The 230,686-nt window shown below is 54.3% G+C and carries 211 protein-coding genes, 3 tRNA genes and 11 pseudogenes (2 of these 225 cut by a window edge); 151 read left to right on the top strand and 74 right to left on the bottom strand.

Translation table 11 applies throughout. From position 1 onward, the window contains the following. The 5 genes from M3A44_09980 to ispH form a co-directional block, all read left to right on the top strand. A protein-coding gene (locus M3A44_09980) for a TonB-dependent receptor (protein ID MEQ6341956.1) crosses the window boundary here: on the top strand, positions 1 to 478 show its 3' portion. It extends 1,619 nt beyond the left edge of the window; only the last 478 of its 2,097 coding nucleotides appear in the window; its start codon lies beyond the left edge, outside the window; the stop codon is at positions 476 to 478. 65 nt (positions 479 to 543) lie between these two features. After that, complete coding sequence (locus M3A44_09975; protein MEQ6341955.1) at positions 544 to 1,512, top strand: ABC transporter substrate-binding protein; 969 nt, start codon at positions 544 to 546, stop codon at positions 1,510 to 1,512. A 52-nt stretch (positions 1,513 to 1,564) separates the two neighbouring features. Beyond that, complete coding sequence (locus tag M3A44_09970; GenBank protein MEQ6341954.1) at positions 1,565 to 1,945, top strand: GxxExxY protein; 381 nt, start codon at positions 1,565 to 1,567, stop codon at positions 1,943 to 1,945. A 241-nt stretch (positions 1,946 to 2,186) separates the two neighbouring features. Further along, the gene (locus M3A44_09965; GenBank protein MEQ6341953.1) at positions 2,187 to 5,438 is read left to right on the top strand and encodes a response regulator; all 3,252 of its coding nucleotides are present in this window, start codon (positions 2,187 to 2,189) and stop codon (positions 5,436 to 5,438) included. A 142-nt stretch (positions 5,439 to 5,580) separates the two neighbouring features. Beyond that, positions 5,581 to 6,510 carry a 4-hydroxy-3-methylbut-2-enyl diphosphate reductase gene (gene ispH / locus M3A44_09960; GenBank protein MEQ6341952.1) on the top strand — a complete coding sequence of 310 codons (930 nt, stop codon included), beginning with the start codon at positions 5,581 to 5,583 and terminating at the stop codon, positions 6,508 to 6,510. A gap of 75 nt (positions 6,511 to 6,585) precedes the next feature. On the opposite strand, the gene M3A44_09955 is transcribed toward ispH, so the two are convergent. The 9 genes from M3A44_09955 to M3A44_09915 form a co-directional block, all read right to left on the bottom strand. Continuing rightward, the gene (locus M3A44_09955; GenBank protein MEQ6341951.1) at positions 6,586 to 7,461 is read right to left on the bottom strand and encodes an ATP-binding cassette domain-containing protein; all 876 of its coding nucleotides are present in this window, start codon (positions 7,459 to 7,461) and stop codon (positions 6,586 to 6,588) included. Between the two features lie 2 nt (positions 7,462 to 7,463). Continuing rightward, entirely contained in the window at positions 7,464 to 8,135 is a 672-nt protein-coding gene (modB, locus tag M3A44_09950; protein ID MEQ6341950.1) for a molybdate ABC transporter permease subunit, read from the bottom strand. Beyond that, positions 8,125 to 8,538: a TOBE domain-containing protein gene (locus M3A44_09945; protein MEQ6341949.1), complete on the bottom strand. Its 414-nt coding sequence runs from the start codon at positions 8,536 to 8,538 to the stop codon at positions 8,125 to 8,127. Before M3A44_09945 ends, modB begins: the two co-directional genes overlap by 11 nt. Then, positions 8,535 to 9,293, bottom strand: a complete 759-nt coding sequence (gene modA / locus M3A44_09940; protein MEQ6341948.1) for a molybdate ABC transporter substrate-binding protein — start codon at positions 9,291 to 9,293, stop codon at positions 8,535 to 8,537. Before modA ends, M3A44_09945 begins: the two co-directional genes overlap by 4 nt. Positions 9,294 to 9,354: 61 nt before the next feature. Next, on the bottom strand, positions 9,355 to 9,783 hold the full coding sequence (locus M3A44_09935; protein ID MEQ6341947.1) for a porin: 429 nt from the start codon (positions 9,781 to 9,783) through the stop codon (positions 9,355 to 9,357). A gap of 4 nt (positions 9,784 to 9,787) precedes the next feature. After that, positions 9,788 to 10,327: an OprO/OprP family phosphate-selective porin gene (locus tag M3A44_09930; protein MEQ6341946.1), complete on the bottom strand. Its 540-nt coding sequence runs from the start codon at positions 10,325 to 10,327 to the stop codon at positions 9,788 to 9,790. Next, entirely contained in the window at positions 10,305 to 10,736 is a 432-nt protein-coding gene (locus M3A44_09925) for a hypothetical protein (GenBank protein ID MEQ6341945.1), read from the bottom strand. Before M3A44_09925 ends, M3A44_09930 begins: the two co-directional genes overlap by 23 nt. A 64-nt stretch (positions 10,737 to 10,800) precedes the next feature. Beyond that, positions 10,801 to 11,340, bottom strand: a complete 540-nt coding sequence (locus M3A44_09920) for a TOBE domain-containing protein (GenBank protein ID MEQ6341944.1) — start codon at positions 11,338 to 11,340, stop codon at positions 10,801 to 10,803. A 209-nt stretch (positions 11,341 to 11,549) separates the two neighbouring features. After that, entirely contained in the window at positions 11,550 to 11,891 is a 342-nt protein-coding gene (locus M3A44_09915; protein ID MEQ6341943.1) for a group II truncated hemoglobin, read from the bottom strand. A gap of 96 nt (positions 11,892 to 11,987) precedes the next feature. On the opposite strand from M3A44_09915, the pseudogene M3A44_09910 reads away from it, so the two are divergent. Beyond that, positions 11,988 to 13,188 (top strand): annotated as a pseudogene (locus M3A44_09910) (IS4 family transposase). A gap of 56 nt (positions 13,189 to 13,244) precedes the next feature. Here the strand turns inward: M3A44_09910 and M3A44_09905 are convergent. Continuing rightward, a complete protein-coding gene (locus tag M3A44_09905) occupies positions 13,245 to 14,483 on the bottom strand; it encodes an IS4 family transposase (protein ID MEQ6341942.1) in 1,239 nt (412 codons plus the stop codon). A gap of 218 nt (positions 14,484 to 14,701) precedes the next feature. Here M3A44_09905 and M3A44_09900 point away from each other — a divergent pair. From M3A44_09900 to M3A44_09700, 41 genes and pseudogenes are all read left to right on the top strand, one after another. After that, positions 14,702 to 15,025: pseudogene (locus M3A44_09900) on the top strand (MarR family EPS-associated transcriptional regulator). A gap of 98 nt (positions 15,026 to 15,123) precedes the next feature. Further along, entirely contained in the window at positions 15,124 to 15,315 is a 192-nt protein-coding gene (locus M3A44_09895) for a hypothetical protein (GenBank protein MEQ6341941.1), read from the top strand. A 35-nt stretch (positions 15,316 to 15,350) separates the two neighbouring features. Then, positions 15,351 to 15,572, top strand: a complete 222-nt coding sequence (locus tag M3A44_09890; GenBank protein ID MEQ6341940.1) for a DUF4258 domain-containing protein — start codon at positions 15,351 to 15,353, stop codon at positions 15,570 to 15,572. Further along, positions 15,569 to 15,769, top strand: coding sequence for a DUF2283 domain-containing protein (locus tag M3A44_09885; GenBank protein ID MEQ6341939.1), 201 nt, complete (start codon positions 15,569 to 15,571; stop codon positions 15,767 to 15,769). The genes M3A44_09890 and M3A44_09885 overlap by 4 nt, the downstream gene beginning before the upstream one ends. Positions 15,770 to 15,792: 23 nt before the next feature. Next, a pseudogene (locus M3A44_09880) lies at positions 15,793 to 15,993 on the top strand (GDP-mannose 4,6-dehydratase). 114 nt (positions 15,994 to 16,107) lie between these two features. Beyond that, on the top strand, positions 16,108 to 16,359 hold the full coding sequence (locus tag M3A44_09875; protein MEQ6341938.1) for a UPF0175 family protein: 252 nt from the start codon (positions 16,108 to 16,110) through the stop codon (positions 16,357 to 16,359). Beyond that, complete coding sequence (locus tag M3A44_09870) at positions 16,356 to 16,640, top strand: hypothetical protein (protein MEQ6341937.1); 285 nt, start codon at positions 16,356 to 16,358, stop codon at positions 16,638 to 16,640. The genes M3A44_09875 and M3A44_09870 overlap by 4 nt, the downstream gene beginning before the upstream one ends. Continuing rightward, positions 16,576 to 16,845 carry a DUF3368 domain-containing protein gene (locus M3A44_09865; GenBank protein ID MEQ6341936.1) on the top strand — a complete coding sequence of 90 codons (270 nt, stop codon included), beginning with the start codon at positions 16,576 to 16,578 and terminating at the stop codon, positions 16,843 to 16,845. The genes M3A44_09870 and M3A44_09865 overlap by 65 nt, the downstream gene beginning before the upstream one ends. 4 nt (positions 16,846 to 16,849) lie before the next feature. After that, on the top strand, positions 16,850 to 17,035 hold the full coding sequence (locus M3A44_09860) for a hypothetical protein (protein MEQ6341935.1): 186 nt from the start codon (positions 16,850 to 16,852) through the stop codon (positions 17,033 to 17,035). Positions 17,036 to 17,089: 54 nt separating this feature from the next. Further along, a pseudogene (locus M3A44_09855) lies at positions 17,090 to 17,273 on the top strand (GDP-mannose 4,6-dehydratase). 59 nt (positions 17,274 to 17,332) lie between these two features. Beyond that, a complete protein-coding gene (locus M3A44_09850; protein ID MEQ6341934.1) occupies positions 17,333 to 18,814 on the top strand; it encodes a hypothetical protein in 1,482 nt (493 codons plus the stop codon). Next, entirely contained in the window at positions 18,807 to 19,640 is an 834-nt protein-coding gene (locus M3A44_09845; GenBank protein MEQ6341933.1) for an HpcH/HpaI aldolase/citrate lyase family protein, read from the top strand. Before M3A44_09850 ends, M3A44_09845 begins: the two co-directional genes overlap by 8 nt. Beyond that, the gene (locus M3A44_09840; GenBank protein MEQ6341932.1) at positions 19,637 to 20,191 is read left to right on the top strand and encodes a sugar transferase; all 555 of its coding nucleotides are present in this window, start codon (positions 19,637 to 19,639) and stop codon (positions 20,189 to 20,191) included. The genes M3A44_09845 and M3A44_09840 overlap by 4 nt, the downstream gene beginning before the upstream one ends. 1 nt (position 20,192) lies before the next feature. Beyond that, on the top strand, positions 20,193 to 22,004 hold the full coding sequence (asnB, locus tag M3A44_09835) for an asparagine synthase (glutamine-hydrolyzing) (GenBank protein MEQ6341931.1): 1,812 nt from the start codon (positions 20,193 to 20,195) through the stop codon (positions 22,002 to 22,004). Next, positions 22,001 to 23,098 carry a hypothetical protein gene (locus M3A44_09830; protein ID MEQ6341930.1) on the top strand — a complete coding sequence of 366 codons (1,098 nt, stop codon included), beginning with the start codon at positions 22,001 to 22,003 and terminating at the stop codon, positions 23,096 to 23,098. Before asnB (M3A44_09835) ends, M3A44_09830 begins: the two co-directional genes overlap by 4 nt. Positions 23,099 to 23,398: 300 nt before the next feature. Next, complete coding sequence (locus tag M3A44_09825) at positions 23,399 to 24,556, top strand: hypothetical protein (protein ID MEQ6341929.1); 1,158 nt, start codon at positions 23,399 to 23,401, stop codon at positions 24,554 to 24,556. A gap of 3 nt (positions 24,557 to 24,559) precedes the next feature. Beyond that, positions 24,560 to 25,813, top strand: a complete 1,254-nt coding sequence (locus M3A44_09820; GenBank protein ID MEQ6341928.1) for a hypothetical protein — start codon at positions 24,560 to 24,562, stop codon at positions 25,811 to 25,813. 2 nt (positions 25,814 to 25,815) lie between these two features. Next, complete coding sequence (locus M3A44_09815; protein MEQ6341927.1) at positions 25,816 to 27,147, top strand: N-acetyl sugar amidotransferase; 1,332 nt, start codon at positions 25,816 to 25,818, stop codon at positions 27,145 to 27,147. A gap of 15 nt (positions 27,148 to 27,162) precedes the next feature. After that, positions 27,163 to 27,933 carry an imidazole glycerol phosphate synthase cyclase subunit gene (locus tag M3A44_09810; GenBank protein ID MEQ6341926.1) on the top strand — a complete coding sequence of 257 codons (771 nt, stop codon included), beginning with the start codon at positions 27,163 to 27,165 and terminating at the stop codon, positions 27,931 to 27,933. After that, positions 27,926 to 28,573, top strand: coding sequence for an imidazole glycerol phosphate synthase subunit HisH (gene hisH / locus M3A44_09805; protein MEQ6341925.1), 648 nt, complete (start codon positions 27,926 to 27,928; stop codon positions 28,571 to 28,573). Before M3A44_09810 ends, hisH begins: the two co-directional genes overlap by 8 nt. Then, positions 28,573 to 29,274, top strand: a complete 702-nt coding sequence (locus tag M3A44_09800; GenBank protein ID MEQ6341924.1) for an acylneuraminate cytidylyltransferase family protein — start codon at positions 28,573 to 28,575, stop codon at positions 29,272 to 29,274. Before hisH ends, M3A44_09800 begins: the two co-directional genes overlap by 1 nt. After that, the gene (neuB, locus tag M3A44_09795) at positions 29,271 to 30,302 is read left to right on the top strand and encodes an N-acetylneuraminate synthase (protein MEQ6341923.1); all 1,032 of its coding nucleotides are present in this window, start codon (positions 29,271 to 29,273) and stop codon (positions 30,300 to 30,302) included. Before M3A44_09800 ends, neuB begins: the two co-directional genes overlap by 4 nt. Further along, entirely contained in the window at positions 30,299 to 31,441 is a 1,143-nt protein-coding gene (gene neuC / locus M3A44_09790; protein ID MEQ6341922.1) for a UDP-N-acetylglucosamine 2-epimerase, read from the top strand. The genes neuB and neuC overlap by 4 nt, the downstream gene beginning before the upstream one ends. Continuing rightward, positions 31,431 to 32,060: an acetyltransferase gene (locus tag M3A44_09785; protein ID MEQ6341921.1), complete on the top strand. Its 630-nt coding sequence runs from the start codon at positions 31,431 to 31,433 to the stop codon at positions 32,058 to 32,060. The genes neuC and M3A44_09785 overlap by 11 nt, the downstream gene beginning before the upstream one ends. A 334-nt stretch (positions 32,061 to 32,394) precedes the next feature. Continuing rightward, a complete protein-coding gene (locus M3A44_09780) occupies positions 32,395 to 33,534 on the top strand; it encodes an aminotransferase class I/II-fold pyridoxal phosphate-dependent enzyme (GenBank protein MEQ6341920.1) in 1,140 nt (379 codons plus the stop codon). Positions 33,535 to 33,636: 102 nt separating this feature from the next. Then, a complete protein-coding gene (locus M3A44_09775) occupies positions 33,637 to 35,523 on the top strand; it encodes a polysaccharide biosynthesis protein (GenBank protein ID MEQ6341919.1) in 1,887 nt (628 codons plus the stop codon). Between the two features lie 202 nt (positions 35,524 to 35,725). Further along, positions 35,726 to 35,878, top strand: a complete 153-nt coding sequence (locus tag M3A44_09770; GenBank protein ID MEQ6341918.1) for a hypothetical protein — start codon at positions 35,726 to 35,728, stop codon at positions 35,876 to 35,878. A gap of 23 nt (positions 35,879 to 35,901) precedes the next feature. Beyond that, on the top strand, positions 35,902 to 36,954 hold the full coding sequence (locus tag M3A44_09765; GenBank protein MEQ6341917.1) for a glycosyltransferase family 9 protein: 1,053 nt from the start codon (positions 35,902 to 35,904) through the stop codon (positions 36,952 to 36,954). 193 nt (positions 36,955 to 37,147) lie between these two features. After that, positions 37,148 to 37,957 (top strand): hypothetical protein, encoded by an 810-nt coding sequence (locus tag M3A44_09760; protein MEQ6341916.1) that lies wholly within the window; start codon positions 37,148 to 37,150, stop codon positions 37,955 to 37,957. Positions 37,958 to 38,247: 290 nt separating this feature from the next. Then, a complete protein-coding gene (locus M3A44_09755; protein ID MEQ6341915.1) occupies positions 38,248 to 39,903 on the top strand; it encodes a CTP synthase in 1,656 nt (551 codons plus the stop codon). Positions 39,904 to 39,906: 3 nt separating this feature from the next. Beyond that, positions 39,907 to 40,734 carry a 3-deoxy-8-phosphooctulonate synthase gene (gene kdsA / locus M3A44_09750; protein MEQ6341914.1) on the top strand — a complete coding sequence of 276 codons (828 nt, stop codon included), beginning with the start codon at positions 39,907 to 39,909 and terminating at the stop codon, positions 40,732 to 40,734. Positions 40,735 to 40,844: 110 nt separating this feature from the next. Then, complete coding sequence (gene eno, locus M3A44_09745; protein MEQ6341913.1) at positions 40,845 to 42,134, top strand: phosphopyruvate hydratase; 1,290 nt, start codon at positions 40,845 to 40,847, stop codon at positions 42,132 to 42,134. Further along, the gene (ftsB, locus tag M3A44_09740; GenBank protein ID MEQ6341912.1) at positions 42,134 to 42,403 is read left to right on the top strand and encodes a cell division protein FtsB; all 270 of its coding nucleotides are present in this window, start codon (positions 42,134 to 42,136) and stop codon (positions 42,401 to 42,403) included. Before eno ends, ftsB begins: the two co-directional genes overlap by 1 nt. Before the next feature lie 52 nt (positions 42,404 to 42,455). Continuing rightward, positions 42,456 to 43,172, top strand: coding sequence for a 2-C-methyl-D-erythritol 4-phosphate cytidylyltransferase (gene ispD / locus M3A44_09735; GenBank protein MEQ6341911.1), 717 nt, complete (start codon positions 42,456 to 42,458; stop codon positions 43,170 to 43,172). Beyond that, complete coding sequence (gene ispF / locus M3A44_09730) at positions 43,169 to 43,648, top strand: 2-C-methyl-D-erythritol 2,4-cyclodiphosphate synthase (protein ID MEQ6341910.1); 480 nt, start codon at positions 43,169 to 43,171, stop codon at positions 43,646 to 43,648. Before ispD ends, ispF begins: the two co-directional genes overlap by 4 nt. A gap of 1 nt (position 43,649) precedes the next feature. Beyond that, positions 43,650 to 44,678, top strand: coding sequence for a tRNA pseudouridine(13) synthase TruD (gene truD, locus M3A44_09725; GenBank protein MEQ6341909.1), 1,029 nt, complete (start codon positions 43,650 to 43,652; stop codon positions 44,676 to 44,678). Positions 44,679 to 44,811: 133 nt separating this feature from the next. Continuing rightward, positions 44,812 to 45,414 (top strand): LemA family protein, encoded by a 603-nt coding sequence (locus M3A44_09720; protein ID MEQ6341908.1) that lies wholly within the window; start codon positions 44,812 to 44,814, stop codon positions 45,412 to 45,414. A gap of 14 nt (positions 45,415 to 45,428) precedes the next feature. Beyond that, positions 45,429 to 46,283, top strand: coding sequence for a YgcG family protein (locus tag M3A44_09715; protein ID MEQ6341907.1), 855 nt, complete (start codon positions 45,429 to 45,431; stop codon positions 46,281 to 46,283). 1 nt (position 46,284) lies between these two features. After that, positions 46,285 to 46,782 (top strand): TPM domain-containing protein, encoded by a 498-nt coding sequence (locus M3A44_09710; GenBank protein ID MEQ6341906.1) that lies wholly within the window; start codon positions 46,285 to 46,287, stop codon positions 46,780 to 46,782. 45 nt (positions 46,783 to 46,827) lie between these two features. Then, positions 46,828 to 47,370 (top strand): hypothetical protein, encoded by a 543-nt coding sequence (locus M3A44_09705; protein MEQ6341905.1) that lies wholly within the window; start codon positions 46,828 to 46,830, stop codon positions 47,368 to 47,370. 338 nt (positions 47,371 to 47,708) lie between these two features. After that, entirely contained in the window at positions 47,709 to 48,014 is a 306-nt protein-coding gene (locus tag M3A44_09700) for a c-type cytochrome (GenBank protein MEQ6341904.1), read from the top strand. Positions 48,015 to 48,021: 7 nt separating this feature from the next. Here M3A44_09700 and M3A44_09695 read toward each other — a convergent pair whose 3' ends face one another. Together M3A44_09695 and M3A44_09690 are read right to left on the bottom strand one after the other, a co-directional pair. Then, positions 48,022 to 48,756 carry a 16S rRNA (uracil(1498)-N(3))-methyltransferase gene (locus M3A44_09695; GenBank protein ID MEQ6341903.1) on the bottom strand — a complete coding sequence of 245 codons (735 nt, stop codon included), beginning with the start codon at positions 48,754 to 48,756 and terminating at the stop codon, positions 48,022 to 48,024. Positions 48,757 to 48,777: 21 nt separating this feature from the next. Next, positions 48,778 to 50,130 carry an adenosylmethionine--8-amino-7-oxononanoate transaminase gene (locus tag M3A44_09690; protein MEQ6341902.1) on the bottom strand — a complete coding sequence of 451 codons (1,353 nt, stop codon included), beginning with the start codon at positions 50,128 to 50,130 and terminating at the stop codon, positions 48,778 to 48,780. A 195-nt stretch (positions 50,131 to 50,325) separates the two neighbouring features. Here M3A44_09690 and M3A44_09685 point away from each other — a divergent pair, with 195 nt between their 5' ends. The 18 genes from M3A44_09685 to M3A44_09600 all read left to right on the top strand — a co-directional run bounded on the left by M3A44_09685 (position 50,326) and on the right by M3A44_09600 (position 72,723). Further along, on the top strand, positions 50,326 to 50,967 hold the full coding sequence (locus M3A44_09685) for a polysaccharide export protein (GenBank protein MEQ6341901.1): 642 nt from the start codon (positions 50,326 to 50,328) through the stop codon (positions 50,965 to 50,967). Between the two features lie 370 nt (positions 50,968 to 51,337). Next, on the top strand, positions 51,338 to 52,912 hold the full coding sequence (locus M3A44_09680; protein MEQ6341900.1) for a Wzz/FepE/Etk N-terminal domain-containing protein: 1,575 nt from the start codon (positions 51,338 to 51,340) through the stop codon (positions 52,910 to 52,912). Positions 52,913 to 52,914: 2 nt separating this feature from the next. Continuing rightward, on the top strand, positions 52,915 to 53,946 hold the full coding sequence (locus tag M3A44_09675; protein MEQ6341899.1) for an XrtA-associated tyrosine autokinase: 1,032 nt from the start codon (positions 52,915 to 52,917) through the stop codon (positions 53,944 to 53,946). A gap of 12 nt (positions 53,947 to 53,958) precedes the next feature. Beyond that, on the top strand, positions 53,959 to 55,434 hold the full coding sequence (locus M3A44_09670; GenBank protein MEQ6341898.1) for a TIGR03016 family PEP-CTERM system-associated outer membrane protein: 1,476 nt from the start codon (positions 53,959 to 53,961) through the stop codon (positions 55,432 to 55,434). Between the two features lie 11 nt (positions 55,435 to 55,445). After that, the gene (locus M3A44_09665) at positions 55,446 to 56,432 is read left to right on the top strand and encodes an XrtA-associated ATPase (protein ID MEQ6341897.1); all 987 of its coding nucleotides are present in this window, start codon (positions 55,446 to 55,448) and stop codon (positions 56,430 to 56,432) included. Between the two features lie 159 nt (positions 56,433 to 56,591). Beyond that, positions 56,592 to 57,668 carry a UDP-N-acetylglucosamine 2-epimerase (non-hydrolyzing) gene (gene wecB, locus M3A44_09660; GenBank protein ID MEQ6341896.1) on the top strand — a complete coding sequence of 359 codons (1,077 nt, stop codon included), beginning with the start codon at positions 56,592 to 56,594 and terminating at the stop codon, positions 57,666 to 57,668. A gap of 23 nt (positions 57,669 to 57,691) precedes the next feature. Beyond that, positions 57,692 to 58,564, top strand: a complete 873-nt coding sequence (locus M3A44_09655) for a DUF3473 domain-containing protein (protein MEQ6341895.1) — start codon at positions 57,692 to 57,694, stop codon at positions 58,562 to 58,564. Beyond that, on the top strand, positions 58,554 to 59,576 hold the full coding sequence (locus M3A44_09650; GenBank protein ID MEQ6341894.1) for a FemAB family PEP-CTERM system-associated protein: 1,023 nt from the start codon (positions 58,554 to 58,556) through the stop codon (positions 59,574 to 59,576). The genes M3A44_09655 and M3A44_09650 overlap by 11 nt, the downstream gene beginning before the upstream one ends. Before the next feature lie 6 nt (positions 59,577 to 59,582). Then, complete coding sequence (locus M3A44_09645) at positions 59,583 to 60,824, top strand: TIGR03087 family PEP-CTERM/XrtA system glycosyltransferase (protein MEQ6341893.1); 1,242 nt, start codon at positions 59,583 to 59,585, stop codon at positions 60,822 to 60,824. Beyond that, positions 60,821 to 61,984, top strand: coding sequence for a TIGR03088 family PEP-CTERM/XrtA system glycosyltransferase (locus M3A44_09640; protein ID MEQ6341892.1), 1,164 nt, complete (start codon positions 60,821 to 60,823; stop codon positions 61,982 to 61,984). The genes M3A44_09645 and M3A44_09640 overlap by 4 nt, the downstream gene beginning before the upstream one ends. 172 nt (positions 61,985 to 62,156) lie before the next feature. Next, entirely contained in the window at positions 62,157 to 64,061 is a 1,905-nt protein-coding gene (locus tag M3A44_09635; GenBank protein MEQ6341891.1) for an amidotransferase 1, exosortase A system-associated, read from the top strand. A 13-nt stretch (positions 64,062 to 64,074) separates the two neighbouring features. Beyond that, positions 64,075 to 65,622, top strand: a complete 1,548-nt coding sequence (xrtA, locus tag M3A44_09630; protein ID MEQ6341890.1) for an exosortase A — start codon at positions 64,075 to 64,077, stop codon at positions 65,620 to 65,622. A gap of 16 nt (positions 65,623 to 65,638) precedes the next feature. After that, positions 65,639 to 66,856, top strand: a complete 1,218-nt coding sequence (locus tag M3A44_09625; protein MEQ6341889.1) for a glycosyltransferase, exosortase A system-associated — start codon at positions 65,639 to 65,641, stop codon at positions 66,854 to 66,856. A 5-nt stretch (positions 66,857 to 66,861) separates the two neighbouring features. Then, positions 66,862 to 67,956 carry a glycosyltransferase family 4 protein gene (locus M3A44_09620; GenBank protein ID MEQ6341888.1) on the top strand — a complete coding sequence of 365 codons (1,095 nt, stop codon included), beginning with the start codon at positions 66,862 to 66,864 and terminating at the stop codon, positions 67,954 to 67,956. 68 nt (positions 67,957 to 68,024) lie between these two features. Further along, positions 68,025 to 69,371, top strand: a complete 1,347-nt coding sequence (locus M3A44_09615; GenBank protein ID MEQ6341887.1) for a phenylacetate--CoA ligase family protein — start codon at positions 68,025 to 68,027, stop codon at positions 69,369 to 69,371. A gap of 12 nt (positions 69,372 to 69,383) precedes the next feature. Then, positions 69,384 to 70,601 carry a terpene cyclase/mutase family protein gene (locus tag M3A44_09610; GenBank protein ID MEQ6341886.1) on the top strand — a complete coding sequence of 406 codons (1,218 nt, stop codon included), beginning with the start codon at positions 69,384 to 69,386 and terminating at the stop codon, positions 70,599 to 70,601. Next, positions 70,594 to 71,400: a formyl transferase gene (locus M3A44_09605; protein MEQ6341885.1), complete on the top strand. Its 807-nt coding sequence runs from the start codon at positions 70,594 to 70,596 to the stop codon at positions 71,398 to 71,400. Before M3A44_09610 ends, M3A44_09605 begins: the two co-directional genes overlap by 8 nt. Positions 71,401 to 71,445: 45 nt before the next feature. Further along, a complete protein-coding gene (locus M3A44_09600; protein ID MEQ6341884.1) occupies positions 71,446 to 72,723 on the top strand; it encodes a putative O-glycosylation ligase, exosortase A system-associated in 1,278 nt (425 codons plus the stop codon). Between the two features lie 4 nt (positions 72,724 to 72,727). On the opposite strand, the pseudogene M3A44_09595 reads toward M3A44_09600, so the two are convergent. The 10 genes and pseudogenes from M3A44_09595 to M3A44_09550 all read right to left on the bottom strand — a co-directional run bounded on the left by M3A44_09595 (position 72,728) and on the right by M3A44_09550 (position 79,629). Then, a pseudogene (locus M3A44_09595) lies at positions 72,728 to 72,979 on the bottom strand (transposase). A gap of 187 nt (positions 72,980 to 73,166) precedes the next feature. Next, complete coding sequence (locus M3A44_09590; protein ID MEQ6341883.1) at positions 73,167 to 73,757, bottom strand: hypothetical protein; 591 nt, start codon at positions 73,755 to 73,757, stop codon at positions 73,167 to 73,169. Beyond that, on the bottom strand, positions 73,754 to 75,037 hold the full coding sequence (locus M3A44_09585) for a dihydroorotase (protein MEQ6341882.1): 1,284 nt from the start codon (positions 75,035 to 75,037) through the stop codon (positions 73,754 to 73,756). The genes M3A44_09590 and M3A44_09585 overlap by 4 nt, the downstream gene beginning before the upstream one ends. Continuing rightward, positions 75,037 to 76,017: an aspartate carbamoyltransferase catalytic subunit gene (locus M3A44_09580; protein MEQ6341881.1), complete on the bottom strand. Its 981-nt coding sequence runs from the start codon at positions 76,015 to 76,017 to the stop codon at positions 75,037 to 75,039. The genes M3A44_09585 and M3A44_09580 overlap by 1 nt, the downstream gene beginning before the upstream one ends. 18 nt (positions 76,018 to 76,035) lie before the next feature. Next, positions 76,036 to 76,482 carry a cupin domain-containing protein gene (locus M3A44_09575; GenBank protein MEQ6341880.1) on the bottom strand — a complete coding sequence of 149 codons (447 nt, stop codon included), beginning with the start codon at positions 76,480 to 76,482 and terminating at the stop codon, positions 76,036 to 76,038. Positions 76,483 to 76,497: 15 nt separating this feature from the next. After that, complete coding sequence (pyrR, locus tag M3A44_09570; protein ID MEQ6341879.1) at positions 76,498 to 76,965, bottom strand: bifunctional pyr operon transcriptional regulator/uracil phosphoribosyltransferase PyrR; 468 nt, start codon at positions 76,963 to 76,965, stop codon at positions 76,498 to 76,500. A gap of 35 nt (positions 76,966 to 77,000) precedes the next feature. Next, a complete protein-coding gene (ruvX, locus tag M3A44_09565; GenBank protein ID MEQ6341878.1) occupies positions 77,001 to 77,420 on the bottom strand; it encodes a Holliday junction resolvase RuvX in 420 nt (139 codons plus the stop codon). Between the two features lie 161 nt (positions 77,421 to 77,581). Continuing rightward, entirely contained in the window at positions 77,582 to 78,142 is a 561-nt protein-coding gene (locus M3A44_09560) for a YqgE/AlgH family protein (GenBank protein ID MEQ6341877.1), read from the bottom strand. A 64-nt stretch (positions 78,143 to 78,206) separates the two neighbouring features. Further along, positions 78,207 to 79,091: an energy transducer TonB gene (locus M3A44_09555; GenBank protein ID MEQ6341876.1), complete on the bottom strand. Its 885-nt coding sequence runs from the start codon at positions 79,089 to 79,091 to the stop codon at positions 78,207 to 78,209. A gap of 4 nt (positions 79,092 to 79,095) precedes the next feature. Further along, a complete protein-coding gene (locus tag M3A44_09550; GenBank protein ID MEQ6341875.1) occupies positions 79,096 to 79,629 on the bottom strand; it encodes a Gx transporter family protein in 534 nt (177 codons plus the stop codon). Positions 79,630 to 79,893: 264 nt separating this feature from the next. Here M3A44_09550 and M3A44_09545 point away from each other — a divergent pair, with 264 nt between their 5' ends. The 5 genes from M3A44_09545 to M3A44_09525 all read left to right on the top strand — a co-directional run bounded on the left by M3A44_09545 (position 79,894) and on the right by M3A44_09525 (position 84,784). Beyond that, the gene (locus M3A44_09545; protein MEQ6341874.1) at positions 79,894 to 80,259 is read left to right on the top strand and encodes a VOC family protein; all 366 of its coding nucleotides are present in this window, start codon (positions 79,894 to 79,896) and stop codon (positions 80,257 to 80,259) included. A 60-nt stretch (positions 80,260 to 80,319) separates the two neighbouring features. After that, complete coding sequence (locus M3A44_09540) at positions 80,320 to 80,979, top strand: phosphoribosyltransferase (GenBank protein MEQ6341873.1); 660 nt, start codon at positions 80,320 to 80,322, stop codon at positions 80,977 to 80,979. Positions 80,980 to 81,104: 125 nt separating this feature from the next. Next, entirely contained in the window at positions 81,105 to 82,982 is a 1,878-nt protein-coding gene (gene htpG, locus M3A44_09535; GenBank protein ID MEQ6341872.1) for a molecular chaperone HtpG, read from the top strand. A gap of 63 nt (positions 82,983 to 83,045) precedes the next feature. Then, complete coding sequence (locus M3A44_09530; protein MEQ6341871.1) at positions 83,046 to 83,420, top strand: S4 domain-containing protein; 375 nt, start codon at positions 83,046 to 83,048, stop codon at positions 83,418 to 83,420. Positions 83,421 to 83,665: 245 nt separating this feature from the next. Then, entirely contained in the window at positions 83,666 to 84,784 is a 1,119-nt protein-coding gene (locus M3A44_09525) for a PilT/PilU family type 4a pilus ATPase (GenBank protein MEQ6341870.1), read from the top strand. Between the two features lie 28 nt (positions 84,785 to 84,812). On the opposite strand, the gene M3A44_09520 is transcribed toward M3A44_09525, so the two are convergent. After that, positions 84,813 to 85,541 carry a dihydroorotate dehydrogenase electron transfer subunit gene (locus M3A44_09520; protein ID MEQ6341869.1) on the bottom strand — a complete coding sequence of 243 codons (729 nt, stop codon included), beginning with the start codon at positions 85,539 to 85,541 and terminating at the stop codon, positions 84,813 to 84,815. A gap of 159 nt (positions 85,542 to 85,700) precedes the next feature. Between M3A44_09520 and M3A44_09515 the strand changes: the two genes are divergently transcribed. The 6 genes from M3A44_09515 (at position 85,701) to M3A44_09490 (ending at position 92,890) form a co-directional block, all read left to right on the top strand. Further along, positions 85,701 to 85,982, top strand: a complete 282-nt coding sequence (locus tag M3A44_09515) for a hypothetical protein (GenBank protein ID MEQ6341868.1) — start codon at positions 85,701 to 85,703, stop codon at positions 85,980 to 85,982. A gap of 146 nt (positions 85,983 to 86,128) precedes the next feature. Further along, complete coding sequence (locus M3A44_09510) at positions 86,129 to 87,421, top strand: TolC family protein (protein ID MEQ6341867.1); 1,293 nt, start codon at positions 86,129 to 86,131, stop codon at positions 87,419 to 87,421. Positions 87,422 to 87,423: 2 nt separating this feature from the next. Continuing rightward, a complete protein-coding gene (locus M3A44_09505; protein MEQ6341866.1) occupies positions 87,424 to 88,605 on the top strand; it encodes an efflux RND transporter periplasmic adaptor subunit in 1,182 nt (393 codons plus the stop codon). Between the two features lie 3 nt (positions 88,606 to 88,608). Then, positions 88,609 to 91,710 (top strand): efflux RND transporter permease subunit, encoded by a 3,102-nt coding sequence (locus tag M3A44_09500; protein MEQ6341865.1) that lies wholly within the window; start codon positions 88,609 to 88,611, stop codon positions 91,708 to 91,710. Between the two features lie 14 nt (positions 91,711 to 91,724). Continuing rightward, the gene (locus tag M3A44_09495) at positions 91,725 to 92,051 is read left to right on the top strand and encodes a P-II family nitrogen regulator (protein ID MEQ6341864.1); all 327 of its coding nucleotides are present in this window, start codon (positions 91,725 to 91,727) and stop codon (positions 92,049 to 92,051) included. 74 nt (positions 92,052 to 92,125) lie between these two features. Next, positions 92,126 to 92,890 (top strand): hypothetical protein, encoded by a 765-nt coding sequence (locus M3A44_09490; GenBank protein MEQ6341863.1) that lies wholly within the window; start codon positions 92,126 to 92,128, stop codon positions 92,888 to 92,890. 34 nt (positions 92,891 to 92,924) lie between these two features. Here M3A44_09490 and chrA read toward each other — a convergent pair whose 3' ends face one another. The 4 genes from chrA to M3A44_09470 form a co-directional block, all read right to left on the bottom strand. Continuing rightward, entirely contained in the window at positions 92,925 to 94,280 is a 1,356-nt protein-coding gene (gene chrA, locus M3A44_09485) for a chromate efflux transporter (GenBank protein ID MEQ6341862.1), read from the bottom strand. A gap of 224 nt (positions 94,281 to 94,504) precedes the next feature. Further along, on the bottom strand, positions 94,505 to 96,019 hold the full coding sequence (locus M3A44_09480; protein ID MEQ6341861.1) for an IS66 family transposase: 1,515 nt from the start codon (positions 96,017 to 96,019) through the stop codon (positions 94,505 to 94,507). 80 nt (positions 96,020 to 96,099) lie between these two features. Further along, on the bottom strand, positions 96,100 to 96,471 hold the full coding sequence (tnpB, locus tag M3A44_09475; GenBank protein ID MEQ6341860.1) for an IS66 family insertion sequence element accessory protein TnpB: 372 nt from the start codon (positions 96,469 to 96,471) through the stop codon (positions 96,100 to 96,102). Next, on the bottom strand, positions 96,438 to 96,740 hold the full coding sequence (locus M3A44_09470) for an IS66 family insertion sequence element accessory protein TnpB (GenBank protein MEQ6341859.1): 303 nt from the start codon (positions 96,738 to 96,740) through the stop codon (positions 96,438 to 96,440). The genes tnpB and M3A44_09470 overlap by 34 nt, the downstream gene beginning before the upstream one ends. A 306-nt stretch (positions 96,741 to 97,046) precedes the next feature. Here M3A44_09470 and M3A44_09465 point away from each other — a divergent pair, with 306 nt between their 5' ends. Continuing rightward, positions 97,047 to 98,540, top strand: coding sequence for an IS66 family transposase (locus M3A44_09465; protein ID MEQ6341858.1), 1,494 nt, complete (start codon positions 97,047 to 97,049; stop codon positions 98,538 to 98,540). 38 nt (positions 98,541 to 98,578) lie between these two features. Here M3A44_09465 and mutL read toward each other — a convergent pair whose 3' ends face one another. The 8 genes from mutL to M3A44_09425 all read right to left on the bottom strand — a co-directional run bounded on the left by mutL (position 98,579) and on the right by M3A44_09425 (position 107,119). After that, the gene (gene mutL, locus M3A44_09460; protein ID MEQ6341857.1) at positions 98,579 to 100,420 is read right to left on the bottom strand and encodes a DNA mismatch repair endonuclease MutL; all 1,842 of its coding nucleotides are present in this window, start codon (positions 100,418 to 100,420) and stop codon (positions 98,579 to 98,581) included. 109 nt (positions 100,421 to 100,529) lie between these two features. Beyond that, positions 100,530 to 101,900, bottom strand: coding sequence for an N-acetylmuramoyl-L-alanine amidase (locus tag M3A44_09455; GenBank protein ID MEQ6341856.1), 1,371 nt, complete (start codon positions 101,898 to 101,900; stop codon positions 100,530 to 100,532). Positions 101,901 to 101,930: 30 nt separating this feature from the next. Beyond that, positions 101,931 to 102,356, bottom strand: a complete 426-nt coding sequence (gene tsaE / locus M3A44_09450; GenBank protein MEQ6341855.1) for a tRNA (adenosine(37)-N6)-threonylcarbamoyltransferase complex ATPase subunit type 1 TsaE — start codon at positions 102,354 to 102,356, stop codon at positions 101,931 to 101,933. Between the two features lie 29 nt (positions 102,357 to 102,385). Then, positions 102,386 to 103,873, bottom strand: a complete 1,488-nt coding sequence (locus M3A44_09445) for an NAD(P)H-hydrate dehydratase (protein ID MEQ6341854.1) — start codon at positions 103,871 to 103,873, stop codon at positions 102,386 to 102,388. Positions 103,874 to 104,037: 164 nt separating this feature from the next. Beyond that, positions 104,038 to 105,243 carry a class I SAM-dependent methyltransferase gene (locus tag M3A44_09440; GenBank protein MEQ6341853.1) on the bottom strand — a complete coding sequence of 402 codons (1,206 nt, stop codon included), beginning with the start codon at positions 105,241 to 105,243 and terminating at the stop codon, positions 104,038 to 104,040. A gap of 5 nt (positions 105,244 to 105,248) precedes the next feature. Continuing rightward, on the bottom strand, positions 105,249 to 106,379 hold the full coding sequence (gene dapE, locus M3A44_09435; GenBank protein ID MEQ6341852.1) for a succinyl-diaminopimelate desuccinylase: 1,131 nt from the start codon (positions 106,377 to 106,379) through the stop codon (positions 105,249 to 105,251). 3 nt (positions 106,380 to 106,382) lie between these two features. Then, positions 106,383 to 106,775 (bottom strand): VOC family protein, encoded by a 393-nt coding sequence (locus M3A44_09430; GenBank protein ID MEQ6341851.1) that lies wholly within the window; start codon positions 106,773 to 106,775, stop codon positions 106,383 to 106,385. After that, on the bottom strand, positions 106,775 to 107,119 hold the full coding sequence (locus M3A44_09425) for an ArsC family reductase (GenBank protein ID MEQ6341850.1): 345 nt from the start codon (positions 107,117 to 107,119) through the stop codon (positions 106,775 to 106,777). Before M3A44_09425 ends, M3A44_09430 begins: the two co-directional genes overlap by 1 nt. A gap of 74 nt (positions 107,120 to 107,193) precedes the next feature. Between M3A44_09425 and def the strand changes: the two genes are divergently transcribed. Next, a complete protein-coding gene (gene def, locus M3A44_09420; protein MEQ6341849.1) occupies positions 107,194 to 107,724 on the top strand; it encodes a peptide deformylase in 531 nt (176 codons plus the stop codon). A 45-nt stretch (positions 107,725 to 107,769) separates the two neighbouring features. On the opposite strand, the gene M3A44_09415 is transcribed toward def, so the two are convergent. Beyond that, positions 107,770 to 108,306: a DUF2062 domain-containing protein gene (locus tag M3A44_09415; GenBank protein MEQ6341848.1), complete on the bottom strand. Its 537-nt coding sequence runs from the start codon at positions 108,304 to 108,306 to the stop codon at positions 107,770 to 107,772. A gap of 90 nt (positions 108,307 to 108,396) precedes the next feature. Between M3A44_09415 and M3A44_09410 the strand changes: the two genes are divergently transcribed. Then, the gene (locus M3A44_09410) at positions 108,397 to 110,898 is read left to right on the top strand and encodes a DNA internalization-related competence protein ComEC/Rec2 (GenBank protein ID MEQ6341847.1); all 2,502 of its coding nucleotides are present in this window, start codon (positions 108,397 to 108,399) and stop codon (positions 110,896 to 110,898) included. 78 nt (positions 110,899 to 110,976) lie between these two features. Here M3A44_09410 and M3A44_09405 read toward each other — a convergent pair whose 3' ends face one another. Continuing rightward, positions 110,977 to 111,855: an NAD(+) kinase gene (locus tag M3A44_09405; protein MEQ6341846.1), complete on the bottom strand. Its 879-nt coding sequence runs from the start codon at positions 111,853 to 111,855 to the stop codon at positions 110,977 to 110,979. 357 nt (positions 111,856 to 112,212) lie between these two features. On the opposite strand from M3A44_09405, the gene M3A44_09400 reads away from it, so the two are divergent. The 6 genes from M3A44_09400 (at position 112,213) to hemH (ending at position 119,585) form a co-directional block, all read left to right on the top strand. After that, positions 112,213 to 113,664, top strand: a complete 1,452-nt coding sequence (locus tag M3A44_09400) for an IS66 family transposase (GenBank protein ID MEQ6341845.1) — start codon at positions 112,213 to 112,215, stop codon at positions 113,662 to 113,664. A gap of 166 nt (positions 113,665 to 113,830) precedes the next feature. Next, on the top strand, positions 113,831 to 114,997 hold the full coding sequence (locus M3A44_09395; protein ID MEQ6341844.1) for an IS4 family transposase: 1,167 nt from the start codon (positions 113,831 to 113,833) through the stop codon (positions 114,995 to 114,997). Positions 114,998 to 115,192: 195 nt separating this feature from the next. After that, positions 115,193 to 115,546, top strand: a complete 354-nt coding sequence (trxA, locus tag M3A44_09390) for a thioredoxin (protein ID MEQ6341843.1) — start codon at positions 115,193 to 115,195, stop codon at positions 115,544 to 115,546. A gap of 214 nt (positions 115,547 to 115,760) precedes the next feature. After that, complete coding sequence (locus M3A44_09385; GenBank protein MEQ6341842.1) at positions 115,761 to 116,927, top strand: IS4 family transposase; 1,167 nt, start codon at positions 115,761 to 115,763, stop codon at positions 116,925 to 116,927. 71 nt (positions 116,928 to 116,998) lie between these two features. Continuing rightward, on the top strand, positions 116,999 to 118,381 hold the full coding sequence (nhaA, locus tag M3A44_09380; GenBank protein MEQ6341841.1) for a Na+/H+ antiporter NhaA: 1,383 nt from the start codon (positions 116,999 to 117,001) through the stop codon (positions 118,379 to 118,381). A gap of 91 nt (positions 118,382 to 118,472) precedes the next feature. Next, positions 118,473 to 119,585 (top strand): ferrochelatase, encoded by a 1,113-nt coding sequence (gene hemH / locus M3A44_09375; protein MEQ6341840.1) that lies wholly within the window; start codon positions 118,473 to 118,475, stop codon positions 119,583 to 119,585. 66 nt (positions 119,586 to 119,651) lie between these two features. Here hemH and M3A44_09370 read toward each other — a convergent pair whose 3' ends face one another. Next, positions 119,652 to 119,969: a type II toxin-antitoxin system RelE/ParE family toxin gene (locus M3A44_09370; protein ID MEQ6341839.1), complete on the bottom strand. Its 318-nt coding sequence runs from the start codon at positions 119,967 to 119,969 to the stop codon at positions 119,652 to 119,654. 4 nt (positions 119,970 to 119,973) lie between these two features. Beyond that, positions 119,974 to 120,243 carry a type II toxin-antitoxin system Phd/YefM family antitoxin gene (locus M3A44_09365; GenBank protein MEQ6341838.1) on the bottom strand — a complete coding sequence of 90 codons (270 nt, stop codon included), beginning with the start codon at positions 120,241 to 120,243 and terminating at the stop codon, positions 119,974 to 119,976. Positions 120,244 to 120,598: 355 nt separating this feature from the next. On the opposite strand from M3A44_09365, the gene M3A44_09360 reads away from it, so the two are divergent. The 14 genes and pseudogenes from M3A44_09360 to M3A44_09295 all read left to right on the top strand — a co-directional run bounded on the left by M3A44_09360 (position 120,599) and on the right by M3A44_09295 (position 137,306). After that, positions 120,599 to 121,684: a quinone-dependent dihydroorotate dehydrogenase gene (locus M3A44_09360; protein ID MEQ6341837.1), complete on the top strand. Its 1,086-nt coding sequence runs from the start codon at positions 120,599 to 120,601 to the stop codon at positions 121,682 to 121,684. A 128-nt stretch (positions 121,685 to 121,812) separates the two neighbouring features. Beyond that, positions 121,813 to 125,232 (top strand): UvrD-helicase domain-containing protein, encoded by a 3,420-nt coding sequence (locus M3A44_09355; GenBank protein MEQ6341836.1) that lies wholly within the window; start codon positions 121,813 to 121,815, stop codon positions 125,230 to 125,232. 349 nt (positions 125,233 to 125,581) lie between these two features. Next, the gene (locus M3A44_09350) at positions 125,582 to 126,001 is read left to right on the top strand and encodes a rubrerythrin family protein (protein MEQ6341835.1); all 420 of its coding nucleotides are present in this window, start codon (positions 125,582 to 125,584) and stop codon (positions 125,999 to 126,001) included. 148 nt (positions 126,002 to 126,149) lie between these two features. Next, entirely contained in the window at positions 126,150 to 127,496 is a 1,347-nt protein-coding gene (locus M3A44_09345; GenBank protein MEQ6341834.1) for a heterodisulfide reductase-related iron-sulfur binding cluster, read from the top strand. A gap of 186 nt (positions 127,497 to 127,682) precedes the next feature. Further along, positions 127,683 to 128,267, top strand: coding sequence for a DUF3501 family protein (locus M3A44_09340; protein MEQ6341833.1), 585 nt, complete (start codon positions 127,683 to 127,685; stop codon positions 128,265 to 128,267). A gap of 22 nt (positions 128,268 to 128,289) precedes the next feature. Beyond that, positions 128,290 to 129,126 carry a 23S rRNA (adenine(2030)-N(6))-methyltransferase RlmJ gene (gene rlmJ, locus M3A44_09335; GenBank protein MEQ6341832.1) on the top strand — a complete coding sequence of 279 codons (837 nt, stop codon included), beginning with the start codon at positions 128,290 to 128,292 and terminating at the stop codon, positions 129,124 to 129,126. Between the two features lie 243 nt (positions 129,127 to 129,369). Then, the gene (locus M3A44_09330; protein MEQ6341831.1) at positions 129,370 to 130,362 is read left to right on the top strand and encodes a response regulator; all 993 of its coding nucleotides are present in this window, start codon (positions 129,370 to 129,372) and stop codon (positions 130,360 to 130,362) included. Beyond that, the gene (locus M3A44_09325) at positions 130,352 to 131,182 is read left to right on the top strand and encodes an HDOD domain-containing protein (protein MEQ6341830.1); all 831 of its coding nucleotides are present in this window, start codon (positions 130,352 to 130,354) and stop codon (positions 131,180 to 131,182) included. Before M3A44_09330 ends, M3A44_09325 begins: the two co-directional genes overlap by 11 nt. 359 nt (positions 131,183 to 131,541) lie before the next feature. Beyond that, positions 131,542 to 131,853: pseudogene (locus M3A44_09320) on the top strand (GAF domain-containing protein). A 111-nt stretch (positions 131,854 to 131,964) separates the two neighbouring features. Beyond that, on the top strand, positions 131,965 to 133,272 hold the full coding sequence (locus M3A44_09315; GenBank protein ID MEQ6341829.1) for an ATP-binding protein: 1,308 nt from the start codon (positions 131,965 to 131,967) through the stop codon (positions 133,270 to 133,272). Beyond that, positions 133,244 to 134,635, top strand: coding sequence for a response regulator (locus M3A44_09310; GenBank protein MEQ6341828.1), 1,392 nt, complete (start codon positions 133,244 to 133,246; stop codon positions 134,633 to 134,635). The genes M3A44_09315 and M3A44_09310 overlap by 29 nt, the downstream gene beginning before the upstream one ends. A gap of 8 nt (positions 134,636 to 134,643) precedes the next feature. Further along, positions 134,644 to 135,174 carry a response regulator gene (locus M3A44_09305; protein MEQ6341827.1) on the top strand — a complete coding sequence of 177 codons (531 nt, stop codon included), beginning with the start codon at positions 134,644 to 134,646 and terminating at the stop codon, positions 135,172 to 135,174. Between the two features lie 9 nt (positions 135,175 to 135,183). Further along, positions 135,184 to 135,951 (top strand): hypothetical protein, encoded by a 768-nt coding sequence (locus M3A44_09300; protein MEQ6341826.1) that lies wholly within the window; start codon positions 135,184 to 135,186, stop codon positions 135,949 to 135,951. A gap of 188 nt (positions 135,952 to 136,139) precedes the next feature. Further along, positions 136,140 to 137,306 carry an IS4 family transposase gene (locus M3A44_09295; protein ID MEQ6341825.1) on the top strand — a complete coding sequence of 389 codons (1,167 nt, stop codon included), beginning with the start codon at positions 136,140 to 136,142 and terminating at the stop codon, positions 137,304 to 137,306. 45 nt (positions 137,307 to 137,351) lie between these two features. On the opposite strand, the gene M3A44_09290 is transcribed toward M3A44_09295, so the two are convergent. After that, positions 137,352 to 137,546 (bottom strand): YbdD/YjiX family protein, encoded by a 195-nt coding sequence (locus tag M3A44_09290; GenBank protein ID MEQ6341824.1) that lies wholly within the window; start codon positions 137,544 to 137,546, stop codon positions 137,352 to 137,354. 14 nt (positions 137,547 to 137,560) lie between these two features. Continuing rightward, positions 137,561 to 139,657: a carbon starvation protein A gene (locus M3A44_09285; protein ID MEQ6341823.1), complete on the bottom strand. Its 2,097-nt coding sequence runs from the start codon at positions 139,655 to 139,657 to the stop codon at positions 137,561 to 137,563. Positions 139,658 to 139,772: 115 nt separating this feature from the next. On the opposite strand from M3A44_09285, the gene sucC reads away from it, so the two are divergent. Further along, positions 139,773 to 140,933 (top strand): ADP-forming succinate--CoA ligase subunit beta, encoded by a 1,161-nt coding sequence (gene sucC / locus M3A44_09280; GenBank protein MEQ6341822.1) that lies wholly within the window; start codon positions 139,773 to 139,775, stop codon positions 140,931 to 140,933. 55 nt (positions 140,934 to 140,988) lie between these two features. On the opposite strand, the gene M3A44_09275 is transcribed toward sucC, so the two are convergent. Continuing rightward, positions 140,989 to 142,284 (bottom strand): VCBS repeat-containing protein, encoded by a 1,296-nt coding sequence (locus tag M3A44_09275; protein ID MEQ6341821.1) that lies wholly within the window; start codon positions 142,282 to 142,284, stop codon positions 140,989 to 140,991. 231 nt (positions 142,285 to 142,515) lie between these two features. Here M3A44_09275 and M3A44_09270 point away from each other — a divergent pair, with 231 nt between their 5' ends. The 8 genes from M3A44_09270 to tssA all read left to right on the top strand — a co-directional run bounded on the left by M3A44_09270 (position 142,516) and on the right by tssA (position 148,547). Then, positions 142,516 to 143,682, top strand: a complete 1,167-nt coding sequence (locus M3A44_09270) for an IS4 family transposase (protein MEQ6341820.1) — start codon at positions 142,516 to 142,518, stop codon at positions 143,680 to 143,682. A 69-nt stretch (positions 143,683 to 143,751) separates the two neighbouring features. Then, positions 143,752 to 144,390: a uracil-DNA glycosylase gene (locus M3A44_09265; GenBank protein ID MEQ6341819.1), complete on the top strand. Its 639-nt coding sequence runs from the start codon at positions 143,752 to 143,754 to the stop codon at positions 144,388 to 144,390. 58 nt (positions 144,391 to 144,448) lie between these two features. Next, positions 144,449 to 146,269, top strand: a complete 1,821-nt coding sequence (gene uvrC / locus M3A44_09260; protein ID MEQ6341818.1) for an excinuclease ABC subunit UvrC — start codon at positions 144,449 to 144,451, stop codon at positions 146,267 to 146,269. A gap of 1 nt (position 146,270) precedes the next feature. Then, positions 146,271 to 146,834 (top strand): CDP-diacylglycerol--glycerol-3-phosphate 3-phosphatidyltransferase, encoded by a 564-nt coding sequence (gene pgsA / locus M3A44_09255; GenBank protein MEQ6341817.1) that lies wholly within the window; start codon positions 146,271 to 146,273, stop codon positions 146,832 to 146,834. A gap of 88 nt (positions 146,835 to 146,922) precedes the next feature. Continuing rightward, positions 146,923 to 146,997 (top strand) — tRNA-Gly (locus tag M3A44_09250). 49 nt (positions 146,998 to 147,046) lie between these two features. Next, positions 147,047 to 147,120 (top strand) — tRNA-Cys (locus M3A44_09245). 60 nt (positions 147,121 to 147,180) lie between these two features. After that, positions 147,181 to 147,267 (top strand) — tRNA-Leu (locus M3A44_09240). A gap of 200 nt (positions 147,268 to 147,467) precedes the next feature. Continuing rightward, positions 147,468 to 148,547, top strand: coding sequence for a type VI secretion system protein TssA (tssA, locus tag M3A44_09235; GenBank protein MEQ6341816.1), 1,080 nt, complete (start codon positions 147,468 to 147,470; stop codon positions 148,545 to 148,547). Positions 148,548 to 148,673: 126 nt separating this feature from the next. Here tssA and M3A44_09230 read toward each other — a convergent pair whose 3' ends face one another. From M3A44_09230 to M3A44_09200, 7 genes and pseudogenes are all read right to left on the bottom strand, one after another. Then, a complete protein-coding gene (locus M3A44_09230) occupies positions 148,674 to 149,450 on the bottom strand; it encodes an OmpA family protein (GenBank protein ID MEQ6341815.1) in 777 nt (258 codons plus the stop codon). A 4-nt stretch (positions 149,451 to 149,454) separates the two neighbouring features. Further along, the gene (gene tagF / locus M3A44_09225; GenBank protein MEQ6341814.1) at positions 149,455 to 150,441 is read right to left on the bottom strand and encodes a type VI secretion system-associated protein TagF; all 987 of its coding nucleotides are present in this window, start codon (positions 150,439 to 150,441) and stop codon (positions 149,455 to 149,457) included. Next, positions 150,438 to 154,247 carry a type VI secretion system membrane subunit TssM gene (gene tssM / locus M3A44_09220; protein MEQ6341813.1) on the bottom strand — a complete coding sequence of 1,270 codons (3,810 nt, stop codon included), beginning with the start codon at positions 154,245 to 154,247 and terminating at the stop codon, positions 150,438 to 150,440. The genes tagF and tssM overlap by 4 nt, the downstream gene beginning before the upstream one ends. Positions 154,248 to 154,271: 24 nt before the next feature. After that, positions 154,272 to 155,705, bottom strand: coding sequence for a hypothetical protein (locus M3A44_09215; protein MEQ6341812.1), 1,434 nt, complete (start codon positions 155,703 to 155,705; stop codon positions 154,272 to 154,274). A gap of 191 nt (positions 155,706 to 155,896) precedes the next feature. Continuing rightward, positions 155,897 to 156,676 (bottom strand): hypothetical protein, encoded by a 780-nt coding sequence (locus M3A44_09210; GenBank protein MEQ6341811.1) that lies wholly within the window; start codon positions 156,674 to 156,676, stop codon positions 155,897 to 155,899. 572 nt (positions 156,677 to 157,248) lie between these two features. Continuing rightward, positions 157,249 to 157,494, bottom strand: a pseudogene (locus M3A44_09205) (PAAR domain-containing protein). 34 nt (positions 157,495 to 157,528) lie between these two features. Then, complete coding sequence (locus M3A44_09200) at positions 157,529 to 158,368, bottom strand: M15 family metallopeptidase (GenBank protein ID MEQ6341810.1); 840 nt, start codon at positions 158,366 to 158,368, stop codon at positions 157,529 to 157,531. 148 nt (positions 158,369 to 158,516) lie between these two features. Between M3A44_09200 and M3A44_09195 the strand changes: the two genes are divergently transcribed. Continuing rightward, positions 158,517 to 159,509: a hypothetical protein gene (locus M3A44_09195; GenBank protein MEQ6341809.1), complete on the top strand. Its 993-nt coding sequence runs from the start codon at positions 158,517 to 158,519 to the stop codon at positions 159,507 to 159,509. A 458-nt stretch (positions 159,510 to 159,967) separates the two neighbouring features. On the opposite strand, the gene M3A44_09190 is transcribed toward M3A44_09195, so the two are convergent. Together M3A44_09190 and M3A44_09185 are read right to left on the bottom strand one after the other, a co-directional pair. Then, complete coding sequence (locus M3A44_09190) at positions 159,968 to 163,981, bottom strand: translocation/assembly module TamB domain-containing protein (protein ID MEQ6341808.1); 4,014 nt, start codon at positions 163,979 to 163,981, stop codon at positions 159,968 to 159,970. Then, entirely contained in the window at positions 163,978 to 165,738 is a 1,761-nt protein-coding gene (locus M3A44_09185) for an autotransporter assembly complex protein TamA (protein MEQ6341807.1), read from the bottom strand. The genes M3A44_09190 and M3A44_09185 overlap by 4 nt, the downstream gene beginning before the upstream one ends. 205 nt (positions 165,739 to 165,943) lie before the next feature. Here M3A44_09185 and prmB point away from each other — a divergent pair, with 205 nt between their 5' ends. The 25 genes and pseudogenes from prmB (at position 165,944) to M3A44_09060 (ending at position 189,407) form a co-directional block, all read left to right on the top strand. Further along, on the top strand, positions 165,944 to 166,891 hold the full coding sequence (gene prmB / locus M3A44_09180) for a 50S ribosomal protein L3 N(5)-glutamine methyltransferase (protein ID MEQ6341806.1): 948 nt from the start codon (positions 165,944 to 165,946) through the stop codon (positions 166,889 to 166,891). A gap of 17 nt (positions 166,892 to 166,908) precedes the next feature. Beyond that, the gene (locus M3A44_09175; protein ID MEQ6341805.1) at positions 166,909 to 167,976 is read left to right on the top strand and encodes a c-type cytochrome; all 1,068 of its coding nucleotides are present in this window, start codon (positions 166,909 to 166,911) and stop codon (positions 167,974 to 167,976) included. Between the two features lie 67 nt (positions 167,977 to 168,043). Next, the gene (locus M3A44_09170; GenBank protein ID MEQ6341804.1) at positions 168,044 to 168,601 is read left to right on the top strand and encodes a hypoxanthine-guanine phosphoribosyltransferase; all 558 of its coding nucleotides are present in this window, start codon (positions 168,044 to 168,046) and stop codon (positions 168,599 to 168,601) included. Positions 168,602 to 168,619: 18 nt separating this feature from the next. Then, the gene (locus M3A44_09165; GenBank protein ID MEQ6341803.1) at positions 168,620 to 169,366 is read left to right on the top strand and encodes an S-methyl-5'-thioinosine phosphorylase; all 747 of its coding nucleotides are present in this window, start codon (positions 168,620 to 168,622) and stop codon (positions 169,364 to 169,366) included. Between the two features lie 285 nt (positions 169,367 to 169,651). Further along, positions 169,652 to 170,452 carry an NF038130 family PEP-CTERM protein gene (locus M3A44_09160; protein MEQ6341802.1) on the top strand — a complete coding sequence of 267 codons (801 nt, stop codon included), beginning with the start codon at positions 169,652 to 169,654 and terminating at the stop codon, positions 170,450 to 170,452. Positions 170,453 to 170,937: 485 nt separating this feature from the next. Then, positions 170,938 to 172,401 (top strand): undecaprenyl/decaprenyl-phosphate alpha-N-acetylglucosaminyl 1-phosphate transferase, encoded by a 1,464-nt coding sequence (locus M3A44_09155; GenBank protein MEQ6341801.1) that lies wholly within the window; start codon positions 170,938 to 170,940, stop codon positions 172,399 to 172,401. Between the two features lie 154 nt (positions 172,402 to 172,555). After that, the gene (locus M3A44_09150; GenBank protein MEQ6341800.1) at positions 172,556 to 173,005 is read left to right on the top strand and encodes a low molecular weight phosphotyrosine protein phosphatase; all 450 of its coding nucleotides are present in this window, start codon (positions 172,556 to 172,558) and stop codon (positions 173,003 to 173,005) included. A gap of 3 nt (positions 173,006 to 173,008) precedes the next feature. After that, positions 173,009 to 174,361, top strand: coding sequence for a polysaccharide export protein (locus tag M3A44_09145; GenBank protein ID MEQ6341799.1), 1,353 nt, complete (start codon positions 173,009 to 173,011; stop codon positions 174,359 to 174,361). A gap of 61 nt (positions 174,362 to 174,422) precedes the next feature. After that, a complete protein-coding gene (locus M3A44_09140) occupies positions 174,423 to 176,657 on the top strand; it encodes a polysaccharide biosynthesis tyrosine autokinase (GenBank protein MEQ6341798.1) in 2,235 nt (744 codons plus the stop codon). A gap of 421 nt (positions 176,658 to 177,078) precedes the next feature. Next, positions 177,079 to 177,312 carry an ATP-dependent DNA helicase gene (locus M3A44_09135; GenBank protein MEQ6341797.1) on the top strand — a complete coding sequence of 78 codons (234 nt, stop codon included), beginning with the start codon at positions 177,079 to 177,081 and terminating at the stop codon, positions 177,310 to 177,312. 26 nt (positions 177,313 to 177,338) lie between these two features. Further along, positions 177,339 to 177,458: pseudogene (locus M3A44_09130) on the top strand (LPS biosynthesis protein WbpP). Between the two features lie 9 nt (positions 177,459 to 177,467). After that, positions 177,468 to 177,605: a hypothetical protein gene (locus M3A44_09125; GenBank protein MEQ6341796.1), complete on the top strand. Its 138-nt coding sequence runs from the start codon at positions 177,468 to 177,470 to the stop codon at positions 177,603 to 177,605. Then, positions 177,605 to 178,051 (top strand): nucleotidyltransferase domain-containing protein, encoded by a 447-nt coding sequence (locus M3A44_09120; GenBank protein ID MEQ6341795.1) that lies wholly within the window; start codon positions 177,605 to 177,607, stop codon positions 178,049 to 178,051. Before M3A44_09125 ends, M3A44_09120 begins: the two co-directional genes overlap by 1 nt. Continuing rightward, a complete protein-coding gene (locus tag M3A44_09115) occupies positions 178,048 to 178,458 on the top strand; it encodes a DUF86 domain-containing protein (GenBank protein MEQ6341794.1) in 411 nt (136 codons plus the stop codon). The genes M3A44_09120 and M3A44_09115 overlap by 4 nt, the downstream gene beginning before the upstream one ends. Before the next feature lie 344 nt (positions 178,459 to 178,802). Further along, positions 178,803 to 179,093, top strand: a complete 291-nt coding sequence (locus M3A44_09110) for a GIY-YIG nuclease family protein (protein MEQ6341793.1) — start codon at positions 178,803 to 178,805, stop codon at positions 179,091 to 179,093. A gap of 117 nt (positions 179,094 to 179,210) precedes the next feature. Beyond that, positions 179,211 to 179,514, top strand: a pseudogene (locus tag M3A44_09105) (nucleotidyltransferase domain-containing protein). A 426-nt stretch (positions 179,515 to 179,940) separates the two neighbouring features. Beyond that, the gene (locus M3A44_09100) at positions 179,941 to 181,110 is read left to right on the top strand and encodes a DegT/DnrJ/EryC1/StrS family aminotransferase (protein ID MEQ6341792.1); all 1,170 of its coding nucleotides are present in this window, start codon (positions 179,941 to 179,943) and stop codon (positions 181,108 to 181,110) included. After that, positions 181,107 to 182,096, top strand: a complete 990-nt coding sequence (locus M3A44_09095) for a GNAT family N-acetyltransferase (GenBank protein MEQ6341791.1) — start codon at positions 181,107 to 181,109, stop codon at positions 182,094 to 182,096. Before M3A44_09100 ends, M3A44_09095 begins: the two co-directional genes overlap by 4 nt. Beyond that, a complete protein-coding gene (locus M3A44_09090) occupies positions 182,093 to 182,635 on the top strand; it encodes an acyltransferase (GenBank protein ID MEQ6341790.1) in 543 nt (180 codons plus the stop codon). The genes M3A44_09095 and M3A44_09090 overlap by 4 nt, the downstream gene beginning before the upstream one ends. 71 nt (positions 182,636 to 182,706) lie before the next feature. Further along, complete coding sequence (locus M3A44_09085) at positions 182,707 to 183,306, top strand: methyltransferase domain-containing protein (protein MEQ6341789.1); 600 nt, start codon at positions 182,707 to 182,709, stop codon at positions 183,304 to 183,306. Beyond that, on the top strand, positions 183,267 to 184,745 hold the full coding sequence (locus M3A44_09080) for an MOP flippase family protein (protein MEQ6341788.1): 1,479 nt from the start codon (positions 183,267 to 183,269) through the stop codon (positions 184,743 to 184,745). Before M3A44_09085 ends, M3A44_09080 begins: the two co-directional genes overlap by 40 nt. A gap of 3 nt (positions 184,746 to 184,748) precedes the next feature. Then, complete coding sequence (locus tag M3A44_09075; protein ID MEQ6341787.1) at positions 184,749 to 185,918, top strand: glycosyltransferase; 1,170 nt, start codon at positions 184,749 to 184,751, stop codon at positions 185,916 to 185,918. Beyond that, positions 185,915 to 187,183 carry a hypothetical protein gene (locus tag M3A44_09070; protein MEQ6341786.1) on the top strand — a complete coding sequence of 423 codons (1,269 nt, stop codon included), beginning with the start codon at positions 185,915 to 185,917 and terminating at the stop codon, positions 187,181 to 187,183. The genes M3A44_09075 and M3A44_09070 overlap by 4 nt, the downstream gene beginning before the upstream one ends. Continuing rightward, positions 187,180 to 188,481 (top strand): O-antigen ligase family protein, encoded by a 1,302-nt coding sequence (locus M3A44_09065; protein ID MEQ6341785.1) that lies wholly within the window; start codon positions 187,180 to 187,182, stop codon positions 188,479 to 188,481. The genes M3A44_09070 and M3A44_09065 overlap by 4 nt, the downstream gene beginning before the upstream one ends. After that, a complete protein-coding gene (locus M3A44_09060) occupies positions 188,478 to 189,407 on the top strand; it encodes a glycosyltransferase family 2 protein (GenBank protein MEQ6341784.1) in 930 nt (309 codons plus the stop codon). Before M3A44_09065 ends, M3A44_09060 begins: the two co-directional genes overlap by 4 nt. Before the next feature lie 243 nt (positions 189,408 to 189,650). On the opposite strand, the gene M3A44_09055 is transcribed toward M3A44_09060, so the two are convergent. Next, complete coding sequence (locus M3A44_09055; protein MEQ6341783.1) at positions 189,651 to 190,937, bottom strand: ISL3 family transposase; 1,287 nt, start codon at positions 190,935 to 190,937, stop codon at positions 189,651 to 189,653. A 58-nt stretch (positions 190,938 to 190,995) separates the two neighbouring features. On the opposite strand from M3A44_09055, the gene M3A44_09050 reads away from it, so the two are divergent. The 6 genes from M3A44_09050 to M3A44_09025 all read left to right on the top strand — a co-directional run bounded on the left by M3A44_09050 (position 190,996) and on the right by M3A44_09025 (position 197,987). After that, entirely contained in the window at positions 190,996 to 191,721 is a 726-nt protein-coding gene (locus M3A44_09050) for a class I SAM-dependent methyltransferase (GenBank protein MEQ6341782.1), read from the top strand. Positions 191,722 to 191,730: 9 nt separating this feature from the next. Continuing rightward, positions 191,731 to 192,801 (top strand): glycosyltransferase family 4 protein, encoded by a 1,071-nt coding sequence (locus M3A44_09045; protein ID MEQ6341781.1) that lies wholly within the window; start codon positions 191,731 to 191,733, stop codon positions 192,799 to 192,801. Between the two features lie 337 nt (positions 192,802 to 193,138). Beyond that, positions 193,139 to 193,429 carry a helix-turn-helix domain-containing protein gene (locus M3A44_09040; protein ID MEQ6341780.1) on the top strand — a complete coding sequence of 97 codons (291 nt, stop codon included), beginning with the start codon at positions 193,139 to 193,141 and terminating at the stop codon, positions 193,427 to 193,429. A 41-nt stretch (positions 193,430 to 193,470) separates the two neighbouring features. After that, positions 193,471 to 194,757: a type II toxin-antitoxin system HipA family toxin gene (locus M3A44_09035; protein ID MEQ6341779.1), complete on the top strand. Its 1,287-nt coding sequence runs from the start codon at positions 193,471 to 193,473 to the stop codon at positions 194,755 to 194,757. A 135-nt stretch (positions 194,758 to 194,892) separates the two neighbouring features. Next, a complete protein-coding gene (gene asnB, locus M3A44_09030) occupies positions 194,893 to 196,866 on the top strand; it encodes an asparagine synthase (glutamine-hydrolyzing) (GenBank protein ID MEQ6341778.1) in 1,974 nt (657 codons plus the stop codon). After that, positions 196,848 to 197,987, top strand: coding sequence for a glycosyltransferase family 4 protein (locus M3A44_09025; protein MEQ6341777.1), 1,140 nt, complete (start codon positions 196,848 to 196,850; stop codon positions 197,985 to 197,987). The genes asnB (M3A44_09030) and M3A44_09025 overlap by 19 nt, the downstream gene beginning before the upstream one ends. Positions 197,988 to 198,105: 118 nt before the next feature. Here M3A44_09025 and M3A44_09020 read toward each other — a convergent pair whose 3' ends face one another. Next, positions 198,106 to 198,654 (bottom strand): Smr/MutS family protein, encoded by a 549-nt coding sequence (locus M3A44_09020; protein MEQ6341776.1) that lies wholly within the window; start codon positions 198,652 to 198,654, stop codon positions 198,106 to 198,108. 108 nt (positions 198,655 to 198,762) lie between these two features. Between M3A44_09020 and hemN the strand changes: the two genes are divergently transcribed. Further along, complete coding sequence (hemN, locus tag M3A44_09015; GenBank protein ID MEQ6341775.1) at positions 198,763 to 200,145, top strand: oxygen-independent coproporphyrinogen III oxidase; 1,383 nt, start codon at positions 198,763 to 198,765, stop codon at positions 200,143 to 200,145. A gap of 56 nt (positions 200,146 to 200,201) precedes the next feature. Here the strand turns inward: hemN and M3A44_09010 are convergent, their stop codons facing one another. Continuing rightward, positions 200,202 to 202,040 carry an asparagine synthase-related protein gene (locus tag M3A44_09010; GenBank protein ID MEQ6341774.1) on the bottom strand — a complete coding sequence of 613 codons (1,839 nt, stop codon included), beginning with the start codon at positions 202,038 to 202,040 and terminating at the stop codon, positions 200,202 to 200,204. 406 nt (positions 202,041 to 202,446) lie between these two features. Between M3A44_09010 and M3A44_09005 the strand changes: the two genes are divergently transcribed. Genes M3A44_09005 through M3A44_08995 form a run of 3 tightly spaced genes read left to right on the top strand, consistent with a single transcriptional unit; the run spans position 202,447 to position 205,544 of the window. After that, a complete protein-coding gene (locus tag M3A44_09005) occupies positions 202,447 to 203,292 on the top strand; it encodes an ATPase (GenBank protein MEQ6341773.1) in 846 nt (281 codons plus the stop codon). Between the two features lie 21 nt (positions 203,293 to 203,313). After that, positions 203,314 to 204,381, top strand: coding sequence for a homoserine O-succinyltransferase (locus M3A44_09000; GenBank protein MEQ6341772.1), 1,068 nt, complete (start codon positions 203,314 to 203,316; stop codon positions 204,379 to 204,381). After that, entirely contained in the window at positions 204,378 to 205,544 is a 1,167-nt protein-coding gene (locus M3A44_08995; protein MEQ6341771.1) for a hypothetical protein, read from the top strand. Before M3A44_09000 ends, M3A44_08995 begins: the two co-directional genes overlap by 4 nt. Before the next feature lie 24 nt (positions 205,545 to 205,568). Here the strand turns inward: M3A44_08995 and M3A44_08990 are convergent. The 3 genes and pseudogenes from M3A44_08990 to M3A44_08980 form a co-directional block, all read right to left on the bottom strand. Then, positions 205,569 to 205,722: pseudogene (locus M3A44_08990) on the bottom strand (sorbosone dehydrogenase family protein). Positions 205,723 to 205,967: 245 nt separating this feature from the next. Beyond that, positions 205,968 to 208,655 carry an HAD-IC family P-type ATPase gene (locus M3A44_08985; protein MEQ6341770.1) on the bottom strand — a complete coding sequence of 896 codons (2,688 nt, stop codon included), beginning with the start codon at positions 208,653 to 208,655 and terminating at the stop codon, positions 205,968 to 205,970. A gap of 7 nt (positions 208,656 to 208,662) precedes the next feature. Further along, the gene (locus M3A44_08980; GenBank protein ID MEQ6341769.1) at positions 208,663 to 209,670 is read right to left on the bottom strand and encodes a sodium:calcium antiporter; all 1,008 of its coding nucleotides are present in this window, start codon (positions 209,668 to 209,670) and stop codon (positions 208,663 to 208,665) included. A 172-nt stretch (positions 209,671 to 209,842) separates the two neighbouring features. On the opposite strand from M3A44_08980, the gene M3A44_08975 reads away from it, so the two are divergent. Together M3A44_08975 and lolD are read left to right on the top strand one after the other, a co-directional pair. After that, positions 209,843 to 211,096, top strand: coding sequence for a lipoprotein-releasing ABC transporter permease subunit (locus tag M3A44_08975; GenBank protein ID MEQ6341768.1), 1,254 nt, complete (start codon positions 209,843 to 209,845; stop codon positions 211,094 to 211,096). Further along, entirely contained in the window at positions 211,089 to 211,769 is a 681-nt protein-coding gene (gene lolD, locus M3A44_08970) for a lipoprotein-releasing ABC transporter ATP-binding protein LolD (protein MEQ6341767.1), read from the top strand. The genes M3A44_08975 and lolD overlap by 8 nt, the downstream gene beginning before the upstream one ends. 37 nt (positions 211,770 to 211,806) lie before the next feature. Here lolD and M3A44_08965 read toward each other — a convergent pair whose 3' ends face one another. The 9 genes from M3A44_08965 to M3A44_08925 form a co-directional block, all read right to left on the bottom strand. After that, positions 211,807 to 212,982 carry a glycerol-3-phosphate dehydrogenase/oxidase gene (locus tag M3A44_08965; protein ID MEQ6341766.1) on the bottom strand — a complete coding sequence of 392 codons (1,176 nt, stop codon included), beginning with the start codon at positions 212,980 to 212,982 and terminating at the stop codon, positions 211,807 to 211,809. A gap of 44 nt (positions 212,983 to 213,026) precedes the next feature. Further along, on the bottom strand, positions 213,027 to 213,788 hold the full coding sequence (locus M3A44_08960; protein MEQ6341765.1) for a glycerophosphodiester phosphodiesterase: 762 nt from the start codon (positions 213,786 to 213,788) through the stop codon (positions 213,027 to 213,029). Between the two features lie 32 nt (positions 213,789 to 213,820). Further along, the gene (locus M3A44_08955) at positions 213,821 to 214,528 is read right to left on the bottom strand and encodes an endonuclease III domain-containing protein (protein MEQ6341764.1); all 708 of its coding nucleotides are present in this window, start codon (positions 214,526 to 214,528) and stop codon (positions 213,821 to 213,823) included. A 1-nt stretch (position 214,529) separates the two neighbouring features. Beyond that, the gene (locus tag M3A44_08950) at positions 214,530 to 215,645 is read right to left on the bottom strand and encodes a pseudouridine synthase (GenBank protein ID MEQ6341763.1); all 1,116 of its coding nucleotides are present in this window, start codon (positions 215,643 to 215,645) and stop codon (positions 214,530 to 214,532) included. Next, a complete protein-coding gene (gene scpB, locus M3A44_08945; protein MEQ6341762.1) occupies positions 215,642 to 216,307 on the bottom strand; it encodes an SMC-Scp complex subunit ScpB in 666 nt (221 codons plus the stop codon). The genes M3A44_08950 and scpB overlap by 4 nt, the downstream gene beginning before the upstream one ends. Next, a complete protein-coding gene (locus tag M3A44_08940; protein MEQ6341761.1) occupies positions 216,288 to 217,151 on the bottom strand; it encodes a segregation/condensation protein A in 864 nt (287 codons plus the stop codon). The genes scpB and M3A44_08940 overlap by 20 nt, the downstream gene beginning before the upstream one ends. A 2-nt stretch (positions 217,152 to 217,153) precedes the next feature. Further along, entirely contained in the window at positions 217,154 to 218,371 is a 1,218-nt protein-coding gene (locus M3A44_08935; GenBank protein MEQ6341760.1) for a tryptophan--tRNA ligase, read from the bottom strand. Positions 218,372 to 218,444: 73 nt separating this feature from the next. Then, complete coding sequence (locus tag M3A44_08930; GenBank protein MEQ6341759.1) at positions 218,445 to 219,098, bottom strand: site-2 protease family protein; 654 nt, start codon at positions 219,096 to 219,098, stop codon at positions 218,445 to 218,447. Positions 219,099 to 219,162: 64 nt separating this feature from the next. After that, on the bottom strand, positions 219,163 to 219,786 hold the full coding sequence (locus M3A44_08925; GenBank protein MEQ6341758.1) for an L-threonylcarbamoyladenylate synthase: 624 nt from the start codon (positions 219,784 to 219,786) through the stop codon (positions 219,163 to 219,165). Between the two features lie 142 nt (positions 219,787 to 219,928). Between M3A44_08925 and M3A44_08920 the strand changes: the two genes are divergently transcribed. From M3A44_08920 to M3A44_08910, 3 genes are read left to right on the top strand one after another with little or no spacing between them, the layout of a single operon-like run. Further along, a complete protein-coding gene (locus M3A44_08920) occupies positions 219,929 to 220,498 on the top strand; it encodes a septation protein A (protein ID MEQ6341757.1) in 570 nt (189 codons plus the stop codon). 1 nt (position 220,499) lies between these two features. Beyond that, the gene (locus M3A44_08915; protein ID MEQ6341756.1) at positions 220,500 to 220,799 is read left to right on the top strand and encodes a YciI family protein; all 300 of its coding nucleotides are present in this window, start codon (positions 220,500 to 220,502) and stop codon (positions 220,797 to 220,799) included. Then, positions 220,799 to 221,083 carry a BolA family transcriptional regulator gene (locus M3A44_08910; protein ID MEQ6341755.1) on the top strand — a complete coding sequence of 95 codons (285 nt, stop codon included), beginning with the start codon at positions 220,799 to 220,801 and terminating at the stop codon, positions 221,081 to 221,083. The genes M3A44_08915 and M3A44_08910 overlap by 1 nt, the downstream gene beginning before the upstream one ends. A 50-nt stretch (positions 221,084 to 221,133) precedes the next feature. Here the strand turns inward: M3A44_08910 and M3A44_08905 are convergent. Further along, positions 221,134 to 221,274: pseudogene (locus M3A44_08905) on the bottom strand (hypothetical protein). 308 nt (positions 221,275 to 221,582) lie between these two features. Here M3A44_08905 and M3A44_08900 point away from each other — a divergent pair. Further along, positions 221,583 to 222,866 (top strand): diguanylate cyclase, encoded by a 1,284-nt coding sequence (locus tag M3A44_08900; GenBank protein ID MEQ6341754.1) that lies wholly within the window; start codon positions 221,583 to 221,585, stop codon positions 222,864 to 222,866. Between the two features lie 361 nt (positions 222,867 to 223,227). Here M3A44_08900 and M3A44_08895 read toward each other — a convergent pair whose 3' ends face one another. The 6 genes from M3A44_08895 to M3A44_08870 all read right to left on the bottom strand — a co-directional run bounded on the left by M3A44_08895 (position 223,228) and on the right by M3A44_08870 (position 229,393). After that, entirely contained in the window at positions 223,228 to 223,401 is a 174-nt protein-coding gene (locus M3A44_08895) for a hypothetical protein (GenBank protein ID MEQ6341753.1), read from the bottom strand. Between the two features lie 21 nt (positions 223,402 to 223,422). Then, entirely contained in the window at positions 223,423 to 224,640 is a 1,218-nt protein-coding gene (locus M3A44_08890) for an alanine--glyoxylate aminotransferase family protein (protein ID MEQ6341752.1), read from the bottom strand. Between the two features lie 78 nt (positions 224,641 to 224,718). After that, positions 224,719 to 226,353 (bottom strand): alpha-D-glucose phosphate-specific phosphoglucomutase, encoded by a 1,635-nt coding sequence (locus M3A44_08885; protein ID MEQ6341751.1) that lies wholly within the window; start codon positions 226,351 to 226,353, stop codon positions 224,719 to 224,721. Between the two features lie 81 nt (positions 226,354 to 226,434). Next, positions 226,435 to 227,325: a carbon-nitrogen hydrolase gene (locus tag M3A44_08880; GenBank protein MEQ6341750.1), complete on the bottom strand. Its 891-nt coding sequence runs from the start codon at positions 227,323 to 227,325 to the stop codon at positions 226,435 to 226,437. Further along, the gene (locus M3A44_08875; GenBank protein MEQ6341749.1) at positions 227,322 to 228,311 is read right to left on the bottom strand and encodes an agmatine deiminase family protein; all 990 of its coding nucleotides are present in this window, start codon (positions 228,309 to 228,311) and stop codon (positions 227,322 to 227,324) included. The genes M3A44_08880 and M3A44_08875 overlap by 4 nt, the downstream gene beginning before the upstream one ends. 152 nt (positions 228,312 to 228,463) lie before the next feature. Then, positions 228,464 to 229,393, bottom strand: a complete 930-nt coding sequence (locus M3A44_08870) for a GGDEF domain-containing protein (protein ID MEQ6341748.1) — start codon at positions 229,391 to 229,393, stop codon at positions 228,464 to 228,466. Positions 229,394 to 229,629: 236 nt separating this feature from the next. Between M3A44_08870 and M3A44_08865 the strand changes: the two genes are divergently transcribed. Beyond that, a complete protein-coding gene (locus M3A44_08865; GenBank protein MEQ6341747.1) occupies positions 229,630 to 230,613 on the top strand; it encodes a tetratricopeptide repeat protein in 984 nt (327 codons plus the stop codon). On the opposite strand, the gene M3A44_08860 is transcribed toward M3A44_08865, so the two are convergent. Beyond that, on the bottom strand, positions 230,570 to 230,686 hold the end of the coding sequence (locus tag M3A44_08860; GenBank protein ID MEQ6341746.1) for a sulfatase-like hydrolase/transferase. 3,198 nt of this gene lie beyond the right edge of the window; 117 of the gene's 3,315 nt are visible here — the last part of the coding sequence; its start codon lies beyond the right edge, outside the window; it ends in the stop codon at positions 230,570 to 230,572. The two genes, M3A44_08865 and M3A44_08860, sit on opposite strands and share 44 nt — an antisense overlap.

The raw sequence follows: 230,686 nt of genomic DNA, 5'->3' as shown, positions 1-230,686 counted from the left end.
CAATCCGCCACCCAGTGGAAGCAAGACTGCGCAAAACAGCGGTGGGCAAGACGGCCACGGGCTGGAGTGGGAGTTGCGCTGGGCCGCAGGCCGCAGCGTGGACGTGAAGGCCAATTATGCCTGGCAGCGTTCCACGGACAACCTCACGGATCGGGTTGTTCCCGGCGCGCCGGGCCAGCAGATCTATGCCCAAGCGGACTGGCGATTTCTGCCGGACTGGCACATAAACACGCAGGTCAAACGCATCATGGATCGTGCGCGCGCGGCAGGCGATAGCCGTGCCTCCGTGCCCGATTACACCTTGGTAAACATGACGCTGCGGCGCAAGCAGGTCATACGAAACTGGGATGTGGCGCTGCTCGCGTACAATTTGCTGAACGCCGATGCGCGCGAGCCCAGCTCTGCGCCGGGGTTCATACGCTACGATCTGCCCCTGCCGGGGCGGACTGTCTATCTCGAGGTACGTTATAGCATGTGAATAGGGCGCACTTTTGTTGGTACGGTCATTGCCTTTGAATCGTAAGAATGTGAGTCCTTTCCATTATGATGGTTGCCTCGAAAAATATAATAAAAATACGTCCTCTTGCCCGCGGCCTGTTCTGGCTGGGGGTGGTGTTTTTCAATTTCTGTTTGTTGACTGCCGCCATGGCGGAACAGATGCTGCCGGTAACTGTTCTTTATCCCGATGTCCAGCCTCCTTACCGTGGTGTGCTGGAGCAGATAGTTGCGGGTATAACCGATGAAACCAAAAACCGTGTCAATAGTTATCCGATATCTGATGGATTTGATGTAGGTGATGTGCGGCAGCGTTTGGTGAAGCAGGATGGCGGGGTGATTGTCGGGTTGGGTAGGCGTGGCATGGAGATGGTGAAGGCATTGAGGGTGGACAAACCCGTTGTTATCGGTGCAATGATGATAACGCCGGAATCCACTCCCAGTGGATTTTCCGGAATTAGCCTTGCTCCCGATCCTGCTATCCTGTTTGGGCGGTTGCGGCAACTGGCGCCGCAGGTTAAACATGTTCATCTGATATTGAACCCGGATACCAATGCCTGGTTGATTGGCCTTGCTCGGGAGGCGGCGCGAAGCCAGGGGTTGGAGTTGATGGTTTATGAAGCGCGCGATATACGGGCCGCGGCGCGACTTTACCGCGACGTGTTTGGCATGGCACGCGGTGTTGCGGACGCGCTATGGCTGCCACCGGATAGTGATGGCCTGGATGAAAGGACAGTTTTACCCATGGTGCTGCAAGAGGCATGGGAGCGCAATGTGATTGTGTTTTCCAGTAATGCCTCACATGTCAAACGGGGCGCGCTGTTTGCCTTGTATCCCGATAATTACACGATGGGACGCAGCCTGGCATCCATGGCCATGAATCTGGCCAAAGGCCGTAGCGCAACGCTGAGTCCATTGCAGGATTTTTTGATTGCGGTGAACCTGCGCACTGCCGAGCATTTAAATCTCGACGCCCGCATTCAGCAACAGCGCGGCTTTGATCTGACGTTTCCATAGTCTTAGCTGACGTTACGCACCGTCCACGAAAAACACGAAAGACACGAAAAAAATGGGTGGGGAAGTTTGGCACAGAGAAGAGTGTTATCAGATACAAGGTGCTGTGTTTGATGTGTATCGGGAAATGGGCTGTGGTTTTCTTGAGGCTGTCTATCAAGAATGCCTGGAAAAGGAGTTGTCAAAACGCGGTGTTCCTTTTGTCGTACACCAAGAGCTGAAGCTTTTCTACAAGGGGGAAACGTTGCAGCAAACCTATATTCCTGACTTTATTTGCCATGAATCCATTATTGTTGAACTTAAAGCGCTTTCTGTCACAACTGGAGCACATAAGGCACAGGTGTTGAACTACCTGAAAGCAACGGGAATGCACTTGGGTTTGCTGGTCAACTTCGGTTGCTATCCGAAAGCAACGGTCGAACGGATTGTGCTATGAAGGTTTTTCGTGCCTTTCGTGTTTTTCGTGGACGCTGCGTAACATCAAGTCTTAATATTGATACATGGTTTATCCTAAAAAAGTCAGTTATCCACGAAAGTCACGAAAAAACACGAAAATATTCAAATACATATCGCGATTTTACTTGCTACCCATCCGGTGAATTGCTGAAGCAATCCATGTTTTTGTTTTATTTCGTGAATTTCGTGTTTTTCGTGGATAAAAAGCGGTTTTAAGGTTTATGACACTGTTTGTAAAATGGTTTGATCAATTAATCGCACGGCTGTTTCCCCGCACGATGGGTTTCCGCCGCCAATTGTCGATTGCGTTTACCGTGGGCGTCGCCGTTCTTGCCTTGGTATCCTCATTGGTAACTTCCTGGCAGGCAAGCCGGGATATCCGCGACAATTTGATCCAGCAGGGCATGCAGATCACCGGCAATTTCGCCAGGCAGAGCGAGCTCGCACTGTTGTATGGCGCGGAAGAAAATGCCCAAATTCCCGCTGCTGCAACGCTGGCATTCCCCAATATCGCTCATGTGTCGGTTTATGAACAGAACGGTGTTTCACTTCTCACCAAGGGAAAAGTTGCGGATTGGGTAGCGCCATCCCAGTGGGCGAGCAAAGATGACGCCGCTGTGCTGGCACATGAGACCGGTGAGCAATGGCACTTCCTGGCGCCGGTATACGCGGATTCCTCATCCTCTGAGAGTGACTCACCCTTTACCAGAAAAATACAAACGCGCGAATTGCTGGGCCATGTCCATGTAGTAATGAGCAAGGACAGCTTGAGCACGCTGCAAACCAATATTTTGGTGAGAAACGGAGTCACTGCGCTGACGATGGCGGGCATCCTGCTTTTGTTGTTGCAATTTATTATCACACGCATGACCAAGCCACTCAAGGATCTGGCTGATCTGATGCGGCACGCTGAGGAGGGTGGGCCGGCGGTGCGGTCAGAAGTGGCGGGGCCGAGTGAGATCACTCAAATGTCCCATGCATTCAACACCATGATGGCTGCGCTGACAGAGAACGATCTAACCCTTCGCCAACAGAAAAGAAAGCTGGAAGAAGAAGTGGAAGAACGTGAGCGGATGCAGCAGACGCTGACTGAGAGTGAAGAACGTTTGCGATCCATCATCAATAATGTGATTGACGGCATTATCATCATCAATGAAGCAGGTCTGATTGAGTTGGTGAATCCTTCCATAGAAAAAATATTTGGCTATGCGCGCCATGAACTCATTGGCGAAGATATCGCTCGATTGGTGCCGACACCCTACCGCGTCGGCCATCAGGGATATATTAAAACTTATTTGACGACAGGGGTTGCCAAGATCATCGGTGTCGGGCGTGAGGTTGGCGGTCAGCGCAAGGACGGCACTGCTTTTCCCATGGAGATTGGTGTCAGCGAGATGCGATTGGGTAATAAGCGGTTTTTCGTTGGCATCGTGCGCGACATTACGGAACGCAAGCAGACAGAACAGGAGTTGAAAAAGGCGCGTGATATGGCCCTGGAGGCCACTCGCCTCAAGTCGGAATTTCTCGCCAACATGAGCCATGAGATTCGCACGCCCATGAACGGCGTGCTGGGCATGACGCAAATGTTGCTGGATACCGAGTTGACGGCAGATCAACGTGACTTTGCCGAGATTGTAAACAGTTCCGCCGAGTCGCTGCTTGCCATCATTAACGATATTCTCGATTTTTCAAAGATCGAGGCAGGAAAAATGCGCCTGGAGAGTGTCGATTTCAATCTGGATCAGGTAGTCGAAGAGGTTGTGCAACTGTTCGCCGCGCGCGCCTATGGCAAAGGATTGCAGCTGATTTCCCTTGTTCCGGCGGATGTGCCTGTCGCATTGCACGGTGACCCAACTCGCCTGCGCCAAATCCTCTCAAATTTGATCGGAAACGCCATCAAATTTACAGAATGGGGAGAAATCATGGTGCGGGTCAGTCTTGCCGGTTCTCAGGATGATACGGTGCAATTGCGCTTTGAGATTTCCGATACGGGGGTCGGCATAACATCCGAGGCATGCCACCGCCTGTTTCAGCCTTTTACGCAGGCGGATGGTTCCATCACGCGCAAATATGGGGGCACCGGTTTGGGGCTTGCCATATCGAAGCAGTTGTCGGAATTGATGGGTGGCGAAATCGGTGTTGAGAGCGAGCCAGGAGCGGGAAGCACCTTTTGGTTTACTGCACAATTGGAAAAACAGCAGGAGAGTGCCCAGCCGGCAGCGCGTTCTCTCTATGACTTAAAAGGTATGCGGGTGCTTGTGGCAGACGAAAGTCAGGCATACTGTTCAGTTTTATGTCACGAAATTGATGCGTGGGGAGGGCACGCCGCCCCTGCCTCGGGCGCCAGCGAGGTGTTGTCTCTGTTGCGCGCCGCAGCGGCACGGGGTGAGCCTTACGATGGTGTGATCCTGGATATGCTCATGCCGGAAATGTCCGGCTGGGTATTGCCTCATGCGATTAAAGCGGATCCTGCCATTGCATCGGTTCGAATGATAATGTTGATGCCTTATAACAGGCGCGCGGATATTGAAGCGGTGCGCCAAGCTGGTATTGCAGGCATGTTGTCCAAACCCGTCAGATCTTCCTATTTTTATGATTGCCTTACTGCGGCGCAGGCTATTGGTCAGAACGCTGGAAAAGCAGAGAGTGGCGGCCGTTCGTTCATGCCGAATCCTGTTGCGCGTGCCCGCATCCTCGTGGCCGAAGACAATGCGGTGAACCAGAAAGTGGCACTGGGGATGCTGCGCAAGCTGGGCTATGAAGCGGATGTGGCAGGCAACGGTAAAGAGGCTGTGGACGCAGTATCCCGGCTGAATTACGATCTTGTTTTTATGGATATCCAGATGCCTGAGCTGGATGGATTCCAGGCCACGGCCATGATCCGTGCGCAACAGAGTAATGAGCGGCATATTCCCATTGTCGCCATGACGGCTAATGCCATGAGTGGAGATAGTATAAAATGTCTTGATGCGGGCATGGATGACTATCTGGCGAAGCCCGTCAAGATTGATATATTGCGCAAAACCCTGGAGCGCTGGTTGCCCGCACGCCTGAGGCAAAATATACACACTGAAGCTAGTACTTATGTGGAAGCCGAAGATGCGCCGCGCGAGGTGGATTCACAACGGTTACCTGCTGTGGACGGCAAGGTGATGGCTAACCTGCGCGCGCTGATGGGCACCGCATTTCCCGAGTTAATCGCTACCTTTCTGGATAGTGTGCCTCCCCGGCTTGAGGCGATGCGAGCTGCCGCAGTGGAGGGGAATGCGGCGGCACTGATACGTGAAGCGCATGGCCTGAAGGGGAGCAGCAGTAATCTGGGTGCAATGGTATTGTCGAGTTTATGTAAGGAGCTGGAACATTGCAGCCGCGATGGAACACTCGATGGGGTGGCGCAACACGTTGAGGATATCGCAGCGGAATATGCGCGCGTCAGGGGCGTCTTGCAGGAAAAAGCGGCGGTTACAACGTAATGTAGGGTGCGTTCCACGCACCAACGATGATCGTGCGTGGGACGCACCCTTGCACTTTTAACCTGGTTTTCATGCCCGATAGGTTTGGGATTTCATGCCCGGTCCGGTAGAATCTAGCCTTTCCCAACCGGATTTCAAAACTATGGAAATCATACTCGCCAATCCCCGCGGTTTTTGCGCTGGTGTCGACCGCGCCATTGATATCGTCGAGCGCGCGCTCGAGGTGTTCGGAGCCCCCATCTATGTGCGTCACGAAGTGGTGCATAACAAATTTGTCGTGGAGGACCTTCGCAACAAGGGTGCGGTATTTGTCGATGAGCTGGATCAGGTGCCGGATGATGCTACCGTAATTTTTAGCGCCCATGGTGTATCGAAGGCGGTGCGCGCGGAAGCTGAGGGGCGCGGATTGAAGGTGTTCGACGCCACCTGTCCGTTGGTGACCAAGGTGCATATTGAGGTGGTGCGTCATCTGGATGCGGGCCGTGAGATCATCATGATCGGCCATGCAGGCCACCCTGAAGTCGAGGGCACGCTCGGGCAATGGCAGGGCCAGGGCCGTATGTATTTGGTGGAAACCCCGGAGGATGTCTCTAAACTTGTTGTTGATAATCCCGACGCATTGGCCTTTGTCACCCAGACCACATTGTCTGTGGATGATGCCGCCCAGATCATCGCTGCCCTGCGTGAGTCTTTCCCCAATATCATCGGCCCACGCAAGGACGATATTTGCTATGCAACACAGAATCGTCAGGATGCCGTGAAAGATCTTGTTCAGAAAAGCGATATCGTGCTGGTGGTAGGTTCGCCCACCAGTTCAAACTCCAACCGTCTGCGTGAGATTGCCGACAGAATGGGTGTGCCCGCGTATCTTATAGACACCGCCGATGAGATCCGGCCTGAATGGCTGGAGGGCAAAAACAGCATTGGCGTCACGGCGGGCGCTTCCGCGCCGGAGGTTTTGGTGCAACAGGTAATCGATCGTCTCAAGACGCTGGGCGCGCATGATGTGCGCGAAAATCCCGGGCGTCCTGAAAATGTGGTGTTTTCCTTGCCGAAGGAATTAGCAGGATAATTGTGTAGGGTGCGTCCCACGCACCAATGATTGTGGTGCGTGGGACGCACCCTACGACTTTTGCTATATCCATGTTCAACCCACTTTTAGCAGCATCGGGTTGAATGCCTTCGATAGCAGCATGACCTTGTCGCCAATGTGGAGGTTGTGGACTTCTTCTGACGTGGCGATGACCTTTACGATCTGGTTGCTCACCAGCACGGACACAGTGTAGACCACGTCGCTGGGCTCGATCTCCAGCACCTCGCCGGTGAATTGCAGTTTTCCGCTCAAGTTGCGATTCGAAAATACCTCCGCTGGCCTGCCGGTGCGGACAATGCGGCCCTGCTCGATCACCAGCACCCGTTTGGCCAGCTTGAAAACTTCGCCGAGGTCATGGCTTACGATTAGGGTGGTGATGTTGAAAACCGTGTGGATCTTCAGTATTTCGTCCTGCAGCCGCAGCCGGGTTTCGGCATCCAGGGCGGATAGCGGCTCATCCAACAGCAGCAAGCGCGGCCTTCGCACCAGGGCGCGCGCCAGCGCCACGCGCTGCTGTTGGCCGCCGGACAGGGTCGAGGGCTTGCGGTGCTGGAGTTCGCGCAGATCCATCAGGTCGAGCAACTCTTCGACATGGCCGCGTTCCTTCCGGTTGGCAAGCGCGAACTCCAGGTTGCCGCGCACCGTCAGATTGGGGAACAGGGCATAGTCCTGGAACACCAGCCCCACACCGCGCTTCTGCGGCGCGAGATTGATGCGCCGGGCGGTGTCGAGCCACGTTTCGCCTTTCACGACCAGCCTGCCTTCGTCTGGCGTGTCGAGTCCGGCGATGATCCTGAGCAGGGTGGTCTTGCCCACCCCCGACTTGCCGAAAAGAGCCACGAATTCGCCCGGCGCCACCGCAAAGCCGACATCGAGGGTGATCCCTCCGTCCGACGTTAGCAGGTGTTTCTTGAGTTCCAGCTCGATCACGCTCAGAGCGTCCTTAAGCCGCGTTTGTTGAGCATGTAGACGACCAGTAGGATCACGAAACTGACGATAAACAACACCAGCGCGTAGAAATTGGCGGCCGCATAGTTGAGGCTCTCCACCTCGTCGTAGATGGCGAGCGATGCGACCCGAGTCTGGCCTGGAATGTTCCCCCCGATCATGAGCACCACACCGAATTCCCCGATGGTGTGGGCGAAACTCAGCACCACGCCGGCCAGCAGCGACGGCTTGATGTTTGGAAGCAGCACCTGCACGAAGGTTTGCCAGCGCGATTTTCCGAGCGTGTACGCCGCTTCGGTGAGGGAGGCGGGCAGGTTCCGGAACCCGGAGTGCACCGGATGAACCATGAACGGAAAGCTGAAGATGATGGAGGCCAGCACCAGGCCTTCAAAGGTGAACGCCAGCGGCAGATTGAATACCGATTCAGCAATGCGGCCGAACGCATGCTCCGGACTGAACGCGAGCAGCAGGTAGAAGCCGAGCACCGAGGGCGGCAGCACCAGCGGCATACTAACCAGCGTTTCCACGACTGGCCTGAAGCGGGAGCGGGTGACGGCAAGCCACCAGGCGAACGGCACCCCGATGACAAACAGGATCAGCGTGGTCACTGCGGCCAGCTTGAAGGTCAGAAACAGCGGTTGCCATTCATAGTTCACAATCGCACTCCATCAGCGTCATCTCATTGGCCTTCACCAGCCCCTCTACCTGGTCGCCGGTTTTCAGCTCCAATCGTCGCACGGAACGGCTGGTGATGATGGAAACAATCCGATTTCCCTTGTAATCCAGTGTCACCTGGCTCAGCAGGTCGCCCTCCACGATATCCTGTACCGACGCCGGAATGCGATTGCGCAGGCTGATCAAGCCAGACAGGTTTTTGGCGAGCGACACCTCCGTTTCCTTGAACAGGAGGAGGATTTCGCCCCCCAGTTTCAGGTAACCAGCGCTGTCCGGTGTTTCGACGATAATGGCGGTGAAGGTATCGCCATCCACGTCGACATCCACCAGCGATAACTGCCCCGAGGATTCAATCGCCGCAATCCTGCCGCGTAACCGGTTCATGGCAGGCCGTAGCCGTAGCGTTCGAAAATCGCCCTGGCCTTGGGCGAAAACAGAAAGTCATGGAATCGCTGCGCAGCAATGGCGTTGGTTTGCCGGCCGTGTTTCAGGATCACGGCGCCCTGTGCGATGGGATCGTAGCTCTCCTTCTTGATCTCGATCCACTTACCCTTGCCTTTCATCTCCGGCGACACGACCACGGATTTTGCAGTGAGGCCAATATCCGCGGCGCGGGAGGCAATGTATAGACTGGTCTGGGAAACGTCTTCGCCGTAAACCAGTTTGGATTCGACCGCGTCATGGAGCTTGTAATATTTAAGCACCTTGATTGCTTCCTTGCCATAAGGCGCGATCTTGGGATTGGCAATTGCTACCTTTTCAACCATGCTGTCCTTAAGGAGCTCAACGCCCTTTCCCATGTCGAGGTCTTTCATGGTCCACAATACAAGCGCGCCGTAAGCGTAGATTCTTGGAGGCCCGGCAGTGTATCTGTCCTTGTAGAGGGTTTCCGGAAACCCCATGTCAGCCGACATGAATACATCGAATGGCGCGCCGTGCCTGACCTGCGCGGTAATCTTGCCGGAGGAGGAGAATACCGGAGTGATGTCAATGCCCGTTTCCTTCTTGAATTCGGCTTGCAGATCATCGAAAGCGTACTTTACATTGGGGGCAACCGCCACTGTTAATGTTTCGGCGATGCCGGGCGCACTGAAAACAAATGACATCGAGAAAAGCAACGTGAACAAGGTTTGTTTCATTTTTGGCTCCTGGTAGAGTGGATAATGCGATAAAAACCGGAAAATTTGAATTGCCAGCACCTTAGAAATCCAACTGCGCACGCATGGTGAGAGCATCTTCGTGGCCGTCTGTCTTGCCGTTGAGGGTGACTGGGGTATGGAAACTGGTGCGCACGTAGTTGAGCATAAGCCGTGCATTCGGGTTCAAAATCCATTTGCCCCCCAGCGTCCAGGCGTTCGCCTCGTTGGTCAGCCCGGCCTTTAGCTGGCCCGTCCCCGCAGTATTGGCGATGGTGAAGCCGGAGGCGTCGAACTGGCTGTAGCGCACCCCAAGCTCAAAGGCGCCAGTTCCTTCCGTAAGCAAGACGAAGTTTTGCTTTGGTTTGATGCGGCCGAACCCTCCGTTTTTGTAGGAATCAGCATAGCGTTCTCCACTCATCAGCCAGGTGAGGCTCGTATACCACGCGGAAAGGCTGCGCTCGAAGTTTGTTCCCTGGTAGTCCGCACGGATGTATTCATCCTTGAAGTTTCATCGGGCCATAGGCAAGGGCAAGCTCTGCCCCGTCGCGAGTGCGGTCTATATCGTTGCTGAAGGCGTTGGCGGTGGCGAAGAAAGCAGTTCCCAACGCTTCGGTCTTGGCGGAAAGCGTCGCCAGCCCGTTTGCCTGTTTTCCTCTGCCGTAGAAGCCACCCACATGGAGCACGGTGTTGTTCCATTTTGCCCACTCGGCGGCGTTGCCTGTGGCGCGCAGCATGGTGTCCTTGGCACTGTTGGAATCGTCAGCATTCGGGCCGCCGCCGCTGACGACTGCAATGCTATAGTGCGTACCCTTGAGAGGTGTACCGTAGACCATGAGGCCGCGGTCAAAGGTGGCGCCCAAAAGGCTGTCCGCCAGCGACCGCTCCTGGAAGTCAATAAAGTTGGAGTTCATGGAACGTTCCAGTCCATAGTTAGGCTTGAATTGCCCTATCCGGATTTGGGCCGCTTTCCACCAGTTGAAGTCGAGATATCCGTATGTGAGTGCCGTGCTACTACCGGCGTATTCGCCCTCCACCCGCAGGGCATAGTGCTTGAGGAAGGCGAGGCTTCACTCCCAGGCGCGCCCGGCGCACGCTGAAGGTGTCTGCGGCGAAGGCATCCGGGGCATAGTTCCGGTAGTCCGCCTGTACCCGGCCATTGAGCTGCAACTTCCAGTTGCCGCTGGCATCCTCGATGTAGATGCCGTCCTTGAATCCGCCCAAGAGCGGTTCACCTTTGCTTTTGTTTAAGGCCACAAAGTCCCGTAATTCTTTGGACAGTGCCTGCATCTGCCGTTCCATCTCCCGGACGCGTGATTCCGGATCAGGCGGCGGGTCAGCGGCAAGGGCTGGGCGAAGAGAAAACACGGCGGCAAGTAGTAACGGTAGACCCCGACAGGCCGTCGCCATGAGCCTGTGATTTACGTGAGTTTGCTTTGAATACATTGTTATTTCCCCTTTCAGCCTTATCTGCCCGAGATCAAATCGGATTTCACAAAAATAAATTGTCCTATGCGCTTATGCCGAGAATGACACTACTTGCCTTGAAAACTGCGCAGGCCCGTCCCCCTTCCTTGAGATTCAGGTTTTCGGCGCTCTCATTGGTAATCAGGGCGCTGACGGTGTTGTTCCCATTCAGCGTAATGACGACATCCGTGTTGACGGCGCCGGGGATCAAGCGGGTCACCATTCCACAGAGCCGGTTTCGTGCACTCAGCTTGAGACCTGGATCATCCTCGGTAATCATTACCCAGGGTGCTTTAACGAGGGCCCAGACCTCATCACCGGCCTTCAAATCCAGGGTTTCCACGCTCTCGTGGGTGATGACGGCATAAATCATGTCGCCACTGCTCAGAGCAATCGCCACTTCGGCATTGACCGGGCCGTTCCGTATAGAGTCCACTTTCCCAAAAAACTGGTTACGTGCGCTGGTTTTCATGGTCAATCTCCTCATCAATTGATAAAAGTGCGCAAAGTTTTCGATGCCCACGCTGGCGGCGGCAAGGAATTTCTCATGCTCCCGTTGGATGAGGCGGTAGGTTTCGAGCATCTTGATTCCCTGCTCGAAAGCAAGCTACGCGCCAAAATAAAAATGTCAATATTATTCAGCTTGTTATTAAGTAATCAGGAGGCCAGGCGTGCATCGCTGTTGTACGGTTTGTAAGGTTAGTTACACAAATTGGAGGAAAAGCAGGCCGATCGAACGCGCTCCTGTTGGGCAATGCTGTGTTTTTACCCAAGCTGCGATCTTGCGACGCGCTATTCGACGTTACGCAAAAAATCCGCAGTTTTATAGAACGCAGCTGTCAATTGCTCGCGCAACTTTTCTTCGATGTACACGTCGCGCATGGCCTGGGTCATGCACATCATCCACTGATCGCGTTCCGTCTCTCCGATGGGGATGGGCAGGTGCCGCTGGCGCAAGCGGGGATGGCCGAACTTCTCGGCGTATAGTTGCGGGCCGCCGAGCCAGCCGGAGAGGAACATGAAGAGTTTTTCTTTGGCGTGTGTCAGGTCTTGGGCGTGAAGTTTTCGGATGGTTTCAGCGGCGGGATTTTCATCCATGATCTCACTACTGTCCGGAGATTTCCGGACTAACATGATTTAACCGACTGATAAAAAGCGAATAAATGATATTCATGGGTGTCACCGATTTCAATGTGTTGGAAACTACTGGATTTTTCCGGGGGTGGTTCAATGCATACGGGGAAGCTGGTGTTCGCACAACTGATGGATCATCTGCCGCTGCACACCTTCCGACGCTGCGTGGCCAAGTACCCTGGACGCTATCCGACACTCACCTTCGCGCACCTCGATCAGCTCCTGTGCATGGCCTTCGCGCAACTGATCTACCGGGAAAGCCACCGTGAAGGTGGCAATGCCTGCGCGACACCGAGACCTGCCTGCGCGCGCACTCCGCCAAGCTCTACCATCTGGGAATTCGCGGTGGCATTGCCCGCAGCACTCTGGCGGATGCCAACGAAAACCGAGATTGGCGCATCTATCAGGATTTCGCACTCAGCCTGATCCAGTCGGCGCGCAAGCTCTATGCCGAGGACAGCTTCGGCCTGGAATTGACGCATACGGTCTATGCGCTCGACTCGACCACCATCGATCTGTGCCTGGCACTCTTCCCCTGGGCGCGCTTTCGCAAACGCAAAGGCGCGGTCAAGCTCCATACGCTCCTCGATCTGCGGGGCAACATTCCGACCTTCATTCATGTCTCGGACGGCAAACTCCACGATGTAAATATACTCGACCAGATCGCCTTCGAGGCCGGCAGCTTCTACGTCATGGATCGGGGTTATATCGACTTCGCCCGGCTCCATGCCCTGCATCTGACCCAGGCCTTCTTTGTCACTCGCGCCAAATCCAACCTGCGGTACCGGCGGCTCTATTCCCATCCGGTCGACAAATCGACCGGGCTGCGGTGCGACCAAACCATCATGCTGACCGGGCCTCAGCCCAGCCAGGATTACCCGATCCAGTTGCGCCGGGTAAAGTTCTTCGATGCCAAAAACGACAAGTTACTCGTCTTTCTCACCAACACAACGATCTTCCTGCCCTGACGATCGCCGAGCTTTATCGCTGTCGTTGGCAGGTGGAACTGTTCTTCAAATGGATCAAACAGCATCTGCGGATCAAGGCGTTTTTCGGCACTTCCGAGAATGCGGTCAAGACACAGGTCTGGATTGCTATCGCTGTTTATGTGCTCGTCGCTATTCTCAAGAAACGGCTGAAATCCGAAGCTTCACTCTACACAATTCTACAGATTCTGAGCCTAACCCTGTTCGAAAAAACGCAACTCAATCAAGTTGTTACAAATATCAATCCCAGTCAGGAGGATGCGCAAATGCTTAACCAATTGAATCTATTCGAAGAAATCTCCGGACAGTAGTGAGCTCATATAGCAGATTCCGGTTTTTTTGGGCGATATCAGAAGTGTCCGGTAATTTAATTGAATAGATTCAATTGGTTATTGTCTTTCTGCATGCTCATTTGCGTCTCCGCATTTTTAAGTAATTGACCGAGTGGCGTTTTCTCGAAAAGAGTCAGGCTCAAAATCTGTAGGATTGTGTAAAGCGAAGCCTCGGTATTGAGCCGCTTTTTCACGATGGCGACCAAGACGTAAACCGCGATGGCGATCCATATTTGCGTCTTGACTGCATTCTCGGTGGTGCCATAGAACCGCTTGATTCGAAGATGCTGTTTGATCCACTTGAAGAATAGCTCGACCTGCCAGCGGCAACGATAAAGCTGAGCGATGGTCAGCGCAGGCAGGTCGAAGTTGTTGGTCAGAAAGACCAGAAACCTGTCGTGTTCGGCATCGTAGAACTTGATGCGTCGCAGGTGCTGCGGGTAATCCTTGCTGGCCTTGCGAGCAGTCAATGCAATGGTCTGGTCGCAGCGCAGTCCAGTGGACTTGTCCACGGTGCGAGATGAATGGCGCGACCAATACGACATGACTATCAAGTCGCAGCGCAGTCCAGTGGACTTGTCCACGGTGCGAGAGTAGACGCGACGAAAGAGCAGATTGGATTTGCCACGGATGACAAAGAACGCCTGTGCTTGATGCAGGGTGAACCAGCGAGCGAAGTCGGTGAAGCCACGATCCATGATGTAAAAGCTGCCGGCTTCGGGTATCAGGATATCGAGCACATTGACCTCGTGCATCTTGCCATCGCTGATGTGGATGAAGGTTGGAATGTTGCCGCGCAGGTCGAGCAGCGTATGCATCTTGACGGCAGCTTTGGTGGAGCGGAAGCGTGCCCACGGAAAGACGCTCAAGCACAGGTCGATGGTCGTGGTATCGAGTGCGTAGACCGTCTGTTCCAGTTCGACCGCAAAGCTGTCGCTGGCGTAAAGCTTTCTGGCGGTCTGGATTAAGCTCATCGCGAAATCCGCGTAGATGCGACGGTCGCGTTGCTCGTTGGCATCGGCCAGCGTGCTCTTGGCGATGTTGCCTCGTATGCCCAAGTGATAGAGCTTGGCTTGGTGGGCGCGCAGACAGGTTTCGATGTCGCGCAGGCTTTCGCGGTAAGTCAGCTGCGCGAACGCCATGCAGAGAAATTGATCGAGATGCGAAAAAGTCTTGGTGGGATATTTGGAAGGGTAGCGCTGCACGCAGCGACGGAATGTGTGAAGGGGCAAATGCTCCATGAGTTGTGCGAACACCAACTGGCCTGAATACATGACGGAAACTCCTGGGGGGAAAGCCCCAGTTTCCCAAAAAATTCACGTTCAAGTCGGTGACACCCCTAAACACACACTTTCCTATTCAACATCATCATGTTATATAGCCGTCTTTGCGAAATTGCCGGACACTTCTGGGGCGATATAAATAAATGGCGGATAAAATTTCAATTGACCAGTCCCGATTAATTTGCTGTAATTGTTCATCCGGTGAACATATGCGCCCCATGCTCGACGACGAAACCCACTACAAGATTCTGAAACTGCTGCAGGAAGATCCGCACATTAGTCAGCGCGCGCTGGCCGAGGTGCTCGGCGTCAGTCTGGGCAAAACCAACTATTGCCTCAAGGCGCTGATTGGCAAGGGCCTCATCAAAGCCAAAAACTTCCGCAACAGCAACAACAAGGCCGCCTACGCTTATTTTCTTACCCCAATGGGCATGGATGAAAAGGCCAGTGTCGCTGTCCGTTTTCTCAAGCGTAAAATGGTGGAATACGAAACGCTGCGGGGAGAGATCGAGAGCTTACGGCGTGAAGTTGGTTCTGGGCGACCGAATAACACAGCGGCACCAGTAATTGGCATAGAAGAGCCACAATTGGCAAATCCGCTGCCATGATTGTATGGTGATCGGGTCTGGAAATGGAATCAAGCCTGAATGATAATGACATACCGAATGAATTCGAGTTTGATCCCATTTTTTCGTTTATGTCACGTGATGCCACTGTAATGCATCTTACACTTGAACAGGTTCAGCTCATTCGGCAAACCGCAGAGGGCATTTTTGGTGCCGGCGTTCAAATCACCCGGTTTAGTAATAACTATGTCACCTGAAAGCTTCCCGTTTACATAAGACAATTCATGCCAAAGTGGTTATTGCTGAGCGTGAAATCCTGCTGGAATGGGTGGCTCGCATATTGACGAACCCACAAAGAATGGAAACGGATCCGGAAGACCCGGCATTGGGTCATGCTTTGGGCCGTATTCCAGAACATAGCGATAGGGTATTGCGCGTGATTTATAATAAAACGGTTAAACCGTGGCGGATTGTGACCGTTTATTTTGACCGGACACAAAAGGATAAGTTATGAGAGTACATTTTGATGAAAAGGCAGATGCGATATATATGCGTCTTGATGAATCTAAAATCGTAGAATCTCAGGAAGTCCAACCTGGAATTGTCCTTGACTTCAATGAGCATAATCAAGTCGTGGGGATTGAAATTCTAAGGGCAAAAGATCGTGTCCCCCAAGCCAATCTGAAACAGATGCAGTTTGAAGTGGCGTGAGTATTGGCTGTTCGGCTTACAGCATGGCTGAGTGTGTATTAATTATGGGTGTCAGCGGGCAAGGCAGGGCGTACCTCTCGGAGTTTCTGCTCCACAAGGGCTATGAAGTGCACGGTATCAAGCGCCGTGGATTGTTGTTTAATCCGAACCGGATTGAGCGCCTGTATCGTGGTTCTCACGAAGAAGGGGTTCGTTTCTTTTTGCATCCTGGTGAGATGAATGACTGGCAACCGCCCATCAAGAATTGCAGTAGGGGGCTAGCGCACTGATTATGAAAATTGAAATCGAATGGAATATTCGGCAGCATTCCTCAATCCGCATCAATTTGGAGGCCCATCATGCAAATAGCAATCGACTTACCCAATGACTTTGTCGCATTTCAGACAGTACCCGACATCCGGCAAGAAATTCGCACTTCTTATGCCCTTTGGCTCTACCAGCGAGAGAGGGTAACGCTTGCTAAAGCTGCAGAACTGGCAGGGGTCAACCTTTATGACTTCATGAGCATCTGCAAGACAAACCGGATACCCATTATCGACATCACGCGCGATGAGTTGCTTGAAGAACTGGCTGGATTTGACCCAACATGATTCTGGTCGCAGATGCCTCTGCGCTGATCGCCCTCGCGACCTGCGACAGCCTCGCCTTGCTTGAAGTAATCTTCGGTAACGTGCTGGTGCCCGAGGCCGTTTTTTCTGAAGTAACTACAGTTGATAGGCCCCAATCTGCTCGCCTGAGAAGCTATCTGCACGGCAAGGTTCGTGCGGTGGATATGCAGCGTTATGTTTACCTGGATGCTTTTGCCGATGCTGGCGAAACCCAAGCCATGCTGCTTTACAAGGGAAGTAGCTGCCGACTACCTACTCATTAATGACAGGCGCGGTCGTAAGGTTGCGAAAATCAACCAGATCAAAACGGTGGGCTCTCTGGGCGTATTACTTCAAGCCAAACGAATCGGTTTGATTCCTCGCGTTGCTCCCTTGGTCGAACAAATTGCCGCCAGTTCAGTCTTTATGAGCGAGAACTTGATACAATCCGTACTCGAATTGGCTGGCGAGACTGGGGGGCGAGGCTAAGCATATGGAAATCGAGTTTGACCCTATTTTTGTTCCCAATACTGTAGATGCGCTGACCGAAGGAATAGTGTTGGACATAAATGAAGCATCAGCAGCCAACCAATTCATGCTCACCAAGCTGCAAGAATCAGCGGGTTTTGCAAAAGATGTTCTGACCCGTGTCGAAGAAGAGGTTTGGAATGGCGTATGAATTCGCACAGGGTGGACACCGCCAACCATTAGAAATAGAGTGAAATAGATAAAGATGGCAGGATGCGCATTAATTACCGGTGTCACCGGGCAAGACGGGGCTTACCTCGCCGCGTTTCTGGCTCTACCAGGATTATGAAGTGCATGGCATTAAGCGCCGTGTATCGCTGTTCAACACCGGTCGGATTGATCGCTTGTATCAAGATCCGCATATGCAGAACAGAAATTTCATATTCCATTTCTTCAATTAATGAGAGTGTGGCGTTTGTATAGAGGGCTCCTCAAGGCAGGCCTATGGATGTCGTTTGCCGTCTTGGTGGGTAGGGCATCTGGATTCGTACGGGAATCTTTCGTTGCTGCAACCTATGGGGTCGGTCAGAGCGCCGATTTAGCGGTGTTAATACTCACTGTTCCAGACTTGCTAGTCAATATATTGGTAGGCGGTGCGCTCTCCGTTGCATTGATACCTGAATTCAAGCGGCTGAGCCCGAGCGAGGGCGTTAGTTTATTTCTGCAATCAAGTATCATGATTGGCGGGGTTTTTCTGCTCCTGGCCGCGTTCCTGATGATATTTTCCCAGCAGCTGATCCATTTGGTTGCCCCAGGGTTTTCTCCGGATACAGCATCACGCGCGGCTGATGTTATTAAATACGTGTTGTGGGTGATTCCGCTGACGGCCCTTGCGGGGGTGAGCACCGCCTATCTGCAGGCGCACGAGCGTTTTACCGCGCCCGCTTTCGGAACGCTAATCTTCAACATCGTAGTGATTGTTGGGTTATTTTTCTTCGTGAGCGATGAGGATTCCTTACGGCTACTATGTGGGTTTGTGATTCTTGGGGGATTACTCCGCTGGTTTTCTCAGCTTGTATGTTTGCCCAGATCATATTTGAGATCAGGGAGTTTTCGCCCTAGCTTGATTTCTCATCCGTTGCTTATCCATTATTGCCAGGCGCTGGGTGCTGGCAGTTTGCTTCTTCTCTTTCCCGTTGTTGCAAGAGCGATGGCATCATTTAACGATGAGGGAGCATTGGCGACATTCAACTATGCGACCAAATTGGTGGAGTTTCCTCTTGGCGTCAGTATTACCCTACTAGCCGTGCTCTTATTTCCGCGATTGGCTGAGGGCTTTGCGAAGGATTCATCATCCATCGAAAGCAAAAAAATCCTGCATGAAGGCGTAACGATTGTACTTATTCTCTCATTTTCAATGATGATATCTATGGCCTGGTTCAGCGCTGACTTGTCAAGACTGGCCTTTGGTTGGGGAAAAATGTCGAAAGAGGCGGTGAATAGTATCGGTGTTCTGGCTGCCATTGGATTTCTTTCGTTGCCTGCTCAGGGCGTTTCTAGTTTGGTGGTTGCCGCTTTCAATGCTAAGCGGGATACGGCGACACCTTTTTACATTAATATTGGTGCGATAATGTGCTTTCTGCCTGCGAGTTGGCTGGCAGGTCATGCTTATGGTTTGCCGGGGTTGATGGCAGCGATGACTGCAAGCTATTGGATTATCATGGTCTTGCATATTGTGGTTTTGAGAGCGAGACACAATATTTCGATAGGAAGTGCCTTGCTGAATTTAGGGGTGGTGAAGATCATTTTGGCATCGCTCATTGTGTTTTCTCCTATTGCGGCGCTCTCAGCCATGTCGGATCAAGGGCGGTTGGGCAATGTAATATGGGCCGGTGTCGGCGTTGTTTTGTTAATGATCTCCGGGATAATGGCAACAACAACTTATCGAGCATTTATTTTTGATATTATTAAGAAGCGATCACATGATTAAGCTGATGTTAATAACGAATAATCCCGAAATGGCGCAATTCGCTGTTGAGAGTGGCGTAAACCGGATATTTGTCGATCTGGAAGTGCTGGGGAAGCAGGAGCGTCAAGGACATTTGGACACCCTGATTAGTCGGCACTCTATCCAGGATGTGCAGCGTGTGCGGTTGGCCATACCGGGCTCTGAACTACTGGTGCGCCTTAACCCCTATAACGCTGGGACTGACCAAGAAATCGAGGCGGCAATCTCGGCAGGAGCGGATTTGTTGATGCTGCCCATGTTTACTCGCGTACAAGAGGTTCGCGATTTTTGCGAGCGGGTCAATGGGCGGGCGGGGGTAATACCTCTGGTGGAAACTCTGGAGGCCATGGCTACCCTCCCTGAGTTGGTAGATGTCAGTGGTGTCGCAGAAGTATACATTGGACTCAATGATTTACACCTTTGCCTAGGGCTTGATTTCATGTTTGAACTATTGGCCAATGGGATGGTTGAGAGTATGGCCAAAATCATCAAAGCAGCCAACTTACCTTTTGGTTTTGGAGGCATTGCTCGGGTGGGCGAAGGCTTGTTGTCCGCGGAAATGATCTTGGCTGAACATATGCGTCTAGGCTCGTCATCGGTTATTCTCTCGCGCACTTTTCACCGCCAGAGTCAAGAGGTCAGTGAGCTACAGGCGCATATGGATTTTAAGGAAGAGATTTGTAAGTTGCGTGAGGCCGAGGAATCATTTAAGCAGCGTACGGAAGAGGCAGCACAGCGCGATCAGCGTGCCGTTGTCGATATCGTTGCGGCAATCGCGCAGAATATCAAGCGACGCAGGGTTAAATGAAGCGGCTATTCGATGTCATGGTTTCTTCGGTTTTGCTGATCTTGGCGTCCCCCATTCTGTTGGTGGTGTCTGTTGCCATCGCGCTTGGGTCGCCTGGTGGGGTGTTGTTTCGCCAGGAACGCATCGGGCATCAAGGAAAAATCTTCAATATTCTCAAGTTTCGCAGCATGGTCAAGGAGGCCAGCAAAATTGGACCTTATTACACCACAGACCATGATCCTCGCATCACTTACATTGGTCGATTTATCCGTCGCACCAGTTTGGATGAATTGCCGCAGCTTATCAATGTGTTGAAGGGAGATATGAGCCTGGTAGGGCCGCGCCCCGATGTGCCCGCGCAGCGAATCTTGTATACTGACGCCGAGTGGCAAGAGCGGCATTCGGTCCGGCCGGGAATTACGGGCTTAGCTCAGGCCACTATACGTTCCGCAGGTACGGAAGAACAGCGCAAGGCACTGGATCTCGAATATGTGCGTCGAGCATCACTCTGGTTTGATGTGTGGATACTGCTGTTGACGGTGCGACAGGTCTTGTTGAAAGGGGGAAATTAGAGTGTGTGGCATCTTCGGTTATTTTGATCGAGCCCGCAAGCAACTCGATGCCGAGGTTCTGAAAGCGATGGGAGAGTCGATTGCCCATCGTGGCCCAGATGACTGCGGGATCTTTTCCGCCGATGGCGTGGCGATAGGTAATCAGCGACTTTCCATCATTGATATTGCTGGTGGTCATCAGCCGTTTGTGTCCGCTGATGGCATGATCTCAGTGGTGCAGAATGGCGAAATCTTTAACCATGTTGAGCTTGCCAGTGAGCTGGCGAAAGATGGCTATCCTTGTCAAACCCACTCCGACACCGAGGTGTTGCTGCGGCTGTACGAACGCGATGGTATCGATTTCGTGTCGCGGCTTAATGGCATGTTCAGCATCGCTATCTACGATGGTCGCCAGGATGCGCTCTATTTGATCCGTGATAGAGTCGGTGTGAAGCCGCTGTTTCTCTACGACGATGGTCGCCGCCTGCTTTTTGCCTCTGAGATCAAGGCCCTCCTGCGGGCAGACATTCCAAGGGAAATGAATCCAGAGGCCTTGCACCATTACCTCACATACAACTACGTCCCACCACCGCACACGATGTTTAAGGGCGTTCAACATCTAATGCCAGGGCATCTCATGCGTATTCAGCGCAATAATCAGGAGACGGTATGCTGGTGGGATCTGGCGAAGATGCGCGCCGAGGAGAAGGATGAGAGTGCGTGGATCGACGAATTCAATGCCATCCTGGACGATGCCGTGCGTTTGCGCTTGCGTTCAGATGTGCCATTTGGTGCATTCCTGTCCGGCGGTGTTGACTCCAGCACGGTTGTTGGCCTCATGGCGCGTCATATGGACAAGCCGGTTGATACCTTCTGTATCGGTTTTCATGACCCTCGCTTCGATGAGGCGCCATTCGCTCAGGCCGCAGCTGATCGTTTTGGCGCCCATCATGTGATGGAGCGGGTAGATGCCAACATGCTTGATTTATGGCCTCTGACAACCTATTTCTGTGATCAGCCACACGGCGATATCTCGTTCCTTCCGACGTACCGGGTTTCCAGTCTCGCGGCCAAGCACGTCAAGGTGGTGCTGACAGGGGATGGCGCAGATGAGTTATTTGCCGGATATGATAAATATCGGGACTTTTTCGGTGACGACTCAGTGCAAGCGCTGAGTAACGAGGCGTTTCAGCACGCCTATTACCAAAATATCAGCCTCTTCACCAATGACAAAAAGATGGTGCTGTATACGCCTGAGTTTGCCACCAAAGTCGCCGGGATTGACTCCTACGAAGTGGTGCGTCCGCTATACAATAAGGCGGCGCATATGGATCGCCTAAATCAGGCGCTATATATTGACATGATGTTACTGTTGCCAGGCAATAATCTAGTCAAGCCTGACCGCATGGGTATGGCGGTATCGCTAGAGGCCCGCACCCCCTTTCTTGACTATCGCATGATGGAATTCGCGTTCCGCATGCCAGGGCATTTCAAGCTGCGCGATGGTGAAACAAAGTACGTCTACAAAAAAGCTGTAACCCCACTTATTGGTGACACTTTAGCGTACCGAAAAAAACAAATGTTTACTGTGCCGGTGGGAGAATGGTTTAAGAATGAACTGGCGGAATATTGTCACGATCTCCTGCTGTCTCAGAGAAGTGTTGACAGAAAGATATTTGATGCTGAGTGTGTCCATTCTATGCTCGTTTCTCATCAGAATGGCAGCGCCAATTTTACGCGAGAGATTCGTGCATTGCTGGCGGTGGAAATTTGGCATCGGATTTTCATGGATAAAAACCGGCAGGGGTACCCGGTTTTAAGCGATTTAATATGAGCGTCACGCCAATACCTGCTCGCGCTTGGCTTAATGGAAGAAGCTCGAAAGCCAAGTCTGGCCAAGGAAAAATGCGTGCGCTTTGGTGGTTCATGGTCGCACTCTATATTAGTTGGGTATGGATGGGGTTTGTTGAGTTTGAGATCTGGCCCCAGGTTCTAGAATTATGGGGGCGTGAAACAGATATCACTGATTTAATCTTGCACCCGCATGGCTTGCGTTATGCGCTGGTGTTGCCGATTTTTCTGTTAAGTGATCTAACAGGCTTCTCTACCAATTGGCTTTTTTCTCAATTGGTGGCATTGCTGATTATTTTTATAGCAGTCAATGTAACCGATACGGCCCGGATGTTGTTGCATAGTCGTAAAAGCTGGGGTCTGTTGATCACTGCATCAGCTTTTTTCATGGTGCTTTCTGGATTTATGCACGGTCGGATTGCCTTTGCCCTCATGGGGATGGCTTTGTTACTACATACCATGGTGGCTTGGGATCATAGACTCCTAGGGTCGAGTGAGCTAACAGCACGGGTGCTGTTAGCTTTCTTTTTGGCCAGCGTTAGTAGTGGTACTTTTATAGTGGTAATTATAACATTCTATGGTTGGTGGTGCTGTCGTATTCTGGGGAGTCTTGGCCAAGGTAGATTATCAGTGAGAGATTGGAGAGTATTTTTATTGTTTGGAATGGCGATGCTGATGATGCTGCCATTGCTGGATAAGCTGATGATGAAAAACCTTGATTTTTATGGTGATGGATTTGATGGTCTTTGGGATATGTTGACCCATGGTGCCGGAATAATTTTCCATATAGCTGATTGGGTGGTAGTGGTGTTGAGTTTGGTAGTGTTGGCTCTATTTATAATGTTTGCTGTTGTGTTAGGGGCATTCTTTCCAATAGTGAGGCTACCAGCATATGCTACTGTTATCTCTTTAGTGGGTGGAATGTTTGGCTATTCAACGTTAGTTATGGCCATTCCTCCAGTGATGATGCTTGGTATGGTGAGCTTTGAGCATTTGAAGTTTCCTCGTCAGTCAATCGCCGAGCCATGGAAAACGAAGCGGGGGCGAGAAGCCGCCAATAGCCCTGGAGTGGCGTAGAGTTCCTTGTGGTAGCCAGTGCGTGCCGCGAAGTGACCTGTCTTGGGTCGGACATTGCAAGTGGGTGCAACCTTATGTTGAGGGGTAAAATTGAAGGCAAGGGCAAAAAGAATGCTTTTATATAGACCATCCCTTCGGGGGATATTGCTTATTTGTCTAATGATCTCAACTTGGGCCGTACAGGCGGCAGCCCCTGTGTCGCCGAAGAATGGCTTATCTGGGCGCTATAGCATAGATGGGGTACGAATATATGACTCGGCGTACCGCAGCCAATGCGAAAGCGTATGGCTGCCGGTGGGGGTGAAATCCATTTCACCCAAAGGCGCTGACGTTGTATTAGCCAAAGGTGCGGGGGGTGAAAACTACCGTGCATCGTTACTGAGCAAGGATAAACATTGTTTTGAATTGACTGTAATACGTGACGCATTGTCTGCGAATGGTATTAAGTATATGGAGAAAAAGGATCATGTAATCATCTTGAGACCTAAAAGCGTTAAATCTGAAGACTTGGCGAATGCCTTGCGTGAGATTAATTTGACTATAGAGTCGAGCGCTCCGTTGTCAAGAGAAACGCGCTCGCCTGTTGATTATATAATGTACGAGGATGGTCAGATTGGCGAACACACTACAGCAAACTATAGCACCGGGAAACCGCGGGTTAACTATCCTATCTTGCCTATTGGTTTTGATCTCTTTGTTGCAACCAATTTGGGATTAAGAGCCTATTACATAGAAAGGAATGGTACTGTTGTTTCTGAAGGCGGTGATTACAACACGGCATTCTATTCGGTGGCCGGTGGTGAAAATGATCCTCTGCTAGTATCCGCCCCAGGGCACAGGAAAATTTATGTTTACGATAAGTTGACTGGAAGATTGTCTGTTTTAATTGACGGATACGCTGCTACAAAGATAAAACAGTCGAATGGCAAGCTTTTTTTTGTTGGGTATAAAGACTTCAAGGATTGGAATAAGGCTGCATTGTATGAATATACATTCTCAACAAAAAGGATACGAAGGCTTACAGCCCCCATATTTTCTGACGTGCGAGGATTAGAATTTGGTAATGGAGAATTGTATGTTTCAGATGGGGGGCATAATAGAATCGTGGTTCTGGATACACGTACATATCGAGTCCGCTATTACTGGCTTGGCTTTACATATCCAAATGGGATCAGCTTAACCGATAGAGATACTTTGCTTGTTGCCGATGAGCATGCGGGGGTTATTAGAGAGTTAGATCCGCAAACGGGTCAAGAAGTTCGTTCTATTGGTTACAGGCTACTCCGTTTCCCTGGTCATGTCGAGGAGATAACTACTGGGCCATATAAGGGAGCGTGGCTGATCGCTGATACAGGTAATGATCGAGTGTTATTGCTTGACCCATCGACTGAAAAAATTTATGCCGAAATTAGCGGGTTGCGAGAACCATTAGATTTTGTAGTTTTCCCAAAAAGATAACGCATGAAGATTCTTGCAGTCACTTACGGCGGTGGGCATGTCGCGCTTATTGCACCAGTTGCAAAAGAACTGATGCGCAGAGGACATGATGTTACGGTGCTTGGCCTGACGACGGCGGGTAGCTATCTCAAAGGGCAGGGTATCAGCAGTATTGGATTTAAGGATTTGCTTGAGCCGTCAAATCGAGAGGCCTATGAAATTGGTTGCCGCTTGGCTCAAGACTTGGATAACGGTGGGCCTGTCAGCAAGGAGGAGACGATTGCCTATCTTGGTCTTTGTTACCAGGACTTGGTAGTCCGCATGGGTGAAAAGGTGGCGGCATCCAAGTACGCCCAAAAAGGGCGTCAAGCGTTTCTGCCGATAGGTGTAATGGAGCTGGTAATGGGTCGTTTTAAACCGGATGTAGTGTTTGCGACTAATTCCCCGCGTGCCGAACAAGCTGCCATTCTTGTCGCAGGAAAATACGGAATTCCGTCAGTATGTGCAGTTGATCTGTTTGCGTTACAAGAGGTGCAGTGGATAGGCAAGCCGGGTTATGCTTCCAAGGTATGTGTTCTCAATGAGGCCGTTAGACACATGCTTCTGGCGTATGGGCGAAAGGAAGGCGAAATTATAGTAACCGGCAATCCAGCCTTTGATCGGTTGCAGCAGGATGAAATCAGGGCTGCGGGTGTGAGGCTCAGTCATGAGCGCGGATGGAATGATGGTTTGGTAACACTGCTTTGGGCTTCCCAGGTTGAGCCGGAGCGACACCCTTTTGCGCCGCTTCGTGGAGATCCTACGTTGCCACGCAAGATTGAGGCCGTGCTGCGGCACTTTGTGCAGGGGATTCAAGGATTTCGTTTGGTGGTGAGGTATCATCCAAGTGAGAAAATTGAGTTTGTTGAGCAGTATGGCGTGACCTTCAGCCCAACTGCAGAGAGTCTGCATGCTCTATTGCACGCGGTGGATGGAGTAGTTGTGACGGCATCTACTGTAGGCCTAGAGGCGTCGATCATTGGTAAGCCAGTGGTGTCCGTTGATTGCTCTATCTTTACTGCCGATGCACCTTATTCAAAAATGGGCATCTCGCATGGCGTGCCGACACTTGATGAGTTACCCGGGGCCATTCTCAGGCTACACAAGCAAGGCCAATTCGCTAAATTCCCGAGCGATGATACAGATGGGAAGGCATTGAATGTTGTGGTGAACACCTCTGCCACGCAGAAAGTTGTAAACGTGATTGAATCGCTTTTGAAACATTATGAGGATTGTTAGTTATGGATCGCATCCAGGTTCCGCAGGAAGTAGATAAATTAAAATTCGCGGCAGATGCTCGAAATTTGGAGGCTAAGTATGGTCTTCCCGAAGAGGTGGTGTTTTGCAAGAGCTGCGTGATTTCAAATCAACGCCCTAACTCGGCCGTGGAATACAACCACACCAAAGAATCGAAGAAAAAAACCATTAACTTTGATGAAAACGGCGTGTGCGATGCTTGTAATTTTGCAGAAAATAAGCATAGCGTGATTGATTGGGATGAGCGAGAACGTCAGTTGCACGAATTGCTAGACAAACATCGCAGTAAGGACGGCAGCTACGATTGTATTGTTCCTGGTTCAGGTGGCAAAGACAGTTTTTATGCCTCGCATATTTTGCGTACCAAGTATGGTATGCACCCGTTGACCGTTACCTGGGCGCCGCACGTATATACGGAGTGGGGTTGGAGAAATTTTCAGAAATGGATTCATGCTGGTCACGACAACTATTTGATGACGCCAAATGGAAGAGTGCATCGTCTTTTAACCCGCCTTGCAGTAGATAATTTGTTCCATCCTTTTCAGGCTTTTATGTTTGGGCAAAAGTCATTGGCGCCAAAAATGGCACTATTATTCAATATCCCGTTGGTCATTTACGGGGAAAATGAGGCCGAATATGGTAACCCCATCGGCGATACCGAATCGGCAAAACGTGATTGGTCATATTTTACGGCCGAAGATCAGTCGAAAGTTCACCTGGGTGGTGTCTCGGTAGCTGATTTAAAGCGAAATTTCGGCGTAGAGCAGTGTGATTTGGCTCCCTACTTGCCTGCCAATCCAAACGAAATCGATGAGAAGAATGTAGAGGTTCATTATTTGGGCTACTACATGAAATGGCATCCTCAGTCATGTTATTACTACGCGGTTGAGCATGGTGGATTCGAAGCATCGCCAGAAAGAACCCCTGGGACATACAGCAAGTACAATAGCATTGATGATCGAATTGATGACTTCCACTACTACACAACTGGCATCAAGTTTGGAATTGGTCGCGCAAGCTATGATGCTGCGCAAGAGATTCGCTCGCGTGACATTAACCGTGAGGAGGGCGTGGCGCTAGTTAGGCGTTTTGATCATGAGTTTCCTGAGCGTTTTGCGGATGAAATTTTCAAATATTTGAGCATCCCGGCCAATGAGTTTCCTGAAGCTAGCAAGATGTTTGAGAATCCCATTATGGATAGAGCTTACTTCATGAACCTGACCGATAGTTTCCGTTCGCCTCATCTGTGGAAGTGGGAAGATGAACAGTGGAAGTTGCGCCATGCTGTGTGGCATGAAAGTTATGTGTCTAAGTAAGCCTGTGAATTATCAATGAGTAATCTGCGAATAATTCCAAGGCTCGATATTAAGGGGCCGAATTTAATAAAGGGGATTCGATTAGAGGGCTTGCGTGTAATTGGAGATCCTCAAGAACATGCGGTTCGCTACTACGAAGCTGGCGCGGACGAATTGATATACATGGATATTGTGGCCAGTCTGTATGGTCGTAATAACCTGAGTGACATCATCCGCCGCGCCGCCGAAAATGTATTTATTCCCATTACCGTGGGTGGTGGTATTCGTTCTGTTGATGATGCTCGGCACATTCTTCGCTCCGGTGCTGACAAGGTGGCCATTAATACGGCAGCAATTGCCCGGCCTGAGTTGATATCTGAGGTAGCTTATCGTTTTGGCTCTCAGGCCATGGTGCTGTCTATCGAAGCCAAACAGATCGGTTCTGGTAAGTGGGAGGTCTACACTGACAACGGCCGAGAGCGTACCGGCCTGGATGTGATTGAGTGGGTACGGCGTGGAGTTGAGTTGGGTGCGGGTGAGGTGTTGGTGACATCTGTGGACCGCGAAGGCACCCGTAAGGGTTTTGAGCTGGATTTGGTTCGTCAAGTGAGTCAGGCGGTATCCGTGCCTGTTATCGCGAGCGGTGGCATGGGGTCGATAGATGATTTTTTAGCTGCTGCACGTGAGGGCTTGGCTGATGCGATTGCGATGGCTGACGTACTCCACTACAAGCGTCTTGACTTGAAGGAAATTCGTCGGGCTGCACTTGCGGCCGGGCTTTCAGTACGGAAACTTGATGATGAGTAACAAAATAACCCTGCTGGATTATGGCATGTGCAACCTGCTCAATGTTGCGAGGGCTTTTGAGCATTGTGGGGCAGAGGTCACGATTACTGAAGATGCGCCTAGCGCATTGAAAGCAGAAAAGTTGGTTGTGCCTGGTGTAGGGGCTTTCCGCGATAGTATTCTTGAGGTCGAAGCCCGTGGCTTTGGTGATGCTATCAAGCGCTTTGTGGATACGGGCCGGCCGTTTCTGGGTATATGTGTAGGTATGCAAATGCTGTTTGAGACGAGCGAGGAATTTGGTGACCATCCAGGTTTGGGTGTACTGTCCGGCAGTGTGAAGGCAGTGCCCAAGTTGACAGTGGATGGCGCTGAACAGCGGATACCGCACATCGGCTGGAATCACCTGGTGGCGCCTGAAACAGGGCGAAGCTGGCACGGGAGTTTGCTGGAGGCATTTGAGGGCAGGCACCCTGCTGTCTACTTCGTGCATTCGTTTGCGGCAGTGCCAACCGATCCTTCGGTGCGTCTGGCTGACACTGTTTATGGTGGACATCGTGTTTGTGCGGCGGTGCAACGGGATAACATTATGGCTACCCAATTTCATCCGGAGCGTAGCGGTGAGATTGGGTTAGACATTCTGCGCGGGTTTATGAGGCTTTGATGCGCGTTTTGGCGGTTATTCCAGCGCGCGGGGGCTCCAAACGTTTACCTGGTAAAAATACCAGGCAGCTATTTGATAAACCTCTGATTGCCTGGTCGATTGAGTTTGCGAAGTCAATCCCTTCGTTCACTGACATTCAGGTCTCAACAGATAGTGCAGAAATAGCGGCTGTCTGCAGCAGCCATGGCATTGAGGTGCCGCGCCTTCGCCCTGTTGAATTGGCAACGGATGAAGCCACCTCGATTGAGGTGGTATTAGATGTTCTGAGTTGGAAACGTGCAAATGGCCAAGAGTTTGATGCAGTCGCCTTGTTGCAGCCTACTACGCCGATTCGTTTCGCGCAACGTTGGGTCGCGGCTTTTGATCTATTGAACAGCGACGATTGCGAGGGGGTGATTGGCGTTTCTCTTGCTGATACGCACCCTTACCTTACGTTCAAGAACTCTGCCGATGGCTTTCTTGAGCCATGGCTGACTAATCCTTCTGGTGTGACCCGCTCACAAGATTACCCACCCGCCTATGCGGTCAATGGCGCGTTGTATCTCATAAGAGTGGGGTCATTGGTTGAACAAAGAACGTTTTTCCCCAAGAAATGCCGCTTAGTGTTATGTTCTGAGAGAGTAGAAAACATCGATGTCGACACCCCCTTTGACTGGCGTGTTGCAGAGATGCTGATTGCAGATTGGATGGCCGAACAATGAAAACTTTTGTTATCGCCGAAGCCGGCGTCAATCACAATGGCAGCGATGAACTAGCGTTGCAGTTGGTCGAGACGGCCGCGCGCTGCGGGGCGGATGCGGTCAAATTTCAGACTTTTTCAGCGGACAAGCTGGTGCGAAAAGGCGCTGAAAAGGCTGAATATCAGAAACGTGAAACTGGTGAGGGCGACCAATATTCGATGCTCAAGCAGCTGGAAATGTCTGAGGCTTTGCATCGCAAACTGTTTATGCGCTGCAATGAGTTGTGCATCGAATTCATGTCCACCCCATTTGATGAAGAGGCCGCCGACTTTCTGATCGCCTTGGGCATGCGGCATATCAAGATACCCTCGGGAGAAATCACCAATCACCCGTTTCTGGCGTACCTGGCAAGCAAAAACGTACCGATGATTATGTCCACGGGTATGGCTACGCTGGACGAAATTCATGATGCGATTGAGGTGGTTAGGTCGGTACGGCAGCAGCTAGATTTTACTGCGCCACTGGAAAGCATGTTGACGGTGCTGCACTGTACTTCCAATTATCCCGCAGCCCTTGAAGATGTGAATTTGCGTGCCATGACTACCATTGCACAAGCCACTGGTTTGCCCGTTGGCTACTCTGATCATACGGCAGGAACAACCGTTTCTGTTGCTGCTGTTGCCATGGGGGCAACAGTGATCGAAAAACACTTTACGCTGGACCGTAATTTGCCGGGACCCGATCACAAGGCTTCGCTGGAACCGGATGAGCTGGCTGAGATGATTGCTCGTATCCGCGATGTGGAACGTGCGCTCGGTTCACCCATCAAGCAACTGAATACAAGCGAGCTTCCGGTGCGCGAACTGGTGCGGCGTAGCGTGACACTGGTGTGTGGCGTTACCGCTGGTCAGGTTATTGTGCCAGAGGATGTGGCGCTGATGCGGCCCGGCAATGGCATCGCGCCTAAAGATCTGGCGGCAGTGGTTGGTAAAAAAGCTGTGCGGAATATTGAGCCCGGTATGACCTTGCAGTGGAGCGATCTGGTATGACGCGCGGTGTGCGACGGGTCTGCTATGTCTCCGGCACGCGCGCCGACTTTGGTCTGATGCAATCCACCTTGCAGGCGATACATGCCAGCCCGGTTTTGTCGCTGGATGTGGTGGCAACGGGCATGCATTTGTCAGAGCGTTTTGGTTTGACCGTGCGTGAGATTGAGGCGGCGGGCTTGAATGTGGGTGCACGTATTCCGGTTGAGATGGATACGTCCACGGGCGCCGCTATGGCACGTAATTTGGCAAAGACACTTGAAGGGTGCGTAGCAGCTTTTGAACACTTGCGGCCGGATGTTGTGCTGTTGTTGGGCGACCGGGGTGAGATGTTGGCTGGGGCACTGGCGGCGATTCATTTGAACATTCCGGTAGTGCATATTCACGGCGGGGAAAGATCAGGTACGGTTGATGAGCCTGTACGGCACGCAATCACCAAGCTCTCACACTTTCACTTTGTGGCCACGCAGGATGCGCGCGAGCGATTGATTCGCATGGGTGAGCGTGCCGATCATATTTTTGTAACCGGCGCGCCGGGGTTGGATGGTTTGAGTGAGCTGGCTACCCTTGACCGTGTGGCACTGTGCAATGGCGTGGGGTTTGACCCTACCAAAGGGCTTGCCTTGTTTGTGTATCACCCAGTGCTGCAAGAGGCCGATAACGCGGCAAGTGAAGCGTGTGCATTGCTGGAGGCTTGTTTGAGGCAAGGTTTACAGGTGATTGCCTTGATGCCCAATTCAGATGCGGGCAGTGAAGGCGTTCGCACGGTATTGGAGAGCTACGCCCCGCACCCGCGGGTACGGGTGCTGACGCACTTGCCAAGGCCCGAATTCGTGTCATGGATGGCGGCGTGCGATGTGATGGTGGGTAACTCAAGCAGCGGTATCATCGAGGCAGCCAGCTTCGGTACGCCCGTGCTGAATGTGGGGGTGCGCCAGAACCTGCGCGAGCGCAATGCCAATATCACGGATGTCATGGTGGTGGGTAGGGATGTGGATGTGGCACTTGGTCAGATTCTAACCCGCGGGCGGCTCATGCCAGGCAATGTTTACGGCCGGGGTTGTGCGGCCCAGAAAATCGTTCAGCTGCTGGGTTTGCTGGATTTTTCGGCCTCGGTATTGTTGAAATCCAATGCGTACTGAATCTTTTTTGATTGTGGGGGCTGGTGGGCATGCCAAGGTAGTAATCGATGCCCTGCGGAGCCTGCATGGCATCGATTGCTTGTTGCAGTTGGCAGATGATGATGTGAAGTTTACCGGTTTGTTTTCTATGGGGTTGCCTATTACTGTACCCATTGCTAAAGCATTGCAACCCGGCGGGTATTTTCATGTGGCCATTGGTAACAACAGGTTTCGCTCTCGTGTTGCCGGACTTTGTCTGCAAGCAGGTATGAAGTACCACTCTATTCTGCATTCGCGGGCTATCGTGGCGGCCTCTGCTGAGATGGGGGCCGGCTGCTTCGTTGCTGCAGGCGCTATTCTGGCGCCGGAGTCTTCTCTGGGCGCGGGCTGCATTGTGAACCATGGTGCCGTGATTGACCACGATTGTCATTTGGGCACGTTTTGCCATGTGGCGCCGAATGCCACACTAGGCGGCGGTGTGACTGTAGGGGATGGCGTTCTGATTGGAGCAGGGGCGAATGTGCTTCCTGGTGTTTCGATTGGAGAAGGGTGTGTTGTAGGGGCGGGGGCAGTGGTTCTGCACGATTTACTGGCAGGGGGCACTTATGTTGGTGTTCCCGCTCGGTGTATTCAGGGGTAAACGAATGAACATAGCTGCAATTAGCCTTAATCGAGCGACAAGTCTTTTTGATGCGCTGGCCATTCTGGACAAGGAGGGGTCTGGCATTTTGTTGTTATTGCGGGCTGACGGCACTTTTGAGCGCACGATTACGGATGGTGATATTCGGCGTTTGCTGCTTGAAGGCAAAGCCCTTGGCGATTCTTTAGTGGCATTGCCTGCGATGGAGTCCATTGTGGTGCAGGATGGAGTGACACGCGAAGCAGCCTTGGACTTGATGGTCTCGCACCAGATTAATCATTTGCCTGTGGTGGATGAGGCGGGTTTTGTCATCAAAGTGCTGGAGCGGCGTGAGCTGGATGAGCAGATTTTGTTGTCAACTCCGCATCTGGGCTCCTGGGAGCGGGAGTTTGTTGACGAAGCGTTTCGCACTAACTGGATTGCGCCGCTGGGTCCCAATGTGGATGCCTTTGAGCGTGAGCTGGCCGCGCATGTCGGTATCTCGTACGCGGCTGCGCTAAGCTCGGGAACGGCTGCAATCCATTTGGCGTTGCGTATGTTGAATGTAGGGCCTGGCGATGTGGTTTTTTGTTCGTCGTTGACGTTTGTAGCAAGTGCAAATCCTATAGTGTACCAATGGGCGCAGCCGGTGTTTATCGACTCGGAGCCGGAAAGCTGGAATATGTCGCCGGTGGCACTGGAAAAAGCATTTGACTGGGCCAAACGCGAGAGTAAGTTACCCAAAGCCGTGATTGTGGTGAATTTATATGGACAAAGCGCCGACATGGATTCGATCATGGCGATTTGCGACGCTCATAACGTGCCGGTGATTGAGGATGCGGCGGAGTCTCTAGGTGCGACCTATAAAGGGCGGGCCAGCGGCACTATCGGCAAGCTGGGTATTTATTCGTTTAATGGTAACAAAATCATTACAACCTCCGGTGGAGGGATGCTGGTTTCCAATGACAGTGCCCTGATCGACAAAGCGCGCTTTTTGTCGACCCAAGCCAGAGACTCTGCGCCCTATTATCAGCACAGCGAGGTGGGATACAACTACCGAATGAGTAATATTCTGGCGGGGGTAGGCCGCGGGCAGCTCAAGGTATTGGACAGTCGCGTAGAGGCCAGAAGAGCGGTTTTTCGGCGTTATCAGGATGGGCTTGCGCATGTTTCAGCGATTAAATGGATGCCTGAGCCGTCCTTTGGGCGCGGTACGCATTGGCTGACCGCTTGTACACTTGACAGCACTCAATCCGATGTAACTCCAGCAGAACTGATGGCCAGATTGGCCCGTGAGCGTATCGAGGCGCGTCATGTATGGAAACCCATGCACCTGCAACCCTTGTTTTCAGGTTGCGCTTATTATACGCATGGGGAGAAAGAGAGCACTTCTGATCAGTTGTTTTCGCAAGGCGTCTGCTTGCCTTCGGGGTCCAATATGTCGGCTGAGCAGCAGGATCGCATTATTGATGTAATTGAATCATTGTTTATCTAGAATTTATTATCAGTTCGCAATAATAGGTATTCTTCACGTGTGCTATACGCAGCCTGCCAAAGATGCAGCGTAAGTAATGCAGAAATAACAAGGGGAAGATCGATGGGAATATTCAATCGCCGCATTGCGATTGTAATGCATGACTTGTGTGTAGTGTTCCTGGCTTGGGGGGGCGCTTACCTACTTCGATTCAACTTCTCATTGCAAGCAGTAGATTGGTCGCTCATATTACAGATGCTGCCCGTGGTGGCGCTTGTCCAGGGGATAATGTTCTGGGCTACCGGCCTGCATCGCGGTTTATGGCGTTTTGCCAGCATCCCAGACCTGGGGAACATTATTCGCTCTGTTGCATTGGGGGCGCTTGCCGTAAGCATAGTATTATTCCTGTTTGATCGGCTGGAGGGTGTGCCACGTGCCACGCTGGTGCTTTATCCGGTATTTTTGGTATTGCTGTTGGGGCTGCCTCGGTTGGCTTACCGCATGTGGCGCGATCGCGACCTAACGGCGCACGCGGCTTCCATAAACAAACGGGTTCTGATTCTGGGTGCTGGCCGGGCCGGGGAAATGTTGGCGCGCGATATGCGGCGCGATAGCGAATATCTGCTGGTTGGTTTTCTGGACGATAATCCGCAGCTCAAGGGCGCCAGGATTCATGGCATGCCGGTGTTGGGATCCATGGAACGTCTAACCTGTGTTCTCAACTCCACGGCGGTGGATGTGGTTATTATCGCCATACCTTCGGCAAGCAGCGCCCAGGTGCGTCGTGTGGTGGAGATGTGCGAGCAGGCCAAGGTCGAGTTCAGAATTGTGCCGCGTATGGAAGACCTGATGTCTGGGCGCGTCACTCTGAAAGATGTGCGTGAAGTGGCCATTGACGACCTCCTGGGCCGCGAGCCGGTGTTGTTGGATTGGTCTGCCATCACTGCTGGTTTGGCGGATAAAACGATATTGATCAGCGGCGCAGGGGGGTCAATTGGTTCTGAATTGTGCCGTCAAATTGCGCGTCTGAAACCAGCCTCTCTTGTATTATTTGAGCGTTGCGAATTTAATCTTTACAGCATAGAGCTGGAGCTGCGGGCGCAATATCCCGACCTTGTTTTACATGCCTGTCTGGGTGATGTGTGTGATTGGGTGGGTGTGGAGCATATATTGAGCAAGCATCGGCCCGACATGGTGTTTCATGCGGCGGCGTACAAGCATGTGCCCATGCTGCAAACCCAGGCGCGCGAAGCGGTGCGTAACAATGTGATTGGCACCAAGACCTTGGCGCTGGCGGCTGACAAATACGGTTGCTCTAACTTTGTTATGATATCCACCGACAAAGCCGTTAACCCCGCCAATATAATGGGGACCAGCAAACGGGTCGCCGAAATCTTCTGCCAGATGCTGGACAGGTCATCCACTACCCGTTATATCACCGTACGTTTTGGTAATGTGCTGGGTTCAGCGGGTAGCGTGGTGCCGCTGTTCCAGAAGCAGATTGCCGCTGGTGGTCCGGTGACGGTCACCCATCCCGATATTACCCGTTATTTCATGACCATTCCCGAGGCATGCCAGCTCATTATGCAGGCCGGTGTCATGGGCAAGGGGGGTGAGATCTTTGTGCTCAACATGGGTGAACCCGTCAAGATTCGTTATCTGGCAGAGCAGATGATTCGCCTGTCGGGCAAGATTCCGGGCGAAGATGTCCAGATTGTTTATACCGGTCTGCGCCCCGGTGAAAAACTCTATGAAGAGCTGTTCCACAAGCAGGAAGGGCTTGCCGAGACTGGCCATGAAAAGATTCTGTTGGCGCAGAGCAGAGAGGTTGCGTGGGATTATTTGATTGCCATCATTAATGACATGGAACGATCATGCCAGGAATACGATGACGAGCAATGTGTGCGGCTGTTGAAGAAGCTTGTTCCAGAAATGGAAGCCCCGTCGCTTACCGTCGTGACACAGTCCGCTGTATCGAGGGTGCTGGAATTTAAGCGGGGCAATGTGTGATGCATAAAATCAGAAAGGCCGTGTTTCTCGTGGCAGGGAATGGGCGCACGTTTTTGCTGACGCCATCATTACTTGTTTAGAACATCCCGCCACCGCTGGGTGAGTGACGGCGAGGATCTGTCAACGCCGGAGTTGATTCTGTGTTGGACGTCCAGCGCGTTTGCTGCCCGTGCTGACCACTTTGCTGCATGTAACGGGTCACTTGACCGGTAAATCGGCCCAGGTGGAGCGGCTGCTGGATTCTTTGGTGATTGATAGCTCTAAAATCCGGCGGGAGTTGGGGTGGATGCCATCGTTCACGCAGCAGCGCAAGGAAGCGATGAAGGAAGGGCTGGTTGACGAATATCTTCAATGAATTATTTATCCTTCAGGATCGTCATGCCCAACACTGACCCTCCAAAAATCCTGGTTGTACGCCGCGACAACATCGGTGACCTCATTTGCACCACGCCCCTGCTGCATGCTATACGCCTGCGCTATCCTTCCGCCTATGTGGCCGTCCTGGTGAGCAGCTACAACGTTGAGGTGTTGCACGGCAACCCGGACATCGACGAAACCTTCATATTCCTGAAGCGCCAGCAGCGTAGTCACGGCCACAACCAACTGGCAACATTATGGAAACGCTGGCTGCTACTGCGCACATTGCGCCAGCGGTGTTTCGACTATGTCGTGCTGGCGAACGGTGGCTGGCGGTACTGTAAAAAAATCCACGGACGACACATGATTGGTTTTCGCGAGCGCGACAACCCGGATCATCGGCAACCGGATATTGTCGTGCCTCTGGCAAACAGCACAGAATTGCATGAGGTCGAAAAAATGGCGCGACTGGGCGAGGCGCTAGATGTGACCAACGCGCTTGGGCCGACACGGTTATTTCCCGACATGAATCTGGTCAGCGCGCTGCGCGCACGTCTGGGCCTCACCGCCGATGCCGGTACCCTACCAGTGGTGGGTATCCATATCAGTTCGCGCCGCCCCCAGCAGCGTTGGCCGATCGCTAATTTCGCAGCCTTGATGCGGCGGATACACGCCGCGCAAACGGTGCGATTTGTCCTGTTCTGGTCCCCAGGACGCGCAGACGACCCAATGCATCCTGGGGATGACGAAAAGGCCGACGCGCTACTGCGCGAGGTGGCTGACCTTCCCGTTACAGCCTGCCCGGCGCTCACCATCAGCGAACTCATCGCGGGCATGGCCTGCATAGACTCACTGATATGCAGCGACGGCGGCGCCATGCACGTCGCCGCCGCATTTGGTAAGCCGATTGTCTGCTTTTTCGGCCACAGCATCGCCGCAGAATGGCATCCCTGGGGGGTGCCATACGTGTTACTACAGCCGGAAACCAGGCATGTGGATGACATCAGTGTAAACGAGGCGCTAGCGGGCTATGGCCGGTTACTCCAACAGACGGGGCAGCGACAGAATACGTAACGCACTTCGATGCGGCAACTTCCGAAGGGAACCAGGTCAGGGCGATCAATCCATAACCCTGAAAACGCCGATTTTGGCATGTGGGTGTTTTGGTAACATTTTTCCTTCCAGGCCACAGTGTCACCCTCAAGAAAATAAGCAAATAGCCGATTAAAGAGCTGTCTGCATATTCTATTTCAGGAGAGACGCGACCATGGAGACATTGACAACCGAGACTGCCACAGTTGACATCAAGCAACCACGCTTGTTGCCCGCGAAGTTGCGCGCTGCCTCGATTCATTTGGGGATTAGCGCTACGATTTTTTTGGTTTTTCTTTATCTGATATTGGTTGAATTGTATCCGCCACCGTATTTTTCGACGGATGGCGGCTGGAAAGGTGTTCAGATCATGGTGTTGGTCGACATCGTATTGGGGCCAATGCTCACCTTTATTATTTTCAACCCGCGAAAATCAAGAAAGGAAATAATGCTTGACCTGTCGATCATCGCTGTGTTGCAGCTTGGTGCGTTGGCGTGGGGCGGTTATACAGTGTACAACCAGCGCCCTATAGCTGCTGTCGAGTGGGAGGGCACTTTCAGGCCGCTTACCATCGAGCCACTACATGTGCAGGGGAAAGATCTTGGCGATTTGCAGCAGTTTGGCGCGGAATCTCACCCGGTTATCCATGTCGAGCCGCCCAAGAGCACCGAACAAGTGGGAAGGATGCTAGAGCTCACCTTGAACAAGGATATTGGTGGAGAGCAACAGTTCTGGTTGTTCCGGCCATTCAAGGGTTCTCTTGCGGAGTCAAAGAAACATTCCTTAAACATCAGTGAGGTAGCGGGATCAAACGCTGAAATCCGCAGTGAGCTGGACAAAATCTTATCCCGTGAGGGAGCCAAAAAGGCTGAGGACTTTATTTATTTTAAATTCGCCGGGCGTTACAAAGATGCAATATTTGTCTTTAACAATGCCGGGGATCAGGTCGGGGCGATCACGTGGGGTAGCCCGGAAAGGCTGTAGGTCCGTCTGTAATCAAGGATTTGCCGATTTATTCAATCCGTTCGGGCTGAGCCTGTCGAAGCCCTTGCTAACTCGTTGATTCACAAAAAGCGCATTCCAGACAAGCTCAATGCGAACGGGGTTGATCGGCGTTTCCCTCAAGCTTCCGGCTGGCTATTCACAACCCACCTTTTTGATTGAGTAGCGCTGTCTATTCTGGTATCTTATTTACCCGTCTTTATGTGTATTGCTCACCTGTTGTGCCACGAGGGCACGCAGCGGCTTCCCCGCGTTCCTATTTTCAGGTGTTCATGACTAAATATATTTTCGTTACCGGCGGCGTTGTATCTTCCCTGGGGAAGGGTATCGCTGCCGCCTCACTGGGGGCTATTCTTGAGGCGCGCGGCCTGAAGGTGACCATGCTCAAGCTGGATCCCTACATTAATGTCGATCCCGGCACCATGAGTCCGTTTCAGCATGGCGAGGTGTTCGTTACCGAAGACGGTGCGGAGACGGACCTTGATCTGGGGCATTACGAGCGCTTTGTGCACACCACCATGGGCCGGCGCAACAATTTCACCACCGGGCGCATCTATGAAAACGTGATCCGCAAGGAGCGCCGTGGCGATTACCTGGGTGGCACCGTACAGGTGATTCCGCATATCACCGATGAGATCAAGCGCTGCATCATGGAAGGCGCTATTATTCCAGGCGTCGGGCCTGCCGACGTGGCAATGGTCGAAATCGGCGGTACGGTCGGTGATATCGAATCGCTGCCGTTTCTGGAGGCGATTCGCCAGATGGGTGTGGAGCTGGGCCACGACAATACCCTGTTCATCCACCTGACACTGGTGCCTTATATCCCCTCGGCCGGCGAGATCAAGACCAAACCCACTCAGCATTCTGTCAAGGAACTGCGCTCCATCGGTATCCAGCCGGACGTCCTGTTGTGCCGCGGTGACCGCCCGCTGCCTGCCGATGAGCGCCGCAAGATTGCGTTGTTCACCAATGTGCCCGAGAAGGCAGTGATCTCCGCAGTCGATGTGGACAGCATCTACAAAATCCCATTGCTGCTCCATGAGCAGGGGCTGGATGACATCGCGACCGAGCGCCTGCACCTGCACGCGCCCAAGGCAGACCTTTCCGCGTGGCAGAATGTGGTCTACAACATGGGCCACCCCAATGCCGAGGTGACCGTGGCGATGGTCGGCAAGTATGTCAATCTCACCGAATCCTATAAATCGCTGTCCGAGGCGTTGATTCACGCCGGGATACACACCCGCACCCGCGTGAATATCGTCTATATCGATTCCGAGGAAATGGAAAAGAGCGGTACTGGTTGCCTGGAGGGCATGGACGCTATTCTAGTGCCGGGCGGGTTTGGCGAACGTGGGATCGAAGGCAAGATCATGGCGGTGGAGTTTGCCCGCCGCCGCAATATTCCCTACCTGGGCATCTGCCTGGGAATGCAGGTGGCGGTGATCGAATTCGCACGCCATGTCGCGGCGCTAACCGAGGCGCACAGCACGGAATTTGATCCCAATACGCCCTACCCGGTGATTGCGCTGATTACTGAGTGGATGACGGAGCAGGGCACGCTAGAGCGGCGCAGCCCTGAATCCGACTTGGGCGGCACGATGCGCCTGGGCGGGCAAAAGTGCCAGTTGCTGCCTGGCTCGCTCGCCCGCGAGCTGTATGGGAAGGACGTCATCATGGAGCGCCACCGCCACCGCTATGAATTCAACAATAAATTCCGCGGGGCTCTGGAAAGCGCCGGAATGCGCTTTTCCGGCATGTCCATGGACGGGAGCCTGATGGAGATGATCGAATTGCCCGCGCATCCCTGGTTTGTGGCCTGCCAGTTCCATCCGGAATTCACATCCACGCCGCGCTCCGGACATCCGCTGTTCAGCGGTTTCATCCGGGCCGCGTGCGCCGCTCATGATGCAGTTAAAGAAGGTGTTTAGCGTATGAAGTTATGCGGTTTTGATGTGGGACTGGACCGGCCCCTGTTTTTGATTGCCGGCCCATGTGTCATCGAAAGCCGGCAGCTCGCACTGGAAACGGCGGCAGCACTCAAGGAGATTACGGCGCGCCTGGGCATTCCCTTTATCTATAAGTCGTCATTTGATAAAGCCAACCGCACCTCCAGCAAGACCTTCCGCGGCCCAGGACTGGAAGAGGGGCTGCGCATACTCGACGAGGTGCGGCAGACCATTGGCGTGCCGGTGCTCACCGATGTGCATGAGGATACCCCGCTTGGCGAGGTAGCCGATGTAGTGGACGTGTTGCAGACGCCTGCATTTCTGTGCCGGCAGACCAATTTTATCCAGAACGTGGCCAGCCAGGGCAAGCCGGTGAACATCAAGAAGGGCCAGTTTCTCGCGCCGTGGGACATGAAAAATGTAGTGGAAAAGGCGCGTGAAACCGGCAATCCGTTAATCATGGTGTGCGAGCGCGGTGCGTCTTTCGGTTACAATAACCTGGTGTCGGACATGCGCGCACTGGCGGTGATGCGCGATACGGGTTGTCCGGTGGTATTCGATGCTACCCACTCGGTGCAGTTGCCGGGCGGGCAGGGCGCAAGTTCTGGTGGGCAGCGTGAATTCGTGCCTGTGTTGGCGCGTGCCGCCGTCGCCGCGGGTGTGGCAGGCCTGTTTATGGAAACCCACCCGGATCCCGACAAAGCCATGAGCGATGGCCCGAATGCCTGGCCGCTGGGCAGGATGGAAGAGCTTTTGGAGACCCTGAAAGAGATCGACGCGACCGTCAAGGCACGGAAATTCGCTGAAATGTAGGGTGCGTCTCACGCGCCTTCAGGTTTTGGTGCGTAGAACGCATCCTACATCTCACGCCAAGGCGTGAAGTTTTTCTATTGTAATAACTTAAAACAGAAGTGGAGTAGTTGATGTCGCAGATTGTTGATATACGTGGGCGTGAAATTATTGATTCGCGTGGCAACCCAACCATTGAAGCCGATGTGATTTTGTCATGCGGTGCCGTAGGGCGCGCTGCCGTGCCGTCTGGCGCATCAACCGGTTCACGCGAGGCTATTGAATTGCGGGACGATGATGCCAGTCGTTTTGGCGGCAAGGGTGTGCGCAAGGCGGTGGCCAATGTGAATGGCGAAATCCGCACGCTATTGCTGGGGCGTGATGCAAGCAATCAGGTAACGATTGACAGGCTGATGATCGAGCTGGACGGCACGCCTACCAAGGCACGGCTTGGCGCCAATGCCTTGCTGGCAGTGTCGCTGGCCTGTGCCCGCGCTGCCGCTCAGAACGCCAAGCTCCCGCTGTATCGCTACCTTGGCGGTGACGGTCCGCTCCAGATGCCGGTGCCGATGATGAATGTCATCAATGGTGGCGCCCATGCGGACAATAGCGTCGACATGCAGGAATTCATGATCATGCCGGTTGGCGCGTCCAGCCTAGCTGAAGCAGTGCGCATGGGCGCAGAGGTTTTCCATACCTTGAAGAAAGTGTTGCACGCCAAGGGCATGAACACCGCCGTGGGTGACGAGGGCGGTTTTGCGCCCGACCTGCCTTCCAACGAGGCGGCGCTCGAAGTGATTATGGAAGCCATCGCAAAGGCGGGGTATATCGCCGGCAAGGACATCTTCATCGCCCTGGATCCCGCCAGCTCCGAGTTCTATAAGGATGGCAAATACCATCTGGCCTCCGAAGACAAACATCTGACCTCGGAGCAGTTCGTGGATTACCTGGCGGCCTGGGCGGATAAATACCCCATCATTTCCATTGAAGACGGCATGGCCGAGGATGATTGGGCGGGCTGGAAGTTGCTCACCGAACGTCTCGGCAAGCGCGTGCAATTGGTGGGTGATGACCTGTTCGTGACCAATACCGCGATACTCAGTCAGGGTATCGACCAGGGCATTGCCAATTCCATTCTCATCAAGGTCAACCAGATCGGCACACTCACCGAATCGCTGGCCGCAATCGAGATGGCGAAAAATGCCGGTTACACGGCCGTGGTTTCGCATCGCTCCGGCGAGACCGAAGACAGCTTCATTGCCGATCTTGCTGTTGGCACAAACGCAGGACAGATCAAGACCGGCTCCATGTCACGTTCCGACCGCGTTGCGAAGTACAACCAATTGCTGCGCATCGAGGAACAACTGGCGGGACAAGCAAGCTATCCAGGACGGAGCGCCTTTTATAATCTGCCCAAGCCGTAATGAAAGCGCTGGTCGCGGGCCTCGTCGTCCTGCTGGTGTTTTTGCAATATAAGCTGTGGCTGGGCGAAGGAAGCCTCAACGAAATATGGCAGTTGCACCAGGCAATCGACGCCCAGGCCCGCGAAAACGCCGCACTCAAAGAGCGTAATGCGGCGCTGGATGCCGAAGTCAAGGACCTCAAGCACGGGCTTGACGCTATTGAGGAACGCGCCAGAGCCGAACTGGGGATGATTAAAAAGGACGAGACCTTCTACCGGATTGTGGAATAGGAAATCCTCCTTCCCCCTTTGTCTAAAAGGGGGAAGCCTTAGAGCCATCCCTATGACCTCATTACTATCTGATAACTGCTGGGCTGTTATTCCCGCAGCAGGAACAGGTTCGCGCATGGGTGCGGCCATTCCCAAACAATATCTGCCGTTGCTTGGCAGTACTGTAATCGAGCATACCGTAGGGTGTTTTTTGAGCCATCCACGCATCAAGGGTGTGGTGGTTGTCATTGCCCCCCATGATCTCCACTGGGACCAAATCCCATTTAAAGGTGCCACATCGCCGCTCATCGCCGAGGGCGGCGTCGAGCGTTATCATTCGGTATTGAATGGTCTGGCAAAACTCGCAGGGATCGCCCGGCCGCGCGACTGGGTATTGGTGCATGATGCTGCGCGCCCCTGTGTCCGTCATAGCGACATTGACCATCTCATCGCCACGCTGGCCGATCATCCCGTTGGCGGCCTGCTTGGCGTGCCGGTTTCCGACACGGTAAAACGGGCCAACAGCCAGGGTAATGTGCTGGAGACTGTCTCGCGTGTGGGACTGTGGCGGGCGCTCACGCCACAGATGTTCCGGCTCGATGATCTGTCGCGCGCGCTCAGGCATGTGGTGGATAACAAGCTGATAGTGACCGATGAGGCTGCCGCTATGGAACTGGCCGGGTTTTCACCGCGCATGGTGAGTGGCCACGCCGACAATATCAAGATTACCCATCCGCAAGATCTGGCGCTGGCGGAACTCTATCTCAAGCAACAGGAGAATCAGCAATGAGGATCGGGCACGGTTACGACGCGCATCGCTTTGCGCCGGAGCGCAGGCTGGTGCTGGGCGGCGTGGAAATCCCCTATGATCTGGGCATGGCCGCCCACTCGGATGGCGATGTGCTGATTCACGCCCTGTGTGACGCGCTGCTAGGTGCGGCGGGGCTTGGCGATATTGGCGGTCACTTTCCGGATTCCAGTGCGGACTTTAAGAATATTGACAGCCGTATTCTGCTGCGCCATGTCGTAGCGCTGCTCAACGAACGCGCGCTTGCCATTTCCAATGCCGATATTACCGTGGTCGCGCAGGCGCCCAAATTGAAACCGCATGTCCCCGCCATGCGGGAATGCCTCGCCGCCGACCTGTGCATTGCTGAGGACCGCGTCAACATCAAGGCTACTACTACCGAGGGCATGGGTTTCACCGGGCGCGGCGAAGGGATAGCCGCATACGCCGTGGTGCTGCTCAAAGAAAATGGCGAATAACATGTCCGAGGAATTACCTTATGCTGGAGGCTGCCCGAGTGTATCCGGCGTCATTCGCAGCACGGCGGAAGATTTTCAGGTGGATGAAGACCTGGGTTTCGAGCCTGCGGGCAGGGGCGAACATATCCTGCTGCAAATCCGCAAGCGCAACACCAATACCGAGTGGCTGGCGCGGGAATTGTCGCGGCTGGCGGGCGTGAAGGCAATGGATGTCGGTTATGCCGGACTCAAGGATCGCGCCGCTGTGACCAGCCAGTGGTTCAGCGTCAATCTGGCGGGCAGACCGGAACCTGACTGGACGCAACTCGCCTCGGATGACATACAGTTTCTTACTATCGCCCGTCACGACCGCAAATTGCGGCGCGGCGCGCTGACGGCAAACCGTTTCAAGCTGGTGGTGCGCAATTTGAAGGGCGATATGCCTGATATCAAACCCTATATCGAGCAGCGCCTGACGCGAATTGCTGCGGAAGGCGTGCCGAATTATTTTGGGGAACAACGGTTCGGGCACGCCAATCTCGAGCGCGCCACGGCGATGTTCACCGGACAAGTGCGCGTCAAGGATCGTCATCAGCGCGGCCTTTATCTGTCTGCGGTGCGTTCCGAACTGTTCAATCGTGTGCTCTCGCATCGCGTGGCGGCAGGCATCTGGAACAAAGCCATAGCCGGTGATGTTATGATGCTCGATGGCACGCACAGCATTTTTGCTATCGAAGCCGTGAATGAAGAGATCGAGCGGCGTGTGATGGAGCAGGACATTCATCCCACCGGGTCAATGTGGGGCAGGGGAGGGCTGCGCACCCGTCTGGATGCCAAGGAGATAGAGGAAAGCACCCTGAAGGATTACGAATCCTGGCGCGCAGGGCTTGAAGAGGCAGGACTGGAGCAGCAGCGCCGTTCACTGCGTCTGAAGGTGGAAGATTTGCGCTGGGAATTTACCCCAGAGGGCGACTTACAACTCCAGTTCCGCCTACCGCCGGGCAGCTATGCGACGGTAGTTTTACGCGAGGTGATTGTGCCAAGCTTCTGAAAACATATCGCGCGCAGCGTTCCCTTATTATTGGTTCAGAGGTTTCTCATCTAGGGGGCAGGTTGAAACCCGACACTACGCTCCAATCTAAGCATCAAAATCAGTTCTTATACTTTTCAGGAAGGAGACTACCATGCGTAATTTGACCCTTACCCTCATGCTTGGCTTTACCATGCTCTTGAGCGGTTGCGGCTATAACACGCTGCAATCCACCGACGAACAGATCAAGGCGAGCTGGTCTGAGGTATTGAACCAGTACCAGCGCCGCGCTGATCTGGTGCCGAATCTGGTGAACACCGTCAAAGGCTTTGCCGCTCAGGAAAAGGATGTGTTGATCCAGGTGACCAACGCACGCGCAAGAGTAGGTTCAATCCAGGCCACGCCGGAACTCATCAACGACGAGCAGGCCTTCGCCAAATTTCAGGCCGCCCAGGGCGAATTGTCCAGCGCCTTGTCGAGACTGCTGGTGGTGTCGGAAAACTACCCGCAGTTAAAGTCTGACGCGTCATTCCGTGACCTCCAGGCCCAACTGGAAGGCACCGAAAATCGTATCACGGTGGCGCGCAACCGTTATATCAAGGCGGTGCAGGAATACAACATAACAGTACGTTCGTTTCCCAGCAACCTGACCGCTATGGCGTTTGGTTTCAAGGTTAAGCCCAATTTCAACGTAGAAAACGAAAAGGCCATTTCCACGCCGCCAAAGGTGGATTTTGGCGCCCCCGCGAAACAATAGGTGCCCCGGGTAATATGCCCATGCTAAAACTATGGCGTGCATTCTGTCTGCTTATGCTGTTTGCCTGCAGTGCAGCATACGGCGCCGATGACCTGATTGCCGTGCCGCCGCTGCAGGCCCGCGTCACCGACCTTACCGGTACGCTGACGCCAGAGCAGCAGTCCCAGCTTGAGCAAACTCTGCGCGTCTTCGAGGCGCAAAAAGGCAGTCAGATCGCTGTGCTAGTGGTGCCGACTACCCGGCCGGAAGCCATAGAGCAATTCGGCATTCGTGTAGCAGAACAATGGAAACTCGGGCGCAAGGGCGTAGATGACGGCGCGCTGCTGCTGATCGCCAAAGATGATCGGGAGATGCGCATTGAGGTAGGTTACGGACTGGAAGGCGTGCTCAACGATGCCACTAGCAAACGCATCATCAGCGAGATCATCACGCCACGCTTCAAAGAGGGTGACTTTTATGGCGGCATCAAAAACGGTGTTGACCAAATGATACGTGTGATCGAGGGTGAACCCTTGCCGGAGCCTGCTGGCAGATCTGCCAATACAGTGAATTTTGATCAATTCATCCCCATTGCTTTTATATTGGCGGTGGTAGTAGGCAGCGTGTTGCGGGCCATGCTGGGAAGATTTCCCGGCGCTATTGTCACCGGCGGGGTTACAGCGCTGGCCGCCTGGCTATTTGTGGGATCATTGTTCATTGCCATTATCGCCGCAGTGATAACATTTTTCATCGTACTGAGCGGCGGCATGGGACGAGGCGGCGGCTGGTCCAGCGGCGGTGGATTTGGGCGTGGTGGCGGTGGTTTAGGTGGAGGCTTTGGCGGCGGGGGTGGCGGTTTTGGTGGGGGCGGCGCCTCCGGAAGGTGGTGATATGAGTATCGAACGCATCATCAAACATCTGACGATGACCCACTGGCAGGTCAAGCGCGCTTTTTCGAGCGACACCTTGCAGGCGATAGAAAAAGCCATCAAGGCCGCCGAAACCACGCATCTGGGCGAGATCCGCTTTGCCGTGGAAGGGGCACTGCACAGCACGCCGCTCTTCAAGGGGCAATCCGCGCGGGAACGTGCCCTGGAGGTGTTTTCGCAGTTGCGGGTGTGGGATACTGAGCATAATAACGGCGTACTGATTTATCTGTTGCTGGCCGACCGCGACGTAGAAATCGTCGCCGATCGCGGAGTGCATGCGAAAGTCGGACCGCAGGAATGGGAGACAATCTGCCGCAAGATGGAGGCTGCTTTCAAAGCAGGCCGTTACCAGGAGGGTGTGATCAGCGGCATTCAGGCGGTTGCGGAACATCTCACAAAACATTTCCCTGCCGACGGCATCAACCCCAACGAACTTCCCGACAGGCCGGTGGTGCTTTAGCAAGTTGCTTAAAGTAGCTTTTAAAAGTTATCAGGAGTGATAACCATGAACCTATGGCTCAGATACAGCCTGGCTCTCGCCACCTTGAGTTTGACTGCATGCGCGAGCTTGGCTCCCAAAGATGAGAATTCGCCGTTTTACGCGGTTCCCGCAGGGTCCAGGATTGTGCTGCACCAGGATCTCCAGATTCCACCGGATCGGGCGCGTGTCTATTTGCAGAATGGAAAGGTCGTGAAGGGTCCCAGTCCGTTCTCTCCTTATTGTCAATTTGAAGTGAATGATGTGCTTCCTGCCGGGCAAACCCTCAAAGCGGACGAATTTGTGGTGCGTAAGACGCAAATGGGAGAAGAGTTTATCGCGTCCCGCAGCCCATTTATAATGGCTGTTTCAGGGGGAGGAAACTCCGGCTCGCGTGATTTGTTGCTGGCATGGCACCTATGGCTGGAATCGCCGCGCCAACCGAACGTACGCCGGATGATCTGCGGCGGCAAGTTTGATACAGCATATCGCGCGCGCCGCCCCAGCATCAATGAGATCCGCGCCCAGCTCGGCGATATTGCTACACTCAAGATCATGAGCGATAAATAGCAACAACCCCAATATTTGGCATAACCATGAGGAAGATAAAAATGAAATTTCCTGTAATTACTATTGCATCTGTCTGCATTGCCTTGGCACTGAGTGCCTGTGGCAAGCAACAGCAGCAGGAGGAAGAACCCTCCGTTTCTTCTCCAGTCTCGTCGGTCAGCCCCCCGGAATCAACACCGGAATCTCCCCCCGCCGCTCAGCCTGCTTCACCCTCTGTAGCTAGCGTCCCTGAGGCCACCCCTGTTTCGCCCACGGCTACCGCTCCCGAAGTCGCCAAACCCCAGGAAAGCGCCCCGGCTCAACCAGCGGCCGTTGAGAAAAAAGCACCTGCCGAACAGGTGGCCACCTCTACCCCGGTCAAATCCGAGAGCGGTTCAGACGCCCTGGCCCTGGCGCAAAAGAGCGGCTGCCTTGCCTGTCATAGCGTGGAGAAGAAAATTGTGGGTCCGGCGTGGAAGGATGTGTCCGCGAGATACAAGGGAGATGCCGAAGCCAAAGCCAGATTGATCGCCAAGGTCAAAGCGGGTGGCAAAGGCAATTGGACAGAAGTGACCGGCGGTGTGCCCATGCCCCCTTATTCCCCGCGCGTCTCCGATGCGGATATCGAAAAGCTGGTAACTTTTGTGCTGTCGCTGGCGAAGTAACCCAGTTTTACCCCAAATCCCCCCACAACATTTGCAGTGCAGACAAGGCCGTCACTGCTGCGGTTTCGGTGCGCAATATGCGTGGGCCAAGGCGTATGCCCTCAAATCCGGATTGCTGCGCGCCCTTGATCTCTGCATCGCTCAGGCCGCCTTCCGGGCCAATCAGCAGTGTAATTAGAGGATCATCAGGCTTGGAAAGCGACGTTAGCGTGGCGGGGGCAAGCGGATTCAATACCAGTCTGATGCCATGTGCTGACTCCGCAAGCCAGCTACTCAAAGGCACGGGAGCCAACACCGGTGGTACCCGGTTGCGGCCGCACTGTTCACAGGCGCTTGCCGCCACGGCCTGCCAGTGCTGCACGCGCTTGGTCAGACGCTCTCCCTCCAGGCGTACTTCGCAACGCTCGCTGATCAGCGGCACGATCTTCGTTACACCGAGCTCCACCGCCTTTTGGATGGTGTAGTCCATGCGTTCACCGCGCGATACGCCTTGCGCAAGTGTGATGTGCAACGGTGATTCGGTTTCGTGTGCAATGTAGCTCCCTACGCTAACTTCCGCGCGGTTCCTGTCTGTGCTGCGTAGAACGGCTTCATATTCCCCCCCAAGTCCATTAAACAGGATCAGCGGCGCGCCAGGTTTCAAGCGTAACACCCGGATGATGTGATTGGCTGCGTTGGCATCCAAGGTCGCGCTGGCGCCGCTTGCCAAGGGGATAGGTAGATAAATTCGGGGAATACGCATATTTATGCTGCGAGTCTCGGATCAGGATTCGCCGGTTGAAAGAGTTATCCCTTCCCAAGCCACCTCGGCAATATAAGCGATTTGCTCTTCAGTGATGACATAAGGTGGCATGAGGTAGACAACATTGCCAAGCGGCCTTAGCAGCACGCCTTTTTCCAAGGCATGACGGTAAACGCGCAGGCCACGACGTTCCTGCCAGGGGTAGGGCTCTCGTGTGCGCTTGTCTTTGACCATTTCAATAGCGAGGATCATGCCGCACTGACGCACCTCGGCGACATGCGGGTGCTCCGCGAAACGGGCTGTCGTGGCGCGCATGGCTTCGGCAAGCGCCCGATTTTTTTCAAGCACATTGTCTTGCTCGAAGATATCCAAAGTCGCCAGCGCCGCCCGGCAAGCGAGGGGATTGCCGGTATAGCTATGAGAGTGCAGAAAGGCGGTTAGGTTCTGATAATCGTCGTAGAATGCCTGATAGACCACCTCCGTGGTCAATACGACGGACAGAGGCATATACCCGCCGGTGAGTCCCTTGGACAGGCACATGAAGTCCGGCGTAATGCCCGCCTGTTCGCACGCGAACATTGTGCCGGTGCGTCCAAAACCCACTGCGATCTCATCGGCGATGAGGTGGACGTTGTGTTTATCGCAGGCGTCGCGCAGCAGGGTCAGGTATACCGGGTCATACATGCGCATGGAGCCCGCGCATTGTACCAGCGGCTCCACGATTACTGCACACGCCTGGCCGGCGTGCTGTTCTAGCGCCTGCTCCATGTGGCCAAACATGCGTCGCGAGTAATCAGCGCAGGACTCGCCTGATTCACGGTAAAAGCAGTCGGGAGAGGGTACACTGATCGTCTCCATCAGCAGCGGTGCGTAAATTTCCTTGTAGAGTGGGACATTACCCATTGCGAGGGCACCCAGCGTCTCGCCGTGGTAGCTGTTGGTCAGGGTAATGAATTTGGTCTTTTGTGTCTGCCCCAGGTTGCGCCAGTAGTGATAGCTCATCTTCAGGGACACCTCAACGGCGGATGATCCGTTGTCGGCGTAAAAGCATCGGTCAAGCCCCGGCGGCGTTAGCGCCACTAAGCGCTCCGATAAACGGATCACCGTCTCGTGAGAAAAACCGGCCAATAAGACATGTTCCAGGGTGTCGAGCTGTTCGTGCAGCGCGGCATTGATACGTGGGTTGGCGTGACCAAACAGATTGACCCACCACGAGCTGATGGCGTCGATATAGCGGTTGCCGTCAAAATCCTCCAGCCACACACCTGTGCCACGCCGGATCGGGATCACAGGCAGATGTTCGTGATCCTTCATCTGGGTGCAGGGATGCCAGAGCACCGCCAAGTCACGTTGGGCAAGTAACCGGTTGTTCATATGTGTATAATATCCTATTGCCGGAGTGAGTGTATGACATGGCGATGAGTGGAAATCCTACAAAGAGATTGCGCCAAAGCCACGCTTTGTTTGATAGAATGGAGAGCTGTAACTAATTTGTACTTCGCTTGGCCGTATGATAACAACCAACGATATGCCTCTGCTTGGAATCCTGCTGAAGGGGACGAATAAAAAATGAATATTTCCCGTTATCGAGTTTGTACACTGGCAATGCTTGTGTTGTCCCTGGCCTTGACGGGCTGCGTGGGCAAGACCTATCCTCCGTTGCCCACCACCAAGGGATCCTTGCCCTCGACATCCGATCCTGATGCCTACAATTACCTCATTGGTCCAGGGGACAGCGTCAACATTTTTGTATGGCGCAATCCTGAAGTTTCCAATACGGTGACGGTGCGTCCCGACGGCAAGATTACCACCCCTCTTGTGGAAGACCTCCCCGCCAGCGGCAAGACACCAACCCAGTTGGCGCGCGACCTTGAAAAGGCGCTGGCAACATACATCAAAGAACCCATCGTTACCGTGATTGTCGGTGGATTTGTCGGCCCTTACAGCGAGCAGATTCGCGTCATGGGCGAGGCCGCCAAACCCCAGGCGCTTCCTTATCGCCAAAAGATGACCATGCTTGATCTGATGATTGCCGTGGGCGGAATCACCGACGCTGCCGATGGAAACAAGGCCAGTATCGTGCGTTTTGTTGGTGGCAAACAGAAGCAGTTTCAGGTGCGTCTTGAGGATCTAATCAAGGATGGAGATATCAGCGCGAATGTCGATATATTACCAGGGGACATCCTGATCATTCCTGAATCCTGGCTCTAGAGGATTGTTGAAAGATAACTTGCCAGTACCTTTGACATGTATCTTTCCGTTGCGGGAATGCGCGCGGGAGTGATGTTTTGAAGCTCTTGTTAAGACTATTTCTGGTTACTTGAGATGCCTGTGTTATACAGGGGTTATGCCACCATCTTTGGTCACTCAAGTGATTGGAAAGCGCAATAAAAGTAAACATTTTTGCTTTTCTTATCTGGAAGCTCCATTACCATACTAAACTAACAACCACGTTGGTAAAGCCACATACACTTTCGCCGAAATGGCCTGAAAATAGGTATTTGAAGCGACTATCGGCGTTACGCTACGAGTGTATGCCTTAGTAAGTGATCGCGCTGTTTGTCTATATTTGAGGTAACAGATGCAAGACGTTATTGTCCAGGTGCTTGTCTATGCGCGCGGAGTATTGCGCCATCGCTGGCTCGTACTGCTGGTTGCATGGCTGGTATGCTTCGTAGGTTGGGTCGTGGTTTATAAAATGCCCGACCAGTACAAGGCCTCGGCGCGCGTGTATGTGGATACCCAGTCCATCCTTAAGCCTTTGCTGAGTGGCTTGACAGTCCAAACCGACATTGAGCAGCAGATCGCCCTTATGACGCGCACGCTGCTTAGCCGCCCAAACCTCGAGAAGGTCGCGCGCATGACCGATCTTGACCTGCAAGGAAAAGAGCCGGAGCAGATGGAGGGGTTACTGGCCGCCTTGGGTAAAAATATCACCATGGAAGGCACGGGCCGAGAGAACCTGTACACAATTTCCTATGTCAATAGCGATCCGCAACTGGCCAAGAAGGTTGTGCAGTCATTGCTTACCATTTTCGTGGAAAGCAGCCTAGGCGAGAGTCGGCGAGACTCGGACAGTGCCCAGCACTTTATTGACAAACAGATTGCCGACTACGAACGGCGCCTCGTCGAGGCTGAAGAAAAAGTCAAGGAATTCAAACGAAAAAATGTAGGGATGATGCCCGCGCGCGGCGAAGGGTATTACGATAGTATGCAAACGGAAATGGGACTTCTCAACCAGGCACAACTGGAGTTGCGCGAAGCCGAAAACCGCCGGAATGAGCTTAAACGCCAGATTGAAGATGAGGATCCGTCCGATACCGCCACCTTTAGCCCGCCCCCAACCGCATCAACATCCGCCATTGATGCGAGAATTGAGGCGTTGCGATCCAAAATGGATAGCATGTTGCTGCAATACACGGAGCGTCACCCTGATATTATCGAAACAAAGCGCATCATCGCGGAGTTACAGAAACAAAAGCAGGACGAGTTGAAGGCCACCTCTACGACCAAGAAGGGTGGTGGGGCGTCTTCGACAAATCCTGTGTACGCTCAAATGAAAATTGCCTTGAACGAGGCGGATGCCAACGTCGCTTCGTTGCGGGTGCGCGTAGGAGAATACTCTAGGCGGGTTAATCAGCTAAAGGGGATGGTGAACATCATTCCCCAGGTTGAAACCGAGCTGGCACAGTTAAACCGCGACTATGAAGTGAACAAGCAGAACTACGATACGCTGTTGGCGCGACGCGAATCCGCCAAGATGTCCCAGGAAGTGGGGCAAAATGCCGACGACGTTAAGTTCAGGGTTATCGATCCGCCCTATGTGCCATCGACTCCCTCGGCTCCAAACCGTCCCTTGCTGATGAGCTTGGTGTTGCTCGGTGGTTTGGTTGGGGGACTAGTGTTCGCGCTACTGTTCTCTCAGCTTAAACCGGTATTTGACAACCGACGCAGTCTAGCGGAAATCACGGGAATTCCTGTATTGGGCAGCGTGTCGATGGTGTGGACGCCGGCGCAAACGCGCAAACGGCGCATAGAAATGGGCGCGTTTGCATTGACTGGGCTTGGCCTTTTAGTGATTTTCGGCGGCATTGAGACATTGTTACTGCTTGATGTCGATGTCGTGGGGCGGGTTAAAGGTCTAGTGGGAAGCTGAGCATGAGCACTATCGAAAAAGCTATCGAGAAAATGGAGCGACCGGGCAATGCAACTCCGGCAGCGGGGGCGACACCAAGCCAGGCCGAGACCCTATCGGAAAATAGGGCGGAATTACATAGCACTATTCAGCAGGCCATCGAAAGATTTGAGGATCATTCTTCTCCGTCGCCGATACATGTCGCAAGCAAGGCTGAGCCGACGCCTCTGCATGACAAACATTCCACGTCATCTCCATCATCAAATGTAGAGCAGCCCCGCACGACGGCCCCTGGGCAAGAAACGGCATTGGCGGTTTCAGGGCGCGAGATCAAGCTCGATATGCTACGCCTCAGAGCGGCCGGCATGGTAACGCCCGATGCTGCGCGCAGCCAGATTGCCGAGGAATTCCGGATGATCAAGCGTCCCTTGCTGAAAAACGCCTTTGGGCAAGGAGCGGCCCTCGTCGAAAACGGCAACCTGATCATGGTTACCAGCGCCTTCCCAGGCGAAGGCAAAACCTTCAACTCCATCAATTTGGCGATGAGCATTGCCACGGAATTTGATAACACGGTATTGCTGATAGATGCCGACGTGGCGCGGCCCGCCGTCACCGCCTATTTCGGCATCGAGACCGGCCCTGGACTGGTGGATTACCTGACCGGTGATTACCCCGACTTATCGCAACTGTTAATCAGGACCGATATCCCGAAGCTGACGCTGCTGCCGGCGGGGAGGCGGCATCATCATTCCACGGAACTGCTTGCCAGCGAAAATATGCGCAATCTGGTGCGGGAGCTGTCGCAGCGCTATTCTGATCGCATTGTAATTTTTGATTCTCCGCCATTGCTTGCCACGACGGAAGCAAGTGTGCTTGCCAGCTTGATGGGGCAAATTGTAGTGGTTGTGGAGTCGGAAAAAACTACGCAGGACGCGCTCAAAGAGGCATTATCGCTGCTCGACGCCAGCAAGAGCATCAATCTGGTTTTAAACAAGAGCCGCCAGCCTTTCGGTGCCGATTATTACGGGGCGTATTATGGCACCTACGGCCAATAAATCAGCCAACACATGCGTGCTTTGACATTGTGGCGCAAGGGTTCGCCGGTGCGGCAGGGCGGGTTATCGCTATTTTGCATGGCCACGCTGGTTGCCCCGGCGGCGCATGCGATGGATTGGACTGTCACACCATCCTTGAATCTGTCTGAAACTTACTCCGATAACATTACGCTTGCCCCACGTGGCAAAGAACAGAGCGAGTTCATTACCCAGATCAACCCGGGCGTCTCATTAACCGGCGACGCGCCCAGACTGAAGCTCAACTTGAACTACCGCATGCAAAATCTGCTTTATGCAAAGGACAGTTCACGCAATAACATTCGCCATCAACTGTTTGCAAACGGGACAGCCACGCTCGTAGAAGACACTTTTTTTGTTGACGCAAGCAGCTCCATCGGTCAGCGGATTATCTCAGGCACCGGCCCTGTGCCGTTGGACAATGTTTCGGTTACCGGAAATACAACTGATGTCATTACATTTCGGGTGAGTCCTTATCTGCGCCACAACTTTGGTTCAATTGCTTCCACGGAGATGCGCTATAGCTATGACACTGTCAATTATCAGGCCGGAGGATTTAATAGTGCTTCCAATACGGTTTCCGCAAGCTTAAAAAGCGGGCCGAGTTTTGATCAAATACCCTGGGGATTGAATTATCGCCAGCAAAGAATCAATTATGCAGGTTCGGGCGCTCCTGATACGAAGTTCGAAATGGTTACCGGCAATGTGAGCTATATTCTGACCCGTAAATTCAGCCTGATTGCGCAGGGCGGCTATGAGCAGAATAGCTATGCCGTTGCTGCTTCAGGACAGCGTCCTAGTGGTAGTTTCTGGAGCGCTGGCGCTAACTGGGCACCAACTTCTCGCACATCGCTGCAAGCCACCTACGGAAAGCGGTTTTTTGGAACGACCTATTCCTTTAACTTGAATCACTCTACGCGTCGCACTAACTGGCAAGCCAGCTATATGCAAAATGTAATGACTGTGCGCCAGCTGGAGTTTGAAAGACGGTTTTTTGGGGTTGTCGATGCTGTCGGCAACCCCTTTGTCGATCCGGTCACTGGGCTTCCTATGCTGCTAGCGGGTAATGTCCCCACGCTCACCAACGACGTATTTATAATCAAGCGCCTGCAGGGCAGCGTCGGGTACAACCCTGGCAGAAATAGTTTTACGCTGACTTTTTTTGATCAACGATTTGAATTTCAAAACAATCCGAGAGTCGACGAATCTTATGGAGGGCAGGGTTCATGGAGCTTGCGCCTTGCTCCAAATACGACGGCGATAACCACCGCCGGCTGGCAACGCACGGATTTTGGCGCCCCGCTGAACCGGCAGAGTTCCTTCTGGAATATGGGCGTTGGCCTAAGCCGCAACATTAATCCGCATCTGACAGGTAGCGTTAATTATCGTTATTTCACGGGCAATTCCAGTGCTGGCGGCGCCGGTTATGCTGAAAACAGGATTATCGCCAGTTTGAATATGACTTTTTAAGAGACACGCCAATGTACGAGACTTTCTATAAATTGCGCGACAAGCCGTTTCAACTTGGCCCGGATCCGCGCTTCTTTTTCGGTAGTCGCAGCCATAAACGCGCTATGGCCTATCTGCGCTATGGCCTGAATCAGGGTGAAGGCTTTATCGTTATCACGGGCGACATTGGCACTGGTAAAACCACCCTGATGCGCACCCTGTTTGCCGATCTGGTGAGAGAAAATGTGGTGGCCGCGCAATTGGTGACCACGCAACTCGAAGCGGATGACATGCTGCGCATGGTGTCGGCCTCCTTTGGTTTGGCTCACGAAGGGATTAGCAAGGCAGCGCTGCTCAAGAATCTGGAAACCTTCCTGGCCGCTCGCGCCCGAGAGGGTAAACGTGTATTGCTGGTGGTTGACGAGGCGCAAAATATTCCGGTGCGGTCCCTTGAGGAATTACGCATGTTGTCCAATTTTCAAACGGGCGACAAGGCTCTGTTGCAAAGTTTTTTGCTGGGCCAGGCGGAGTTCCGCCACACCCTGCAGTCGGATGGCATGGAGCAGCTACGCCAGCGGGTGATCGCCGCTTATCACCTGGCTCCGCTTGATGCCGATGAGACTAAATCCTATATTGAGCATCGCCTGCGCAGGGCAGGGTGGTCGGGGGATCCCACGTTCACCGACGCTGCTTATGCCGCCATCCATCTGGCTACTGGCGGCATACCGCGCCGTATCAATACCTTCTGCGACCGGTTGCTGCTGTATGGTTTTCTGGAAGAAATCCACGAGATTGACGGGGAAACCGTTGCGCTGGTTGATGAGGAGTTACGCCAGGAATCGCCCCGTTCGAACAGGCCGGTGGAGGCTCCAGGTGGAGCGTCTTCAGGTGCGGCGGTTGAGCAACGCCTTGCGGCGCTGGAGCTGTCGATGCGGACATTACAGGAGTCCATTCATCGCGAACTGGGGTTGATACGCCGGGCCGTCTCGCATGACAACGATCCCGTAACAAACGCGTGACCCTGGAACGGCAGTAGGCTCCAACCGCCATTGTTAGGCTGAACCGCTTTCCGCGCACTTTTGTTTTTTGTGAAAAATTCAGACTCGTCACCAGGGGTAAATGTGGCAAACCAGACCGTCCCGAAAATAATCTGCGTGGTGGGCGCTCGCCCCAACTTCATGAAAATCGCCCCTATCATGGATGCTTTGGCTTCCGCTCCCAAGCCGCTGCAGATGCGTCTGGTGCATACGGGCCAGCATTATGATGAGGCCATGAAGCACCAGTTTTTCAACCAGTTGGGCATTCCTCATCCCGACATGGATCTGGGCGTGGGTTCCGGTAGCCACGCGGTACAGACGGCGGAAGTGATGCGCCGCTTTGAGCCGGTGCTGGATGTTGAGCAGCCACAAGCGGTGTTGGTGGTGGGCGATGTCAATTCCACTATCGCTTGCGCGCTGGTGGCCGCAAAAAAAGGTGTGCCGGTAATTCATGTCGAAGCGGGTTTGCGCAGTTACGACCGCACCATGCCGGAAGAAATCAACCGCGTACTTACCGATCAGATTTCCGATCTGCTGTTTACCACGGAACGTAGCGCGCACGAAAATTTGTTGCGCGAAGGCATTGATGGCGATCGCATCCATTTCGTGGGTAATGTGATGATAGATACCCTGCTGCGCCATGTGCGGCAGGCGACACCCGCATCGCAGACGCTGGTCTCGGTGGCCGATCCAGCGCTATTTCTTGACAACTCTGATGGTTATGCCGTGCTGACCTTGCACCGCCCTTCCAACGTCGATGATCCGGTTGTGCTGGAGCGATTGCTCACGACATTGCGTGAAATCAGTGAACGTCTACCACTGGTGTTTCCGGTGCATCCGCGCACTGATGCGCGTATTACGGAAATGGGGTTGAGCAAGCTGCTTGATACGCCGCGCATTCAGCGCCTGCCGCCACAGGGTTATCTGGCGATGCTGGGGCTGATGTCTCAGGCTCGCCTGGTGCTGACGGATTCTGGCGGCATCCAGGAGGAAACCACGGCGCTGGGCGTGCCTTGCATAACTCTGCGCGAGAATACAGAACGCCCAATTACTGCGGATGAGGGCACTAATACAGTTGTGGGCACCGATTCTACCAAGATCCTGGCCGCTTTCAACGATGTCATCACCCATGGCGGCAAAGCGGGGAGGGTGCCCGAGTTGTGGGACGGGCACGCCGCTCAGCGCATCGTGAGTGTCTTGTGCGAGCGGTTGGCGTGAGCTCTGTAACCTTGCGCAATGCCATGAGCGTGGACGTGGAAGATTATTTCCAGGTGTCTGCATTTGAGAAACACATTCGCCGTGATCAGTGGGATGTTTTACCATGCCGCGTCGAGGCGAACACCCACCGTGTGATGGATTTGTTTGATCAGCACGGCGTAAAAGCAACTTTTTTTATGCTGGGCTGGCTGGCGGAACGCTATCCCCAACTGGTGCGGCGCATTGTGGATAGCGGCCATGAACTGGCCAGCCATGGTTATTCGCATGTGCGGGTAACGCAGCAGCAACCCGATGAATTTCGTGCGGATGTCTCGCGCACCAAAAAACTGCTGGAAGATATCGGCGGCGCCGAGATACGCGGTTATCGTGCAGCGAGTTATTCCATTGGCGCGCGCAACCTGTGGGCCCTGGACGTGCTCGCCGAGACCGGCCATGTGTATAGCTCCAGCATCTATCCTATCCATCATGATCTATACGGCATGCCTGAGGCGCCACGTTTTGCCTTTTATCCCCATGATGAACAAGGACTGCTGGAGATACCCGTGACCACGGTGAGTCTGTTTGACCGCAAACTGCCATGCGGCGGCGGCGGATATTTCCGCTTTCTGCCCTATGAGTTATCACGCTGGGCGATGCGCCGCGTCAACAATAACGATGGGCAATCATGCGTATTTTATTTCCATCCATGGGAGATTGACCCCGGCCAGCCGCGCCAGCAAGGCATCAGCCTCAAAACGCGTTTCCGGCACTACGTGAATCTGGAACGTATGGAGGGGCGTCTTGCGGCCTTGCTGAAAGATTTTCACTGGGATCGCATGGATCGCATATTTTTAGATGGGGGCAAGACGGCCAGCGTTTGGGCGGTACAAAAGCTGGCTGTGTCTCATGCAGGTTAGGTGGCTAGATGTAAATGACAGGGCGCGCTGGGATGCCTTTGTCACCGGCTGCCCTGAGGCCACTTTTTTTCATCGTGCCGGCTGGAAAGAGGTCATTGAACGGGCGCTGGGGCATCGCGGTTATTTCCTGTATGCGGAACAGAATGGTGAGATACAGGGCGTGTTGCCGTTAGGTCATGTCAATAGCCGTTTGTTCGGAAATGCACTGACTTCCCTGCCATTTTGCGTTTACGGTGGCATCGCCGCCGCCAATGAAGCGGCACGTACTGCCCTGGATCAAGAGGCGCAACGACTAGCGGCGGAACTGAAAGTGGATTACCTGGAGTTGCGCAACCTCAAGCCGCAACACAGTGATTGGCCCATCAAAGATCTGTACGTCACATTTCGCAAAGAGATCGACGCCGACCCCGAACAAACCATGCTGGCGATTCCGCGCAAGCAGCGCGCCATGGTGCGCAAGGGCATCAAAAATGATTTGTGCGGCGAGATTGATGAGGGGGTGGATCGTTTCTATGATGCCTATGCGCGCAGCGTGCATTATCTTGGCACGCCGGTAAATAGTAGAAAATACTATAAAATGCTCAAGCAAGTATTTGATAAAGATTGTGAAGTGCTTACTATCACCAAGGATGGGCGAACGGTGAGCAGCGTGATGAGCTTTTATTTCCGCGATGAGGTGTTGCCCTATTACGGTGGTGGAACAAGTGAAGCGCGCGGCTTGGCTGCGAATGATTTTATGTATTGGGAGCTGATGCGCCGCGCCGGTGAACGGGGCGTCAAGGTGTTTGATTTTGGGCGCAGCAAGAAGGGCACGGGGTCGTACAGTTTTAAGGAGCATTGGGGTTTTGAGCCACAACCGCTCTATTACGAACACTGCTTGATGGGTATTAAGGAAATGCCCGATATCAACCCGCTCAACCCCAAATATCAGTTATTTATCCGATTGTGGAAGGCCATGCCTTTTGCACTGACCAAGATCATTGGTCCGCAGCTCGCGAAAAATCTGGGATAAACGGCCATGCAGGAACTGCTGTTTCTGGCGCACCGCATCCCTTATCCCCCGAATAAGGGCGACAAAATTCGCTCGTTTCATTTGCTCAAACACTTAGCCGGTAAGTATCGCGTTCATCTGGCCGCGTTTGTGGATGACAAAGATGATTGGCGCCATGTGTCACGACTGCGCCAGGTTTGCGGTGAGACGCACTTTGTGGCGCTGCACCCCGGTTTAGCGCGCCTGCGCAGCGTTAGCGGCTTTTTTAGCGGCGAGCCTTTGACTGTGCCGTACTACCGAAATACGGGCATGCAGGCCTGGGTCGATCAACTCTTGACGACCCGGCCGGTGCGGCGAGTATTGGTGTTTTCCTCGGCAATGGCTCAGTACATGATGGGGCGCACGTTACCGGGTGCGCGCCGTGTGATTGATTTTGTCGATGTCGATTCCGATAAATGGCGACAATATGCTCAAAGCAAATCCTGGCCGATGAGCGCGGTTTACCGGCGCGAAGCCAGGCGATTACTGGATTACGACCGGCAGGTGGCGGGCGACTTCGACGCCAGTGTATTTGTGTCACTTGAGGAGGCGGAGTTATTTAAAAAACTCGCGCCTGATGCCGCGGCGCGCGTCAGCCATATCAATAATGGCGTGGACAGCGACTATTTTTCGCCGGAACGGGATTATGACTATCCTTATGCGGAAGGTGAAAAGGTCCTGGTGTTCACTGGCGCGATGGACTACTGGGCGAATGCCGACGCGGTGTGCTGGTTTGCCCGCGAAGTATTCCCCCTGGTACGTGAGCAGATGCCGGAGGCGGTCTTTTATATCGTTGGCGGACGCCCGTCTGTTGAGGTGCAGCAATTGGCTAGCCTGCCTGGTGTCCATGTCACTGGCGCCGTACCGGATGTGCGCCCTTATCTTGCCCATGCTGTGGCGGCGGTTGCGCCGTTGCGTATTGCACGTGGTGTGCAAAACAAGGTACTTGAGGCCATGGCTATGGCCAAACCCGTGTTGGCGACGAAGGCCGCAGCGGAGGGTATCGAGGGTGTCGCCGGCGTGCTGGTGACTGATGAACCTGCGGCATTTGCCGCGCTGGCTGCACAAGTGTTACGCGGCGAGATGGGTGCAGAGATAGGCAGGGCGGGGCGCGCGTGCGTGTTGCAACGCTACAACTGGACATCGAACCTTGCACGCCTCGACTATTTGCTGGAAGGTGGTGGCGCTCATGGTTCGCCGGATGCGTTTCCCAGCGTAGTGGCTGCATGAATAGACTCCATTCTCAACCACCGCTGGTGGTTCACATTCTCCATCGCCTGGATGTGGGTGGATTGGAGAATGGCCTGATCAACATCATCAACCATACTCCAGAAAACCGCTACCGCCACGTGATTATCTGCATGACGGATTATAATCCAGCCTTCCGCGCGCGCATCCGCCGCGCCGATGTGGAATGTTATGCGCTACACAAAAGCGAGGGTAAAGATTTCGGTGTCTATCTGCGCCTGTGGCGCTTGTTGCGTCAACTTCGCCCGGATATCGTTCATACCCGCAATCTTTCGGCACTGGAAGCGCAGCTTCCCGCCGCATTGGCCGGTGTGCCTGGCCGGGTGCATGGTGAGCATGGCAGGGATATGCAAGACATTGATGGCACCAACCGCAAATACAATCTGTTGCGCCGTGCCTTCCGGCCCTTAGTGGACAAATATATTCCGCTGTCGCGCGATCTGGAGCAGTGGCTGCGCAATCAGGTCGAAGTGCCGGGTAAAAAAATCGTCCACATCTGCAACGGCGTGGACAGCGAGCTGTTTCATCCGGCGCGTCAGGAACGTGAGCTCTTGCCGCTAGAGGGATTTGCCGATAAAGACAGCACAGTCATCGGTACCCTCGGGCGTATGCAAACGGTCAAAGATCAATTAACCCTGGTGCGGGCATTCCTGCTGTTGCTGGAGCGTCTGCCCGATGCGCGGGAACGGCTGCGTCTGGTATTGATCGGCGATGGCCCGCTACGGTCCGAGGCACAAGAATTGCTGTACCAGGCGAATGCGCTCGATCTGTGCTGGTTGCCTGGCTCTCGCGATGATACACCGCACCTGTTGCGTTGCCTGGACATCTTTGTGCTGCCCTCGCTTGCTGAAGGCATCTCCAACACCATCCTAGAGGCCATGGCTAGTGGCCTGCCGGTGCTGGCGACCCGCGTGGGTGGTAACCCGGAGCTGGTGAAGGAAAATCATACCGGCACGCTGGTGCCCCCTAATGATGCACCAGCAATGGCTGATGCCCTGCAATCCTATATTGAAAATCCGCAGATGATGCGCCGCCATGGCGAGGAAGGGCGCCGGCGTGTGGAGCAGGAGTTCAGCCTGACGCACATGGTCGAGCGCTATATGGCGGTGTATGACGCGCTGCAGTTGGAGAAAACGAAGTGAGAAAATGTTATCCACGAAAAACACGAAAGGCACGAAAAAACAGCCGGGAGCGCGTTGTTTGGCGGGTACTGGGAAATGGGTGCCACCTGAAAGCAACAGAGGCCTTTTCGTGTCTTTCGTGCTTTTCGTGGACAATGGATAGTATAAATAACTCGAGAAATGTGATTTAACTATGTGTGGTATCGCAGGTATTTTTGACACGCGCGGCTCTCGTGAAGTAAACGAGGCGCTGCTGGCACGCATGAATCAGGTGCAGTTTCACCGGGGGCCGGATGAGGGTGGCCAGCATACCGAACCAGGTGTCGGCCTGGCGCACCGGCGTCTGTCAATCATAGACTTGTCCAGCGGACACCAGCCTCTGTTCAATGAAGACGGTTCGGTGGTGGTGGTGTTCAATGGTGAGATTTATAATTTTCAGGAACTCGCCAAAGAGCTGGCGGGACTCGGCCATGTCTTCCGTACCCATAGTGACACCGAGGTGATTGTCCATGCCTGGGAACAGTGGGGCGAGGCGTGCGTGCTGCGTTTTCGCGGCATGTTCGCCTTTGCGCTGTGGGATCGCAACCGGCAAACCCTGTTCCTGGCGCGCGACCGGCTGGGGATCAAACCTCTGTATTATGCTGTCCTCGCTAATGGCGTTTTGATATTCGGATCGGAACTCAAGGCGTTACAGGAACATCCTGATCTTCCACATGAGGTTGATCCGCGTGCCGTGGAGGATTATTTTGCCTACGGTTACGTGCCCGAGCCCAAGACCATCCTGCGACACGCTTTTAAACTGCCGCCAGGTTACACCTTGACGTTGCGTCGTGGTGAGGCCTTGCCGCAGCCACGCCAATACTGGGATGTGCCATTCAAGCCCGTCAACTGTCCTAGCGAAAGCGAGATTTCCGAAGAGCTTGTCCATCGCCTGCGTGAGGCAGTGAGCAGCCACATGATCTCCGAAGTGCCGCTGGGGGCGTTCCTATCCGGTGGCGTGGATTCCAGTGCCGTGGTGGCGATGATGGCGGGATTATCCAAAGAGCCGGTCAACACCTGCTCAATTTCGTTTGGTGACCCGGCATACGATGAAGCGCGTTTTGCCGCCCAGGTTGCCGAGCGTTATCACACCCAACACTATGTGGAGCGGGTGGATACCGATGACTACGATCTCATCGACAAGTTGGCCGCGCTCTACGATGAACCTTACGCGGACAGCTCCGCCATCCCCACCTACCGGGTATGCGGGCTGGCGCGTAAACGGGTGACGGTGGCATTGTCTGGCGACGGCGGTGATGAAAATTTTGCTGGTTACCGGCGGTATCGCTGGCACACCTACGAGGACCGGATGCGTTCGCTGTTGCCGCAGGCGGTGCGCGGGCCGCTGTTCGGAATGCTGGGAAGGTTGTATCCGAAAGCCGATTGGGCGCCCAAGGTGTTGCGTGCCAAGACCACCTTCGAGGCGATGGCGCGGGATTCCGTTGAGGGTTATTTTCACGGTGTGTCGATTCTGGGAGATGCCATGCGAGGGAGGTTGTTCAGCCCCGCGTTCCGGCGCGAGCTGCAAGGCTACCAAGCCATTGAGGTAATGCGTGACCATGCGCGCAATGCACCCGACCATCCCCTATCGAAGGTGCAGTATCTGGATATGAAAACCTACCTGGTGGGCGACATTCTCACCAAGGTAGACCGTGCCAGCATGGCCCATGCCCTGGAAGTTCGGGTACCGTTGCTGGATCATGAACTAGTGGAATGGGTCTCCGGCCTGCCCCCGGACCTCAAGCTCAAGGGCCGCGAAGGTAAATACATCCTTAAAAAGTCGCTGCAACCTTATCTTTCAGATGATATTTTATATCGCGCCAAAATGGGTTTTGCAGTGCCGTTGGCGGGCTGGTTCCGTGGACCGTTGCGCGAGCGGGTACGCGATGCCCTGCTGGGTGACACGTTGGCGGATACTGGCATCTTCGATAAAAGTTTTTTGCGGCAGCTAGTCGATCAACACCAATCCGGTGCGCGCGACCACAGCACCGCCTTGTGGTCGCTTCTTATGTTCGAGGCGTTTCAACGTAAGGCTTCGGGAGTTCAGCATTATGCGTGATGCTATAAAAACGATGCCAAACTCATCAGAGTGGCGAACATCGGCCCCACTCGCCATTGGAATACTGCTGGCCATTCTGGGACTATTCTGGCAGACGGCCCAGTCTATGGTGGATATCTGGTGGCGCTCCGAAACCTTTACTCATGGTTTCCTGATCGTGCCCATCAGCGCCTGGCTGATCTGGAACAAACGTCAAACGCTTGCACAGATCACTCCAGTGACTAATCATTGGGGATTGCTGTTTCTAGCAGGTTTCAGCCTGCTGTGGCTGGTGGCGCATACCGTCGATATTCTGGTGATACAGCAGTTCGCACTGATAGGGATGTTGATCGCGGCGGTGTGGAGCCTGATAGGTAGCCAAGCCACATGGGCGATTGCCTTTCCGCTGGGCTTTTTGCTCTTAGCCGTGCCGGTGGGCGAAGGGCTGATTCCCTCCATGATGAACTTCACCGCTGATTTTACGGTGAAGGCGCTCCAGTTGACCGGCATACCGGTCTACCGGGAGGGGACATTCTTTGAGATCCCCAGTGGACACTGGTCGGTTGTAGAGGGATGCAGCGGGCTGCGCTATTTGATCGCCTCCGTGACGCTGGGTTTCCTTTATGCCTACCTCACCTATCAAACACTATGGCGGCGTTTAGTATTTATCTTGCTAGCCCTGATTGTCCCCGTTATAGCTAATGGGCTGCGCGCCTATATGATCGTGATGATCGCCCATTTAAGCGGTATGAAATTGGCATTAGGAATAGACCATTATATCTATGGCTGGGTGTTCTTCGGTTTGGTGATGGTGTTGCTGTTCTGGATAGGTAGTTTCTGGCGTGAAGATGTTCATGTCTCTCAGGTGGCAACGGCAGGTGAAACACCAGCGGCTAATAGTGCCATGAGTAATCACAGTAGCGTGAGCAGCGGGAAAAAGGCTGTGACGATGGGCTTTGTCGTGCTTGCATTGTTAAGCAGTGGCCCATTGATGGCGTATCTTTATCAGGGTGGTACTACCGAATCCGTCAATATCACACTCAAAGCCCCAGCGCCTGCCAACGCCTGGCAAATCAGCGCAACACCAAAGTGGGACTGGCAGCCGCGCTATGCGGGCATGAATGCACAACTTCAGCAGACTTACACCCGCAGTGGGCAGATCGCCAGCATTTATCTGGCCTATTATCGTAATCAGCATCAGGGTGCAGAACTGGTCAATTCACAAAATGTCATGATCGAGCAAAAGCATCCCGTATGGAGCAATGTCGGGGAACAATCGATAACAATTCCGATCAATGGGCACACCGTTCAGATACGCCAGACAAAGCTGCATTCGCCCAGCACCAAATTGTTGATCTGGGATTGGTACTCGCTGGATGGCACGTATACCTCGAACGCTTATGTCGCAAAGCTGCTGGAAGCGAAATCAAAATTGCTCGGCGGACAAAGGAATGCCGCCGGTATCGTGATTGCGGCAGAGTATGATGACAAAACCGAGCCTGCGGCAGCTATTTTACGCGGTCTCGTCGCTGACATGTTGCCTTCCATCGAGAGCAGTCTTAACGATGCAGCCCATCAGTAGCGATCTATCCATGAGCCTGCATATTCTTCACGTTCTCGACCATTCCATCCCGCTGCATAGTGGTTATACCTTCCGCACCCGCGCCATTTTAGAGCAGCAGCGGGTGCTGGGCTGGAAAACCAGCCACATCACCAGTTCAAAACAGAAGGCAACCGCATCGCTGGAGGAGGATGTTGACGGCCTGCATTTCTACCGCACGCCGCAACCTGCGGGTCTCATGGCACGACTCCCCGTGCTTAATCAGCTTGCCGGCATTGACGTTTTGGCCCGGCGTCTGGAGCAAGTGGCGCGTGAGATCAAGCCCGACATTCTCCATGCCCATTCGCCCGCGCTGAATGGCATGGCGGCCTTGCGTGTCGGCAAAAAACTGAATATCCCGGTGGTCTACGAAGTGCGGGCCTTCTGGGAGGACGCCGCTGTGGATCATGGCACCAGCAGGGAAGGTGGGCTACGGTACCGCGCCACTCATGCGCTGGAGACCCACGTGCTGAAACAGGCGCATGCCATTACGACTATTTGCGAAGGATTGCGCAATGACATTGTGGGGCGTGGCATATCCAAGGACAAAGTCACCGTTATACCCAACGCAGTGGATCTCGAACGCTTTGTTATTGGCGGCAAACCGGATCCCCAGTTGATCGACGCGCACGGTTTGACGGGCAAGCGTGTGCTGGGCTTCATCGGTTCATTTTATGCCTACGAAGGCCTGCCATTACTGCTGCGGGCCCTGCCTGCAATATTGGCGAAGATGCCGGATGTGCGCATTCTGCTGGTAGGAGGTGGCCCGCAAGAGACCCATCTTAAACAGCTCGTCAACGAGCTTGCCATTGCTGACAAGGTAATATTTACAGGCCGTGTCCCTCACGGTGAGGTGCAACGTTACTATGACATGGTGGATATTCTGGTGTATCCACGCCTCTCCATGCGGCTCACGGAATTGGTTACGCCCCTCAAACCGCTCGAAGCGATGGCGCAGGGACGCTTGCTGATTGCCTCCGATGTGGGAGGGCACCACGAGTTAATCCGGCATGGAGAAACCGGGATACTGTTTCGAGCTGGTGATGTTGAGTCCCTGGCTGATACTGTAGTTGGTTTGTTGGCGCACAGTGAACGATGGGCTGAATTGCGTGAGAAAGCGCGCCGTTTTGTGGAAACGGAACGCAATTGGCCGGTGAGCGTAGAGCGTTACCGGAATGTATATGGCCTGGCGCGTACTGCGGTAGCCGCAAGATGACAGGGATGCGTGGACTGCGCCTGACGCTGGTTGGCCCGCTTCCTCCGCCCTCGGGCGGGATGGCCAACCAGACTCGCCAGCTTGGCGAGTTATTGCGCAGCGAGGGTGTGACGGTCGAGGTTGTGCAAGTTAATGCTCCTTATGCCCCACGCTGGGTGGCTGGGCTGGCCGGGGTTCGCGCCCTGTTCCGTCTTGCACCTTATCTGATGCGGTTATGGCGCGCGGCGGGACACAGCCAGCTATTTCATATCATGGCCAATTCCGGCTGGTCCTGGCATCTCTTCGCAGTCCCCGCAGTGTGGATTGCGCATCTGCGGGGCGTCCCGGTAGTCGTGAATTACCGGGGTGGCGAGGCGGCGACATTTTTTTCCCGTTCCTTTGCGTGGATAAAACCGACACTGAAGCGGGCGACGGTCATGGTCCCTTCTGCTTTCCTTGAACTGGTATTCAAAGAATATGGCGTAGCGGCCCATATCGTGCCTAATATTATTGACCTGAGCCGTTTCCATGCCGACCCCCAGGCGGGGCATTCGCGGTTAAGAAATGCCCCGCATATCGTTGTTGCCCGCAATCTTGAACCCATCTACGATGTAGTTACCGCACTAAAGGCATTTGCAGCGGTCCGCCACAGTTTCCCCGCAGCACGCCTTAGCATTGCAGGTTCCGGGCCGCAGCGCGAGGCGCTGGAAAAGGTGGCTGAACAGATGCAGTTGGGTGATTCTGTCAGGTTCACCGGCCGGTTGGAAAACGCCGACATGGCCGCGCTATACCGCGATGCGGATATTGTGCTTAACCCAAGCCTGGCCGATAACATGCCTATATCCATCCTGGAGGCGCTTGCCAGCGGCGTGCCAGTAGTAAGTACCGATGTCGGCGGTGTCCCTCATCTTGTCAAGCACCGATGCACCGCTATTTTGGTGCCACCGCAAAATCCCGAAGCTATGGCAGAAGCAGTATTGGAAGTGTTGAACGATTCCGCGCTGGCGCAGCAGATGGTGGCGGCAGGCCATGATTTGATACAGCGTTATACCTGGCCTGAAATCAGACCGCGCCTGTTCGCACTGTACTCGGGAGTAATGCAGATGGGCAGCAGCCGATGATGAGTACCTCGCGCAACTGGTACGCTAACTGGGTGTCTAGCGTTCTTTTTCCATTGCACGAACATTTGATGCATCGTCCTACTTTCCCCTATCTGGATACCCTGGAGCGGAGCCAGTGGCTTTCCAGGGAAGAGATAGAAAGACTTCAAATGGTTAAACTTGGCGAGCTGCTTGACCTGGCGCTCAAGCACAGCCCCTGGCACGCCAATCGAATCCGCGAGGCGGGTATTGCGTTGGGAAGTGGCGCGTCGCTGAGCATGGAAGATCTGCAACGCCTGCCGACAATGAATAAGGCAGACGCGATGGCAAACATTGATGATATCGCATGGCGCGATGTTCCAGGCGGGGCGTTCAAATACAACACAGGCGGTTCCAGCGGCCAGCCCTTGATCTTCTACTATGGCCGTAGCCGCCAGGGATCCGATGCGGCTGGGCGCATCCGGGCGCGCCGCTGGTGGGGCGTTGATGTGGGCGACCGGGAAGTATATCTATGGGGAGCACCCGTGGAATTGAACAAAACGGATCGCATTAAAACCCTGCGCGACCGTATGCTCAATCAACTGGTTCTAAATGCCTTCGATATGTCGATATCGAATATGGATGCCTACATCGACGCCATCCATAATTTTCAGCCAAAATGTATCTATGGCTATGCCAGTAGCGTGGCGCTCCTGGCGGCGAGGGTAGATGCGCGCGGTATAAAGCTTAACTTGCCCGGTTTGAAGGTGGTGTGTACCACCGGTGAGCCGCTATATCCCTATCAAAGAACATTGATCCAGTCTGTCTTTGGCGTACCGGCAGCCAATGAATTCGGCAGCCGCGACATCGGTTTTACCGCCCACGAAACACCTCAAGGCCAGATGCTACTCATGAGCGAAAGCATCATTCTTGAAGTTCTCGATCCGAATGGCCACCCCGTTGCCCCCGGGCAGATTGGAGAAGCGGTGATGACGGGCCTATGTTCCCAGGCCCAACCATTTATCCGCTATCGTACCGGCGACATGGTGCGTTGTGCCGATGAAGCATGCAAAGAGGGCAGGGGACTGCACGTTATTTCAGAAGTGATAGGCCGCGCCACGGATTTTGTTATTCACCCGGACGGCACGGTGATGCACGCGCTCGCGGTAATTTATGTGCTAAGGGCGACGGAGGGGATAGGGGAATTTAAATTTATCCAGCATACCGTGGACAGGGTGGAAATCCTGATCGTTCCAAATCAACATTGGCAACCTGATTTCAGCAAAAAAATCATACAGGGGATTCAGGCGCGATTGAGTACGGATGTCAGGGTTGAAGTGCGTCTGGTGGACGACATTCCTCCAGAAGCCTCCGGGAAACACCGTTATGTCGTCAGCCATGTGGCGCTGCCTGCCGGAGTAGGCGCTATCGGGCAAACTCAAGAACAGTCTTTGTAGAGAAATAAAACAATGAGCCTCAGTAAACTTATTGGCTATAAACCCTGGCGACCACGCCATTTTCGTCTCATCGCTCAGGATGTGATGTCGATGTCGAGTCAGCCCGAGCAGGATCATATTACCCATCTGCGGGCGGCAATCGAATGGCTGTGTGTGGCGCAAGACGCAAGAGACGGAAAATCCGATGCGGGTGGAGTCTCGGCAGGCTGGAGCTTTGAGGATGGCTGGCTGCCAAGTTACCCGGAAACAACGGGCTATATCATCGAAACTTTTATAGCAGCCGCGAAGCTGTTAGATCAGCCTGAATTGTTGCGCCGGGCGCACCGCATGATCGACTGGGAGCTGTCAGTACAGCAGGCCGACGGTGCTTTTCCCGGCCACTTCGGCGAACCAGGTAGCCAGCCTGTTATTTTCAACACTGGGCAGATTATGCACGGCATGTTAGCGGGTTATCTGCAACTGGGTCGCTCAGAGTGTTTGCTTTCCGCAGTAAAAGCCGGGCACTGGCTAGCCAGGCAGCAAGATGAAGATGGTTGCTGGCGCCGCTATGAGCACAACGCGCTACCTCACACATACAATACTCGCGGAACCTGGGCATTGCTCAGCACAGGGATGGTAGCGGAAGAGCCGACGTTAAAAAATGCGGCGATGCACAACCTCAATTGGGCGCTTACCCAGCAAACGGATTCAGGCTGGTTTGCCACCAACGCCTTCACGCTCGACCGAGCGCCGTTTACCCACACGATTGCCTATGCCATCCGGGGATTCCTGGAAAGTGGCATATTACTGGGTGACGACCGCTATATCGGTGCAGCAGTCAAGGCTGCCAAAGCCATGTCAACGGCACAGCGTGAAGACGGCTGGCTTGCAGGAACATACGGCGATGGTTGGGTTCCAAAATCAACCTATTGCTGCCTGACGGGCGTTGCGCAAATGGGCCTTAACTGGACGCGTCTTGCTCAGGATTGCGGCGTAATCGAGTTCAAGGAACCTGCGCGCCGCGCACTGAGCTATCTGAAAAAAAATCATCGGCTCAATGATCCAAGCAGCGCAGTAAGAGGCGGCATCGCAGGATCAGCACCCATCTGGGGGGGGTATTCAAGATTTGAATATCCCAACTGGGCCGCGAAGTTTTTCGCGGATGCGCTGATGATGGACATGGCGGACATCGCCATACCACCTGTACCCAACGTAAAGGAACGCGCTGTAGAGATTCAACACCATGTCTAAACTGGCAGTTATGATCCTCTGCGGACGCTCTCCACGCCACTTGTACGTGGCCAACAGGTTATGCCGCGCCGCCAACCCGGTCGCTATCATCCAGGAGACTGGAAGTCACTGGAGTGCAAAAAAGATTGCGAAACTGCTAAGGCCCGATAATTTCTTTCGCAAAGCATGGCGCTGGCTGCGTGACCGGAAGCGCTACACAGGCGGTGGCGAAGCCACTTTTTTCTTTGGCGAACAGAACCCTCGCCTTGAACGAGAAGATTTGCTGGTGGAAGTGCCACACATCAATCATCCGGATGTCATTGCATGGGTTGAAAAATGCAATCCAGACATCATCGCTGTGTTTGGCACATCATTGATACGCGGAGAGCTGCTAAAAAAAGGGCGGCTAGGCATCGTGAATTTACATGGCGGCCTTTCGCCAAATTACCGTGGTGCCGACAATACTTTTTGGGCGCTTTACAACAAGGAGCCTGAACAGGTGGGCTGCACCCTCCATTTTATCGATGCCGGCATAGACTCAGGAAAACTCATTGCTCACATCAGCCCGTCTGTGGAAGAGGGGGATGATGAATTGACGCTCTTCTGGCGAGCCGTGCGTGACAGTGCGGAAATTTATGCGGAACTGTTTGATCGGCTGGAACAGGGGGAACAGTTGGGTCAAGCACAAACCAGCAAAGGACACCTTTACCAAGTGAAAGATCGGGGCTTATGGCATGAGCGTAAATTGGCGCAGCTATTACGAAATGGACTCTTGAAAGGGATCTGTTTACAACAGCGTGTTTTCTGGTTCAGGAAATAATAAGGTGGCGATACTGTCAACAAACTGCCATGGCGGTAAAACACCATGAGAGATATTTTCGTTACACTGGTTGTCCTGGGCAGCATTCCTTCGATCTTTCTGCAACCTTACATTGGAATATTGGTCTGGTCGTGGCTTGGGTATATGAATCCACACCGGCTAACCTGGGGTTTTGCCGTTAATTACCCCTTTGCCATGATCGTAGGAGTTGTCACACTCGTTGCTTTTGTTTTCTCGAAAGAGTCCAAGCGTATTCCATGGACCAAGGAAACGGTCTTATTGTTGATATTTATTTTATGGATGCTGGTGACCACCTTTTTCGCGCAGTATCCCAGTCTGGCATGGGTGCAGATGGAGAAAATTGCCAAGATTCAGCTAATGATTTTTCTGACGCTGATACTCATTAATACCCGCGAACGCTTGCATGCGCTGGTCTGGATCATTGCCCTGTCATTAGGGTTTTATGGGATCAAGGGCGGAATTTTTACTATCACTAGCGGTGGTGGTGAGCATGTCATGGGGCCGAATGGCACGTTTATCGGCGGCAATAACGAAATTGGCCTTGCGCTGATTATGACCATCCCCTTAATGCGGTATCTTCAATTAAATACCCGGCAAATATGGCTGCGTAACGGCCTTGCAGGGGCGATGTTTTTTACCATCATCGCGATATTGGGGACGCAATCACGCGGTGCACTACTGGGCATGTCCGTAATGGGTCTTTTTCTCATCATGAAAAGCCGCCAGAAGGTTATTCTGCTGATTCTTTTAAGTCTTGCCATTCCCGCAGCATTGTCTTTCATGCCTCAGTCATGGTTTGACCGTATGCATACCATCAAGACATACGAGGCTGATCAATCGGCCCAAGGGCGCATTGAAGCCTGGCAATTTGCTTTTGATACCGCAGTAAAAAACCCTCTCACTGGAGGTGGTTTTGAAATCTTTGCCGGACGGACCGAAGCCCACAGCATTTATTTTGAGATTCTTGGTGAGCATGGCTTTGTAGGCCTAATCCTGTTCTTGATGCTATGGCTGTTCGCATGGCGCGCGGGTGGCTGGGTCATAAAAAACGCCAAGAGCATCCCTGATGCAAAATGGCTGTCTGATTTGGCGTCAATGCTACAGGTGAGCCTGATTGGATACGCCGCAGCAGGAACCTTTTTAGGTTTGGGATATTTCGATCTTTACTATCACTTGTTTGCCATGTTGGTGCTGTGCAAGGTGTTGATGCTGAAATCCCAGGCAGGACATGCACCCGCAGGTACCAACGGGCAACTTAAGCCATGGTTTGAGAGGCATGGTGAACAAAAACAGGAGAGGTGACTATTCAGCCTGAGGCAAGCTGAAGGGGATTGCCCATGAAAGGGCGACGAAGCAGTTCGAACGTGTTGTGTCCCTGTTTGTGCCTGGTGTCGAGGTAGGAACGGATGGTGCAGAAGTTCTCCGCCCCTTTGACCGTACGGAAGCAGCCGGAGATTTTTTGCTTCACTTTTGGCATTCGGATCGCGCGTTCACCCAGATTGTTTGTGAAGGGTACACGAAGGTTTGTCACGAAGCGCAGCACCTCGGTCGCATGTTCGCTCATCCGTCGCTCGCTTACGCGTCGCTTCCATGGCTGGCGCCGCTGAGGAGCCATAAAACAAAAGCATGGATTTCTTCAGCGAAATTCACCGGATGGGTGGCAAGTAAAATAGTGATGTGTATTTGAATATTTTCGTGTTTTTTGTGACTTTTGTGGATAACTGAGTTTTTTAGAAAAATAACTGTCAGGGATTGCCTGTTTCTTTATCCGTGCATGATGGCTCCACATCAAATCCAAGGTGATAGTAGGCGTGCCAGCGGCTTTTTTCCTTGAGGGGAGATCCTGGCCATACGTTAAGGTGTATACCTTCCTTGCTGGTGCATTGAGAAAAATGCGCAGGTTTTTTTTCGAGGCCGAATTTGGCCTGTACCGTGCCATTTTTCTCTTTCAATGCAACATGTTTTCCAATAATTCCGAATCCAAAGGCGGCAGCCTGATCATTTTGAAGTAATTTAAGTGCATAGCGTGTTTGCGGCTGACTGTCGTCTATCGAGACCGTTTGCGTACCATTATCGCCACATGCTGGCCCCGCCACTTCGGCCTTAATCAACGATTGCGGTTCGCCCGGGCCGCCCGGCGTCACAATCATAACCGGCATGCCTTTGACCAAATCCGCGCGCTGGGTTTCCAGGCATTGCAGGCCATCTTTCTGGGTGAAGACTACACCCACAAGAGACGCATAGCGGGAGGCGGGCGATTTGCCCACTGCTGCCGCGTTGGATGGCGCTGCAATGGCCAGTGCGGCCAGCACTGTGAAGATCAGTCTGAGGTTCAAGAATCCGCCAACTCATACACAATCTTGCCTGCCAACAGTGTATGGGTCACGCGGCCTTTGAATTCCCATCCCATGAACGGCGTGTTACGGCCGCGGCTTTGCAGGGTGCTTTCCGTCAATTCCCAATAGCGTTGCGGGTCGAAAATGCAGATGTCCGCAGCCGCTCCCGTGCTTAGCGTGCCGGCCTCGATGCCGAGGATTTGCGCGGGCTTATGGGTTAGGCACGCCAGAACTTCGCTGAGCGTGAGCACATCTTCATCCACCAGCCGCAGGCTGAGCGGCAACAGGGTATCAAGGGAGGATATGCCCGGCTCAGTGGCGCTGAAGGGGGCCAGCTTGGCATCCGGCTCATGCGGCTGGTGGTCGGAGCAGATCGCCGCCACAGCGCCACGCGCCAAGCCTGCGCGCAACCCATCGCGGTCGCGTTGGGTGCGCAATGGCGGGGTGACATGGCATTGGCTGTTGAAGTCGGCCACGTCCATTTCCGTGAGATATAAGTGATGCGCGCTCACATCCGCGCTAACCGGCAGGCCATCGTAACGTGCGCGCGCCACCATGCGTACCGCACGTGCTGTAGACAGCCTGCAGAAGTGCGCGCGTACCCCGGTCTGTTCAATCAGCATCAGATCGCGCGCCACCGCCGCAGTCTCGGCGGATTCGGGGATGGCGGGTAAGCCAAGGCGGGTGCTGACAGCGCCTTCGTGCATGCAGCCTTTGTTGCGCAACCAGGGGTCTTCGGGGTTTAAAAATACCGTCAGGCCATGCGTGGCGGCGTATTCCATGGCGCAGCGCAATACATGGGTATTGGTGATGGGGCGCAGAGCATTGCTGACCCCGGCACAGCCCGCCTCTTTTAATGCTGCCATTTCACTCAAACTTTCCCCCGCCAACCCTTCAGTGAGTGCGCCCAGCGGTACAATCCGTGCGTATCCTGCCGCCTCGGCGCGGTTACGGATGAGTTCGATGACCGCAGGCGTATCAATCACGGGGTTGGTATCCGGCGGGCAACACAAGGTAGTGATGCCCGCGCTGGCTGCCGCCAATGTTTCGCTGGCGATAGTGCCCTTATGTTCCTGGCCGGGTTCGCGCAGGCGGGCGCACAGGTCTACCAGGCCGGGGCAAACAATCAGGCCGGTGGCGTCGATTTCACGGTCTGCCGTAAAGCCTTGAAAAGCATCGCCGATGGCTAGGATGCGGCCATCGGCGATGAAGACATCCTGCACGCCATCAATGGTGTTGGCAGGGTCGATAACACGTCCATTTGAAATGCGCAGGCGCATCAGGTGATCTCTCCTTCAATATTTGCGTGAGAGGACATGGCCATTGACATGATCGCCATGCGAACCGCGATGCCATGTGTGACCTGTTCAAGGATCACGGAACGCGAACCATCGGCGACTGCCGAGTCGATCTCGACGCCGCGATTGATGGGGCCGGGGTGCATGACGATGACATCCGGCTTGGCGAGCGCAAGTTTTTCTTCCGTCAGCCCGAAAAGGCGAAAATATTCATGTTCACTGGGCAGCAATGCACCGCGCATGCGTTCGTGTTGCAGGCGCAGCGTGATCACCACATCAACATCGCGCAACCCCTCGCGCAGATCGTGATGGACATGCACACCGAGGGCTTCAACATCGGCGGGCATCAGGGTTTCAGGCCCGATAACGCGCACTTCGTTGACGCCGAGCGTGGTCAGTGCATGGATCTGCGAGCGCGCCACTCGCGAATGCAGAATGTCGCCAACGATGGCGATATTGAGCGGCGCAAAGTCCTTTTTGTGGCGGCGAATGGTGAACATGTCCAGCATCGCCTGGGTAGGGTGCGCATGGCGGCCATCACCGGCATTGATCACGCTGATGTGCGGTGCGACATGCTGGGCAATAAAATGCGCCGCACCGCTGCGGTCATGCCGCACCACGAACATATCGCAGTGCATTGCCTGAAGGTTGTGCAACGTGTCGAGCAGGCTTTCGCCCTTGCTGGTCGCCGAGGCCGCGACATTGATGTTAAGCACGTCTGCTGAGAGGCGCTTGGCGGCGAGTTCAAAAGTAGTGCGGGTGCGCGTGCTGGCTTCGAAGAACAGATTGACGATAGTCTTGCCGCGCAACAGGGGGACTTTCTTGATGGATTGCTCTGTGACGCCGGAAAACGATTCGGCGGTATCCAGTATTTCCACCAGCAGTTTGCGGTTCAAACCCTCAATGGTTAGAAAGTGGCGCAGACGGCCGTTTTTGTCGAGCTGTATATTGTGGCGTCTCATGTCGCGGGTTGCATCTTTCTATTTGCTGGATGGGTTGATGATGGTCTCTTTATCCGGCCATATGACATTCGACCTGCCTTCTTCACCGGAATAGAATACCAAAATCGTTACCGGCGTTTTGCCAAAATTTTTCCCGTTGTGCCAGGTGTTCATTACTTCGACAAAGGCCGTGCCTGCCGGAAATTCATGCCGTGAACGGTCTTGCATATCGACCGTAAGGTTTCCTGTCTGGACATAGGCATAAGTGGGTACGGGATGCTTGTGCCAGCCGGTTTCCGCGCCTGGTTCGAGTTGAATGATCAGCGAGGTGACTTCTGGCTTATTGGTTTGCAGATATTGAATCTTGTCTCCGATGGTGGTCGTCGTGGATTTCAAAAGAGGCGTGTTTTTAATGGCACTTTCCGCCCAGGCCGAAGCGATGATGCAACTGGCAAGCAGCGCCACGATGGATGGCCATATTTTCATGGGGATTACCTTAACTTAGCGGATGGTTTGCAGGCGCAATGCCAGTGGCTCAGGCCCCGTGAGCTTGATATGGGTGTTTGCCTCCAGCTCCATATGCTGGCCTACCACATCAGCCTGGATCGGTAGTTCACGTCCACCGCGTTCGATCAATACCGCCAGGGTGATGGCTGTGGGGCGGCCATAGTCGAAGATTTCATTGAACGCGGCGCGGATAGTGCGCCCGGTATTCAGCACGTCATCGACCAGGATGATATGGCGGTCATCCACGTTAAAAGGCAGATGCGAAGGCTTAACCTGGGGGTTGATGCCGATGCGCATGAAATCATCGCGATAGAATGAGATATCCAGGCTGCCGAGAGGTTGGCTCAAGCCCAGCAGGCTGTGCAGCCGTTGCGCGACCCATACCCCGCCCGTATGGATGCCGACCATGGCGGGATCGTGTACATGCAGGGTATCCATGCGCGATTTTAAGTCCTGCGCCATTTTGGCGATCAGTTGATCGATATCGGGTAGCTGGGTCATTGCTCTGTGCCTTTTGTTGCTGATGTTTTTGCTTGCTGTTCGGCCATCCATGTTTGCAGGATGACCTGTGCGGCCACCGCATCCACTCTTTGTTTGCCGGTTTTTGAGCGCCGTTTGCCCGGCGTAGCCAAGAGCTGTTCAGCCTCCCTTGAAGATAAGCGCTCGTCGATCAGGTGTACGGGCAAGCGATAACGTTCCCGCAACCGATTGCCAAAGCGGCGCGCGGCGTGCGTCATATCGTTTTCGTTGCCATCCATGCTCAATGGGATGCCGACAATCAACGCATCCGGGCGCCATGTGTCGATCAGGCGCGAGATAACGTCCCAGTCCGGCTTGCCATCGGTGGCAGGCAAGATCTCCAGTGAGGTGGTTGTCAGGGTAAGATCCTGCCCGGTTGCCACACCGATGCGTTTCATACCGAAGTCAAAGCCAAGAAATGCCCGGGGCTGTCTGGACGGCATTTCAGGGTATACGTGCAGAGGCCTCTGAGAAACTCAGAGGCCTCGTGATGCATGGATGTCCCGCACGAAAGTCAAACATGCAACTTTTTGATTTTGCACGTTGAGAGGCCTGCTGCTCATGCATGTCCAACATCGCCGGAGAGCCGGTTCAGATCTATCCCCGACAGCGCCGCAGCAGCCTGCCAGCGTTGTTCACTGGGAATATTGAACAGAATAGTGTGATCAGCGGGACCGTTCAGCCAGGCGTTATCCGCCAGCTCCTGCTCCAGTTGCCCCGGCCCCCATCCGGCATAGCCTAGCGCAATAAGCGATTGTTCCGGCCCTTCTCCCCGCGCAATCGCCTCCAGGATGTCGCGCGAACTGGCAACGCCAATGTCCGACACTTTCAATGCGCTGTCCCACGCGCCAGTGGGCCGGTGAATAACAAAGCCCCGTTCACGTTGCATCGGCCCGCCCATGAACACCGGCAGACTGGCGATGGCAGGTGTGGCGGCTTCGATACCCATATGCTGAAACACGTCACTGAGCCTGATATCCAACGGGTGATTGATGACAATGCCCAGCGCCCCTTCAGGGGTGTGCTCACATATATAGGTGACGCTGTGAAAAAAATTCGGGTCCGCCAACGCAGGCATGGCGATCAGGAACTGGTTGGTCAGTGAGATGGATTCGGTCATGTGGCTAGTATCGGCTACAAAGGTGGCAGGTGACAAGGTGAATGCGTAGGAAATTACCTAATGGTTACTGCCCCGTTTCCAGCCGGTTGTCCTGGAATTGCCAGGTACGTGTGATATGCAGGATGTCGGTATCATTGCGCATTCCTTCCGGGAAGGGTCCGAAGGGCGAGGCAAGCTGGACAATACGTTTGGCGGCGTCGTCCAACGCCTTGTGGCCGGAGGAGCGGCGTAGCGTAATGGCGTTGAGCGTACCATCCTGGTTCAAGGCGACATCGAGCAGCAGTTCGCCGGATATGTTGCGGCGCCGGGCTTCCTCAGGGTAGTTGAGAGTGCCAATGGACTCGATCTTTGCTTGCCACGCCGCCAGATAAGCGGCATCGCGGTATTGCGCCGTCTTGGCCGAGATGAAACGATGCTTGGGGCGGCGCGCATAGGACTGGACGGACTCGCTGAGCTCGGCCTCCAGCCGGGCGATTTCCCTGCTGCGCATCACCAGCTCCGCAGCGCTGGAGGTTGCATGAGGGGCGGGTGATGGCTCATCAGTGGGTACGTTTTGCTGCGCAGGGTTGCGTAGCGTGGTTATTTGAGGGGCTTGAGGCGCGATGGTGGTCAGTATGGTCGCAGGTGCCTGGCTCACCGGCGCATTGCCTGTGACAGGTGCTGATGGCGGCGAGGGAGGAGGGGCAGTCGGGCGGTGCTTGGTCTCGCTCGTGCCACCGCCTTCCTGGTGCGCCTGCGCCAGGAAATCAGGGTTTTCTACCTTTGTTTTGGTGGGCGTGTGCGCCAGGATGATTTCCAGCGTGGGTGTGCTCACGGGTTTATTTTTGGCCATTTCCTGGCTGAAAGAGATGCCAAGAATAATTAGGGCGTGTATGACGATGGCAAAAAAAAGCGTCAGACCGAGACGGTCGGTCGATGTGATTGGCGAATTCGGGTGTACAGCAGCCATAAGGTTAATTGCGGATCCGGCTCAACGTCATATGGACTATCATACCGCTCACTATGCCAAAGATCACCGATGCGGTCATCAGCACCGGCAGGAGATGAAGCAGCCCCGGATGCGGAATGAATAACATGTAAGCAGCGTAGAATTGGCCCGCTATATGCGCCATGGCAGCGAGCACACTGTAACCGATCGGCCCAAAGCCACGTCCCGGCAGCCACTTTGATAGCTGGCTGGCCAGCCCGAGCGTAACGATACTGGCCAGCGCGCCGCTCAGGCTAAGCATGAAGGTGGGCGAGAGAAACGTGCCCATCAGCAGGCTGCCCACCAGCACCCGCAGACCAGTTATCCATGCAGCAGTAGACCATCCGAACTGGAGCAGCGCCAGAAGAGTAATCACATTGGCAAGCCCCGGCTTAACGCCAGGCATCGGGCTGGGGAGGGCGCTTTCCGCAATGTGAATTGTGATCGCCAGCGCAGTGAGCCAGGCGATGCGGTGGTCTTCTCGGGTAGTATTAAGGATCACAGCCGTGGATACTAACATGGTCTTGCCGGGTGCTTAATCATTTTATGTTTTCGAGGCCATGGTAAACGCATTTAGCATGCATTGAAAATCAAATAATGGCTCGTGGGGGGCTGTGGGTCGATTTCAGCTATTTTACGACTGACTCCGTTATAGCCAAATAGCGGCACAGCTTTCGGCTTGACTTGCTGATAATATGTACGGAAATATCGGAATCCCCCGAATTTACAAAGCAGGGTAGGTTATTACGGAAAATGGTCTGTTCTTGCTATAAGGAAAAACGTCATGCTCGATCATATAGGGATTGATGTAAGTGATTACGGAAAGAGCAAAGAATTCTACAAGGCGGCTCTGGCGCCGCTGGGGTATGGGCTGATGATGGAAGTGTATGGTTATGCCGGTTTTGGCGCTGATGGCAAACCTGATTTTTGGATTCATGGGGGCACGGTAACCACTCCGCAGATTCATATCGCATTCAGAGGCAAAAATAGGGCCACGGTATCGGCGTTTTATGAAGCGGCGATCAACGCAGGGGGCAAGGATAACGGCCCGCCAGGCATCAGAGCCATGTACCATCCACATTATTTCGGCGCTTTTGTGCTGGATCCTGATGGCCATAATATTGAAGCGGTTTGCCATGACCCTGAGTGATGATCCCGATGAGAAAAGTACGGTCGGATGGTGGTCTAATTAGAATTCAAGGAGGGCGTCATGAGCTTCTCAAACCGAGCTGAGGCAGCTGCCCGGCTTGCAAAGAGACTTGCAGGCTACCAGGGCAAAAACCCGCTGATTCTCGCCATCCCCCGCGGCGCGGTGCCCATGTCAAAAATCATTGCTGATGAACTGGGCGGCGAAATTGACGTGGTGCTGGTGAGGAAGTTAGGCGCGCCTTACAATCCTGAATTCGCCATCGGTTCGATAGACGAAAGCGGGTGGGCCTATATCGCGGATTATGCCGAAGAGGCGGGTGCAACCAAGGACTACATAGAGCGCGAAAAAAAGGCGCAACTGGAAACCATGCGCAGCAGGCGCGCCCAATACACACCGGTTCGCCCACCGATTGATCCGGCGGGTCGTATCGTCATCGTAGTGGATGACGGGCTTGCCACCGGCGCCACCATGATTTCCGCGTTGCATGCGTTGCGCGCCAAACATCCCGCAAAACTGATCTGCGCCGTACCCGTTGCGCCACCGGATACGGTAGAGAAAGTGAAGACCTATGCCGACGAAGTGATATGTCTGGAAACACCGGTTTATTTCCAGGCGGTAGGGCAATTTTACGACGTATTTCCGCAGATTGAAGATGACGAGGTTGTTGCTACTCTCAGGGAATCGGTTAAACATCCTCCCTTTGTAGTCGAGGGGGATTAATTTCCGGACGGATGGCCGCAAGGTATAATTTCTCTCTCGACATCTCCTTACCTGTATTATTGGGAGACAAATAGAGTGGGATTTTTTCCTGTGAACAAACATCAACCAAGGAGCTGATTCACCTCATGACCACAGAGACGCACAAGGAAACCCTGGGTTTTCAGGCCGAGATTCAGCAGTTGTTGAAGCTGATGATCCATTCATTGTACAGCAACAAGGAAATCTTCCTGCGTGAGCTGATTTCCAATGCCTCCGATGCGGCGGATAAGTTGCGTTTCGAGACGTTGACGGATAACGCACTCTACGAGGGGGATAGTGATCTCAAGATTAGCGTGTCCTTTGACAAGGAAAACCGCACCGTCACCGTGACGGATAACGGCATTGGCATGAACCGCACTGAAGTGATGGAGAATATCGGCACCATCGCCAAATCCGGCACACGGCAGTTTTTTGAGTCACTCACTGGCGACCAGGCTAAAGATGCGCGGATGATTGGGCAGTTCGGCGTCGGCTTCTATTCCGCTTTCATCGTCGCAGACAAGGTAACCCTCACCACGCGGCGCGCGGGGCTGGGCGCGGAGCATGGCGTGCGCTGGGAGTCTGGCGGAGAGGGGACATACACGCTGGAAACCGTCGACAAACCCTCGCGCGGCACGGAAGTCGTGCTCCACTTGCGTAGCGACGAAGACGAATTTCTGGATGGCTACCGGTTGCGCCACATCATCCATAAATATTCTGATCACATCTCCCTGCCCATCATGATGAAAGCGCAGGACAAAGATGAGAGCGAGACCGTCAATCGGGCCTCGGCCCTGTGGGCACGTCCAAAAAAAGAGATCAGCGACGAGGAATACACGGCATTTTACAAACATGTGTCGCATGATTTCGAAGAACCGCTCGCGCATGTGCATAGCCGCGTCGAGGGTAACCAGTCCTATACCACGCTGTTTTATGTGCCCAAGCGCGCCCCGTTCGACCTGTGGGATCGTGACGGCCGACACGGTATCAAGCTGTATGTGCGCCGCGTTTTCATTATGGATGACGCCGAGCAGTTGATGCCCAATTATCTGCGTTTTGTGCGTGGCGTGGCGGATTCCGACGATCTGCCGCTCAATGTCTCTCGTGAAATTTTGCAACGCAACAAACAGATCGACACCATCCGCGCCGCCTCGGTAAAAAAGGTGCTCGGCCTGCTGGAAGACCTTGCGAAAAACGACAAGGAAAAATACGCCACATTCTGGAAAGAGTTTGGCCGCGTACTCAAGGAAGGCCCGGCGGAAGATTATGCCAATCGTGAGCGCATTGCCAAACTTCTGCGCTTTGCTTCCACGCATAACGACACGGATGCCCAGGATGTCGCGCTGGAAGATTACATTGCACGCATGAAGGAAGGGCAGGGCAAGATCTATTACATCACTGCCGATAGCTTCGTCGCCGCCAAACACAGCCCGCATCTGGAGATTTTTCTCAAGAAAGGCATTGAGGTGCTACTGCTTTCGGATCGCGTCGATGAATGGCTGATGGGACATTTCACCGAATTCGAGGGCAAATCCCTGCAATCCATTGCCAAGGGTGATCTGGGCCTTGATGCTCTCGAAGATCAGGAAGAAAAACAGGAGCTGGAAAAGGCCGCCGACGAACTAAAAGACCTCACCGTAAAGATGAAGGAAGCATTAGGGGATAAGGTCAAGGTCGTGAGGGTCAGTCACCGGTTGACCCGTTCACCCTCGTGCCTGGTAGTGGAAGAACACGACATGGCGGTTAGCATGCAGAAGCTGCTCAAGTCGGCCGGGCATGCCGTGCCTGACGTCGCACCCAGCCTGGAAATCAATCCGCAGCACCCGCTGGTGATGCGATTGAACAACGAATCGGATGTCCAACGCTTTACGGATTGGACACATATCCTGTTCGACCAGGCCTTGCTCAACGAAGGCGGCCAGCTTGATGACCCGTCGGCTTTTGTGCAGCGGTTGAATGAATTACTGGTAACGCTGACCAAATAATCCGCTTCACAGGCACCAGGAGCAGTAGCCATAAACAAGCTTGACACACAAACCCAGGAAGACGTGCGTCTGGATAAGTGGCTATGGGCTGCGCGTTTTTTTAAAACCCGTGCATTGGCAACAAAAGCGGTGGAAGGCGGCAAAGTGCATGTTAATGGCGCACGGGCAAAGCCCGCCAAGCCGGTTCATGTGGGCGATGAAGTGCGCATCCACCGCGAACAATATGAATATGTGATCAGCGTGCGTGGCACCGCCAGTCAGCGCCGTCCCGCCCCGGAGGCGGCGCTGCTGTATGAAGAGTCGGAGCAAAGCAAGCAGGTGCGCGCTGAACTTGCACAGCAGTTACGGATGGAGGCGGCAGGCGGTACGCACGAACAGGGGCGCCCCAGCAAAAGGGATCGGCGTCATATTATTCAGTTCAAGCAAAAGAATAGGTAGCGCTCTTAACTGTCTGATATTCATATAATGTTAAAGATCTTATTTCAGGTGGAGTGATGTTCGTTTAACGAAGGGCGGGAATGGACATGCTATATTATCCATTAGCCCCAAAACCGTTCGCCCTGAGTCTGTCGAAGGGCCGTTCATGGTTCGACAAGCTCACCACGAACGGCGGTGTGCGCTCTATTTCGCCTGATGGACAATCTGGGTTAAATTCACATCCTTTTTTTATTGAAGAATAGTTTATGGAACTCACCTCTTTCCTCTCCGAAATGGTACGTAGGAGTGCATCTGACCTATTTATCACGGCAGGTGTTGCTCCCAGCTTCAAGATCAACGGCAAGGTCGTGCCCGTCGCTCAGGGCCGATTCACCCAGGACGAGGCGCGTGATGCAGTCCACGGCATCATGAATCCCAAACAGCGCCAGGAATTTGAGGCGACTCAGGAATGCAATTTTGCCATCCATCGGCAGGATATCGGGCGCTTCCGCGTCAATGTTTTCCAGCAGCAAGGCCATGTGGGCATGGTGGTGCGTAGAATCGAGACCAGGATTCCCACTTTTGAACAACTGAGTTTGCCGCCACTACTAAAGGATCTGGCATTAAGCAAGCGTGGCCTGATTATCGTCTCAGGGGCGACAGGGTCGGGAAAGTCGACATCCCTGGCGGCGATGATAGGCTACCGCAACAAATGTACCAACGGGCATATCGTTACCATCGAAGATCCGATTGAGTTCATTCATGCCCATGCCGGTTGTATCGTAACGCAGCGTGAGGTGGGCATTGACACACAGTCTTTCGAGGCGGCATTAAAAAATACCTTGCGTCAGGCCCCTGATGTTATAACGATAGGCGAGATTCGTAGTCGCGAGGTGATGGAGCATGCTATTGCATTTGCCGAAACAGGCCATCTTTGCCTGGCAACGCTCCATGCAAATAACGCCAACCAGGTGCTTGATCGCATAATCAATTTCTTTCCCAGGGATCGCCGTGACCAACTACTCATGGACCTGTCGTTGAATCTCAAGGCAGTGTTGGCGCAACGCCTGGTTCCCACGCCGGATGGACATGGCCGCCGTGTGGCAGTTGAGGTGCTTATCAACACGCCCTTGGTAGCTGATCTGATTCTTCGCGGGGAAAATCATTTATTGAAAGATTTAATGAGAAAGTCTGGTCAGCATGGCATGAGAACCTTCGATCAAGCCTTGTATGAACTGTATATCCAAGGGAAAATTACTTATGAGGACGCCATCAGCCACGCCGATTCCGCGAATGAAGTGCGATTGATGATCAAGCTTAGTGTCGGAGAGGCTCCCGCCGCAAGAAACTTCACTCTCGAAAGCACCGAGGATGAGGAGGCATGAAGTGTCACGCTTTCTTGGGTGAGAAAAACTACTGTTCGTGAAGTGACGCCTGATAGGCTACTTGATGATCGAGCGCCAATCTTGTGGCAGCCTCCACCATTAATCTCGGCCCGCTTGCAAATATCTCAGCCTCATCACGCTGGCCGGCAGTCAGCGATTCCAGCCAGATGCATGCCAGATCGACAACATTGCCATCAAAACAGCCTGGCAGCCCTTGGGTATTGGCAAGACGACTGGGGATGGCCCAGTCCTCCATGAGCGGCATGGCCGCGATGACGCCCGGAGGTATGCCGTGGACGATGAAACGGGAGGGGTGCGGGGCGAATGGAAGCGGGCCATCGAAACCCATCAAGAACAATGGCTGGATCGCCCTCTCATACCGCAAGGCGTCGGCCAGGAATATCAGGGATGGTATACCCACTCCTTCGCCTATGAGCAATGCCTGTGGCTTATCTTTGCAGGTAATGAAGGCATTGCCGAGTGGGGCTGTCAGCTTGATGTGATTTGCAGGCTTTTGTTGCGATAGCAGGAGGGTATCCGAGTCGACGGCCCGGTAGAGAAAATCCACCCAGCCTGCATTAGGATCCGTGCGCATAATCGATAACGAGCAGTGCGTTGTATCATAATACAGGCTGGCGAAATGGCCTGGGCGGGCGAGCGCGGCACATGCCGGTGCGTGCAGGCGGAGCATGTGGTAATGGTTGGCGAGTTTTTGATGCGAGAGTACCGCAGCGGTTTCATACTGATTGTTTGGCATGGTAGATTGGCGGACTCCGTGTGAACTTTACGATTTATTATATGTCTTATCGAAAGATAGGATGATTACCATCAGAAAATCGACTTTTGACTTTTGAGCTAATAGAATTACAATAACACTATGTTGTCTTTTCTAAAGCTCATTTCCAAGCGCACTATCATGGTGTTCGTATACCTGACTATGGTCTTTTCGATCTACCAGGGTGCGGGGAATGATATTCAAATTTCCTCCGGTGCTATTTTACAGCAGGAATATAACCCCCACACAGATCCCTCGATGGCTCCACATGCGGATGTTTCGGAACTTTCTGAAATGGACCCGGCGTTACCATCTTATCCCCAGGGAATAAAAAGCTCTTCAGTTACTGGTTGGCTTACTTACCATGTCGATTTCGACAGTCTGACCCTCCTTAAACCCAGCAAGCCTCCCACCGCCTCTTAAAGGTTTCCAAACTTTACGTGACAGTTACGTAAAGCTGCTATACCTTTTGTTATTTATATGTGCCCGTTATTGTCGTTAAGGGGCGGTCTCCCTACGTTTTTTGGCCTAGAAAATATGCTTATTTTTTTTAAAAAGTCAGGGTTATTATGAATGCTTCTGTTGCTGCCTCAATTTCATATCAAGCGCTGCTTTGCCTGCGCACATGGATTGGCGCCACCCTTATTCTGGCTGCGTTAGCTGCAAGCGCAAATCTTTCGGCGGCGGAACCTCCCTCGCTCACGCTCCAGACAATCATGCAGCTTGCCGAGCAGAATAATCCCGGATTGCAGGCATCGCGCGATCAGTTGGACATAGCGCGTGGCGTGCGGCGTACGGCGCAGGCATATCCAAACCCTGATGTTGAAATTGGCATGGGTCCATCCCGCACCCGCCAGTCGCAGGGGCAATCCGGGCAAAACAAGATCATCGGATTGTCTCAGCCTATTGAATATCCCAGCGTGCGCGAAACCCGGATTCGCGGCGCCGAGGCAGGTATCACCGCGACTGAGGCCGGATTTCAATCTGCGCGAATCAATTTTCTGGCGCAGATCAAAAACTCTTTCTATGACATCCTGCGCCGCCAGGACGAACTGCAAGTTGCCCAGGAAAACTTCAATCTGCTGGGACAAGTACGAGACCGCGTCAAGCTGCGCGTGAATATCGGCGAATCGCCGCGTTATGAATTAGTCAAGGCCGAGGCGGAGTTGCTGGGGGCCGCCAAGAACCTTGAAAGCGCGGCGTTGCGGGTCGATCAGGCCAAGGATTCCCTGCGCAACCTGATTGGTCCGGTGCTGCCGGAGGATTTCGAAGTGACGGGTAGTTTGCAGGCAGGTCAGCCAGTGCCATCGTTGGACACGCTTCGTCAGGAGTTGATGGTGCGCAGTCCTGATGTTGCCCAAAGCCGGGCGCGCGAGGAGCAGGCCAGGGCGCGCCTGGAATTGGAGCGGCGTTTGCGTATGCCTCAAATCACCGTAAAGGGGATTGTCGAGGACGACCCTGATCTGCGCAACTGGCGCATCGGTGTGTCTCTGCCGTTGCCGTTGTGGAATCGGCGCGAAGGCCAAATCGCCGAGGCGGCTGCATCATTGAGGCAGACTCAATCGCTGCTGGGGCAGCAGCGCCTGACCTTGCTGCGCGAGATGGAGGCGACCTATTCCAATTATCTTATCGCCAATCAGCAGGTGGCTGCCTTTGAGGGCGGATTGTTGAAAGAGGCTGAATCTGCGGTCAAGGTGGCTGAGGCGGCGTATCGCTTTGGCGAACGGGGAATTCTTGACTATCTCGACGCGCTGCGGGTGTTCCGCGCCGTCCGCCAGGATTTTCTTGCCGCGCGCTATGAACTACAGACCGCCCTTATTCAAATTGAACGCTTACGCGCCACTGATCTTGCCGGAGAATAATAATGACTATTGCATCTGCCCTGAAGGGCACCAGAAAAATCGTACATTTTACCGCCATTTCCCTCGCCATATTTGGGCTTGCGGCATGTGACTCAGCCAAAGAGACTGCCACCACCCAGCCAGCATCAAGCGCGGTGCAGGACCCTAACCTCGTGACAGTGAAAGCCGATCTCCTGAAGCGCCTCAAGATTTTCACCATCGGCAAGGACGAGGTGCGCGACACCTTGCGTGTGCCGGGCCGTGTCGAAGTAGATGAACAGCGGGTGGCCCGCATCGGTGCGACGGTCACCGGGCGCATTGCCCAGGTACATGGCATCCTGGGACAAGACGTAACCCGTGGCGAGGTGTTGGCCAAGGTGAACAGCACTGAGCTGGCGGAGGCTCAACTCACTTATCTGAAGGCATTGGCCCAGGTTGAACTTCAAAGCAGGGCCGTGGAACGTGCCAAACTGTTGTTGAGCGCGGATGTGATTGGTTCGGCGGAGCTGCAAAAACGCGAGAACGATCTCTTTTCCGCGCAGGTGGAACGACTTGCCGCCCAGGATCAGTTGCAATTGCTGGGCATGTCGGAAAGCGCCGTCAAAGCACTCGCCAAACGCCGCGACATCAACTCAATGATGCCTGTCACCGCCACACTGAGTGGTACGGTCATCGAACGCAAGGTTACGCAGGGGCAGGTGGTGCAACCTGCCGATGCGCTGTTCACTGTGGCAGATCTCTCGCATGTCTGGGTCGTCGCCGAAGTGCCCGAGCAGCAGGCGGATCTGGTGAGGGAGGGCAAGGAAGTCGAGGTGGAAATCCCGGCGCTGCAGGATCGGCGCATCACAGGTCGCCTGATCTTCGTGGGCGACACGGTCAACCCCGAGACCCGTACCGTAATGGTACGCACGGATGTATCCAATCCTGGCCGCGACATCAAACCCGCCATGTTGGCCAGCATGCTGATTCAGGGGCGTCCCACGGCGCGGCTCGTGGTGCCTGCGGCGGCTGTGGTGCGTGAGGATAACAAGGATTATGTTTTTGTGCAGACCGGGACGATGCAGTTCCGTTTGATCCCCGTCACCCTTGGGGTGGAGAGCGGCGGGGTGCGACTCGTCAAATCGGGATTGAATGAGAAAGATGCCGTAGTGACCGACGGTGCATTTCATCTCAACAACGAACGCAAACGTAAAGAACTGGAGTAATTCATGATCGAAGCCCTGGTTCGCGGCGCGCTCAAGCAGCGCGTCATTATGGTGGTGATTGCGCTGGCCCTGTTCGCGTTTGGTGTCATGTCGGTGCAAAAACTCTCGGTGGATGCCTTCCCTGATGTGACCAATATCCAGGTTCAGATAGCCAGCGAGGCGCCTGGCCGCTCTCCTGAAGAGGTGGAGCGTTTCGTCACTGTGCCCATTGAAATCTCCATGACCGGCCTGCCCGGATTGACAGAGATGCGTTCTTTGAACCGGAACGGCCTGTCCCTCATCACGCTGGTGTTTACCGATGCGACGGACGTGTATTTTGCCCGGCAACTGGTGATGGAGCGTCTGATCGAGGTGGGCAGCCGTATGCCGGAAGGAGTGACGCCGGTGCTCGGCCCGGTCTCGACGGGCCTCGGCGAGGTGTATCAATACACGTTGGAAAGGCCCGATGACGGCAAGCGCGCCCTTACCGTCGAGGAGTTGACGGAGCGTCGCACCATTCAGGACTGGGTGGTGCGGCCAATGCTGCGTGGCGTCTCCGGCATCGCGGAGATCAATTCCCAGGGGGGATACGTCAAGCAGTATCAGGCGCTGGCCAATCCTGATCGTTTACGCCACTACGGGGTGAGCCTGCAAGAACTTTACACCGCGCTGGCACGCAATAATGCCAACAGCGGTGGCGGTGTGTTGCCGCATTATGGCAAGCAATACCTGATTCGTGGCGTGGGCCTGATACGCAGCCTTGACGATATCGGCAATATCGTTCTCAAGGAGGTGGAAGGCACGCCGGTATATATCCGCGACGTAGCGCAGGTCACGTTTGGCCACGAAGTGCGCCAGGGTGCGATCATCAAGAATGGCGATACCGAATCTGTCGCAGGCATTGTCATGATGCTGCGTGGCGGCAATGCCCGCGAGGTGGTGGGCCGCATCAAACTGAAAGTGGCAGAGATCAATCAGAAAAATATCCTGCCCGGTGGCTTGCAGATCGTACCTTTTTATGACCGCACCGAGCTGGTTGATTCGGCGCTGACGGGCGTCGTCAAGGTGCTCGCCGAGGGGATTATCCTGGTCGTCATTGTGCTGTTCATCTTCCTGGGGGATGTCCGCTCCAGTTTGATCGTGGTAGCGACGCTGGTGCTTACGCCACTTATAACATTCATGACCATGAACCACTACGGCATATCCGCCAATCTCATGTCGCTCGGGGGGCTGGCCATCGCTATTGGACTCATGGTGGATGGTTCCGTGGTGGTGGTGGAGAACGCTTTCCGCCATTTGGGAGAACGCAAGGATAGCGGCGAAAGCAAATTCCACATCATTCTGGATGCGGCGTCAGAGGTGGGCAAGCCAGTACTGTTCGGCATAGGCATCATCATTCTTGTGTTTCTGCCGTTGCTGTCACTACAGGGCATGGAGGGCAAAATGTTCGCGCCGCTGGCCCTCACAATCGCCATCGCCCTGACTGTTTCCCTCATTCTCTCCTTCATGCTTACTCCGGTGCTGTGCTCGTACTGGCTCAAAGGCGGAGCGGAGCATGACACATGGCTGGTGGCGGTTATCAAGAAACCTTATCTCAAGCTATTGGGATGGGCCGTTGTCAATCAGAAGAAAGTCACTTTTGCCGCACTTGCTTTGTTCGTTGGAAGCCTGAGCCTCTTTCCGTTCCTTGGTACATCGTTCATCCCGATCATGCAGGAAGGTTCGATTACCCCGCAAATTATCCGCGTGCCGAATATTTCATTGGAAGAATCGATCCGTATGGAAATGGAAGCGATGAAAGCGGTCTCTGAAGTATCCGGCGTGAAGATGGTGGTATCCAAGCTGGGACGGGGCGAGAGCCCGGCTGACCCTGGCATGCCTAACGAGTCGGATCCCGTTGTCAGTCTCCAGCCGCGTGATGAATGGCCGGAGGGCTGGAAGCAAGAAGATATTGCCATGGCAATCCGCGAAAAGCTCAAAGGGTTGCCCGGAATCGAATTGGTGATGAGCCAACCGATTGCCGCACGTGTCGACGAAATGGTCTCCGGAGTGCGCTCACAGGTGGCGATCAAACTGTTCGGCGACGATCTCACGGCACTCAAGCACACCGGCGACGAAATTGCGCGTGTGCTGTCAAGCATCCAGGGCGCATCGGATATGCGCGTGGAAAAAGTGAGCGGCCAGGAATATCTCACCGTCAAGATTGACCGTGCGGCCATCGCCCGTTATGGCATCAATGTCGAAGATGTCAACGACCTCATCGAGACTGCTATCAAGGGCCGGGTCAGCACCGAGGTCTTCGAGGGCGAACGCCGCTTCGCCGCAGTGGTGCGTTTCCCGGAAGCCTACCGTGAAAACCCGGAGGCTATCGGCCAGATACTGCTCAGATCACCCAAAGGGGCGGTCGTTCCTTTGAGCGATGTGGCGGAAATCGAATTGCTCGATGGTCCCGCCCAGGTCAGCCGTGACGGCGCCAAACGCCGCATCGTGATCGGTGCCAACGTGCAGGGCCGCGACCTGGGTGGTTTTGTCGCGGAGGCTCAGGCGAAGATCGCGCAACAGGTCAAGCTCCCTGAAGGATATTACCTCGTATGGGGCGGACAGTTCGAGAACATGGAACGTGCCATGGCGCGCCTGATGGTGATCGTGCCCATTACCATCGCGGCGATTTTCTTTCTGCTTTTCGTGCTGTTTAACTCGGCGCGCTACGCCGCTCTCATCATTCTGGTGTTGCCGCTGGCCTCGATAGGCGGTATCGTCGGCCTCTTCGTCAGCGGTGAATATCTCTCCGTGCCTGCTGCAGTCGGCTTCATCAACCTGTGGGGCATAGCGGTTCTGAACGGTGTGGTGCTGGTGTCGTATATCCGCGGCCTGCGCGAGGAAGGGCTGGATCAGGCCACCGCCATCATTCAGGGATGCACGCAGCGTTTGCGCCCGGTGTTGATGACCGCTTCCGTCGCCATGCTCGCGCTGATCCCCATGTTATTCGCATCCGGCCCAGGCTCCGAAGTGCAACGCCCCTTGGCGGTTGTAGTGATTGGCGGGCTGATTAGCTCCACCCTCTTGACACTGGTACTGCTGCCCACGCTGTACCGGTGGTTTGAGGAAAAGAAAATTGAAGCATAATTGAGTATTCCGCAATGAAAGAAATCAAAGCTATCGTCCAGCCTTTTAAACTGCCAAAAATTCGCAGTGCTTTACGTAATGTGAAGGATTTTCCGGGGATGAGCGTCAGCAAAGTGGAAGGTTGCGGCCCGGTTGTGGCTGATGCCCTTGGCCACAATATCAAGGCGGACCTTACCGATTTCACTCCCAAGGTGCGCATTGAGATAGCCGCACCTGACGATCTGGTGGATGAGATTGTGCGAACCATCGCAGAGGCTGCATACACTGGGCAGGTGGGGGATGGCCTGGTTTGGGTGACACCCGTGGAGCACATGATTCGTATTCGGGAGAAGGTTGTTTGACTGTTTAACGGCAACCGTATCGGGGTTTTTCCGGTGCGGGTGGGATACGGGCCATATAATGGAGGTGGTTTTTCATGTTCAAGATTATCAAAATATCCGTCATTTCAACCATCCTGACATGCGGGACAACCGTTGCTGCTGAGCCGCGTGACAGGGCGCCCAATTTTTCCCTTGAGGTGGAAGCGGGCGCGGCATGGCAATCCCGGAATGATGTACAGATCCCCAACAGTGCCAGTGGAACACGCTTTGCTCTGGATAGCCTGACTGGCAGCGGCCCCTATCCTGCGGCTCGTCTGATGCTGAGCTATACATTCAAGCCGAAGCATGAATTGCGTTTTCTTTATGCGCCATTTTCTATCGATGAAACCGGTGTCCTCGATAAAAACGTCGAGTTTGCGGGAGGTGCCTTCTCGCAGGGTTTGCAGACTCAGGGAAGTTATCGCTTTGATTCTTACCGACTGACGTATCGTTATCTCTTTCACGATGGACCTCATTGGCGCTGGAAGGCCGGCATTACCGCCAAGATCCGTGACGCCAAGATTGAACTACAACAAGGTGGCACTTCAGCATACGACAGCAATGTCGGATTTGTACCCCTTGTGAATTTGTACGGGGAGCGAAGCCTCGGCGAACATTGGCGCTTCATTTTTGACTTCGACGGGCTGATCGGGCCACAAGGCCGGGCCTTTGATGTGGCGGCAAAGCTAGGTTATGATCTGACGCCAAATTGGACTGCGACAGCAGGATATCGCGTTCTTGAAGGCGGTGCCGACAACAAGAGTGTGTACACCTTTGCCTGGATTAACTACGCCGTCCTGTCTATGATCTATAAATTCTGAGCTAATGGATGGCCTCGTAGCGGCGGGAAAGTTTTCACAGCATCAAGGCATACACAATGCCGATGGTACCGCACGCGCCGATCACCGGGATAACCCCGGCTTTATAGCGGAACAAAGCGATAAAGGCCGTTACACCAATCAACACGGAGACCCACTCAAAGTCTCCGGAAAAGCCCTTCGGCCACAGCACGTGATAGGCGAAAAACACCGCCAGATTGAGTATTACCCCCACCACCGCGGCGGTGATGCCGGTGAGCGGCGCGGTGAAGTGCACGTTGTGCCGCGTCGTCTCGATCGCTGGGGCGCCAACCAGAATGAACAGGAAGGAGGGCAGGAAGGTAAAGAAGGTAACCACCACGGCGGCGGCAATGCCCGCCAGCGCCAAGTGACCGGGGCCAAATAATTGCAGTGCCCAGCCGCCAACGAAGCCAACAAACGCCACGATCATGATCAATGGGCCGGGCGTGGTCTCACCCAGCGCCAAACCGTCGATCATCTGCGTGGCCGTCAGCCACTGGTAGTGCTCCACCGCCCCCTGGTAGACATAAGGCAGCACCGCATAGGCTCCGCCAAATGTCAGCAACGCGGCTTTGGTGAAGAACCAGCCCATTTGCGTAAGGGTCCCCTGCCAACCGTAATTGAGTAGCAATAGGGCCATAACGCCCGCCCATAACCCAAGACAAACGAGCAGGTAACGTAGCGCGCGCGGCCAGTGGAAGTGAGTGTGTATGGGGCGTGGCGTGTCGTCATCAATTAGAGCAGGGCCGTAATCTTTATTGGATGCCTTGTGGCCGCTACCTGTGGCGAATTTTTCCGGCGCCATGTGGCCGCCCAGATAACCCGCCAGCGCTGCGCCTGCAACGATATAGGGGAAGGGGATGCTGAATGCAAGCATCGCGATGAATGCCGTGCCGGAGATAGCCCACAATACCCCATTTTTCAGCGCGCGCGAGCCGATGCGCCAGGCGGCGAACACCACAATTGCCGTCACAGCGGGTTTGATGCCATACAGCAGACCCGCCACCAGTGGCGTATCGCCAAACGCCAGGTATGCCCAGCTCAAGGCAACAAGGATAAACAGGGAGGGCAGTACAAAGAGCATACCCGCCATGATCCCGCCCCAGGTGCCATGCATCAGCCAGCCGATATAGGTCGCCAACTGCTGTGCTTCGGGGCCGGGCAGCACCATGGTATAGTTCAGCGCGTGCAAAAAACGCCCCTCTGAAATCCATCGGCGGCGCTCCACCAGCTCCTGGTGCATCAGACTGATTTGCCCGGCAGGCCCGCCGAAACTGATAAACCCAAGCTTTAACCAGTATAAAAAGGCTGCGCCGAAGGATATGGGGTTGGGGGAAGTCGGGCTGGCTGTGGAGTTATCGTCGGGCTGCATAGTATCAATTATAAATTTTGTGACGCAGCGCACAGAACTTTATCTGCCGTTGCGGATAATAGACTCCAGGGTAACAAATGGCGGTCACCCCCCCCCACCCACCCAACCGTCATTTGGAGTCCAACTTTAGCCCGGGCTGCTCAATGCGCCTGGGCATTTTTTTGCCTAAACAGTATCTCGCCCGCCGTTTTATGGTAAGCGTCCAGCCGCTCCACCTGTACAGTTCAGCCTGATGCCTGTACAGACCGCAACGGCAACAACTCATCAATGCGGCTGTTAGGCCAGGTCGGCAGTTTCTCCAGCGTATCCTTCAGCCAGGCAGCCGGCTCGATGCCGTTGAGTTTCGCCGTTGCGAACAGGCTCTGGATGGCGGCGGCGCGGCGGCCCGCGCGTTCACTGCCGGTGAACAGCCAATTCTTTTTACCAAGCGCAATAGGACGGATAGCATTTTCCACCGGGTTGTTATCGATGGGGTAACGGCCATCCCCGAGGTAGCGCTTGATTGCATCCCAGCGTTTGAGGCTGTAATCGATGGCCTTGGCGGTGCCGCTACCCGTGGCGGTGGTGAGCCGTGTGCGCTGGAGCCAGGCATGGAATTCGTCCAGCTTCGGCTTGGCGTGTTGCTGGCGTAATGCCTGGCGATCCTCGATGCCCAGGGTCCTGCCCTGATCTTCGATGGCATAGAGCCCGGCAATGCGCTTCAATGCCTCGGCCGCGATCGGACTCTGATGGGCGGCATGCAGATCGTAGAATTTCCGCCGCGCATGGGCCAGGCACGCCAGTTCCACCACGGCGTGGGCGAACAGGCCTTTGTAGCCGGCATAATCATCGACCATAAGGGCACCCTTCCAGCCTTGCAGGAAGTTCCTGGCATGTTTGCCGCGCCGGTCGGTCTGGTAGTCGAAGAGGACGAGGGGGTCTCCCTGTTCGAGATCGCAACTTCGGTAGGCCCAGAGGAAGGCGCGTAGCGTTTTTCCCCGTCCGGGGTCGAGTTGCTGCACTGGGGTCTCGTCGGCGTGCAAGACGGTGCGCTGGCGGAGTCTCTCGGCCAGCCGGTCGGCCAGCGGCTGGAGTGCCACGCCAATGCGACCTACCCATTCGGCCAAGGTGGAGCGTGACAGGGTAACCCCACTGCGGGCCGCGATCTGCTCCAGCCGGTAGAGAGGCAGGTGATCCATGAATTTGCTGACCATCACCCAGGTGAGCAGGCCCGGCGCCGCCATGCCGCCGTCGATGACCGCCGGCGGAATCGGCGCCGCACTGACGGTCTCACAAGCACGGCAAGCATACTGCGGACGAATGTGGCGATGCACGAAGAAGCGGGCGGGCTCGACATCCAGTTGCTCGCTGATGTCTTCGCCGATCTTGACCAGATCCTTGCCGCACTGGCCGCAGGTGCACGATTCCGGCTCATGCCGGTGCTCGATGCGCGGGAGATGATCCGGCAACGGCTGGCGACCGGCGCGTTCGCGCTTGGGTTGCCGGGTAGATGCCAGCTGTTCCACTTCGGCTTCCAGCGCGCTGGTGTCGGTATTCCAGCTTTCCTCGAACAGCTCGCGCTGCTCCAAGGAGAACTGTTCACTCTTGTTGGCAAAGCGAATGCGCTTGTAGTAGGCGAGCTCGAAGGTCAGGGCTTGGATTTTGAGCGCATCTTTTTGGGTTCTTTCGAGCAGCTTGCCTATCCATTCCGCCAAGGCGGGATCGGGCTTGAATTGGGCGAGTTCGGCGGCTAAATCCATGCCTGTATTTTACCACTGGCATGCTCCGCAAGCCAGTAACGGCAAGGGTTTTAGGCTGTTTATTCACTAAAATAACGCGCTCACACTTGCCACTGTGACGGCGGTGGCGCCGAGAGTCTTTGCCAGTCGACACCGGCGGTCAGCCAGTCCCATTGCGCTGGCGTGAGGGCGAAGGTGGTGGCGTCCGATGTCGGCCAGGTGAAGTGGCCACGATGCAGGCGACGCTGACAGAGCCAGACGCCAGTACCGTCCCAGATCAGGAGCTTGAGGCGGTTCTGGCGTCGGTTGCGGAAGGCGTAGGCCGTGCCGTCGCAAGGGGAGCGGCCGAGCGTGTTCTGGATGCGCTGGGAGAGGCCATCGATGCCGGCACGCATGTCGATCGGTTCGACCACCAGCCAGACTTGTGCGGGCGTGGGGATCATGGCAGTTGCCGCAACAGGTCGGCCAGCCATGGAGCCCCGTCCGCCGGCAGCTCGATTCTCCAGCCGCCCGGACTGTGGAGCCGTACGACGTTCCCCGTTACCGGTGCACCCACGCTGACCGGCACCAAGGTGAGGGATGACTTTGCCGATGCAACGGCTTCCCTCTCCTTGCGCCGCCAGCGATAAAACGCCTTCTCACCCAACCCTTGGTTCGCACAGTATTCCCTCTGCGTCAGATCACTTCGACGCCAGGCTTCAAGATGCTCTCGCCAGAATTCCTGCCCATGCCTCTTCGCCATCTGGAGTCCCTCCGAAAAAGCAGCAAGAGTGCACGGGCTTCGCGGAAAACTACAGGTGGGACGGCTGGCCGCTTACGTTTTATGTTCCGTTATGGTAACTACTCACTCCCTTCACACGAAAAATAACTTAAAAATCTCTTGACAGGTTTTTTCTATCGAAAAAACTACTTTCTTATCTCGGCGTAAAATCTATGCTCTATTGCCGCTGGCAGGGGCTTTGATCTCTTCAATGAGCCACCTTGCCATTTTAAGTCGAAAAAACCATTTCAGCCTGATGTGACCGTCATCAGAGTGTCGAAAAAAGCCATGTTATCCTTTGGCTATTCCAAACGTATAGTCACTCTCTTCATGGCAAGCCTGGACAAAATCTCCGTCAGAAACGAAGTCATCCGGTTGAAAGCGGATTTTGAGCAGCTCAGTTGCGACGGTAAAGTGCCTCGCGAAACTCAGGTGCTTATGAATAGCATGTTCATGATGATGGAGCTGATGCTCTCCATTTTTCTGGAAAGAATAACCAAGAAAGACAGCCGCAACTCCAGCAAGCCCTCCTCCCAAACGGAAAAGGACGACTCCTCGTTGAGTCATCCGGGGAGCCAGGGTAAGGGGAAAAACGAAAACGGCGCCCTGCTGAAAAACACGCGCGTCAAAGAGAGTGTGACTCTTTCTAGAGTCCGCCTCTGCGATGTATGTGGCGAAGATCTGGATAATACGCCCTGTAGTCACCATGAAAGACGGACGAAGATCGATATTGTTTTTGAGAAAGTCGTTGAGCATGTGGATGCCGAGGTCAAGCAGTGCCCGGTCTGCGATGCGACGGTCAAAGGGAAGTTCCCGGCGGATATGCACGGCCCGTTGCAATACGGCGATGGCTTAAAGGCCTTTGTCATCAATTTACTGGTGTCTCAGATGGTCGCGATCAATCGCGCGCAAACGCTGCTGACCTCCATGATCGGTGTTGTGATCTCTGAAGCCACTCTTCTGGCTTTTGTGCTGCGGCTTCATCGTGCCTTGGAGCGGTGGGAGCAGCACGCCACCGCACAGCTGCTGAAAGCACCCTCTATGCATGTGGATGAGACCTCCTTGCGGGTGGATAAGCAAAACCACTGGATACACGTGTACTCCGCAGGGGAGATCACCCTCAAGTTTTTACATCGAAAACGGGGCACGGCAGCGATCACGTCGATCGATATTATTCCGCGCTACGATGGCGTCATCATTCATGACTGCTGGTCATCCTACTTGTCCTATGATCACTGCTCTCACGGCCTGTGCGGCTCGCATCTGCTGCGCGAATTGACGTTCATTGTTGACGCCAATGACTACGCCTGGGCGCGCCACATGAAACGCCTTTTACAGGAGAGCTGCGCCACCGTCTCCAGAAGCACGGAAAAGAGATTGACCGATGAAGCACTGGCGCGGTTGCAAAAGCGCTACCGCACGATTCTCACCCGTGGCGAAAAAGAGCTTCCACCTATTCCCCAAAAGCCCAGCGGGAAACGCGGCAAACTCGCCAAGTCAGATGCGCACAATCTGCTGGAGCGATTGCAAAAACATGAGGCATCCGTCCTGCTGTTCGCCAAAAACCCGCATGTCTCCTTCACCAATAATCGGGCCGAGCGTGATTTGAGAATGTCCAAGGTGAAGCAAAAGGTCTCAGGCTGTTTCCGCTCAGAGATTTATGCTCAGGCTTATTGCCGAATATCAAGCTATCTGCAAACCATGGCCAACAAGGGGCATAATCCTCTTCTTGCGATTCAAATGGCTCTCGCGGGTGAGGTCAACTTAATCGGGGGTGAGTAGTTACCCGTTATGTTAAGAAGCCGACCGCTACACTGCTTTTATCGCCCCCGCATAAACATCTTGTCGAGCTCCGCCATGCTGAGTTGTATCCATGTAGGGCGCCCATGATTGCACTGGCCACTACGTTCAGTGTGTTCCATGTCTCGCAATAGCATGTTCATTTCCGGGAGGGTAAGTTTGCGGTTGGCGCGCACCGAGCCATGGCAGGCGAGGGTAGAGAGTACGGTGTTCAGCTGTTCGCGGATTCGTGTGCTGTCACCGAAGGCATGAAGATCAGCCAGCACATCCTGGACCAAAGTTTCTACATTTGCACTGTGCAGCAATTCAGGTATCTGACGCACAACCAGTGTTGTGGCGCCCAGCCGATTAACCTCAAAGCCAAGATTGGTGAAGGTAGTGCTGCATTCTTCCGCTAACCGCGCGTCGCGTTCATTGACCGTTATCGTGATAGGCACAAGCAGAGGTTGAGAGCGGATCCCGTCGCTATCCAGCGCGGTTTTCATGCGCTCATAGGTGATGCGTTCGTGCGCGGCGTGCATGTCTACCAGCACCAGGCCATGGGCATTTTCGGCGAGAATATAGACACCGTGCAGTTGCGCGATGGCGTAGCCCAGCGGTGGGGTCTCGTGCCGGGCTTCATCCGCTACGGCTGGCGTTGCAGCGGAAGATGGGTGCAGCGCGGCATACGCAGAGATTTGTTCGCGCACTTGCAGTGGTGATTGTGATGACGACAAGGGCAGGGGAGGTTGACGCGCATAGTGAGGAGCAGGTGCTGGCGTATAGGATGGACCACGTGGCGCATCCAGCACGGCATTGTCAGGCGCGGGCATCTCGGCTGTGGAGAGCTGCGGTGTGTGATCGCCAGGCGTCGTATGACCAGGCCGGGTGGTTGCGAGCACGTCGCGCAGTGTGCGGAACAGAAAGTCGTGGATCAGGCGGCTTTCCCGGAAACGCACCTCGTGCTTGGTGGGGTGAACATTCACGTCCACCTCTGAGGGTGGCATTTCCAGATACAGCACAAACACCGGATGGCGTCCGTGGAACAGCACATCCTGGTAGGCCTGGCGGATGGCGTGACTCACCAGCTTGTCGCGGATGATGCGCCCGTTGACATAAAAATATTGCAAATCGCTCTGGCCACGCGAGAAGGTTGGCAATGTTATCCACCCCCATAGCCGCAAGCCGGAGGCCTCGAAGTCGATACGCAGTGCATTTTCGAGAAAGGGCGTGCCAATGATATCCGCAATGCGCCTCTCCTTGTCCCGTTCATCAAGGCCAGCGCGCAAGGTTTGAGCGGCGCGCTGGTTATGACGCAAGGTAACATCCACATCAAAACGGCTGAGCGCAATGCGCTGAACAACTTCCTCAAGGTGAGAGAATTCAGTTTTTTCACTGCGCAGGAATTTACGCCGTGCCGGGGTGTTGAAAAATAGGTCGCGCACTTCCACTGTGGTGCCAACCGGGTGAGCAGCGGGCGATGGCTGCGCATCCAGCTCGCGACCATCGCCCTGGATACGCCACCCACTGTTGTCGCTTTGAGTACGCGATGTCAGGGTCAGGCGTGATACGGAATAGATGCTCGGCAATGCCTCACCGCGAAAACCCAGGCTGGATATATTCGTCAGGTCATCAAAGGTTTTGATTTTGCTTGTGGCATGGCGGCTCAGTGCCAGAACGAGATCATCCTTGTGGATGCCACAGCCGTTGTCACGCACCCGTATTAAGCCCGAGCCACCCTGTTCGACATCAATCTCGATCTGGGTTGCCCCTGCATCCATACTGTTTTCGAGCAGCTCTTTGACCAGCGAAGAAGGTCTTTCAATAACCTCGCCTGCGGCGATTTGGTTAGCGAGTTGGGTAGGGAGACGGTGGATGCGCATCGGTTACGTCAGGAATGAATCAGGCGGGTACATGTGCGAAAAGTATAACCTACCAAAGCCTTGGGCGCTCATTTTGAATGAGGGTCTTTGGCGAGGTTTTACTGGTCGATTATCCATCCCCAGGAATACGCAGCACTGCGCCCGCCTTGACCTGTTCATCCGGCAGTTTGTTGGTGAGTCGCAGTTTCTCTACGCTCACGCCATACTGCCCGGCGACAGAAGCGAGTGTTTCACCCTCGGAAATGATATGTCTCCGCGCGGCGAGTGCGGCGAATTTTGTGCCGGGTGGCGGTGAGCGGGTGAAGTAGGTGCGTATGCCGCTCAGGATGGCGCGTGCAAGGTTCTGCTGATGTTCTTCATCCTGCAATTTTCTTTCTTCGGCCGGGTTTGAGATAAAGGCTGTTTCGACCAGCAGGGAAGGCATGTCTGGCGATTTAAGCACCATGAAGCCTGCGCGCTCGACGTGTGGCTTATGCAGGTCGCCGATTTCCTTCAGACCTTCCAGGACTTTGCTGGCAACGTCATGACTGGCTTCGACGGAGGCTGTTTGCGATAAATCCAGCAGTACGGAGGCGAGCATTTTATCCTTGCCGCCCAACTCAACACCGCCAATCAGATCCGAGGCGTTTTCCTTGGCCGCCAGCCAGCGTGCCGCCTCACTGCTCGCGCCCCGCTCGGAGAGTATAAATACCGATGAGCCGCGTGCATTGGGATTGGTGAAGGCATCGGCATGAATGGCGACGAAGATATCAGCCTTTTGCTCGCGTGCCTTCTGGGTGCGCTGGCGCAAGCCGATGTAATAGTCACCATCGCGGATCAGCACCGGCCTCATACCCTTCTCCTTACGCACCAGATCTTCCAGCTTGCGTGCGATTGCAAGTGTCACGTCTTTTTCGTTAGTGCCGCTGGGGCCGCGCGCGCCTGTGTCTTCCCCACCATGCCCGGCGTCGATGGCGACCACGATATCGCGGTAGCGCTTGTCTTCCGGCGTCTTGGTTGTTTCAGGATACTTATCATTTGTCGTGATAGAGGAAGGTGGAATGGGTGAAGGTAGGGCGGGTGTGGCCGTATTGGCTATTTTCACCGCAGAATTGGCGTCATACAAATCCACCACCAGGCGGTAACCATACTCCCCTGCGGGATTCAGCATGAAGATCTCTGGCCTTACCCGGTTTTTTAGATCCAGTACTACACGCAGGTCCTTGCCGTTGCGCGGCGCGCTACGGATGCTTTGCAGCAGGGTGTTGTTGTAATCCACCGTGCCCAGCGGAGCGGCGAGGCGGGCGCTTTCCAGGTCAACGACCAGCCGGTCGGGATTATCCAGAGTGATTAGCTTGTATGCCGCCGGTGAGTTCATGTCGAAGACCAGACGCGTGCTGTCAGGACTCGCCCACAGCCGCACACTTTTGATCTGCGCGTCGCTGGCAACACCGATGCTGGACAAAAGCATCAAACAAAAGGCTGCGATGATTTGTTTCATAAGGCGATTCTGCATCATTTTTTGCGTTTTTTATAGCCCCAATTGTGCCAGGGCATTCTTTCCCGCCGCTGTCCTTGGCTCAAATCGCACCAGGCGTCCAGATTCGGCGTAATCAATGCTTACTTCAATGTCCGGGGGAGGCAGATAATGCGCGCCGCGCTCAGGCCATTCAACAAGAAAAATCGCGTTTTTTTCGAGGAAGTCGCGTATCCCCAGGTATTCCAGCTCATCCGGACCGGCGAGCCGGTACAGGTCGAAATGATAGATATGCCTCTGATCGATTTCATATGGCTCCACCAGGGTATACGTTGGACTCTTTACCTTGCCGGCATGTCCGAGCCCCCGCAGAAAACCGCGCACCAGTGTCGTTTTTCCCGCGCCGAGTTCGCCGTGCAGGAAAATGATTGCCCCTCCGTTTCCGCAGGCTTGGGCAAGCCGCGCGCCTAACGCGAGCATTTCATCTTCCTGAGAGATCAAAATTTCCATCAAATTGAAGATGGATTTGCCAAACGGTGAATGTGCGGCATCAGATCGCTTGCCAGCAGTCCACGCTCACCCACCGCTGCCGCGTCATCGCCTGCAACAGCGTGGATGTACACGCCGGCACATGCCGCATCCGCCAGACTCAGTTTTTGCGCAAGCAGGCCGGCGATTACGCCGGTGAGCACATCACCCATGCCGCCGCTGGCCATGCCGGGATTGCCTGCGTCGCAGACGGCGATGGGTTGCTGGGTACTACAAATTAGGGTTCCTGCGCCCTTGAGGATGCAGATGCCGCCGTAGCGTTGCTGTAATTCCTGAGCAGCCTGGAAACGATCCATTTGAATATCCGCTGTTGTACAGTCCAGCAGACGTGCCGCTTCGCCGGGGTGGGGTGTCAGCACCCAGTTGTCGCGCCTGGCGGGTTCTAGCGCCAGCAGATTCAGTGCATCGGCATCCACCACTAGCGGCAGATGTGTTTCCAGTACGGCGGCGAACATTTCGCGCGCCCAGACTGACTGGCCGAGCCCTGGCCCGATGGCGATTACGCTGGCCCGCTGCAGCAGCGCATGCAGATCCTGTGCATGTTCCACGTCATGGCACATCAACTCCGGGCGTACGGCAGCGATTACGGCGGCATGTGCGGCGCGTGTGGCAACACTGGTTAATCCGCTACCGGTGCGCGCGGCAGCCTCGGCGGCGAGCCGCGCCGCGCCGGACATGCCGTGGTCGCCGCCGATCACCAGCACATGGCCGTGATCGCCCTTGTGGGCCGCGCGCAAGCGTGACGGCAGCAAGCGCTGTATCTGTTGGGGGATAAGGCGGACGGCGGGCGCGGTGATCCGTGCATATACTTCAGCGGGGAGGCGTAGATCGTCAAATTCGATCACGCCGCAGCAGTCCGGACCCGCAGCAGTGAACATGCCCTGCTTTAGCCCGATAAACGAAATGGTTGCCTGTGCGCGCACTGCCGCGCCGAGCATTCTTCCGGTGTCCGAATGCAGGCCGGAGGGGATATCCAGGGCCAGCACAGGTACCCCGCTGTGATTGATGGCATCGATGGCGGCACGCCACTCACCTCTGACTTCACGGTCCAGTCCGGTGCCAAGGAGGGCGTCGACCACCACATCGAACTCCGTCAATGAGTCAGAGTCGAGTTGTTTTATGGGCACACCCACCACCCTCAGGAACTGGGCTGCGGCCAGTGCTTCACCACGCAGTCTGGCCGCGTCACCCACCTGAAAAACAATAACCTTCAAGCCCGCCACATGCGCCAGACGTGCCATGACAAAACCGTCGCCACCGTTGTTGCCGATACCGCATACCACGGCGACTGATCGTGCCTGATGCCAACGCATACCCAACGCCACGAATCCCGCAGCACCAGCGCGGGACATCAACGTAGAGCCGGGAATGCCGAACTCTTCGATGGCGATGCGATCCATCTCGCGGACGTCGCTGGCGTGGTACAAGTGATGTGGTAGGGTGTTCATGGTGCCTACGATAACCATAAAAACAGCGATTGGAGTCCGCGGCCCTGCCGTGATGCCCCGGCTTGAGCAAGTTAAGAGAAAATCCTGCTATAGTGTCCCATACGAATTGCGCAGAGGTAAAGTGATCCTGTTTAGCTCCTAAGTCCTACAGGCTGCCAGCACTGTCATCCGCACTTGCCCCCTTCCGCAAGCAAAAACTCATGCGGGATAATCAACCCTTCTGAACTTGTAAAAGCGTGCGCCAACGCTGCAACATCCTCCCTGATTTTATCTCTTTCTCCTTCGGCTAATGCGTCGTATTGCATCTTCATGATGTCTGATTGCTCGACAATATCCCAATAATCATTAAATGACGGGAAGCGGTAATTGAATGTGTGTGCGTGTATCGTGAAATTCGTAAAACCCGCCTGCCGGAGGATATTATCCAGCGCGCCTGGCGCGCCCAACGAGGTGACCTTGGCGAGGGGAGGGTGTTTTTCCGGTGGCACTCTGTCTTTGAAAACCTGATGCGCCCAATACATTGTAGGCATGGTTTCCGGCGTGCTCCACACTGCGATACTGAAACGCCCCTCAGGTTTGAGGACGCGGTGCATCTCTCGCAATCCTTGCAGCGAATCTTCGAACAGCATTACGCCAAAACGGCACATGATCTTGTCGAAAGCGCCGTCGTCGAAGAGCAGCTTTTCTGCTGCCATATGCTGAAAATGAATATGTGGCAGGTTTTCCTGCGCCGCCTTTTTTTGAGCTACTTTTACCATCGGTTCAGCGGCATCGGTTCCCGTAATTTTCAGGGTATTGCCCATGCGTCGTGCCAGGGTCAATGCCGGTTCGCCGGTGCCGGATGCAACATCCAGTATGATGTCGCCAACCTGGGCATTGAGCGCTGCCAATAAGGCCTCGCCGACAGGTGCGAGCTGCGGCAGCCATAGATCAAACTTTTCGGCGATGCGGCCCCAGTCGGGCTGGTTATTTGCTGAGTTGTGTTGCTGCTCATGCGTGTCTCCCAGTGCGGATAATTCCCGATTCAGTAACCCTGTGTCACCCAGATTCAACTCCACAAAACGCCGCAGATGCGCAATGCTGTCAATGTCGATGTGAGTGCAACGCAATCCAATCTGGTTTGTTGCCACATGAGCAATGACAGCGTCCATGTTGATTGAAACATCATCGCCAGCAAGGCGTATATGCAGTATATACGGCTCGCCAGTGGCGCCAGTCCAGTCTGCTGGCCGTTCCATCAAGGCTCCATTCAGTGAAAGATCGATCAATCTACCGCGCCAACGGCCATTGGAGCTGGACAACTCTGCTTCGGCGTCAAATGGGATGCGCTTGAAATGACGCCGTTCGTCATTGGCATTATTTTGAGTCATTGTTGTTACCTCACAAGCAGTTTTTCCAGGATGCGTTGATAAAGGCTGGATAGTGTGTCGAGATCGCTGATGCTGACACATTCGTTCACCTTATGGATAGTGGCGTTCACTGGTCCGAGTTCAAGTACCTGCGCTCCGGTGGGCGCGATGAAGCGCCCGTCAGAGGTGCCGCCAGAGGTGGATAGTTCGGTGGCTATCCCGCTGATTTCGCGGATCGCGTCGCGTGCAGCATCGATCAGCTCGCCTTCCCGTGTCAGAAATGGTTCGCCGGAGAGATTCCATTCCAGATCGTATTTGAGATTATGGTTATTCAATATAGTCTCGACACGCTCACGGAGTTGTGGGTGAGTAATGGCAGTCGAGTAGCGGAAATTGAATAACACCTCAAGATCGCCGGGGATGACATTGTTTGCGCCCGTGCCGGCATGGATGTTTGAGATTTGAAACGTGGTGGGCGGGAAATAGGCGTCGCCTTTATCCAACTCTATCGCGCACAGCTCGGCGAGCGCGGGGGCGAAGCGATGTACCGGGTTGTCGGCAAGGTGCGGATAGGCGACATGGCCTTGCACGCCATGCACGATCAACGTGCCGCTCAGTGAGCCGCGTCGACCGTTCTTGATCACATCTCCCACGCACGTTGTGCTGGTGGGTTCACCGACCAGGCACCAGTCGATTTTCTCGCCACGCGCGGCAAGATGCTCCACCACTTTTACTGTGCCATTGATGCTGGGGCCTTCTTCGTCGCTGGTGATGAGAAAGGCGATGGAGCCCTGATGGTTCGGGTGTTCGGTGACGAAGCGTTCGCAAGCAGTCACCATTGCAGCCAGGCTGCCCTTCATGTCCGCCGCGCCGCGCCCATACAGGCAACCGTCGCGTATCTCGGGCGCAAATGGCGGGCTGTGCCATTGTTCGAGTGGCCCGGTTGGCACCACGTCGCTGTGTCCGGCGAAGGCAAACAGCGGGCCGGATGTGCCGCGCCGTGCCCAGAAATTATGCACTTCGCCAAAGGGTAGCCGTTCTATGCGAAAGCCGATGGCGGCGAGACGGGCGATCATGCCCTCCTGGCAACCGGCATCCTCCGGCGTGACGGAGGGGCGGGAGATGAGGTCGATAGCGAGTGCGAGGGTAGGGGACATTAGTCAGTTAATCTCATGTGTGTAGTTGGAAATCTCGATGAGGTTGCCATCGGGGTCGCGCAGATAAATGGAAATGATGGCCCCGGCAGCGCCGGTGCGTGGCAGGGGGCCGTCGATGATTACAATGTTTTGTGCCTCCAGATGTGTCATAACGCTGGTTAGCGGTTCACAGGTAATAAAACACAAGTCCGCCGAGCCGGGTGTTGGCCGGGAGGCCTTGGGTTCGAATTCTTTGCCCGCCTCGTGCAGGTTGATTTTCTGTTTGCCAAACACAAGTGCTTTTCTATCGTTGCCGAAGGTCACAACATTCACGCCCAATACCTGGCTGTAAAAATCGCAGCTTGTGGCTATGTCGCGCACGGTGAGTACAAGGTGATCAAGCCGGTCAATTCTCATCAGCCAAACAGCCTTTCGTAGTCTGAGGTGCTGAAACCGAGGTGACGCGATGTGCCGAGATCCAGCAGCGGGCGCTTGATGATCGAGGGGTGGGTGAGCATCAAGGCGATGGCCTTGGTTTCATCCAGTGATTCCCGGTCAGCGTCCGGCAATCGCCGCCAGGTCGTGCCGCGCCGGTTCAATAGCGCCTCCCAGCCAAGTTCCTTCACCCACCCGCGCAGTATTTCTTCGTCCAGACCGTCCTTGCGGAAGTCATGAAACCGGTAATCCACGTGGTGTCCGTCCAGCCAGGCCAACGCCTTCTTGACCGTATCACAATTTTTGATGCCGTAAACGGTTGCCATGACTTTAATACGCCGCAATGTGGAAACAGCAATTGTATAATATCCAACGATAAAGTTATTTAAAGTGAGATGCTATGGCTGTTCGAAAAGTTTTGCGCATGGGTGACCCGTTGTTGTGGCAAGTTGCCGGACCCGTTACCGATTTTCACGACCCGGCGCTGCGAACATTGATTGATGACATGTTCGACACCATGGAGGCCATGAATGGCGCTGGCCTGGCCGCGCCGCAGATTGGTGTGAACCTGCGTGTGGTGATTTTCAGTATCGAGAACAATCCGCGCTATCCTGATATGGACGCCGTGCCCACCACAGTGTTGATCAATCCAGTGATCGAACCATTAAGCGATGCGCTGGAGGAGGGGTGGGAAGGTTGCCTGAGCGTGCCGGGCATGCGCGGCCTCGTGCCCCGTCATAGTCACATCCGCTATTCCGGCTTCGACCAGCAGGGCGGACACTTTCAGCGCGAAGTGAGCGGTTTTCATGCGCGCGTGGTTCAACACGAATGTGATCATCTGGATGGTGTTCTGTATCCCCTACGGATCAAGGATATGCACAACTTCGGGTTTCAGAAGGAGCTGTTTGGGGAGGAGACCGATGGGGAATAGGGCGTTTCGCAAACTGCCTGGGCGTAAATGTGCCAAGGCAGCCAATCACTTGTCTCGTGTCGCTCGTTGTTTTCTCTTCTTCAAATAACGCATGATATGCCAATGCCAGATCCCGCGCATCAGCAGGTTGCCGAGCAGCGCGCTGCTGACGGAAAGCACCAGGGTGCCGAGCAGGAAAGGGCCTCCGATGGTGTTTAACTGTCCCCATAACCAATCAATCGACATCTCGATTTCAAAGGGATGCTCCGGCATGTGCAGAATCCAGGTGCCAATTTTGTAGGAAAAATAGGCGATTGGCGGTACCGTGAACGGGTTGGTGATGAATGTCAGCGCGACGGACAACGGCATATTGACCCGGAACATCACCGCCCCCGCCGCCGCGATCAGCATTTGCACCGGGCCGGGAATAAATGCTGCGAACAGTCCCACGGAAACCGCGCCGGGCACCGAGTGCCGGTTCAGGTGCCACAGATTGGGCGCGTGCAGCAGCGCGCCGAGAAACTGCAAGTGTTTGTGGTCGCGAATCGTTTTGTGATCGGGGACGTAACGCTTGATAAAGCGTTTGATAAGCTGTTTTGGCATAAATTAATGTAATTCCCACCCTGTTCGATATAGGGTAGATCGACGCCTCCCTATTTCCGATTATCCACACTTTTGGGCCATAACTAAAGCATGCGCTTGGGTACGCTCGCATTCCTGGCTGGAATTCTTGCTTTTCAGCAACTTACTGAGCTGCCGGATCAGCGTTGGTGTCTGCTGTTGGTCCCGTTGCTGTTGGCGGTGTTTATCAGATGGCTGCATTTTCCGGCGCTGGTGGCCTGTGGTTTCCTTTGGGCGTTGTTTAGTGTGGCAGGTTCCCTGTCCATAGGGATTGCGCCGAGTCTGGAAGGTGAGGACATCATAGTGGAGGGTGTGGTCGCCTCTATCCCCAGCCGTTTAGCCGGGAACGTAATGTGGCGGCCAAAGGATACCCAAAAGATAGTTGCCACGGACGGTGATGACTCCCGTGGGATGCGCTTTGAATTTGACGTGATTTCGTTGCATCAGGGCGCGACACGGCACCCCACGCCTGGCCGTATTTTGCTCAGTTGGCAGGAGGCACCGCCCGATCTTCGGGTGGGGGATACCTGGCGCTTGCAGGTGCGTCTCAAGCGTGCGCGCGGACTGATGAATCCTGGCGGATTCGATTACGAGGGGTGGTTGTTCCGCCACCACCTGCATACCACGGGTTATGTCAGGCCAAGCGGCCCTCATTTACGCATAGCCTCGAACGCCGACGGCTATACCATTGACAGGTTGCGCCAACGGATAGCGTCCGGCATTGCCGCAGCCCTGCCCGCCAGTCCCTATGCCGGGATCATCACCGCGCTGACGATAGGCGAGCAGCGCGCCATCTCCAGCGCGCAATGGGAGGTGTTTTCGCGCACCGGGACCACCCACCTGGTGGCGATTTCCGGCTCGCACATCACGCTGGTAGCGGGGCTGCTGTTCTTCCTGGCGCGCTGGGGGTGGACTCGTCTCGGGTCGCTGGCGCTGCATTGGCCCGCACCCAAAGCCGCCGCCGTAATTGCCCTGCTGGGGGCGGTTTACTACGCCGCCCTGGCCGGATTTTCCGTCCCGGTGCAGCGTGCGCTGATCATGGTCTTGGTGATCATGATGGGGATATTGTTACAGCGCAACCGCGCACTCAGCCACACCCTGGCGGTGGCACTGCTGCTGGTGCTGGTGTATGACCCGCTGGCGGTCATGGAGGCGGGGTTCTGGCTGTCGTTCGGCACAGTGGCGCTGATCCTGTTCGCCATGGGCAATCGCCTGACGCCAGAGGGGATGTTGATCGCCATCCATGGCGATCACCCTTCGGGCGTGCTGCGCACGACCCGTTTCGCTCCTGTCGAAACGGTGTGGTGGAAGTGGGGGCGGCTGCACTGGCTGATTACCATTGGCCTTGCACCCGTGATGCTGGTCCTGTTCCAGCGCGTCTCGTTGATCTCACCCGTGGCAAATTTCATCGCTGTGCCCTGGGTGAATGTGCTGGTGGTACCCCCCGCACTGGTGGGCGCGCTACTGACGCTGATGTCGCCGCTTCTGGGAGGCTGGGTGCTGGTGTTGGTGGATCTCGCGGTAGCGGGGCTGTGGCCGATCCTGAAGTGGCTTTCCGATCTTGATGTGGCGCAATGGACGCAACACGCCCCGCCGTGGTGGGCGTTATTGCCTGGATTGGTGGGTATCGCCCTGCTGCTTGCACCAAAGGGCTTGCCGGGGCGCTGGCTGGGGGTGGTGTGGCTGTTGCCGATGTTTTTCCTGCCGATTCCCAAGCCCGCCACGGGGGAGGTATGGTTTACCCTGCTGGATGTTGGTCAGGGCCTGGCGGCGGTGGTGCGCACGCGTGATCACGCCCTGGTGTTTGATACCGGCCCGCGTATCAGTCAAAGTTTCGATACCGGCGAGGCAGTCGTCACACCGTTTTTGCGCGCTGTTGGTGTGACGCAGCTTGACACGCTGATCGTCAGCCACGGCGATAACGACCACATCGGTGGCGCGCAATCCATTGTCAAGGAGATGATAGTCAAGAGCGCGCTGACGGGTGTTCCGCACCAGATGCGGTGGGCGAGGGCGCAACAGTGTTCAAGCGGACAAACGTGGCGCTGGGATGGGGTGGAGTTTCAAATCCTCAATCCCCCCGTCGATATGGCCGGCGACAACAACGATAGTTCATGCGTACTGCGTATTACCAACGCGGCAGGCAGTGTTTTGATCCCCGCCGACATCGAAAAAGGCGCGGAACGGCGCCTGCTCGATCTTGCGCCTGATGCTTTGCGCGCGCGCATCCTGGTTGCACCGCATCACGGCAGCAAAACCTCGTCCACCCAGGATTTTTTGGATGCCGTGCGTCCCGAGTATGTGCTATTTCCCGCCGGTTACCGCAACCGCTACGGTCACCCCAAGCCCGAAGTCGTGGCGCGTTACCGGGCCATGAATGTGCATATGTACGACTCCGCGCAGCACGGCGCCATCACCTTCAAGCTCGATGCACAGGGCAAAGTTGCGCCGCCGGATACCTACCGCCAGTCGGGGCGGCGGTATTGGCATGCAGTGAATCCCCAAATCCCCCTGTATCCCCCTTTTGCAAAGGGTGAGGCTGTTGAGGCGGCATCTGCTGTCCCTCCTCTGTGAAAGGGGGGGAGGGACAGCGCAAGCATTGCCAGTGCGCAAGTTGTCCTCCCCCCTTTGTAAAAGGGGGCTGGGGGGATTTTAAAGCTTCTCCCCCCAGCGCAACTTGGTGCGTAGAATTTTATAGTGGTCGTGATCCGCCGGGTGAATGAGTCGGATTGGGCGGTTATTTTTCTGGATATGGATATGGTCGCCCTCGAACAGGTCGAAATTCATCTGCCCATCACAGGTAAGCTGCGCCCGCTCGTGATTACAGTCAGTGATGACGACATCAATCTGGCTGTCACTGTTGACGACAATCGGGCGGCTGCTCAAGGTGTGAGGGCAGATCGGCACCAAGGCAATTGCGCTGAGTGTAGGATGCAGAATCGGCCCGCCACCGGATAGCGCATACGCAGTGGAGCCGGTTGGCGTGGCGACGATAAGCCCGTCAGCACGCTGGCTGTTGACGAACTGGCCGTTGATGTAGGTCTCAAATTCGATCATGCGCGCCATGTTCCATTTGTGGACAACCACATCATTGAAGGCGCAGCTTTCATTGATTTCTTTGTCGCCACGTTTGATGGCGCTGCGTAGCAGGCAGCGCTCTTCCAGAAGGTAATGCCCGCGCAGGATTTCCGCCATTATTTCGATCATGCGATCGGGAGAAATATCGGCGAGAAAGCCCAGCCTGCCGAGGTTGATTCCAACCAAGGGGATGCCGGTATCAGCCAGAGAGCGTGCGGCATTAAGCAGTGTGCCGTCTCCACCAATGACAATCACAAGATCGCAGTGTGCGCCAATGGTCTGGCGGCTGGCGGTTTCCATTCCTTGCCGGGGAAAGGTTTTGGCAGTAACCTCGTCCAGCATAACCCGTAACCCCTGCGCTTGCAGGTAGGTGCTAAGAGTGCTGAGCGCTGCATTGACGCTTGGGTCGCCGTATTTTCCAATCAGACCGATGGTGGCAAATGCCAGTGGCATGGCGTTTTTTACTCCCTGCTTGAAAGATTTTAATGAGCGTCAAAGTTATCACGCCAGGCATACAGGTGCCAACTGAGTGATGATGTTTATATTTTTTCAGGGTAACTACTCACTCCCTTCACACGAAAAATAACTTAAAAATCTCTTGACAGGTTTTTTCTATCGAAAAAACCACTTCCTTATCTCGGTGTAAAATCTATTCTCTATTGCCGCTGGCAGGGGCTTTGATCTCTTCAATGAGCCGCCTTGCCATTTCAAGTCGAAAAAACCATTTCAGCCTGATCTGACCGTTATCAGGGGGTCGAAAAATGCCATGTTATCCTTTGGCTATTCCAAACGTATAGCCCCCCATTATTAATGGCAAGCCTAGACAAAACCTCGGTCAGAAACGAAGTCAGCCGGTTGAAAGCGGATTTTGAGCAGCTCAGTTGCGACGGTAAAGTGCCTCGCGAAACTCAGGTGCTTATGAATAGCATGTTCATGATGATGGAGCTGATGCTCTCCATTTTTCTGGAAAGAATAACCAAGAAAGACAGCCGCAACTCCAGCAAGCCCTCCTCCCAAACGGAAAAGGACGACTCCTCGTTGAGTCATCCGGGGAGCCAGGGTAAGGGGAAAAACGAAAACGGCGCCCTGCTGAAAAACACGCGCGTCAAAGAGAGTGTGACTCTTTCTAGAGTCCGCCTCTGCGATGTATGTGGCGAAGATCTGGATAATACGCCCTGTAGTCACCATGAAAGACGGACGAAGATCGATATTGTTTTTGAGAAAGTCGTTGAGCATGTGGATGCCGAGGTCAAGCAGTGCCCGGTCTGCGATGCGACGGTCAAAGGGAAGTTCCCGGCGGATATGCACGGCCCGTTGCAATACGGCGATGGCTTAAAGGCCTTTGTCATCAATTTACTGGTGTCTCAGATGGTCGCGATCAATCGCGCGCAAACGCTGCTGACCTCCATGATCGGTGTTGTGATCTCTGAAGCCACTCTTCTGGCTTTTGTGCTGCGGCTTCATCGTGCCTTGGAGCGGTGGGAGCAGCACGCCACCGCACAGCTGCTGAAAGCACCCTCTATGCATGTGGATGAGACCTCCTTGCGGGTGGATAAGCAAAACCACTGGATACACGTGTACTCCGCAGGGGAGATCACCCTCAAGTTTTTACATCGAAAACGGGGCACGGCAGCGATCACGTCGATCGATATTATTCCGCGCTACGATGGCGTCATCATTCATGACTGCTGGTCATCCTACTTGTCCTATGATCACTGCTCTCACGGCCTGTGCGGCTCGCATCTGCTGCGCGAATTGACGTTCATTGTTGACGCCAATGACTACGCCTGGGCGCGCCACATGAAACGCCTTTTACAGGAGAGCTGCGCCACCGTCTCCAGAAGCACGGAAAAGAGATTGACCGATGAAGCACTGGCGCGGTTGCAAAAGCGCTACCGCACGATTCTCACCCGTGGCGAAAAAGAGCTTCCACCTATTCCCCAAAAGCCCAGCGGGAAACGCGGCAAACTCGCCAAGTCAGATGCGCACAATCTGCTGGAGCGATTGCAAAAACATGAGGCATCCGTCCTGCTGTTCGCCAAAAACCCGCATGTCTCCTTCACCAATAATCGGGCCGAGCGTGATTTGAGAATGTCCAAGGTGAAGCAAAAGGTCTCAGGCTGTTTCCGCTCAGAGATTTATGCTCAGGCTTATTGCCGAATATCAAGCTATCTGCAAACCATGGCCAACAAGGGGCATAATCCTCTTCTTGCGATTCAAATGGCTCTCGCGGGTGAGGTCAACTTAATCGGGGGTGAGTAGTTACTTTTCAGGAATATATTAAGGTCCAACAGAAGTGTCCGGCAATTTCGCAAAGACGGCTATATAACATGATGATGTTGAATAGGAAAGTGTGTGTTTAGGGGTGTCACCGACTTGAACGTGAATTTTTTGGGAAACTGGGGCTTTCCCCCCAGGAGTTTCCGTCATGTATTCAGGCCAGTTGGTGTTCGCACAACTCATGGAGCATTTGCCCCTTCACACATTCCGTCGCTGCGTGCAGCGCTACCCTTCCAAATATCCCACCAAGACTTTTTCGCATCTCGATCAATTTCTCTGCATGGCGTTCGCGCAGCTGACTTACCGCGAAAGCCTGCGCGACATCGAAACCTGTCTGCGCGCCCACCAAGCCAAGCTCTATCACTTGGGCATACGAGGCAACATCGCCAAGAGCACGCTGGCCGATGCCAACGAGCAACGCGACTGTCGCATCTACGCGGATTTCGCGATGAGCTTAATCCAGACCGCCAGAAAGCTTTACGCCAGCGACAGCTTTGCGGTCGAACTGGAACAGACGGTCTACGCACTCGATACCACGACCATCGACCTGTGCTTGAGCGTCTTTCCGTGGGCACGCTTCCGCTCCACCAAAGCTGCCGTCAAGATGCATACGCTGCTCGACCTGCGCGGCAACATTCCAACCTTCATCCACATCAGCGATGGCAAGATGCACGAGGTCAATGTGCTCGATATCCTGATACCCGAAGCCGGCAGCTTTTACATCATGGATCGTGGCTTCACCGACTTCGCTCGCTGGTTCACCCTGCATCAAGCACAGGCGTTCTTTGTCATCCGTGGCAAATCCAATCTGCTCTTTCGTCGCGTCTACTCTCGCACCGTGGACAAGTCCACTGGACTGCGCTGCGACCAGACCATTGCATTGACTGCTCGCAAGGCCAGCAAGGATTACCCGCAGCACCTGCGACGCATCAAGTTCTACGATGCCGAACACGACAGGTTTCTGGTCTTTCTGACCAACAACTTCGACCTGCCTGCGCTGACCATCGCTCAGCTTTATCGTTGCCGCTGGCAGGTCGAGCTATTCTTCAAGTGGATCAAACAGCATCTTCGAATCAAGCGGTTCTATGGCACCACCGAGAATGCAGTCAAGACGCAAATATGGATCGCCATCGCGGTTTACGTCGTGGTCGCCATCGTGAAAAAGCGGCTCAATACCGAGGCTTCGCTTTACACAATCCTACAGATTTTGAGCCTGACTCTTTTCGAGAAAACGCCACTCGATCAATTACTTAAAAATGCGGAGACGCAAATGAGCATGCAGAAAGACAATAACCAATTGAATCTATTCAATTAAATTACCGGACACTTCTGAAGGTCCAACAATACTTGACGCGATCACTCTTGTCGCTTATATCAAAATCCTCAAGGAACCCTCTCGTCGCGCCGCTTGTGGCGGGCATGGATGTTGTTCTCCCGTAAAAACATGGCCTGCTGCCCCGGCTCATGTTAATGTTACGTTGTATTGATCATTAATAGGGGGAATGCCGCCATGGCTGCTATCGATCTGACGAAGGAAAGCTTTGCGGATGTTGCCGCTGCCAACGATATCGTGATGGTCGATTTCTGGGCGCCATGGTGTGGGCCGTGCCGCTCTTTTGCGCCCGTTTATGAGAAGGTCTCCGACGAATATCCGAACATTGTCTTCGGTAAAATAAATACCGAGATTGAGCAGGAGTTGTCTGAGCATTTCGAGATTCGCTCCATACCCACCTTAATGGCGATTCGTGAACAGGTGGTGATTTTTTCGCAGGCGGGGGTCGTGCCCGCCGCCGCGCTGCATGACATCATCGGCAAGGTTCAGGCCCTGGATATGGCTGAGGTGCATAAGGAAATCACCCGGTAGAAACTCATGTCTATCCTGCATCTGTACCAATTAAGCAGCTACCCGCCTGAATAGCCTGCCGCGCAGTCATTTTGCGTCAGAAGTGTCCGGCAATTTCGCAAAGACGGCTATATAACATGATGATGTTGAATAGGAAAGTGTGTGTTTAGGGGTGTCACCGACTTGAACGTGAATTTTTTGGGAAACTGGGGCTTTCCCCCCAGGAGTTTCCGTCATGTATTCAGGCCAGTTGGTGTTCGCACAACTCATGGAGCATTTGCCCCTTCACACATTCCGTCGCTGCGTGCAGCGCTACCCTTCCAAATATCCCACCAAGACTTTTTCGCATCTCGATCAATTTCTCTGCATGGCGTTCGCGCAGCTGACTTACCGCGAAAGCCTGCGCGACATCGAAACCTGTCTGCGCGCCCACCAAGCCAAGCTCTATCACTTGGGCATACGAGGCAACATCGCCAAGAGCACGCTGGCCGATGCCAACGAGCAACGCGACCGTCGCATCTACGCGGATTTCGCGATGAGCTTAATCCAGACCGCCAGAAAGCTTTACGCCAGCGACAGCTTTGCGGTCGAACTGGAACAGACGGTCTACGCACTCGATACCACGACCATCGACCTGTGCTTGAGCGTCTTTCCGTGGGCACGCTTCCGCTCCACCAAAGCTGCCGTCAAGATGCATACGCTGCTCGACCTGCGCGGCAACATTCCAACCTTCATCCACATCAGCGATGGCAAGATGCACGAGGTCAATGTGCTCGATATCCTGATACCCGAAGCCGGCAGCTTTTACATCATGGATCGTGGCTTCACCGACTTCGCTCGCTGGTTCACCCTGCATCAAGCACAGGCGTTCTTTGTCATCCGTGGCAAATCCAATCTGCTCTTTCGTCGCGTCTACTCTCGCACCGTGGACAAGTCCACTGGACTGCGCTGCGACCAGACCATTGCATTGACTGCTCGCAAGGCCAGCAAGGATTACCCGCAGCACCTGCGACGCATCAAGTTCTACGATGCCGAACACGACAGGTTTCTGGTCTTTCTGACCAACAACTTCGACCTGCCTGCGCTGACCATCGCTCAGCTTTATCGTTGCCGCTGGCAGGTCGAGCTATTCTTCAAGTGGATCAAACAGCATCTTCGAATCAAGCGGTTCTATGGCACCACCGAGAATGCAGTCAAGACGCAAATATGGATCGCCATCGCGGTTTACGTCGTGGTCGCCATCGTGAAAAAGCGGCTCAATACCGAGGCTTCGCTTTACACAATCCTACAGATTTTGAGCCTGACTCTTTTCGAGAAAACGCCACTCGATCAATTACTTAAAAATGCGGAGACGCAAATGAGCATGCAGAAAGACAATAACCAATTGAATCTATTCAATTAAATTACCGGACACTTCTGATTTTGCGTAGCAAAGCGGCCAAATCGAAACTAAAAAAATAAAGGACTTCACCCATGGCTGATCCCCTCCGTGACCATGCCACGCTGAAGGACGCGCAACTCGCGGCGCCGTGGGAGCATGTCTTCGAGCGTATCACCACTCCCTTCGAGCGATTCATCCATAATCAGACCAGCGCCGGTCTGCTGCTGATGGCGGTTACATTGCTCACGCTCCTGCTGGCCAATTCGCCATGGAGCGCAACCTACGAACATCTGTTGCACACGCCCTTGTCTCTGCGTCTGGGTGAGTGGTCGCTGGAACTTTCACTGCAACATTGGGTTAACGATGGACTCATGGCACTGTTCTTCTTCCTGGTGGGCCTGGAGATCAAGCGTGAGCTGCTTGTTGGCGAGCTTGCATCGGTGCGCAAAGCGGCCTTGCCTATCGTCGCGGCTGCGGGGGGCATGGTAGTGCCGGCGACGATTTATTTCTTTGTTAACCCCGAGGGCGATGCCGCGCGCGGCTGGGGTATTCCCATGGCCACCGACATCGCCTTCGCCGTGGGCGCCCTGGTGTTGCTGGGTCGGCGCATCCCCAGAAATCTGATCGTATTTCTCGCGGCACTGGCCATTGTGGACGATCTTGGCGCGGTAGTGGTGATTGCCTTGTTCTATACCGCCGATCTTGTGCTGACACCGCTCGCTGTTGCGGGGGCGTTGTTCGTCGTGCTGATAGCCCTCAATCTGGGTGGCGTACGCCGGCCACTGCCCTATTTCCTGGTCGGTATTCTCATGTGGTTCGCCATGTTGCAATCAGGTATACACGCCACTGTCGCTGGTGTACTGCTGGCCTTCACCATCCCCACGCGCCCGCAATACCACCTAGAGCGCTTTAGTAGCCATGTGCGCAACCTCATGGATCGCTATGACCACGCCAAGCAGCCAGGCGTGAGCCTGCTGGAAAATCTGGACCAGGCATCCATCGTGCAGGCATTGGAGGCCGGTGTCGAGCGGGTGCAACCTCCGCTTGCGCGGCTGGAGCGCGCATTTCACCTGCCCGTGGGGCTGCTGGTGATCCCCGTGTTTGCCCTGTTCAATGCCGGCATTCCCATTGAATTCACAACCCTGGCTGCTACTTTGAGCCATCCCGTCACCTTTGGTGTCATGTCCGGTCTGTTGCTAGGTAAATTCCTGGGCATCACGGGTGTCTCCTACTTAGCCTCGCGCTATGCCGGCGCTGCATTACCCGACGGTGTAAGCATGCGCCATATCATCGGCGTTGGCCTGCTCGGCGGTATCGGCTTTACCATGTCTATTTTTATTGGTGAGCTGGCTTTTGCCACGCTACCAGAACATCTGCTGATGGCCAAGACCGGCATACTTGCGGCCTCACTGGCTGCGGGTACGCTCGGATGTGGTTGGTTATGGTGGGCGACACGCCGTGATGTTTCCCCATGAGGTCGTGCAATGATCCGCTGACCAAATCCCCACTCTGCGGGTATACTTTAGCCTCAGGACAAACAAACAATCTCCAAGATGAGGCGTTGTAATGACTATTTACCACGGTGAGACGGGATACACCCATGGCACTTTGCCTGTCACCGGCATACTGATCACCAATCTTGGCACACCCGACGCGCCCACTGCACAGGCTGTGCGTCGTTATCTGGGTGAGTTTCTGTGGGACCCGCGCATCGTGGAAATCCCACGTCCGCTGTGGTGGCTTATCCTGCATGGCGTGATCCTGCGCATCCGCCCTAAACGCTCGGCGCATGCTTATCAAAAGATATGGACCGACGAAGGTTCTCCATTGCTTGCAATTTCGCGCAAGCAGGCTGCGGCGCTGCAAAATCTGCTGGAGAAGCAGTTCGGCGGGCCGGTCAAGGTGGCGCTGGGGATGCGTTATGGCACCCCCTCCATTGCCGATGGTTTGGCGGAGCTACGCACTGCCAATGCACGCCGCATTCTGGTGTTGCCGCTTTATCCTCAATATGCGGCGTCAACCACGGCCTCCACCTTCGATGCCGTGGCCGATGTGCTCAAAACCTGGCGCTGGATACCCGAGTTGCGCATGGTCAATCATTATCACGACGATCCTGCTTATATCAACGCCCTGGTGACCAGCATCCGTGAGAGCTGGGAGAAACACGGTCAGGCCGAACGCCTATTGTTTTCCTTTCATGGCATACCTAAACGCTGCCTGCTGGCGGGTGATCCCTATCATTGTGAATGTCACAAGACCGCGCGGCTGGTGGCAGAGCAGCTCCGATTGCCCGCCGACCGTTGGCAACTGGCGTTTCAGTCGCGCTTTGGCCGCGAGGAGTGGTTGAAGCCCTATACCGATAAAACCCTGGAGGCTTGGGGTAAGGCGGGAGTAAAAAGCGTGGATATAGTGTGTCCCGGCTTTTCCGCCGATTGCCTGGAGACACTGGAAGAAATGGCCATGCTCAATCGCGGCGTGTTTCTTGAGGCGGGCGGAGAAAAATACCATTACATCCCGGCGTTGAACGACCGAGATGATCACATGCAGGCACTCGCCGATCTGGTAAAGAAGCATACCCAAGGCTGGCCGGAGACGGATGCAGAATGGGATGCAACGCAACATGCCATGGAAGCCGAAGCCAGCCATCGCCGCGCGCTCGAGATGGGTGCGGCGCGGTAGCGCGTAAGTTGGTGCTGAATGAAATGAAGCCAGCGTAGCGTGCGCTGTGCGCACGAATAACGGATTTTATGGTACTTCATGATCGGCTTGCGGAAGTCGCAGCAGGCGCTCGCTACGCCAGACGCGCACGATCCTCACCCGTTGGGGATCGCGCCGGTACACAATCCGAAACGGTGGATGGATGAGCTCACGCAAGAAGGGCTGTTCGAATTCAGGAACCACACGCCCCATGTCAGGATGATTGGCCAAGGCCTGGACGCGCTGGAATACCTCTTCCACCAGCCTCGCCCCGACAGCAGGTACCCCTTGCTCCGTGTACCAGGTCCGCACTTCTTCCAGATCGCGGAGCGCGGATTCGGCGAAGCTGATAAGCATCGGGGGCATGGCTCTATTTCAGGCCGAGCCGTGCTCTGGACTCGTCGAAGGATACCTCGCGCCCTGCCTCAAGGTCCGCCAGTCCTGCGACCACAGCCCGCATGAAAGCCCGCTCTTCCTCAGCCTTCTCGTAATCGACGACCGCCTGTACCACCGCGACACCTCGGCCCCGGCTGGTGAGTAGCACGGGCCGATGGGCATCGGTCACATGCTTCACCACACGACCCGGGTTCACCTTCAGGTCCGTCAAGGGAACCAGATCCTCGGAAAATTTTATCGTCATGACAACCTCCAAAAAGACCTTTAATCAGCGCTTACAATAGCACCTGTTTAAAGACCATTCAACAGGTCGATTGATGCCCGCGGGGATTGGGGAATAAGCCCGGCAGGTTGGTCTGAATGAAATGAAGCCCAACCAACAATCGAGGGCGATGATAATATTGCGGTGTGGATGGTGGTTTTTATTGTTAGTGGATCATATGCGTAGGGGTGGATATTGGTTTGATGCGGCGGGTTTCGCAAACTTTAGATCAACGCATTGCGCTCTCCCAGCAAGCGGGGCGAGGGGATACACTAACTCTCTGATTGAAATGGAATTGGAACAAGTCATATAAGGCAAAAATTAAACCAGGAAAATCATGTTTTACGAACTTATTAAACCCGCTTTCTTCCGCATCGACCCGGAACAGGCTCATGACCTTGTTATGGGCTGGATGGAGAAGACCGGCCCTTGCCGTGTAACGCGTGGCATTGCGAAATCCATTTATTATCTGGAAGATTCGCTGCTCAGCCAAACCCTATGGGGGCTGCGTTTTGTCAATCCGGTGGGCATGGCCGCCGGGTTCGATAAAAACGCCCGTGCCATTCAGGGCCTTACGGCGCTGGGTTTTGGTTTTATTGAAATAGGCACGGTTACACCGCGCGCCCAGCCCGGCAACCCCAGGCCGCGCATCTTCCGCCTGCCTGCGGACCATGCCGTAATCAATCGCATGGGCTTCCCCAATGAGGGAGCGGATGCTGTGGCGGCGCGTATGGCGGCGCTGGGCAAACAGCCTGTTCCGATAGGCATCAATCTCGGCAAGAACAAAGACACCGCATTGGAAGATGCCGCTGCCGATTATGTCGCGGCATTGGAAAAACTTTTCCCTTATGGTGACTATTGTGTCGTCAATGTCAGCTCGCCAAATACACCCGGACTACGCTTATTACAGGGCGCCGATTATCTGGATACGCTGATGGCCGAAGTGCAGGCCGCCAACCGGCGCCTCGCCGCGCAGCATGGCCGCCAGCCCTTGCCATGCCTGCTGAAAATCGCCCCCGATCTCGCCCAGGAAGATCTCGAAGCCATTGCCACGCTGGCGCTGGGGCCCACTATCGACGGCCTTATCGCTACCAATACCACGCTGAGCCGTGAAGGACTCAAGCAGTCCGTGGATGAGGCCGGAGGGCTAAGCGGCACGCCGCTGCGCGTGCGCAGCACGGAGGTGATTCGCACGCTGTATCGCATCACAGGTAAACAGGTGCCCATTATCGGCGTGGGCGGTATAGCCAGCGGCCAGGATGCCTATGAGAAAATCCGCGCTGGGGCCAGCCTGGTGCAAATATACACAGCATTTATCTATGAAGGGCCAGCGATTGCGCGGCGCATCAAGGCAGAACTCATCGAATTGCTGCGCCGCGATGGGATAGATCATATTAGCTCGGCGATTGGCAGGGATGTTTAAACCTAATTCCATTTCTAAATCAATAGTAGAATCGTAGGGTGCGTCTCACGCACCATAATCATTGGTGCGTGAGACGCACCCTACATAATTATTGGCATTTTGAAATCGAAATAGAATAAGGTGCAGCAATGTCCAATGTTTCACCCGATGCAGAACAGCGCCGCGAGGCGCTCGACCCCTCTCGCTCGTTTATTGTTCAAGCCCCCGCCGGATCGGGCAAGACCAGCCTCCTGACGCAACGTTATCTCACCTTGCTGGCGCGGGTGGAATCCCCGGAAGAGATCGTGGCAATCACTTTTACACGCAAGGCTGCGGCAGAAATGCGTAGTCGCATTCTTGAGGCGTTGCACGAGGCGCGCGATGCACCGCCGCCCGATGCCGCGTATGAGCGCGCCACCTGGGCTCTGGCGCGCGCGGTGCTGGCACGGAATGAACATCTCGGGTGGGATGTGCTGTCTCACCCGGCGCGGCTGCGCATCCAGACCATCGATTCGCTGTGCAACGCATTGACGCGGCAAATGCCGGTGTTGTCGCGCTTTGGTGCGGTGCCCGCCACCACTACCGATGCCGCCGATCTCTACCGCGATGCCGCGCGCGCGACACTGGCGTTGCTTGAGGAGGGTGTGCAATGGTCGCCCGCGGTGGAGCGGCTGCTGCGTCATCTGGATAACGACCTGGCATTGGTGGAAGGATTGCTCGCCAACATGCTAGCGCGACGTGACCAGTGGTTGCGGCATGTGGTGAAAGATTCAGATCGTGAACAGCAACGCGCGAGCCTGGAGACTGCGTTTAAAAGCGTCATCGAAGAAGCGCTGGCTGCAACGGCGCGAACCCTGCCTGCGGACGCGGGCGGGAGGATCGTGGAGCTTGCGCGGTTTGCGGCGTCGAATCTGGATGATGTAAATAATTCCGATCTCGCATTTTGCCGTGACATGGAATGTCTTCCGGGCAGCACTACTGAGGATCTGCAAATGTGGCGTGGCATAGCCACACTGCTGCTGACCAATGACGGGGAGTGGCGTAAGACAGTCAACAAAAATATTGGTTTTCCCGCTCCGAGTTCCACGAAAGACGCCGGAGAAAAGGCGCACTACCAGGCATTAAAGGAACACTTCCAGGCATTGCTGGGTGATCTCACAAAAGAGGGCGACGCATCACGTGTCCATCTGGATGCCTTGCGACGCCTCCCGCCCGAGCGTTACACCGAAGACCAATGGCAGGTGATGCAGGCGTTGTTCGACCTGCTGCCGGTTGCGGTCGCACAATTAAAAATAGTCTTCCGCGAGAAGGGCCAAGTGGACTTCAGTGAAGTGGCGCAGTGTGCGCTGGAGGCGTTAGGCGAGCCGGACAATCCCACCGACCTCGCACTGGCGCTCGATTATCGCATGCAGCACATCTTGGTGGACGAATTTCAGGATACCTCCTTTGGACAATATCAATTACTGGAGCGGCTTACCGCTGGCTGGCAGCATGATGATGGACGCACGCTGTTCGTGGTGGGCGATCCCATGCAGTCGATCTATCGCTTCCGCGAGGCGGAGGTGGGCCTGTTTCTGCGCGCCCGCCAGCAAGGCGTCGGATCGATTCGGCTCACGCCGTTAACCCTCAGCGTCAATTTCCGTTCCCAGGCGGGTATTGTGGAATGGGTCAATCGGAGCTTCGAGCAGGTTTTTCCGGTGCTGGAAGATATCTCCAGCGGCGCGGTTGCGTACAGTCCATCCCAGGCATCGCATGAAATGGGCGAACACCGCGCCGTAGAGGTGCATCCGTTCTTCATCAATTACGTGAACGCCGAAGCGTCCAAGGTGGTTGATCTGGTGAAACAGGCGCGGCAGATCAACCCCAACGGCACCGTGGCGATTCTGGTGCGTGCGCGCAGTCACCTGGCGCAGATTGCCTCCGTCTTGCAGACGGCAGGGCTGCGTTACCGCGCTATCGAAATCGAACGTCTGGGGCATCGCCCAGTAATTCAAGATCTGCTTGCGCTCACCCGCGCGCTGCTGCATCCCGCCGATCGCATCGCCTGGCTGGCGATACTGCGCGCGCCATGGTGCGGATTGACGCTCGCCGATCTGCACGCGTTGGCTGCGGACGACCATAACGCCGCACTGTGGGATCTCATGCAGAACCCCGCCATCATTGATCTCCTGAGTGCCGATGGAAAGTGCCGCCTTGAGTGCGTGCGTAGCGTCCTGCAAACCGCGCTTGCCCAACGCCAGCGCCGCACCTTGCGGCGCTGGGTCGAAGGCGTGTGGTTGGCGCTGGGTGGGCCGGCCTGCGTGCAAGCAGGGACGGATCTTGAAGATGCGCGCGTGTTTTTCGAACTCCTGGAGAACATGCACACGGAGGGTAATCCCAGCGGCTTTATGCGCATTGAGGAGCGGGTCGAAAAACTTTTTGCGCTACCCGATATGGAGGCCGATGAATCGTTGCAATTAATGACCATTCACAAGGCCAAAGGTCTGGAATTCGATACCGTCATCGTGCCCGCCTTAGGACGGCGCATGCCATCGGACGAAAGTCGCCTGCTGATGTGGATGGAACGGCCCGCGCTGGCGCGCGAGGAAGGCGACTTGCTGCTCGCACCGATCAAGGGTAATGGCCAGAAGGACGATCTGATTTATAGCTATATCAAAATCATGGATCAGCAAAAGGGTGTGTATGAGGCAGGGCGGTTGCTCTATGTGGCCGCTACCCGCGCCAAGAAAAAGCTGCATTTGCTGGGCCATACCACGCTTTCAGAAAAAGACGGCGCGGTGAAAAAACCGCAAAGCGGCTCACTGCTGAGCCAGTTGTGGGACGTGGTTGAGAAGGAGTTTGTTGCTGGCCCAGGAATTGCCCAGCCGACGGGAGATGCGGCGCTAATGGCATCTTTCATCCCTCTTCCTGGTCTGCGTCGTCTCAAGTCGGGCTGGTGCTTGCCCGATGCGCCCGCATCGGTAACGCTCCCCTCTGTTATGACGCGGCCAACCCCCTGTAATTCAGAGGAAAACATCGAATTCCTCTGGGCCAGTGACACTGCACGGCATATCGGCACCGTAGTGCATCGCATCCTGCGCAAAATTGCCCAGCAGGGGGCAGGCTTCTGGAGCGGCGAACTCATTGCCGCGCAACGCCCCCGTTATCGCATACTCCTGATGCAGTTGGGTGTGCCCGCGCGGGAATTGGATGAAGCCGCGCAACGCGTCGAAACCGCACTGACGCGCACACTGAGAAGCGAACGTGGACGCTGGCTGCTGGATCATCAGCACCATGACGCACAATGCGAGTATGCGTTGACCGGCATTGTCGATGGCAAACCCGTCAACGTCATCATCGACCGCACCTTCGTCGATCAACAGGGCATGCGCTGGATTATCGATTACAAAACAGGCGGCCATGAAGGCACGGATACAGACACCTTTCTCGACAACGAACAAAACCGCTATCGTGGACAGCTGGAGCGCTATGCGTTATTGATGAGCAAACTGGATGACAAACACACCCTCCACCTCGGACTCTATTTTCCCCTCCTCGGCGCATGGCGCGAGTGGCCGTACCAAGAATAAATTCACCCTTTGAAAATAGGGGGTAGTGAGGATAGGTGCAAGTCCGGTCTGGGTTTTTCATTATCCCCGCACAGGTGCGAATCCAGTTACGTCCCATTGATCGCGGTTTTCAGCTTGTCCAGCACTGTATTGCAGGCTAGTCCGACGGAAACCACAGACGTTCCCATCGCCAGAGAGTGCCGCGCTCAGTGCTCGACTTCGTCCAGGCTGAACGCCTTGAGCGGACTATTGACACAGGGGCAGGATACCTTATACTTCGAAGATGTCGGTTAGACAAAGTCTAAGCGTTGACGTGAATGAAACGATCCTCAGGCAGTTGATGCTGACGAACATTTGTAAGGAGATGGTCATGAACCTGAAAGGCAGCAAAACCGAAGAGAATCTGCAGGCCGCCTTCGCGGGCGAATCCCAGGCTAATCGCCGTTACCTGTATTTCGCCGCCAAGGCCGATGTGGAAGGCTACAATGATGTATCCGCAGTGTTCCGTTCAACTGCGGAAGGTGAGACAGGCCATGCGCATGGCCACCTGGAATATCTGGAGGTCTGCGGTGATCCAGCTACCGGCCTGCCCATTGGTGCTACCGCCGACAACCTGAAGGCGGCGATTGCCGGTGAAACCCACGAATACACCGACATGTACCCCGGCATGGCCAAGGCGGCGCGTGAAGAAGGCTTTGATGAGATCGCAGACTGGTTCGAGACCCTCGCCAAGGCCGAGCGTTCTCATGCCAACCGCTTCAAGAAGGCGTTGGATAGCCTGGGCAGCTAAGGAATCGCCGATTTATTAATCCGATCGGATCTGATCGGCGTTTCCTTAACGGCATTGAGCGCAGGGTGCGTTCCACGCACCACATGAAAATGCAATGGTGCGCGCGGCGCACCCTACGAAGCTTTCGCTATTCACGCAGGGAGCCGCCATGTCAAAGCCGATTGCAAACCAACGGGAAGGCAGCCTCGAAGCGCCGACCCGTCACCCGCTGGACTGGAAAAATCCCGATTTTCATGATGAAACATCTCTGTTACAAGAGCTCGAGCGGGTATTCGACATCTGCCATGGTTGTCGGCGTTGTTTTAGCCTGTGCCAGGCGTTCCCCACGCTTTTTGATGCCATAGACTCGTCGGAAAGCCTTGAGCTGGATGGCGTTGATAAAAAGGTCTATTGGCGGGTGGTGGATCACTGCTACCTGTGCGACATGTGCTACATGACCAAATGTCCCTATGTGCCGCCGCATCCGTGGAATGTTGATTTTCCGCATTTGATGCTGCGCGCCAAGGCGGTCAAGCACCGCAAAGGGGAATACAAACTCCGCGACAGGATGCTCGCCTCGACTGATACTGTGGGTGTACTGGCAGGCATACCGGTGGTGGTTCAAGTAGTGAATGCCGCTAACAAGAACAAGACTGTGCGCAAGATAATGGACAAAATAATGGGCGTGCATCCGGACGCCATCTTGCCGGAATTCCATGGCAACGCCCTGCGCAAGCGTGCAGCGCAGCGCCGCGCAGTTGAAATAATCCCTGTGCCAACCGAGCAGACGCGCGGCAAGGTGGCGCTGTTTGGCACCTGTTATGGCAACCGCAATGAGCCGCAGATCGGCATGGATTTGATCACGGTACTTGAGCACAACGGCATCCCCGTGACCTTGGCGCAAAAAGAGCAATGCTGCGGTATGCCCAAGCTGGAGCTAGGCGATCTGGAGGCGGTAGAGCGCGCCAAAGAGGCCAACATTCCAGTGCTGGCAAGGTTGGTGGATGAGGGTTGGGATATCGTCGCGCCAGTGCCTTCCTGTGTGCTGATGTTCAAGCAGGAACTGCCCCTGATGTTTCCGGATGATCCAGAGGTGCTCAAGGTGCGTGATGCGATCTTTGATCCTTTTGAATATCTGATGCTGCGCCACAAGGAAGGCAGACTGAATACCGATTTCAAGCAGTCGTTAGGCAATATTTCTTATCATGTGGCCTGTCATCTGCGGGTGCAGAATATTGGGCTCAAGACCCGTGATGTTCTTCAACTGGTGCCGGATACCCAGGTTGATCCGATTGAGCGCTGTTCAGGGCATAATGGCACATACGCCGTGAAGAGCGAGTTTCACGAAAACTCAATGAAGATCGGCAAGCCGGTGTTTAATCGCGTGCGGCAGGCCAAGGCAGACCATTACAGCAGCGATTGCCCAATGGCAGGTCATCAAATTGAAAATGGTCTGGATGACGGCAGCAAGCCAGAGCACCCAATGACGCTGCTGCGCCTGGCGTATGGGATTTAACCCAAATTGTCCATTAGGCGAAATAGGACGCACAACACCGTTCGTGGTGAGCTTGTCGAACCATGAACGGCCCTTCGACAGACTCAGGGCGAACGGTTTTGGGGCTAATGGACAATCTGGGTTTAATTTTCATATAGTGCGTGGAACGCCCCCTACGGTTTGCCGAACTTTTGTGAAAAACATGCGATGCAAAAACTGACACGCGCTGATTTACACAGCCTCGAAAAATACGCCGAAGTCCGCGCCGAGTTCCGTGGCTGGGTGATGGCACACAAGAAAAACCGCCAGGTGCCCATCGGGCCGCATGCCATGCTGTATTTTGAGGATCGTTTTACCGTCCAATACCAGATTCAGGAGATGCTGCGCGCTGAGCGGATTTTTGAGGTCGAAGGCATCGAAGAGGAATTGGCGACGTATAATCCACTGATTCCCGATGGCAGAAACTGGAAGGCCACCTTCATGATTGAATATACTAATGTCGGTGAACGCCAGAAGGCACTCGCCGGTATGATCGGCATCGAAGACCGTGTCTGGGTGCAGGTTGATAGCTTTGAACGTATCTGGGCGATAGCCGATGAGGATCTGGCGCGTGAGAATGAGCAAAAAACCTCTGCGGTGCACTTCCTCCGGTTCGAATTAACCCCGGAGATGGTATCGGCAGCCAAGGCGGATGCGGTCATCGCGATGGGAATAGGCCATGAGGCTTATACCTATTATGTAGACTCTACTCCTGACGCAGTGCGTGCTGCGCTGGCTGCGGATTTTGATTAATAATTATTTCTGAAGAAACACAGTGAATTATCGCCACAGTTATCACGCCGGCAATTTTGCCGATGTATTCAAACACACCGTTCTGTCCTTGTTGCTGCAATCGTTGCACGCCAAAGAAAAGCCATTCTGTTATCTCGACACGCATGCAGGTGCTGGTCTTTATGACCTGCACGCCACTCCCGCGCAAAAGACCGGGGAATATCGGCAGGGGATCGGGCATTTCTGGGGAACACAGAATGTGCCACAGGAAATGGCGGGATATCTCTCCGCCGTGCATGCTATCAATGAAGACGATGCATTGCGCTATTATCCCGGCTCACCGCGGATCGCGCGGCACTTCCTGCGCCCGCAGGACCGTATGGTACTCATGGAGTTGCATCCCGAAGAAGCGCATGCCCTAAAACAGGAATTCCGTGGTGATGCGCAAGTTCATGTGCATGAGATGGATGGATTCCTCGGTCTGAAGGGCTTTCTGCCCCCTCCAGAAAGACGCGGCCTGGTGCTGATAGATCCGCCATTTGAAAGAACCGATGATTTTGAACAGTTGCTCGAAGGGCTGAAGACCGCGCACCAGCGCTGGAGCACGGGTATATATGCGCTGTGGTATCCGCTAAAGGATTGGCAGGTCGTACAGCGTTTTCATCAACAGCTCGTTGCCAGCGGACTGCGAAAACTGTTGCTGGCCGAGATCCAGCTTCATGCCGAACCCCTGCCTGGGCAATTATTTGGGTGCGGCATGATCATCATGAATCCACCGTGGCGGCTCGACGAGACCTTGCAAAACCTGTTACCCAAGTTGATGGCTGGGTTACACGCCGCAAAGGGGCGGGTGAGGGTGGAGTGGCTGGTGCCGGAATAAATTCGACTTCAGTTGAATCTACAGAAAAAGTGGTAGGGCTGCTTTCGCACATCCGATAATTGCTCCTGCATTCTCCTGTCTTCTGCATTTTTCATAGCAAGTGCCAGCCATTTTCCTCCTCCTACTTTTTGGCGCCTGGTTAAAATCCCGGCCCTATCAATCGACGTTGCTCAGCGAGCGGCACAATACCCAACGGGAACATACGCCAATGAAAATCCCTACCGCTCCAACCAGGTGGTGGGGATGGAAAGTACGCTCCTGATCAAGTTTTTTACCTTTTTGCCGACAACACTAAGTAATCAAGCCCTGCCTGGCGAGCGCATTACCTGCAAGATAACAATAGTAGATATGTCGTGCCAGCTCTGCCAGGCTTTTGTTTTTAGAAGAAATAATCGGGAAGAAATGGAACGAACTCTGTTATTGGTAGACGACGAAGAAAACATCCTTTCTTCGTTAGCGCGCCTTTTTCGTCGTGATGGCTACCGTATTTTAAGAGCAAATAGCGGTGCGGGCGGACTGGAAATTTTGGCTAATAACGCTGTGAACGTGATCATCTCGGATCAACGTATGCCGGAGATGACGGGCACACAATTTCTCTGCAGGGTTAAAGAATTATATCCAGACACCATACGTATGGTGCTCAGCGGATATACCGAGCTCGAATCCATCACTGATGCTATTAATCAGGGTGCTATCTATAAGTTTCTGACAAAGCCATGGGATGACGATCAATTGCGCGCTAATGTCCAGGAAGCGTTTCGGGATTTTGAATTGCGAATGGAGAATGGGCGTGCATCAGATAATTTGAGCGCTGCGAATAATGAGTTGATGAACCTTAATCATGATTTAGAAAAACGTTACGATGAAAAGAATCGAGAGGCACAGTTTGGTTTACGTGCACTGCAGATTTCCCAGAAAGTACTCGAAGAGTTGCCGGTGGCTGTGCTTGGTATTGGAGGTGACAAAGTAATTGTGGTGGCAAACCGCGCTGCTCATGAAATGTTTGGTAATGGTATCGGGTTGGTGGGCCAACTTTCAGACGATGTTTTTCCTGCATCAATACATGGATTATATCGGGATGCATCTGAACAAACGACCTCTGTAAGTTGTGTCACTCAACTTGAGGAAGAGCATCATGTTGAGGTGCATTGCAGTCCATTTTTACATGCCTGCCAGGCGGGCGGTGTGATTTTAGTGATGATTCCACGAAAACATGAGCGCAATCATGATCAGTAACGAAGAGATCGAACAGGTTATCCAGAAGCTACCTTCCCTTTCCACGGTTGCCATGGAAGTGGTGAGAATGATAGACAGCGAGGGATGCGATCTTGCTACGCTGGAAAAGAAAATTAGCCAGGATCAATGCCTGTCTGCTCGGATATTGAGGATTGCAAATTCACCTTTTTACGGATTTTCAGGAGAAATAACTTCCACTAAAGAGGCTTGTGTCATTTTGGGGATGTACACCATCCGCAATGTTGCCATTACAGCGGCTGTTTATATGTTTTTTTCTCCTCAAACGCAGAAAGAAACCATTGATTACACAGCTCTTTGGAAGCATGCATTTTATGTTGGAACAGCAGCCAAGGTCTTGGCAAGGCATCATGGTTATGAGCAGAACCTGGCTTTTACAGCCGGGCTGTTGCATGACATTGGGAAACTGGTTCTGGAGGTCTGCTTTCCCACGGAATTTTCCAAGGTGAGACAATATTGTAATATTGAGAATTGTTCAACCTGGGAAGCCGAAGCTACAGTATTTGGAATGGATCACACCATGGTTGGCGCAAAATTGGCAGCGCACTGGAATTTTCCGTCACCGATACGGGCGGCCATTGAGAGGCATCATACACCAGATCAGAGGGAACATTCCCCGGTTGTCGATCTGGTGCATATCGCTGATATCCTGTCCACAATAGCCGAGGGGAAGGGCGACAACCAACTGCTTCTGTCACATATGTCGCCTGGTGCGGCGCAAAGGATTGGGATGGACATAGGCAAGTGCGAAGCGATTTTTGCCGAGATAGAACATCTCAATGCTTCCATTGCGTTTGATTGAATATCGAGCGATTTGAAATGTACACATCTGAAAGTAGAAAAGTCACCAGCTCAAATGAGTCGCGTATAGAAGAGCTCATATCTGTCATTAACTACATGATGCAGGAAGATGATTGGACAATAAGCGTTCCCGGTAATGGTAACGATAGATTGGCGGATCTTGCAAGAAGCATCAATAAAATGATCGCTGGCGCACGCACTAAAATTCATGGTCTTGAAAATAATATAACCAGCTTGTCAAGCACAAATATACGCATGTCTCTCATTAATTCGGCAGTGGCTGGCATCAGAGAGGCCGACGACAAAATGCGCCGTGGCGGCGACATCAACGCACTTTATATGGATGTTATCAAGAATTTTATGGAAGTAACCGGAGTGGATTACGGAGCTATTTCTATTTTAGACAAGGAAGGCCGGGTGAAGGATTTTATAACACAAGGAATATCTGATAAGGAAAAGAATGACATAGGAGAGATGCCATCCGGGAAGGGTTTACTTGGTGCTTTTTATCATGAGGGTAAAGCAGTTCGAGTTGACGACATTTCCAGTGACCCGCGCTCATGCGGATTCCCATCGGGCCATCCGATGATGAAAAGCCTGCTTGGCCTCCCTCTCAATGTTAATGGAGTTACGAAAGGTGTGATTTATCTGGCCAATAAGGCCCAGGGAAGGTCATTTTCTGAAGATGATGAAATTATTATGAATATGCTCGCAGCGGAGGTGATAGATATATTGGAGCGAAATGAACTATTGGAAGCGCTTCGAGATAGTAATCATGCTTTGATGAGAGATATTGTTGCTCGCAAAGAGGCGCAGCAAAATCTCGCCAAAACCAGCGCTCGACTACAACATCTTATTGACAATAGCTCGACCATCATATGCAGCAGCGTACCTTCGGGTGATTTTAGAATCACTTTTGTCAGCGAAAACCTGACCCGTGTTTTTGGTTATGAACCGCGCGAAATGATAGAAGATCATAATTTCTGGTTCAATCACATACATCCAGACGATATAACAGACATATTCTCAAGCCTTTCCAAGATATTTGTGGATGATCAACAAATGCACGAATACCGTTTCCGTCATAAAAACGGAAACTATTTATGGGTCCATGACACCCTGCGCTTGATACGAAATGAGAAAGGTAATCCTCTGGAGATTGTGAGCTCCATGGTTGACATTGACGAACGAAAGAAAATGGAGGAGGTTTTGCGGTCTGAAAAGGAGCAGCAGAAATCCCTAATCAAGCAATTACAGGAAGCCCAAAATCAATTATTGCAATCCGAGAAAATGGCATCAATCGGTCAGTTGGCAGCGGGTGTTGCGCATGAAATCAACAACCCGGTTGGTTATGTCAGCTCTAATCTTGGTTCGTTGAATAACTATGTGGGAGACCTATTTCGGGTTATTGATGCTTATGAGAAAGTGGAATCACTACTTCCCGAAAACGTAAAAGAAGTAAATGATGTTCAAGAAATCAAGAGTGAAACGGATCTGGAATTCTTGAAAGTGGATATAGCCGAACTTATAAAAGAGTCTCTGGGAGGCGTGAAACGAGTAAAGGATATCGTTCAAGATCTAAAGGATTTCTCACATGTCGATGAGGCAGAATGGCAATCCGTAGACTTGCATAAAGGTTTGGATAGCACGCTTAATATTGCTCACAACGAGATAAAATATAAGGCAAAGGTGATAAAGGAGTATGGGGATTTGCCGCTGGTGGAATGCCTAGCCTCTCAGTTGAATCAGGTGTTTATGAACCTTCTGGTGAACGCCGCTCATGCTATCGAGGATCGGGGAATGATCATCCTGCGTACTGGAGAGCAGGACGATTGGGTATGGGTGGAGGTGTCTGATACAGGAAAAGGTATACCGCCTGAAAATATAAAGAGAATTTTTGAGCCATTTTTTACAACTAAGCCAGTAGGGAAGGGGACGGGTTTGGGATTATCGCTGTCTTATGGGATTGTGAATAAACATGGCGGGCGAATAGAAGTGCAGAGTGAAGCCGGTAAGGGAACAAGCTTTAAGGTATGGCTCCCGGTACGGCATGAAAATATACATGCTGAACGAGAAATCAAGGCTCCATAAGCTTGCAGTGAATGATAGTGAAAAGGACGTACAGACAATGAATACTATGGAGTCACAGGTGATGGAGAAAGCCTTTACGCCAACATTGTTGCTTGTTGATGATGAAGAGAACATCCTTTCATCTCTGCGGCGCTTGTTCCGTCCTCTGGGTTATCGCATTCTTACCGCCCAGAGCGGCGTTCAAGGCATGGAGGTCATGGCTAAAGAAACAGTAGATTTGATAATTTCCGATATGCGTATGCCTGAAATGGACGGTGCAAAATTCCTTTCGGAGGTGGCCAAGCAGTGGCCTGATACCGTCCGGATTCTGCTGACGGGCTACTCAGACTTGACCTCAACCATTACTGCTGTTAACCAGGGACGCATTTATTGTTACCTCAGCAAGCCGTGGGAAGATGATGATATCAAGACGACCGTTAAAAATGCCCTGGAAAGAAAGTTTCTGGAGCATGAGAAGCAGCGTCTTGAGGAGCTGACGCGTAAACAGAATGAAGAATTAAGGGAGTTTAATACCAATCTAGAGAAGATGGTCCAGGCTCGTACGGCGGAGATACAACAAACTGCGGACATGCTGGATTTGGCCTTTAATGAATTGAGGCGAAGTTATGTGACTGCAATTCCGGTATTTGCCAACCTTGTGGAAATGCGCGAGGGAAGCGCCGCTGGTCATGGTCGGCGTGTAGCCGAACAGGCGCGTGCGCTGGCTCAAAAAATGGGCTTGGCGGAAGAAGAAGTTGAGAATATCTATTTCGCAGGATTATTGCACGATGTCGGCAAGATCGGCCTGCCCGATGCGCTGATTAATCGACCCTATATCCGGCTGTCTCCACAAGAGAGAGCCCAGATGGAAAAGCATCCCGTCATGGGGGAGGCTGCCTTGCTTGCTCTGGAACCCCTGGAAGGCGCCGCTAAAATTATTCGAGCCCATCACGAACGGTTTGATGGAAAAGGATATCCCGATCTTTTATTTGGAGACCGGATCCCCATGGGTGCGCGTGTTTTGGCGGTAGTCAATGACTATGACGCATTGCTGATCGGATCTTTGCTTGATGAACCTGCTTCTCATGTTGAAGCGCGCGCTTTCATTGTCAGCAGCCGTGGGCAACGTTATGACCCAGTGGTGGCTGACACTTTTGTGAAAATGCTTGATAGTCTTCCTCAACAGGCACCCTTGATGAGGGAGGTGAAGCTGACCGCTGGCAACATGCGTGAGGGCATGGTGCTCGCACGTGATCTTGTTAATACGGATGGTATGCTGCTTCTGACAAAGGGGTATCGTCTGACAGGGGCGTTGATCGAAAAAATAAAGTCATTTGAGCGTGATTCGGGTAAAGCATTGCTGATTCATGTAGAGGAAAAGTGAAGGTGAACATGAACAGAATCATGGTGGTAGATGATGAGGATAATATCCTCCATGCACTACGGCGTGTTTTGAGTAGAAATTATCAAGATGTTGAGCTATTTTCAAATCCTCATGAAGCTCTTAGGCGAGCTCAAGTGGCCATTTTTGATCTGATAATCTCTGATTACCGCATGCCTGATATGGACGGTGTTAATTTTTTATGCGAAGTAAAGAAACTACAGCCTGAATCCATGAGAATCATTATCAGTGGTTATGCTGATATGCAGGGATTATTAGGCGCCATTAACGAAGCGGAAATATTTAGATTCGTCAGAAAACCCTGGGATGATTATGATCTTCAGGCAACTGTAGAGCATGCCTTGTTGCACCGATCTATTCTTGTGGAAAATCGCCGTCTTGCCGACCAGGTCAGACGACAGCGAGAAATTCTTCACAGGCAGAGTGCTGCCATTCGAAAATTAGAATCACAATATCCAGGATTGACGAAGGTCAATTGGGGAGTGGATGGTTCGGTGGTTATGGAAGAAGATGATATTTAGAAGCTTCTTTTGCAATTTCAGGGCAAACAGCCTTATGAAAGGGTAATTGTTGTGAGAAAAGAAATAAAAACCCTGGATATTCAATATCGATTTTGTTTTCCAGACGGTGGAAGTTTAGATTTTACTTTGTCTATAAACCCACATTCTCTGGAACAAATCGAAAGCAACCAAAAAAAAGCACCGGCCTGGACATCGCTGGATTTTCATCAATGCCCGAATTGTCCATTGGAAGCCAATACTCACTCGCACTGTCCAGTGGCTGTGAATCTGGTCAAGTTGACAGAGGAGTGTGGAGGTCTGTGGTCTTACGATAAGGTGCATCTGGAAGTCACGACACCTGAGCGAGTAGTCTCAAAAGATACCACCATGCAGGCTGGTGTCAGTTCATTGCTGGGCTTGGCTATGGCAACCAGCGCTTGCCCGCATGCTGAATTTTTCAAGCCTATGGCACGCTTTCATCTTCCCTTTGCAAGCGAGGACGAAACCATTTACCGTGCTACATCCATGTATTTGCTGGCACAGTATTTTCTGCACAAACAGGGAGGAGAGCCGGATCTTGAGTTGGATGGCTTGGTTAAGATTTACCGCAATCTTCAAATCATTAATAGCGCACTTGCCGCTCGGCTGCGCGCCGCCAGCGAGAGGGATGCCGCCGTGAACGCCGTTATCCTCCTTGATCTTTTTGCCAAAGTGATGCCGTATACCATCAATGACTCTCTGGATGAGATTCGCTATTTGTTTGCACCGTTTCTGGCGGAGGCGAGTAAATCCCCATGAAGGGGACAATGAGGCATTGCACCCTTACGGGTGGCATAATAATCAAAATACCAGAAGTGTCCGGCAATTTCGCAAAGACGGCTATATAACATGATGATGTTGAATAGGAAAGTGTGTGTTTAGGGGTGTCACCGACTTGAACGTGAATTTTTTGGGAAACTGGGGCTTTCCCCCCAGGAGTTTCCGTCATGTATTCAGGCCAGTTGGTGTTCGCACAACTCATGGAGCATTTGCCCCTTCACACATTCCGTCGCTGCGTGCAGCGCTACCCTTCCAAATATCCCACCAAGACTTTTTCGCATCTCGATCAATTTCTCTGCATGGCGTTCGCGCAGCTGACTTACCGCGAAAGCCTGCGCGACATCGAAACCTGTCTGCGCGCCCACCAAGCCAAGCTCTATCACTTGGGCATACGAGGCAACATCGCCAAGAGCACGCTGGCCGATGCCAACGAGCAACGCGACCGTCGCATCTACGCGGATTTCGCGATGAGCTTAATCCAGACCGCCAGAAAGCTTTACGCCAGCGACAGCTTTGCGGTCGAACTGGAACAGACGGTCTACGCACTCGATACCACGACCATCGACCTGTGCTTGAGCGTCTTTCCGTGGGCACGCTTCCGCTCCACCAAAGCTGCCGTCAAGATGCATACGCTGCTCGACCTGCGCGGCAACATTCCAACCTTCATCCACATCAGCGATGGCAAGATGCACGAGGTCAATGTGCTCGATATCCTGATACCCGAAGCCGGCAGCTTTTACATCATGGATCGTGGCTTCACCGACTTCGCTCGCTGGTTCACCCTGCATCAAGCACAGGCGTTCTTTGTCATCCGTGGCAAATCCAATCTGCTCTTTCGTCGCGTCTACTCTCGCACCGTGGACAAGTCCACTGGACTGCGCTGCGACCAGACCATTGCATTGACTGCTCGCAAGGCCAGCAAGGATTACCCGCAGCACCTGCGACGCATCAAGTTCTACGATGCCGAACACGACAGGTTTCTGGTCTTTCTGACCAACAACTTCGACCTGCCTGCGCTGACCATCGCTCAGCTTTATCGTTGCCGCTGGCAGGTCGAGCTATTCTTCAAGTGGATCAAACAGCATCTTCGAATCAAGCGGTTCTATGGCACCACCGAGAATGCAGTCAAGACGCAAATATGGATCGCCATCGCGGTTTACGTCGTGGTCGCCATCGTGAAAAAGCGGCTCAATACCGAGGCTTCGCTTTACACAATCCTACAGATTTTGAGCCTGACTCTTTTCGAGAAAACGCCACTCGATCAATTACTTAAAAATGCGGAGACGCAAATGAGCATGCAGAAAGACAATAACCAATTGAATCTATTCAATTAAATTACCGGACACTTCTGTCAAAATACATAAAACAGTATTTGCCCGCTAACAGCAGCGCTTTACCCCATTCCATTTACGCTCCTGCTCGGCCCTGAAAAATGCCTTGCGATCCAGGGGGGAGGCTCCTTCCGTGGCGTGGTGGACGCGCCAATGTTCCAGATAGCGTTCGTAGGCGTCGTCACCGCTGATGTGTCGCAATCCGCACCAGAATTTTCGAAGTGGATTTTTGAGTACAGTCATTATCGAATTAATCTCTAATCCCGCACCCAATCTTCCACCAAGCGGCTCGGTTCGTGGGGCGCCTCAGAGGAGGGCGGATGGGCGCCGCCAGTGGCGATGCGGTAAGACACGCGTAGTGTATCCAGCACAAGCACCCATGTCGTGACCAAGAAGAATGCGGTAAGGGCGGCGTCCACATAATCATTAAAGATCAATTGGGGTGCCGTGATCATTTTATCCGGCGGCAATGCGCCCGCAGCCAGTTTGTCAGCCAGATCCTTGGCATGAGCGAGGAAGCCTATCCGCAGCTCAGGGCTGAACAGTTTTTCCCACGCGGCAGCGCTAGTGATGGTCACCAGCCAGGCAAGAGGCAGGGCAGTAACCCATGCGTAGCGTAGTTTGCCGGATTTGATAAGAATGGTGGTGCCCACGCATAGGGCTATTGCTGCCAGCATCTGATTGGCGATGCCGAACAACGGCCATAGGCTATTGATGCCGCCCAGCGGGTCGAGTGTACCCATATAGAGAAAATAACCCCATGCGCCGACCACCAGCGCGCTGGTGAGCAGCACGCCGGGATACCAGCTGGTGCGCCCTAGCGGTTTGTAGATGTTGCCGAGCATATCCTGGAGCATGAAACGGCCCACGCGTGTGCCCGCGTCCAGCGTGGTGAGGATGAACAATGCTTCGAACATGATCGCGAAGTGATACCACAGGGCGAGAAAGGCGTTACCGAAGGCGCTGGCGAAGATGCTGGCCATGCCTACGGCAAACGAGGGCGCCCCGCCGGTGCGGGCGAACAGGCTAGTCTCACCCATGCTTGCGGCGAGTTGCTCCATCTGCGCCACGGTCACTGGGAAACCCCAGCTATTGATCTTGGCGACTGCGTCGGCGGCCTCCTTGCCGACAATGCCCGCCGGGCTGTTGATGGCGAAATAGACGCCGGGATCGAGTACGGTGGCTGCGATCATCGCCATGATGGCAACAAACGATTCCATCATCATTGCGCCATAACCGATGAAGCGTGCGTCCGCTTCATTGGCAAGCAGCTTAGGCGTAGTGCCGGAAGCAATCAGCGAGTGAAAGCCTGAAATCGCGCCGCAGGCAATGGTGATGAAGACGAAGGGGAACAGCGCTCCACCGAAAATCGGGCCGGTGCCGTCAATGAACTGCGTAAGTGCGGGCATCTTGACTTCGGGGCGCAGGATCACGATGGCAATCGCCAAGGCAAGCACGGTGCCGATCTTCATGAAGGTGGAGAGATAATCGCGCGGCGCCAGCAGCAACCATACCGGCACCACCGCCGCAGCAAAGCCATAAGCAATAATCATCAACGCGAGCTGCGGGCCGTCATAATCAAACCACTGGCGCAGATCTGGCTGGTGATCCAGCCACCCGCCACCCGCCACCGCGATCAGCAGCAGGGCAACGCCGATCAGCGTGGCTTCAAGCACTCGGCCAGGGCGGATATTGCGCATGTACAAGCCGATCAGCACCGCGATAGGAATAGTCGCCGCCACCGTGGACGTGGCCCACGGGCTATGCTTCATGGCATTGACCACCACCAGTCCCAGTACGGCGATCAGGATGATCATGATCATCATCACTCCCACGAGTGCCGCCACGCCGCCGATAGGTCCAAGCTCGTCGCGGGCCATTTGGCCCAGAGAACGGCCATTGCGGCGTATAGAGAAGAACAGCGTGACAAAGTCCTGCACGCAGCCACCCAATACCGCGCCGATCAGGATCCACAGCGTACCGGGCAGATAGCCGAACTGAGCCGCCAGCGTTGGCCCGATCAGCGGCCCCGGTCCGGCAATGGCGGCGAAGTGGTGGCCGAACACCACCCATTTGTTGGTGGGAATGAAGTCGCGGCCATCGTTGATGCGTTCCGCCGGGGTGGCGCGGGTTGCATCCAATACCAATACCTTGGCGGCGATGAACGCGCTATAAAAGCGGTAGCCAATGGCGTATACGCACACTGCCGCGACGATAAACCACAGGCTGTTAATGGACTCGCCGCGGTGCAGCGCGATGCCGCCCACGGCGGATGCGCCGAGGATTGCGACGCCGATCCATATCAATATACCCAATAAGCCCATTTTTTTGGTGGGTACAGTTTCCTTTAGCATGCGTTTCACCTTGTTTCTCATTGATTGCAGATAATTTTACCATGCACACTTCTCCTCATGGACGCGGTTTGTTATTGTTTCCCATTCGAATCAAAAGACAATCGGTGCGGCAAAAATGAACCTCCACGAATACCAGACCAAACAACTCTTCGCCGAATACGGCATTCCCATTCCCAACGGCCGGGTAACGCGCAACGTCGACGAGGCCGTGGCGGCGGGTCGCGAGTTGGGCGGGGAGGGCTGGGTGGTCAAGGCCCAGGTACACGCAGGTGGGCGCGGCAAGGCGGGCGGGGTGCAGCGTGCCCATGGTTTTGCCGAATTGGCGGTGGTGGCGAATCGCTTGCTGGGATCACATCTGGTGACGCAGCAAACCGGCCCCGCCGGGTTGCCGGTAAACACAGTGCTGATCGAGCCACTTGCCAACCTCGCGCGTGAGCTGTATCTCAGCATGGTCGTAGATCGTGCCCGTGAGCGCATTATCGTGATAGCCTCCACCGCCGGCGGCATGGACATCGAAGAAGTTGCCGCCACGCATCCCGAAAAACTGTTGAGGGTGGTGATTGATCCGGTAGTGGGTTTGCAACCCTACCAATGCCGCCAGGTTGGCTTTGGCCTGGAGCTTGGTGTTACGCAAATCGCCAAGCTCACGCACATCATGCTTGGACTATACCGCCTGTTCACGGAAAAGGATGCCAGCCTGCTGGAGATCAATCCGCTGGTGGTGACGGCTGAAGGCGACCTGCTTGCCATCGACGCAAAATTTAACGTTGACGAGAATGCGCTTTACCGGCAACCAGCGCTTGAGGCGTTGCGTGATGTCACGCAGGAAGACGAAAAAGAGACTATCGCGGCGCGCTTTGGCCTTAACTACATCACGCTGGACGGCAACATCGCCTGCATGGTGAATGGTGCCGGACTCGCCATGGCTACTATGGATCTGATTAAGCTGCACGGTGGAGAGCCCGCCAATTTTCTCGATGTCGGCGGCGGCACCACGGCGGGCAAGGTCGCCGAGGCCTTCAAGCTCATCCTCTCCGACACTAAGGTCAAGGCCGTGCTGGTCAACATCTTCGGCGGTATCGTACGCTGTGATCTGATCGCTGAGGGTATTATCAAGGCGGTACAGGAGGTGGGCGTCAGCATTCCAGTGGTGGTGCGCCTGGAAGGCACCAACGCCATCCAGGGTCGTGACATGCTGCGCAACAGCGGGTTGAACATCATTGCGGCGGAAGGGCTGGATGATGCGGCACGCAAGGCGGTGGCTGCGGCTGCGTGACGGTTAATCTCTCCGTTTTCGCAAAGCCCCCGCCCGCCTTGCTTATTTGACCACGTCAGTCCTCGTCAGTGTCTAGAGCTTTGACCTTGTCGCGTTTTCTCACCTGAATATAAAGCCGCTCCGCGCCATTGTTGGCGCCGGAGTTGGTGACGAGGATGTCGGGTAGTCCGTCGCCATTGATATCGCCGACTGCCACACCCGTGCTGGGGTCGGCCAGGGGCGGGGAGTATTTCAAGGTTTTGTCGCGGAAGCGGCCGTGGCCGTTGTTGAGGTAGAGCCGGTTCTGCTCACCGGCAAAGTCGTGCGCGTCGCGCAGGAATGGCCCGGAGTTGGCGATATAGGCGTCGAGATCCCCATCGCCATCGAGGTCGGCCAGCGCGAGACCATTGCTGGTATCGAGAGGCACGGGAAGGCGCGCGCTGGTGACATCGGTGAAGACGCCTCGGCCATTATTGAAATAGAGCCGGTTTTGTTGGGCGCGGCTGTTGACCACGAAGAGATCGAGTTTACCGTCACCGTCGACATCGCCCAACTTGGCGTCACGGCTAGCGTCGCTCAATGCGGGGAATCGTGCCGCAGTTTCGTCCGTGAAGACGCCTCGGCCATTGTTGATCAGAACACGGTCTTGACCAGCATTAGCTACTACCAGGTCGCCATCGCCGTCACCGTCGATATCGCCAAATGCAAAGGCTGCCGTTTGATCGGTGATCGACGGCAAGCGTGCCGCCGTCTCGTCGGCGAAGCGACCATGGCCGTCATTAATCCACAGGCGATTTTGAGCGCCGCCCAAGGGGTTCCTAGAAAAGGGATTTTCGTTGCCGACCAAAATGTCCAGATCGCCATCACGGTCGACATCGAAGAAGCGCGCTTCGGCGCTGATGTCTTCCATCACGTTGGTCAGCGGCGGGGGAAGGCGGGCGGCGCTCACATCCGTGAAACGGCCGCGCCCATCGTTGAGAAGCAGCTGTTCGGGTCCGAGGTTTGCGACGATGATATCAATGTCGCCATCGCGGTCGATGTCTGCCGCGTCGGCCCCGGCGCTGTTGTTCATCGCCTGCGGCAGGCGCGTGGTCGTCTCGTCGCTGAAGTTGCCGCGCCCGTCGTTGATGAGGATGCGATTCTGCCGGCCGTCGAGGCTCGATGTGCCTTGGACGAGGAAGATGTCCAGGTCCTTGTCGCCGTCCAGGTCGGTGAGCAGCACCGCCAGCGTGTCGGTTAATGGCGGGTTGAAGCTGTCTGCCGGCAGACGATGGGATTCATCGTTGAAGAACATATCCTTGGCATGTGCCAGCGCGGGCAGCGCGCAGAGCAGGGCGATGGTCATGCCTATCCTTGTTTTGTGGGCACCCATGGTGTCCTCCTGATTGACTTGGCGGGGCAGACACCGGTTTTGCCGCCAGAACCAGGCGGGCAAGCACGGTTTGATGTTATCCTATACCGTCACTCAGAAGTGTCCGGCAATTTCGCAAAGACGGCTATATAACATGATGATGTTGAATAGGAAAGTGTGTGTTTAGGGGTGTCACCGACTTGAACGTGAATTTTTTGGGAAACTGGGGCTTTCCCCCCAGGAGTTTCCGTCATGTATTCAGGCCAGTTGGTGTTCGCACAACTCATGGAGCATTTGCCCCTTCACACATTCCGTCGCTGCGTGCAGCGCTACCCTTCCAAATATCCCACCAAGACTTTTTCGCATCTCGATCAATTTCTCTGCATGGCGTTCGCGCAGCTGACTTACCGCGAAAGCCTTCGCGACATCGAAACCTGTCTGCGCGCCCACCAAGCCAAGCTCTATCACTTGGGCATACGAGGCAACATCGCCAAGAGCACGCTGGCCGATGCCAACGAGCAACGCGACTGTCGCATCTACGCGGATTTCGCGATGAGCTTAATCCAGACCGCCAGAAAGCTTTACGCCAGCGACAGCTTTGCGGTCGAACTGGAACAGACGGTCTACGCACTCGATACCACGACCATCGACCTGTGCTTGAGCGTCTTTCCGTGGGCACGCTTCCGCTCCACCAAAGCTGCCGTCAAGATGCATACGCTGCTCGACCTGCGCGGCAACATTCCAACCTTCATCCACATCAGCGATGGCAAGATGCACGAGGTCAATGTGCTCGATATCCTGATACCCGAAGCCGGCAGCTTTTACATCATGGATCGTGGCTTCACCGACTTCGCTCGCTGGTTCACCCTGCATCAAGCACAGGCGTTCTTTGTCATCCGTGGCAAATCCAATCTGCTCTTTCGTCGCGTCTACTCTCGCACCGTGGACAAGTCCACTGGACTGCGCTGCGACCAGACCATTGCATTGACTGCTCGCAAGGCCAGCAAGGATTACCCGCAGCACCTGCGACGCATCAAGTTCTACGATGCCGAACACGACAGGTTTCTGGTCTTTCTGACCAACAACTTCGACCTGCCTGCGCTGACCATCGCTCAGCTTTATCGTTGCCGCTGGCAGGTCGAGCTATTCTTCAAGTGGATCAAACAGCATCTTCGAATCAAGCGGTTCTATGGCACCACCGAGAATGCAGTCAAGACGCAAATATGGATCGCCATCGCGGTTTACGTCGTGGTCGCCATCGTGAAAAAGCGGCTCAATACCGAGGCTTCGCTTTACACAATCCTACAGATTTTGAGCCTGACTCTTTTCGAGAAAACGCCACTCGATCAATTACTTAAAAATGCGGAGACGCAAATGAGCATGCAGAAAGACAATAACCAATTGAATCTATTCAATTAAATTACCGGACACTTCTGACCGTCACTATTAAGAATGTCCACCTGGCAAGACCATCTCCCGATATTACCCATGACTGATCTGTCCTTTGATGCCGATTGCCGCCTCTGCCCCCGCCTGGCGGGTTTCCTCGACGAAGTACGCGCAGACTATCCCGATTACCATGCACGGCCAGTGGCGCCGTTTGGCGCGCCCAACCCCGATCTTCTGGTCGTCGGGCTGGCGCCGGGGATGCACGGAGCGAATGCCAGCGGACGGCCATTCACCGGAGACTTTGCTGGAATATTGCTTTATAAGACCTTGTTTGAATTTGGCTTTAGCAGCAGCCCTGCATCGACATCCAGTACTGACGGACTGAAACTGCACGGCTGTCGCATTACCAATGCAGTCAAGTGTCTTCCGCCACAAAACAAGCCACTGCCCGTTGAAATCAAGGTCTGCAACACCTATCTGAAAAACGAAATGGCGCGCCTAAAAAAAGGCGCTGTGATCCTGGCTCTGGGTACCATCGCCCATGCCGCAGTGTTGCGCGCGTTGGAGCTGAAGGCAAGCGCCTATCCGTTTGGTCATGGCAACCAGCACACCCTGCCTGATGAGCGCTGGCTGATCGATTCCTACCACTGTAGCCGCTACAACACCCAGACGCGGCGCTTGACAGAAGACATGTTCAGGGCTGTCTTTGAGCTGGCGCGGCGACGGATAAACGCTTGATCCGGGCACTAGAATTTCTTGGTGCGTGGAACGCACCCTACGTTCGCTGAGCGCCCAAATGGTTCCATTTGACGCCACTACCTTTCTCAAGACGCTGACCACCATGCCGGGCGTGTATCGCATGCTTGATGCCAAGGGGGAAGTGATCTACGTTGGCAAGGCTGCCAACCTCAAGAACCGCGTCGCCAGCTACTTTCGTGCGACGGGGCTGTCACCCAAAACACGCGCGCTGGTGGCGCACATCCAGGGCATTGATGTCACCGTCACGCATAGCGAGGGCGAGGCACTGCTTCTTGAGAATAATCTCATCAAGGAGTTGAAACCCCGCTACAACATCCTGTTGCGCGACGACAAGAGCTATCCGTATATATACCTCTCCGATCATGAGGATTTTCCACGACTGGGATTCTATCGTGGGGCAAGACGTGAAAAAGGGCGTTTTTTTGGCCCATACCCCAGCGCGGGCGCGGTGCGTGATAGCCTTAACCTGTTGCAGAAAATCTTCCCGGTGCGTCAGTGCGAGGACAGTTTTTACCGTAACCGCTCGCGGCCTTGCCTGCAATACCAGATTAAACGCTGTACTGGACCGTGCGTAGGGCTGGTGGACAAGGAGACCTATCAGCAGGATGTGCGTCATGCGGTGATGTTTCTGGAGGGTAAGAATCATGAGGTCATCAACGAACTGGCGGCACGCATGGAGGCCGCCGCCACCAATCTCGACTTTGAGCGTGCCGCCCACCTGCGCGACCAGATCGTCAGCCTGCGCCGCGTGCAAGAAAAACAGTATGTGAGCGGGGAGGGGGGTGATCTGGATGTGGTTGCCAGTGCCGTCCATAACGGCGCGGGGTGCGTGCAGGTATTCTATATTCGCGGCGGGCGGAGCCTGGGTAATAAGACTTTCTTTCCCCGCCACAACGGTGATGCCGATGCTGCTGAAATCCTCGCCGCGTTTTTGCCGCAGTATTATCTCGACAGGGAAACGCCGTCAGAGATCCTCATAAGCCATGACTTGGAGGATGCAACATTGTTGGAGCATGTACTGGGGAAGCAGGCTGGGCGCAAGGTTACAATAACGCACCGTGTGCGCGGTGAACGTGCCCGCTGGCTTGCCATGGCCGCCACCAACGCCCAATACGCCCTTGCCCAGTATACGGCAGGCAAGGCGGATATACGGCAGCGCTACGAGGCTCTGCAAGAGGCGCTGGACCTGGACAGCCTGCCACAACGCCTGGAGTGCTTCGATATCAGCCACACCATGGGCGAGCTGCCTGTGGCGTCTTGCGTAGTGTTTGATGGCAGTGGCCCGCTCAAATCTGATTACCGGCGTTTCAATATCGAAAATATCACCCCCGGTGACGATTATGCAGCAATGCACCAGGCCTTGACGCGCCGCTACACGCGTATCAAGGCCGGGGAGGGCAAGTTGCCCGACATTCTCTTCATTGACGGCGGTAAAGGTCAGGTGAGTGCAGTAGCGCAGGCGCTGGAGGAGTTGCAGGTGAGCGGCGTAACCCTGGTGGGTGTGGCCAAAGGCCCCGGACGAAAACCCGGCCTGGAAACACTTTTCTTGTTCGGCAGCGAGACGCCCATTATACTGCCCCCTGATTCACCTGCGTTGCATCTTGTCCAGCAGATCCGCGATGAAGCCCATCGCTTCGCTATCACCGGTCACCGGCAGCGGCGCGCCAAAGCGCGCAACACCTCGCCTTTGGAGAAAATACCTGGCATCGGGGCGCGGCGACGCCGCCAATTGCTCAATCAATTTGGGGGGATGCAAGGTGTAGCGAGGGCAGGGGTTGAAGATCTGGCCAATGTGCAGGGAATCAGCAAGCAGCTCGCGCAGCTTATATACGACGCCTTTCACGCCGATAACAATTAAGATGAACATCCCAACCCTTCTCACCTTGCTGCGCATTGTTTTAATACCAGTGTTCCTGGTGATTTTCTATTTGCCCATCGACAGTGCGCGCGCCTGGACCGCGCTTATTTTTGGTCTCGCAGCCATCACCGATTGGCTGGACGGTTATCTGGCGCGCAGGCTCAACCAAACCTCCGCGCTGGGCGCCTTTCTCGACCCGGTGGCAGACAAGCTCATGGTGGCGATGGCGCTGGTGCTGCTGGTGCAAGCGGATCCTACGCCATGGCTTGCTATCCCGGCTGCTGTCATCGTCTGCCGTGAGATAGCTGTTTCCGCGCTGCGCGAGTGGATGGCCGAAATCGGCGCGCGTGCGCATGTGGCGGTATCTGCTATCGGGAAATTCAAAACCACGGCTCAAATGCTTGCTATCTTGCTGCTGCTGTATCAGGCCCCGTTCGCAGGTTTGCCCGTAAGACTCGGAGGATTGATCCTCCTTTACGTGGCAGCAGGGTTGACGCTTTGGTCGATGATCGTGTACATTCACGCCGCTTGGCCTGCGTTGAGGTCCGGAAGCGGTCGTAATTGAAAATAATAATAAAAATTAATTAGAAATTCGGCTTGACAGAAAAGCGCCTTTTCCTAATAATATGCAACCTCCAAGCGCCACACAACAAGCGGGAATAGCTCAGTGGTAGAGCACAACCTTGCCAAGGTTGGGGTCGCGAGTTCGAATCTCGTTTCCCGCTCCAAATTCTTTTTCAGGAATAATCCTCACGCTCCAAGAGGAAAGTAATCGCAGGCTGGGTGGCAGAGGGGTTATGCAGCGGCCTGCAAAGCCGTGGACGCCGGTTCGATTCCGACCCCAGCCTCCATTTTTATTGGCAGTATCCCGCAGCACTCATTCGTATCCCTCACCGCTTTTATTACTGTTTGCCCGGGTGGCGAAATTGGTAGACGCAAGGGACTTAAAATCCCTCGGCCTTGCGGCTGTACCGGTTCGAGTCCGGTCCCGGGCACCAATAAAATCAAATAGTTGCGATACTAGCCACGATTTTTCGTTTTTGCAGTGTCAACCAAGCGTCAATCGAGCGAGCGGGTTGAGATTTTTTTGCAAGGTCGAATTTCTGGCAGGTTGCGGCACTATATGTCGGAGTTCTATGCCGGGTAGATTATAATCACTTTTTTCAGGATTATCAGCGCCGTCAAATGATTTTTTGTTATGGGACTCGTCTCGCATATGTTCGTGGTGAAGCAACTACTCAACCCAATAAATAGTGTTCAGCCTTGTGGTGAGGATTTATCTTTCTCAAGTGATCTTGATGCCATTGCAGAGGCCCGCCGGTTCGACGACTCTACCTTGGATCAAGGAGAGTGGGAGACCGAGCTGAAAGAGGCCGACTGGGGCTTTGTCGTTGAGCGTTGCGCCAAATTGATTGGGTCAAAGAGCAAAGATTTACGTTTGGCGGTCTGGCTGACTGAGGCCAATGCAAAAATTAACCATTTCGCCGGGTTAGGTGATGGCTATTTATTACTCGCTGGGTTGTGTGATCAGTTCTGGGATGGGCTCTATCCCTTGCCCGACGAGGAGGGGCAGGAACAGAGGATAGGTAATTTAAATTGGTTGCTATCGCGCTCCGCCCGGTTGGTACGCGAAATACCGATCACAGAAGGAAAGGGCACGGCGTTTTCCACCAATGATTTTGATACCGCACGGACGCGCTCAACAAGCGCAGAAAAAGCCGCTGCAGAGCATGGCAGGCCGGAAGTTGCCCCGAAATTGGGGGAACTGGATGCGGCGCGCCGTAAAAGTTCTCGAGCATTTTTTGAAAAGCTCTTGGCTGATTCGCAGCATTGCCAACGGGCGTTGAACCAACTGGAAAAGTCGGTTGACGAGCGCCTTGGAATAGATGGCCCGGGGTTTTCTGCGGCCAAGGAATCGCTGGACGGCGTTATTCGCACCTTATCGCGCTTTGCGCAGGACGCCGGCGTCCACAAGCAAGCCCTATCGACAAATGATTCAACACAAAATGCCGAAGACAACAACAATCTCCCATCCTCTACACCGGTGACTGGAACAATTCAAACACGTGCGCAAGCGTTGGAGCAGCTGCGCATCGTCGCTGATTTCTTTCGCCGTACCGAACCCCATAGCCCTGTTGCTTATTTGGCAGACAAGGCCGCTGCCTGGGGAGATATGTCCCTGCACTCTTGGTTGAATACCGTGATAAAAGATCCAACTTCTCTCGCTCATGTAGAAGAACTTCTGGGACTTCAGACCCCTTCGTCGTCAGAGAAGTAGACTGGGGGCTTCTGAGTTGCGATATATCTGTCAATAGAATCTAAATGCCCCCTCTTTTTGCGCACCCGCCGGTAATTTTTATGATACGCCTTGCCATCCCAACGACAAAACAAGCGCCTTTAACAGCTACTGCGCAATCCTAAACTCTATACGCCGATTTCGAGTACGGCCATCCGGCGTATCGTTACTGGCGACGGGCCTATCAGGCCCTTGCCCAGAGGTCGTGACCATGTCTACGTTGATGCCCTTCGTCGCAAGAAAGGCTTTCACCGCGTCAGCACGGGCCAGGCTGAGAGATAAATTACTTGCGCGCAGGCCCTGGTTATCGGTATGTCCAATGATGTCCACTTTCTTGCCATTAAGCTTACGCAATGGGCCGACCATCTCGTCAAGAATAGTCTTGCCTGCGGGTGTCAGCGTTGCTTTGCCGATATCAAATTCAATAATACGGTTGGCTAAAGTCGTATCCAGTATGTTTTGCTCAGCCGCAGAAACATGCAGGCTATTTTTAATGGTGTAGGTTGGGTTTAACATGGTGGCCATGTCACTGGTGATTTGCTGACGTTGCGCTTCGTTAGCGACTTCACCTCGCACATTGATTATATTGCCATCAATCTTCAATTGCCCACGGCTAATCAATTTCAGATTGGGATTAATCAGCTTTTTTACATAGGTGTCCCAATTCGCTGGCATAACAACCGACCCGACGGAAATTTGATCGACCACCTTCTCAGCGCCATATAACTCACGTAGGCGAGCGAGCACACCTGCTTTGCTTGTTTCGTCCGGGACGGTTCCGGTCACCAATACTTGCCCAGGTTTCGGGGTCTCAAGTGGGGGTGCGAAGTTTTGCGCCCAACCCTGAGTGGAGACGATGGACAAGACTAACCAGATCCAACGCATGATACTAACCTCCAATAAAGGCTGCGTGAAACGACTCGAGCGCTGATTTCAAGGAAAGATTAGGCTGAACAAGATAACTGGATAGTTTTTTCATTCCGTAATCAGCCTCAACCTGTTCTTCTACCCATTGCGCATCTTCGAATGCAATGTGGTGTTCCAGACCGGTTTGCGGATCCATAATTGCATGAAGCGTGCGCGAGGACGCACCGCTGAACCCAACAACCATCGTGGGGCTTTCATGGGTATTAGTAAAAAAAAGTGCCAGCTCGAAATCCGCCCTGAGTAAAAATGGCGTGATCACATTCATCCAGAAAGAAGCTACCAGGTATCGATACATGGGATCGTAGGGCAATGGCAAGATTAGGCTCTTTTCCAGGCGTGATGAACCGCTTGCCATCACGGGCTGCAATAAAAAACCAAGTGCAAGCAGTGTTTGACGTGACGTTCCTTTAAAGCCTGCTTGGGCAAGCATTAGATCGAGAGCCCCGATTGTTTGAATGTCCAGGAAATCAGTGAAAACTGCATCGTATGCTAAAGCACCTAGCTTTATATCAATGGCCGTAGAGGAAAGGGCTTGGAGCTGGGCGGCAGGGTCAGAGGCCGATATCACGCCAACTGTCTGCGTTTCGAGACGGTTCCACAAGCGCGATAACACCATCGGGCTGCGGGCAACAAAATCGGAAGGGTCTTCAATTTCCATTGTGCTCATCGTGAGAAATGGAAAGCGCCGGTGGGCATGATCATAGCTGGCAATGAGATGGCCGGCAATGGCACGCTTTCTGCGCGGCCCTATGAATGCGAAGTGCATTGGCTGTACTGCGTCATAAGTGATTTTCCAACGCAGATCAGCAGAAAGAAGAGTCATCGCCTGGGCCAGCCAATCATCAAGCACTGTGACTAAAGGCATATTATCCGTTGCCTTAATGAAATCGCCCCTAGTCGGTATTTTTCCAAAATAGCCAATTTCGGCTTGCGTCGTCGCAACTTTCATTGTGAAGCCCCCACGGATTGTGGCGCGGAAGATTGCGCTGTATTAGGCTGGTCTGGGCCGCCCACGATGGTTGCGGGTAGTTTCATGTCGCGGAATCCTGTTTTTTGTGGTGTGCTGGAGCCACTGGCTGCGCCGGTGACTTGGGGGCTGCTGATAATTTTCAAATCCACAGATACCGCAACGTTTCCAGTGGCCCAAGTGAGTTCAAACACGCCGCCGTCTTTGCGCTTGCGTGTGGCGGCGTTAATCATGCGCTCCAATCCAAAACGCCCAGGGTGATTGACCACCTCAACTGTCTGCCCGTTGAAGGTTACGGCTGTAATCCGGGCGCCTGGCACGCCTTGGGGGTTAGGCCAAACGAGGCTTGACCATTCTGATTGGGTGTTACGATAGCGAAGATGTTGACCATCAATTTCGACGGTATATTCCAATGTGCCAGGTGCAGGCAAAAGTCGCATCTGGAAAACCGTTTGCGCCTCGGCGGCACTCGGAGAAGAGGCCACAGCACCACCTTCACTTAACGGTGCGACCCAACCGGGAAACTCAGACACTACCACAGGCGACAAGGTGATGCCCATGTTGGCCCAGGTTTTCGGCTCAAGCACATCACCGCGCCTGACAACCAGTGGCCCCATCGAAGTGTTGACAAACTTGGCAATCGCACCTTCAGCGCCAAATATCTTGCCAATTTCAGCGGCATTTGCTTCGATTCTGGAGTCTGGATCGAATGGATATTTGCCCGCCAAGGTCTTTTGGTATGGTTCATAAACTTGAGCCTGCCAGGTTTTGTTCATCTCGGATTCGGCCGGCTTGATAATGACCGCAAATGACTGCACTAACGGCCTGACCAAAATTGGCCGGATTGCCTGTTTTTGAGTGTCGGTCATGCCCATGAGCATTTGCTCATCGACGTACTTGAGTGCATCAGCCAGTTCGGAGCCACTGCCTTCCAGCGTCTGTTGCATGAGCTGTTTAGCACCCGGACCTGTGTCACCTTGATTTTTTAGTTGATTAAACCGGCTGCGTAATTTGGATAAAGTCCCCAAATAGCCCTGCAACAATGTCGTGCCTTTATCCCTGGTCACCACAAGCTTGGCAATGCCCCCAAATTCCTTTCCGATTGGGCCCATGGGGATTCCCGCCTTGGCCGCGTTCACATTCACATTGACGTTGAGTTGCGAAGGTGACTGGCGAAGAATGGTTTCCTTGAACCAGCCTATGATGCCGCTCTGCGCGCGTTGCAAGCCTTCGTTGACCAGTGAGGGATTATCCCAGGAGGTCTCTTGATATGTTGTGACAACCAGTTTATTGATAGGTGAAGTCTGCGGGTCACCCAAGCGATTCATCGCTGTTACTGCACCCTCAAAACCGTTCAAGTCTGTAATGGACACACCCTGTATGAATTTTTTCCATTCGCTGGCGTATTCCGTTTTGTACTGATTGACCAGCGCTTTTTGTATTTGCTCAGGACTACCCTCCAGCGTCAAATCGTCATTCGAGGCTGTTTTGAGTACCCAATCAGCGCTTTGCAGCGCCTTGTTCGAAGCTTCCTTGAAGGCATCTTCAATGAACTTTTCCCAAGCGTCACGCGTGAATGTACCAGGGATGGCATAGCTGCCGACTATAAGTTCTTTGTCCTCGTCGCCGACAATGCGCGCCACGGTCATGGCGGGGAAGCGCGTTGATGCGCGTGCTTTTACGTCAGCATAGACACGGTCACGCGCGGGCATGCCACGCACGACACTACGTAAATTGTCGCGCGATTGATCCACCAATGATAAGTTGTTTTCAATCAGTGGCCATGAGGGATCATTGATTTGTGAGAGGGAATATGAAATCAGACGCTCGGCGCTCCGAATCATTTGTTCACGTGGCATTGCGCCACGGTTGCTCTCCAGCCAGCCACGCCAAAAACGGGTCAACTGATCATTGAGGTGACTCGGTTCCGCGCGCGTTCTATCACCCAGCATCAGATAAGTTTTTAGTGCATTGTAACCATCCTCTGCGTTTGTGGGCGATGCATCTTCGTATGGTTGTGCCGCGCCACTGATGCTGGCCGTCGTCGTAGAGGTTGCAATGCTTGAACCCGCAAGCTGTGGAGGACGTGACGAGGGCATCAGCTTGTCAGCACCCGCATTCATCTCGGATAAGAAAGATTCAAGATTAGCCGTCACTGGCTTGAGCATGACCTCCCTTATACCAGAAAAATATTCCTCTCTTAACTTACGCTCGAGGAGCTCGCCTTGATAGAGCCCCAATCCCAGGGATATGGGTCGACTTTCACGATATTTTTCGAGCTGTTCAATGCGATCCTGCAGGATTTCAAGTGCTTCAAAGCGAGATTGCAAATCATACTGCTTGTCTTGCAGTTTTGTCGCCATTTCCAAGTCAGCTTGGACATTTTCCGCCAATTGCTTATTGCCCATGTATGACCAGCTCCATCCGCCCAGAGACAAGCCAACCAAGGCGGTGGCCGCGAAAAACATGGCGTAACGCAGCCGGGTCTTATTGCGGCTTGCATATTGAGAGACCAGTTCTTTATCAGCAAAAATGACTTTCCGAAACAAATTTAACAAGAAGAAGCCGTGTTTAAACGAGCCTTCGGATTGCTCCTGTGGTTGATATGTCAGATTAAAGCGTTCGGCGACGCGCTCCGACGAAGTGCTCACGGAAGAGCCTTCTTGCAGGGCGCTGGTAAAATAGAAGCCGCGAAAGACGGGTTTGAACTGGAATGGATTTTCCTCGAAGAGCGTGGCGACAAATGCGCGCAGCGGACCTTTGATTGAAGAAAATTCCAACGGAAAAGTAAAGACGCCAGGAGGCATCCGATCACCACGATTCAAGGCCATACTGGCCAAGCTCATTTCTTTCAGGCCGTCATATAGCTCATCGAAACGGTCGTCGAAAAACGCCAGCACATCCTGGTTAGTATTGTTGAGATTGTAGGGCAGCGTTGCACCCCACACGCGGTCTTGTTCCTCACGCTCAGTATCAAGAAAAAACTCATTGAAACCATTTATTAAATCAGCTTTTGTGAACAAGACGTAGACCGGCGCAAATACTTCCAGCCGTTCGGTGAGTTCCTGAACGCGTTGACGAAGGTTCTTGGCCAGATTGATGCCAAACTCAGGCCTGTTTCCTGTGAGTTCAGTGATGCTGACGGCAATAATGATGCCGTTAATGGGCGCTTTCTTGCGATATTTTTTTAATAACGCCAAAAAGCCAAACCACTCTTCACGATCTTCCTCGTGCACTGAGTAGCGGCCTGCTGTATCTAGCAAGATACCGTCTGTTGTAAAGAACCAATCACAATTTCGCGTACCGCCGATGCCGTGAATGATCTTTCCGTTGCTGTCGGCAAAAGGGAATTTCAATCCCGAATTGACAATGGCCGTGCTCTTGCCGGCTGCTGGATTGCCAATGACCATGTACCATGGCAATTCGTATAAAGCGGCTGATCCTGAGAGTAACCCCAATTTCGATGATTTGAGCGTTGAAATCGCCTCTAGCATGCGTGTGCGAATGGTTTCCACTTCATCGCGCTTAAGTGCATCAGCTTTGGTGGAAGGTTTATTGGCTTGCTGTTCCAACATGTCGCCTAATTGTTGTGACGATTTTTTCGCGCGTGATCTTCGGATCCATCTTGCTGTTGCCCAGGCGAGTATGGCAACGCCAAGCGCAACACCCACCCACACTACCGAGATCTGCAAGATGCTCGCTCCCAACAATAAAAAGGCAGCGAGTGCTAAAAAGCCGATTACGGCAAAAATACGATTCTTGGTTAGAATCTGTAAAATTCGTTGCATGGTGTATGGCTGCTTAGGTTGTGTTTATGTGGCAGTTTGTAACGAAGTGGTTTCGGGTATCCAGGGGCTGACAATAACTGCAGCCCGCGCGAAACCATCTTGATTGTTAACGCATAATGCAAAGTTTGAATTTTCTGCCGCTTCATGATGCGCCAGCGCCAGCGCCGTTAAGCTTGATACAGCCCCTGCCGAGCCACAGCTGGCGGCAATTTTGAAACATTGCGTGCTGAGATCCAAATCTGGGAACGTGGCGACTCCCATTTTCATTAGCTCGGCAACCCTGCTTGTACGTAGGTCTGTATCGGCAGTCACAAGGGTTATTTTTTCAGGGTTGATGGCGGCGACAAGAAATGCATCTTTGGTTAACGCGGTCAATGTTTCAGCACTGGAGCGGCCTCTATCATCCGCTGACTTTTCACGCCGGTTTTGCGCAATCCGATTAGTTTTCGCTGCGGACTTCGGATTTATCAGGGTTGCTTGTTGCGCATCAGCCAACAGCAAACCAGCAGCCCCCTCGCCAGGTATCTGCCCATGATTGCTTGCCCCCGTGAATAATCGCCCGGTATTTTCCCAGTCGCTCACGGTTAGCTCCCCAATATGCGACTCACACGCCAATACCATGCCAAAGCAGGGCAATGACTGACGATAGCTATCTACGGATAAACGATCCACCATGCTTATCGGCGCCATGTGATCGTTTGGCAATTCAGGTTTAAGCGCGATTTTCTCCGAAGGCCAGCCTTGCTGTTCAATCAAGTGAATGAACCATTCTGCCGTGATCTTACGTTTTTCCGCCTCCCAGTGCGTCGGCAGCAGGGCGCGCAACTGCAGCGTCGGCAAAACCATCGTGCTGCGTTTGGATGGCGGCGTCGCCATGTAACTTTCAAGCTGCGGATGCGTAATTGCCTGTTGTGCCAGCTCGATCACAACCTCGCTGCCCAGTGCCTGCGCGCGCAACTGCTCGCTGGTCCAGATTATTTCTTGCATGTTGCGCGTGGCCAGCCATGCTGAGATTGCTTTGCGTTGGGCATCCTCATCCACGCTTTCAATCCGGCCACTCAAAATGGGATAGCCGTCGCCATTTTTTAATTCACTGTCGAGTCCAAGCTTTGCTTTTTTAGATGCCAAGGCGCTGGTCAACTCATCTGCGGACTGGCCATGCGCCGCCCTGAGTGCGCTGGCAAGAATGATAAGCGTCAAGGCGCGTTCCTGCTGGGCAGTCTGTGCTTGAGCGAGAGCTTCGGCATCTGGTTTTATTTGTGACGCTGCTGTATGGTCATCTGACTTGGCGGAAAATACCGCTACGCCTTTGAGAATGAGCCAGAGCGCCGCCAGCAACGCTGCCGGAATGGCAAGGAGATAAAGCACTACATCCGAGGGGGTAGGCATCTGATTGCTGGCACGCCAATACAATATCATGGCAAACCAAACGGTGATAAAAACACCAAAAACCAGCAAGGTGCGGCTTATCCACGGTCGCATTATAGCCTGCGCTCCAAAGTTGAAATTCGCGTGTTTCTCTTGACAGTCAGCACCGGAGTTTCACTTTGGCATGGTAGTGTCTGCATATGATGCTATGTCGTTTATTTCCAAAAGTGTGTTGCATTGTGCGACCTGACACCGCGATACTGGGTTTCATATGATTTACACTAGTTAGTCTGCTTCTGGAGCAGCTTCAGCCGACCATCTGGTCCAACCGTCTCTGCATCGCAAGCGATAGTCCGCTCGCGTGACCACCGTGGTTTGCGGCAATGCTTGATCTCCGCGAGTTTTTCCCCTGTCGTTCTGAAGACTACGACACTGTGCAGCGAAAGGTCGGCTGCTATCTCCCGCACGCAGTCGAATGCGATTTTCCCCTGTTGCAAAGCGACGGGACCTGGAAAGCCGCAGTCCTCTTCCAGTGTCAGGCGCTTGCCAGCCGTGTCGACTACCACCACGCGCGCACGCCTGCCTTCGAACGGATCATCTTCATCGACGTAGTGGCGGACAATGACAATGGCGCGGCCATCGGAAAGTGGTTGGATAGATGAGATCCGATCCTCATCCTGCCAATTCACTGCACCTTGTGGCACGTCGGAGATTGACGCATCGACGGCGGAGACGCGAAACGCCAGCAATGTTCGCGGCTTCACGTCACAGCGTTTCACATAGGCGTCCTTGATCTTCTCGCGCAAGCGCGACAACCCGGATTGCGCTGCCTCGGCCGAGCTTGCAGCCTCGGCGACCCAGGCGAAAATGTTCCTCTTGTCGCCGCAGTCGTTGGTCTGGACAACAAATCCCTTGGCGGAAAGCGGAGTGAGTACCTTGCTCTTCTGGGCTATTCCTGCTGGCGAACCGTCGCTAGCGCCTATGACCAGCCAGAGGCGTTCCGCCTGGGCTGGCAGCACGACGCCGAAAATCAGTACCGCTGCAAGCAGAGCTCGTCTCACAAACCGCTCTCAGTTTTCACTCGCGCCAACTCGGAGTTTGCGGCCAACTGGACATGTGCCCAATCAGGCTTCGACCAGTCGCCGCCCCAATAAAGGTCCTGTTTCTTGGCTTCTTCGCCGAGGGCTTTCCAGAAACCGGAAGTTTCTGCCTGCGGGGTCCAGGCGTAGCGGCTGTCGATAATGTCTGCGGCATAGGCATTCGGCGTTCCGTCGGGCTTTTGGGCGTTGTGAAAGCTGAACTTCACTTTGCTGTTACCCTGCTGGAATAGCTGCAATTGGACGGCAACGGATCGCCAGCCATAGACTATCTTCGGTTGAAAGCCGCGTTGTGTCAGAGCCGCCAGTACGGCCTGAACCTTGGGCCGCAACGTCGGGTTCATGCTTTGCAGTTTCTTATCCTGCGACCACTGAGCGCTGTCACCGCTCCATTGGGGCAGGCTGGGTGGCGTCGTCGCGGCAGCGAGTACCGCCGGAATCACTGCTGATGCCCCCGCCGCCGATGCGTTGAAAGCTCGGCCGGCTGGGCGTGCAGCCACCGCCTGAGCCGACTCATTCGACGCCGTTGTGACAAACTGGCTGGGCATAAGCGTGGCGCCACAGGCAGTTTGATCGCCTTCGCGTGCAACAGGCTGCCCATCCACGATAAACGTCGGATCGCCGCTAACGATCGGATTCGTGCCGTGTCCTGGGATGGGGCATGTGACTTTATCACCGACACGGGAAATACCCATATTGCCGCTGCCTGACATCCCTGATGCTTCAATGACGGTGCCGCCGTGTGAGGTTGAATCACCCAGCCTGATCAGTGCGCGAGCCATTTTATTTTCCTGTTTTGTTGGCTAAAGTAAAATTCTATTTTAAATGAACGCCAGGAGAGCGTAATTCCAAATGGCCAAAATCCATCATTTTCCAGCGCCCGCCCCAATGCATTCCGACCGACTCTGCGACCTCGCCATAAAGCTTGTAACCCTGCATTGCCCAAGGATCCTTCTCTGAGATCACCAGTTTCCCATCGCGCAAAAATGCACAATCGGCGGCCAAGCCGTATTGATGATAGCTTTGAAAAGCAGCGGCGTTGGTCACATTCTCACCCATGCTGGCCAGCATGTTTTGTCGCTCGGGGCTACGATAACCTTCAAGAATCGTCATATCATAGCCGTGTTTTTGCTTCATTATCTTGAAAATCAATAATAAGCGCTGCATAAAGTCATGATTAAGCAGTTGCCAATTTCGACTGGCGCCGACCAACATCGGACGCGCCTGCATGACTTCTTGTGTTGTGAAAACGGCCGGCGGCAATGGCATCGGCGGCACAAGCAGCTCACCCTTGAGCAGATCAGCAACCTGCACGTTGACATCGCGCGTCGAAACATCAAAACCGTCCAGCATGCTCCTGCCGCTGATCAGCCAGGCGAATAATGGAGGCAAGCAGATAATTGCCGCGCCCGCCAAAAATAGCAAGTAATGATGTTTTATTACCTGTCCAGCGCTTAATGCGAAAGCGTTGGCGGAGGATTTCAATAAATATAATCTTTTATTTTTACTTGACTTTAGTCGGCGATAATAGCCTTCGGTTCGTGACCAGGCTTTAGACGCGACTTTTGTTGCGGTTTCTCGACCAGCAGGAAAAAAAATAAGCCACGCGATAAAACAAGCCAGCAGAAAATACAGCGCTACGAATAAAAAAAGCACGGAGAGCCTTTTAAGTTGATGCTGCTATAAAAACAGCAACTTATTCGCCAATTGTTTATTTTCAAACAGCCCATTATAATAATTGAATATTTAGTGTGTTAGCAATCATAATTTGATGGCATTTTTTGTCGCGATGGGGTCTTGAATTTTGCAAAGATCTGAAGAAAGTCAGCAAGTCGTCAAAAAACCTAGTCTTTTATCCGGCTCTGACGATGCTGTAACTGCAAACAGCAGAATCTTGGCGGGACTTGAGCAGGACGACAAAGGTTTTTTTGCGCCAAAAAAACCGATTAGTCGTCGATCTGCCGTGACTAACCTCATTGTTGGATTATTAACCATCCTCGGTGTTGGCGCGGCAATTATCGTATACCAAAATAATGCAGCGTCACCAGTACAGCGCACGCCACTGCAGGCAGACAGCCCGCACACCGATTTGATTGCCAAAAAAACCGACTCAATACCTGTTATATCTGTTCCCGCACCCGAGGCTGAGCCAGAAGGCTTGGCGGCGCTCATTGTCAATGAGCCAGTTGCGATAGCAAAAAATCTTTCGGGCGCAGGCGTCCCCGGCATCGCAGCCAGATCAGCTAACCCGTCTCTTGCAGTTAATTCGCAAGAGACGGGGAGGGGGCCTGATATCAGCAGTAAACTGCCGCAAGCTGGGTTAAACAGCATCCAGAAAAATTCGGCTTCTTCACCCAAATCCATCACCGGCACCCACACACAAGCCCATGCGGCAGCTACTGTGCCCGCCGCTCGCCACCCTGATTCCAGCAACAAAAGCAGCCCCGCCATAAGCACTGAAAAGCAGGGTGCTGTCGCCACGAAGGGGCAAACGGCAGACCGCGACGTCGCTCTGCTGGAAGCATTGGTAGCTCACGCCACCGAACAACCTGTCCGCGCGCCGGAAAGTCCGAAAAAAAGCGCTAAAAACAATCAGCAGCCCGTATCGACAACCATTGCAAAAACAAGGGAGCACAACCGCGATTTCGTGGAACGTAAACCAAACGATTCGACGGAAAGTCTACTGCAGCGCTGCAAGCAGCTAGGTTTTTTTGAGGGGGAGTTCTGCCGGTGGCGCATGTGCTCTGGCCGCTGGGATTCGGATGCGGCCTGCAAAGTAGCGCAAGAAGGCCAATAATGCCAATTTGTATTAAAAACGAAAATTATTTTATTGCAGAGTGCATGGAGCGCACTCTGCAATATTTCACTTAAATAGCCACCCCACTAACAACCGGCGACTGCCCACCATGACTGACAAGGTAATGTCATCCATCGGTTCGTCTTCAATAGCTACCACGACTCAGCCGATAACCGTCGTCCTGCGGTAGATATCCAAATATCAGCAGGCGGCCTGAGCAACGGGACAGCCTCGCCGTACACCGATGAGAAAGCGATCAGGGGGTGTGACAGCATCACGAATACTGTCCGGTTGCATCCGGGCGCATTCTAAACCGATGCACATAACCCCATCTCGAACGAAAAAAACCCTGCCCGGCCAGATTGCCACGTCACTCTTCCAAGGCAAGAGCCTTGTGCGGGAATTCCGCTCGCAGTGATCTGTGCGAGAGCAAGAGGTGAGCCCGTGACCAACTTCTTTTACTTTCTCTCAAGATTGTAGAGTAGATCGGCGCCGCTTTGCAGGCCGCTGCCTTCTGCCTCAAGTGTCCAGCGGCGGCTGAGTTGATAGCGCAGGCGTAGGGTTTGGAGTCTATCAACTACACCTACGCCATAGCTTATATAAAGCCTGGGCGTTAGATATTTGCCAAGGACGAGAGCGGCGTTTGCTGTTGCTGACGCGGTGCCTGGAGCGGTTCCTGTCACGGCGCTTGGGAGCGCGCCTGGAAGTATGGTTGCGCCGGTGATGGGGGCGACTCTTGTCTCCATGCGTACCTCTTCGATGCCGAAGGCCTTGCCGATCTTCTGGGCAAGCACTTCACCGCCAGCCAATCCTAGTCCCAGTGCTGCGTTTGATAGCTGTTGACCCTCAGCAGCGGAGGCTTGACTCATGGGACGGCCCAATAATAGATAGGATAGGGCGTCGGCTTCTGGCATGGCCGGTTCGGAAAATGCGGATAAAACCGGGCTTTGCAATGTGCCGCGCACGTTGAGCCCGACTATGATAGGGGTGGATACGCCAATCTGGGGAATCTGGCGTATGGCACGTGCATCCAGCCCAGGATTGTTGATGGGGCCGCCGGCAAACAGTAGACGTCCTCCCTTTTTTACGGCGAATTTTTGATTAAAGGCGCTGTATTCTCCACCGTCTTCGATACGTATCTCACCCAAGGCGGTAGTGAGCTGTCCCGGCATGTCTATCAGGGCGATATCACCGGTGAAGCGTCCGCTGAGGCCGAATCCCTTGAACTTCACCTGGTCGCCGAGCTTGAGGCCGATCAGGCTGCTGATTTCCCAGCGGCTGGCGCGGATTTCCGCTTCGCCCGCCTTTTCGACGATGACATCTTCCGAGGGCCGAACAGCGGCGCTTAGGTCGCGCGGCTCGATGCTGGCTTCCGGGATGAGCAGGTTGCCATTGACATCAATTTTGTGCTGCGAGATCTTGACGGTGAGATCGGGGGTGACATTTGCCCTGATCTCCGGCGTTCTGGCTGCTTCAAAACGCTCACCTTTGACTGTCAAATTTGCTCCCCACTTTCGTTGCGCATCGGCTTGTGCCTGTCCGGCCAGATACACTATTCCATCACCGGAGCGGGCTTGCCCTTTGAGCGTGAGGCTGCTTTCGTCATTGCCGGTGATGAGCATCTGGATGTCGCGCAAGCGCAGACCGAAGCGTGGCACCAAGGCAGTACCTTGTTCGAGTTTTGCTTCTCCTGTGAAGCGTGGCTTATCCATCGTGCCGGCCAAGGCAAGCGCGATGCTGACCTTGCCTTGGGTATTTTCTACGCCTGGCAGCAGATCGGGCAGCAAATCAAGCTGGTGGATTTCCGCGTTCACTTGTCCAGTGAGCTGGGATACGGAGGATGCGGTATTCTTGAGTGCCGCAGGCAAGCCTGAGCGGGGCAGGGCGAGCGTGCCCTCTGCGGTGCCCCTGTCGAGCAGCCTTAATCTGGCCCGTGTGTTCAATGTGTCCGGCCCCAGGCTAGCTTCCACACTGCCGTCGGTATAGGCAATGACGAGCTCTTGATCCGGGCCGAGCGGGTAAACGATGCTTCCAGGGGTGGGGATGAATTTTCCCTCGCCAGTCAGCAGGGCCGCTCCTGCGCATCCTGTGCCTGCGGCACTCGCACATCCATGTGCATCGCCGGCGGGACTGTAATGTCCTGAAAGGGAGGCATCGAAGGCGCCGGACAGAGCGGCATTTGGCGGGAGCAGAGGCTTGAACCAGATCATGGGCAGGTTTTTGCCCTGTGCATTGCCTTGCCAGCCACTATTGATTTGCTGGTTGGCATCGAAGCATACTTGGGACGCAGTCTGTTTCCAGCACCATGGGCCAAGCTGTGCGTTGTCTTTGGCAACTGCAAGTGGGCCGGGGGCGGCCAGGCTCCAACGTCCAAAGGCTTGAGACGTGGCATCGGCACGGGTGAGCATACCCTTCCAGGCGATGCTCTGTTCGCCCATTTTTTCAACGTGCCCTCCGGGAGTGAGACCACCCTGGGCGTGCAGCACCAGCGATTCTCGCGGCATGTTTAGTGTTGCATTTAATTCGTGTCGCGTAGCCAGGCCACTGCCATCGATGGTGACAGAGTCGATAGCTTGAGTGCCGATGCGCAACCCAGTGGCGCGCAGATTAAGCTGCGAAGGCAGTTGATCCTGCATGTCTACATCCGTGCTTAGATGCAGGTCGGTGGCGCGATATTCATTAAATGCCAAATCTTTACCATTGAGAACGGCAATGATGCGCGGCGTCTGCAGTGGCCCGGATAGGCTGCCGCTGGCATGCGCCGTACCGCTGCTTGTTATGCCTTGTGCGGCGAGAGCTCTTCCAAGATCCTGAACATCCAGCTTCCACCGAAGATCCCATTTCTCGTCCAGCCGGCCTGAAGCCGCGAGGTTTGCTGAGCCGGAAGAGACATTAAGATGTGGCAATTCATAGCCATCCTTGCTTACGATCAAGAACGCTGAACCGTCCAGCGGGATGTCACGTAGTTGTCCATTGAGCTGGCGGAGGTCAAGTGTAGTAACGTGTTGTCCGTCCGCCTGTATGCCGCTGATCCCCGCCTCTAATGAAAGTTGTCCCGGCCATTGTGGCCACTGCTGCCCGGGATTCAGATCGTTGCCGGTGATGTCAAGGTTCCATGCAAGCTGTGGTTGCCAAGCAAGCGCTCCACGCCCTGTGACCTTGCCGTCAAGGATATCTCCGTGTATGTCAGCCAGGTTGAGACTGGTGCGGCTGCCCTCTCCAGCCGCGATCCAACGCCCTGTTGGGATATTCTTGCCTGCCAGCGCCGCGTCAAATTCCAGCATATATTTGTCAAGACCGCCGGAAAGTTTGAAACTCCCCCGTTCACTACTGATAACCGCTTCTCCAAGGAGCGGCCAGGCGAGCGAGCGCCATGTTCCTGTCAGGCGAAGCCGTGGGTCTTTGATCAGTTCGCCGGTGACGATGCCTTGGGCGGTGATGCGGGCGGTGTGGTCCGGCAGGGCTAGCGTTAGTTCGCGGATCTGTATTTTTTTATCTTCATAGCGTGCCTGAAGATGTGTATTTACAGCGTATTGCTTTTGTTTGATCTGCAGCGCGCTTTGCACGTTCGCATGGCTGAGGTCGCCGTCGGCACGGAGCTTTCCGGTAACATCCAGTTGCGGCCAGCGTGCGTTGATGTTGCGCGTGCTTAATCCATCCAACTCAAGGCTGGCCTGCCACCGCGTTTCCGCGAGCAGGCCTGTGACTTTACCGTGCAGCGCTGCTTTGAAGGGGGCGACGATATCCGTTGTGGCGCCGATTTCATCGAGGAGCTCTCCTTTGAAGGTGGTTTCTCCCGAGAAGGTGCTGTATCCCTTCGGTGTAGTCGTCCACAGGATACGTGCATTCAGAGGGTAATCACCCTGCGGTTTTACTGTGCCGCGCAGGGTGGCATGAAGGAGGGGAGATCGCATGTCGAGATTGTCGATATGCAGGCGCTGGAAGCGGAATCTGCCGGCCAGGGTAATGTTCTCGATGGGGTAGGAGAACCCCCTGTCCGGCAGATTGACTATGATTTTGTTGATGATGGCCTTGTCTAGCTTTATGCCAAGTGGCAGCCGGATATCGGGCAGTTTTTTCAGCGGCTCAGGGCTTTTTAGTTGGGTATAATTTAATCCTGTGATATTCAATCTGGTGATATGCAGTTGTTCATAGAGCAAGGCAACAGGCCGTATCTCCAACTTGATGTCATCAATGGCTACGGTGGTACGGGCATCTTTGGTTTTGTAGCGCAACCCATGCGCGGTGACGGAATCAATCAGCCGTCCCTGGAGGCGTTCCACCCGTAATTCGCCAGGCATGGTGCGCGCAGCCAAATCAAACATCCATTTTAACCCGGTTTCGGTGGTGGCCACGAAAGCCGCCGTGCCGGCAAGGGTAATGAGTATCAGCGCCAGCAATAAAATCCACGGCAATTTGCGCCGCTTGGGCTCAGAAGCAGAATCCACGCCAGAATTTTCAGTATCGCTCATAGATCGGGGCCGATCACAAGATGAAATTTCATGGGGTTGTTTGGTTCGCTCACTGCCCAGGCCAGATCAAAGCGTATCAGGCCGATGGGGGTTTTCCAGCGCACACCCACGCCCGCGCCTTGTTTGAGTTTTTCCGTCCAGTTATCCAGGGCGTTTCCGATATCGAAAAAGACAGCGCTGCTCCATTTGTCTGTCCACGAATATTCATATTCGGTACTGCCGACCAGCAATTGTTCGCCACCGATGACCCGATTGCTGGCCGCATCCCGTGGTCCCAGGGTGTTGTAGCCATAACCGCGTACGCTTTGGTCGCCGCCGCTGAAGAAGCGCAACGATGCGGGCAGCTTGGCAAACTCGCCGACGCGGCTGAGACCCGCATCACCGCGCAAGATGACACGGCCATTTTCTCCGAGAGGGCGAATCAGCTTGCCTTGCAGCCGCATTTGCAATAACTGGATATCCGAACCCAATAACGGATGAGTTCCTCTGATGTCGATTGACAGGCGCGTGCCGTGCCGCGTGTAAATACGGTTGTCGGCATCGACGCGTGACCAACTGATACCCGGCAACAACAGCTTGCTATGGCCGCTATCGCTACCCACAGTAAATGTTTCGGCCTGATAATTAATGTATATCGTTTCAAGCCAGCCGCTGCCCCTGAGCAGCGTGTGGCTGGCTCCGAGCACAGCGATCTGACTCCGGCTGGTTTGAGGATTGTTCTCCAGCCAGCCAGCAGTGAGCTCAATGCGGTCGGTGCGTGGGTTGCGGGTGGGGATGCGATAGCGGGCGATGAAACTGTTTTTAATTTCAGAGAGCCTAAGCTCGGTTCTAAGGCGATGCCCCTGGTCGTTGATATGGCGGTTTTCCCAAGCTAGACTTCCGCGCACCCCTGTATCCGTACCATAACCAAGACCGGCGGTATAACGGTGTTTGTTGCGAGGTTCCAGCATGATTTCCACAGGGATTTCACGATTCTCGATAAGATCGCGGCGCGCCTTGGCGTCCACGCTGTTGAAGTAGTCGCTGTCACTGAGTATGTTTTGCAGGGTAAACAGGCGGCTTGTGGAAAACGGTTCGCCCTGTTCAAAGGGGACAAAGCGCGCGAGGAATTCCGGGTCTAAATGGGTTTTTTCATGGCCGGCTGGCTGAATAAAGCTCACCTTGCCGAAGCGGTAACGCGGTCCAGTGTCAAAATGAAGGGTCACATTAGCCGAGTGTTGATCAGGTTGGACATATACCTCATGCCTTGATAGTTGTGCATTCAGATAGCCGCGCTCGGCGGCGAGCGCCTGGAGGGCGCGCTTGCCCGCCTCATATTTAGCATGTTCGAGGACGTCGCCCTTGTGGAGAGGGAAGTCTGCGATGAGCCTCTGGAATTCTTCGTCCTTCGTACCCTCGCCCAGCAATTGAATGTCAATGTTCTCCACATGTGCCGGCGCTCCTGGGACGATGTGATAGGTTGCCAGCCAGCCGCCAGTCTGCTGCGCAAGCTCGGAACGGACCTGCGAGTCATAATAGCCGAAGGGCTCCAGCGCCTGTTTGATTTCGGCAGTGGCATTACGATGCAGGCGGCGTATGCGTGCCTCGAAAAGTTCGGGATCGTTCTTCTGCTGTTCGATGCCCAGGAATTTGCGTACATTCTCAAGAACGGCGCCCTCCACGCCGTCGATTTTAACCACTACGGTTTCTGCCGCACGGACTACGCTTGCATAGCTGATGAGAGTCATCAGCAGCATGATCAATATGTGTTTTAGCATTATAGTTATAATGGCATCCGTTCTTGGCGTGACTCTTTAGGTATACCCCAATAGTATACCGTGGGTGCCAAGGGCGGCGTTAAAAGGATGCTGGAAAAGGCCGCCCACCGCCTTTTCAGAACGCCCTTATCCCGCGCAGGTTGTTTTTCAACAGCCTGCGAATCAGGTATCATGCGCACTCACTGAACGACGGGTGTTATCTTTAATGGATTCGGATCACGACGCAATCGAACAACTTCATACCCTGCGGGATTTTGTGCGCTGGGGGACAAGCATTTTCAATGAGGCCGGCGTATTTTTTGGGCATGGCACGGACAATGCCGTAGACGAAGCCCTTTTCCTGGTGTTGCACGCCCTGCATCTGCCGCACGGTTTGCCCGCCGAGCTGATGCAATCCAACCTCACTATGGCGGAGAGGCGTGCCATTGTCGGTCTGCTGCGGCGGCGCATCAACGAGCGTCTTCCTGCGCCGTATCTTACCCATGAGGCCTGGTTTGCCGGTCTGGGTTTTTATGTCGACGAGCGCGTGCTTATACCCCGTTCGCCTACTTCAGAGTTGATTGAATCGCGATTTTCTCCCTGGCTGGAGCATGGGCATGTGGAACGTATTCTCGACCTGTGTACCGGCAGCGGCTGCATCGCCATCGCCTGCGCGCACGCCTTTCCGGAGGCTGAGGTGGATGCCGTGGACGTATCCCTGGATGCCTTGGAAGTTGCCAATATCAATATTGAGCGTCACGGCATGGAAGAGCGTGTCCACGCCGTCGAATCCGACCTATTCAGCGCCCTGGCCGGCCGGAAATATGAGGTAATTATCAGCAATCCCCCTTATGCCGCTGTTCATGAAATGGCCGCCTTGCCGGAGGAGTACCATCATGAGCCGGAGCTGGCCCTGGTGGCAGGCGAGGAGGGGTTGGATATCGTGGTGCGCCTGCTGCGCGATGCGATTGATTACCTGGCGCCTGGTGGCATCCTGATTGTCGAAGTTGGCAATGCTGAAACAGCCCTGGCGCAGCACTACCCAGATGTGCCATTCATGTGGCTGGAGTTTGAGCGCGGCGGGCATGGGGTGTTTCTGCTGACATACGACAAACTGCGGCAATATCATGATGTGTTTGCCGCCGCCTGCAAGCTATTAGAATTGCGTCCATAAAACCTAGAGGAGTATCCATGAAAGTAGTACGTCGTGCGCTGTCGGCGATGGCTGGTGGCGGATTGATGATGTTGGTTGGCATGTCCGCACAGGCCGGCACTTTTAATGCCTTGCAGCCCTTGCCAAAACAACCACCCATCCCGCAGGATAACCCCATGACCCCCGCCAAGGTGGCGTTGGGCAAGCAGCTGTATTTCGATACGCGTTTGTCGGTTACTGGCACACACTCCTGCAACTCCTGTCACAATGTGATGGCGGGCGGTGATGATGGGCGCGCGGTTTCCGTAGGTGTGAACGGCAAGGTTGGTACGCGTTCGGCACCTACAGTCTGGAATGCGGCGTTCAGCACTGTGCTGTACCGGGATGGCCGCGCGCGCAGCCTGGAAGAGCAGGTCAAAAGCCACTTGTTGAGCCCCACCGAAATGGGGATGCCGGATGAGCAGGCGGTCGTGGCGCGCATCGCCGCTATCCCCGGTTATCGCAGCCAGTTTTCCAAGGTATTTGGCGGTAAGGAACCGGTCAGCTATGACAACATCGCCAAGGCGATTTCCACTTACGAACGCACTTTGGTAACCCCAAACAGCGCCTATGATCATTACCTGCGCGGCGATAAAAAGGCTCTTTCCGCAGACGCCAAACGTGGCCTTGAAGAATTTCAGAAAGTGCAGTGTGTCTCCTGCCATTTTTGGGTGAATCTTGCAGGTCCGGTACCGGGATTGGCGTTCCAGATGGGTGAAGGCTTTTATGAACTGTTTCCCAATTATCCAGGCACGGAATATGAAAAGCGCTATCAACTCGCGGATGATATAGGCCGCTACAATATTACCGGTATCGAAACAGACCGGCGCATGTGGCGCGTGCCAGGCCTGCGTAATGTCGCGGTGACTGCCCCCTATTTTCACAACGGTGCGGTCAAAACGCTGGAAGAGGCGGTGCGCGTGATGGGCAAGACGCAATTGAACAAGGATCTTACTGATCAGCAAGTGAAAGACATCGCTGCCTTTCTCAACAGCTTGACCGGCGAATTCCCGAAGCAGGCGTTGCCGAGGCTGCCTGCAACGCCGAATAGCAGCGTAATCGAATAGGAACGGATTGCGCGCTCATTTGATTGATATAATGCGCCGTCACAACAACAGGGGTTTAATTTTAATAATGTCGAATACTCTACAAGAAGCGCAGGCGATCTACGCCAAGGCTGATCTGCTTTGGTCACGCGAGGACGTGGACGCCGCGCTTGATCGCATGGCTGCGGATATCACCGCAAAATTAGAGGACAGCAATCCACTGGCATTGTGCGTAATGATAGGCGGGTTGATCCCGGCTGGCGGGTTGCTGCCGCGCCTGGATTTCCCTTTGCAGATCGATTACATCCATGCCTCGCGCTATCGTGGCGCCACCCAGGGCGGCGTACTGCACTGGGTCGTCAAACCTTCCTGCTCGTTGGAAGATCGCGTCGTACTTTTAATTGACGACATTCTCGACGAGGGTGTAACGCTGGCCGCCATCATCGACTTCTGCAAAGCCGCCGGTGCGCGCGAGGTTTATTCCGCCGTGCTGGTAGAAAAATTGCATGATCGCAAGAATGGCCTGCAGGCCACTTTTAAAGGGCTTGATGTGGAAGACCGCTATGTATTTGGGTATGGCATGGATTACAAGGGCTATTTTCGTAATGCCCCAGGTATTTACGCTGTATCTGGTGATAACTCTTAAACTGGTAAACGTATACCCATGACTGAATTGGCGATCATCGGCGGCACGGGATTAACATCCCTCAAATCCCTGGAAATCATCCGGCGTGAGGTTGTCCACACGCCCTACGGCGAGGCCTCAGGCCCATTAACCCACGGCGTATTGTTTGGCAAGGAAGTGATGTTTCTCGCCCGGCATGGCTACGGCCATACCATCCCGCCTCACAAAATCAACTACCGCGCCAATATGTGGGCGTTGCAGCATGCCGGCGTCAAAAAAGTGATCGCCATTGCGGCGGTCGGCGGCATCCGTAACGATATGCTGCCGGGCTGTCTGGCGGTTCCCGACCAGATCATTGATTACACCTGGTCGCGCAAAAACACCTTCTTTGAAGACGGACTCACCCAGGTTACCCATATCGACTTCACCTATCCCTATAGCGAAGAGTTGCGCAACATTCTGATACAGGGGTGCAAGTCCGGGAAAATCGATATTTGTGCGGACGGTGTCTATGGCGTAACCCAAGGCCCACGTCTTGAGACTATTGCCGAGATCAACCGCATGGAGCGCGACGGTTGCGCAATGGTAGGCATGACGGGCATGCCCGAGGCTGCTCTAGCACGCGAGCTTGATCTGCACTACGCGACCTGCGCTGTCGTCGTCAACTGGGCGGCCGGGCGGGGAGGCGAGGGGGATATCATTAAAATGGAAGAAATCGAAGCCACTGTGAAAACCGGCATGGATAAAGTACGCACAATGCTGGAGCATGTGCTGCCGCTGATTTAGGAAACATCCATTCCTCAAGAAGGCCTTCGCTTGAGCAGCACATAAACCGCGCCGGTGCCGCCATCAACGGCGCGCGCCCACGGTAAATTTGCTCTCGACATAACCATTTGATTGGACGCGCTTCGTTAAAAACCTCTATCGTTGTTTTTTCTGGCAAATTTCTGAGAACAAATTTATCCTGGGTGCGCGCCAACAGTGTTGCATAAGAGCGCAATATTGTGCTATTAATGGTGTGGTTTAAAAAGCTTCATAACGGAGCGTAATTTACCAATAGGGAGGGTGATCATGAATATATTTCGTAGTACGACCAAGCTGGCTCTTATCGCTTTGGCGATGTCCGCATCCGTGGGCGCTTGGGCTGTGCCATTAACCAACCCCATAGTGACCGGTACACACATCGTCTGGGGGGTTGTTGCACCTAACACTCTAGCGCCTGTTTCCTCCACTCCTGCAAGCATCGCCACTGCTCTGACCGGCAATGCCGCCGACCCCACCGGCAACGTCGAGCTGAGCAAGTTCGGTGGTCCAGTCACGACCCTGAGCGGCGACATCGCTGGCAACCCCATCGTCCTGAGCAGCCTAGTGCTGAGTGACTGGACAGTCGGCGGCAATGCCCTGGCGACGCAATATATCCAGGATGCAGCCATGGCGGCCTTTGGTGCCCCTCTGAATGCGGTGCAGTTTGCTACTGCGCTCACCAATTTCTACAACCTGAATGTAGGCGGCCACAAGCCTTGGCAGTTGGTCAGCGACCCCAACATCTCCTACGTCTACGGCGATAGTAGCAGCGTGTACATCGGACTTGCCGGTCTGCTGGATGCTAGCCCATTTCTTACGGCTATCAGCGGCATCCCGTTACCTTCCGGTAAGCAGGCTAGCGAGGTGGTGAAGGTTACATACAATGGCATTACCGACTATAGGTATGGCTTTTCCGCCACTCCCTCTGGTTATCACACTACTGCATTCCCCTTGGATCAGTCCTACACCGGCAACTACCAGGTGCCGCTGCCGGGCATTCTGTGGCTGTTTGGGGCTGGTCTCGCTGGTCTGCTTGCCAGTCGTCGCCGGCCACTACTGGTGACTTAGTACACCTGTCCACAATTAACATGAACAGTTTACGGCAACTGAGTAGTTCCGTTCGCCGTGTTGTTGGCCTTTATTGTCCACAAACTGTTCAAGTTATTTATGGACGGATCCTTAGCTGCATGCGGGCGCCGTAACGATCCGGAGCGTTGGCGAGCGATACCTAGCCGCACCCTTACCATAAGTAATCATAAATAAATGTGGAATGGCGTAATTTCACTCACCGTGCGTCTGAGTCCATCTTTCAAGTCTATGCTCGGCGAAAATTTTGTCCAAGTAATTAATTTACGCTTCCAAAGGGTGTGGCTGGCGTTGGGCCGAAATAATGGTCTAAAAAATCTTGATTGCCCCCCTACCAATACTCAGTAGCTTATTCCAGGGTTGTTCACAAGGGTAGATCCCGGAATAACGGCTCCACCGTTTGGCGGGGTTTTGGTGTTAATCAAAAAAACATGGAGGTTTTTGTGTCTTTTGTCGTGTTTTTTTGTATGTGTCTGCTGGTTTCTGGCCTTACGATTCGAATAAGCATCGCGCTGGCGGGCCGTTTCGGTATCATGGATCATCCAGGCGGGCACAAACAGCACGGCACCAGCACGCCATTTGTAGGTGGGGCGGGCATCATCATGACCGTGTTGATTGTCTCGCTCTATCTGGTGGCGCTCTATTTGCGCTTTCCTTCCACCTCCCTCGGTCAAATGCGGACCATCGCCCTGGGAGCGGTGGTGATCTTTTTGACCGGTTTGGCCGATGACATCTGGAATCTTAATTTCAAGGTGCGGTTTTTCGCACAAGCTGTAGCCGCCCTGTTCATGGTCTTTCTGGGCGGAGTCGTACTCAGTGACTTGGGCGAGCTCCTGCCCGGTCTGTACCTAAATCTGGGTCTGCTGTCCGTCCCATTCACGGTCTTCGCCACCATCGGCGTTATCAACGCCCTCAACATGATCGATGGAATCGACGGCCTGTCCGGCGCAGTGTCCCTGGTCAGCCTGGCGCTCGCTGCCTTGGTCGCCTATTTGGGCGACCAAGGCAGCCATCTCACTTTGATCATTGCCCTTATGGGTGGCGTGGCGGGCTTTCTTTATTATAACCTGCGCTATCCCACCAATAGCCGGGCGCGTGTCTTCTTGGGCAATAACGGCAGCATGCTGCTAGGCTTTATGTTCGCCTGGATTTTCATTGATCTGTCCCAGGGGCCAGACAGGGCCATGCCCCCCGTCACCGCCTTGTGGCTATTCGCCCTGCCGCTCATGGATACCATGGGGGTGATGCTGCGCCGCGTCTGGTTGGGTAAGTCCCCCTTCCATGCCGACCGGGACCATTTGCACCATCTTTTCTTACGTGCCGGCTTCAGAGTGTCCGACACTGTGCACATCATCGCCATCATCCAGCTCGCATTTGGAATGATTGGCATAGCAGGTCTGCTGCTGGGCGTGCCGGATTACCTGATGTTCGCTCTCTACCTGTTTTCTTTCGCCACCTATGGCTACGTCATCGCCCGCCCCTGGCGGCTCGTGCCCGCCCTGTGCAGATTGAACGCCCGCCTGGGGCTACCCTCGGCGCAGGCCCAAGGTATCTTCATTGGCTATGTCCAGCGAACGGAGGCGCAAACCTTCCTGAATACCCTGACCAAGGAACTGGGTAATAGCCACGACTATCATCTGAGCCTGCACGAAATAGATCATGAGACCCGTGGTGGGCGTAGCGTGTATGCTGTTCTGGAAATGCGCCTTAGCGATGATGATATTTCTTTGGGTGAAGTCAAACGTCTGATAGGCGCACTCAAAAAGCGCTTGGTAGGACAGCCTGGAGTCCAGGTACGCCAGCTCATGCACCGCCGTACATCGCCTGACGGCGACAGCCCGAATATTGATCGCCGCTATCAGCAAGCCAAGACACTGATCTACCCAACAGAAAAAAAATCCGAGGTTAACCCTAGTGGCGAACCAGCGTAAATTTTCCGATTACGGCGTTGGCTACGTCATCCGACCGCCATGGATGGGGAGAGCGAAGCGAGGGGGGTTGCCGAAAGCGCAGGAGCAGTTTTTCGGCCACATCGTTCGGCCGACACGGGTGAATGAGTCTGCCGCTATGTGTAGGTGAACTGACGTGTTTAATAAAATTCTCATCATCTGCACCGGGAACATTTGCCGCAGCCCCATGGCTGAGTATCTGCTGCGACAGCACCTTAGCCAGATGGGGCGTGGCGTGGAAATCCGTTCGGCAGGCATCGCTGCCTTGGTTAACCATCCTGCGGAAGAAACTACCTCGGCCTTGATGCAGGCCAAAGGGTTGGATCTCACCCCCCACCGGGCCAGGCAACTGACGCCCGAGCTGTCGTGCTGGGCCGAACTCATCCTGGTCATGGAGAAGCATCACCGGGATGCGGTGGTGGAGATGGACCCCACCGCCCGTGGCAAGACCTTCCTGCTGGGGCACTGGACCGGTCAGGAAATCCCCGATCCCTACCGTCGTGGAGGCGAGGCCCACTCCAATGCCATGCGGCTTATCGAGGCCAGCCTTGATCCCTGGGTCAGGAAGCTGGAGACACAGGACTAAGTTGTGATTCATGAGCGCGCACGGTTAAGACCGATTCACGAAAGGATTTTATTCATAGTAAAATCCCTTGCGCTTTTGCCCAAAGTAACAAGCATTCTAATGTATCTTAAAAACGGCGATTGTAACCTCAATATGACAGTATTCATTCAACTGCCTGCAACCATCCTGAAATGGCCGGAGAGAATTGCCAGCATTTTCCGTTTCATCCTAATGTCCATGCTGATGGGCGGATTGGCCGCTTGTAGCGTCATTCCCGGTACCAATACCTACGGTATGCGCGAGCAGTCTGCAGTCAAACTGCCGGTGAAACAGGACATCGAGACGGTTCCAGCCAACGTCAAGGTCAAGCCCATCACCGCCGAATTGATCATCGAACAGGAGAAGGCGATCAGGGCCGCCAGCGCCAGCCAGACGCAGACTGAAATCGAACAGGCCGAGAACAAAAATACGGACAAGGTTGCCCGAGATATTGTGGCCGACTACAAAATTGGCCCTGGAGACATCCTCAGTATCACCGTCTGGGATCACCCCGAACTCACCATCCCCGCCGGCTCCTTCCGCACCCCCGAAGCGTCCGGCAACTTGGTGGCCGAAAACGGCACCATCTTCTATCCCTATGCCGGCGTCTTCCAAGTGGCCGGCAAGACCGCGCGCGAGGTGAGCGTCATCCTGGTTCAGTTGCTCGCCAAGACCATCGAGAAGCCGCAGGTCGATGTGCGCATCATCTCCTACCGCAGCAAGCGGGTTTACGTGGTGGGCGAGATCAATAAGCCCGGCCAGCAATCGATCGACGACATTCCCATGACCATATTGGAAGCAGTCAATCGTGCCGGCGGATTCACCAAGGATGCGGATCATAGCCAAATGCTCCTCACTCGCGCCGGCATTACCTGGCGAGTGGACCTGCAGGCATTGTACGAGCAAGGCGTCGTCAGCCAGAACGTCCTGCTGGCGCCCAACGACATCGTCAATGTCCCAGACCGTCAGTTCAACAAGGTCTTCGTTTTGGGCGAGGTGCAAAAGCCTGGCTCCTACTTCATGAATAAAAAGCGCATCTCCCTGGCCGAGGCCCTGGCTGAAGCCGGTTACATCAACCAGTTCAGTGCCAACCCGCACTGGATCTTCGTCATGCGCGGCCAGACCGACAGCCCCGAACTTTACCACCTGGACTCCAAGTCCCCCGACGCCCTGCTGCTGGCCGACCGCTTCCCCCTGCGTCCGCGCGACATCGTTTATGTGGATGCCGCGGAAGTGGCCCGCTGGAACCGTGTGATCAGCAACGTCCTGCCCACCGCCACCTTGCTGAACACCACCGGCCTTATCAGATTCCCGCTCTTCGGGGGCAGTCAGCCGTGATGAGTTTTCGAACCACCCCTCCACAATTCAACTCATAATCAGGATAGGTTACTCACCGCTCATGCCCACAGATCTGCCCCACATGGTCCAGACCCCGACAAGTCCACAAGCCCCGCAGCTGCCCATGGATGAAGGCGATGACGTAATCAGCCTGGGCGAGATGATCGCCACGGCCCTGGAATACAAATGGTTGATGCTGGCCGTCACCGGTCTGGCGGTGATCCTGGGTGCGGGCTGGTTATTTATTTCCACACCCATCTACCAGGCAGACGCCCTGCTGCAGATAGAGGGGCAGAAAGGTGTCTCTGCTCTGAAGGAACTGCAACCCCTCATGGAGGAAGATTCCACCAGCGTCAGTTCCCAACTGGAAATCATCAAGTCCCGCATGATCCTGGGCCGGGTAGTGGATAATCTCAAGCTGGACATCGTCGCCACACCCGCCCACATGCCCGTCATGGGCGCCGCCATGGCGCGGTGGCATGATGGGCCTGTCTTGGCCGAGCCACTGTTTGGCGAACCAAAATACGCCTGGGGCGGTGAACTCATCAAGGTGGAGAGTCTGGAGGTGCCCCGCCCCCTGCTGGGCATGCGCCTTACCCTGGTGGCGGGTGACAACGGCCGCTATCAGCTCCTCGATGACCACAATGCCCCCCTGTTGCAAGGCGCGGTGGGCGAACCCGCCGTAGGCAAGGACATGTCCTTGTACATCTCCCAGCTCAAAGCCCGGCCGGGCACCCACTTCATCCTCACCAGAGTCTCGCAAGAGGATGCTATTAACCGGCTACGTGCCAATTTCGCTGTGAACGAACGCGTCAAGCTATCCGGTATCATCGAGGCCACCCTCAAAGGCGCCGATGCCACCCAGACCGCCGTGATATTGAACGACATCATCAACGCCTATGTCCGCCAAAACGTGGAATATCGCTCCGCCGAGGCGGCAAACACCCTCAAATTCCTGGAGACCCAACTGCCCATTCTAAAAAAACAGTCGGATGCGGCCGAGGCGGCCTATAACAACTATCGCCAGAGCCGGGGTTCCGTGGACCTGGATATCGAGACCCAGGGCGTGCTGGCCTCGCTGGTGGATCTGGACAAAGAGACGGTGAAGCTGCAGCAAGAGCGGGACCTGCTGCGCCAGAACTTCACCCCCGACCACCCCCGCATCCAGGCCACGGATTCCATGCTGGAGCGGCTCAAGTCCAAGCGGAGCCTGCTCAACGCCACCGTGTCCCGGCTACCCGATACCCAACAGGCTGTCGTGCGTCTGAAACGGGACGTGGAAGTCTCTAACCGCCTCTACACCGAACTGCTCAATACCGCCCAGCAGCTACGTGTTTCCAAGGCCGGCACAGTAGGCGACGCTCGCATCATCGATCAGGCCGTGGTTAGCAGCCATCCGGTGGAACCCAAGGGGCCGCTCATCATGGGTATCTCCCTGTTGCTGGGTTTGCTGGCCAGTATTGTCATCATCTGGCTGTTGCGCTCCTTGCGCGTAGTGGTGGAAGACCCGGAAAAAATCGAACAACAACTGAGCCTGCCGGTTTACGCGTCTGTCCCGCACAGCAAAACGGAAATCGCCCTGTCGCGCACGTTAAAACCCGGCAAGGGCAAGGGTGAAATGCTGGCAGTGGACTACCCGGACGACGACGCAATAGAAAGCCTGCGCAGCCTGCGTGCCACTATCCACTTCGCCCTGCTGGACGCGGCCAAGGGCTCGATACTCATCACCGGCTCCAGACAAGGTGTTGGCAAAAGTTTCATCTCCAAGAATCTGGGTGCGGTGATGGCACAGTCCGGCAAGAAGGTAGCCATCATCGACGCCGACCTGCGCAAGGGCCATCTCCATCGCGAGTTCGGCATGAAGCGCGAGTCCGGCGTATCGGAATTCGTCAGCGGCAGTGTTAGTCTCAATGACATCCTTAAGCCCACCCAGGTGCCAGGCCTCACGTTAATCACCACCGGTCAGATGCCGCCCAACCCCTCCGAGTTGCTCATGCACCCGCGCTTCGAGGAACTGCTGCAGCGCATAAGCGAGCTGCACGACATCGTCATCGTCGATGCCCCGCCCATACTGGCGGTATCCGATGCCGCCATCATAGGCAGGCTGACCGGCGCAACCCTGCTGGTGGCACGCGCCGGCATGCACCCCATTCGTGAGCTGGAACAGGCAGTCAAACGCCTCAATCAGGCCGGTGTGCAGGTCAAGGGCTTCGTGTTCAACGACCTGGACACCACGCGTCAGCGCTACCGTTATGGGTACAAGGGTTATGTCTACCGCTACACGTACAAGTCATGACGCGAGGCACACACCACACAAGCTGTGTGGACAGGACACCGCCCACCCTTTCAGAACAATGCGCAAGCATTACGAGCGATAGCGGTTCGAGAGGAATCTTGAATGCGCGCAGAAGCCAGACAAAAGTCATAAGCAGGGCGCTGGCGGTGAGTGTTATCAGGCAAAGAGTGAGGAGACTGCGCGACTACCCAGAAATTGAAATTGAAATTAACCCAGATTGCCCATTAGCCCCAAAACCGTTCGCACTGAGCCTGTCGAAGGGCCGTTCATGGTTCGACCAGCTCACCACGAACGACGTTGTACGCGCTATTTCGCCAAATGGACAATCTGGGATTAAGGAATTCGCTGGCGGTGTGATGGCGTCGTTTTCACAGCGTGGTGGAGTAATAATCTGCTTGGACAGTCACAGCCAGAGTCGTTAGTGGAACGTGTGCTTGTATTATTAGCTGATGGAGAAATGGCAAAAAAAGATATTTCAGCTAAACTGGGACAAAAAGAAGTATCTGGTCAATTGAATAAAACCATGCGCGATCTCTTGTTTGAAGCGATGATCGAACTCACCATCCCAGACAAGCCCAATAGCCGCCTTCAGAAATATCGCCTCACCCAAACAGGGCAAGCGCAATTGCTTAACCAGAAAGCAAAACATAAATGAGCTTTACGATCCTAACAACTAAATTACTGGCCGATATCAGAAAATCCGCCACGTTATTGGGCCATCAACCCACCCACCGCATAAGCGAAGGGCTGAAAGTGGCGATGGTTTGGTACGTTCAACACTTAGGGTCTGTTCATAAATAAGTGTTATATTTGAACGTCACTGACGGGCGCTCTGCGGTGTTGTTTGGCGCTAAGGAGATTAATGTGTTGATGCAAGACGTGACCTCATGGCTTGAAGAAGGTATCGCCAAGCGACGCGAGCAAGAAATCGGAGGACAGTTAGTGTGATGCGCACCATCAAACGAGATGATCTGAGCAAGTTCCGTCAATCCATAGCGTTGGCGATTGAGGCAACCGGATTGAAAATGATCGCGGTGTATCTGCATGGTTCTTTTGGCACGGAATACATGCGTGCCGATAGCGACATTGATCTTGCCTTTCTTTCTGAACGGCCACTAGCGCTTGAAAAATCGATGTCGTTTTCCGCTGAATTGCAGAAGGCCTGTCGTGAGGATAATCTCGACATCGCCGACCTGCACCGATGCGATACTGTTTTTGTCGCGCATGTTGTGAGCAGTGGCGAACGTATTTATACCGGTGATGAAACGGCGGCGCAGCGCTTTGAAATGACCGCGCTGTCCAAATACGCACGGCTGAACGAAGAGCGGGCAGAGATCATCTCCGCCATCAAACAGCGGGGCAGCGTCTTTGGCGCAGAGGCGCGCCCAACATGAACGACATTGTGCTGAACAAGGCAGAGATAATAGAGCGCGCTTTGGCGCGAGTGCATGACACCTATGCCCGCCATCAGCAGGATTTGGATCAGTCTTTCGATGCACAGGATGCCATCGTGCTCAACCTGCAACGCGCCTGCGAGGCGGCGATAGACCTTGCCATGCACGTCGTCAGATTGCAGAGGCTCGGATTGCCCAAGGACAGCAAATCGGCGTTCGACTTGCTGGAACGGGCGCAGGAAATATCCTTACCGCTTGCCGACCATCTTAAGAAGATGATCGGCTTTCGCAATATTGCTGTGCATGATTACCGCGAGATTGATTGGGCGATTGTGCGCAGCATCATTGCAACGCATTGTGACGATCTCGCGATGTTCGCCAATGAAATGGTGAGAAAACACGGTTAAATGGAGAGACGTTTTATGAACAGGCCCTTAGCGTCACGCACCATGCACGGACGCAGGGTGGACGTGCTGCTCAGCGCACCCAACCTCATGCGTCTGCCCATCCACGATATTGCCTTCAAAGATGGGCAATTATTATGACGATGGAGCCCAAGATAACAGGGAAATTCCCCATTATTCCAATTCCAGATAGAAACGCCGCGTGTGTCCACCACCAACCGTTCGTCCTGAGCCTGTCGAAGAATGGACGGATGGTCTGAAAAGGACAAATGAAATGTTTTGGGTTTACATTCTCCGCTGTGCCGACGGTAGCTCACGCCGGGCACACCGACAATCTTGAAAGGCGAATGGGGCAATATCTAGCCGGAGAATGTGCGGGTTATACCGCAACGCGCCGTCCGATAGAGCTTGCTTGGTCGCAGGAGTGTGTCACTCGAGAAGAAGCCTTAACGGCCGAGATGCAAATCAAAGGATGGAGCCGTAAGAAAAAAGAAGCCATGATGCGTGGCGATTGGACAGAAGTTTCTCGCTTGGCGAAAAGTAAATCCGCTCATCCTTCGACAATACCTTTAATCCTGAGCGCAGACGAAGGGTCAGGACGAACGGATTTAGATCTTCTGCCTGAGGTTGAAAGTTGATTGCCCACTGTATTCCACATAGAGCCGTTAAGACTAGCCTGCTCAACGGGATCGCCGTGGCGGTGAAAGTTGCTGGCGCGCTCGTGCTCAACAACAAGGTACGATACAAGGATAGATATGCGACTAACAGATCAACAGCGCACCATCATTCGCGCAGCCGTTGCTGAAACCTTTGGTATGGGAGCGGATGTGTGGCTGTTTGGATCAAGAGTGGATGACAACAAACGAGGAGGGGACATCGACCTTTTGATCGAAACAGATCAAGTTGATGTCGATGCAATAGCGCGAGCTGTTGTACCTTTCAGGCCAAGATTCAAATGAAACTGGGAGAGCAAAAAATAGATGTATTGCTGGATTACCCTTCACGTAAAATCCGACCACCCATTTTTTTATTGCCAAACAAACCGGTATTTTGCTATGAATAACATTGTTTCAATACTTCGGCTGCAAGACGCATGGCGCGAATGCGAACGCAACATGTATCACCTGTGCCAATACTGTTCGTTTAACCGTTCGTGGTGAGCTTGTCGAACCACCCGCCACGCATCCTGAACCCTTCGACAGGCTCAGGGCGAACGGGGGGGTGCAGGTCAAGGGCTTCGTGTTCAACGATTTGGATACCACGCGTCAGCGCTACCGTTACGGGTACAAGGGCTATGTCTACCGCTACACGTACAAGTCATGAGCGACAATCGACTGCATGTTTGATTACCGGAATCCGTGGATAATCCCCGCACTGCATCTGGTGAGAAAAAGCAAAGTCGGTTGTCGGTCGACCCGTGGAATTGTTATGCCGCTGAACATGTCGCGCCACAACAAAAATTCAATTGAAGGGAAACACGCACCCATGAATCCGATACGCCCCAAAGAAAATTTTCTCATTTTCGGTTCACCGCTCATCGAAGAGGCTGAAATCGATGAAGTCATCGCCTGCCTGAAAAGTTCGTGGATCGGCACTGGCCCACGCGTGGCCCAGTTTGAATCCGACTTTGCCGCATACAAAGGTGTCCCCCAAGCCGTCGCCCTCAATTCCTGCACGGCGGCGCTGCATCTCAGTCTGCTGGTGGCAAATCTTAAGCCTGGCGACGAAGTTATCACTACGCCGCTCACCTTCTGCGCCACGGTTAACGCCATCATTCACGCTGGCGCCACACCGGTACTGGCCGATGTTGATCCGGCAACCATGAATATTGACCCGAACGAGATCGATCGCCGCATCACCCCGCGTACCCGAGCCATCCTCCCGGTGCATTTTGCGGGGCGGGCATGCGATATGGATGCCATCATGAGCATCGCCGAAAAACACAACCTCAAGGTCATTGAAGACTGCGCCCACGCCATTGAAACCGAATACAAAGGCCGTAAGGCCGGAACCTTCGGCGATTTTGGCTGTTTCAGCTTCTATTCCACCAAGAACATCGTGACTGGCGAAGGCGGCATGGTGCTCGCCAAGCGCGACGAAGATATTGCCCGCCTTAAGGTACTCGGCCTGCACGGCATGAGCAAAGATGCCTGGAAACGCTTTGGGGATGAAGGTTTCAAGCATTACCAAGTAGTGGAGTGTGGTTTCAAATACAACATGATGGATATGCAAGCCGCGCTCGGTGTTCACCAGCTGAAGCGTGTCGAAGCCTATGGGCAGCGGCGTAGCCAAATCTGGCAGCATTACATGAAAGCCTTCTGGGATTTGCCCATCGGCCTGCCCGCCCCGGTAGAAGCAAATACCCGCCACGCCTACCACCTGTTCACCATTCTTATTGATAAAGAGAAAACTGGTGTCTCGCGGGATGAGTTCCTTGATCGCATGACCGCCGAAGGCATTGGTGTGGGTGTGCATTACATGAGCATCCCGGAACATCCTTACTACCAGCAAACCTTCGGCTGGAAACCAGAGAATTATCCTAATGCGATGCGCATTGGACGGCAGATTGTGAGTTTGCCGATTTCGGCGAAGCTGACGGAACAAGACCAGCAAAATGTCGTCGTTGCGGTAAAAGCAGCACTGACCAAGCAATGACTTTGAGCATTGTAAAAACTTGGGTGCCATTAGCGGGCGAGTGGGATGATGCATGGCGTAATTGTCTGTACTCAACCTATTTCCATAGTAGAGAGTGGGTTGAGATATGGGCGGATTACAGTCAGGGAAAAATTACACCCGATCCTCTGGGGATTGCACTTTCTGATGGGACGCAGATTGTTTTGCCGTTCAGTAAAGAAAAAACACTCAAAGGTCTCGCAAAGCGACATATTTCCTCGCCAGGCGGTACGTTTGGCGGGTGGCTTGCCAAAGTCTCGCTTGATGAGCCACAGCAAAAATTGCTGATGCAATTGATCGTCAAGCGTTATCCCGATTTGATATGGCGCTTTAATCCTTATGAAAAGGTATTACATCCTGGCGGACTTGGCTGCCTAACCGAGGGCGAGACCCATGCCTTGGATTTATCTATCGGTTTCGAAGAAATCTATCGTGGCTGGACAAAGGGGCACGCATCGGCTGCACGCAAAGCACGCAAAGCACGGGTCGAGGTATGCGTAGCCGAAACCCTAGAAGACTGGAAAAACTATTTTCGTGTGTACGAGGACTCATTGAATCGCTGGGGCGAAAACACAACGTCAGCTTACTCTTGGGATATTTTCGAAGCAGTTTTTCGGCGGACATCACCCAATGTCAGGCTTTGGTTAGCCAAGCATGATGGTTTAATGATTGCAGGGGCGCTCTGTTTCTATTCTCCGACGCATGTTGTGTACTGGCATGGGGCGGCACTATCAAGCCATTTCGAATTAAGACCGGTAAACTTGCTGATGTATGAAGTAATCAAAGACGCTTCTGAGCGGGGCTCTAAGTGGTTTGACTTTAATCCCAGCGGGGGACTTGAGGGTGTCATGGCATTTAAGCGTAGCTTCGGTGCGCAAGCAATCGAATCCAACGTGATAGTAGCAACATCGAGACTGGTCTCGACCGCTACTGCCGCCATACAAGTTGCAAGGAGATTCGTAAAGTGATTGCCGCGATTCTGAATATGTTGAGGGTATTCCTTGCTATCCAACGAATTAGTAGGCAATTTCCTACTGCGAAGATTGAGCAAGGTGTGGTTATTAAGGGAGCTATAGCCAATTTGAAGCTTGGTAAAAATGTCCAAATTCAAACTGGTGTTGTTTTACATCTTGGTGGCATGGATTGGTGCGAGCGACAGGGTGTTCTGGAAATCGGTGACGAGGCCGTGATTTCGCCTCACTGTGTATTTTATGGTGCAGGTCCCGGTGGAATTCGCATCGGCAAAAACTTTGATTGTGGACCAGGGGTTGGAATTTTTTCAAGCCGGACAGACTACCTAAAAGGGCCAGAACATCATTGTTTTGCTCCGGTAATAATTGGTGATCGGGTCATTGTTTATGCCCATGCTGTTATTGGACCCGGCGTGAGGATTGGTGATGATTCAGTCATTGCTGCGGGCTCTGTAGTTACGCAAGATGTGCCTAGCAATGCTCTGGTTGGTGGAGCACCGGCTAGAGTTATCAAAATATTAAACAGGAACAAATAATGCTTGGAGTAATCAATTCGAGCCCTAAGAACCTTCTTGTACAATGGATCGTGCAGCGAGAATTGTTCGATATGGGTAAGAGGTATATCTCTGGTCGCATTATCGACATCGGCTGCGGTACCAAACCCTACGCCGAACTTCTTAAGTCATACGTCACCGAACACGTCGGCGTTGATCACGAAGGCACGTTCCACAGCAAGGACAATGTCGATCTTTTTGGTACGGCTTATGTTATCCCGGCGGAAGATTCTTCGTTCGACTCTGCGCTCTGCTCTGCTGTTCTCGAACACTTGGAAGAGCCCGAACAGGCTCTGCGTGAGTGTTATCGCGTACTGAAGCCGGGCGGCGTGGCGATTTATAGCGTCCCATTTATCTGGCACCTGCACGAAGAGCCGCGTGACTTTTACCGCTTCAGCAAGTACGGACTGGACTACCTGTTCAAGAAGGTCGGATTTGAGGTGGTTGAGATCAAGGCGCTGTCCGGCTTCTGGGTTACCTTCGGCCAATTACTGGTCTACAACCTCTACCGACTGAACCGGGGGCCGCTGCGCTGGCTACGCATCATCGACGGGCTGGGATTGGCCCTGCAAGGGATGGCTTACCTCCTTGATCGTTTCGATCGCACCGAACAGTGGACCTGGATGTATATGGTTGTGGCGAAGAAACCTTGACGATCACCAAGCGTCAAACGGTATCAGGCATCAAGTGGTCTTCCGTATCTCAGGCCGTAAAGCTAGGCGCCCAGTTGCTGGGTATCGTGATACTTGCCCGCCTATTGCCTGCTTCCGACTTTGGCTTGGTGGCCATGGCCACGGTTGTGACGGGTTTCGCCAGCCTGTTCCGCGATATGGGCACTGCCGCTGCAGTGATTCAGAGGCAAGATATCCCGCCACAACTATTGGATTCAGTATTTTGGTTCAACGCGGCAGTGGGATTGGCTTTGATGGTGTTGCTGGCAGCGCTTGCCCCCGCTATTGCCTGGGGTTTTTCGGAGCCGCGTTTGACCGAAGTATTGTGGGTTCTCGCAGTGGTTTTCCCACTGGCCAGCACGGGGGCGGTGCATCAGGCCTTACTTGAACGTGCCTCACGCTTTCGCCCTTTGGCATTGCTGGAATCTATCGCTGCATTAGGTGGTTTGGCCGTTGCGGTCGGGGGTGCTTGGGCTGGCTGGGGTGTGTATAGCCTGGTAGCGCAGACCTTGGTTTCTGCCGCACTTGCGACAGGTGCGCTGTGGCTTGTCTCGAAGTGGCGGCCCGGTAGGCGGGGGCGATGGGCAGAAATTCAAGGGTTGCTGGGATTTAGCGGCAATCTTGTCGGGTTCAACATATTCAATTATTTCGCCAGAAACGCAGACAATCTACTGATTGGGCGGTTTTTGGGGGCTGCGGATTTGGGCATTTACTCGATGGCATACAGGTTGATGCTTTGGCCACTGCAAAATATATCGGCTGTAATGAGTCGGGCATTGTTGCCGACATTCAGTCGTCTGCAAGAGAAGCACGATCATTTTGGTGCGGCATTTGTCCAGGCAACGGGCGCGATTATTTTTATTACTGCGCCGCTGATGGTCGGCGTTTTTGTCTTGCGTGAGCCGCTCGTAATTTTGGCGCTTGGCGAACGTTGGAAACCGGTGTCTGATTTATTGTTCTGGCTCGCCCCAGTCGGTTTGTTGCAGTCTGTCGGCACAACGGTAGGCAGCCTCTACGTTGCAACGGGCCGCACCGATGTCATGTTCAAATGGGGCATTTTTGCGGGTTCCCTTGCCGTACTTGCAATTGCCTTGGGCTTGCCTTGGGGGATTGAGGGGGTGGCCATCGCGTATCTTGCAGTTATGTTGCTTTTGTTTCCCCCGTCATTCTGGGTACCGTTCCGCTTGATTGGATTGAAATTGACAATATTTTTACAAAATATTTCCCTTCCAATTTTATTGAGCGCAGTGATGGGGGGCGTGGTTTATATCGCACAAATGTTTTTGCCCATCGCTAATGAGGCGATCGGGCTTCGGTTTGGATTGTTAGTGGCGTTAGGCATGGTCATCTATGCCTTATTGAGCTTGGTTTTCCAGCGCACGCTGGTTAAACGTATTTATAGCGCGTTGGTGAATCGGTGAAGAATGAACAGAAATAAACTCACTGTCATCCACAGCTATCCCGTCTGGCTTCCGCAAACTCAAACCTGGATGCACAGCCAGGTGGCCGAATTGCAACGGCTGGGCGTGGATGCCCATGTGGTCTGCGAACGCACGGAGAATCTCGATCAATTCGGCGTGGCAAACATTCATTGCCTGGCCGATGAACCGAAGTGGCGGCAGGTTTACGATAAAGGTTTACGCAAGCTGCGGTTGCGGCGACATTTGGATTATTTGGTGCAAGTGGGGCGAAAGACCAGCGCGCAGATTGTTCATTCCCATTTTGGCAATGTTGGCTGGGCAAATTTGGGTGCTGTTCGCAAGCTGGGCGCCAAACATGTCGTGACCTTTTATGGACTGGATGTAAACATGCTGCCCCAGCAGTTTCCCATCTGGCGTAAACGTTACGCCGAGCTTTTTGCTGCGGTTGACTTGATTCTCTGCGAAGGCTCCCACATGGCGCGCTGCATCGTCGAGTTGGGCTGTCCGGCACATAAGGTGAAAGTGCAGCATTTGGGGGTGGATGTTGAGCAGTTTGATTTCCGACCTCGGCAATGGCAGCCTGGTGAAACGCTGCAAGTGCTTATCGCAGCCTCATTCCGTGAGAAAAAAGGGATTTCTCTTGCCATAGAAGCCTTGGGCAGCGTTCGGCGCGACATACCCGTTGAACTCACCCTCATTGGCGACGCTGGGCAGGATGAAGCAAGTCAGCGAGAAAAAGACAAGATTCTTATCTCACTTGAGCGTACAGGCCTCAAACCCCTTACCCGTCTCTTGGGCTACCAGTCACATGCGCAGATGTTAGAGGAAGCCTACCAACACCATGTGTTTTTACACCCCAGCATGACTGCGCAAGATGGTGATACTGAAGGCGGCGCGCCGGTTTGCATTACCGAAATGTTGGCCACGGGCATGCCCGTGGTGAGTACAACCCATTGCGACATCCCAGAAGTGGTTGGCTCCCACCTTCATCATTTGCTTGCGCCGGAGCGAAATGTGGAAGCGCTGGTAGCGTGTTTGAAGACCGTTATCCATCACCCATCGCGGTGGGCTGAATGGGCGCTGGCCGGGCGGCGCCGTATTGAGACGGAATATCACAAAGGCAAGCAAGCCAAGCATTTGCTGGCGCACTACAAAACGTTGGTGGCGATGTGAAAAAAGCGGTGATATTTGCTCCGTTTTGGCGTCAGGCCGGGCATGTCGGCAACAACCGTGTGGATCGTTTTGTGCGCTGGCTGGTAGAAGACGGGTATTACATCGTGATGGTACGTGCTGGCAGTGTGGACGCTATTCGTCAGGAAATCTGGGGCGAGGAAATTACCGTCCATGACCGCCTGGGGCTTTATCGTGATATGGAACCGGGCACCACCACCGTTTCGCTGCGCAAGCCCAACAAGCTGCGGCGAGCTTTGGCGTACTGGCTGTTCAACCCAGACCCCACCGTAGTATGGGCCAAAGCGGCCGCCCGGCACCCCGCAGTGTTGCGTGCTATCGAAGGCGCGAATTTTATTCTGTCATCGAGTCCGCCTGAATCAGCCCATGTGGGGGCGTGGTTGCTGTCACGCCGCACAGGTACGCCGCACATTGTTGACATGCGTGATGGGTGGCTGGACGAACCATTGAAGCCGCTGTTACGCAGTTCTGCTATACGTCGCTGGCTGGAGGGTCGCATGGAGGCACGCATCCTCCGCGATGCCAAAGCCATCCAGGTCACTTCAGATGTATGGAAAGAATTGTTGTGTAAACGCTACCCCGCGCTTGCTCATAAAGTTCAGGTGCTGACCAATGGCTACCCGAAAAATATGCCTGAACTGCCGCTAAGGCAGCCCAAGGGGCCTGAAGAGGAACTGGTACTGATTCATGCGGGCCGTTTTATTGGGTCACGCTTGACCCAATTGCCAGATCTTCTGCTGGAGCCTTTGCTGCAGAATTTGTCTACTCAGCCTGCCAAAGGTGTGATTCGATTGATTGGATCACTTTCGGACGATGAGATGAAAATCATCGAGCCATTCAGGCTACGTTTCCAGGAAATTGGCTGGCGCATCGAATGCCTTGGCAGTATGCCCCGTCATGAGTTGCTGCAACTGTTGCCACAGGCAGATGGGCTTTTGCTGTTGTCTGCTTCCTATGCAGCTATCCCCAGCAAGTTGTTTGAGTACATCCCGACTGGAAAGTCGATACTGGTGGTAACCGAACGGAGAAGCGCGACTTGGCGGGTTTGTGAGAAGTTGCCGCAGGCGTTTCTGGTGGACATAGACAACGATGGTGCCACGTCAGTGGCGATCGATTTTTTTAATGGGATAAAGAGCCCCTCCATAATAGGGCGGCGTCCAGAGGAATTTTCAGAAGCATATTTATCTGGCCTTATGCATCGCATTTCATCGGGTTTGTGGGTGAGTAATAAAGGGGGAGACCAGTGAGTTCCACATTCCCGTCCTCCATGCTTGAGAGAATTTTTTTGTGGATGGGGATGGCGCTTTTCTTTTCAATGCTGTTTGTTCCGACGACTTATCAGTCAATCAAGGCGGGCGTTTTAGCTGTTCTTCTAAGTGCCATTGTCGTGGGATGGCAGCGGGGGAGCAATTTCAAGCTGCACCGATCAATAGCGGGTTGGACATTGATTTTTGTGACGACCAGCGCTGTTTTTATGGTGGTTGGGGCCGTAGGTGCAGCGCCCGGTGCATTGCGTGTCGGAACAGTGTATGTGCTCTGGCCGCTGGTATTTACGATGCTGATTGGGGGACTTATCAGCGAGATCAGTATCCGGAAACTGATAGCGGTACTGATCTGGGCTGGGATCGCGATTGGTATCTATGGCGCAACTTACTTCGGGCATGTGCTCGGCTGGTTACCAAACGCCCTATACATTGAAATTGATCAAGGGCAGGGCATTGGGCTATACGAAGGATATGTCGAATACAACATGTACTCGATATCGACGCTTCTGTTTCTCGTCCCTTTTTTATTCGCCGCACTCGTTCATTGGAGAAAACTGGGTGCCACGATTGTGGCACGATATTGGCTTTGGCTTGCATTTTTGTTGTGTTTGGGCCTTGCATTTGCCAGCGGTCGTCGTGCCCTATGGCTTATTTTGTTGATTGCTCCAGTCGTTTACTGGATCTTGTCCTGGCTTTCAGTTTCATCGGTAGATTCACGAGCTGCTACGACATCTCGTATCCCCGCGTTGCTATTGCTTGTGATAGTAATTGCAGCGGTACTCTGGTATTTGCAAATTAAGCTTGACCTAGATCTGTCTGCAATGGCAGAGCAGCTGTTTTCAGCGTTTGATTTTTCCGGGGAAAGAAGTGCTTCGTTGCGGGCCGAGCAAGCGCAAGCTTTATTTTCAGAATGGCAGAACCGTCCTTTGCTGGGTTATGGACACGGCGCGGCAGCGCGTGGCTCGTTGCGCAGTTATGAGTTTCCATGGGCGTATGAGTTGTCCTATCTGGCGCTGCTCTTCCATACGGGGCTACTTGGCACGTTGGTATATGCTTCTTGCGTCGTCTGGGTTTATTGGCAGGGGCTGAAGGTTGCCCGGCACTCCCTTGCCTATGGGTACTTGATGATCCCAATCCTCGTGGGAACCACCTGTTTCTTGATCGGTAATGCCACCAATCCTTATCTTGAAAAATTCGATTTCATGTGGGTTATCTTTTTGCCGCTGGCGATCATCAATCGTTATTTGATCGAGAGCCATTCCAGCGAGGGGAGGACATGAGCCGATTGACGGTTGTCATTGTCAACTGGAACGCTGGCTCGCAGCTGGTCGATGTTGTCGCCAGCATCGGGCAATATCATCATGATTTTGTGTCGTCAGTCATCATTGTTGATAATGCATCCACAGACGATTCCCTCGTGCATGTCGAAGCACCCTCGGATTTGTCATTCCCTCTTCATATCATCCGTAACAATAAGAATCGGGGGTTTGGTGCTGCATGCAATCAAGGCGCAGCGTTGGCCAACAGCGAATACTTGCTTTTCCTGAATCCGGATACACGTTTATTTGAGAATTCACTGACAGTTCCGCTGGCTTTCATGCAACAGCCAGAGAATGCCGACGTTGGTATCGTCGGCATTCAGCTTGTGGATGAAAACAACCACATTACCCGAAGCTGTGCGCGATTTCCCTCCTTGGACATCTTTATGGCACAAGCCTTGGGGTTAAATCGTTTGCCGGGGTTGCGGCATTTGAATACACACATGACTGAATGGGTGCATGATAAAACGGTAACGGTTGATCATGTCATTGGGGCTTTTTATTTAATGCGGCGCTCGTTATTCGAGTCCTTGGGTGGTTTTGACGAACGCTTTTTTATGTACCTTGAGGACTTGGACTTGTCCCGTCGTACCCGCCAAGCCGGTTGGCGTAGCGTCTATCTTGCCGAGGCACAGGCTTTCCACGCCGGTGGCGGCACTTCGCGCCAGGTAAAGGCACACCGATTGTTTTATTCCTTACGCAGTCGTTTGCTTTACGGTTTCAAGCATTTCACACCCTGGCAGGCTTGGGCGTTGTTGGGAGTGACGCTGGTGTTGGAGCCAGTCAGCCGGTTAGCGCTCTCGCTACCGCGCGGGGGGGTGCAGGATGTGCGGATTACGCTAAAGGCTTACGGTATGCTGTATAGGGATTTGGCAAATATTTTATAGTTGCCCTTTTTGGAAGCGATTTACTAAAAGTAGGTTTCTAATTATGAATTTAAATTTACTACCCACTCCTGCTTCATTAACGCACCAACATTTGTTTTCTTGTTTGAATACTTTGATATCAACCGACGCACACTACATTCGAATACTTGATGCAGGTTGTGGGGATGGCAGGTTAATATCGTTTATTCACAGGACTATTAAATTGGGCTCTTCGCGTGATCGTGTGGGTAAATTTCATGTTTTTTAGAGCCTCGGGAGCATAGACGTGAGTATTTTTAGTCGCAGATATTCTTCATCGCGCAGACCATATGCACGGCGTTGGATGACGCATATCTTATTGTTGAGCCCCTCAACAAAGCCGAGTGAAACTTTATTCTCTGGCTTGCAATAGGCTGCGATCCCATCCCAATGGCGCTCAACCATCTCGGCAAATTTCTCGTAAGGTTTCAGGCGCTGCCACTTCAGGCTGGTTTTCCAATTCTCGAAGAAACACCGCGCCCATGCTTCGCTCCTGTAATCCCACAACTGGCCAAACGACTCTTTCAGCAGGTACGCCGTGTTCAGCCGTTTGTTCGCTGCCAGCAAAGCCTTCAAAGAACGTCTGCCGTCCAGTGTCAGATTTTCGTGATTGGAAAGCAGTACGTATTTCTGCCCCTTAATGTAGCGCCTATCCTTGCCCTGAAGACGTGCATATTCCATCTTTCTGACTTTATCCAGAGCATCGCCGAGATGGCTCATGATGTGGAATTTGTCGAACAGGATGGCCGCCTGCGGGGCGCGTTCGTTGGTTACGTTACGAAAGGGCTTCCACATATCCATCACTGCAAGACAAATGCCTTTGGATTTCTTCTCTCCCAGCCAGTCATAGAACTGTCGCATGCTGTCCTCCGAACGGTCGGCACCGCCAAACCAGATGGGACGACCACGGATCAAGTCGCTGACTACAATGCGATAGGTATGTCCTTTGCGAATCGATATTTCGTCGATGCCAATGGCCTTGGGTGCTGGCGTTCCGGCGCGTTCCAGTTGCGCGGTCATGTATTGCTTGTCCAGTTCCTTGACGGTGTGCCAGTCCAGAAGCAATTCGCGGGCAATGTCCGACACCGTGCTGGCGCGACACCGTCTGCCTACATACCAAGAAAATCGCTTTGTATAGAGTGGGTTGTCGGCGAGAAAGTCGAGTCGTTCGCGTTTCACTTTCCCGCAGTGCCGACAAAGCACCCGTCGAATTTCGATTTCCAGATAGATACGTGTGTCGCCACAGGAGAGGTCGCGAACTCGTCGAAGCCTCTTGTCGTACCAACCAGAGCGCGTTCTGCCGCAACTGTTGCAGGCCGTTTTTTTGAGCGCCGAACGAGCGTGATGATCCGTGCTTTGGAGTCGCCAAAGATGCCGCGTATCTTTTCCAGCGGGCGAAAACAGGGGAATCGGTATGCGTCGAGAATGCGTTTGGGTTTGCGTGAAATAGCCATTGAAAAAACCTCCCATTTTCTGCAACAGGTGCAGGATGCATTTTGCCTGATGCCACAAGGCTTGCGGAGGTTTTCATGTTAAATTTCACCCACTCGATTTCACGAAGACCCTTAAATTGGTACACCCAAATATATCTGTCGATGTTTATGGATTCGATGTTGTTGATCACGGCGTTCAGGCTACAGGATTCCTTGAGAAGGCCATCGCAACGTTGTCATCCGATATCTCTGATGTGGAGTGGTCGGAACGAATTAAACCATTGTATGTTGGTGATACATGGGGTTTTCCTGATAAATTTTTTGATGTTGTTCTATCCAATCAGGTTTTCGAACATGTACACGATAAGCCTTTTTTCTTTAAAGAATCATACCGTGTGCTTCGCGATGGTGGATATGCTGTTCATCTTGCTCCACTTGTGCATTACATTTACGAAGGCCATCTTTACTTGCCTTGGGTGCATCGCATTCGTTCTCACGACTTGCTATATAGCTATATTTCCCTCCTAAGCCTGTTCGGATTGGGAAAATTTCGTGATCATAATAAACGTACTGGAATCTCAAGATCGGAATTTTCAATAAAGCATGCAGATTATGTTTATTTTTGGACGAATTATTCGAGCGAAAGTGAAATTCTGGACATGGCGCGAACTAATAAATTTCGCGCAAGTTTTAGGTTCAGCGCAGATTTTTACTTGCTCAAGTTACGTCAAATTTTTCACCTTCCCTATAAAGCAAGTTATAAGTTATCTCGATCGGCGTTTCTTGATTCGATTGCGATTAAGTTCCTTCGTTATTTATCTAGCAACACTCTCGTCTGTGAGAAACGCAACACGTATGAGTAGAGCGGAATCATGAAAGTGCTGCTTCTCACCCGCTATGGCCGACTGGGCGCCTCGTCACGCATGCGCTTTTTGCAATTCCTGCCATGGTTTGAGAAAGCGGGTTTTGAATGCACTGTCGCGCCCCTTGTGGACGATGCGCAGCTTCAGGTGCGCTACAAAAAAGGTGGTTATCAGTTATTTGGTTTGTTGCAAGCCTACCGGCGGCGTGTTCGCACCTTGATGCAGCGTCATCATTTTGATGTGGTGTGGATAGAAAAAGAGGCACTGCCGTGGTTGCCTGTGTGGCTTGAGCGCTTTTTGTTGCGCGGTGCGCCCTACGTGCTGGATTACGACGACGCTATTTTCCATAACTACGATCAGCATTCTTCTGCTTTAGTACGACGGTTTTTTGATCATCGTATAGATCGTCTGATGGCCGGTGCGCGTTTGGTGGTGGCGGGCAATGCGTATCTGGCGCAGCGGGCGCAGGATGCTGGCGCGCCTTGGGTCGAGATTTTGCCCACGGTGATTGACTTGGACAGGTATGCGGCCAAGCCCACCTTGGCCCCTGCCGACGAGCCGTTGCGCATTGTTTGGGTCGGTTCGCCTTCTACCGTCCGTTATCTGGCGTTGCTGTGCGAGCCTTTGGTGGTGCTTGGTCAGCGGTTTGCTTTCAAGTTACGGGTGGTTGGTGGGGGTTCAATTGATCTGCCTGGCGTGGATGTGGAGTTTGTGCAGTGGACGGAAGCAACAGAGGTGGCTTCGATACAAGCGTGTGACATTGGCGTGATGCCCTTATTTGATTCGCCCTGGGAGCGGGGCAAGTGTGGATATAAACTCATTCAGTACATGGCCTGCGGCTTGCCGGTGGTAGCGTCCCCTGTAGGAGTGAATGGCGAGATTGTCCGCGTAGGTGAAAATGGTTTCTTGGCGGATACTGCCAGTGAGTGGGTGGATGCCTTGGGCAGGCTTTTGAGTGATGCCGCTCTGCGGCAGCACATGGGCAAGGTCGGGCGCAAGCGTGTGGAAGCGGAATACTGTATTCAGCAAGTGGTGCTACGGCTGGTAGCGTTGTTAAGCACTGCTGGGGAGGGGCGCTGACCGTGTGTGGATTTGCGGGTTGTTTAGGCCATGGCAGTGCAACGATGCCGCCACCCCACGCGCTGCTTCAGCGCATGGGCAACGCCATTGTCCAGCGTGGGCCAGACGATAGTGGCGTATGGTTTGACGTGAGACCGGGGTGAGTCTGCCGCATCGACGTTTATCTGTTGTGGATTTGTCGCCTGCGGGGCATCAGTCGATGGTGTCGGCGGACGGTTGGGAAGTATTCTTGATTACGAATATTTATTAAATATATCCAATAGAGAATATGTTGAAAATATATCAAATAGAGAATATGGTTAGCATGTGCATAAATAAATATTAAGGAATATTTGCCATGACTAACAATATTCGCACTACCGGCCAGCTCGGGCCTATCCTAAAGCAATTGAGGAAAGCCAAGAGATGGTCGCAAGGTGAGCTGGGCAAGAGGATTGGCTTGTCCCAGGAACGCATCTCGGTGATTGAAAATCACCCTGAAAGGATGTCCATCGACCAACTGCTCACTGTCCTGATGGCGCTGGAGGCAGAACTTCAGGTTGAGCCACGGCACCCCCTCTCGGCAAAAACATCGGAAAAAGTAGTTGCCACAGGAAGTCTCAAAACAAAACCTCGGGAACCATGGTAATGGCTGGGCGCCCCTCATCCAGAAAGGTGCTTGACGTCTGGATGAACGGCGAGTTCGTGGGTCATTGGACGTTTACCTCGGCAGGCGGACATTCATTTTCCTACGATGCATCCTGGCTCGAAAATCCACAGGGGCGGCCACTATCCCTTTCGCTGCCGCTCTCCCAAGGGACGGCTCCGTTGTCAGGGAGCGTCGTCGAGTCCTATTTCGACAACTTGCTTCCCGATAGCCTGGGCATCCGCAAGCGCTTGGCGTCCAAATTCGGTACCGGCTCTACGCAGGCGTTCCAACTGCTCGAGAAGATCGGCCGCGATTGTGTTGGCGCTCTCCAACTTCTTCCCGGTGGTAGTCCGGCTCCTGATGTTCGACGAATCGACGCCGAGCCGCTTTCCGAATCCGATGTTGAAAGAATTCTCAATGACACTGTAAGCAATCGTAACATTGGTGTGCCCGAAGAAGATGAGCTACGAATCTCAATTGCCGGGGCACAGGAAAAGACCGCGCTGCTCTGGCACAACGATCAATGGTGCCGACCGCGTGGGACGACTCCCACAACGCACATTCTGAAGCTACCGTTGGGCGAGGTGGGTGGAATGCGCGCCGACTTTTCCACCTCCGTCGAGAACGAATGGCTTTGCGCAAAGCTGGTGCGCGCTTACGGTTTGCCGGTTGCTGACTGTTCCATTGAAATGTTCGGCCGACACAAGGTGCTGGCGGTCACGCGGTTTGACCGCAGCCTCATCAACGGCTGGTGGGCTCGTTTGCCGCAGGAAGACTTTTGCCAAGTGGCAGGACTGCCGCCGGAACGTAAGTATGAGGAACAGGGTGGACCCGGCATCGCATCCATCCTTGATACATTGCGCGGCAGCGACAATGCCGAGTCTGACCGCACAAACTTTCTGACGGCTCAGCTCATATTTTGGATGCTCGCTGCACCCGATGGACACGCCAAGAATTTCAGTGTTTCCATTGGACCGCAGGGGCACTTTTGGCTAACGCCGCTCTACGATGTGATGTCAGCTTGGCCGGTAATTGGAAAAGGCGCTCGCGAGTTACAGTGGCAGAAAGTGAAGATGGCCATGGCGCTGCATACGAAGAACACCCACTACCGGATCGCCGAGATCCAACGCCGACATTGGAACGCGGTGGCCAAGGCCAATGCCTTGGGATCCGATTTCGAAGCGGTCATCCAGCGAATAGTCGGCATGACGCCAGCAGTGATCGAATCAGTGGCGGATGAACTCCTGCCGGAGTTCCCTATCGTGGTATCCAGGCGGATATTTGACGGCCTCATCGACCAAGTGAGCCGTCTCAACGCTGGCATCTGATAGTGAGTAACAAGGGGGGCGTAACAAGGTCTGGAGAGGGTATTAGAGGCGGCGCGGCAATAGATCGTGCTGCACAGACTGCGATGTGTTCAGGCTCAACGTGTATCTTGGCAATGCTTTGAAGGGCGATTTCTGATGTGTGGTTTGGTCGGTTTTCTGGGGGGCGTAGTGGGTGCCGACGGTGATGCGGCTTTACTGCGCCGTATGGCAGATACGCTCATCCATCGCGGGCCGGATGATGGTGGGGTTTGGTGTGATAGCGAGCAGCGGATTGGGTTGGGACATCGACGTTTGGCAGTTGTGGATTTGTCACCCGCTGGGCATCAGCCGATGGTGTCGGCGAGTGGGCGTTATGTGATCGCGTTTAATGGGGAGATTTACAATCATTTGGCGTTACGGAAGGAGCTAGGGCAAATCCTCCCTCCTGGTCACCCTTTTTCAAAGGGGGACGTCATTGAGTGGCGCGGGCATTCGGATACGGAAACGTTGCTGGCAGGGATTGAGGCTTGGGGGGTAGAGGCGACACTCAAGAAATCCATCGGTATGTTTGCGATTGCGTTGTGGGATCGGCAAACACATACGCTGACCTTGGCGCGCGATCGAATTGGCGAGAAGCCGCTGTATTACGGCTGGCAGGGCAGTGATAACAAGAGGGTATTTTTGTTTGGCTCGGAGCTTAAGGCACTCAAGGCGCATCCTGCCTTTGCTGCAGACATTGACCGTGGCGCACTGTGCTTGCTGTTGCGGCATAACTACATCCCTGCGCCGTATTCTATTTATCAAGGCATAGCCAAGCTGGAGCCGGGGTGTCTGTTGTCTGTTTCATTAGCGCGGCCTGAACCCAGGATCTGGAAATATTGGGACGCGGTTGCAGTGGCGCGCGCTGGCGTGGCCAAACCATTTGCGGGAACGGCTGATGAGGCGGTGGACGCGCTGGAGGTGTTGGCCAAAGACGCAGTGCGCCAGCAAATGATGGCCGACGTGCCGTTAGGCGCATTTCTCTCGGGGGGTATTGATTCCAGTACGGTGGTCGCGTTGATGCAGGCGCAATCTTCGCGCCCGGTCAAAACGTTCACCATCGGTTTCAACGAAGAAGGTTACAACGAGGCAGTTCACGCCAAGACGGTGGCGCAGCATTTGGGTACGGAGCATACCGAGCTATATGTCACGCCAGCACAGGCGATGAAGGTGGTTCCGCGTTTGCCTGGCTTATATTGCGAGCCTTTCGCGGACTCATCGCAGATACCCACTTTTTTGGTGAGCCAATTGGCTAAGCAGCATGTGACGGTGTCGCTGTCGGGTGATGCGGGAGATGAGTTGTTTTGCGGATATAACCGCTACCAGATTACGGAGAGTTTGTGGCGAAAATTGGCGGTTGTGCCAGCCCCGCTACGTGCGCTTGTCGCCAAGGGGATTACTTCGATTGCTCCGGACTGGTGGGATAGCTTGGCGCGTTTAATTCCCGGTGCGGCACACTATTCTTCGTTGGGAGATAAATTACACAAGGGTGCAGGGGTGCTTTCTAGTCGCACGGTGGATGAACTTTACATTGGTATTGTTTCACATCTGCAAAATCCGGCTGAATGGGTGATTAACGGCAAAGAACCACCGACACACTTGAGGGGTGCGCGACCTACGTTGGAAGAATTGAATGACGTGGAGCGCATGATGGTGCTCGATAGCATCAGCTACTTGCCCGACGACATTCTGGTCAAGGTTGATCGCGCTACGATGGGGGTTTCACTGGAAAGCCGGGTGCCGTTTTTGGATCACCGGGTCTTTGAATTTGCCTGGAGCTTACCGCTGGAATACAAGCTGCGTGATGGTCAAACTAAATGGCCATTGCGCCAAGTGCTTTACCGCCACGTACCGCGTGAACTGATCGATCGCCCCAAAATGGGCTTTGGTGTGCCGTTGGACAATTGGCTGCGCGGGCCGTTGCGTGACTGGGCGGAAGACTTGTTGGATGAGGCGCGCTTACTGCGCGAGGGTTATCTTCATCCAGAGCCGATTCGGCAAATATGGGCGGAGCATTTGAGCGGGCAGCGTAATTGGATGGCACGTTTGTGGAATGTGTTGATGTTTCAGGCATGGCTGGAGGCACAATAGATTTGAAATTAATTGCTCTCACATCCAATACGACCTGGTATTTGTTCAACTTCCGTATCGGCACTATTCGCGCGCTTATCGAGCAACATTTCAAAGTTGTGGTCATTGCGCCTTGGGATGAGTTCAGCCTCAGGCTGCGCGAATTGGGTTGTGATGTTTATGATATTGAGATGGATAACAAAGGGTCAAGTCCAATCGCCGATGCGAAGACTTTTTTGGCTTACCGGAAGCTGTACCGCACGCTTCAGCCAGATTTAGTGTTGCACTTCACCATCAAACCCAATATTTACGGCACATTGGCGGCGCGTTCGCTCGGGCTGCCTTGTATCAATATGGTGTCGGGATTAGGCACAGCTTTTATTCGTGAATCTTGGTTGACGCGCATTGTTGAGAGGTTATACAAGCTGTCTCAATCTTGGCCGCGCAAGGTGTTTTTTCAAAATATGGATGACATGGGTTTATTTGTCGAGCGCGGGTTGGTGCCGGCAGAGAAAGTGGAGCGGGTGCCGGGTTCGGGGGTGAATCTTACGCAATTTATAGCTGCGCCGCCGGCAAGCAATTCGTCCACGGTTTTTCTGTTGATTGCACGTATGCTCAGAGATAAAGGCGTGTTGGAGTTTGTTGAGGCAGCGCGGTTGGTTAAAGCGAGGCATCCAAAGGTTCGTTTCCAGTTGCTCGGCCAATTAGGTGTGGCGAATCGCACGGCCATTCTTCGTGAGCAAGTCGATGGGTGGGTAGCTGAGGAGGTGGTTGAATATCTTGGTGAAACGGATAATGTGGCTCCCTATATTGCCAATGCTGATTGCGTTGTTTTGCCTTCATATCGTGAAGGCATATCAAGGATTTTACTGGAAGCTTCTGCAATGGCTCGACCGATCGTGGCCACTGACGTGGCAGGTTGCCGTGAGGTGGTGGATGATGGTGAAACAGGTTATTTGTGTAAAGTTAAAGACCCGGTAGATTTGGCAAATATATTAGAGCGTATGTTGATGCTGACCAGTGAGCAGCGGGCTGAAATGGGTCGTAAGGGCAGGGAGAAAATGCAACGTGAATTTGACGAGAGGATTGTGATAAGACGTTACCTGGAAGTGATAGACGAAGTCATAAAAAATAGAGAATAGAGTGACGTGCCCATGTGCGCCGCGCGCAGTTGCATGTGAAATTTGCGGCGGCGGTGTTTGACTTTCACACTGGGTGGGTGAAGCGTTTCCACCCGGTTTTTCAGGCAATATCCATTCTTCACGCAGGCCTTCGCTTGAGCAGCACATAAACCGCGCCGGTGCCGCCATCAACGGCGCGCGCCGAGCAAAAGGCCAGCACCTCATCGCGCTGCTGAAGCCAACTATTCACTTTATTTTTCAACACCGGCAGTTTATGCGGGGAGCCATGCCCTTTGCCGTGGATGATCCGCACACAGTGCATCTGCCGCATCTGGCAAACGCGTAAAAAATCCGCAAGCGCCTGGCGTGCTTCAGGCACGGTCAGGCCATGCAGGTCGAGCTGACTGGCGATGCTGAACTGACCGCGGCGCAGCTTGCGCAGCAGGTTGTGTTGCAGGCCGGGGCGGGTAAACAGCATTTCCTCGCCAGTTTCCAGTTCGGCGGTATCGATGTCGTCGGACAGCATGTCTCGCAGTACCTGTTGCTCATCCCTCCAAGTCTGTCTGGGGATGGGCTTGGCACGCGGCGGCTGCGGCTCGATCTTGTCGTGCTGTAGCGGTCTGACAGTTCCCACAGTGCTGCGGAATAACTCACTGTCTTCCTTGCTGATCTTGGATTTTTTGACCATAGGTGCGCAATCTTACCACTGTCGGACGCAGGAAAACCCACTCTGTTAGTGGTAGAATGGGCAAAAAAGTTTCGTCCTCGCTGAGCCACCATAAAAACAGGAAAGATCATGGATCAATCACTGGTGTTCGACCCCGTCCTGATTCGCCGTTACGACACATCCGGGCCACGTTATACCTCATATCCGACCGCTGTGCAGTTCCATGAAGGGTTCACTGACGCGGACTATCGCGCCGCTGCCCTCGCCACCAATAGTGCGGCTTCGCCGCTGTCGCTGTATTTTCATATCCCGTTCTGTGACACCGTTTGTTTTTATTGCGGCTGCAACAAGGTAGTCACCAAGGATCGCTCCCGCGCCGCGCCCTATCTGGCACGGCTGTTCAAGGAGATTGAACTGCAGGGGGCGCTGTTTGACCGTTCGCGCACTGTGGACCAGTTGCACTGGGGTGGCGGCACACCAACATTCATTAGCCATGACGAAATGCGCGAACTGATGCGCGTGACCGGCGAATATTTTACGTTGCGCACTGACGACAGTGGCGAGTACTCCATAGAGATCGACCCGCGCGAGGTCGGCGCGGAGACCATCGCACTGCTGCGCGAGATTGGTTTCAACCGGATGAGCATGGGGGTGCAGGACTTCGATCCGCAGGTGCAAAAGGCGGTCAATCGTATTCAGAGCGAGGAGGTGACCTTGGCGGTGCTCGCAGAGGCCCGTCGCTGCGGCTTCAAATCGGTGAGCATCGATCTGATCTATGGACTGCCGTTTCAGAGCGTGGCGAGTTTTGCGCGTACCCTCGACAAGGTCATCGCCGTCAACCCGGATCGCCTGTCGGTATTCAACTATGCACACCTGCCCGAGCTGTTTAAGCCGCAGCGCCGCATCAATGAGGCCGATCTGCCATCACCCGCTGAAAAGCTCGACATTCTGAGTATGACCATTGAGCGTCTTGCCCAAGCCGGTTACGTCTATATCGGCATGGACCACTTTGCCAAGCCCGATGATGAACTTGCCATCGCGCAACGCAGCCGTACCCTGTACCGTAACTTTCAGGGTTATTCTACCCATGCCGACTGTGACCTCATCGCTATGGGCACCACTGCCATCGGCAAGGTGGGCAATACCTACAGCCAGAATGTGCGCGGCATTGATGACTATTATCAGCGTCTCGACGCCGGTCAATTACCGGTGTTTCGCGGTATCGAACTGAGTCACGATGATTTGTTACGGCGCGAGATCATTACCCAGCTCATTTGTCATTTTGAGCTGGACATCCCTGCTATTGAACGCCAATTCGGGATCAATTATCACGCCTACTTCAACCGCGAGCAGAAGGATCTTTTGTCCATGCAGAACGATGGCCTGCTGCAGATCAATGAACTCAATGTTCACGTGTTGCCCGCCGGCAGATTGCTGATACGCAACATCTGTATGGTTTTCGATGCTTACCTGCGAGAAAAGGCGGGGCAGCGCTATTCCAAGGTAATCTGAGCGCGCATGACAAATAATAATAACGGACAGGGAGCTTCGCACTCTGTACTATGCTTTTACAGCCTCCGCGCCTGCAGCCACTGTTCCAGCATCATCACCACCCAGATCATCACGCCATAATAGGAAGCATGGCCGGCGCGATGTTGCTCGATCAACTGGTCGAGATAGCCGGGTTTAAGATAGTTGCGCTGCCGGAATGATTGCAGGCTGTCATATGCCAGCTCCCGTAACGGCGCATGTTCATTCATCCAGACGCCGAAAGGCAGGCCAAAGCCTTGCTTGGTCTTGGTGATGGTCTCCGGCGGCAGAAAGTCGCGTAGCGCCTCTTTAAAGAAATAGCGTAGCTTGAAGCCTTTTACTTGCAGCGCCGCAGGTACTTGAGCGGAAAACTCCACCATGGCCTCATCCAGCAAAGGATAATGTACCTCTACGCCCGCCAGCTCGCACATGCGATTCACCTTGCGCAGGTCGTTATCGGCGAGTGTCTGCTTGAGGTCAAGATGCATCATGCGGTTGACTGGCAAGTTTGAGCGCGTGCGCTGGTAGACCTCGCGCATCAGTTGCACTGGCTCTTCTTGGTTGATCAGTCCGAGAAAGTCATCCATGAAGATCTCCGCAAGCGGGGTGCGGTGTAGGAAGTTGTAGGATTCCAGCCGGTCGGGTAGCGGCACTTGGGCCTGACGGATGTAACTTTGCAGTTTCTGGATGGGGCCTATCCCCGGCATGGCGAACACCAAAGGCTCAATAAACCCTTGCCGCAGCGCCTTGGGTGGAAGCGAATAATACTCAAACACCTTCTGCTTGGCATAGCGCGCGTTACCGCCGAAGATCTCGTCTCCCCCGTCGCCCGCCAGCATGAGCAGAGTGCCGTCTTCGCGCGCCATTTTTGCGCAATAATACGTGGGGACGGCGGAGGCGTTGCCAAAGGGTTCATCATAGGTTTTGGCGATGAGTGGGATGGCGTCCACCACGTCCTGCGGGGTTACATAGTATTCGTGGGTGCGCGCGCCAAAGTGACGGGCGGTGATGCGCGCATATTCGATTTCATCAAAACCCTTGGCCTGGAATCCTATGGAGTAGGTGTCTGCGGGCTTGCCAAGCACCTCTCCGAGCGTGCCCGAAACGGTCGAACTATCAGTGCCGCCGCTGAGAAACGCCCCTACTTCATTGCGGGTGACGGCGCGCTGGACGGATTCGCGCAGGATCTGGCGGAACTGCGATGTCAGTGCTGCCTGTGACTCGTGGTCCTTATCCTGATAGTTGAGCTGCCAGTAAAATTCTTTTTTAATTTGTCCGTCGCGGAAAAGGGCATACTGTCCTGGCAACAGTTTTTGTATTCCCTGATAAATACTGCCCGGACTCGGCACCATATGGCAGTACAAGTAGTTGAAAATCGCTTGCGGGTCGAGGGTGCGATTTGCGGCGGGATGCGCGATAACGCTGTCCGTAGTAGAGCCGAACACGAGCTGGCTATCAATGTGGGCGTAGCACAACGGCTGTATGCCCAGCCGGTCTATTGCCAGTAACGACTGATTTTGGTTGGCATCGATGATGGCGAGTGCGAATGCCCCGTGGATTTCCTGTAGCAAGTCCAGGCCGCTGCGCTGATAGGCCAGCGCGGCGGCGGCAGCGGAACCTTGCTTGCGGGAAAGGGTTTCCAGAGCTTCGGATCGCCAATGAATCCTGCCCTCCACAGCGACCTTGATGCCGTGCTCTTCGTGTACGTTGGCGAGCGCGAATCGGGAGCATGCCGCTAGCCCGCTGTTTGAGTCCCAAGCGCGAGGCGCGAGGTTGGCATCCAGGTTGCCGCCAAGGTTATGGAGCATGTCTGCCAATAGCACTTCCGCCTCATGTGATGCGAAGGCGCCGTTCATCCAACCGCAAATCCCGCTCATTTCAATATCTCTTTTTGATACACGAGGTACCCGTGCGCTTGTGAAAACCGATACGATTCAGTCGCGCCTTCATGCCCACATGCGTCCAGAGATCGGCAAACAGGTTGTGGATGAGGCAGCCTCCGTCCCGAAGCAGATTCGCCATCAAGTCTGGAAGCCCAATTGCTTTTGTGTCATGATTTGTCGCGGTCTTTCGAGCTGTTTTGGGTGCTTGCAATGCAAGCATTATTATACTCTTTTCGGGGCCGCTTTCATTAAAAAAATCATGTCGTTAGTCAAAAATTCCGGGGCTTTTTTAACCCCGAAACCATAGCTATTGTTGATGTATTGAAGGACATACACACTTCTGAAACAGCCTTAGCTTTGGCATACAATAGCGCAAGTGGAAAGATTGCGGAGCGTCCTTGTGAAATTGTCAGTAGAAAAATTCCGTGCATGGGAGCATAAGTCCATCACCCTGCTGGGTATGTCGGGTGTAGGCAAGACTCGCCTTTCGGCCATGCTGCGTCAGCGCAACTGGTTTCATTACTCGGGTGACTATCGGATAGGCACTCGCTATCTCGACGAACCGATTCTGGACAATATCAAGCTCCAGGCGATGCAGATCCCTTTTCTGCGCGACCTGCTACGTTCGGATTCGATCTATATCAAGAACAACCTTTCGGTCGACAACCTCAAGCCGGTGTCGAGTTTTCTCGGCAAACTCGGCAATCCGGAGCTGGGCGGCCTTAGTTTTCCAGAGTTTAAACGCCGCCAGGAGCTACACCGCAAAGCAGAAATTGCCGCCATGCGCGACGTGCCGGAATTCATTAGCAAGGCACAAGACATTTACGGCTACATGCACTTTATCAACGATGCCGGTGGCAGTGTCTGCGAGCTCGATGATCCGGAAACGCTTGAAATCCTGGCGCAGCACACCTTGATTCTGTATATCAAGGCGTCACAAACCGACGAGCAAGCGCTCATCAGTCGCGCCGAGGCCGATCCCAAGCCGCTCTATTATCGCGAGTCCTTCCTGGATGAGCAGTTGCAGTCCTATCTGCTTGATCGTGGCTTGGCCTATGTCGCCCAGATCGACCCCAATGATTTCGTCCGATGGATGTTTCCGCGGCTGTTTTATTCACGCATCCCGCGTTACGACGCCATAGCAAGCCGTTATTGCTATACCGTAACCACTGATGAACTTGCCCAGGTTAAGAATGAGGCGGATTTTCTCGCTCTGGTGGAACAAGCCATTACCCGTCAGTCCTAACCCCGTCGAGAGAAGTTCGCGATGCCCTTAGTAGCCAATTCTGATTTACCCACATTTAAACGCCTGGAAGATGAGGGCGAAACCATCGTCCAAGGTGATGAAGCCATTCACCAGGACATCCGCGAGCTGCACATTGGCCTGCTCAACATGATGCCCGACACCGCACTTGCTGCCACCGAGCGGCAATTCTTCCGTCTGGTCGGGGAAGCGAATCAGATCGCACAATTTTACATGCACCCGTTCACCCTGGACGCATTGCAACGCGGCCCGGAAGCCCGCGCCCATGTCCAGCAGTATTACGAGACCTTCGATCAGATCAAGGAAAAAGGTCTGGATGCGTTGATCATCACCGGCGCGAATGTCAGCCAAGCCGACCTTGCCCTGGAGCCGTTTTGGCAGCCCTTGATTGCGGTCATCGACTGGGCCTATGAAAACGTTACATCGACATTATGCTCTTGCCTGGCGACCCATGCCGTGCTGCAATTTCGATATGCCCAGAAGCGGCGCGCACTCGGCTTCAAACAGTGGGGCGTGTATTCGCACCGTGTGGTTGACCGGATGCATCCGCTGGTGATTGGCGCCAATACCCGTTTTGATGTGCCGCACTCGCGCTTCAATCAGATCGACCGTAGCCAGTTTGATGCCGCTGGTCTGCATGTGCTCGTGGAAAGCGAGGAGGCCGGTGTGCATTTGGCGGTAAGTGAAGACCTGTTCCGGTTGGTCTTCTTCCAGGGTCACCCGGAATATGACATCATCAGCCTGCTCAAGGAATACAAGCGCGAAGTCATACGCTTTGTCCACCACGAACGCCCGGACTACCCGCCCATGCCTGAAAATTACTTTCCGCTCAAAATCGCCGCTATCCTCAATGAGCACAAGGAACGCGTGTTGCACGCATTCAATCGGGGCGCTCGGATTACGGAATTGCCTGAGTCACTGATCATTCCCGAACTCGACAACACCTGGCACGACAGCGCCGAGGCCGTGATAAACAACTGGATTGGCAAGGTCTACCAAATCACCAACAGTGATCGCCGTTTGCCGTTCATGGACGGCGTAAACCCCAACGATCCGCTGGACTTAAAATGAGCGCGCAGGCAGGAAATATCATCTATCTTGGACCGCCCGGCTGGACGCGTGAACAGGCCATTGTCGAATCACAACGCCTGGGGTTCGGCGAACCGCTGTGGTTGGGCCGCCGTGGTTATGGTATCGGCTGGGTGGCTCAAAACCGCAGCACGAACACTGCCAAAGTGGATGCCCGTGCCCTCTGGCAATCAGGGAATGGCGTATTTCTTCCCGGTTTGGTTGCGAGCGACCTAGCCGCACAACAAGTACACATCACCGCCGCTCAGGGATTGATGGAGCGAATTCTGGAGGGGGAGGGCGGTGCTGATTTACTTGACGAAGAGCCCTACGCCACTCGCCTGGCGCCACAGTTTGAGCTGCTGGCATCCACCTGTGATGCAGGTGACGACCAGGAAATCGAGACGCTTGAGTTTGATGTTCTCGAAAACGGCAACATCGTGGCCGAGAATCTCTGGGTCAAGCTCTCCTGGCTCTCTTATGACGAAGACGACGCCTCACTGCGTTTTCGTTTTTCATTCGGCATGGTGGGTTATGAAGATGTATCGGCGGATTATCAGCGCCAACAATATGCAGCGCAATTGACCGAGGCCGTATTTCCCGAATCGTGCATCATAAGTGCAAACCCAGAGGTGGAGCGTATCCTATGCTCGACCTTGGCGATTAAGGCGCCAGCCTATGTCGAACGTATCGTGTATTTCAATGCGCCTAATGGCGGCGCCCAATTCCATCAAGACGTTGAGCGCGGACATCTTGGCGTGATCTTCGCCCAAGTATATGGCCGCACTAGCTGGCTGGCGGTACCGAAGCCGTCGCTCATCGAAGAAATTCAGCGTTATCTGGCGCGCCCTGATGCACATGCGGCGTTGATCGAGGCTGGCGTGAAACCCCGCGGCTTGAAGACATTGCTAGCCAAGGCAGCGAACAGCGACAGCCTGTCCGCATATCTTGACGACCATCAAAACGATCCGCTGGACATCCTGATCAACCGTGCCCCTGCCTTTGCGCAGCAGCTGATTGAGGCGGGATATGCCTATATGCTTGAACCGGGGGATGTGATTCTGTTGCCGCAACAGGGCGTCGACCATTGCTGTTGGCACTCGGTGTTTTGTATGGATGATTACTCCGGTGAGGCGCTGTCGTTTGCTGTGCGGGAACGGCTTTGATGGAGTAGTGAGTAGCTGATGCGATTAAATCGCATCAGCGGCATCATCCGATACCAGCAGTGCCGAATCAGGCATGACCTGAACATCCACTGGCCTGCAGCCAGCCTTCGGCGAAGGGCCGGTATTTCACGGCTCGGCTGCCTTCGAGATACACCATGGTGACGCGGTAGCCGATCTTGCGGTATTTTTCGGGGAACCATCGTGAATGAAGTCCAAGTTGTGCGCAACCTCCAGAAACGCCAGCGACTGCAATTGTAACTTCGCAGTTTATGCAATTCCGGAAGAGAAGAGTGTTGCTTATAATATATTTTGTTTTTCAATGGTTAAGCGACGTGGCCCGAGAGTTCGTTATCGGAGCCGCCGCTGCCCTCGATCACGCTGCGCTGCATCAAGGCTACACGGTTGCCTGTTTCCGCCAAATCGTTATCGCTGTTTTTTATACCACATCCGTGACAGGAGTTTACGCGCCTCTTCCAGCAGCAGCACTGAGGAGGATATCAACGCTGCAATGCCCCAATCTGTCAGAGAAAGATCAGTGGCATTAAAGATTTCCTGCGCGGGTGACCAATGGACGGCCAGGATCTGCATGACGAGCACGCCAACCAAGGCAAGCCACAATTTGCTGTTGGCGAAGAAGTGCTGGTTAAATGCGGAGCCGTGTTCGGTGCGGGCATTGAATGCGTTGAAAAACTGGAACAGCACGAAGGTGGTGAAAGCCAGCGTCAGGGCATGTTCCTGCGAACCTGTCTGCAGTGAGTAATACATCACGCCGAGCGTGCCTACCATCATGGTGGTGCCGTAGGCCAGCAGCTTGCCAAGGCGCCGCAGGGTGAGGATATGTGCCTTGGGGTCGCGCGGTGGTTCTGTCATGAGGCCGGGGCGCGCGGGGTCTACGCCCAGCGCCATGGCGGGCGGACCGTCCATAATGATGTTGATCCACAGGATCTGGACGGGGCTGAAGGGGATGGGCAGGCCGAGAAACGGCGCGCTAACCACGGCGAGCAGGGCGCCCATATTGGTGGAAAGCTGGAAGCGTACAAACTTGACGATATTGTCATAGATCATCCGGCCTTCCTTGACGGAGCGCACGATGGTGGCGAAGTTGTCGTCGGTGAGCACCATGGTGGCGGCTTCCTTGCTGACTTCGGTGCCGGTGATGCCCATCGCCACGCCGATGTCGGCGCCTTTGAGTGCGGGGGCGTCGTTGACGCCGTCACCGGTCATGGCGACCACGTGGCCGCGTTCCTGCAAGGCTTGTACGATCTTGATCTTGTGCTCCGGTGCGACGCGCGCGAAAACGACGATCTGTTCGATACGCGAGGCCAATTCATGGGGAGTAAGACGATCCAATTCCTCGCCGGTGACGGCATCACCGTGCAGGCCCAGTTCGGCGGCAATTGCCATGGCGGTAACCTTGTGGTCGCCTGTGATCATCTTGACGGCGAGGCCCGCTTTTTTACATAGAGCGATGGCGTCGCGGGCTTCGGGGCGCGGTGGGTCCATTAGCCCTATGAGCCCTGTAAGCGTCAGGCCGTGGATGTGAGCGAAAAGGTCGCCGTGCGGATCGAAGGTGGCGGCGGGCAGGGTGCGTGTGGCGACCGCCAGCACGCGCAATGCGCTGGCGGCCATAGTCTCGATTTCGTGTGTGAGCCGGTCACGCAACGTGCTGTCGATAGGTCGTTCTCCCTCCGGCCCGAAGAAGGTGTCACAACGCCCCAACAGGACATCCGGCGCGCCTTTCACAAACACGCGTACCCAGTCCCCATCCTGGTGGAATGTCGCCATGAACTTGTTGGCGGGGTCGAATGGGATCTCGGCGCTGCGCGGTGTCGATGTCTCTGCGGTATCCCGGTCCACCCCACCCTTGGCCGCCAGCAACAGCAGCGCGCCTTCCGTAGGGTCGCCAATAAGCTGGCCATCACGCACGCGGCTGTCGTTACACAGCGCCAGCGGGTGCAGCAGGGGGGTGAAGTCAGGCGTCGGTGAGGCGTTATCTTCCGGGTGGATGTCTCCTGTACTCTGGTAACCCTCGCCGCTGACGGTGAAGCGCTGTTCTTGATAGAAAAAGGCACGGGCCGTCATCTGGTTCAGTGTGAGCGTGCCGGTCTTGTCCGAACATATGACGCTAGTGCAGCCCAAGGTCTCGACGGCGGCCAGACGCTTGACGATGGCCCCCTGCCGAGCCATGCGGTACATGCCGATGGCGAGTGTAACGGTGACTACCGCTGGCAGGCCCTCCGGGATGGCGGCCACCGCCAGGGCGATGGCGGTGAGGATCAGCTCCACCGGTTCCTCGCCACGCAGCAGGCCCAGCGCCAAAACGAGTAGCACGGCAACCAGCGCAATACCCGCCAGCCGCTTGCCGAGCTGGTCCAGCTGGATCTGGAGCGGGGTTGGCCCTTCCTGGGTGGTTTCCAGCAGGCCCGCCAGGCGGCCCATCTCTGTATTCATGCCGGTGGCGGTGATGAGGAGTTCCGCGCGGCCGCGCGTCACCACGGTGTTCATGTAGGCCATGTTGAACCGTTCGGCCAATGGGATCGTCCCGGAAGTCAGAGGCTGAGTGTCTTTGCCCACCACATGGGATTCTCCAGTCAGGGCCGACTCGTCAATCTCCATGCTGTGGGAAGCGATGAGGCGACCGTCGGCGGGCACCCTGTCGCCTGCTTCCAGCAGCACGATGTCTCCGGGCACCAGCGCCTCGGCGCTGATTTCAGTGGTGAGACCGTCACGCCGTACTCGCGCCTTGAGCGCCAGCATTTTTTTGAGGGCGGCCAGACTTTGCTCGGCGCGGTACTCCTGGTAAAAACCCAGTGCGGCATTGAACAGGACAACGAGGAGGATCACGGCGGCGTCCTTGAGATCGCCAACAGCCCCCGCCAGCGCGGCGGCGCCGATCAGGATCAGAATTAGCAGGTTCCTGAATTGCCCCAGAAGCAACAGCCAAGGCGAGCGCGGCGGCTTTTCGGCGAGGCGGTTGGGGCCGTAAACAGCCAAACGCTGCTCCACATCAGCCGAACCAAGCCCCTCGCCAGGGGCGATACCCATCGTCTCGCTGGCTTTATCGACAGTGAGGGTATGCCAGGCGAGGGTTTCCAGATGCGCCTTATCCATTGAGCAATCATTCTCCATAGAGGTAAAGTACATAAGTGTTAAGCAGGTATATCGAGAACAGCAGAAGGCTTATCCAGCCGACAGTTTTGAATATCCTTGCCGTGGGGCGGTAAAGCAGCCCGACGATGGCCACGCCACTCATCATGACAGCGGAAAGGGCGGAAACTGCATGATGTTGTGAAACATGAGACAAAATCGGCCCCTTGAGAAAGAACAGATCATCAACTGCGATAATCAGGATATCAAACAAGTTGCTTCCCAGCAGGTTGCCGATCGCCATATCCAGCGCGCCGATGCGTAACGCGGCGAGCGTGACCGCCAATTCTGGCACCGAGGTGGCGAATGCGATGAAGAGGGTGCCAACGAAGGTGTTGTTCCAGCCCATCACCTGCGCCATTTCCTTGCCGATGAAAGGCAGCCAGATCCCCGCGCCGACCACAACCAGTGCTGCCAGTGCGTAGCGGGATGCCGCCTGCTTTAGCGTTACGTCAGGGTGGCGGGCGGCGATCTCCCTGGCGTAAGCTGCCATCTGTTGCTGCTCATAGAGGAATACGGTGCGCATGGCAATAGCATAAAGCAGCACGATCACCGGGGTGTAGATGCCCACATGTCCAATGGAGTAATGCTCTGCTTTTTCACCGAGCAGCAGATTGAAGCCGACAAAACCTATTAGTATGATACCGAATCCCGCCGACAGGATGTGTCCCTGGCTGGCGCGCGTATATATCGATTCCTCACGGTGCAGAAAATCCAGGATCATGAGAATGATCAGGTTGAAGACGCAGCTCCCCAGCGCATCTCCCAGTGCGATATTCGGGGTATTGGCAACAGTAACCGAAGAAATGCCCGTCGCCAGCTCGGGCAGGGATGTCACCGTAGCCAACAAGATCACGCCGATCCAGGTGCCACCCACCCCGGTCTTTTCCGCAATCATGTCTCCATAGCGGGATAGCTGGTAGCCCGCCAGCCCGATGAGGGCGGCGCATAGAGCAAACTGTAGCCAGACAAAAGGCAAAGGTCAGTCTCCGGGTTTTTTACCAGTATACCCGACGCTTGAAATGACTTGTGCAGAGACCTCATGCAGGAGAGGGGCGATCTCGATACTTTTCATTCTTTGGCTGCTGGATGCGTCCCAGTTTCACCAAAAAGCTACGCCTTTCACCCCCTTTTGTGGTTTAATCACGCCCATGTTTAAGCCGTTAGAAATTTTCATTGCCCTGCGTTACACCCGCGCCAAGCGGCGTAATCACTTTATCTCCTTTATTTCTCTGATTTCCATGTTAGGCATTGCCTTGGGCGTGGCGGCGCTCATTACGGTGCTGTCAGTGATGAATGGCTTTGAGAAGGAGCTGCGCGCCCGTATTCTTGGCGTGGTTGCGCATGCCACGATTTCCGGCGTAACGAATGGCGGGGTGCGTGACTGGAAGGCGGTGACCACATTCGCGGGCCGTTATCCTCATGTGACGGGCGCGGCACCCTATGTGGATGGCGAAGGGATGCTCAGCAACGGCTCACAGGTGAGTGGAACCCTGATCCGCGGTATTTTTCCGAATGAAGAACCTAAGGTGTCCGACCTGGGGTCGAAGATGGTCGATGGTCATCTGAGCGATTTAAAGCCTGGCGGGTTCGGCATCATTCTTGGCAAGGAGCTGGCGCGCAACCTGGGTGTGGGGGTAGGGGATAAGGTAACCCTGTTAACGCCGCAAGCCAATGTCACGCCGGTTGGGATTCTGCCGCGCCTCAAGCGCTTTACGGTGGTGGGAATTTTTGAGATTGGGATGTATGAGTACGACAGCGCAATGGCGCTGCTGCATCTCGAGGATGCCGCCAAGCTGATGCGCATGGAAGATGGCGCGGTGAGCGGCGTGCGTCTGAAACTCGATGATATGTTTGCCGCCCCGCGCCTGAGCCAGCAGTTGGCGCTCGAATTGCCCGTGGGCTACATGATCAGCGACTGGACGCGCCAGCACGTCAATTTTTTCCGTGCCATTCAGATGGAAAAAACCGTCATGTTCATCATCCTGACGGCGATTGTGGCCGTGGCGGCCTTCAATATTGTCTCCATGCTGGTGATGATGGTGGCGGACAAAAGGGCCGATATCGCCATTCTGCGCACGCTGGGAGCCACCCCGGCCAGCATCATGGTGATCTTCATGGTGCAGGGCACCCTCCTTGGCATGGCAGGCACGTTATTGGGTACTGTCGGCGGCGTGAGTCTGGCGCTTAATGTCGACACCCTGGTACCAGCGATTGAGCGTTTGTTTGGAATGCAGTTCCTTGCCGCAGATGTCTATTACATCAGCGAACTGCCGTCCGAAATGCGGCTTTCGGATGTTGTAAAAATCAATGTCGTATCATTTTTCTTTAGTTTTCTCGCCACCATGTATCCCGCTTTACGTGCTGCGCGCACCCAGCCGGCGGAGGCGCTGCGCTATGAGTGATCAGCCTGTACTGTGGTGCAAAGACCTCAGCAAAACCTTTAGCGAGGGTGGACTCACTGTGGAGGTGATCCAGGATGTGACGCTCTCGGTGGCGCGCGGCGAGCGCGTCGCCATTGTCGGCACCTCCGGGGCAGGCAAGAGTACGTTGCTGCATCTGCTTGGTGGCCTCGACAAGCCGACGCGCGGCGAGGTGTGGGTGGCGGGCAAAAACATGGCACAGCTCAGTGAAGTGCAGCGCGGGCGTTTACGCAACGAGGCGCTGGGATTTATCTACCAGTTTCATCACCTGCTGCCGGAGTTTACCGCGCTGGAAAATGTCGCCATGCCGCTGTTGATCCGCGGGGTGCGTCCAGTGGAGGCGGCGGACAAGGCACGCGCACTTCTTGAAAACGTCGGTCTTGGCGCGCGCCTGGAGCATAAACCTGGCGAGCTGTCCGGCGGTGAACGTCAACGTGCCGCCGTGGCCCGTGCCCTGGTGACGCAGCCGCAGTGTGTGCTGGCGGACGAGCCGACTGGCAACCTCGATCACAAGACCGCCGACCATGTATACAGCCTGATGCTGGAGCTGAACAAGGAGCTTCATACCAGCTTTGTCGTCGTAACCCATGACCTCACGCTTGCAGCACGCATGGATCGCACCTTGATGCTGGAGGATGGGGTATTAAAGGGGTGAAGTGGTTTAGTGTGTGGGGCACTTTCACGCCATTGGATCAGCGTGATACCAACTTCAATGTTCGAGTATTCGCAATCACCTTGCGCTGCGGCAAAGCGGATGCTATCTGCTGCATGGCTCGTTCTGCTGTGACGCGATAGGCGGTGAGTTTGCCGCCATAAATAGTCAGTAGCCGGGGCTGGTCGGCCAGGCCGCTATGCAGCGTGGTGTCGCGTGGTCGCCCAAACGCCGTCCCCGTGCCGGAGGGAAGGACGCGCAGGCCGGCAAAGGCGGACAGGATCTCGCGCTGTTGTGGCGAGCGATAGCGCGGAAAATAATGCGCCATGGTTTCCAGCAGATAATCTTTTTCTCCCTGCAGCGGTTGCACGGTGGCGGGGTCGCCGCGATATGCGGTTTCGGTCGTGCCCACCATCACCTTTCCTTGCCAGGGCATGACAAATACCGCGCGCTGGTCGCGAGGGGCCTCCACATAGTAGATGCCTTGTGTGATTTCACCGCCCACGATAATGTGCGTGCCTTGTACCAGTTCAACATTGAGTTGCTCGGGGGCAGGGGTGATCTTGTCCAGCACGTGGTTGACCCATGGCCCTGCGGCATTGACCAGAACTGACGCCTCGCAGCAATGCGGTTGGCCGTTATGCGTGTAATGAACTGTGCAGCCTTGTGCTCCAATCTCCGCGCCAGTGAAGGTTGAAGGCATGCTCAACTGGGCGCCCAAATCCTGGGCTGAGTGCATCACGGCGTGGGTGAGTGCTGCGTCATCGGTTTGTCCGTCCCAGTATTGAAATACACCCTGAAGTTGGGTGGTATCCAGTCCGTCGAGATTGGCCCAGGCACGGCGGGGCAGGGTGTGAAAGCGTGTTGACTTGTCCATCCCGCCCAACACGGCGTACAGGCTCAGGCCCGCGCGCAATTGCCAGGGGCGGCGCGTGGTGTTGTGGTAAACGGGGATATAAAACGGTTGCAGCCGAACCAGATCCGGCGCCAGCTTGAGCAGCAAGGCGCGTTCCTGCAAGCATTCACGCACCAGCCCAAACTGTCCGCTCTCCAGATAACGCAGACCGCCATGGATGAGCTTACTGGAACGGCTGGACGTGCCGCTGGCGAGTCCGCTTTGCTCCAGTACCAGCACCGAAAAACCCCGCGCGGCGGCGGCCTGGGCGATGCCCGCACCATGAATGCCGCCGCCTATTACTACCAGATCGTATTTCATCCTTATGTGGTGCGCACGGCGCGCCCTACAAAAATACGGGAAGATTATTTATCCGAAGCAAAACAGCCTCGTTTACGCAACGGCGGATATTTCAACATTTCACCGATGGCCATGGTCTCGATCAAGTCAGCGCCGCGGTTGCCGAGCACCATGGCTATCTCGGGATTGGTGACCTCATAGAGCGCCCAGCGCCAAGGGCCAGGCCACAGGATGTCACTGGCAGGTATCTTGGTGTGATTGCAGAACAGATAATTCGGAGCCAGTTCGGTGGCGGTGGCGCGGCTGGCATTATTCCATTCATGCAATACCCAGCCGATACGGTGCACACCCATGGCCCGCGCACAGCGTATGGCAAGCTTGTCGTAAGAAATCAGTACGCATTGCTTACGGGCAGGCTCCAGAACCTTCATCACCGCCTTCACCGTGTTCTCAATGCCAAACTCCCGGAGGCTCTCCTCCTTGACTTCGACAAAAGCCGTGGCGTGTGGCCAGCGCTGTATTAATGCAACCATCTCTGCGAGGGTAGGGATGGCAACATCTTTAAACGTATCCCCGAAGCGGGCGCTTTCGTTGACATGTATGCCTTCGAGTTGTGCCAGGTTTAGCGATAACAGACGCTGCTCAACGCCTGCAGTGCGTGTGAGTGTGTCATCGTGACACAGCACCGGCACACCATCTTTGGTGAGTTGCACATCAAATTCAATAAAGCAGGCCCCGGCCTGCAATGCGGCTTCGATACCGATCAGGGTATTTTCGGGATAATGTTTGGCGTAGCCACGGTGGGCGATCAGGCGAGGTGTGTTCATCGAATTATATTAACCGGTTTTGTGGCCATGTGCTATGTAGTTTTCGAAGGGCAGATATCCGCAAGACAGCAGCGTGCGCATAGCGGCCGCTTACGGCACACATCCTTCGCGTGATTGACGATCAGGGCGTGGTATTCGTTGAACAGGGGCACGGTGGCATTGTTGCTGTTACTACTCAGCGCGGTTTCAAATGTGTGGCGTAGCGTCTCGTAGCCTTCGTTGCCGTGTGCCAGGCCAAGGCGTGAAAACAGCCGCCGCGTATAGGTGTCGATGACGAATACGGGGCGGTTAAAGGCGTAAAGCAGTATGTCGTCCGCTGTCTCAGGGCCAATGCCGTGAACCGACAGCAGGGCGTTGCGCAGTGCATGTGTATCCAGCGCTGACAGTGCTTCCATTCCGCCCTGAGCCACATACCAGGTGCAGAAGTTGCGCAAACGCTGTGCCTTGACGTTGAAATAGCCCGATGGCCGCAACCATTCAGCAAGCTGCTCATGGCCGATGTTCATGATACATGCCGCATCGAGGTGGCCTGCTGCCTTGAGATTGGCGATGGCTTTTTCGACGTTGGTCCACGCGGTGTTTTGTGTCAACACCGCGCCGACCATGATTTCAAAAGGAGTATCCCCTGGCCACCAGTGTTGCGGGCCGTAGCGTGCATAAAGGGTGTCGTAGACCTTTGTGATGTGCAGGGATGCACGAATGCCGTGGGCGCATGGATGCGCAGGAGCGGCGAAGTCCATGTTACCGTTTGGTTTTGGACGGCTTGTGCTGCGGACTCCGCGAGTCGGGTTTAGAGTTGCGTGTTTCACGCTGCGGGCCACGAGCTTCACGTTGCGGGGCGCGTGTTGCGCGCTGTGGGCTGCGTGTCTCACTCTGCGGGCTGCGAGTCTCACGCTGTGGACTGCGTGTTTCACGTTGAGGGCTACGAGTCTCACGCTGTGGGCTGCGTGTCTCACGCTGAGAACTACCCGTTTCACGCTGGGACTCTCGACCTCGGGTCGTTGTTCCCCGGCCCCTGGCGCCATGCTTCCGATCCCTCGTCTGCGGCTGGCTGTCAGGCACAGCGGCATCTTCCAGCCCTGCGACCTGCATCAATTTTGCGATGCCGCCTGCATCAAGCTCCTCCATCTGTCCGGTGCGCATCCCTTTGCGCAACAGGATGGGGCCATAGCGCACGCGCATCAGGCGGCTCACTTTCACGCCTTGGCTTTCCCACAGGCGTCGCACCTCGCGGTTACGCCCCTCTTTGAGTACCACGTGATACCAGTGATTGCTCCCTTCGCCGCCGGCGTCCTCGATGCCATCGAAATTCGCCATGCCGTCATCCAGCATTACACCCTGCTTCAGACGCGCCAGCATCGCATCATCCACTTTGCCCAGCACGCGCACCGCGTACTCGCGTTCCACCTCAGTGGACGGGTGCATGAGTTTGTTGGCCAGCTCGCCATCGGTGGTCAGCAAAATCAGCCCGGCGGTGTTGATGTCGAGACGTCCCACGGCGATCCAGCGTGCGCTAGGTAGCCTGGGGAGGTGGCCAAAAATGGTGGGGCGTCCTTCGGTGTCGGAGCGTGTACAGACCTCGCCTTCCGGTTTGTAATAGACCAACGCGCGACGCTTGATTGGTTCCAGCTTATAGGTCTGCACCTCGCGGCCATCGATGGCGATTTTGTCTTGCAGCGTCACGCGGTCGCCCAATTTGGCGGGGTTGTCGTTGACGGAAATACGTCCGGCCTCTATCCACTCTTCGATCTGCCGGCGCGAGCCGAGACCTGCGTTGGCGAGCACCTTTTGCAGTCTTTCAGCAGGGGCCTGAGGGGTTGTGGTTTGGGTCTTGGTGGGGGGTGGGCGTCTTTTCATGGTGTGTGATTGTGTTGATCCGTTGTCATCGCGGAAGCGACGGTGTCATGTGCTGCATCTTCTGCAACATCGGGTAGGCCTGCAATGATGGATTCGGCCTCGGGCAGCTCTCCAAAAAGCTCCGCCGACAGCTCATCGAGGTTGCGAATTTCGGCCAGCGGTGGCAGGTCATTCAGGCTCTTGAGGTTGAAGGAATCCAGAAACTGGCGGGTCGTGCCGTACAGGGCAGGGCGGCCCGGCACTTCACGATGTCCCACTACGCGTATCCATTCGCGCTCCAGTAGGGTTTTTATGATATTCGAACTGACTGCGACACCGCGAATATCTTCGATTTCGGCACGTGTGATCGGCTGGCGGTAGGCCATCAAGGCCAGTGTTTCCAGCAAGGCGCGTGAATAGCGTGTAGGGCGCTCGTCCCACAGGCGGGAAACCCACGGCGCAAACGCTTCCTTTACCTGGAAACGGTAACCGCTGCTGACCTCCTTCAGCTCGATGCCGCGCTGCCCGCAATCCTGACGCAATTCATCCAGAGCGGTGCGGAGTTCTTCGCGCACGGGTTGTTCGCCTTCGGCAAACAGTGCCGTCAGTTGGTCCAGCGTCAAAGGATGCCCTGCCGCCAGCAGTGCCGCCTCGATAATGTTCTTAAGATGCTGCGAGTTCATTAACATGACCTGGTACTTTTACATAAATCGGCCCAAAGGATTCAGTCTGGATCAACTCAATAAGTGCTTCTTTTACCAGCTCCAGGATAGCGAGCAATGTTACCACTACGCCGCGGCGCCCTTCCTCAATCGTGAACAGCGTGGTGAATTCGGTAAATTTTTCGGCGCTGATGCTGTTGAGTATGTTGGACATGCGTTCACGCACCGACAGTGGCTCAAGTTGGATATGGTGGTGCGAAAACATATCGGCGCGCGCGAGTACATCCTTCAGCGCGAGCAGCACCTCGTGCAGCGTCACGGTGGGCGCGATTTTAAATACCTGCGCATCGGGCTTTTCCACCTGCGCGGGGAACACATCCCGCCCCATCTGCGGCAGGGTGTCGATATCCAGGGCGGCCTTTTTATAACGCTCGTATTCTTGCAGGCGCCGCACCAGTTCCGCACGAGGGTCGCCTTCCTCGCCTTCCGTCACACCTGCCGGGCGCGGCAGCAGCATGCGCGATTTGATCTCCACCAGCATCGCGGCCATCACCAGGTATTCGGCCACCAGTTCCAGGTGCAGCGCCTTCATCAGCTCAATGTACACTATGTATTGGCGGGTGATTTCGGCAATCGGTATGTTCAGGATATCCAGGTTCTGGCGCTTGATCAGGTACAGCAGCAGATCCAGCGGCCCCTCGAAGGTCTCTAAAAACACCTCGAGTGCGTCCGGGGGGATATAGAGATCCTGCGGTAGCAGGGTCATCGCCTCGCCATTCACCATGGCAAACGGCAACTCCTGCTGCTGTGGCGTCTCCGTCACTTGATTTGCAATTTTGACGATGGATGATAAGCTGCCGCTCATGGTTATAAATACTGTAGCCCCATCGCCTGGCGCACTTCGGTCAGCGTCTCACGCGCCACATCGCGCGCCGCCTCGCAGCCGTCGGCAACGATATTACGCACCAGGTTGGGGTTGGCGATGAATTCCTGCGCCCGTTCACGGATTGGCGCCTGTTCGGCAAGCACCGCATCAATCACCGGCTGTTTGCACTCCAAGCAACCGATGCCTGCAGAACGGCAGCCCTGCTGCACCCAACCTTTTACCTCATCCGTCGAATAGACCTGGTGAAGCTGCCACACCGGGCATTTTTCCGGATCGCCGGGATCGGTGCGGCGCCCCCTGGCCGGATCGGTGGGCATGGTGCGCAGTTTGTGCTGCACGGATTCCGGCGCCTCGCGCAAGGTTATGGTATTGCCATAGGACTTGGACATCTTCTGGCCGTCCAGCCCCGGCATTTTGGACATCGGCGTCAATAATGCCTGGGGTTCAGGCAGAATGATCCTGCCGCCGCCTTCCAGATAGCCAAACAGGCGTTCGCGGTCGCCCAGCGTGATGTTTTGCTGCGCCTCCAGCAAGGCGTGGGCGGTTTCCAATGCTTCGTGATCGCCTTGTTCCTGATAACGCTTGCGCAAGTCCTGATAAAGTTTGGCGTTTTTCTTGCCCATTTTTTTGGCGGCGGCCTCGGCCTTCCCGGCAAAATCGGCTTCACGTCCATAGAAATGATTGAAGCGTCGCGCAATCTCACGGGTCAGTTCGATATGCGGCACCTGATCTTCGCCCACAGGCACCAGCCCCGCCTTGTAGATAAGCACGTCGGCGCTTTGCAGCAGCGGATAACCGAGAAAACCGTAGGTGGCAAGATCCTTCTCCTTGAGCTTTTCCTGTTGATCCTTGTAGGTTGGTACCCGCTCCAGCCAACCCAGCGGGGTGATCATCGACAACAGCAGATGCAGCTCGGCATGTTCCGGCACATGCGACTGAATGAAAAGCTTCGCCGCGCCGGGATCAATCCCCGCCGCCAGCCAGTCAATGACCATGTCCCACACGCTGTTGGCAATGATTGCCGGATTTTCATATTCCGTGGTCAGTGCGTGCCAATCGGCAACCATGAAAAAACATTCATATTCGTGCTGCAGGCGCGCCCAGTTTTTCAGCACGCCATGATAGTGGCCGAGGTGTAGCTGGCCGCTGGAGCGCATGCCCGACAGCACGCGCTGGTGTTGTGTCGCCAAGGAATTCAAAGGTTACTCCGAAACAATTATGTAGGGCGCGTAGGACACACCTGACGATTCTACTATTGATTTAAAAATGAAATTACAACCCCATTATAATAAACAGCGCTCCCTGCACCATGTTCACCACGGGCAGCATGATATAGCCGAGCACACCTGTTGCCAGCAGCCCGAGCAGGATAAAAAAACCATACGGTTCAATACGATTGAATGAAGAGGCGGCGCGATCCGGCAGCAGGCCGGACATTACGCGCCCGCCATCCAGCGGTGGTAGCGGTATGAGGTTGAGCACCATCAGCATGACATTTATGGAAATGCCCGCGCTCCCCATATATACCAATGGCCGCGCCAGCCAGTCTAATTGTCCGCCCAGCACCAGCCCCAGCTTCATGACCACCGCCCAGAGTATGGCCATTAATAGGTTGGCGGTGGGTCCCGCCAGAGCCACCAGCGCCATGTCGCGCTTGGGGTTTTTCAGGTTTTCCCAGGTCACCGGCACCGGCTTGGCCCAGCCAAAAAGAAAACCGCCGAAGTACAGTAACAGGGCAGGTACCAGCAGCGTACCTACCGGATCAATATGTTTGATGGGATTGAGTGTCAGGCGGCCCAGCATCCTCGCCGTGGGGTCCCCAAAGCGTTGCGCCACCCAGCCGTGAGCGACTTCGTGAACGGTGATGGCAAATAACACTGGCAGTGCCCACACCGCCAGGCGCTGCATTATATTTAGTTCTTCCATTGGCAGAGTATAGCTGTTTTGAGGTATTTTCTGTAATCGTTCGGGCAATCAAGTTGTGTGCTGTTTAAGCTTCAAAAGGCCCCGCATCGCCCAGGCCGTGCCGGGCCACGACCGGTGCGCCTTCGATGAGTTCAACCACCGTGGTAGGTATGGCGCCGCAATTGCCACCATTGATTACAAGATCGACCTGATGTCCAAGTGTGTCATACATTTCCTGCGGGTCGGTCATGGGCAAGTCGTCGCCCGGCAAGATCAACGTGGAACTCATCAGCGGTTCCCCCAGCTCTTTCAGTATAGCCTGGGCAATCGGGTTGCCTGGGATGCGCAATCCGATAGTTTTACGCTTGGGGTGTTGCAAGCGCCGCGGAACTTCATGGGTTGCTTTGAGGACAAAGGTATAAGGGCCGGGTGTGTGTGTTTTCAGCAGCCGGTATGCGGCGTTATCCACCATTGCATAGGTAGCGATTTCAGAAAGGTCATTGCAGACGAGGGTGAAGTTATGCTGTTCACCCAGTTTTCGTATCGTCCGGATGCGGTCCATCGCATGCTTGTTGCCGATTTGGCAGCCCAAGGCATAACACGAGTCAGTCGGGTAAATAATCACACCACCCGCACGGATGATGTCCACTGCCTGCTTGACCAGGCGTGGTTGAGGATTTTCGGGGTGGATTTCAATAAACAGGGCCATATATAACCATACAGTGACGGGACAGCATCGTGACGGTACAATATCACGATAACGCCGTCACCCCAAATCTGGCACAAGCGCAGTTCCATACTATTTTTTGGCCGCATATTAAGGCCGGCATTACAGGAAACCAAACCCAAGTATGAAAATTCTTTTTGATTTTCTTCCTATTTTCCTTTTCTTTGTCGCATATAAGTTGTATGGCATCTATACCGCGACCGTCGTGGCGATTGTCGCCTCGTGCCTGCAAGTCGGCTTCTTTTGGCTGAAACATCGCCGCGTTGAAATGATGCACGTTATTACCATGGTGCTCATCGTCGTGCTGGGCGGCGCAACATTGCTGCTGCAGGATGAGACCTTTATTAAATGGAAGCCAACCGGGGTTAACTGGCTGTTTTCCGTGGTCTTTCTCGGCAGTCTGTTTATCGGAAAAAAGACCATGCTGGAGCGTATGATGGGCGCTAACATTACGCTGCCCAAGCTGATCTGGTTGCGCCTGACCACAAGTTGGGCAGTATTTTTCTTCGCTCTTGGCGTGCTTAATCTCTATGTTGCTTTCAACTTCGACACCGATACCTGGGTCAATTTCAAGCTGTTTGGCATGATGGGACTGATGTTGGTATTTGTCATCATGCAGGCCATCTACCTCTCGCGCCACGTTCAACCCGCACCAGAAGCGGTCACGCAAGATTCCACTAATAAGGAAGGTTAACGTGTTATACGCCATCATCAGTCAGGATGTGGAAGAAAGCTTGGCGCGGCGCATGGCCGCGCGCCCTGAACACCTCAAGCGCCTGGAGGCGCTGCGTGATGCAGGGCGCCTGGTGATCGCAGGCCCCCATCCCGCCATCGACAGCGAAAACCCCGGCCCTGCCGGTTTTAGCGGCAGCCTGGTGATTGCCGAATTCTCTTCTCTGGAGGATGCTCAGGCTTGGGCGGATGCCGATCCTTACGTGGCGGCGGGTGTTTACGCGCGTGTCATTGTCAAACCCTTCAAAAAAGTCTTGCCCTGATGTCGAATCCCGGCCGCATCACCCTGATCCGCGAACGGCTCACCGCCGCACTGTCTCCCACCAAGCTGGACATCATCGACGACAGCCACAAGCACGTCGGCCATGCCGGTGCGCGGGGAGGGGGCGGCCACTTCACCGTCACTATCGTGGCCGATGCGTTTGAGGGCAAGGGACTGCTGCAACGTCATCGCATGGTTTATGCTGCCCTGGACAGCGCCATGCAGAGTGAGATTCATGCGTTGAGCATACAGGCATACACCCCGCAAGAAGTCTCTTCATCCTAGAAACGGCAGTTGAACAGGGTAGGGTTTTACGTCGCCAGGATTGGTGACGTAAAACCCGCCTCGATCACATCTGCCCGGGTGCGCTCCAGTGCCTTGGTGATGCGCACCTTCTCCTTTTTTGTCATCGACGCGCCGGGACTTTGTTCGCCGTCACGCAAGGTGGTATCGAAAAAGAGCAATTTTCCGCTCATGATATGCTCCAGTTTTGGATGCCATGTGACGCGAATCCGCCAAAGCACCAGCAGCGCTCGCAGTGTATTGCGCGATATCGAGCGGCCTGAATAATGTGGGTTTATCGGCTCGCGGATAGCCAAAGAGAGTGGTCATCTGCCGTGCGGCAGCAGCGGTTATAGATGTGCCAGCGGGAACGAAAAAGGACGCGACCCCGCCTGAGGCTGCGACCCGAGAGTCGGCATGATTGTTGCCTTTAACCAATGACATGGTGTTTTACATCACTGCAAAGTGAACCAAAAAAACAATAAGCGGGCTGACATTCATTATGAGAAAGCTGAACTTGTTCGGGAGTTCCTTAAGACACGGGCCGGTGGCGCTTTACCGGGCACTGGATGACGGTCGTGCCCGGCGTATGGCATGGGTTTACGCCTGCTTCAGCCTCTTGCTATTGGCACTGCTGGGCGCCGCTGCACTGTATGGCTATTACCGTTGGGAGTCGGCGGAGGAGTTGATGCGCCTGAGGTTGCGTGAGACATCTCAAGTGACCGCTAGCGCCCAGGCCATCGCTACGGCCCCGGGAGCCATGCTGCGATTGTATCAGCAGGCGCTCATCGTCAAACTAGGCTGGATCTATTTAGGATATTTACTGCTGCTGTCGGCGCTGTGTGTGTGGCTGGGGCGTGTTTGGGCGGCCCAAAATTCGTCGCGCGCGGCCTGGGAGATCGCCGCGGGGGTGATCGAGGCTAGCCCCGATGCCGTCGTAGTTACCGACCCCGGGCCGCGTGTCATCTATGTAAACCGGGCCTTCACGGCGATTACGGGCTACAGCCTGGATGAGGTCAAGGGCAAAAATCCACGCATCTTGTCGTCCGGGCGTCAGGATCGCGCCTTTTATGAGGCGTTTTGGGCCAGGCTGGTAAGCGAGGGGCATTGGGAAGGCGAGATATGGAATCGCAACAAAGCGGGCGAAGTCTACGCCGAGTGGTTGCGCATCAGCGCCCTGCGCGGCGAACAGGGCAAGGTTAGATACTATATAGCCATATTCTCGGACATCACGGCCCGTAAACAGGCCGAGCAGCACCTTGAACACCTGGCATTGCGTGATCATCTCACGGGGCTTTATAACCGCGCCGCTTTCAACGATGCGTTACGCCGCACGCTCGATGCGGCGCGCCGGCGCGGGACGCGTGCTGCTCTGATCTATATGGACCTGGATCGTTTCAAACCCATCAACGATTTGTATGGCCACGCGGTGGGCGATGCGGTATTGCAACAGGTGGCGATGCGCCTCCAGCGCGATGTGCGCAGTACCGACACCGTCGCCCGCCTCGGAGGCGACGAATTCGCCATCATTCTGGCCGATGTGGATAACTGGATCGGGGCAGAGCTGGTCGCATCCAAATTGGCCGAGGCGCTGGCGGAGCCGATGTCGGTACAGGACCTCAGCCTCAATATTGGTGCGAGCCTTGGGATGGCAATCTACCCCGATGTCACCACGGATGAAATCGATCTGGTCAAGCATGCCGACGATGCAATGTATCGCGCCAAGCAGGCGGGTGGCGGCATACAAATGGCCCCCGCTGCCGAGGCGGTTAAATATACGCGCTAGCAGCCTGTCGGACTTAGGTCGAATCTACTGCAAAAGTGGGGGAACGGTCCATTTTTCCGCTATTTTTCGTTAAATAGTGCCAGCTATTCTCCTCAAAATAGCGAAAAACTACCCCTGTTCTCCCGCTACGATCCCCTAAGTCCGACAGGACTAGGATACTGCCAATAGACTTGCCGGTCTTGCCTTTCCCACCAAGGTTGAGCCCACCATTCTCCGGATTGCGTCAGTTGCTCTAGTTCATCCATTCGTCAATAGTAACCCGCGAGCATTATACCGGCAATTGAGTGTCTGCTTCTGGCGCTTCCCCGCAATTTGAGAAATGACGCAGTCTGTCAGGTTAAATCTGAACCACTGCAAATGATTACTTGCCGCTTCTATGCTCCAGAGTGATGCCAATAATCTCAATAATTACCCCAAGGGCCAGCACCGCTAGGCCCGCCCATTCCTCTGTCTCTGGAGCGAAAAACATCAGCAGGCCGCCAATCACTATCAGGCTAAATGCTAATGTGCGCCGTGTGTGTGGGTTTTTTATCATGTCATGTACTTCCTCTAAGGTTCACGCTGTAGGAGCGTGCCTTGGCGCGTAAACATTCCGCGCCGCCGTTTCCGCTACGCCGGTCTTGATGTCCGCACCTGCCGCACCCAAAATTTCATCAAGGGCATGCAGGCACAATAAAACATTGTCCGGCCTGCTGGCATAACCCATCAGGCCAATGCGCCAGATCTTGCCGGCCATTTCGCCTAATCCCGCACCGATTTCGAGCTGGTACTCATTCAATAAGCGTTTGCGTACTTCTGCGTCATCTGCGCCTTGTGGGATGCTTATGGCGTTCAGTTGCGGCAGGCGTTGTGTTTCGTCAACAAAAAATCGCAAGCCCATCGCCTCGATGCCTGCCCTGAGCGCACGATGATTGAGCGCGTGCCTTGCCCAGGCGTTTTCCAGGCCTTCTTCTTTCAACATCACCAGAGCTTCGTGCAAACCATAGAGGGGATTGATGGGTGCAGTGTGGTGATAGGTGCGCTTGCCTGCATTCCAGTAGCCCAGCACCAGATTAAGGTCCATGAACCAGCTTTGGCAAGGCGTCTTGCGGCGTTTGATTGCGTCAACAACACGTGCTCCGAAGCTGACCGGAGATAACCCCGGCGTGCAGCTTAGGCACTTCTGACTGCCTGAATAGACGGCGTCGATATCCCAATCATCGACTTTGAGTGGCGTCCCTCCCAGCGAGGTTACCGCATCGACGATAGTGAGGCAGTCATGTCGATGGGCGATATCCACCAGTGTTTTGACATCTGATTGCGCGCCGGTTGAGGTTTCGGCGTGGACGAAGGCGACCAGCTTGGCATCAGGGTTTGCCTTTAGCGCATCCTCCAGTTTGTTTGGATCGACGGCCATGCCCCAGGCATCATCAACCACCACGGCCACACCACCACAGCGCCGTACGTTTTCGATCATGCGTCCGCCGAAGACCCCGTTGCGGCACACGATCACTTTGTCGCCGGGTTCCAGCAGATTCACAAAACAGGTTTCCATACCTACCGAGCCTGGCCCGGAGACGGGAAAGGTGAGCGTGTTTTCCGTTTGGAAGGCATAGCGCAGCAGGGTTTTCAGTTCCTCCATCATGTCAATAAACGCCGGATCAAGATGGCCGATGGTAGGGCGCGCCATGGCGGCGAGCACGCGCGGATGGACATCGGAGGGGCCGGGACCCATCAGCGTGCGCTGCGGGGGATGAAATGAATTGATGTCTTTGTATGAGAATGGCATATCCATGTGTTTTCCTGTTGTCACTTTTGAGCTCACACTAAAAATGAGTCTTTCCGTTAGCGGGGAAGGGCAGGGTGGATAATTTCAAGTAATCACCGTCGGCGTATCCCTGCCGCTACGTTCACGGATGCCGGACAGCGTATTGGCAATCGTAATCAGATCCGCCAGTGCTGCTTGTGTATCCTGACGATGCTTCGCGGCATCCGGCTCGTAGGCCTCGACGTAAATACGCAGCGTTGCGCCTTCCGTTCCCGTGCCGGAAAGGCGGAATACAATGCGCGCGCCGTCTTCGAAGCCGATGCGCAGCCCCTGTCCACTACTGATGCTGTGATCCACCGGGTCGGAGTAACTGAAGTCATCGCAATAGCTAACGCGACGCTTGCCGAATTTCTCGCCCTTGAGCGTAGCTATGGTGTCATGTAAATGGGCCATGATGTCTTGGGCTATTGCGCTGTCTAATGCTTCGTAGTCGTGGCGCGTATAGAAGTTGCGTCCATATTTGGCCCAGTGTTCACGCACGATATTTTCTACCGATTGCTGGCGCACGGCGAGGATGTTGAGCCAAAACAGCACCGCCCACAGGCCATCCTTTTCCCGCACGTGACTGGAGCCTGTGCCGAAACTTTCCTCACCGCACAGCGTGACCTTGCCAGCGTCCATCAAGTTGCCGAAGAATTTCCAGCCGGTGGGTGTCTCATAGCAGTCGATGCCGAGCGCCTGGGCGACACGATCCACGGCTTCGCTGGTGGGCATGGAGCGCGCCACGCCCGCTAGGCCCGAGCGGTATCCTGGGGCGAGTGTTGCGTTGGCGGCGAGGATCGCCAGGCTGTCGCTGGGGGTGACGAAAAAGCGCTTGCCGAGAATCATGTTGCGGTCGCCGTCCCCGTCGGAAGCAGCACCGAAATCAGGCGCATCATCACCGTAGAGAATGTCGACCAGTTCGTGTGCATAAGTGAGGTTGGGATCAGGGTGGCCGCCCCCGAAGTCTTCCAGCGGCACCGCATTTATCACCGTACCGGCCGGCGCACCGAGACGCTTTTCCAGAATCTCGCGCGCATAGGGGCCGTTTACCGCGTGCATGGCGTCAAAGCGCATGCGAAAGTCTTTCCCGCTGAGAAATTGCCTGATGGCTGAGAAGTCGAACAGCGATTCCATCAGTTCGGCATAGTCGGCTACGGCGTCGATCACCTCAACCTGCATATTGCCCATTTGCGTCTGGCCCAGCGTGTCCAGCGCCACGTCAGTGGTTTCAATAATGCGGTAATGTTCGATAGTGCGCGTGCGGGCATGGATGGCGTCAGTGACTTTTTCCGGGGCGGGTCCACCGTTGCCGACGTTATATTTAATGCCGAAATCGGCATCAGGGCCGCCGGGGTTATGGCTGGCCGAGAGGATGATGCCACCGAATGCGGCGTGTTTGCGGATCACCGCCGATGCGGCGGGCGTGGAAAGGATGCCGTCGCGTCCCACCAGTACCTTGCCGAACCCCGCCGCCGCCGACATTTTGAGGATGATCTGGATGGCCTCGCGATTGTAAAACCGGCCATCACCGCCGACTACCAGCGTCTTTCCCTGATAGCCTTCGAGCACGTCAAAGATGGACTGGACGAAGTTTTCCAGGTAATGCAGTTGCTGGAAGACAGTGACCTTTTTACGCAAGCCCGAGGTGCCGGGTTTCTGACCCTCGAAAGGTTGGGTGGTTACGGTATGGGCGGCCATGACGAATCCTTTGTGGTTTTTGATCGTATAGGCCATTCAACCACAGGTGAGGTCGGAAATCGAGGGGTGCGTAACCGCTTATTAATCACGATAACGACGCATTAATTCCTCATAGGCATCGATACGCCGGTCGCGCAGATAGGGCCAGATGCGCCGTACCTGTTCGCTGCGGTTAATATCAATCTCTGTCACCAAAACAGAGGGTGAATCTGCCGGTGCTAATGCCAGCATTTCACCTTGAGGACCCGCGACAAAGCTGGAGCCCCAGAACTGTATTCCTTCCGTATGGCCTGAGGGGTCCGCTTCAAACCCGGTGCGGTTGCATGCGAGTACCGGCAGGCCGTTGGCGATGGCGTGGGCACGCTGGATGGTGATCCAGGCGTCACGCTGGCGTGATTTCTCCTGTGTATCATCGTCTGGGTTCCAGCCGATGGCAGTAGGGTAGAGCAACAGATCGGCACCCGCCAGCGCCATGAGCCGCGCGGCCTCCGGGAACCATTGGTCCCAGCACACCAGTACGCCAAGGCGCCCAACAGAGGTTTTGATCGGGTTGAAGCCGAGGTCGCCCGGAGTGAAATAGAATTTTTCGTAAAAACCAGGGTCGTCGGGGATGTGCATTTTTCGGTATTTTCCCGCGATGCTGCCATCGGTTTCGAATACCACGGCGGTGTTGTGATAAAGCCCAGCGGCGCGGCGTTCAAACAAGGATGCAACGATAACCACTTGCAGCTCTGCGGCGATCTTCCCGAGTTGTTCCGTGCTGGGGCCGGGGATGGTTTCGGCCAGATCGAAATAGCGTGTGTCTTCGGCCTGGCAGAAATAGATGCCGGTGTGCAGCTCTTGTAACAGCACAAGCCGCGCACCTTGCGCGGCAGCCTCGCGAATGCCGGCAATCGTGCGGCCAAGGTTTGCCGTACGGTCATTGCCGCAGGTGTGCTGGATCAGACCGACTTTGAGTGTGTTCGCTTTCATAATGCCCCATCAGGTAATTGCATGGTAACGCAGTGCAGGCTGCCATGCTGCATGATTAATGGCAGGCAGGGGATGCCGATAACCTCCCGCTGCGGAAAACAGTCCTTGATCCGTGCCAGCGCAACCTCATCAGCTGGATCGTCATAAGTAGGTACCAGCACGGCGCTATTGATGATCAAGAAGTTGGCATAGGTGGCAGGCAGTCGATGTCCTTCTTCTTCGTATTTTGCCTGCGGCCAGGGGAGTGGAACCAGATGATAGGGTTGACCGTCACGTGTGCGAAAGGCTTTGAGTTCTTCCTCCATGGCCTTCAACTCTGGATAGTGTTCGTCACCGTGATCATCGCACGCGACATAGGCGATGGTGCGCGCATCGCAAAAGCGCGCCAAGGTGTCAATATGGCTGTCGGTGTCGTCTCCGGCAAGATAGCCGTTATCCAGCCACAGAAAGCGATCCACGCCCAGCAGCTGGCCTAGCAGTGACTCCACCTGCTGTTGATTCAAGTGCGGATTGCGCATCGGTGACATCAGGCAGCGGCGCGTGGTCAGTAGCGTGCCGACACCATCCACCTCTATGCTGCCGCCTTCCAAAACCACGTCGATGTTTTGTAATGGCGTCACATTGAACGCCCCTGCCGCGTGCAGTCGATATGTCAGCTGGTTGTCCAGTCCCGCGTCGAATTTGCAACCCCAGCCATTAAAGGTGAAATCGAGCAGACGAGGTGTGTTGCCTTTTTCAAGCACAGTGATCGGCCCATGGTCGCGCGCCCAGGTATCGTTGGACGGAACGGCATAGAGTGAGATTTGATCGAGAACCGCGCCTGCGTGCTTCAAAAGCCGCTCTACGTGGGCAAGGTGTTCCTCGTCCCAGCAAGAGATTACCACTCGTTCGCGCAGGCTGATCTGGTGTGCGATCTCGACAAAGACCGGTTCAACCTCTCTAAGTGTGGCGGACCAGTCACTGTGTTCATGCGGCCAGGTGAGCATTACTCCACTTTGTGGAACCCATTCGGGGGGGAGGTAAAAAGCGTTGGGGGAGTTTTGCATGTGTGAAAGTGTGCGCCAATAATATTGGCGTTAATTTTAGCACATGAGAACTCCGCGGTTGTTGCGGGATTTTGCTGTATTAGCGAGGGCTGCTATGCCAGTTTGACGCAGTTACGCCCCGCTGCCTTGGCCTGATATAGTGCCTGATCCGCCCTGGAGAGCAGAGACGGAGGACTCTCCCGCTCACTTAAAAACGCAACGCCGAGGCTGACAGTAGAGGCGATCATTGCCTCGTTGCATATGTATTTTGCCGTCTGCACTTTCTGGCGGATACGCTCGGCCAGGCAAAGCGCACCTTCTTCGGAGGTGTTGCTTAATAAGACTACGAACTCCTCTCCGCCATAGCGAAACAGGATGTCTGTGCTGCGTATGCTGGCGACGGCGGCATTAGCTACGGTTTTAAGGGCGCAATCGCCAATGGCATGTCCATAGGTGTCGTTGACGCGTTTGAAATGATCGATATCCATGGCGATAAGAGACAGGGGGGTGCCGTACCTGTGGGCAAGCTCGACTTCGCGCTGCAAAGTGGCATCCATGGCGACGCGGTTGTTCACGCCAGTCAGTGGATCCTTGAGCGCGGCTTCCACGGCCTGTTTGTACATCAGCGCATTTCGTAACGGGTAAACGAGACCGCAAAGCAGGTGCTCAATCAGCATTGTTTCCGCTTCGGTGAACTTCTTCTTCCGTGTAAAGATCAATTCCCCCAGCCATAGTTCACCGATGGTCAGCCGGTAGCTGCCCGAGTGGCGCGCCCGTTTGCCCTCAGTGATCTCTATGCTCTGTGGAAGATGGCTGTAGGCGATGCTGTCATAGGGAACCAGTTTTCTGATTTCCTGGAAGAACAAGCTCAGCACTTGATCGACTTCCAGCGTCGTTTGCAGAACATATGAAAGATGCGAGGCCTTATCCAACGCGGGTGTTTTTACAACAATATCGTCTGATGGCGAGAGCCGCGACAGATAGTCTGGGCCGGAATCCGTGTAGATGAAATTACTGGTGGCTTGTTGTTGAGCGATAGTCATAAACACCTCCTGGGTACGAGGATATATGCGAGAAATGTGCCATCCAACATGGTGGCGTTGATTGCCGAAATAATCACCAAAAACCGATGTGTTAGCTGAAGATCCGGCAATGAATAGTCAATATGTTGACGCGCCAATACCATGTTTGCCCTTGGCCCCGGTGTGCATTATCCTATTCGAATGATGCAGGCGATTGCCGTTATGCACGAATAACGTTGTATGCGAGCGTACTCAACATGAATGAATTGATCCCAGATTGTCCATTAGCCCCAAAACCGTTCGCCCTGAGCCTGTCGAAGGGCCGTTCATGGTTCGGCAAGCTCACCACGAACGGCGTTGTGCGCTCTATTTCGCCTAATGGACAATCTGGGTTGATATCTAAAAGAAGACGCTGCGCTTCAAACGATGCCTTGCTGGTGACTGCCCTGCTGTTTTTTTCGGGCAGCGCCGGCGCAGGCTATGCGATGACGGCAAGAGATGTGCAAATGCTGCCATCCTTTTGCCACCAACTCTCGGCTGACAACTATGAAGCCAATGCCCAAGCATACCGGGTCGCTGGCTCTTTTCCGGCAGGGATGCCCCATGGCCATCATTACTGCCATGGATTGAAATCTATCGCGCGTGCCACGGCACAGTCCGCAAACAAGGGTGCAAGGCAAGAGGAGTTGCAAGCTGCAGTGGGTGAGTTCCGGTATGTATTGGGCCATACCGAAGTGTCCCCGGAGTACTATTCCTACCTGGCTATGGTCAAAGCGGATCTCGGACGGGTTTATGATCGCCTGGGAAAGGTTGCGGATAGTTCGCGGGAGTTTATGGAGGCGATCCGCCTGAAGCCTGACTATGTTGCGGCTTATATTGGCTTGATCGACTTCTACCGGAAACTTGGCAGCCGCGAAGATGCGTTAAAAACTGCCAGTGAAGGACTCACTCGCTCGCCGGAGTCCAAGACATTGCAGCGGCGCTATCGTGAATTGGGTGGAAAATTGCCTTATCCTGCGCCTATCAATGGCGAACCGAAGACGGCCAGTCCGGCCGAATTACCTGCGAGCAATACGGCAGCGCCCGGCAATGGGAATGACACAACAGTGGCGGCGCCACCCGTAGCACCTTCCCAGATGGATGATCAAAAACAGCCCCAGGAAGCCAAGCCTCAAGAGTCCAAAATAGGCTCCCCAACTAACCCGTGGTGCCGCTTTTGCCCTCCGCCCGAATTGCAATAGCCAAATCAACCTCCATCCACGCCCTGAGTTTTTGCCGCAGATCTTCTGCAACCTCGGGGTGCAGATCAAGCAC

Source organism: Gammaproteobacteria bacterium, from assembly GCA_040183005.1.
Lineage (GTDB): Bacteria > Pseudomonadota > Gammaproteobacteria.
The sequence above is the reverse complement of the archived record's forward strand: the minus strand, read 5'-3'. Positions and strand labels throughout refer to the sequence as shown.

What these genes read in the sequence shown, in the direction of transcription:
- trxA (MEQ6341843.1), top strand. Translation starts at nt 115,193, where the DNA reads ATGGCTGCTATCGATCTGACGAAGGAAAGCTTTGCGGATGTTGCCGCT.
- M3A44_09160 (MEQ6341802.1), top strand. Translation starts at nt 169,652, where the DNA reads ATGAATATATTTCGTAGTACGACCAAGCTGGCTCTTATCGCTTTGGCG.
- M3A44_09400 (MEQ6341845.1), top strand. Translation starts at nt 112,213, where the DNA reads ATGGCAAGCCTAGACAAAACCTCGGTCAGAAACGAAGTCAGCCGGTTG.
- M3A44_09615 (MEQ6341887.1), top strand. Translation starts at nt 68,025, where the DNA reads ATGCATCGTCCTACTTTCCCCTATCTGGATACCCTGGAGCGGAGCCAG.
- kdsA (MEQ6341914.1), top strand. Translation starts at nt 39,907, where the DNA reads ATGAAGTTATGCGGTTTTGATGTGGGACTGGACCGGCCCCTGTTTTTG.
- M3A44_09455 (MEQ6341856.1), bottom strand. Translation starts at nt 101,900, where the DNA reads ATGAAACAAATCATCGCAGCCTTTTGTTTGATGCTTTTGTCCAGCATC.
- M3A44_08950 (MEQ6341763.1), bottom strand. Translation starts at nt 215,645, where the DNA reads ATGAAAAGACGCCCACCCCCCACCAAGACCCAAACCACAACCCCTCAG.
- M3A44_09555 (MEQ6341876.1), bottom strand. Translation starts at nt 79,091, where the DNA reads ATGGCTGCTGTACACCCGAATTCGCCAATCACATCGACCGACCGTCTC.
- tssM (MEQ6341813.1), bottom strand. Translation starts at nt 154,247, where the DNA reads ATGCAACGAATTTTACAGATTCTAACCAAGAATCGTATTTTTGCCGTA.
- M3A44_09115 (MEQ6341794.1), top strand. Translation starts at nt 178,048, where the DNA reads ATGAACGACATTGTGCTGAACAAGGCAGAGATAATAGAGCGCGCTTTG.
- tssA (MEQ6341816.1), top strand. Translation starts at nt 147,468, where the DNA reads ATGGGACTCGTCTCGCATATGTTCGTGGTGAAGCAACTACTCAACCCA.
- M3A44_09975 (MEQ6341955.1), top strand. Translation starts at nt 544, where the DNA reads ATGATGGTTGCCTCGAAAAATATAATAAAAATACGTCCTCTTGCCCGC.
- M3A44_09505 (MEQ6341866.1), top strand. Translation starts at nt 87,424, where the DNA reads ATGACTATTGCATCTGCCCTGAAGGGCACCAGAAAAATCGTACATTTT.
- M3A44_09635 (MEQ6341891.1), top strand. Translation starts at nt 62,157, where the DNA reads ATGTGTGGTATCGCAGGTATTTTTGACACGCGCGGCTCTCGTGAAGTA.
- M3A44_09290 (MEQ6341824.1), bottom strand. Translation starts at nt 137,546, where the DNA reads ATGACTGTACTCAAAAATCCACTTCGAAAATTCTGGTGCGGATTGCGA.
- modA (MEQ6341948.1), bottom strand. Translation starts at nt 9,293, where the DNA reads ATGAAACAAACCTTGTTCACGTTGCTTTTCTCGATGTCATTTGTTTTC.
- M3A44_09640 (MEQ6341892.1), top strand. Translation starts at nt 60,821, where the DNA reads ATGAATAGACTCCATTCTCAACCACCGCTGGTGGTTCACATTCTCCAT.
- M3A44_09575 (MEQ6341880.1), bottom strand. Translation starts at nt 76,482, where the DNA reads ATGAAAATATGGCCATCCATCGTGGCGCTGCTTGCCAGTTGCATCATC.
- M3A44_09020 (MEQ6341776.1), bottom strand. Translation starts at nt 198,654, where the DNA reads ATGGTCAAAAAATCCAAGATCAGCAAGGAAGACAGTGAGTTATTCCGC.
- nhaA (MEQ6341841.1), top strand. Translation starts at nt 116,999, where the DNA reads ATGGCTGATCCCCTCCGTGACCATGCCACGCTGAAGGACGCGCAACTC.
- M3A44_09470 (MEQ6341859.1), bottom strand. Translation starts at nt 96,740, where the DNA reads ATGGCGAAGAGGCATGGGCAGGAATTCTGGCGAGAGCATCTTGAAGCC.
- M3A44_09120 (MEQ6341795.1), top strand. Translation starts at nt 177,605, where the DNA reads ATGCGCACCATCAAACGAGATGATCTGAGCAAGTTCCGTCAATCCATA.
- prmB (MEQ6341806.1), top strand. Translation starts at nt 165,944, where the DNA reads ATGGATTCGGATCACGACGCAATCGAACAACTTCATACCCTGCGGGAT.
- M3A44_09840 (MEQ6341932.1), top strand. Translation starts at nt 19,637, where the DNA reads ATGAAGCGGCTATTCGATGTCATGGTTTCTTCGGTTTTGCTGATCTTG.
- M3A44_09645 (MEQ6341893.1), top strand. Translation starts at nt 59,583, where the DNA reads ATGCAGGAACTGCTGTTTCTGGCGCACCGCATCCCTTATCCCCCGAAT.
- M3A44_09695 (MEQ6341903.1), bottom strand. Translation starts at nt 48,756, where the DNA reads ATGCGTATTCCCCGAATTTATCTACCTATCCCCTTGGCAAGCGGCGCC.
- M3A44_09010 (MEQ6341774.1), bottom strand. Translation starts at nt 202,040, where the DNA reads ATGAGCGGGATTTGCGGTTGGATGAACGGCGCCTTCGCATCACATGAG.
- M3A44_09415 (MEQ6341848.1), bottom strand. Translation starts at nt 108,306, where the DNA reads ATGCCAAAACAGCTTATCAAACGCTTTATCAAGCGTTACGTCCCCGAT.
- M3A44_09510 (MEQ6341867.1), top strand. Translation starts at nt 86,129, where the DNA reads ATGAATGCTTCTGTTGCTGCCTCAATTTCATATCAAGCGCTGCTTTGC.
- M3A44_09785 (MEQ6341921.1), top strand. Translation starts at nt 31,431, where the DNA reads ATGCGTACTGAATCTTTTTTGATTGTGGGGGCTGGTGGGCATGCCAAG.
- M3A44_09850 (MEQ6341934.1), top strand. Translation starts at nt 17,333, where the DNA reads ATGTCGTTTGCCGTCTTGGTGGGTAGGGCATCTGGATTCGTACGGGAA.
- M3A44_09315 (MEQ6341829.1), top strand. Translation starts at nt 131,965, where the DNA reads ATGAGAGATATTGTTGCTCGCAAAGAGGCGCAGCAAAATCTCGCCAAA.
- M3A44_09675 (MEQ6341899.1), top strand. Translation starts at nt 52,915, where the DNA reads ATGAGCACTATCGAAAAAGCTATCGAGAAAATGGAGCGACCGGGCAAT.
- M3A44_09800 (MEQ6341924.1), top strand. Translation starts at nt 28,573, where the DNA reads ATGCGCGTTTTGGCGGTTATTCCAGCGCGCGGGGGCTCCAAACGTTTA.
- M3A44_09545 (MEQ6341874.1), top strand. Translation starts at nt 79,894, where the DNA reads ATGCTCGATCATATAGGGATTGATGTAAGTGATTACGGAAAGAGCAAA.
- M3A44_09580 (MEQ6341881.1), bottom strand. Translation starts at nt 76,017, where the DNA reads ATGAGACGCCACAATATACAGCTCGACAAAAACGGCCGTCTGCGCCAC.
- M3A44_09620 (MEQ6341888.1), top strand. Translation starts at nt 66,862, where the DNA reads ATGCGTGGACTGCGCCTGACGCTGGTTGGCCCGCTTCCTCCGCCCTCG.
- M3A44_09885 (MEQ6341939.1), top strand. Translation starts at nt 15,569, where the DNA reads ATGAGAGTACATTTTGATGAAAAGGCAGATGCGATATATATGCGTCTT.
- M3A44_09820 (MEQ6341928.1), top strand. Translation starts at nt 24,560, where the DNA reads ATGAAGATTCTTGCAGTCACTTACGGCGGTGGGCATGTCGCGCTTATT.
- M3A44_09655 (MEQ6341895.1), top strand. Translation starts at nt 57,692, where the DNA reads ATGAGCGTGGACGTGGAAGATTATTTCCAGGTGTCTGCATTTGAGAAA.
- M3A44_09350 (MEQ6341835.1), top strand. Translation starts at nt 125,582, where the DNA reads ATGAACCTGAAAGGCAGCAAAACCGAAGAGAATCTGCAGGCCGCCTTC.
- M3A44_09465 (MEQ6341858.1), top strand. Translation starts at nt 97,047, where the DNA reads ATGTTATCCTTTGGCTATTCCAAACGTATAGTCACTCTCTTCATGGCA.
- xrtA (MEQ6341890.1), top strand. Translation starts at nt 64,075, where the DNA reads ATGCCAAACTCATCAGAGTGGCGAACATCGGCCCCACTCGCCATTGGA.
- M3A44_08940 (MEQ6341761.1), bottom strand. Translation starts at nt 217,151, where the DNA reads ATGAGCGGCAGCTTATCATCCATCGTCAAAATTGCAAATCAAGTGACG.
- M3A44_09605 (MEQ6341885.1), top strand. Translation starts at nt 70,594, where the DNA reads ATGTCTAAACTGGCAGTTATGATCCTCTGCGGACGCTCTCCACGCCAC.
- M3A44_09520 (MEQ6341869.1), bottom strand. Translation starts at nt 85,541, where the DNA reads ATGCCAAACAATCAGTATGAAACCGCTGCGGTACTCTCGCATCAAAAA.
- M3A44_09755 (MEQ6341915.1), top strand. Translation starts at nt 38,248, where the DNA reads ATGACTAAATATATTTTCGTTACCGGCGGCGTTGTATCTTCCCTGGGG.
- M3A44_09870 (MEQ6341937.1), top strand. Translation starts at nt 16,356, where the DNA reads ATGATTCTGGTCGCAGATGCCTCTGCGCTGATCGCCCTCGCGACCTGC.
- M3A44_09440 (MEQ6341853.1), bottom strand. Translation starts at nt 105,243, where the DNA reads ATGACTCAAAATAATGCCAATGACGAACGGCGTCATTTCAAGCGCATC.
- M3A44_08875 (MEQ6341749.1), bottom strand. Translation starts at nt 228,311, where the DNA reads ATGCTCACCTGGCCGCATGAACACAGTGACTGGTCCGCCACACTTAGA.
- M3A44_09265 (MEQ6341819.1), top strand. Translation starts at nt 143,752, where the DNA reads ATGACTGATCTGTCCTTTGATGCCGATTGCCGCCTCTGCCCCCGCCTG.
- uvrC (MEQ6341818.1), top strand. Translation starts at nt 144,449, where the DNA reads ATGGTTCCATTTGACGCCACTACCTTTCTCAAGACGCTGACCACCATG.
- truD (MEQ6341909.1), top strand. Translation starts at nt 43,650, where the DNA reads ATGTCCGAGGAATTACCTTATGCTGGAGGCTGCCCGAGTGTATCCGGC.
- M3A44_08955 (MEQ6341764.1), bottom strand. Translation starts at nt 214,528, where the DNA reads ATGGACTTCGCCGCTCCTGCGCATCCATGCGCCCACGGCATTCGTGCA.
- M3A44_09285 (MEQ6341823.1), bottom strand. Translation starts at nt 139,657, where the DNA reads ATGCTAAAGGAAACTGTACCCACCAAAAAAATGGGCTTATTGGGTATA.
- M3A44_09425 (MEQ6341850.1), bottom strand. Translation starts at nt 107,119, where the DNA reads ATGGCAACCGTTTACGGCATCAAAAATTGTGATACGGTCAAGAAGGCG.
- M3A44_09965 (MEQ6341953.1), top strand. Translation starts at nt 2,187, where the DNA reads ATGACACTGTTTGTAAAATGGTTTGATCAATTAATCGCACGGCTGTTT.
- M3A44_09360 (MEQ6341837.1), top strand. Translation starts at nt 120,599, where the DNA reads ATGTTTTACGAACTTATTAAACCCGCTTTCTTCCGCATCGACCCGGAA.
- M3A44_08965 (MEQ6341766.1), bottom strand. Translation starts at nt 212,982, where the DNA reads ATGAAATACGATCTGGTAGTAATAGGCGGCGGCATTCATGGTGCGGGC.
- M3A44_09175 (MEQ6341805.1), top strand. Translation starts at nt 166,909, where the DNA reads ATGAAAGTAGTACGTCGTGCGCTGTCGGCGATGGCTGGTGGCGGATTG.
- M3A44_09895 (MEQ6341941.1), top strand. Translation starts at nt 15,124, where the DNA reads ATGGAATCAAGCCTGAATGATAATGACATACCGAATGAATTCGAGTTT.
- M3A44_09810 (MEQ6341926.1), top strand. Translation starts at nt 27,163, where the DNA reads ATGAGTAATCTGCGAATAATTCCAAGGCTCGATATTAAGGGGCCGAAT.
- M3A44_09075 (MEQ6341787.1), top strand. Translation starts at nt 184,749, where the DNA reads ATGAACAGAAATAAACTCACTGTCATCCACAGCTATCCCGTCTGGCTT.
- M3A44_08975 (MEQ6341768.1), top strand. Translation starts at nt 209,843, where the DNA reads ATGTTTAAGCCGTTAGAAATTTTCATTGCCCTGCGTTACACCCGCGCC.
- htpG (MEQ6341872.1), top strand. Translation starts at nt 81,105, where the DNA reads ATGACCACAGAGACGCACAAGGAAACCCTGGGTTTTCAGGCCGAGATT.
- M3A44_09875 (MEQ6341938.1), top strand. Translation starts at nt 16,108, where the DNA reads ATGCAAATAGCAATCGACTTACCCAATGACTTTGTCGCATTTCAGACA.
- M3A44_09345 (MEQ6341834.1), top strand. Translation starts at nt 126,150, where the DNA reads ATGTCAAAGCCGATTGCAAACCAACGGGAAGGCAGCCTCGAAGCGCCG.
- M3A44_09430 (MEQ6341851.1), bottom strand. Translation starts at nt 106,775, where the DNA reads ATGAGAATTGACCGGCTTGATCACCTTGTACTCACCGTGCGCGACATA.
- hemN (MEQ6341775.1), top strand. Translation starts at nt 198,763, where the DNA reads ATGGATCAATCACTGGTGTTCGACCCCGTCCTGATTCGCCGTTACGAC.
- M3A44_09865 (MEQ6341936.1), top strand. Translation starts at nt 16,576, where the DNA reads ATGCTGGCGAAACCCAAGCCATGCTGCTTTACAAGGGAAGTAGCTGCC.
- hisH (MEQ6341925.1), top strand. Translation starts at nt 27,926, where the DNA reads ATGAGTAACAAAATAACCCTGCTGGATTATGGCATGTGCAACCTGCTC.
- M3A44_09860 (MEQ6341935.1), top strand. Translation starts at nt 16,850, where the DNA reads ATGGAAATCGAGTTTGACCCTATTTTTGTTCCCAATACTGTAGATGCG.
- M3A44_08910 (MEQ6341755.1), top strand. Translation starts at nt 220,799, where the DNA reads ATGTCGAATCCCGGCCGCATCACCCTGATCCGCGAACGGCTCACCGCC.
- M3A44_09410 (MEQ6341847.1), top strand. Translation starts at nt 108,397, where the DNA reads ATGCGCTTGGGTACGCTCGCATTCCTGGCTGGAATTCTTGCTTTTCAG.
- M3A44_09720 (MEQ6341908.1), top strand. Translation starts at nt 44,812, where the DNA reads ATGCGTAATTTGACCCTTACCCTCATGCTTGGCTTTACCATGCTCTTG.
- M3A44_09085 (MEQ6341789.1), top strand. Translation starts at nt 182,707, where the DNA reads ATGGGTAAGAGGTATATCTCTGGTCGCATTATCGACATCGGCTGCGGT.
- M3A44_09760 (MEQ6341916.1), top strand. Translation starts at nt 37,148, where the DNA reads ATGGAGACATTGACAACCGAGACTGCCACAGTTGACATCAAGCAACCA.
- M3A44_09035 (MEQ6341779.1), top strand. Translation starts at nt 193,471, where the DNA reads ATGAACGGCGAGTTCGTGGGTCATTGGACGTTTACCTCGGCAGGCGGA.
- M3A44_08865 (MEQ6341747.1), top strand. Translation starts at nt 229,630, where the DNA reads ATGAATGAATTGATCCCAGATTGTCCATTAGCCCCAAAACCGTTCGCC.
- M3A44_09060 (MEQ6341784.1), top strand. Translation starts at nt 188,478, where the DNA reads ATGAGCCGATTGACGGTTGTCATTGTCAACTGGAACGCTGGCTCGCAG.
- M3A44_09920 (MEQ6341944.1), bottom strand. Translation starts at nt 11,340, where the DNA reads ATGCTCGAAACCTACCGCCTCATCCAACGGGAGCATGAGAAATTCCTT.
- M3A44_09275 (MEQ6341821.1), bottom strand. Translation starts at nt 142,284, where the DNA reads ATGGGTGCCCACAAAACAAGGATAGGCATGACCATCGCCCTGCTCTGC.
- M3A44_09190 (MEQ6341808.1), bottom strand. Translation starts at nt 163,981, where the DNA reads ATGAGCGATACTGAAAATTCTGGCGTGGATTCTGCTTCTGAGCCCAAG.
- scpB (MEQ6341762.1), bottom strand. Translation starts at nt 216,307, where the DNA reads ATGAACTCGCAGCATCTTAAGAACATTATCGAGGCGGCACTGCTGGCG.
- chrA (MEQ6341862.1), bottom strand. Translation starts at nt 94,280, where the DNA reads ATGCAGCCCGACGATAACTCCACAGCCAGCCCGACTTCCCCCAACCCC.
- M3A44_09100 (MEQ6341792.1), top strand. Translation starts at nt 179,941, where the DNA reads ATGAATCCGATACGCCCCAAAGAAAATTTTCTCATTTTCGGTTCACCG.
- M3A44_09815 (MEQ6341927.1), top strand. Translation starts at nt 25,816, where the DNA reads ATGGATCGCATCCAGGTTCCGCAGGAAGTAGATAAATTAAAATTCGCG.
- M3A44_09680 (MEQ6341900.1), top strand. Translation starts at nt 51,338, where the DNA reads ATGCAAGACGTTATTGTCCAGGTGCTTGTCTATGCGCGCGGAGTATTG.
- M3A44_09110 (MEQ6341793.1), top strand. Translation starts at nt 178,803, where the DNA reads ATGGGGCAATATCTAGCCGGAGAATGTGCGGGTTATACCGCAACGCGC.
- M3A44_09295 (MEQ6341825.1), top strand. Translation starts at nt 136,140, where the DNA reads ATGTATTCAGGCCAGTTGGTGTTCGCACAACTCATGGAGCATTTGCCC.
- M3A44_09690 (MEQ6341902.1), bottom strand. Translation starts at nt 50,130, where the DNA reads ATGAACAACCGGTTACTTGCCCAACGTGACTTGGCGGTGCTCTGGCAT.
- M3A44_09365 (MEQ6341838.1), bottom strand. Translation starts at nt 120,243, where the DNA reads ATGACGATAAAATTTTCCGAGGATCTGGTTCCCTTGACGGACCTGAAG.
- pgsA (MEQ6341817.1), top strand. Translation starts at nt 146,271, where the DNA reads ATGAACATCCCAACCCTTCTCACCTTGCTGCGCATTGTTTTAATACCA.
- M3A44_09925 (MEQ6341945.1), bottom strand. Translation starts at nt 10,736, where the DNA reads ATGTATTCAAAGCAAACTCACGTAAATCACAGGCTCATGGCGACGGCC.
- M3A44_09330 (MEQ6341831.1), top strand. Translation starts at nt 129,370, where the DNA reads ATGGAAAGTACGCTCCTGATCAAGTTTTTTACCTTTTTGCCGACAACA.
- M3A44_09185 (MEQ6341807.1), bottom strand. Translation starts at nt 165,738, where the DNA reads ATGCTAAAACACATATTGATCATGCTGCTGATGACTCTCATCAGCTAT.
- M3A44_09710 (MEQ6341906.1), top strand. Translation starts at nt 46,285, where the DNA reads ATGAGTATCGAACGCATCATCAAACATCTGACGATGACCCACTGGCAG.
- M3A44_08885 (MEQ6341751.1), bottom strand. Translation starts at nt 226,353, where the DNA reads ATGGCCGCCCATACCGTAACCACCCAACCTTTCGAGGGTCAGAAACCC.
- M3A44_09765 (MEQ6341917.1), top strand. Translation starts at nt 35,902, where the DNA reads ATGCCCAACACTGACCCTCCAAAAATCCTGGTTGTACGCCGCGACAAC.
- lolD (MEQ6341767.1), top strand. Translation starts at nt 211,089, where the DNA reads ATGAGTGATCAGCCTGTACTGTGGTGCAAAGACCTCAGCAAAACCTTT.
- M3A44_09000 (MEQ6341772.1), top strand. Translation starts at nt 203,314, where the DNA reads ATGCCCTTAGTAGCCAATTCTGATTTACCCACATTTAAACGCCTGGAA.
- M3A44_09525 (MEQ6341870.1), top strand. Translation starts at nt 83,666, where the DNA reads ATGGAACTCACCTCTTTCCTCTCCGAAATGGTACGTAGGAGTGCATCT.
- M3A44_09775 (MEQ6341919.1), top strand. Translation starts at nt 33,637, where the DNA reads ATGGGAATATTCAATCGCCGCATTGCGATTGTAATGCATGACTTGTGT.
- M3A44_08920 (MEQ6341757.1), top strand. Translation starts at nt 219,929, where the DNA reads ATGAAAATTCTTTTTGATTTTCTTCCTATTTTCCTTTTCTTTGTCGCA.
- dapE (MEQ6341852.1), bottom strand. Translation starts at nt 106,379, where the DNA reads ATGTCCCCTACCCTCGCACTCGCTATCGACCTCATCTCCCGCCCCTCC.
- hemH (MEQ6341840.1), top strand. Translation starts at nt 118,473, where the DNA reads ATGACTATTTACCACGGTGAGACGGGATACACCCATGGCACTTTGCCT.
- M3A44_09355 (MEQ6341836.1), top strand. Translation starts at nt 121,813, where the DNA reads ATGTCCAATGTTTCACCCGATGCAGAACAGCGCCGCGAGGCGCTCGAC.
- M3A44_09540 (MEQ6341873.1), top strand. Translation starts at nt 80,320, where the DNA reads ATGAGCTTCTCAAACCGAGCTGAGGCAGCTGCCCGGCTTGCAAAGAGA.
- wecB (MEQ6341896.1), top strand. Translation starts at nt 56,592, where the DNA reads ATGAAAATCGCCCCTATCATGGATGCTTTGGCTTCCGCTCCCAAGCCG.
- M3A44_09395 (MEQ6341844.1), top strand. Translation starts at nt 113,831, where the DNA reads ATGTATTCAGGCCAGTTGGTGTTCGCACAACTCATGGAGCATTTGCCC.
- M3A44_09830 (MEQ6341930.1), top strand. Translation starts at nt 22,001, where the DNA reads ATGAGCGTCACGCCAATACCTGCTCGCGCTTGGCTTAATGGAAGAAGC.
- M3A44_09155 (MEQ6341801.1), top strand. Translation starts at nt 170,938, where the DNA reads ATGTGTCTGCTGGTTTCTGGCCTTACGATTCGAATAAGCATCGCGCTG.
- tsaE (MEQ6341855.1), bottom strand. Translation starts at nt 102,356, where the DNA reads ATGCTCGCGTTAGGCGCGCGGCTTGCCCAAGCCTGCGGAAACGGAGGG.
- M3A44_09310 (MEQ6341828.1), top strand. Translation starts at nt 133,244, where the DNA reads ATGCTGAACGAGAAATCAAGGCTCCATAAGCTTGCAGTGAATGATAGT.
- M3A44_09665 (MEQ6341897.1), top strand. Translation starts at nt 55,446, where the DNA reads ATGTACGAGACTTTCTATAAATTGCGCGACAAGCCGTTTCAACTTGGC.
- neuB (MEQ6341923.1), top strand. Translation starts at nt 29,271, where the DNA reads ATGAAAACTTTTGTTATCGCCGAAGCCGGCGTCAATCACAATGGCAGC.
- M3A44_09650 (MEQ6341894.1), top strand. Translation starts at nt 58,554, where the DNA reads ATGCAGGTTAGGTGGCTAGATGTAAATGACAGGGCGCGCTGGGATGCC.
- ispD (MEQ6341911.1), top strand. Translation starts at nt 42,456, where the DNA reads ATGACCTCATTACTATCTGATAACTGCTGGGCTGTTATTCCCGCAGCA.
- M3A44_09905 (MEQ6341942.1), bottom strand. Translation starts at nt 14,483, where the DNA reads ATGTATTCAGGCCAGTTGGTGTTCGCACAACTCATGGAGCATTTGCCC.
- M3A44_09140 (MEQ6341798.1), top strand. Translation starts at nt 174,423, where the DNA reads ATGCCCACAGATCTGCCCCACATGGTCCAGACCCCGACAAGTCCACAA.
- M3A44_08930 (MEQ6341759.1), bottom strand. Translation starts at nt 219,098, where the DNA reads ATGGAAGAACTAAATATAATGCAGCGCCTGGCGGTGTGGGCACTGCCA.
- M3A44_09945 (MEQ6341949.1), bottom strand. Translation starts at nt 8,538, where the DNA reads ATGAACCGGTTACGCGGCAGGATTGCGGCGATTGAATCCTCGGGGCAG.
- def (MEQ6341849.1), top strand. Translation starts at nt 107,194, where the DNA reads ATGGCTGTTCGAAAAGTTTTGCGCATGGGTGACCCGTTGTTGTGGCAA.
- M3A44_08870 (MEQ6341748.1), bottom strand. Translation starts at nt 229,393, where the DNA reads ATGACTATCGCTCAACAACAAGCCACCAGTAATTTCATCTACACGGAT.
- asnB (MEQ6341778.1), top strand. Translation starts at nt 194,893, where the DNA reads ATGTGTGGTTTGGTCGGTTTTCTGGGGGGCGTAGTGGGTGCCGACGGT.
- M3A44_09970 (MEQ6341954.1), top strand. Translation starts at nt 1,565, where the DNA reads ATGGGTGGGGAAGTTTGGCACAGAGAAGAGTGTTATCAGATACAAGGT.
- M3A44_09025 (MEQ6341777.1), top strand. Translation starts at nt 196,848, where the DNA reads ATGGCTGGAGGCACAATAGATTTGAAATTAATTGCTCTCACATCCAAT.
- M3A44_08880 (MEQ6341750.1), bottom strand. Translation starts at nt 227,325, where the DNA reads ATGAAAGCGAACACACTCAAAGTCGGTCTGATCCAGCACACCTGCGGC.
- M3A44_09610 (MEQ6341886.1), top strand. Translation starts at nt 69,384, where the DNA reads ATGAGCCTCAGTAAACTTATTGGCTATAAACCCTGGCGACCACGCCAT.
- M3A44_09340 (MEQ6341833.1), top strand. Translation starts at nt 127,683, where the DNA reads ATGCAAAAACTGACACGCGCTGATTTACACAGCCTCGAAAAATACGCC.
- M3A44_09500 (MEQ6341865.1), top strand. Translation starts at nt 88,609, where the DNA reads ATGATCGAAGCCCTGGTTCGCGGCGCGCTCAAGCAGCGCGTCATTATG.
- M3A44_09585 (MEQ6341882.1), bottom strand. Translation starts at nt 75,037, where the DNA reads ATGCGCCTGCGCATTTCAAATGGACGTGTTATCGACCCTGCCAACACC.
- M3A44_09445 (MEQ6341854.1), bottom strand. Translation starts at nt 103,873, where the DNA reads ATGAACACCCTACCACATCACTTGTACCACGCCAGCGACGTCCGCGAG.
- sucC (MEQ6341822.1), top strand. Translation starts at nt 139,773, where the DNA reads ATGAACCTCCACGAATACCAGACCAAACAACTCTTCGCCGAATACGGC.
- ftsB (MEQ6341912.1), top strand. Translation starts at nt 42,134, where the DNA reads ATGAAAGCGCTGGTCGCGGGCCTCGTCGTCCTGCTGGTGTTTTTGCAA.
- M3A44_09325 (MEQ6341830.1), top strand. Translation starts at nt 130,352, where the DNA reads ATGATCAGTAACGAAGAGATCGAACAGGTTATCCAGAAGCTACCTTCC.
- eno (MEQ6341913.1), top strand. Translation starts at nt 40,845, where the DNA reads ATGTCGCAGATTGTTGATATACGTGGGCGTGAAATTATTGATTCGCGT.
- M3A44_09915 (MEQ6341943.1), bottom strand. Translation starts at nt 11,891, where the DNA reads ATGTTAGTCCGGAAATCTCCGGACAGTAGTGAGATCATGGATGAAAAT.
- M3A44_09490 (MEQ6341863.1), top strand. Translation starts at nt 92,126, where the DNA reads ATGTTCAAGATTATCAAAATATCCGTCATTTCAACCATCCTGACATGC.
- ruvX (MEQ6341878.1), bottom strand. Translation starts at nt 77,420, where the DNA reads ATGAAACGCATCGGTGTGGCAACCGGGCAGGATCTTACCCTGACAACC.
- M3A44_09165 (MEQ6341803.1), top strand. Translation starts at nt 168,620, where the DNA reads ATGACTGAATTGGCGATCATCGGCGGCACGGGATTAACATCCCTCAAA.
- M3A44_08995 (MEQ6341771.1), top strand. Translation starts at nt 204,378, where the DNA reads ATGAGCGCGCAGGCAGGAAATATCATCTATCTTGGACCGCCCGGCTGG.
- M3A44_09495 (MEQ6341864.1), top strand. Translation starts at nt 91,725, where the DNA reads ATGAAAGAAATCAAAGCTATCGTCCAGCCTTTTAAACTGCCAAAAATT.
- neuC (MEQ6341922.1), top strand. Translation starts at nt 30,299, where the DNA reads ATGACGCGCGGTGTGCGACGGGTCTGCTATGTCTCCGGCACGCGCGCC.
- M3A44_09405 (MEQ6341846.1), bottom strand. Translation starts at nt 111,855, where the DNA reads ATGCCACTGGCATTTGCCACCATCGGTCTGATTGGAAAATACGGCGAC.
- mutL (MEQ6341857.1), bottom strand. Translation starts at nt 100,420, where the DNA reads ATGCGCATCCACCGTCTCCCTACCCAACTCGCTAACCAAATCGCCGCA.
- M3A44_08900 (MEQ6341754.1), top strand. Translation starts at nt 221,583, where the DNA reads ATGAGAAAGCTGAACTTGTTCGGGAGTTCCTTAAGACACGGGCCGGTG.
- M3A44_09550 (MEQ6341875.1), bottom strand. Translation starts at nt 79,629, where the DNA reads ATGTTAGTATCCACGGCTGTGATCCTTAATACTACCCGAGAAGACCAC.
- M3A44_09045 (MEQ6341781.1), top strand. Translation starts at nt 191,731, where the DNA reads ATGAAAGTGCTGCTTCTCACCCGCTATGGCCGACTGGGCGCCTCGTCA.
- pyrR (MEQ6341879.1), bottom strand. Translation starts at nt 76,965, where the DNA reads ATGGCGCAGGACTTAAAATCGCGCATGGATACCCTGCATGTACACGAT.
- M3A44_09230 (MEQ6341815.1), bottom strand. Translation starts at nt 149,450, where the DNA reads ATGCGTTGGATCTGGTTAGTCTTGTCCATCGTCTCCACTCAGGGTTGG.
- M3A44_08895 (MEQ6341753.1), bottom strand. Translation starts at nt 223,401, where the DNA reads ATGATAAAAAACCCACACACACGGCGCACATTAGCATTTAGCCTGATA.
- ispF (MEQ6341910.1), top strand. Translation starts at nt 43,169, where the DNA reads ATGAGGATCGGGCACGGTTACGACGCGCATCGCTTTGCGCCGGAGCGC.
- M3A44_09040 (MEQ6341780.1), top strand. Translation starts at nt 193,139, where the DNA reads ATGACTAACAATATTCGCACTACCGGCCAGCTCGGGCCTATCCTAAAG.
- tagF (MEQ6341814.1), bottom strand. Translation starts at nt 150,441, where the DNA reads ATGAAAGTTGCGACGACGCAAGCCGAAATTGGCTATTTTGGAAAAATA.
- M3A44_09845 (MEQ6341933.1), top strand. Translation starts at nt 18,807, where the DNA reads ATGATTAAGCTGATGTTAATAACGAATAATCCCGAAATGGCGCAATTC.
- M3A44_09385 (MEQ6341842.1), top strand. Translation starts at nt 115,761, where the DNA reads ATGTATTCAGGCCAGTTGGTGTTCGCACAACTCATGGAGCATTTGCCC.
- M3A44_09170 (MEQ6341804.1), top strand. Translation starts at nt 168,044, where the DNA reads ATGTCGAATACTCTACAAGAAGCGCAGGCGATCTACGCCAAGGCTGAT.
- M3A44_09600 (MEQ6341884.1), top strand. Translation starts at nt 71,446, where the DNA reads ATGAGAGATATTTTCGTTACACTGGTTGTCCTGGGCAGCATTCCTTCG.
- M3A44_09480 (MEQ6341861.1), bottom strand. Translation starts at nt 96,019, where the DNA reads ATGGATTTAGCCGCCGAACTCGCCCAATTCAAGCCCGATCCCGCCTTG.
- M3A44_09715 (MEQ6341907.1), top strand. Translation starts at nt 45,429, where the DNA reads ATGCCCATGCTAAAACTATGGCGTGCATTCTGTCTGCTTATGCTGTTT.
- M3A44_09705 (MEQ6341905.1), top strand. Translation starts at nt 46,828, where the DNA reads ATGAACCTATGGCTCAGATACAGCCTGGCTCTCGCCACCTTGAGTTTG.
- M3A44_08890 (MEQ6341752.1), bottom strand. Translation starts at nt 224,640, where the DNA reads ATGGATATGCCATTCTCATACAAAGACATCAATTCATTTCATCCCCCG.
- ispH (MEQ6341952.1), top strand. Translation starts at nt 5,581, where the DNA reads ATGGAAATCATACTCGCCAATCCCCGCGGTTTTTGCGCTGGTGTCGAC.
- tnpB (MEQ6341860.1), bottom strand. Translation starts at nt 96,471, where the DNA reads ATGGCTGGCCGACCTGTTGCGGCAACTGCCATGATCCCCACGCCCGCA.
- M3A44_09670 (MEQ6341898.1), top strand. Translation starts at nt 53,959, where the DNA reads ATGCGTGCTTTGACATTGTGGCGCAAGGGTTCGCCGGTGCGGCAGGGC.
- M3A44_09370 (MEQ6341839.1), bottom strand. Translation starts at nt 119,969, where the DNA reads ATGCCCCCGATGCTTATCAGCTTCGCCGAATCCGCGCTCCGCGATCTG.
- M3A44_09305 (MEQ6341827.1), top strand. Translation starts at nt 134,644, where the DNA reads ATGAACAGAATCATGGTGGTAGATGATGAGGATAATATCCTCCATGCA.
- M3A44_09515 (MEQ6341868.1), top strand. Translation starts at nt 85,701, where the DNA reads ATGGTGTTCGTATACCTGACTATGGTCTTTTCGATCTACCAGGGTGCG.
- M3A44_09095 (MEQ6341791.1), top strand. Translation starts at nt 181,107, where the DNA reads ATGACTTTGAGCATTGTAAAAACTTGGGTGCCATTAGCGGGCGAGTGG.
- M3A44_09270 (MEQ6341820.1), top strand. Translation starts at nt 142,516, where the DNA reads ATGTATTCAGGCCAGTTGGTGTTCGCACAACTCATGGAGCATTTGCCC.
- M3A44_09685 (MEQ6341901.1), top strand. Translation starts at nt 50,326, where the DNA reads ATGAATATTTCCCGTTATCGAGTTTGTACACTGGCAATGCTTGTGTTG.
- M3A44_08985 (MEQ6341770.1), bottom strand. Translation starts at nt 208,655, where the DNA reads ATGGATAAGGCGCATCTGGAAACCCTCGCCTGGCATACCCTCACTGTC.
- M3A44_08925 (MEQ6341758.1), bottom strand. Translation starts at nt 219,786, where the DNA reads ATGGCCCTGTTTATTGAAATCCACCCCGAAAATCCTCAACCACGCCTG.
- M3A44_08960 (MEQ6341765.1), bottom strand. Translation starts at nt 213,788, where the DNA reads ATGAACACACCTCGCCTGATCGCCCACCGTGGCTACGCCAAACATTAT.
- M3A44_09560 (MEQ6341877.1), bottom strand. Translation starts at nt 78,142, where the DNA reads ATGACCGAATCCATCTCACTGACCAACCAGTTCCTGATCGCCATGCCT.